The organism is Microbacterium sp. 2MCAF23, from assembly GCF_052115565.1.
Taxonomy (GTDB): Bacteria; Actinomycetota; Actinomycetes; order Actinomycetales; family Microbacteriaceae; genus Microbacterium.
Window position 1 is genome coordinate 1 of the sequence record NZ_JBFRGY010000006.1, and the last position, 226,614, is coordinate 226,614.

The 226,614-nt window shown below is 70.2% G+C and carries 191 protein-coding genes, 2 tRNA genes and 3 pseudogenes; 111 read left to right on the forward strand and 85 right to left on the reverse strand.

Features of this window, described 5'->3' with window-relative positions; genetic code table 11:
• Together AB4078_RS07705 and AB4078_RS07710 are read left to right on the forward strand one after the other, a co-directional pair.
• A pseudogene (locus tag AB4078_RS07705) lies at positions 1-420 on the forward strand (hypothetical protein); the annotation flags it as partial.
• Between the two features lie 264 nt (positions 421-684).
• The gene (locus AB4078_RS07710) at positions 685-1,638 is read left to right on the forward strand and encodes an aldo/keto reductase (protein WP_441976633.1); all 954 of its coding nucleotides are present in this window, start codon (positions 685-687) and stop codon (positions 1,636-1,638) included.
• Between the two features lie 54 nt (positions 1,639-1,692).
• Here the strand turns inward: AB4078_RS07710 and AB4078_RS07715 are convergent, their stop codons facing one another.
• Both AB4078_RS07715 and AB4078_RS07720 read right to left on the reverse strand, forming a co-directional pair.
• The gene (locus AB4078_RS07715; protein WP_441976634.1) at positions 1,693-2,202 is read right to left on the reverse strand and encodes a MarR family winged helix-turn-helix transcriptional regulator; all 510 of its coding nucleotides are present in this window, start codon (positions 2,200-2,202) and stop codon (positions 1,693-1,695) included.
• 7 nt (positions 2,203-2,209) lie between these two features.
• Positions 2,210-2,731, reverse strand: a pseudogene (locus AB4078_RS07720) (GNAT family N-acetyltransferase); the annotation flags it as partial.
• An 88-nt stretch (positions 2,732-2,819) separates the two neighbouring features.
• Here AB4078_RS07720 and AB4078_RS07725 point away from each other — a divergent pair.
• The 6 genes from AB4078_RS07725 (at position 2,820) to AB4078_RS07750 (ending at position 8,387) form a co-directional block, all read left to right on the forward strand.
• Positions 2,820-2,891: transfer RNA gene (locus AB4078_RS07725), tRNA-Gln, on the forward strand.
• Between the two features lies 1 nt (position 2,892).
• Positions 2,893-4,320 (forward strand): bifunctional UDP-N-acetylglucosamine diphosphorylase/glucosamine-1-phosphate N-acetyltransferase GlmU, encoded by a 1,428-nt coding sequence (gene glmU / locus AB4078_RS07730; RefSeq protein ID WP_441976635.1) that lies wholly within the window; start codon positions 2,893-2,895, stop codon positions 4,318-4,320.
• 9 nt (positions 4,321-4,329) lie between these two features.
• Positions 4,330-5,367, forward strand: a complete 1,038-nt coding sequence (locus AB4078_RS07735) for a ribose-phosphate diphosphokinase (protein ID WP_440732393.1) — start codon at positions 4,330-4,332, stop codon at positions 5,365-5,367.
• A 68-nt stretch (positions 5,368-5,435) separates the two neighbouring features.
• Entirely contained in the window at positions 5,436-5,918 is a 483-nt protein-coding gene (locus AB4078_RS07740; RefSeq protein ID WP_441976636.1) for an FMN-binding protein, read from the forward strand.
• An 82-nt stretch (positions 5,919-6,000) separates the two neighbouring features.
• The gene (locus tag AB4078_RS07745) at positions 6,001-6,864 is read left to right on the forward strand and encodes an FAD:protein FMN transferase (RefSeq protein ID WP_441976637.1); all 864 of its coding nucleotides are present in this window, start codon (positions 6,001-6,003) and stop codon (positions 6,862-6,864) included.
• A complete protein-coding gene (locus AB4078_RS07750; protein ID WP_441976638.1) occupies positions 6,864-8,387 on the forward strand; it encodes an FAD-dependent oxidoreductase in 1,524 nt (507 codons plus the stop codon). The genes AB4078_RS07745 and AB4078_RS07750 overlap by 1 nt, the downstream gene beginning before the upstream one ends.
• Before the next feature lie 66 nt (positions 8,388-8,453).
• On the opposite strand, the gene AB4078_RS07755 is transcribed toward AB4078_RS07750, so the two are convergent.
• On the reverse strand, positions 8,454-10,010 hold the full coding sequence (locus AB4078_RS07755) for a sensor histidine kinase (protein ID WP_441976639.1): 1,557 nt from the start codon (positions 10,008-10,010) through the stop codon (positions 8,454-8,456).
• 72 nt (positions 10,011-10,082) lie between these two features.
• Positions 10,083-10,817 (reverse strand): response regulator transcription factor, encoded by a 735-nt coding sequence (locus AB4078_RS07760; protein ID WP_440732389.1) that lies wholly within the window; start codon positions 10,815-10,817, stop codon positions 10,083-10,085.
• Between the two features lie 77 nt (positions 10,818-10,894).
• Between AB4078_RS07760 and AB4078_RS07765 the strand changes: the two genes are divergently transcribed.
• The 3 genes from AB4078_RS07765 (at position 10,895) to AB4078_RS07775 (ending at position 14,553) form a co-directional block, all read left to right on the forward strand.
• On the forward strand, positions 10,895-12,169 hold the full coding sequence (locus tag AB4078_RS07765; RefSeq protein WP_441976640.1) for an FAD-binding oxidoreductase: 1,275 nt from the start codon (positions 10,895-10,897) through the stop codon (positions 12,167-12,169).
• 118 nt (positions 12,170-12,287) lie between these two features.
• Positions 12,288-13,820 (forward strand): ABC transporter permease, encoded by a 1,533-nt coding sequence (locus AB4078_RS07770; RefSeq protein ID WP_441976641.1) that lies wholly within the window; start codon positions 12,288-12,290, stop codon positions 13,818-13,820.
• Positions 13,821-13,851: 31 nt separating this feature from the next.
• Positions 13,852-14,553: an ABC transporter ATP-binding protein gene (locus tag AB4078_RS07775; protein WP_441976642.1), complete on the forward strand. Its 702-nt coding sequence runs from the start codon at positions 13,852-13,854 to the stop codon at positions 14,551-14,553.
• On the opposite strand, the gene AB4078_RS07780 is transcribed toward AB4078_RS07775, so the two are convergent.
• Entirely contained in the window at positions 14,540-15,529 is a 990-nt protein-coding gene (locus AB4078_RS07780) for an acetylxylan esterase (RefSeq protein ID WP_441976643.1), read from the reverse strand. The genes AB4078_RS07775 and AB4078_RS07780 overlap by 14 nt on opposite strands.
• A 113-nt stretch (positions 15,530-15,642) precedes the next feature.
• Here AB4078_RS07780 and AB4078_RS07785 point away from each other — a divergent pair, with 113 nt between their 5' ends.
• Positions 15,643-19,653 (forward strand): golvesin C-terminal-like domain-containing protein, encoded by a 4,011-nt coding sequence (locus tag AB4078_RS07785; protein WP_441976644.1) that lies wholly within the window; start codon positions 15,643-15,645, stop codon positions 19,651-19,653.
• A gap of 58 nt (positions 19,654-19,711) precedes the next feature.
• Here the strand turns inward: AB4078_RS07785 and AB4078_RS07790 are convergent, their stop codons facing one another.
• Together AB4078_RS07790 and AB4078_RS07795 are read right to left on the reverse strand one after the other, a co-directional pair.
• Positions 19,712-20,872 carry a mandelate racemase/muconate lactonizing enzyme family protein gene (locus AB4078_RS07790; protein WP_441976645.1) on the reverse strand — a complete coding sequence of 387 codons (1,161 nt, stop codon included), beginning with the start codon at positions 20,870-20,872 and terminating at the stop codon, positions 19,712-19,714.
• 93 nt (positions 20,873-20,965) lie between these two features.
• Positions 20,966-21,769: an IclR family transcriptional regulator gene (locus AB4078_RS07795; RefSeq protein ID WP_375903730.1), complete on the reverse strand. Its 804-nt coding sequence runs from the start codon at positions 21,767-21,769 to the stop codon at positions 20,966-20,968.
• Positions 21,770-21,984: 215 nt separating this feature from the next.
• Between AB4078_RS07795 and AB4078_RS07800 the strand changes: the two genes are divergently transcribed.
• From AB4078_RS07800 to AB4078_RS07810, 3 genes are read left to right on the forward strand one after another with little or no spacing between them, the layout of a single operon-like run.
• On the forward strand, positions 21,985-22,920 hold the full coding sequence (locus AB4078_RS07800) for a carbohydrate ABC transporter permease (protein WP_440732382.1): 936 nt from the start codon (positions 21,985-21,987) through the stop codon (positions 22,918-22,920).
• On the forward strand, positions 22,917-23,777 hold the full coding sequence (locus AB4078_RS07805) for a carbohydrate ABC transporter permease (protein ID WP_441976646.1): 861 nt from the start codon (positions 22,917-22,919) through the stop codon (positions 23,775-23,777). The genes AB4078_RS07800 and AB4078_RS07805 overlap by 4 nt, the downstream gene beginning before the upstream one ends.
• Positions 23,778-23,833: 56 nt before the next feature.
• A complete protein-coding gene (locus tag AB4078_RS07810; RefSeq protein WP_441976647.1) occupies positions 23,834-25,141 on the forward strand; it encodes an ABC transporter substrate-binding protein in 1,308 nt (435 codons plus the stop codon).
• 66 nt (positions 25,142-25,207) lie between these two features.
• Here the strand turns inward: AB4078_RS07810 and AB4078_RS07815 are convergent, their stop codons facing one another.
• Entirely contained in the window at positions 25,208-25,924 is a 717-nt protein-coding gene (locus AB4078_RS07815) for an SDR family NAD(P)-dependent oxidoreductase (protein WP_440732379.1), read from the reverse strand.
• Positions 25,921-26,814, reverse strand: a complete 894-nt coding sequence (locus AB4078_RS07820) for a dihydrodipicolinate synthase family protein (RefSeq protein ID WP_440732457.1) — start codon at positions 26,812-26,814, stop codon at positions 25,921-25,923. Before AB4078_RS07820 ends, AB4078_RS07815 begins: the two co-directional genes overlap by 4 nt.
• A 133-nt stretch (positions 26,815-26,947) precedes the next feature.
• Here AB4078_RS07820 and AB4078_RS07825 point away from each other — a divergent pair, with 133 nt between their 5' ends.
• A complete protein-coding gene (locus AB4078_RS07825; RefSeq protein ID WP_441976648.1) occupies positions 26,948-27,868 on the forward strand; it encodes an SMP-30/gluconolactonase/LRE family protein in 921 nt (306 codons plus the stop codon).
• A 206-nt stretch (positions 27,869-28,074) separates the two neighbouring features.
• Here AB4078_RS07825 and gndA read toward each other — a convergent pair whose 3' ends face one another.
• Entirely contained in the window at positions 28,075-29,535 is a 1,461-nt protein-coding gene (gene gndA, locus AB4078_RS07830; protein WP_441976649.1) for an NADP-dependent phosphogluconate dehydrogenase, read from the reverse strand.
• Positions 29,536-29,846: 311 nt separating this feature from the next.
• On the opposite strand from gndA, the gene AB4078_RS07835 reads away from it, so the two are divergent.
• The 5 genes from AB4078_RS07835 (at position 29,847) to AB4078_RS07855 (ending at position 35,072) form a co-directional block, all read left to right on the forward strand.
• The gene (locus AB4078_RS07835; RefSeq protein WP_441976650.1) at positions 29,847-31,070 is read left to right on the forward strand and encodes a branched-chain amino acid ABC transporter substrate-binding protein; all 1,224 of its coding nucleotides are present in this window, start codon (positions 29,847-29,849) and stop codon (positions 31,068-31,070) included.
• Between the two features lie 94 nt (positions 31,071-31,164).
• Entirely contained in the window at positions 31,165-32,220 is a 1,056-nt protein-coding gene (locus AB4078_RS07840) for a branched-chain amino acid ABC transporter permease (RefSeq protein WP_441976651.1), read from the forward strand.
• A complete protein-coding gene (locus AB4078_RS07845; RefSeq protein ID WP_441976652.1) occupies positions 32,217-33,422 on the forward strand; it encodes a branched-chain amino acid ABC transporter permease in 1,206 nt (401 codons plus the stop codon). The genes AB4078_RS07840 and AB4078_RS07845 overlap by 4 nt, the downstream gene beginning before the upstream one ends.
• Positions 33,419-34,372 (forward strand): ABC transporter ATP-binding protein, encoded by a 954-nt coding sequence (locus tag AB4078_RS07850; RefSeq protein ID WP_441976653.1) that lies wholly within the window; start codon positions 33,419-33,421, stop codon positions 34,370-34,372. The genes AB4078_RS07845 and AB4078_RS07850 overlap by 4 nt, the downstream gene beginning before the upstream one ends.
• Complete coding sequence (locus AB4078_RS07855) at positions 34,359-35,072, forward strand: ABC transporter ATP-binding protein (protein WP_440732372.1); 714 nt, start codon at positions 34,359-34,361, stop codon at positions 35,070-35,072. The genes AB4078_RS07850 and AB4078_RS07855 overlap by 14 nt, the downstream gene beginning before the upstream one ends.
• Positions 35,073-35,138: 66 nt before the next feature.
• On the opposite strand, the gene AB4078_RS07860 is transcribed toward AB4078_RS07855, so the two are convergent.
• Positions 35,139-35,264 carry a hypothetical protein gene (locus AB4078_RS07860; protein ID WP_258955456.1) on the reverse strand — a complete coding sequence of 42 codons (126 nt, stop codon included), beginning with the start codon at positions 35,262-35,264 and terminating at the stop codon, positions 35,139-35,141.
• A 189-nt stretch (positions 35,265-35,453) separates the two neighbouring features.
• Here AB4078_RS07860 and AB4078_RS07865 point away from each other — a divergent pair, with 189 nt between their 5' ends.
• Positions 35,454-36,062, forward strand: a complete 609-nt coding sequence (locus tag AB4078_RS07865; RefSeq protein ID WP_440732371.1) for a 50S ribosomal protein L25/general stress protein Ctc — start codon at positions 35,454-35,456, stop codon at positions 36,060-36,062.
• A 79-nt stretch (positions 36,063-36,141) separates the two neighbouring features.
• On the forward strand, positions 36,142-36,723 hold the full coding sequence (gene pth, locus AB4078_RS07870) for an aminoacyl-tRNA hydrolase (RefSeq protein WP_441976654.1): 582 nt from the start codon (positions 36,142-36,144) through the stop codon (positions 36,721-36,723).
• A 37-nt stretch (positions 36,724-36,760) separates the two neighbouring features.
• Here the strand turns inward: pth and AB4078_RS07875 are convergent, their stop codons facing one another.
• Complete coding sequence (locus AB4078_RS07875) at positions 36,761-37,354, reverse strand: hypothetical protein (protein ID WP_440732369.1); 594 nt, start codon at positions 37,352-37,354, stop codon at positions 36,761-36,763.
• An 84-nt stretch (positions 37,355-37,438) separates the two neighbouring features.
• Here AB4078_RS07875 and mfd point away from each other — a divergent pair, with 84 nt between their 5' ends.
• The 4 genes from mfd to AB4078_RS07895 are packed head-to-tail and all read left to right on the forward strand — an operon-like array spanning position 37,439 to position 45,489.
• Entirely contained in the window at positions 37,439-41,017 is a 3,579-nt protein-coding gene (gene mfd / locus AB4078_RS07880) for a transcription-repair coupling factor (protein WP_441976655.1), read from the forward strand.
• Positions 41,014-41,829: an NUDIX hydrolase gene (locus AB4078_RS07885; protein WP_441976656.1), complete on the forward strand. Its 816-nt coding sequence runs from the start codon at positions 41,014-41,016 to the stop codon at positions 41,827-41,829. The genes mfd and AB4078_RS07885 overlap by 4 nt, the downstream gene beginning before the upstream one ends.
• Positions 41,830-41,860: 31 nt before the next feature.
• Positions 41,861-42,457, forward strand: coding sequence for a gamma carbonic anhydrase family protein (locus AB4078_RS07890; protein WP_440732366.1), 597 nt, complete (start codon positions 41,861-41,863; stop codon positions 42,455-42,457).
• 44 nt (positions 42,458-42,501) lie between these two features.
• Positions 42,502-45,489, forward strand: coding sequence for an aminotransferase (locus AB4078_RS07895; RefSeq protein ID WP_441976657.1), 2,988 nt, complete (start codon positions 42,502-42,504; stop codon positions 45,487-45,489).
• A 42-nt stretch (positions 45,490-45,531) separates the two neighbouring features.
• Here the strand turns inward: AB4078_RS07895 and AB4078_RS07900 are convergent, their stop codons facing one another.
• Entirely contained in the window at positions 45,532-46,299 is a 768-nt protein-coding gene (locus AB4078_RS07900) for an SDR family oxidoreductase (protein WP_441976658.1), read from the reverse strand.
• 101 nt (positions 46,300-46,400) lie between these two features.
• On the opposite strand from AB4078_RS07900, the gene AB4078_RS07905 reads away from it, so the two are divergent.
• Positions 46,401-47,291, forward strand: a complete 891-nt coding sequence (locus AB4078_RS07905; RefSeq protein ID WP_440732363.1) for a helix-turn-helix transcriptional regulator — start codon at positions 46,401-46,403, stop codon at positions 47,289-47,291.
• A gap of 24 nt (positions 47,292-47,315) precedes the next feature.
• On the opposite strand, the gene gdhA is transcribed toward AB4078_RS07905, so the two are convergent.
• On the reverse strand, positions 47,316-48,632 hold the full coding sequence (gdhA, locus tag AB4078_RS07910) for an NADP-specific glutamate dehydrogenase (protein ID WP_441976783.1): 1,317 nt from the start codon (positions 48,630-48,632) through the stop codon (positions 47,316-47,318).
• A gap of 207 nt (positions 48,633-48,839) precedes the next feature.
• The gene (locus AB4078_RS07915; RefSeq protein WP_441976784.1) at positions 48,840-51,434 is read right to left on the reverse strand and encodes a phosphoenolpyruvate carboxylase; all 2,595 of its coding nucleotides are present in this window, start codon (positions 51,432-51,434) and stop codon (positions 48,840-48,842) included.
• A gap of 222 nt (positions 51,435-51,656) precedes the next feature.
• On the opposite strand from AB4078_RS07915, the gene AB4078_RS07920 reads away from it, so the two are divergent.
• From AB4078_RS07920 to AB4078_RS07935, 4 genes are all read left to right on the forward strand, one after another.
• Positions 51,657-52,871: a Na+/H+ antiporter NhaA gene (locus AB4078_RS07920; RefSeq protein ID WP_441976659.1), complete on the forward strand. Its 1,215-nt coding sequence runs from the start codon at positions 51,657-51,659 to the stop codon at positions 52,869-52,871.
• A complete protein-coding gene (locus AB4078_RS07925; protein ID WP_441976660.1) occupies positions 52,861-53,592 on the forward strand; it encodes a MazG family protein in 732 nt (243 codons plus the stop codon). The genes AB4078_RS07920 and AB4078_RS07925 overlap by 11 nt, the downstream gene beginning before the upstream one ends.
• Positions 53,593-53,640: 48 nt before the next feature.
• Positions 53,641-54,909, forward strand: coding sequence for a histidine--tRNA ligase (locus AB4078_RS07930; protein WP_441976785.1), 1,269 nt, complete (start codon positions 53,641-53,643; stop codon positions 54,907-54,909).
• 112 nt (positions 54,910-55,021) lie between these two features.
• Entirely contained in the window at positions 55,022-55,831 is an 810-nt protein-coding gene (locus AB4078_RS07935) for an SGNH/GDSL hydrolase family protein (protein WP_441976661.1), read from the forward strand.
• On the opposite strand, the gene AB4078_RS07940 is transcribed toward AB4078_RS07935, so the two are convergent.
• Entirely contained in the window at positions 55,812-56,336 is a 525-nt protein-coding gene (locus AB4078_RS07940) for a VOC family protein (RefSeq protein WP_441976662.1), read from the reverse strand. The genes AB4078_RS07935 and AB4078_RS07940 overlap by 20 nt on opposite strands.
• Positions 56,337-56,542: 206 nt before the next feature.
• Here AB4078_RS07940 and AB4078_RS07945 point away from each other — a divergent pair, with 206 nt between their 5' ends.
• Positions 56,543-57,331 (forward strand): helix-turn-helix domain-containing protein, encoded by a 789-nt coding sequence (locus tag AB4078_RS07945; protein ID WP_441976663.1) that lies wholly within the window; start codon positions 56,543-56,545, stop codon positions 57,329-57,331.
• On the opposite strand, the pseudogene AB4078_RS07950 reads toward AB4078_RS07945, so the two are convergent.
• The 5 genes and pseudogenes from AB4078_RS07950 to AB4078_RS07970 form a co-directional block, all read right to left on the reverse strand.
• Positions 57,285-58,534, reverse strand: a pseudogene (locus tag AB4078_RS07950) (APC family permease). The gene AB4078_RS07945 and the pseudogene AB4078_RS07950 overlap by 47 nt on opposite strands.
• Positions 58,535-58,538: 4 nt before the next feature.
• The gene (locus tag AB4078_RS07955) at positions 58,539-60,203 is read right to left on the reverse strand and encodes a CocE/NonD family hydrolase (RefSeq protein WP_441976664.1); all 1,665 of its coding nucleotides are present in this window, start codon (positions 60,201-60,203) and stop codon (positions 58,539-58,541) included.
• Positions 60,200-61,498 carry an MFS transporter gene (locus tag AB4078_RS07960; RefSeq protein WP_441976665.1) on the reverse strand — a complete coding sequence of 433 codons (1,299 nt, stop codon included), beginning with the start codon at positions 61,496-61,498 and terminating at the stop codon, positions 60,200-60,202. The genes AB4078_RS07955 and AB4078_RS07960 overlap by 4 nt, the downstream gene beginning before the upstream one ends.
• Positions 61,498-62,496 (reverse strand): alpha/beta hydrolase, encoded by a 999-nt coding sequence (locus AB4078_RS07965; RefSeq protein ID WP_441976666.1) that lies wholly within the window; start codon positions 62,494-62,496, stop codon positions 61,498-61,500. The genes AB4078_RS07960 and AB4078_RS07965 overlap by 1 nt, the downstream gene beginning before the upstream one ends.
• Positions 62,493-63,494, reverse strand: coding sequence for an alpha/beta hydrolase (locus AB4078_RS07970; protein ID WP_441976667.1), 1,002 nt, complete (start codon positions 63,492-63,494; stop codon positions 62,493-62,495). The genes AB4078_RS07965 and AB4078_RS07970 overlap by 4 nt, the downstream gene beginning before the upstream one ends.
• 73 nt (positions 63,495-63,567) lie before the next feature.
• On the opposite strand from AB4078_RS07970, the gene AB4078_RS07975 reads away from it, so the two are divergent.
• Positions 63,568-64,569 (forward strand): LacI family DNA-binding transcriptional regulator, encoded by a 1,002-nt coding sequence (locus AB4078_RS07975; protein WP_441976668.1) that lies wholly within the window; start codon positions 63,568-63,570, stop codon positions 64,567-64,569.
• On the opposite strand, the gene AB4078_RS07980 is transcribed toward AB4078_RS07975, so the two are convergent.
• Positions 64,550-65,020: a DUF4442 domain-containing protein gene (locus AB4078_RS07980; protein ID WP_441976669.1), complete on the reverse strand. Its 471-nt coding sequence runs from the start codon at positions 65,018-65,020 to the stop codon at positions 64,550-64,552. The two genes, AB4078_RS07975 and AB4078_RS07980, sit on opposite strands and share 20 nt — an antisense overlap.
• Positions 65,021-65,121: 101 nt before the next feature.
• On the opposite strand from AB4078_RS07980, the gene AB4078_RS07985 reads away from it, so the two are divergent.
• The 11 genes from AB4078_RS07985 to AB4078_RS08035 all read left to right on the forward strand — a co-directional run bounded on the left by AB4078_RS07985 (position 65,122) and on the right by AB4078_RS08035 (position 77,285).
• A complete protein-coding gene (locus tag AB4078_RS07985; RefSeq protein ID WP_440732350.1) occupies positions 65,122-65,469 on the forward strand; it encodes a GntR family transcriptional regulator in 348 nt (115 codons plus the stop codon).
• A 12-nt stretch (positions 65,470-65,481) separates the two neighbouring features.
• Positions 65,482-66,570: a DUF1648 domain-containing protein gene (locus AB4078_RS07990; protein ID WP_441976670.1), complete on the forward strand. Its 1,089-nt coding sequence runs from the start codon at positions 65,482-65,484 to the stop codon at positions 66,568-66,570.
• On the forward strand, positions 66,567-67,649 hold the full coding sequence (locus AB4078_RS07995; protein ID WP_441976671.1) for a CPBP family intramembrane glutamic endopeptidase: 1,083 nt from the start codon (positions 66,567-66,569) through the stop codon (positions 67,647-67,649). The genes AB4078_RS07990 and AB4078_RS07995 overlap by 4 nt, the downstream gene beginning before the upstream one ends.
• A gap of 31 nt (positions 67,650-67,680) precedes the next feature.
• The gene (locus tag AB4078_RS08000; RefSeq protein WP_441976672.1) at positions 67,681-68,349 is read left to right on the forward strand and encodes an O-methyltransferase; all 669 of its coding nucleotides are present in this window, start codon (positions 67,681-67,683) and stop codon (positions 68,347-68,349) included.
• Between the two features lie 101 nt (positions 68,350-68,450).
• A complete protein-coding gene (locus AB4078_RS08005) occupies positions 68,451-69,014 on the forward strand; it encodes a PH domain-containing protein (RefSeq protein ID WP_441976673.1) in 564 nt (187 codons plus the stop codon).
• A gap of 90 nt (positions 69,015-69,104) precedes the next feature.
• Complete coding sequence (locus AB4078_RS08010) at positions 69,105-70,229, forward strand: 5-(carboxyamino)imidazole ribonucleotide synthase (RefSeq protein ID WP_441976674.1); 1,125 nt, start codon at positions 69,105-69,107, stop codon at positions 70,227-70,229.
• Between the two features lie 148 nt (positions 70,230-70,377).
• On the forward strand, positions 70,378-70,845 hold the full coding sequence (gene purE / locus AB4078_RS08015) for a 5-(carboxyamino)imidazole ribonucleotide mutase (protein WP_440732452.1): 468 nt from the start codon (positions 70,378-70,380) through the stop codon (positions 70,843-70,845).
• A gap of 5 nt (positions 70,846-70,850) precedes the next feature.
• Positions 70,851-72,299, forward strand: a complete 1,449-nt coding sequence (locus AB4078_RS08020; protein WP_441976786.1) for an LCP family protein — start codon at positions 70,851-70,853, stop codon at positions 72,297-72,299.
• Between the two features lie 59 nt (positions 72,300-72,358).
• On the forward strand, positions 72,359-73,432 hold the full coding sequence (locus AB4078_RS08025) for a glycosyltransferase (protein ID WP_441976675.1): 1,074 nt from the start codon (positions 72,359-72,361) through the stop codon (positions 73,430-73,432).
• 118 nt (positions 73,433-73,550) lie between these two features.
• On the forward strand, positions 73,551-75,719 hold the full coding sequence (locus tag AB4078_RS08030) for a hypothetical protein (protein WP_441976676.1): 2,169 nt from the start codon (positions 73,551-73,553) through the stop codon (positions 75,717-75,719).
• A 54-nt stretch (positions 75,720-75,773) separates the two neighbouring features.
• Positions 75,774-77,285: a DUF2142 domain-containing protein gene (locus tag AB4078_RS08035; protein WP_441976677.1), complete on the forward strand. Its 1,512-nt coding sequence runs from the start codon at positions 75,774-75,776 to the stop codon at positions 77,283-77,285.
• Here AB4078_RS08035 and AB4078_RS08040 read toward each other — a convergent pair.
• Together AB4078_RS08040 and rfbB are read right to left on the reverse strand one after the other, a co-directional pair.
• Positions 77,252-78,661 (reverse strand): sugar nucleotide-binding protein, encoded by a 1,410-nt coding sequence (locus tag AB4078_RS08040; protein WP_441976678.1) that lies wholly within the window; start codon positions 78,659-78,661, stop codon positions 77,252-77,254. The genes AB4078_RS08035 and AB4078_RS08040 overlap by 34 nt on opposite strands.
• 17 nt (positions 78,662-78,678) lie before the next feature.
• On the reverse strand, positions 78,679-79,677 hold the full coding sequence (rfbB, locus tag AB4078_RS08045) for a dTDP-glucose 4,6-dehydratase (protein ID WP_441976679.1): 999 nt from the start codon (positions 79,675-79,677) through the stop codon (positions 78,679-78,681).
• 91 nt (positions 79,678-79,768) lie between these two features.
• Here rfbB and rfbA point away from each other — a divergent pair, with 91 nt between their 5' ends.
• The 5 genes from rfbA to AB4078_RS08070 all read left to right on the forward strand — a co-directional run bounded on the left by rfbA (position 79,769) and on the right by AB4078_RS08070 (position 86,704).
• Positions 79,769-80,659, forward strand: coding sequence for a glucose-1-phosphate thymidylyltransferase RfbA (gene rfbA / locus AB4078_RS08050; RefSeq protein WP_441976680.1), 891 nt, complete (start codon positions 79,769-79,771; stop codon positions 80,657-80,659).
• A complete protein-coding gene (locus AB4078_RS08055) occupies positions 80,656-82,581 on the forward strand; it encodes a rhamnan synthesis F family protein (protein ID WP_441976681.1) in 1,926 nt (641 codons plus the stop codon). The genes rfbA and AB4078_RS08055 overlap by 4 nt, the downstream gene beginning before the upstream one ends.
• On the forward strand, positions 82,578-84,515 hold the full coding sequence (locus tag AB4078_RS08060; protein WP_441976682.1) for a rhamnan synthesis F family protein: 1,938 nt from the start codon (positions 82,578-82,580) through the stop codon (positions 84,513-84,515). Before AB4078_RS08055 ends, AB4078_RS08060 begins: the two co-directional genes overlap by 4 nt.
• Before the next feature lie 192 nt (positions 84,516-84,707).
• Positions 84,708-85,487 (forward strand): ABC transporter permease, encoded by a 780-nt coding sequence (locus AB4078_RS08065; protein WP_441976683.1) that lies wholly within the window; start codon positions 84,708-84,710, stop codon positions 85,485-85,487.
• A 17-nt stretch (positions 85,488-85,504) separates the two neighbouring features.
• Complete coding sequence (locus AB4078_RS08070) at positions 85,505-86,704, forward strand: ABC transporter ATP-binding protein (protein WP_441976787.1); 1,200 nt, start codon at positions 85,505-85,507, stop codon at positions 86,702-86,704.
• On the opposite strand, the gene AB4078_RS08075 is transcribed toward AB4078_RS08070, so the two are convergent.
• Positions 86,691-88,808 carry a glycosyltransferase family protein gene (locus AB4078_RS08075; RefSeq protein ID WP_441976788.1) on the reverse strand — a complete coding sequence of 706 codons (2,118 nt, stop codon included), beginning with the start codon at positions 88,806-88,808 and terminating at the stop codon, positions 86,691-86,693. The genes AB4078_RS08070 and AB4078_RS08075 overlap by 14 nt on opposite strands.
• 69 nt (positions 88,809-88,877) lie before the next feature.
• Here AB4078_RS08075 and AB4078_RS08080 point away from each other — a divergent pair, with 69 nt between their 5' ends.
• Both AB4078_RS08080 and AB4078_RS08085 read left to right on the forward strand, forming a co-directional pair.
• Entirely contained in the window at positions 88,878-89,810 is a 933-nt protein-coding gene (locus AB4078_RS08080; RefSeq protein WP_441976684.1) for a glycosyltransferase family 2 protein, read from the forward strand.
• A complete protein-coding gene (locus AB4078_RS08085) occupies positions 89,807-91,648 on the forward strand; it encodes a glycosyltransferase (protein ID WP_441976685.1) in 1,842 nt (613 codons plus the stop codon). Before AB4078_RS08080 ends, AB4078_RS08085 begins: the two co-directional genes overlap by 4 nt.
• On the opposite strand, the gene AB4078_RS08090 is transcribed toward AB4078_RS08085, so the two are convergent.
• The 3 genes from AB4078_RS08090 to AB4078_RS08100 all read right to left on the reverse strand — a co-directional run bounded on the left by AB4078_RS08090 (position 91,582) and on the right by AB4078_RS08100 (position 95,194).
• Entirely contained in the window at positions 91,582-93,162 is a 1,581-nt protein-coding gene (locus AB4078_RS08090) for a DUF2142 domain-containing protein (RefSeq protein WP_441976686.1), read from the reverse strand. The genes AB4078_RS08085 and AB4078_RS08090 overlap by 67 nt on opposite strands.
• 101 nt (positions 93,163-93,263) lie before the next feature.
• Positions 93,264-94,205: an NAD-dependent epimerase/dehydratase family protein gene (locus tag AB4078_RS08095; protein ID WP_441976687.1), complete on the reverse strand. Its 942-nt coding sequence runs from the start codon at positions 94,203-94,205 to the stop codon at positions 93,264-93,266.
• Positions 94,202-95,194 carry a GDP-mannose 4,6-dehydratase gene (locus tag AB4078_RS08100; protein WP_441976688.1) on the reverse strand — a complete coding sequence of 331 codons (993 nt, stop codon included), beginning with the start codon at positions 95,192-95,194 and terminating at the stop codon, positions 94,202-94,204. Before AB4078_RS08100 ends, AB4078_RS08095 begins: the two co-directional genes overlap by 4 nt.
• Before the next feature lie 194 nt (positions 95,195-95,388).
• Here AB4078_RS08100 and AB4078_RS08105 point away from each other — a divergent pair, with 194 nt between their 5' ends.
• The 3 genes from AB4078_RS08105 to AB4078_RS08115 are packed head-to-tail and all read left to right on the forward strand — an operon-like array spanning position 95,389 to position 97,761.
• Positions 95,389-96,126, forward strand: a complete 738-nt coding sequence (locus AB4078_RS08105; protein WP_441976689.1) for a glycosyltransferase family 2 protein — start codon at positions 95,389-95,391, stop codon at positions 96,124-96,126.
• On the forward strand, positions 96,123-96,521 hold the full coding sequence (locus AB4078_RS08110; RefSeq protein WP_233310570.1) for a DUF2304 domain-containing protein: 399 nt from the start codon (positions 96,123-96,125) through the stop codon (positions 96,519-96,521). The genes AB4078_RS08105 and AB4078_RS08110 overlap by 4 nt, the downstream gene beginning before the upstream one ends.
• The gene (locus tag AB4078_RS08115) at positions 96,514-97,761 is read left to right on the forward strand and encodes a hypothetical protein (RefSeq protein WP_441976690.1); all 1,248 of its coding nucleotides are present in this window, start codon (positions 96,514-96,516) and stop codon (positions 97,759-97,761) included. The genes AB4078_RS08110 and AB4078_RS08115 overlap by 8 nt, the downstream gene beginning before the upstream one ends.
• Before the next feature lie 40 nt (positions 97,762-97,801).
• On the opposite strand, the gene AB4078_RS08120 is transcribed toward AB4078_RS08115, so the two are convergent.
• The 4 genes from AB4078_RS08120 to AB4078_RS08135 are packed head-to-tail and all read right to left on the reverse strand — an operon-like array spanning position 97,802 to position 102,106.
• A complete protein-coding gene (locus tag AB4078_RS08120) occupies positions 97,802-98,908 on the reverse strand; it encodes a glycosyltransferase family 4 protein (protein WP_441976691.1) in 1,107 nt (368 codons plus the stop codon).
• Positions 98,909-98,918: 10 nt separating this feature from the next.
• Positions 98,919-100,022: an acyltransferase family protein gene (locus tag AB4078_RS08125; protein WP_441976692.1), complete on the reverse strand. Its 1,104-nt coding sequence runs from the start codon at positions 100,020-100,022 to the stop codon at positions 98,919-98,921.
• A complete protein-coding gene (locus tag AB4078_RS08130; RefSeq protein WP_441976693.1) occupies positions 100,019-101,155 on the reverse strand; it encodes an NAD-dependent epimerase/dehydratase family protein in 1,137 nt (378 codons plus the stop codon). Before AB4078_RS08130 ends, AB4078_RS08125 begins: the two co-directional genes overlap by 4 nt.
• 60 nt (positions 101,156-101,215) lie before the next feature.
• A complete protein-coding gene (locus AB4078_RS08135; RefSeq protein WP_441976694.1) occupies positions 101,216-102,106 on the reverse strand; it encodes a glycosyltransferase in 891 nt (296 codons plus the stop codon).
• Between the two features lie 214 nt (positions 102,107-102,320).
• Here AB4078_RS08135 and glf point away from each other — a divergent pair, with 214 nt between their 5' ends.
• The 4 genes from glf to AB4078_RS08155 are packed head-to-tail and all read left to right on the forward strand — an operon-like array spanning position 102,321 to position 107,090.
• Positions 102,321-103,457, forward strand: a complete 1,137-nt coding sequence (glf, locus tag AB4078_RS08140) for a UDP-galactopyranose mutase (RefSeq protein WP_441976695.1) — start codon at positions 102,321-102,323, stop codon at positions 103,455-103,457.
• Entirely contained in the window at positions 103,454-105,520 is a 2,067-nt protein-coding gene (locus AB4078_RS08145; RefSeq protein WP_441976696.1) for an acyltransferase family protein, read from the forward strand. Before glf ends, AB4078_RS08145 begins: the two co-directional genes overlap by 4 nt.
• Before the next feature lie 38 nt (positions 105,521-105,558).
• A complete protein-coding gene (locus tag AB4078_RS08150; protein WP_441976697.1) occupies positions 105,559-106,353 on the forward strand; it encodes an ABC transporter permease in 795 nt (264 codons plus the stop codon).
• On the forward strand, positions 106,353-107,090 hold the full coding sequence (locus AB4078_RS08155; RefSeq protein WP_441976698.1) for an ABC transporter ATP-binding protein: 738 nt from the start codon (positions 106,353-106,355) through the stop codon (positions 107,088-107,090). The genes AB4078_RS08150 and AB4078_RS08155 overlap by 1 nt, the downstream gene beginning before the upstream one ends.
• A gap of 70 nt (positions 107,091-107,160) precedes the next feature.
• Here AB4078_RS08155 and AB4078_RS08160 read toward each other — a convergent pair whose 3' ends face one another.
• From AB4078_RS08160 to AB4078_RS08175, 4 genes are all read right to left on the reverse strand, one after another.
• Positions 107,161-107,754, reverse strand: coding sequence for a hypothetical protein (locus AB4078_RS08160; protein WP_440732323.1), 594 nt, complete (start codon positions 107,752-107,754; stop codon positions 107,161-107,163).
• Positions 107,754-108,728 (reverse strand): glycosyltransferase family 2 protein, encoded by a 975-nt coding sequence (locus AB4078_RS08165; RefSeq protein WP_441976699.1) that lies wholly within the window; start codon positions 108,726-108,728, stop codon positions 107,754-107,756. Before AB4078_RS08165 ends, AB4078_RS08160 begins: the two co-directional genes overlap by 1 nt.
• A gap of 113 nt (positions 108,729-108,841) precedes the next feature.
• Entirely contained in the window at positions 108,842-110,137 is a 1,296-nt protein-coding gene (locus AB4078_RS08170) for an O-antigen ligase family protein (RefSeq protein WP_440732321.1), read from the reverse strand.
• Positions 110,134-111,540, reverse strand: coding sequence for an O-antigen ligase family protein (locus AB4078_RS08175; protein WP_441976700.1), 1,407 nt, complete (start codon positions 111,538-111,540; stop codon positions 110,134-110,136). The genes AB4078_RS08170 and AB4078_RS08175 overlap by 4 nt, the downstream gene beginning before the upstream one ends.
• Positions 111,541-111,750: 210 nt before the next feature.
• Here AB4078_RS08175 and AB4078_RS08180 point away from each other — a divergent pair, with 210 nt between their 5' ends.
• From AB4078_RS08180 to AB4078_RS08190, 3 genes are all read left to right on the forward strand, one after another.
• Positions 111,751-112,068, forward strand: coding sequence for a WhiB family transcriptional regulator (locus AB4078_RS08180; protein WP_082076464.1), 318 nt, complete (start codon positions 111,751-111,753; stop codon positions 112,066-112,068).
• Between the two features lie 182 nt (positions 112,069-112,250).
• Complete coding sequence (locus AB4078_RS08185; RefSeq protein ID WP_441976701.1) at positions 112,251-115,403, forward strand: glycosyltransferase; 3,153 nt, start codon at positions 112,251-112,253, stop codon at positions 115,401-115,403.
• Positions 115,400-116,800 (forward strand): DUF5719 family protein, encoded by a 1,401-nt coding sequence (locus AB4078_RS08190; protein WP_441976702.1) that lies wholly within the window; start codon positions 115,400-115,402, stop codon positions 116,798-116,800. Before AB4078_RS08185 ends, AB4078_RS08190 begins: the two co-directional genes overlap by 4 nt.
• Before the next feature lie 38 nt (positions 116,801-116,838).
• Here the strand turns inward: AB4078_RS08190 and AB4078_RS08195 are convergent, their stop codons facing one another.
• Entirely contained in the window at positions 116,839-117,282 is a 444-nt protein-coding gene (locus AB4078_RS08195; RefSeq protein ID WP_441976703.1) for a hypothetical protein, read from the reverse strand.
• A 144-nt stretch (positions 117,283-117,426) separates the two neighbouring features.
• Between AB4078_RS08195 and AB4078_RS08200 the strand changes: the two genes are divergently transcribed.
• Positions 117,427-117,633: a DUF3499 family protein gene (locus AB4078_RS08200; protein WP_159576472.1), complete on the forward strand. Its 207-nt coding sequence runs from the start codon at positions 117,427-117,429 to the stop codon at positions 117,631-117,633.
• Positions 117,634-117,646: 13 nt separating this feature from the next.
• Here AB4078_RS08200 and AB4078_RS08205 read toward each other — a convergent pair whose 3' ends face one another.
• Positions 117,647-118,495 carry an RDD family protein gene (locus tag AB4078_RS08205; protein ID WP_440732316.1) on the reverse strand — a complete coding sequence of 283 codons (849 nt, stop codon included), beginning with the start codon at positions 118,493-118,495 and terminating at the stop codon, positions 117,647-117,649.
• A 16-nt stretch (positions 118,496-118,511) separates the two neighbouring features.
• On the opposite strand from AB4078_RS08205, the gene AB4078_RS08210 reads away from it, so the two are divergent.
• A complete protein-coding gene (locus AB4078_RS08210; RefSeq protein ID WP_441976704.1) occupies positions 118,512-119,504 on the forward strand; it encodes a stage II sporulation protein M in 993 nt (330 codons plus the stop codon).
• A 61-nt stretch (positions 119,505-119,565) separates the two neighbouring features.
• Here the strand turns inward: AB4078_RS08210 and AB4078_RS08215 are convergent, their stop codons facing one another.
• The 8 genes from AB4078_RS08215 to AB4078_RS08250 all read right to left on the reverse strand — a co-directional run bounded on the left by AB4078_RS08215 (position 119,566) and on the right by AB4078_RS08250 (position 129,097).
• On the reverse strand, positions 119,566-120,333 hold the full coding sequence (locus tag AB4078_RS08215) for an aquaporin (RefSeq protein ID WP_441976705.1): 768 nt from the start codon (positions 120,331-120,333) through the stop codon (positions 119,566-119,568).
• 143 nt (positions 120,334-120,476) lie between these two features.
• Positions 120,477-122,693 (reverse strand): catalase/peroxidase HPI, encoded by a 2,217-nt coding sequence (gene katG / locus AB4078_RS08220; protein WP_441976706.1) that lies wholly within the window; start codon positions 122,691-122,693, stop codon positions 120,477-120,479.
• An 89-nt stretch (positions 122,694-122,782) separates the two neighbouring features.
• The gene (locus AB4078_RS08225; protein WP_440732312.1) at positions 122,783-123,202 is read right to left on the reverse strand and encodes a Fur family transcriptional regulator; all 420 of its coding nucleotides are present in this window, start codon (positions 123,200-123,202) and stop codon (positions 122,783-122,785) included.
• A 72-nt stretch (positions 123,203-123,274) separates the two neighbouring features.
• Positions 123,275-124,585 (reverse strand): DUF58 domain-containing protein, encoded by a 1,311-nt coding sequence (locus AB4078_RS08230; protein WP_441976707.1) that lies wholly within the window; start codon positions 124,583-124,585, stop codon positions 123,275-123,277.
• Positions 124,586-124,603: 18 nt separating this feature from the next.
• Complete coding sequence (locus AB4078_RS08235) at positions 124,604-125,527, reverse strand: AAA family ATPase (RefSeq protein ID WP_440732449.1); 924 nt, start codon at positions 125,525-125,527, stop codon at positions 124,604-124,606.
• Positions 125,528-125,688: 161 nt separating this feature from the next.
• Entirely contained in the window at positions 125,689-126,954 is a 1,266-nt protein-coding gene (locus AB4078_RS08240) for a DUF4350 domain-containing protein (RefSeq protein ID WP_441976708.1), read from the reverse strand.
• On the reverse strand, positions 126,951-127,652 hold the full coding sequence (locus tag AB4078_RS08245; RefSeq protein WP_441976709.1) for a DUF4129 domain-containing protein: 702 nt from the start codon (positions 127,650-127,652) through the stop codon (positions 126,951-126,953). Before AB4078_RS08245 ends, AB4078_RS08240 begins: the two co-directional genes overlap by 4 nt.
• Complete coding sequence (locus AB4078_RS08250) at positions 127,649-129,097, reverse strand: glycerophosphoryl diester phosphodiesterase membrane domain-containing protein (RefSeq protein ID WP_441976710.1); 1,449 nt, start codon at positions 129,095-129,097, stop codon at positions 127,649-127,651. The genes AB4078_RS08245 and AB4078_RS08250 overlap by 4 nt, the downstream gene beginning before the upstream one ends.
• A 200-nt stretch (positions 129,098-129,297) precedes the next feature.
• On the opposite strand from AB4078_RS08250, the gene mtrA reads away from it, so the two are divergent.
• From mtrA to hpf, 5 genes are all read left to right on the forward strand, one after another.
• Positions 129,298-129,978, forward strand: a complete 681-nt coding sequence (mtrA, locus tag AB4078_RS08255) for an MtrAB system response regulator MtrA (RefSeq protein ID WP_440732307.1) — start codon at positions 129,298-129,300, stop codon at positions 129,976-129,978.
• Positions 129,979-130,047: 69 nt separating this feature from the next.
• Positions 130,048-131,724, forward strand: a complete 1,677-nt coding sequence (gene mtrB, locus AB4078_RS08260; RefSeq protein ID WP_441976711.1) for an MtrAB system histidine kinase MtrB — start codon at positions 130,048-130,050, stop codon at positions 131,722-131,724.
• Positions 131,721-133,433 carry an LpqB family beta-propeller domain-containing protein gene (locus AB4078_RS08265; protein ID WP_441976712.1) on the forward strand — a complete coding sequence of 571 codons (1,713 nt, stop codon included), beginning with the start codon at positions 131,721-131,723 and terminating at the stop codon, positions 133,431-133,433. Before mtrB ends, AB4078_RS08265 begins: the two co-directional genes overlap by 4 nt.
• Before the next feature lie 300 nt (positions 133,434-133,733).
• Complete coding sequence (locus tag AB4078_RS08270) at positions 133,734-134,255, forward strand: ComF family protein (protein ID WP_441976713.1); 522 nt, start codon at positions 133,734-133,736, stop codon at positions 134,253-134,255.
• A gap of 188 nt (positions 134,256-134,443) precedes the next feature.
• Complete coding sequence (hpf, locus tag AB4078_RS08275) at positions 134,444-135,097, forward strand: ribosome hibernation-promoting factor, HPF/YfiA family (RefSeq protein ID WP_440732303.1); 654 nt, start codon at positions 134,444-134,446, stop codon at positions 135,095-135,097.
• A gap of 135 nt (positions 135,098-135,232) precedes the next feature.
• Here the strand turns inward: hpf and AB4078_RS08280 are convergent, their stop codons facing one another.
• From AB4078_RS08280 to AB4078_RS08295, 4 genes are all read right to left on the reverse strand, one after another.
• Entirely contained in the window at positions 135,233-136,591 is a 1,359-nt protein-coding gene (locus tag AB4078_RS08280) for a hypothetical protein (RefSeq protein WP_441976714.1), read from the reverse strand.
• 114 nt (positions 136,592-136,705) lie between these two features.
• Complete coding sequence (locus tag AB4078_RS08285) at positions 136,706-139,408, reverse strand: FtsX-like permease family protein (protein ID WP_441976715.1); 2,703 nt, start codon at positions 139,406-139,408, stop codon at positions 136,706-136,708.
• A 194-nt stretch (positions 139,409-139,602) separates the two neighbouring features.
• Positions 139,603-140,319 carry an ABC transporter ATP-binding protein gene (locus tag AB4078_RS08290; RefSeq protein ID WP_441976716.1) on the reverse strand — a complete coding sequence of 239 codons (717 nt, stop codon included), beginning with the start codon at positions 140,317-140,319 and terminating at the stop codon, positions 139,603-139,605.
• Positions 140,316-140,939, reverse strand: coding sequence for a PadR family transcriptional regulator (locus AB4078_RS08295; RefSeq protein WP_441976717.1), 624 nt, complete (start codon positions 140,937-140,939; stop codon positions 140,316-140,318). The genes AB4078_RS08290 and AB4078_RS08295 overlap by 4 nt, the downstream gene beginning before the upstream one ends.
• A 369-nt stretch (positions 140,940-141,308) precedes the next feature.
• Between AB4078_RS08295 and AB4078_RS08300 the strand changes: the two genes are divergently transcribed.
• Positions 141,309-142,736, forward strand: a complete 1,428-nt coding sequence (locus AB4078_RS08300) for a DUF222 domain-containing protein (protein ID WP_441976718.1) — start codon at positions 141,309-141,311, stop codon at positions 142,734-142,736.
• Positions 142,737-142,976: 240 nt separating this feature from the next.
• Positions 142,977-145,778 carry a preprotein translocase subunit SecA gene (gene secA, locus AB4078_RS08305; protein ID WP_441976719.1) on the forward strand — a complete coding sequence of 934 codons (2,802 nt, stop codon included), beginning with the start codon at positions 142,977-142,979 and terminating at the stop codon, positions 145,776-145,778.
• Between the two features lie 124 nt (positions 145,779-145,902).
• On the opposite strand, the gene AB4078_RS08310 is transcribed toward secA, so the two are convergent.
• The 5 genes from AB4078_RS08310 to AB4078_RS08330 are packed head-to-tail and all read right to left on the reverse strand — an operon-like array spanning position 145,903 to position 151,856.
• Positions 145,903-147,324 carry a DUF1116 domain-containing protein gene (locus tag AB4078_RS08310; RefSeq protein WP_441976720.1) on the reverse strand — a complete coding sequence of 474 codons (1,422 nt, stop codon included), beginning with the start codon at positions 147,322-147,324 and terminating at the stop codon, positions 145,903-145,905.
• Complete coding sequence (fdrA, locus tag AB4078_RS08315) at positions 147,324-148,871, reverse strand: acyl-CoA synthetase FdrA (protein ID WP_441976721.1); 1,548 nt, start codon at positions 148,869-148,871, stop codon at positions 147,324-147,326. Before fdrA ends, AB4078_RS08310 begins: the two co-directional genes overlap by 1 nt.
• A gap of 20 nt (positions 148,872-148,891) precedes the next feature.
• Positions 148,892-149,554: an ankyrin repeat domain-containing protein gene (locus AB4078_RS08320; protein WP_440732297.1), complete on the reverse strand. Its 663-nt coding sequence runs from the start codon at positions 149,552-149,554 to the stop codon at positions 148,892-148,894.
• Complete coding sequence (locus tag AB4078_RS08325; protein WP_441976722.1) at positions 149,551-150,858, reverse strand: purine-cytosine permease family protein; 1,308 nt, start codon at positions 150,856-150,858, stop codon at positions 149,551-149,553. Before AB4078_RS08325 ends, AB4078_RS08320 begins: the two co-directional genes overlap by 4 nt.
• Positions 150,858-151,856: a DUF2877 domain-containing protein gene (locus AB4078_RS08330; protein ID WP_441976723.1), complete on the reverse strand. Its 999-nt coding sequence runs from the start codon at positions 151,854-151,856 to the stop codon at positions 150,858-150,860. The genes AB4078_RS08325 and AB4078_RS08330 overlap by 1 nt, the downstream gene beginning before the upstream one ends.
• A 150-nt stretch (positions 151,857-152,006) precedes the next feature.
• On the opposite strand from AB4078_RS08330, the gene AB4078_RS08335 reads away from it, so the two are divergent.
• Genes AB4078_RS08335 through AB4078_RS08345 form a run of 3 tightly spaced genes read left to right on the forward strand, consistent with a single transcriptional unit; the run spans position 152,007 to position 154,950 of the window.
• Positions 152,007-152,951: a carbamate kinase gene (locus AB4078_RS08335; RefSeq protein WP_440732294.1), complete on the forward strand. Its 945-nt coding sequence runs from the start codon at positions 152,007-152,009 to the stop codon at positions 152,949-152,951.
• Between the two features lie 53 nt (positions 152,952-153,004).
• A complete protein-coding gene (locus AB4078_RS08340) occupies positions 153,005-153,691 on the forward strand; it encodes a GntR family transcriptional regulator (protein WP_441976724.1) in 687 nt (228 codons plus the stop codon).
• A 35-nt stretch (positions 153,692-153,726) separates the two neighbouring features.
• Positions 153,727-154,950: a pyridoxal phosphate-dependent aminotransferase gene (locus tag AB4078_RS08345; RefSeq protein ID WP_440732292.1), complete on the forward strand. Its 1,224-nt coding sequence runs from the start codon at positions 153,727-153,729 to the stop codon at positions 154,948-154,950.
• Positions 154,951-154,974: 24 nt separating this feature from the next.
• Here the strand turns inward: AB4078_RS08345 and AB4078_RS08350 are convergent, their stop codons facing one another.
• Positions 154,975-156,231 carry an AAA family ATPase gene (locus tag AB4078_RS08350; protein ID WP_441976725.1) on the reverse strand — a complete coding sequence of 419 codons (1,257 nt, stop codon included), beginning with the start codon at positions 156,229-156,231 and terminating at the stop codon, positions 154,975-154,977.
• Entirely contained in the window at positions 156,228-156,845 is a 618-nt protein-coding gene (locus AB4078_RS08355; RefSeq protein WP_441976726.1) for an SAF domain-containing protein, read from the reverse strand. The genes AB4078_RS08350 and AB4078_RS08355 overlap by 4 nt, the downstream gene beginning before the upstream one ends.
• A gap of 97 nt (positions 156,846-156,942) precedes the next feature.
• Here AB4078_RS08355 and AB4078_RS08360 point away from each other — a divergent pair, with 97 nt between their 5' ends.
• The gene (locus tag AB4078_RS08360; protein ID WP_440732289.1) at positions 156,943-157,221 is read left to right on the forward strand and encodes a helix-turn-helix domain-containing protein; all 279 of its coding nucleotides are present in this window, start codon (positions 156,943-156,945) and stop codon (positions 157,219-157,221) included.
• 57 nt (positions 157,222-157,278) lie between these two features.
• Here the strand turns inward: AB4078_RS08360 and AB4078_RS08365 are convergent, their stop codons facing one another.
• Complete coding sequence (locus AB4078_RS08365; protein WP_440732288.1) at positions 157,279-157,875, reverse strand: hypothetical protein; 597 nt, start codon at positions 157,873-157,875, stop codon at positions 157,279-157,281.
• Between the two features lie 136 nt (positions 157,876-158,011).
• On the opposite strand from AB4078_RS08365, the gene AB4078_RS08370 reads away from it, so the two are divergent.
• The gene (locus tag AB4078_RS08370) at positions 158,012-158,395 is read left to right on the forward strand and encodes an Rv3235 family protein (protein WP_374107815.1); all 384 of its coding nucleotides are present in this window, start codon (positions 158,012-158,014) and stop codon (positions 158,393-158,395) included.
• 62 nt (positions 158,396-158,457) lie between these two features.
• A complete protein-coding gene (locus AB4078_RS08375) occupies positions 158,458-159,948 on the forward strand; it encodes a sensor histidine kinase (protein WP_440732287.1) in 1,491 nt (496 codons plus the stop codon).
• A gap of 59 nt (positions 159,949-160,007) precedes the next feature.
• Here the strand turns inward: AB4078_RS08375 and AB4078_RS08380 are convergent, their stop codons facing one another.
• A complete protein-coding gene (locus tag AB4078_RS08380; RefSeq protein ID WP_045249333.1) occupies positions 160,008-160,256 on the reverse strand; it encodes a WhiB family transcriptional regulator in 249 nt (82 codons plus the stop codon).
• Positions 160,257-160,506: 250 nt separating this feature from the next.
• Between AB4078_RS08380 and AB4078_RS08385 the strand changes: the two genes are divergently transcribed.
• Positions 160,507-160,917, forward strand: a complete 411-nt coding sequence (locus tag AB4078_RS08385; protein WP_440732286.1) for a hypothetical protein — start codon at positions 160,507-160,509, stop codon at positions 160,915-160,917.
• A 4-nt stretch (positions 160,918-160,921) separates the two neighbouring features.
• Here the strand turns inward: AB4078_RS08385 and bcp are convergent, their stop codons facing one another.
• The 3 genes from bcp to aroA are packed head-to-tail and all read right to left on the reverse strand — an operon-like array spanning position 160,922 to position 163,837.
• Positions 160,922-161,398 (reverse strand): thioredoxin-dependent thiol peroxidase, encoded by a 477-nt coding sequence (gene bcp, locus AB4078_RS08390; RefSeq protein ID WP_441976727.1) that lies wholly within the window; start codon positions 161,396-161,398, stop codon positions 160,922-160,924.
• A 37-nt stretch (positions 161,399-161,435) separates the two neighbouring features.
• Positions 161,436-162,503 (reverse strand): ribosome small subunit-dependent GTPase A, encoded by a 1,068-nt coding sequence (gene rsgA / locus AB4078_RS08395; protein ID WP_441976728.1) that lies wholly within the window; start codon positions 162,501-162,503, stop codon positions 161,436-161,438.
• The gene (gene aroA, locus AB4078_RS08400) at positions 162,500-163,837 is read right to left on the reverse strand and encodes a 3-phosphoshikimate 1-carboxyvinyltransferase (protein ID WP_441976729.1); all 1,338 of its coding nucleotides are present in this window, start codon (positions 163,835-163,837) and stop codon (positions 162,500-162,502) included. Before aroA ends, rsgA begins: the two co-directional genes overlap by 4 nt.
• A gap of 62 nt (positions 163,838-163,899) precedes the next feature.
• Between aroA and AB4078_RS08405 the strand changes: the two genes are divergently transcribed.
• Genes AB4078_RS08405 through AB4078_RS08420 form a run of 4 tightly spaced genes read left to right on the forward strand, consistent with a single transcriptional unit; the run spans position 163,900 to position 167,552 of the window.
• On the forward strand, positions 163,900-164,574 hold the full coding sequence (locus AB4078_RS08405) for a sigma-70 family RNA polymerase sigma factor (RefSeq protein ID WP_440732282.1): 675 nt from the start codon (positions 163,900-163,902) through the stop codon (positions 164,572-164,574).
• The gene (gene rsrA, locus AB4078_RS08410; protein ID WP_440722333.1) at positions 164,571-164,816 is read left to right on the forward strand and encodes a mycothiol system anti-sigma-R factor; all 246 of its coding nucleotides are present in this window, start codon (positions 164,571-164,573) and stop codon (positions 164,814-164,816) included. Before AB4078_RS08405 ends, rsrA begins: the two co-directional genes overlap by 4 nt.
• A gap of 58 nt (positions 164,817-164,874) precedes the next feature.
• Positions 164,875-166,182: a GNAT family N-acetyltransferase gene (locus tag AB4078_RS08415; RefSeq protein WP_441976730.1), complete on the forward strand. Its 1,308-nt coding sequence runs from the start codon at positions 164,875-164,877 to the stop codon at positions 166,180-166,182.
• A 29-nt stretch (positions 166,183-166,211) separates the two neighbouring features.
• Positions 166,212-167,552, forward strand: a complete 1,341-nt coding sequence (locus tag AB4078_RS08420; RefSeq protein WP_441976731.1) for an APC family permease — start codon at positions 166,212-166,214, stop codon at positions 167,550-167,552.
• Positions 167,553-167,561: 9 nt separating this feature from the next.
• Here AB4078_RS08420 and AB4078_RS08425 read toward each other — a convergent pair whose 3' ends face one another.
• On the reverse strand, positions 167,562-171,260 hold the full coding sequence (locus tag AB4078_RS08425) for a multifunctional oxoglutarate decarboxylase/oxoglutarate dehydrogenase thiamine pyrophosphate-binding subunit/dihydrolipoyllysine-residue succinyltransferase subunit (protein ID WP_441976732.1): 3,699 nt from the start codon (positions 171,258-171,260) through the stop codon (positions 167,562-167,564).
• A gap of 228 nt (positions 171,261-171,488) precedes the next feature.
• Here AB4078_RS08425 and AB4078_RS08430 point away from each other — a divergent pair, with 228 nt between their 5' ends.
• The 3 genes from AB4078_RS08430 to AB4078_RS08440 all read left to right on the forward strand — a co-directional run bounded on the left by AB4078_RS08430 (position 171,489) and on the right by AB4078_RS08440 (position 175,476).
• Positions 171,489-172,952 carry a GuaB1 family IMP dehydrogenase-related protein gene (locus tag AB4078_RS08430; protein ID WP_441976733.1) on the forward strand — a complete coding sequence of 488 codons (1,464 nt, stop codon included), beginning with the start codon at positions 171,489-171,491 and terminating at the stop codon, positions 172,950-172,952.
• 152 nt (positions 172,953-173,104) lie between these two features.
• Positions 173,105-174,418 (forward strand): hemolysin family protein, encoded by a 1,314-nt coding sequence (locus tag AB4078_RS08435; RefSeq protein WP_440732448.1) that lies wholly within the window; start codon positions 173,105-173,107, stop codon positions 174,416-174,418.
• Positions 174,415-175,476 carry a hemolysin family protein gene (locus tag AB4078_RS08440; RefSeq protein ID WP_441976734.1) on the forward strand — a complete coding sequence of 354 codons (1,062 nt, stop codon included), beginning with the start codon at positions 174,415-174,417 and terminating at the stop codon, positions 175,474-175,476. The genes AB4078_RS08435 and AB4078_RS08440 overlap by 4 nt, the downstream gene beginning before the upstream one ends.
• 54 nt (positions 175,477-175,530) lie before the next feature.
• On the opposite strand, the gene AB4078_RS08445 is transcribed toward AB4078_RS08440, so the two are convergent.
• Positions 175,531-176,598, reverse strand: a complete 1,068-nt coding sequence (locus tag AB4078_RS08445; protein ID WP_441976735.1) for an NADH:flavin oxidoreductase/NADH oxidase — start codon at positions 176,596-176,598, stop codon at positions 175,531-175,533.
• Between the two features lie 106 nt (positions 176,599-176,704).
• Here AB4078_RS08445 and AB4078_RS08450 point away from each other — a divergent pair, with 106 nt between their 5' ends.
• From AB4078_RS08450 to AB4078_RS08470, 5 genes are read left to right on the forward strand one after another with little or no spacing between them, the layout of a single operon-like run.
• Entirely contained in the window at positions 176,705-177,643 is a 939-nt protein-coding gene (locus AB4078_RS08450; RefSeq protein ID WP_440732275.1) for an ADP-dependent NAD(P)H-hydrate dehydratase, read from the forward strand.
• Positions 177,640-178,998, forward strand: a complete 1,359-nt coding sequence (locus tag AB4078_RS08455) for a hypothetical protein (protein ID WP_441976736.1) — start codon at positions 177,640-177,642, stop codon at positions 178,996-178,998. The genes AB4078_RS08450 and AB4078_RS08455 overlap by 4 nt, the downstream gene beginning before the upstream one ends.
• Positions 178,998-179,345: a thiamine-binding protein gene (locus AB4078_RS08460; RefSeq protein ID WP_441976737.1), complete on the forward strand. Its 348-nt coding sequence runs from the start codon at positions 178,998-179,000 to the stop codon at positions 179,343-179,345. Before AB4078_RS08455 ends, AB4078_RS08460 begins: the two co-directional genes overlap by 1 nt.
• A 9-nt stretch (positions 179,346-179,354) precedes the next feature.
• Entirely contained in the window at positions 179,355-180,596 is a 1,242-nt protein-coding gene (locus AB4078_RS08465; protein ID WP_441976738.1) for an MFS transporter, read from the forward strand.
• A 60-nt stretch (positions 180,597-180,656) separates the two neighbouring features.
• Positions 180,657-181,319 carry an NUDIX hydrolase gene (locus tag AB4078_RS08470; protein ID WP_441976739.1) on the forward strand — a complete coding sequence of 221 codons (663 nt, stop codon included), beginning with the start codon at positions 180,657-180,659 and terminating at the stop codon, positions 181,317-181,319.
• A 108-nt stretch (positions 181,320-181,427) separates the two neighbouring features.
• Here AB4078_RS08470 and metX read toward each other — a convergent pair whose 3' ends face one another.
• From metX to AB4078_RS08485, 3 genes are all read right to left on the reverse strand, one after another.
• Complete coding sequence (gene metX, locus AB4078_RS08475) at positions 181,428-182,636, reverse strand: homoserine O-acetyltransferase MetX (protein WP_441976740.1); 1,209 nt, start codon at positions 182,634-182,636, stop codon at positions 181,428-181,430.
• Positions 182,637-182,841: 205 nt separating this feature from the next.
• Positions 182,842-183,825: a hypothetical protein gene (locus AB4078_RS08480; protein WP_441976741.1), complete on the reverse strand. Its 984-nt coding sequence runs from the start codon at positions 183,823-183,825 to the stop codon at positions 182,842-182,844.
• A 414-nt stretch (positions 183,826-184,239) separates the two neighbouring features.
• Positions 184,240-185,562 carry a bifunctional o-acetylhomoserine/o-acetylserine sulfhydrylase gene (locus AB4078_RS08485; protein ID WP_440732268.1) on the reverse strand — a complete coding sequence of 441 codons (1,323 nt, stop codon included), beginning with the start codon at positions 185,560-185,562 and terminating at the stop codon, positions 184,240-184,242.
• 235 nt (positions 185,563-185,797) lie between these two features.
• On the opposite strand from AB4078_RS08485, the gene AB4078_RS08490 reads away from it, so the two are divergent.
• From AB4078_RS08490 to AB4078_RS08505, 4 genes are read left to right on the forward strand one after another with little or no spacing between them, the layout of a single operon-like run.
• Entirely contained in the window at positions 185,798-186,610 is an 813-nt protein-coding gene (locus tag AB4078_RS08490) for an SDR family oxidoreductase (RefSeq protein WP_441976742.1), read from the forward strand.
• Positions 186,611-186,612: 2 nt separating this feature from the next.
• Complete coding sequence (locus AB4078_RS08495) at positions 186,613-187,332, forward strand: Type 1 glutamine amidotransferase-like domain-containing protein (protein ID WP_441976743.1); 720 nt, start codon at positions 186,613-186,615, stop codon at positions 187,330-187,332.
• Positions 187,332-188,021 carry a uracil-DNA glycosylase gene (locus tag AB4078_RS08500; RefSeq protein ID WP_441976744.1) on the forward strand — a complete coding sequence of 230 codons (690 nt, stop codon included), beginning with the start codon at positions 187,332-187,334 and terminating at the stop codon, positions 188,019-188,021. The genes AB4078_RS08495 and AB4078_RS08500 overlap by 1 nt, the downstream gene beginning before the upstream one ends.
• On the forward strand, positions 188,018-188,566 hold the full coding sequence (locus tag AB4078_RS08505) for a GNAT family N-acetyltransferase (RefSeq protein WP_441976745.1): 549 nt from the start codon (positions 188,018-188,020) through the stop codon (positions 188,564-188,566). Before AB4078_RS08500 ends, AB4078_RS08505 begins: the two co-directional genes overlap by 4 nt.
• Positions 188,567-188,575: 9 nt before the next feature.
• On the opposite strand, the gene AB4078_RS08510 is transcribed toward AB4078_RS08505, so the two are convergent.
• Both AB4078_RS08510 and AB4078_RS08515 read right to left on the reverse strand, forming a co-directional pair.
• Positions 188,576-189,433, reverse strand: coding sequence for a MurR/RpiR family transcriptional regulator (locus AB4078_RS08510; RefSeq protein ID WP_441976746.1), 858 nt, complete (start codon positions 189,431-189,433; stop codon positions 188,576-188,578).
• Positions 189,434-189,446: 13 nt separating this feature from the next.
• Complete coding sequence (locus tag AB4078_RS08515) at positions 189,447-190,259, reverse strand: class II glutamine amidotransferase (RefSeq protein ID WP_441976747.1); 813 nt, start codon at positions 190,257-190,259, stop codon at positions 189,447-189,449.
• A 182-nt stretch (positions 190,260-190,441) separates the two neighbouring features.
• Here AB4078_RS08515 and AB4078_RS08520 point away from each other — a divergent pair, with 182 nt between their 5' ends.
• From AB4078_RS08520 to AB4078_RS08535, 4 genes are all read left to right on the forward strand, one after another.
• Positions 190,442-191,815 (forward strand): glutamine synthetase family protein, encoded by a 1,374-nt coding sequence (locus tag AB4078_RS08520; RefSeq protein ID WP_441976748.1) that lies wholly within the window; start codon positions 190,442-190,444, stop codon positions 191,813-191,815.
• Between the two features lie 137 nt (positions 191,816-191,952).
• Entirely contained in the window at positions 191,953-193,488 is a 1,536-nt protein-coding gene (locus tag AB4078_RS08525; RefSeq protein WP_440732258.1) for an APC family permease, read from the forward strand.
• On the forward strand, positions 193,485-194,822 hold the full coding sequence (locus AB4078_RS08530; protein ID WP_441976749.1) for an aspartate aminotransferase family protein: 1,338 nt from the start codon (positions 193,485-193,487) through the stop codon (positions 194,820-194,822). Before AB4078_RS08525 ends, AB4078_RS08530 begins: the two co-directional genes overlap by 4 nt.
• Positions 194,809-195,996 (forward strand): amidohydrolase family protein, encoded by a 1,188-nt coding sequence (locus AB4078_RS08535; RefSeq protein WP_441976750.1) that lies wholly within the window; start codon positions 194,809-194,811, stop codon positions 195,994-195,996. The genes AB4078_RS08530 and AB4078_RS08535 overlap by 14 nt, the downstream gene beginning before the upstream one ends.
• Positions 195,997-196,011: 15 nt before the next feature.
• Here AB4078_RS08535 and AB4078_RS08540 read toward each other — a convergent pair whose 3' ends face one another.
• From AB4078_RS08540 to AB4078_RS08575, 8 genes are all read right to left on the reverse strand, one after another.
• Entirely contained in the window at positions 196,012-196,836 is an 825-nt protein-coding gene (locus tag AB4078_RS08540) for an ABC transporter ATP-binding protein (protein WP_441976751.1), read from the reverse strand.
• Positions 196,833-197,621, reverse strand: a complete 789-nt coding sequence (locus AB4078_RS08545) for an ATP-binding cassette domain-containing protein (protein WP_441976752.1) — start codon at positions 197,619-197,621, stop codon at positions 196,833-196,835. The genes AB4078_RS08540 and AB4078_RS08545 overlap by 4 nt, the downstream gene beginning before the upstream one ends.
• Positions 197,618-198,505, reverse strand: a complete 888-nt coding sequence (locus tag AB4078_RS08550) for an ABC transporter permease (protein WP_441976753.1) — start codon at positions 198,503-198,505, stop codon at positions 197,618-197,620. Before AB4078_RS08550 ends, AB4078_RS08545 begins: the two co-directional genes overlap by 4 nt.
• Entirely contained in the window at positions 198,502-199,455 is a 954-nt protein-coding gene (locus tag AB4078_RS08555; RefSeq protein WP_441976754.1) for an ABC transporter permease, read from the reverse strand. The genes AB4078_RS08550 and AB4078_RS08555 overlap by 4 nt, the downstream gene beginning before the upstream one ends.
• 10 nt (positions 199,456-199,465) lie before the next feature.
• Entirely contained in the window at positions 199,466-201,016 is a 1,551-nt protein-coding gene (locus AB4078_RS08560) for an ABC transporter substrate-binding protein (protein WP_441976755.1), read from the reverse strand.
• A 132-nt stretch (positions 201,017-201,148) separates the two neighbouring features.
• Entirely contained in the window at positions 201,149-202,108 is a 960-nt protein-coding gene (locus AB4078_RS08565) for an alpha/beta fold hydrolase (protein ID WP_441976756.1), read from the reverse strand.
• A 160-nt stretch (positions 202,109-202,268) separates the two neighbouring features.
• A complete protein-coding gene (locus tag AB4078_RS08570; RefSeq protein WP_441976757.1) occupies positions 202,269-203,459 on the reverse strand; it encodes an acyl-CoA dehydrogenase family protein in 1,191 nt (396 codons plus the stop codon).
• Between the two features lies 1 nt (position 203,460).
• Positions 203,461-204,606 (reverse strand): CaiB/BaiF CoA transferase family protein, encoded by a 1,146-nt coding sequence (locus AB4078_RS08575; RefSeq protein ID WP_441976758.1) that lies wholly within the window; start codon positions 204,604-204,606, stop codon positions 203,461-203,463.
• Between the two features lie 164 nt (positions 204,607-204,770).
• On the opposite strand from AB4078_RS08575, the gene AB4078_RS08580 reads away from it, so the two are divergent.
• Both AB4078_RS08580 and AB4078_RS08585 read left to right on the forward strand, forming a co-directional pair.
• Positions 204,771-205,475 (forward strand): tyrosine-protein phosphatase, encoded by a 705-nt coding sequence (locus AB4078_RS08580; RefSeq protein WP_440732247.1) that lies wholly within the window; start codon positions 204,771-204,773, stop codon positions 205,473-205,475.
• Positions 205,476-205,542: 67 nt separating this feature from the next.
• Positions 205,543-206,007, forward strand: coding sequence for an SIP domain-containing protein (locus AB4078_RS08585; RefSeq protein ID WP_441976759.1), 465 nt, complete (start codon positions 205,543-205,545; stop codon positions 206,005-206,007).
• Between the two features lies 1 nt (position 206,008).
• On the opposite strand, the gene AB4078_RS08590 is transcribed toward AB4078_RS08585, so the two are convergent.
• The 4 genes from AB4078_RS08590 to AB4078_RS08605 form a co-directional block, all read right to left on the reverse strand.
• The gene (locus AB4078_RS08590; RefSeq protein ID WP_441976789.1) at positions 206,009-206,461 is read right to left on the reverse strand and encodes a Fe-S oxidoreductase; all 453 of its coding nucleotides are present in this window, start codon (positions 206,459-206,461) and stop codon (positions 206,009-206,011) included.
• Positions 206,461-207,273 carry an arginase family protein gene (locus AB4078_RS08595; protein ID WP_441976760.1) on the reverse strand — a complete coding sequence of 271 codons (813 nt, stop codon included), beginning with the start codon at positions 207,271-207,273 and terminating at the stop codon, positions 206,461-206,463. Before AB4078_RS08595 ends, AB4078_RS08590 begins: the two co-directional genes overlap by 1 nt.
• 1 nt (position 207,274) lies before the next feature.
• On the reverse strand, positions 207,275-208,015 hold the full coding sequence (locus AB4078_RS08600; protein WP_441976761.1) for a PspA/IM30 family protein: 741 nt from the start codon (positions 208,013-208,015) through the stop codon (positions 207,275-207,277).
• A 67-nt stretch (positions 208,016-208,082) separates the two neighbouring features.
• Positions 208,083-210,095, reverse strand: coding sequence for a TPM domain-containing protein (locus tag AB4078_RS08605; protein ID WP_441976762.1), 2,013 nt, complete (start codon positions 210,093-210,095; stop codon positions 208,083-208,085).
• A 126-nt stretch (positions 210,096-210,221) separates the two neighbouring features.
• On the opposite strand from AB4078_RS08605, the gene AB4078_RS08610 reads away from it, so the two are divergent.
• Positions 210,222-211,097, forward strand: a complete 876-nt coding sequence (locus tag AB4078_RS08610) for a DUF3097 domain-containing protein (RefSeq protein WP_441976763.1) — start codon at positions 210,222-210,224, stop codon at positions 211,095-211,097.
• A gap of 65 nt (positions 211,098-211,162) precedes the next feature.
• Positions 211,163-211,888, forward strand: coding sequence for a tRNA (guanosine(46)-N7)-methyltransferase TrmB (gene trmB / locus AB4078_RS08615; RefSeq protein WP_440732241.1), 726 nt, complete (start codon positions 211,163-211,165; stop codon positions 211,886-211,888).
• 43 nt (positions 211,889-211,931) lie between these two features.
• Here trmB and AB4078_RS08620 read toward each other — a convergent pair whose 3' ends face one another.
• Positions 211,932-212,672 (reverse strand): alpha/beta fold hydrolase, encoded by a 741-nt coding sequence (locus AB4078_RS08620; protein ID WP_441976764.1) that lies wholly within the window; start codon positions 212,670-212,672, stop codon positions 211,932-211,934.
• 73 nt (positions 212,673-212,745) lie between these two features.
• Between AB4078_RS08620 and AB4078_RS08625 the strand changes: the two genes are divergently transcribed.
• Both AB4078_RS08625 and AB4078_RS08630 read left to right on the forward strand, forming a co-directional pair.
• Positions 212,746-213,444 carry a helix-turn-helix transcriptional regulator gene (locus AB4078_RS08625; protein ID WP_441976765.1) on the forward strand — a complete coding sequence of 233 codons (699 nt, stop codon included), beginning with the start codon at positions 212,746-212,748 and terminating at the stop codon, positions 213,442-213,444.
• 45 nt (positions 213,445-213,489) lie between these two features.
• Positions 213,490-213,876 carry a DUF1304 domain-containing protein gene (locus AB4078_RS08630; protein ID WP_441976766.1) on the forward strand — a complete coding sequence of 129 codons (387 nt, stop codon included), beginning with the start codon at positions 213,490-213,492 and terminating at the stop codon, positions 213,874-213,876.
• Positions 213,877-213,899: 23 nt separating this feature from the next.
• Here AB4078_RS08630 and AB4078_RS08635 read toward each other — a convergent pair whose 3' ends face one another.
• On the reverse strand, positions 213,900-214,493 hold the full coding sequence (locus AB4078_RS08635) for a hypothetical protein (protein WP_441976767.1): 594 nt from the start codon (positions 214,491-214,493) through the stop codon (positions 213,900-213,902).
• 93 nt (positions 214,494-214,586) lie between these two features.
• Between AB4078_RS08635 and AB4078_RS08640 the strand changes: the two genes are divergently transcribed.
• Positions 214,587-214,659, forward strand: a tRNA-Arg gene (locus AB4078_RS08640).
• 80 nt (positions 214,660-214,739) lie between these two features.
• On the opposite strand, the gene AB4078_RS08645 is transcribed toward AB4078_RS08640, so the two are convergent.
• Complete coding sequence (locus AB4078_RS08645) at positions 214,740-215,843, reverse strand: LacI family DNA-binding transcriptional regulator (RefSeq protein WP_440732236.1); 1,104 nt, start codon at positions 215,841-215,843, stop codon at positions 214,740-214,742.
• Positions 215,844-215,899: 56 nt separating this feature from the next.
• Positions 215,900-216,922 carry a hydroxyacid dehydrogenase gene (locus AB4078_RS08650; RefSeq protein WP_441976768.1) on the reverse strand — a complete coding sequence of 341 codons (1,023 nt, stop codon included), beginning with the start codon at positions 216,920-216,922 and terminating at the stop codon, positions 215,900-215,902.
• Between the two features lie 224 nt (positions 216,923-217,146).
• Between AB4078_RS08650 and AB4078_RS08655 the strand changes: the two genes are divergently transcribed.
• The 6 genes from AB4078_RS08655 to AB4078_RS08680 all read left to right on the forward strand — a co-directional run bounded on the left by AB4078_RS08655 (position 217,147) and on the right by AB4078_RS08680 (position 226,567).
• Positions 217,147-218,193 carry an ABC transporter permease gene (locus AB4078_RS08655; protein ID WP_440732234.1) on the forward strand — a complete coding sequence of 349 codons (1,047 nt, stop codon included), beginning with the start codon at positions 217,147-217,149 and terminating at the stop codon, positions 218,191-218,193.
• The gene (locus AB4078_RS08660) at positions 218,183-219,133 is read left to right on the forward strand and encodes a carbohydrate ABC transporter permease (protein WP_441976769.1); all 951 of its coding nucleotides are present in this window, start codon (positions 218,183-218,185) and stop codon (positions 219,131-219,133) included. Before AB4078_RS08655 ends, AB4078_RS08660 begins: the two co-directional genes overlap by 11 nt.
• A 50-nt stretch (positions 219,134-219,183) precedes the next feature.
• On the forward strand, positions 219,184-220,845 hold the full coding sequence (locus tag AB4078_RS08665) for an extracellular solute-binding protein (RefSeq protein WP_441976770.1): 1,662 nt from the start codon (positions 219,184-219,186) through the stop codon (positions 220,843-220,845).
• Positions 220,846-220,925: 80 nt separating this feature from the next.
• Positions 220,926-222,917 (forward strand): DUF2264 domain-containing protein, encoded by a 1,992-nt coding sequence (locus AB4078_RS08670; RefSeq protein ID WP_441976771.1) that lies wholly within the window; start codon positions 220,926-220,928, stop codon positions 222,915-222,917.
• Positions 222,914-224,302, forward strand: a complete 1,389-nt coding sequence (locus AB4078_RS08675) for an alpha-L-fucosidase (RefSeq protein WP_441976772.1) — start codon at positions 222,914-222,916, stop codon at positions 224,300-224,302. The genes AB4078_RS08670 and AB4078_RS08675 overlap by 4 nt, the downstream gene beginning before the upstream one ends.
• A gap of 102 nt (positions 224,303-224,404) precedes the next feature.
• Positions 224,405-226,567, forward strand: a complete 2,163-nt coding sequence (locus tag AB4078_RS08680; protein WP_441976773.1) for a hypothetical protein — start codon at positions 224,405-224,407, stop codon at positions 226,565-226,567.
• Positions 226,568-226,614: the final 47 nt, after the last annotated feature.

Below are 226,614 nucleotides of genomic sequence, written 5' to 3' on the forward strand. Positions count from 1 at the left end.
GACAAGGCGGTGAAGACGACGGTGTTCGTGACCGTCCCGATCGGGTTGCTCGCCGGTGTCAATCCCGGATCCGCGTTCGGTGTCGCCGCCATCGCGGGCGTCGCCGCCACCACGGCGAGCGCTGGCTCTTCGCTGAGTCCGGCGGGCAACCCGGTCGCCTCGGGCACGGAGGCGCAGCTGGTCGGGCACGGTCCGATCGACCCGGCCACCGCACGGCAGGCGTTCCTGGACGCGACCGGGTTCCGGCGGGTGATCACGGATCCGGTCCGCGGGGTGGTCTTGGACATGGATCGGCGCACCTACCGACCCACGAAAGCGCAGCGGGACTGGCTGGTCCTGCAGCACGGCACCTGCGCGAGAGACGGCTGCGACCGCCTCGCCCTCGACGCCGACCTCGACCATGCACAGATGTGGTCCTGAGGTGGCCTCACCGACATCGCCAACCTGCGACCACTGTGCCCCGCCGATCATGTGCGACGACATCGCACCCGGATGATCTACCGGAACCGCGAGAACCGGACCGTCCAAGTCATCACCCCGACAGGATTCCGCACGAACGACCCACCGCCCTTTTAGAGCGACGCGCTGCTCGACGAGCGAGGCCCTTCCGCCGGTGCCCGGGCGTGCGGGGGTCATCCGGCGTCACATGGAAATACTCTCCGCGGCCGATCGGTTGCCCCGAGCATGACTCGCATCGGATCCAGTGACCTCTCCGTCTTCCCGCTCTCGCTCGGCGGCAACGTGTTCGGCTGGACCGCCGATCACGACGCGTCCTTCGCCGTTCTGGATGCCTTCGTGGCAGGCGGCGGCGACTTCATCGACACGGCCGACGTGTACAGCGCGTGGGTGGAGGGCAACCAGGGCGGGGAGAGCGAGACGATCATCGGGGAGTGGCTCGCCTCGCGCGGTCCGGAGGGCGTCGTAGTCGCGACGAAGGTGAGCCAGCACCCGCAATTCCGCGGTCTGTCGGCGGCGAACGTGCGCCGCGCCGCGGAGGCCTCGCTCGATCGGCTCGGCGTGGACGCGATCGACCTGTACTACGCGCATTTCGACGACGAGAGCGTGCCGCTCGAGGAGACCGTCGCGGCCTTCGGTCAGCTGGTGACGGACGGCCTGGTCCGCAACATCGCCGTGTCGAACTACTCCGCGGACCGGATCCGCGAATGGATCCGGATTGCCCGATCCACCGGCGTCGCACTGCCGGTCGCGGTGCAGCCGCATTACAACCTCGTGCACCGCAACGAGGTCGAGGAGACCATCGTTCCGCTCGCGACCGAGTTCGGGCTGAGCGTCATCCCGTACTACGCGCTCGCGAGCGGGTTCCTCACGGGCAAGTACCGTTCGACCGACGCGACCGGACAGTCCTCGCCCCGCGCCTCGGGTGCGGCGAAGTACGCGACGGAGCACGGACTGCGCATCATCGACGCGCTCGAGGAGATCGGCGATGCGCACGGCGCCTCGATCGCCGCGACCGCGCTCGCGTGGCTGCGGGCGCAGCCGACCGTGGCCGCCCCGATCGCCAGCGCGCGCACGGCCGAACAGGTCGCTGACCTGCTCACGGGCGGGCGGCTGGAGCTCTCCGCCGAGGAGGTCGCCCGCCTCAGCGACGTCTCGGAGTGGACGCCGACGCGGGTCTGACGGCGAAGGCGATCACCCCTGCGGCGGGATGTACCGCCGCAGGGGTGAACGCGGTCAGGCGTCGAAGCTCAGGCTGAGCTTGCGCAGCAGCGCCGCGAGCCGCTCGCGATCGCTGCGGGAGAGCGCAGAGAGCAGCGTCGCCTCGGCGTCCACCAGACGCGTGATCGCGGCATCCACGCGCACCCGGCCGTCGTCGGTGAGGGTGACCAGCACGCTGCGGCCGTCACCGGGATCCGCCTCGCGGCGCACGAGACGGCGGCCGACGAGACGGTCGATGCGGTTCGTCATGGTGCCGCTCGAGACCAGGGTCTGCTGCAACAGCTGCTTCGGGCTGAGCTGGAACGGGGCGCCCGCACGGCGCAGGGCGGAAAGCACATCCCACTCCCACGGCTCGAGATCGCTGCGGCGGAACACGTCGCGGCGCGCGCGATCGAGCAGCCGCGAGAGGCGATCGACCCGCGAGAGCACCTCGAGCGGCGAGAAGTCGAGATCGGGCCGCTGCGTGTTCCACGCCGCGACGATCCGGTCGACCTCGTCGCCTGCGGATGGATCGCCGATGCTCATCCGCCCATTATCCCGGCCCGGAGCGGTTGCTCATGGCCGGTCGTGGTGCGACCCGCACCGTGAGGAAGATGCTGTGCGGATCCTCGACATAGGAGCCGAACGGCTCGCACTCGTCGAAACCGGCCTTCGTGTACAGCCTGTGCGCGGCCCAGAAGAAGTCGCTCGCACCGGTCTCCAGCGACACGCGTTCGATCCCGCGATCGCGCGCGTCGCAGAGCAGGGCCGCCAGCATCACGGATCCGACACCCCGGCCGCGCATCTGGGGCGAGGTGCGCATGGACTTCAGCTCCTCGTGACCCGGCTCGAGCTCGGCGAGCGCCCCGGTGCCGACCAGCGCGCCGTCCACCGTCGCGGCGAACAGGCGCACGCGCGGCGAGAGCAGGCGCGAGATGTCCAGGGCATGCCGGCTCTCCGGCGGCGCGGTCGCCTGCATGTCGCGGAGATGGTCGCCCAGGAAGGCCTCGAGGTCGGGCGTCGCAGCGTGCACGCGAGCGATGCGGATCGTCATGACCCCAAGCGTCGCGCAACGACGTTGCGAGGATGTTGCCGACGGGTTCCGGCCGGATCACGCAGACGGCGCATGGCAGAATTGAGAAGCGGGCGCCCGGCGACCGCGGTCCGCCGTGGTGTAACGGCAGCACCCCAGCCTTTGGAGCTGTGGGGTCCAGGTTCGAATCCTGGCGGCGGAGCATGACGCAGAACGCACTCGCCATCGTCGTCCTCGCCGCAGGCCAGGGTACGCGCATGAAGTCCCGCCTCCCGAAGGTGCTGCACCCGATCGCCGGACGCACGCTGGTCGGCCACGTGCTCGCCACGGCCTCGCGGCTGGGAGCGGACACGGTCGAGGTGGTCGTGCGCCATGAGCGCGACCAGGTGGTCGAGGCGCTGGCCGCGGAGCACCCGGAGGCGGTCATCGTCGACCAGGACGAGATCCCCGGCACCGGGCGTGCCGTGCAGGTCGCCCTCGATGCGCTGCCTGCGGGCTTCGACGGCGACGTGCTCGTGCTCTCCGGCGATGTGCCGCTGCTCGAGGCCGCGACGCTGCAGGGACTCATCGACGGGCATCGCGCCGCTGCGGCCGCGGCGACCGTGCTGAGCGCGATCGTCGACGACCCGAACGGCTACGGCCGCATCATCCGCGACGCCGCCGGCGATGTCGCCCGCATCGTCGAGCAGAAAGACGCCGACGAGGCGGAGAAGGCCACACGCGAGATCAACGCCGGCGTGTACGTGTTCCGTGCGGATCTGCTCCGCGCCGAGCTCGCGAAGGTAACCACCGACAACGCGCAGGGCGAGATGTACCTGACCACCGTGATCGGACTGCTGCGCGAGCGCGATGAGAAGGTGGCCGTAGAGATCGCCGCAGACACGGCCGCGACGTTCGGCATCAACGACCGGATTCAGCTCGCCGAAGCCGCGCGCACGTTGAACGACCGCATCGTGCGCCGCTGGCAGCGCGAGGGCGTCACGATCCAGGATCCGGCGACGACCTGGATCGACGACGACGTCACCCTGGCTCCCGATGTCACGATCCTGCCCAACACGCACATCCTGCGCGCCAGCACGGTGGCGAGCGGCGCGATCATCGGCCCCGACACCACGCTCGTCAGCACCGAGGTCGGGGAGGACGCGACCGTGCGCCGCTCCGAGGCGACGCTCGCCGTGATCGGCGCCGGCGCGACCGTCGGCCCGTTCTCGTTCCTGCGCGCGGGCACCACGCTCGGTGCGGAGGGCAAGATCGGCGCCTATGTCGAGACCAAGAACGCGCAGATCGGCGACGGTTCGAAGGTGCCGCATCTCTCCTACGTCGGCGATGCCACGGTCGGCCGCGGCGTGAACCTCGGGGCGTCGACGATCACGGCGAACTACGACGATGTGAACAAGCACCACACCGAGATCGGGGACGAGGTGCACACCGGCTCGCACACGGTGCTCGTCGCGCCCGTTAGGCTGGGTGCCGGCGCGAAGACCGGCGCCGGCGCCGTCGTCCGCAAGGACGTCCCCGCCGGTGCACTCGCCATGAGTGTCGCACCCCAGCGCAATATCGAGGGGTGGGTCGAGAAGAACAGGGCAGGCACGGCCGCCGCAGACGCGGCGCGTGCCGATTCGGCGGAATAGGCGGGTCCGATGGGGCGCAAGAAGAACACGACGGTCGAGCTGGATCGCGAGAACGACATCGCGCCAGGACTGGTCGCCAAGACCAAGAAGCGACTCGTCGTCGCCGGAGGTCGCTCGCATCCCGAGCTGGTCTCGGCGGTCGCCGCCGCGCTCGGCACCGAGATCGCACCGGTCGAGCACCGCACCTTCGCCTCCGGTGAGCTCTACGCCCGCTTCGAGGTGTCGATCCGCGGCTGCGACCTGTTCATCATCCAGTCCTTCGGCGAGCCGATCAACGAGTGGCTCATGGAGACGCTCATCATGCTCGACGCCGCCAAGCGCGCGTCGGCCAAACGCATCACCGTCGTTGCGCCGTACTACCCGTACGCACGTCAGGACAAGAAGGGTCGCGGCCGTGAGCCGATCTCGGCCCGCCTCGTCGCCGACATGCTCAAGGTCGCCGGTGCCGACCGGGTCATGAGCGTCGACCTGCACGCCGCGCAGATCCAGGGCTTCTTCGACGGCCCTGTCGACCACCTCTTCGCCAAGCCCGTCCTCCTCCAGCACTTCGAGGAGACGCTCACGGCCGAGGACCGCGCCACGCTCACCATCGTCTCGCCGGATATGGGCCGTGTGCGCGTCGCCGACACCTGGTCGGACAGCCTCGACGCCCCGCTCGCGATCATCCACAAGCGCCGTGACCCCAAGGTCGCCAACCAGGTCTCGGTCCACGAGATCGTCGGCACCGTGGACGGACGCACCTGCCTCCTCGTCGACGACATGATCGACACCGGCGGCACGATCGTGAAGGCGGCACAGGCGCTCAAGGCCAACGGCGCCCGCAAGGTGATCGTCGCCGCGACCCACGCGATCTTCTCGGATCCGGCCAGCGAGCGCCTGCAGGACTCCGCGATCGACGAGGTCGTCGTCACCGACACGATCCCGCTGTCCGCATCGCGACGGTTCCCGGGCCTGCGCATCCTGCCGATCGCGCCGCTGCTGGCGACCGCGATCCGTCAGGTCTTCGAGGACGGATCCGTCACGAGCATGTTCGACGGCGCCGCCTGACACCGGCTTCACCAGGCACAGCGTCATCTCAAAGGCGGCGCATAGGACGGTTGCGGAAGCTGGATCCCATGAAGCTCTCTCCTTCAGTACGTCACGGATCCGCTCTCGTCGGCATCGCCGGAACGCTCCTGCTGGCGGGATGCGCGGCCGAGTCGTCCTCCGCGGAGACCACGACGGAGACGCCCGCGCCGCAGACGAGCGCGGATGCTGCACCGTCCGCGACGAGCACCGCGTCCGCGGCCGATTCCGGCTCGACGTACAAGGACGGCACCTACACGGCCGACGGCTCCTATCAGACCCCGGAGACGGTGGAGAAGATCACGGTCGCCCTCACGGTCTCCCAGGACACGGTCACGAAGGTCGAGGTCACCGGCGACCCCCAGGCGTCGGAGACGAAGCACTACCAGTCGCAGTTCATCGGCGGGATAGCCGCACAGGTCGTCGGCAAGAAGCTCGACGACATCTCCGTCAGCCGGGTCTCCGGATCCTCACTGACCAGCAAGGGTTTCAATCAGGCGCTGGCCACCATCCGCACCGAAGCCAAGGGCTAGGGGTGGGAACCCGGCCCGTGCCGGCGGTGTGCTCCTTCCCGCCCTCGGACCGTCGAACACTGCGCGCGGGGGACGCACGCTGATGGACATCTGGCGTTTCGACGCGATCGGGACGATCTGGGAGATCGGCACGGCGAATCCTCTTCCCGAAGGCGAGCGCGACGCCGTGCGCGAGACGATCGACGACTTCGACCACACCTGGTCGCGCTTTCGCGCCGACTCGCTCGTCACGGCCCTCGCCGGGGAACCTCAGGAGGTGCCGGCGCCACCGGATGCGGCGGCGATGCTCGATCTGTACCGGGAGCTGTCGCTGGCGACGGACGGCGCCGTCCAGCCCCTCATCGGAGACAGCCTCGCGTCGCGCGGCTACGACGCCGCGTACTCGTTCCGTGACCGGGGCGCGCGGCCGGCCCCCGTGGACTGGATGGACCGGCTCGCGTGGGACGATGGCGCCCTCGAGCTTCGCGAACCCGACCTCATCGATGTCGGTGCGATCGGCAAGGGCCGGATCGTCGACGTCGTGCACGACCTGCTCGGAACCCTCGGGCATGTCGAACGCCTGACCGACGCCGGGGGTGACCTGCGGGTGAGCGGCGCGTCGATCCGCGTGGGGCTGGAGCATCCGTTCGACGCCACGAGCGCGATCGGCGTCGCCACGGTCTCGGACGCGGCCCTGTGCGGGTCCGCCGTGAACAGGCGGGCGTGGCCGGGGGAGCGCAGTGGGCTGCACCACGTGCTGGATGCGCGAACCGGGGAACCGGTGCGCACTTACGCTGCGACCTGGGTCATCGCCGCCTACGCGATGGTCGCGGATGCGGTCGCCACGGCGCTGTTCTTCGACGGCGGTGCCGAGTTCGCCGCGCGGTGCGGTGTGGAATGGGTGCGGATGACCACGGATGGAGCGGTCGAATGGTCGGCGGGGAACCGGATGGAGGTGTTCGTGTGATGGCGATGTTGATCGGCGCGCGGCAGCGCGTGGTCGCGCAGCTCGGGCGGCTGTCGATGTATCGGCTCACGCTGTACGCGCTGCTGGTGCTCGCCGCGATCGCCGTGATCCTGTCGGCGGTCGGCGCGATCTCCTCCACGCCGCTCGACGTCCTCGCCACGCTGGCGCTGCTGATGCTGGCGACCCTCTGCGCGGACGCGGTCGGCCAGGCGCTGGTGCGGGCCCCGCGTCGTGTCGAGTCGTCGTTGATCACCGCGCTCATCCTGCTGTTCGTCGTGCAGCCGGGCGCGAACCCCGACCAGGTCGGCGGTATCGCGCTCGCGGGCGTGATCGCGGCAGCCTCCAAGTACCTGCTGGTGTGGCGGGGGAGGCACCTGTTCAATCCGGCGGCCGTCGGCGCGACGGTGCTCACGGTCACCGGCCTCGGATTCTCGGCCTGGTGGGTCGGAACTCCGGCGATGGCGATCCCCGTGATCGTGCTCGGACTGCTCGTGCTGTGGCGCACCGAGCGGATCCGGGTCGTGCTGCTCTTCGTCGTCGTGTACGCGATCGTGTCGATCGTGCGGCTCTCCGTGCAGTCCGCGGCAGCCGGGCTCGCGGTCGAGCCCGGAGCGCTGGCGACGTCGGTGCTGCTGCAGTCGCCGGTGCTGTTCCTGGGCGCCTTCATGCTCTCCGAGCCGCTGACCCTGCCGTCTCGTCGGTGGCAGCAGCTGTCGGTCGCGACGGTCGTGGGAGCGCTCGCCGGCTGGCCGATCAGCCTCGGGATCATCACGCTCGGTCAGGAGCGCGCGTTGCTGGTCGGCAACCTCCTCGCGGCGGTGCTCGTCGCCCGTGCCGGGATCCGGCTCTCGCTCGTGCGCCGGCGCGCGGTCACGCCCACCGTGCACGAGCTGACCTTCCGGGTGCGGCGCCCGTTCCGGTTCGCACCGGGGCAGTACCTGGAGCTGCAGGTGCCGCATCGCCGTCCGGACAGCCGGGGCACGCGCCGTGAGTTCAGCATCGTCTCCACGCCGGCCGAGCTGCCGTACGTCCGCATCGCATATCGCGAGGCGGAGCCGGGCTCGAGTTATAAGCGCGCTCTCGCCGCCGTGCAGCCGGACGACGTGCTCACCGCGACCGGCGTGTGGGGCGATTTCGTGCTGCCCGCCGGTGGTGCCCCAGTGCTGCTCATCGCTGCCGGCATCGGCGTGACGCCGTTCGTGGCGCAGCTCGGCGCGCAGCAGAGGGCGGACGCCGTGCTCGTGCTCGTCGCCTCCTCGGCCGCGGAGTGCGCGTACCTGCAGGAGCTCGGCGGGTTCGGTGCGCGGATCGTGGTGGTCACGCCCGACGACCCCGGCGCCTTGCCGTCGGGTGCGGAATGGGCCGGCGGGGCGCGGCTGGATGCGGCGCTGCTGCGGACCCTGGTGCCGGATCTGGCGCACCGGCACGCCTATGTGTCCGGTCCGCCGCGGCTCATCGCGCAGCTCGCCCCCGCGCTGCGCGGCGCTCGCCGGGTGACGACCGACGCCTTCGCGGGGTACTGAGCTCGGAGGGGCCGGGCCGGACCCGTCCGGCTCGTAGCGTCCGACGAGCCGAGGAATCGGCTCGGCTCAGCGTCCGCCGAGAGTGCGCCCGATCTGGTGGCTGCCCGCTGCGGTCGTCGATGCCGGCTGCGGGACCTTCGGCAGGCGCACCGTGAACACCGTCGCGCCCGGTTCGCTCTGGACCGAGATCGTGCCGCCGTGGCCGTCGACGATCGCCTTCGTGATCGACAGTCCGAGGCCGGATCCGCCGGTGGCCCGGTTGCGGGAGCGATCACCGCGCGCGAAGCGGCTGAACAGTTCATCGCGCACCGCGGGGTCGATGCCGGGTCCGTCGTCGCGGACTCGGAGCACGACCTCGGACGTCTCCTCCGCCACCTCGATCGTGATGTGCGTGCCGGCGGGGGTGTGCGTGCGCGCGTTCGCGAGCAGGTTCGTGACGACCTGCTGCAGCCGGCCGGTGTCGCCGATGAGCTCGACGGGTTCCTCCGGCACGTCGATCGCCCACTCGTGGTCCGGTGCGGTGGGGCGCGCATCCTCGACGCCCTCGATCGCGAGCCGGGAGAGGTCGACGGTGGAGAGGGAGAGCTCCCTGCCTTCTTCGAGGCGGGCGAGCAGCAGCAGGTCCTCGACCAGGCTCGTCATCCGCAGCGACTGCGCCTGGATGCGCTCCAGGGCGGTGTGTGCGGAGGCGGTGGCGGGATCCTCAGGCGCGTCCGATTTCGACAACGCGCGCAGCGACAGCTCCGAGTACCCGCGGATCGAGGACAACGGCGTGCGCAGCTCGTGGCTCGCGTCCGCGACGAACTGCCGCATCCGCTCCTCGTTGCGCTGACGCACCGCGAGCGAGGCGTCGACGTGGTCGAGGAGGGTGTTCAGCGCGGATCCGACGAGTCCGGTCTCGGTGCGCGGATCGGCTTCCGCGGCGGGCACGCGCTCCGTGATCGACACGTCACCGCGGTCCAGTGGCAGATTGGCGACCCTGTTCGCGGTCGCGGCGACCTCGCGCAGAGGCCGCAGCGCGACCCGGATCGTGATCGCGGTGGACAGCGCGAGCAGGATCAGTCCGCCGATCGTGGTGAGCGCGATCATGGAGAACAGCGTCGTGATCTGCGCTTCCGTGGACGCGCGGGGCAGGCCCGTGATCACCTCGAACTGCGTGGGGCCCGTAGCCGGCACGGGCTGATGCACGAACTGATAGTCGCCGAGCTGGGAGAGATCCTCCGCGTAGCGTCCCTCCGAGAGCGCGGTGACGACCTGATGGATCTGCAGGGCGGTGAGGTCTTGTGCGACCCGATCGGACGTGACCACTGTGCCTGTCGCTGACCCGCTCTGCGAGACCACGATGACGAGCGTGCCGTTGGGGACGCCCGTCGGCCCGACCACGAGGTCTGCGGCGTCGGGGACGAAATGGCCGATCACGGCCGGCTGCCGGGCGATGCCGCCGATGCTCTTCGCGGTCGTCGCCAGTTCATCCTGCAGCCGGCCGTTGAGCACGTTCCCGAGCACCACGCTCGTCGTGATCGCGATCACCACGAGGATGAGCGAGACGAAACCGGTCACCGCCGCCATCAGCCGTGTCTGCAGGGACAGCGGACCACGGGGTCGGGTGCGGAACGGATTCATCGAGGATGTGCCTTCTTCGTGCGCGGGGCAGTCGGTCCTGCCGCTGCGGTGCCTTGCCTACTGCTGCGGCGCTTACTGCTGCGGCGCCTTGATCATGTAGCCGACGCCGCGCACGGTGTGGATCAGCGCCACCTCGCGTCCTGCGTCCAGCTTCTTGCGCAAGTACGAGATGTACAGCTCGACGACGCTGGAGCGCCCGCCGAAGTCGTAGCTCCACACCCGATCCAGGATCTGCGCCTTGGACAGCACGCGGCGCTCGTTGCGCATCAGGAAGCGCAGCAGCTCGAACTCGGTGGCCGTGAGCTCGATCTCGTCGCCGCCGCGGACGACCTCGTGGCTGTCCTCGTTGAGCGTGAGGTCGCCGACCTGCAGGATCGAGTCGCTGGCATCGGTGGTCGCGCCGCCCGAGCGGCGGATCACCGCGCGCAGCCGCGCGACGACCTCCTCCAGACTGAACGGCTTGGTGACGTAGTCGTCGCCGCCGGCGGTGAGCCCCGCGATCCGGTCGCTCACCGCATCCTTGGCGGTGAGGAACACGACGGGCACCATGTTGCCCTGCTCGCGCAGGCGCTTGAGGACGCCGAGCCCGTCCAGGTCGGGCATCATGACGTCGAGGACCAGCGCGTCGGGGCCGAAGTCGCGGGCGACCTGGAGCGCTTCGAGTCCTGATCCGGCGGTGCGCACCTCCCAGCCCTCCATCCGCAGGGCCATGGCGAGGAGGTCGGTGAGCATCGGCTCGTCGTCGACCGCGAGGATCCGCAGGGGAGAGCCATCGGGGCGGCGCAGCTCAGTGGCGTGATCGTTCATGGGATCCATTCTCCTCAATTTCCTATGGGCTGCCTATGAGCTTTGGAATGTCGGATCCGCCGCGTAGCGTCGCAGGCATGAGCTCACTCAGCGCATCGTCCTCCGCCGCCGCGAACCAGCCCGAGATCCTGCACCCTGTCGATGCCGAAGAAGTCGCCGCCGCGGTGCGCCGTGCGGTCGACGAGGGCAGGGGACTGACCGTGCGCACCGGGGGCCATGGGTTCTGGAAGCCCCGGCCCGCGGACCTCACCATCGATCTGCGGAGGTTGTCGTCGCTCGAGGTCGGGGAGGATTCCGGCGAGGGCAGGATGGTCCGGGTCGGCGCCGGCGCGTTGTGGGGCGAGGTCGCAGCGGCGCTCGCGCCGCACGGAGTCGCCATCAGCTCGGGCGACACTGCCAGCGTCGGGGTGGGCGGGCTGATCGTCGGCGGCGGCATCGGCCTGCTGGTGCGCGACCGAGGGCTCGCGATCGACCAGCTCCGTGGGGCGCAGCTCGTGACGGCGGATGGAGTGGTGCGCGAGGTCTCGGCCTCCGAGAACGCCGATCTGTTCTGGGCCATCCGCGGCGGGGGCGGGAACTTCGGTGTGGTGACGCGGCTCGACTTCGCCGCGGCGCCGCTCGACGGCGTCCTGGCGGGCGAACTGGCCGTCGACGGGGACCAGACCGCGCTGCTGCGGACGGTGCGCGATGCCCTCGAGTCCGCTCCGCGGGCACTCACAGTGACGTATATGGACGTCCCGGCGATGGATCCGAGCGCCCCCGCGGGCGCACGGCTGGCCGTGACCTGGGCCGGCACCGATCAGGAGGCGCTCGACGAAGCCCTACGGCCGATCGTCGCCGTCGACGGCGTCCGCGGAGAGGTCGTCCGCACGGCTTACGGCGATGCGCTGAACACTATGCCGCACGACGTCGATGAGCCCACACCGCCGATGCTGTCGATGAACGGGCTGTTCACCGTGCTCGACGACGCCCTCATCGAGCGACTGGTGGCCTTCCGGCGCGCTCACGCGGTGTCGGTCGTGTTCCTGCGCTCGCTGGGCGGGGCGTTCGGAGATGTCGCAGAGGAGACGACGGCGTTCCCTGCCCGCTCCGCCACCTGGTTCGTGATGGCGGTCGCCTTCGACATCCCCGGCATGCTCGACGACGCGGAGCGCGAGGCGGTGCGGTCCGAGCTGGCCGCCATCGCGCAGGGCCGGCTCTCCGCGTACACGAACTTCGCGGACCCGGCGTCCAACCCCGATCCCCGAGTGTTCTACACCCCGGAGGCATGGACGCGTCTGCGCGTGCTGAAGGCGCAGTGGGATCCGCAGAACGTGTTCGCAGGCAATCACAACATCCCGCCGGCGGACTGACGGTCCCGCCGTCGGCCTCGGCGCCCGCGGCGTGCTTAGCGCGCGCATAGCCGCGCCATCAATCCGCCCCAGACCCGGCTCCTAGCGTCACCAGCACGAGCGTGACCGAAGGAGAAGCATGTACGGGACGTATCTGCGCCGGGAACTGGCCGGGCGGAAGAAGCAGACGATGATCGTCGCGGCGGGGCTCGCGATCGCGATCGCCCTGGTCATCGTCGTCAACGCGCTGGCGGCCGGCGTGCGCGACGCGCAGACGCAGGCGCTTGCGCGGGTCTACGGGGTGGGCACCGATCTCACGGTCACCGGCGCGCCTGCTGAGCGCGGCAGCGACACCGGGCAGCGCTTCGACTTCGGGGCGGGTGGCGGAGCCGCGGCGAGCGATGGCAGCACCACGCTGAAGACCTCGGTGCTGCGCGCTTCTCCGGCGCGCGGCACGATCGACGCGGCCGGAGTGAAGACGATCTCGGGCACAGCCGGTGTCGCGGCGGCTACGGGAGCGTTCAGCCTGACCAACCTCACGTTCGACGGGCAGATCGCCCAGCAGAGGACTCAGGCCGGAACCGGCACCGGTCAGACCGACACCGGGCAGAACGGCACCGGTCAGACGGGCGAGGGGGGCACCGGCGAGCGGCCGCGATTCGGCGGCGGCAACTTCGGCCTCAACTCCTTCACGGTCCTGGGCGTCGACCCGGCCGCGGGCACGTCGGTGGGGCCGCTCTCATCGGTGAAGGTCTCGTCGGGGCGCGCGCTCGATGGCGCCGACGCGGGGCAGCTGGTCGCCGTGGTGGACAGCACCTACGCCACCTCGAAGAGCCTGAGTGTCGGCGGCACGATCGACGTCGGCGGATCCACGGTGAAGATCGTCGGGATCGTGGCCTCGTCGTCCGATTCCGCCGATACCGCGGCGAACGTCTACCTGCCGCTGGACACCGCCCAGAAGATCGCCGGCACCGGCGACGTGGTGTCCACGGTCTACGTCAAGGCGGCCTCCGCGTCCGACATCGCCGCCGTGCAGACTGCACTCGCCAAGGCCCTCCCGACCGCGACAGTGAGCTCGCAGGCGGATCTCGCCTCCACCGTCTCCGGTTCCCTCGCCAGCGCCGCCGGCATGATCGAGGGCCTCGGCACCTGGCTGTCCCTCATCGTGCTCGCAGTCGCCGTGCTGCTCGCGGTGCTGTTCACGCTCTCCGGCGTCACGCGCCGCACGCGGGAGTTCGGCACGCTCAAGGCGATCGGGTGGTCGAACGGACGGATCGTGCGCCAGGTCGCCGGGGAGTCGCTGGTCCAGGGCCTTATCGGAGGGGCAGCCGGACTCGTGCTCGGTCTGGTCGGGATCCTCGTCGTGAACCTCGTACAGCCCACGATCTCCGGCGCGTCGGCCGCCGGGTTCGCGCGTGGCGATGGGGCAGCCAGGGGCGGGCAGGCCGCAGCCGGCGCGGGGAGCGGAGGTTTCCCCGGTGCGGGAGGAGGCGAGGGTTTCCGCGGGCTCGGCCAGGCCGCGCAGGCGGTCGTGCTGCATGCGCCCCTCAGCGTGGGGATCCTCGTCGCGGCTGTCGGCCTGGCGATCCTCGGCGGCCTCGTCGCCGGTGCGATCGGCGGATGGCGGGCCGCGAGGCTGAGCCCGGCCGAAGCGCTCCGATCCGCCGCGTGACATCAGCAACCCGAACAGGAGAGACGACATCATGAGCATCACTGAGATCGAGATCGAGCCGCAGGCGCTGTACCGCCTGATCGACGTCACCCGCACCTACCGGACGAAGGGACGCACGGTCGCGGCGCTGACCGGCGCGACCGCCGAGATCAGGGCGGGCGAATTCGTGACCATCCAGGGCCCGACCGGCGGAGGGAAGTCCACGCTGCTGCAGCTGCTCGGCGCACTGGACCGCCCCTCCGGCGGGTCGCTGGTGCTGGGCGGCACAGAACTGTCCACCGCGTCGAATCGCGAGCTCGGCAGGCTGCGCGCCGAGGAGATCGGGTTCGTGTTCCAAGGGTTCAACCTGATCCCCACGCTCACGGCGCGGGAGAACGTCGCGATGGCGCTCGTGCCGCTCACGATCCCGGCTGAGGAACGTCGTGCTCGCGTGGATGAGGCGCTCGCGCACGTGGGCCTGGCTGACCGCGGCGATCATCTGCCCGGCGAGCTGAGCGGTGGTCAGCAGCAGCGCGTGGCGATCGCCAGAGCGATCGTGAAGAAGCCGCGTGTGCTGCTCGCCGACGAGCCCACCGGCAACCTCGACGAGGAGATGCGGGACGAGATCCTCGTGCTCCTCGAGGCGCTCTGCGCCGAGGGGCTCACTCTCATCGTGGTCACGCACGACTCGGCGGTGGCGAAGCGCGCGCACCGCCGCCTGCGACTCAAGAACGGCCGCCTCACCGAGGTGTGACACCCACCGGAGCCTGCAGCTGGTCGGCGGGCAGCGCCAGGAAGTCGATCGCCGCCTGCAGCGCCAGGGCATCGGCGAGCCGGCCTTCCGGGCCGTCGATGTGGCCGTTGGCCCGCACCGTCAGGCGCCGCGGCCCGGCGAGTGCATGGTAGACCGCGAACTGTCCCCGTGGATCGACGGCCGGGTCGAGCAGGGCGGCGCCGACGTGCACGGGAATGCGAATGCGGCGGGCCGCGGTCGCCGCGTCGTGATAATCGAGCGTGGAGCGTACCTCGGGGTGCGTGCGGAGATGCGTCCGGACGGCCTCACCGCTCCCGGTGCAGCGCCGGGTGAGTCGGATCGCGTGCGCGCCGAAGCTGGGGACGTCCAGTGCTGCACGGCGGAAGCGCGCGTCCCAAGGAAGCGCCATCGCGCCGATCCCGCCGCCGAAGCTGCTGCCACTGAAGTCGAGAGCGTCCGCAGCCGGGGCGGCGATGTCCAGCAGCACGCTCGCCGCACGCCAGATATCCGCGGCGGCGAAGCGGAGCGAGTAGGTGTCTCGATCGGCGATGCCCGCGAGCACGTGCTCCGCGGGGAGCGCCGGGAAGCGGCTGGGTGCATCCGCGTTGGTCCCCGGCGCGCAGGGGAAGATCGCGGCCGTGTCCGCGGGCACGCGCTCGATATCGGGTGCCGAGCGTCCGCCGTAGCCGTGTCCGACCACGAGCCCGCGCCGGATGCCGGTCGTCGCGTGCGGGACCATGACGAACGCGGTGGCCGGCTCGCCGGCCGAGGATTGGAAGCGGATCTGTGTCACGTGATGGGTCGGCGTGGCTTCCCGCTCACGAGTGGTCCGCCATCCGACCGTGCCGGTGCCGAACTCCTCGAAGGTCGACTGCCAGAAGCGGTCGAAGTCGTCCGGCTCCGGTAGATCCGGCGGAGGTACGAGCAGCGCTCCGAGTGAGTACTCGGTCAGTTCTTCGGGTATTGCGTCGGGCAACGACTGACTCCTCACCGGTTCCACTCCTCCTCGATCCTGCCGCGCAGACAGCGTTCAGGCGCATACAGGACGATCCATTGACATCCTCGCATACGAATTGCAATATATGCATCATGATTGCAAGGAAGAACGCGAGAGATGATGATGGCTCCCTGCAGTGGAGCCGTCGATCCGTGCTGCGCATGCTGGTGATCGCGGGCGTCCTCCCGCCGGTCCTCGGCGCACAGACCGCCGGAGGCTCGGCCGCGGCCACCGAGCTCCCCACGGCGATCGGCGCCTACGCCGACGCCCTGCGGCGGCTCGACAAGCCGAACCTGGCGGTGACCCAGGTCGCGCAGCTGGTCGGGACGAACCACCGGATGACCTTCTTCCAGGCGACGTGGGACGGAGGGGCGACGATCGTCCGCGATCTCGAGATCGTGCACGAGGGCGGATGGCTCGCCGTGACGGATCCCGCCCACCGGTTCGACGAGCAATGGGTGGTGCTGAAGGGCGCGCTGCCGTCCGGCAGCGCGCCGGAGCTCTACGGCCCGCTGGCGCCGAGCTGGCTGGGATTCACCTCCTTCCAGATCCTCGGCCCGCAGGCGATCGAGCTGCGCACCAGCACCGACGACATCGAGCTCGTGGTGCGCTGGCGCCTGGAGGGCGACAATCCGGAAGCCCACCACGTGCTGACGGCGAAGAACGCCGGGGACTACCTCGTCGGCTACCAGAGCCAGGATGCCCGGTCGCTCGACGATATCGACGAGGTGCTGTGCGGGTCGTACCAGCATGCGCTGTCCGTCCTCGACGGCTCGGCCCCGCTCGGGGCGTGGGAGCTGTTCGCCCCGATGGCGCTCACGCAGTACGCCGTGGGTGGCACGCCCGTCACATCCGGCGTCTACCTGCCGGCCGAGGTCGCGGAGTTCGTGCACGAGCGGCAGCTCATGTCGGACCGCCAGCCGTACGGCATGAGCCTGCGCAACGACAGTCTCGACCTCGTTCCCTGCATGTACTCGCCACAACCCGGCCTCCGCACGGCGATGGCGGCAGGGGAGGAGCGCGGCTTCGCATTCGGCCTGGCTGCCCAGGCGGGCGCTCTGTACGACGCATACACCGCGCTGTGCCGCGGCGAATACGGGCTGACGGCGTATCGGAGCAACGTCTACGATCGCTCCCTGACCGATGCCGTGCACGCCATGGCCGATCTGATCGCGGTCGAGCCGGCGGGCGACGACGCCGTGGACTACATCCCCTCGTTCTCGGGGTGGTGGAACCGAGCCAAGGGGTTCGTCGACGTCGAGAACGAGGATGCAGTCCGGACGGCGGCGAGCGGCGTGGTCCTCTCGGCGCACTACCTCACCGGCACGACAGGCGGCACGCTGTACGATCGCCGCGCCCGGCCGCTGATCGAGTATCAGGTGTCGCGCAAGGGGATCGGGCACTCGCCGGTGATCGGCAGTCCCGTCTACAACGACACCACGCAGTACCGTCTCGGCCGCGTTCCCACGGACGCGGTGAATCTGACAGCCCTGTACCAGCTCACCCACGGCCGCAACGCGGGGATCCAGCGGCTCGCCGTGCAGGCCACGAAGTCGGGTGTCGTCGGGCAGAGCCGTGCGCCCTTCTCAGTGCCGCTGGCCACCTACCGGGCCACAGGGGATTCCGCGTATCTGGCGGAGGCGACCCTGATCGGTCGCCGCTACGTGCAGGAGCAGATCCTCACGCCCTACCGTGGCAACGGCCAGCCGCCCGGCGGCTTCGCCTACAGCTTCTCCAAGTACTGGGTCGACCTGCTCGAGCTGTTCGAGGTCACAGGGGAGGCGGTCTTCCTGGAGGGAGCGCACCGGGAGGTGCAGCGGTTCATCACGCAGACCGCCGTGCGGCCCGTGCCGGACCAGACCGTCACGGTTCCCGAGGGTCACGTGATCACGCAGCAGTACGACTGGGAGACCCGCTCATCGTTGCCGCCGTACCCGGTCACGGGCGTGGCGACAGAGACGGTTCCGGCCTGGTACGTCTCGCCGTCCGGCCTCACCTTCGAGGCGCTCTCGTCGTTCAAGCTCGGGGTGAGCGCCGTGACCGATCCCGGCGGCGGATACGTCTTCAACCCCTGCTGGGCAGGAGCGCTGCTGCGCCTCGCCCATCACACCGGCGACGCGCTGCTGGCCGACGTCGCGCACAACATGGTGATCGGCAGATTCACGACCTATCCCGGCTACTATGGCCGGCAGTTCCAGGTCGCGCAGATGAAGCCGGACTTCGCCACGAGCGGTCCCGTCGGGATCACCGGGTACTACTTCCATCACGCGCCTGCGCAGCTGGGTCTCGCCATGGACTACCTGATCAGCGAGAGTTTCTACCGGAGCTCCGGCAGCATCGAGTTCCCGCACGTCTTCGAGGCGGACTTCGCCTACTTCAAGTTCTTCGCATACGGTCACGCGCCCGGCTCGTTCTTCGGCGAGGGTGGGGTCTGGCCCTACTTCCCGGCGGGCCTGATCGTGCTGGACAACCCGCTGGTCAACTGGATCGCCGGGGTGGGCAACGGCGCGCTCTACATCAGCCTCACGAACTCGGCGTCCGACGCCCAGCAGGTCGTCGTCGACCTCGCCGGAGATCTGACCGGACTGCCCCGCACCGCCGCGCCCGCGGTCGAGGTGGTCGCCGCGGACGGCAGCCGCTCCTCCCAGGCGGCGGTCGACGCGCGCGTCACGGTCACCGTCCCCGGGCACGGGCTGCTCGCCCTGGTCGTCCGCAACGTCGCGGTTCAGCGGCCGGAGCTGCCGTTCGACGACATCGTCGACCACGGCCCGGACAGCTTCCGCGAGGTCGACTCCGATCCGGCGACCGACTACGGACTCGTCCGCGGGATGCTGCTGGTGCGGCCGGGCGGGCAGGGGTACGACGCGTATGTGCAGATCGACACGGAGCAGCAGGCGACGCTCTCCTATCGGATCGGCGGACAGGCCGCGCAGCAGGCGCCCGCCAAGGGGTATCCCTACGAATGGACGATCCCAGTGGACGACCCGACGAAGACGTTCGCCTATACGGTCTCGGCCGGCGGCGCGACCACGGCCGAGGTCACGCTGCGCCTGCCCGCCCGACTCGCCGGCGCCGGCACGGAGGTGTCGGGAGACGTGGTCGCCCAGGCCACGGGCACGGCAGGGGACAGGGTCCCGCTGATCATCGAGGTGCGCAACGGGACGGCGCAGCCGATCGCCGGCAGCGTCGGGCTGACCCTGCCGAGCGGGTGGCAGCTCGACGGCACGGTGCCCGCCATCGCGGCTCCCGCGCACACGACGGTCCGGGTGGAGTCCGCGGTCGTGATCGCCGCGTCCGCCGCGCTCGGGGAGGTCCAGGTGGCCGGATCCCTGTCGGTGCCGGGGGCGACGCCTGTCACGCTGAGGCCCGCGTCGATCGAGGTGATCGATCGACGTCGCCTGGTCTCCCTCGCATCGGACACCGAGGTCGCCAGCGGTCCCGGTGCGACCGTGAAGCTGACCGCCCTGGTGATCAACACCGGCGTGACGCCGCTCCAGGGCACGCTCGCCCTCTACGGTGCGACCGGCTGGACCATCGATCAGCGGGATGCGGCCGTCGTGGTGCCGCCGCGCTCGGACCTGACGCACACCTGGACTGTGACGGCAGGGGCGGGCATCGCTCCGGGATCGAGCACCCGGTTCGAGGCGAGGCTGGATCAGAGCCTGCGCCGCGGCGTCCTGGTGCGAATGGCTGACGAAGGCGTGATCGTGCACACGCAGTCTCCCTGGCCCGGATACCTCGAGACCGGGCAGTGGTATCCGAGCGGTCTCTCCGGCTGGAACGGGACGCGCACGCGGTACAGCGACTCCGGTTCCGTCGGCAGCACGGTGACCTGGAAGGCGGAGCTTCCTCAGCCGGGCCTCTACCGCGTCTCGGTCTGGTACCCGACGAATCCGACCACCACCACGTCAGCGGCCTACGTCGTCGAGCACCAGGGCGGCAGCAGCGAGGTGATCGTGGACCAGACCCAGGGCGCGGCCGCGTGGCGCGCGCTGGGCACCTTCCGCTACGACGCCGGCGCTCCCGGCGTCGTGCGGCTGGAGGTCCGCAACACGAGCATCCACCGGGTCAGCGCCGCGCAATTCGTGAGGGTCGGGGATTGACGGAAAGGGGCGGACCGGAGCGCGGCTCCGGTCCACCCCTGTTCCGGGTGCTGTGCGGTCAGCGCCGGACGAACTGCGCGACGGCCGCCTCGTCCACCGTGACGCCGAGTCCGGGGCCGGTGGGGACGATGAAGCCTCCATCCGGTCGCACCTCGAGCGGAGTGGTCAGGATGAGGTTGGCGACCGGGAGCGTGAACGGCTGGTACTCGAAGGCGAGCAGCGAGGTCGCGCTCGCCGCGACGTGCACCCCCGCGGCCATGGCGAGGCCGAAGGCGGCGGAATGGTGAGGTGCGACCTGTGCGTGGAAGGCGTCGGCCACCGCGGCGATCGCGAGCCCCTCGGTGATCCCCGTGCGGCCGATGTCGGGCTGCGTCAGCCCGACAGCCCTGCGGGCGAGCCAGTCGGTGAACTCGAAACGGCTGCGCATCGCCTCGCCGATGGCGATCGGTGTGGCGAGTGACGCCGCGAGATCGCGGTGGCCTTCGACGTCCTCCGGCGCCAGGGGCGCCTCGAAGAACCAGGCCCTGCGGTCGTCGAGTTCGCGTCCCAGGGCCTTCGCCTCGCCGAGACGGTAGGTCCAGTGCGCGTCGAGCGCGAGATCGAGATCCGGGTGCACCGCGCGGATGGCGTCATAGGTGGCGAGGTCGGTGCGGATGTCGGTGCCGAGATGCAGCTTGATCCGCCGCACGCCGGCCTCGACGAAGGCCGTCGCCTTGTCGACGCGCTCGGCGTCGTCGTTTCCGCGGATCCCGGAGACGTAGGTCGGCAGGATCTCGGCGAAGCGGCCGCCCGCGAGTTCGGAGACGGAGAGGCCCGTCGCGTGTCCCCAGAGATCCCAGAGCGCGATGTCGACGGCGGCCATGGCGTCCGCCTGGTGTCCGGTGAGATGCCCCCGCTCGCGCATGGACTCGGTCATCCTGTGCCAGAGAGTCCGCACGGATCGCGGATCCTCGCCGAGGATGAGCGGGGCGAGAAGGTGATCGACCACGGCGGCGACCACCTCGGGGGCGACGGGGGCGAGGGCTTCGCCCCATCCGACGAGCCCCTCGTCGGTCTCGATCTTGACGAGGAGCGTCTCGTAGCCGGGGGAGTACAGGCTCCGCCACGGCGGCCGGATGACGTAGCCGCGATGGGCGACGCCCGTGTCGCCTGCATAGGAGTCGTCTGCATCCTCCCTCGACAGGAAGAGGGGGAACGTCTGGACGCGCGTGATCTTCACAAGGGTCTCCGAAGACAGTCGTGGGGGAAGAGGCCGACGGCGTCTGCCGCGGCGATGAGCTTCAGGGCGCCGCGATCGGATCGCGGCGGCGGGTCAGAGTGCCGCGAAGGCGCTCGCGGAGCGGGAAGGGCTGTATCCGAGCGCGACCGAGATCTCGTCCGCCGCCTCGATGAGCTGCAGAGCGAGTTCCTGGTGCGGGGCGTGCAGGTCGAGCACGGAGAGGGGGCCGCTCGCCGACAGCGCGGCGACGATCTCGCCCGCCCTGTTGTGGATCGGCGCCGCGATGCAGGCGCGTCCGAAGGCGAGCTCCTCGATCTCAGTCGCGTATCCACGGCTGCGGCTCTCCTCGAGCGCGACCTGCATGGCGTCGCGGTCGACGATCGTGTGCGGGGTGAAGCGCTGAGGGGAGTGCTCGAAGTACTCGTCGACCTTCTCGGACGTCATGCCCGAGAGCAGGGCCTTGCCGAGGCCGGTGGCGTGCAGGGGCCCCGTACGTCCTGCCATCGCGAACGACTTCGGGGCGAGCGCGCCCTCGAAGTTGCAGAGGTAGGTGAAGGTGAAGCCGCTGAGCTCGGCGACGTTCACGCCGATCTCGATCCGGCGGGCCAGGTTCTGCGCGATCTGCCGCGACGCGCGGAAGATTGGCGAGCCGTTGAGCGCGATCGTGCCGAGGGCGACCGCCGCCGGCCCGAGTCGGTACAGGCCGGTCCGGCCGTCCTGGACGACGAACTTCATCCGGTCGAGCGCCGACATCATGCGGGAGACGGTGGACTGCCCGAGCCCGGTCAGCGTGCAGAGCTCGGAGACCCGCAGCTCACCCGACTCCTCCGTGAAGCAGGCGAGCAAGGACATCGCCCGTTCCACGGTCTGGGTGCCCCCCACCGATTCCGATGCCATTGCGACTTCTCCTCCCAGCGGCCACCGCATCTACGGAGCCGTTGCCAGTCATCCTAATGAGACTGTTGACCCCAGGCAAGGCAAATGTGGGTGTCTTATGCATTTTATGGATTTCACATCCGCATTGTGGTTGACTGACTGCACGTCATCGTCGACGACTGCGACGACGACGTGCAGGGGACCGCAGGGTCCACCCCACCCGGAAAGTGAATGCCATGCCACAAGCCACCCTCGAGCGGCCAGAGATCCGCGAGCAGGTCCCACCGCCGCGCTCGGGACGCCGCTCCACGCTCGGCGCGAAGGACCGCACCTTCGGTTTCATGATCGCACTTCCTGCGGTCCTGCTGTTCCTCGTGATCGCGATCTTCCCGCTCGTCTCGAGCATCGGCACCAGCCTCTACGACCAGTCCCTGCTGCGTCCGGAGCGCACGTTCGTCGGCTTCGACAACTATGCGCTGATCTGGGACGAGTTCGTGGCGAGACTCGGTACGACGCTCGTGTTCGCCTCGTTGTCCACGGTCTTCCCCCTGTTTCTCGGCGTCGCGTTGGCGATGCTGCTGAACTCCCGGATGCGCGGCCGCACCGTCCTGCGCGGCGCGCTGATGCTGCCGTGGCTGCTGCCCGGCGTGGTCGTGTCGTTCCTCTGGGCATGGATCTTCAATGACAGCTACGGCGTCGTGAATCACGTCCTGACGCTCCTCGGTCTGCCCGAGATCAGCATGCTCGGGAATCCCGTCGGAGCGATGACCGCCGTGATCATCGCGAAGACCTGGCACTCCTTCCCCTGGATCATGGTGGTCGCGCTCGCTGTGCTGCAGACCCTGCCCAGCGAGCAGATCGAGGCCGCGACGATCGACGGCGCGACCCGGGCGCAGCGCTTCCGGTACATCTCGCTGCCGCACATCGCCGGCCCTGTCACGCTCGTCGCGGTGCTCGAGTTCATCTACAACTTCGGCAACTTCGACACGATCTTCGTCATGACCGGCGGAGGGCCGGGCAACTCGACGACGACTCTGGCCGTGAGCCTCTACCACCTCGCCTTCGGCAGCTACGAGCTCGGCAAGGCCTCCGCGATGGGGGCGCTCTGGCTCGTCCTGCTCGCGATCATCTCGAGCGGATATCTGCTCCTCAACCGACGACTGGAGAAATGATGCGCCGCAACCGCGACGTCGGCGAGGGGATCATCCGCCCCCGTCTGTCCGTCCCCGGGCGTCTGGGCCTCATCGTGCTCGCCCTGTTCGGCCTGCTGCCGGTGTACTGGCTCACGGCGACGGCGTTCACGAAGAAGGAGGACGTGTTCGCCCAGAACCGGCCGTTCTTCCCGGTGGATCCGACGATCGAGAACTTCGTCGGCTTCTTCCAGAACGATGCGCTCCTGAAGAATCTCGGCAACAGCGTCATCGTGTCCAGCGGCACCGCGCTGCTGGCTGTGCTCGTCGGCGGGCTGATGGCGTACTCGCTCTCGAAATTCCGCTATCGCGGACGCAACGCGATCATGTTCATGTTCCTCATCGGTCAGCTGATCCCCGGTGCGCTGCTGCTCATCTCGCTGTATCTGATGCTGAGCTCCGCGGGCCTGCTGTACACGTATGCGGCCCTGATCCTCTCGTTCACGACCTTCACGCTGCCGCTCACGGTCTTCCTGCTCAAGGGGATCATGGACGGCCTTCCGGACGACATCCTCGAGGCCGCGAAGGTCGATGGGCTCTCCCGAACCGCCACCGTGTTCCGGATCGTCTTCCCGCTCGTCGTGCCGGGGCTCATCACCGCCGCGATGTTCGCCTTCATGCGCGGGTGGAGCGACCTCCTCTTCGCGCTCACGCTCGCAGGTCCCGACAAGCAGACCCTGCCTGCCGGCCTCACGCAGGCGTTCATCCACGAGGGCACAGCGGATTGGCCGGCGCTCATGGCGGCCTCCCTGATCACCTCGCTTCCGCTCGTCATCATCTTCGTCGTCCTCCAGCGCTACTTCGTCTCCGGCCTGGCCGCCGGAGCGGTGAAGGGCTAGCCGCTTGTCCCCCGAAACACCCTGATTCCCGATCTGTCCCTGAAGGAGCTGTGCCCATGAACATCCCGAACTCGCAGTTGAGTCGTCGCGCCTTCCTCGGCGGCGGCACCGCCCTGGCCGCTTTCGGCGTCCTCGCGCTCGCCGGCTGCGCGACTCCGGCCGCGACGCCGCCCGGTGCCACGGCGAATGCCGCGACCAAGGCCAAGACCATCAACTTCTACGGCAACTCGCTCGGCGAGGAAGCGCTCAAGCCGGCCTGGCAGGGGATCATCGACGGGTTCTCCAAGGACGCAGGAGTGACCGTCGCGCCGGTGATCTACCCGTACGACCAGGCCGCCACCCAGCTCGCGCTCACCGGCCGCTCCGGCAAGCTGCTCGGCGTCGGCCAGTCCGGCGGATGGCAGGTGCTCACGCCGATGGACCTGCTCGCCGATCTGACCGAGCTGGCCAAGGGCCTCGGGATCCCTCAGGGCGTCCTCGACTCCTACACCAAGGACGGCAAGCTGCTCGTGCTGCCGCTGACCGCTTCGGGCATCGGCATCGCCACGAACGGCGAGATCGCCAAGAGCGTCGGCATCAAGTCCGGCATGACCGTCGAGCAGTTCGCGACGGCGCTCGAGAAGATCAAGGCCCAGGACTCCTCGCTGATTCCGTACGCGGCCGTGACGAAGAACCCCGACCTGAAGGACGCCGTGCACTGGATGTGGGGCTTCGGGAGCGAGGTCGTCACGGATGATCTGAAGTGCACGATCGGCGATGCGGCGAGCGTCAAGGCCATCACCTGGTACAAGTCCCTCATGGATGCAGGGCTCACGCAGACCAACGTCGCCCGCAGCGACGCCCGCATCCTCTTCGCCAGCGGCCGGGCGGCTCTCTACGACGACGCACCGCTCGTCCCGACGTTCTTGAAGAAGAACGGCGCGGCGCAGAACATCCTCGACAACGTCAGCGCGATCTCCCGCCCTACCGTCGAAGGCAAGAAGTCCTACAACCGCGCCTGGGGCAGCGGCCTGTTCGCGACGGCCGGCGAGGGAGAGGTCACCAGCCGAGAGTTCATCAAATATGCGGCGACCGATGTCACGGCGGCGACGGCGCTGTACGAGCGCTCCGCCGTGGCGCCGGCCGCCAAGAGCGTCGCGGACAAGATCCCCGCCCTCGCCGCGGACAAGTTCCAGGGGACCTTCCGCACCCAGGTTTCGGAGCACGCTCGGGCCGCGGCCTGGGACCGGGTCGCCGTGACCGCGCAGATCGACGCCGCGATCGGCGGCGGTGTCGCGACTATCCTCGCCGGCCAGGTGGACGTCCAGGCCGGTCTCAACGCCCTGAAGAAGGAAGTGCAGGGGCTGCTCGACTCCAACTCCTGAGTCACCCATACGAATGCCGCGCCGGAGATCCTCCGGCGCGGCATTCGTATGCGAATGGAACGGTTGTCAGAGCCAGCGGTCGCGCAGCGCCGGCTTCAGCCACGAGGCCGGGGAGGACATCGAGAGCCCTCCGTCGACCGGGATGGTGGCGCCGGTGATGAAGGACGCCCCCTCCGATGCGAGGAAGGTGACGACGGACGCGACCTCCTCCGGGCGTCCGATCCTGCCCAGCGGATAGCCTTCGGTCTCGCCGGTGTCGGCGGCGGAGATGCTCCCGGGCTGCACAGAGTTGACGCGGATCCCGCGCGGGCCGTAGTCCAGCGCGAGCTGCCGCATGAGCGCCTCGACACCGGACTTGGCCGCGGCGTACGCGGGCAGGGAGGGCGCTGCGAGCGTGGCGTTGACCGAGGTGACCGCCACGATCGATGAGCCGGGCGCGAGCAGCGGCAGCGCCGCGCGGGCGACGAAGAACGCCGAGTCGAGGGTCGCCCCGAGCGCCCCGCGCCAGTCCTCGTCGCTCGTCGCGTCGGCGCGGCCGATCGGCATCCGCGCCGCCGCGAGAACGACGACGTCGATGCCGCCGAGAGCGGCCGCCGCGTCGGAGACAGCCCTTTCCGCGCCTTCCGGGCGGCTGCAGTCGGCGACGAGGAAACTCGCGAAGGCCGGATCGACGGTCGGCTCCAGCCCCACGCCGACGACAGCGTCGCCGCGCTCCGCGAACGCGCGCGCGATGGCGATGCCGATGTCGGATCCGCCGCCGATCAGCAGCACACGACTGCTCACACGCGCACCGCGGTCGGCAGGGGAGGAAGGGCGAGCTCCGCGAGGACGAGGTGCACCGCGGCGCGGCTGCCGGCGTCGAGGCGGGCCGCCGGGTAGCGCACGGTGGCGTGCTCGATGATGCCGCGCGCGACGAGGACCTCCTTGTGCACCGCCCATGCGATGCCGCCCTGCAGTCCGATCAGCACGAGAGGGAGCATACGACGGAAGCCCGCGCGCGCCTCTTCGACGCGCCCCGCGACGAAGTCGGCCAGCACCGGTCCGAGCAGGTCGGGGAACTCGCAGGCCGGCATCGTGCCGACGGCGCCGCGCGCGTACTCCTCCAGGCAGAACTGGGCGTTCTGGCCGCCGAGCACGGCGAAGTCCGCCCCGCCGAGCGCGTCGATGACGGCTCCGACCTTGGGCGCGGTCGGCGGCGCCTCGACCTTGACGGAGTCGACGCGATCGAGACGGGCGAGCTCGGCGATGAGCCCCGGCGTCATCGTCACGCCGGTGACGCCGGGGGCGTCCTGCACCATGATGGAGAGGGAGGTGGATCCCGCGACATCGCCGTAGAAGTCGACGAGCGTGCCCGCCGCCGGCTTCACCATGAACGGCGGAAGCACCATGAGCGCGTCGGCGCCGCCCTCCTCGGCGAGGAGGGCCTGCTCGATCGAGGTCGCCGTCGAGGTGCCGTTGACTCCGGCGATGACGGGAACGCGTCCGGAGACGACGGAGACGACGTCGTCGAGGATCGCGCGCCGTTCGTCCGCCGTCAGCGCGAAGCCCTCGCTCGCCATTCCGAACACGGCCACGCCGTCGACGCCGGAGGCGAGTTCGAATTCGACCAGACGCCGAAGGCCGGCGCGGTCGAGCGCGCCCGTCTCGTCGAATGGCGTCGCCAGGATCGGCATCAAGCCATGGAGGGTAGGAGTCATCGGCCGGTTCCCCGCTTCATCATCGATTCGCATTTCGCGCAAGAGGTATGCATATTGTGAGATAGTCTGCCACATAACGGTTATCGCCTACCAGTGAAAGAGGGCAAGGTTGTCGCGTTCACCCCGGTCACGAACCGTCGAGATCATCACCGACGAACGATACGTTCAGGCCGAGTCACCGCGCTGGGACGGCCGGGACGGTGGTCTGGCCTGGATCGACATGGCGACGGGACGCTTCCACCGGGGGCGCTGGGACGGCTCGAGGCTGGTGCCGGCGGAATCCCTCGCCGTCGGGGCGAAGATCGGCGCGCCGGCGCCCCTCGTCGAGGCGGGCGCGGGGTGGATCGTCGCCGCCGAGCGTGGCGTGGTGTACGTGGGGGATGAGGGCGGCATCGTTCCCGTCGTCTCGGACCTCGCCGTGCCGGGCGACTACATGAACGATGGCGCCTGCGATCCGTTCGGGCGTTTCTGGGTGGGGAGCCAGTCGATGCCGCGGGATCCGCACAGCACGCTGTGGTGCATCGACGGGCGCGGGATCGCGGTCGAACGCCTCGGCGGAGTCACGGTGTCCAACGGCCTCGTCTTCGACGACACCGGATCCACGATGTACTACATCGACACGCTTCCGCACCGCAGCATCGAGGCCTTCGACGTGGCCCCCGACGGTCGGTTGTCGCACCGCCGCACGGTGTGCGCCGTCGAAGGAGGGAACCCCGACGGCATGGCGATCGACAGGGAGGGGATGCTCTGGGTCGCGGTGTGGGATGCGGGGGAGGTGCGCCGCTACTCGCCCGACGGGACGCTCGACGAGGCCATCGCGCTCCCCGCGACGAGGCCGACCGCGGTCGCCCTCGTCGACGACCTGCTGGTGATCACGACGGCGAGCATCGGACTGCAGAGCCCCTCCCCGGCGGACGGCGCGATCCTGGGCGTGCAGGTCGAGGTCGGCGGTGCGCCTGCGCGGCCGTGGGGCGGAGCGATCCCCCTCGGAGGTCGCTCAGACGCGACGGCCGGGAGGAAAGGCTCGTGATCGTGGACAACGCGCGCCTGCAGGAGCGGCTCGGCGCGAGCCGGCTCATCGCGACCCTCCGCGGAGGCGACGTCGACGCCACGGTCGCGGTGGCGCGCCGCTTGAGGGAACCCGAGCTCCGAGGCAAGCCCCTCCACTTGCGAGTCGTCCCCGTCAGCGCACACTCTGGCGTGTGCTGACGGGGACGACTCGTCGGTGGGGCCGCGTCAGTGCGTGTCGACGGCTTCGATCTCGGTGCGGTCGCCGGACCACTGGGTGTGGAAGGTGCCTTCCTTGTCGATGCGCTTGTAGGTGTGCGCGCCGAAGAAGTCGCGCTGGCCCTGCACGAGCGCGGCAGGAAGGCGGTCGGCGCGGATTCCGTCGTAGTACGACAGCGACGAGGAGAATGCGGGCGCGGGGATACCGGCCTGCGCGGCGGTCACGACCACGCGGCGCCACGCGGCCTGGGCGCGGGTGAGCGCCTCGGCGAAGTACGGCGCGGTCATCAGGACCGGCAGCTCCGGCGTCTCCGCGTAGGCGTCGGCGATCCGGTTCAGGAACTGCGCGCGGATGATGCAGCCGCCGCGCCAGATCTTCGAGATCGCGCCGAGGTCGATGTTCCAGTCGTATTCGGCCGCACCGGCGCGGATCTCGTCGAAGCCCTGCGAGTAGGCCACGATCTTCGACGCGTACAGCGCCAGGCGCACGTCCTCGATGAACGCGTCGACCTGGTCGGCGGACACCGTGAGGGCCTCCGCCGGACCGGGAAGGGCGGTGGCGACGGCGCGCTGCTCGGGGTGCGAGGAAAGGGACCGGGCGAACGTGGCCTCGGCGATGCCGGAGACCGGCACCCCCAGCGCCAGTGCGGTCTGCACGGTCCAGGCCCCGGTGCCCTTGGCCCCGGCCTGGTCGAGGATGACGTCGACGAGCGGCTTGCCGGTGGACGCGTCGACCTGGCGGAGCACCTCGGCGGTGATCTCGATCAGATAGCTCTCGAGCTCGCCCTTGTTCCACTCGGCGAAGATCTCCGCGATCTCGGCCGGGGTCTTGCCCGTGCCGCGGCGGATCAGATCGTAGGCCTCGGCGATGAGCTGCATGTCGGCGTACTCGATGCCGTTGTGCACCATCTTCACGAAGTGGCCTGCGCCGTCGTGGCCGACGTGGGTCACGCAGGGCTCGCCCTCGGCGATCGCCGCGATGGAGCGGAGGATCGGTCCGAGCGTCACCCAGGACTCGTCGGATCCGCCCGGCATGATCGACGGGCCGGTGAGCGCACCCTCCTCGCCGCCGGAGATGCCTGCGCCGACGAAGTTGATGCCCGTGGCGCGCACCGCCTTCTCCCGGCGGATCGTGTCGGGGAAGTACGCGTTGCCGCCGTCGACGATGATGTCGCCCGGCTCGAACACCTTCACGAGCTCATCGATCACGGCGTCGGTGCCGGCGCCGGCCTTGACCATGATGATCGCGGTGCGCGGCTTCTGCAGCGCGTCGGCGAACTCCTGGTAGGTGGAGGCGGGGATGAAGCCGGCCTCCGGGTGCGCGTCCAGCACGCCCTGGGTCTTCTCGTAGCTGCGGTTGAAGATCGCCACGGTGTTGCCCTCGCGGCTCGCAAGGTTGCGGGCGAGGTTCGAGCCCATGACGGCGAGTCCGACGACTCCGATGTTGGCGTGGGCGGTGTGTTCTGACACGCGGGACTCCAGACGACAGCGTGGGTGGGCTTCCCAGGCTACCCGGTGGGTCCTCGCCGACGATGTCGATGACGTTCGCCGTCGGGGGGATCCGCGGGGCTGGAGCGTGCGTCGCGTGCGTGGATGTGTCGGTCGCGAGAACAGCATGTAACGATCCGAATACCCGTTCGTCGCGGGGGAGCGAAATTCCGGACGCCGTCGGACTAATGTCGTTCGCGGAGCGCGTGCAAAGAGGTACGCTCACCACACCCTTGATGACATCGACGTTCGCAAGGAGCGGTCGATGACCCGAATCGGAAGGCAATCACAAAATGATGCGAAAGAAGGCCCTCACCGCGGGCGTCGCAGCAGCAGCGGCCCTGCTCTTGCTCGCAGGTTGTGCGAACAAGGCCGGAGGAACTCCGACGTCGAGCAGCGGAGGCGGGATCGACGTCCCCGCCGTCACCTCGGTCGACACCCCGAAGGACGCCGTCCTGCCCGCGGGTGACGGCAAGGGCAAGTGCGCGGCGACGACCACGATCGCCTACATCGGCGCGGAGACGGGCGCGAACGCCCAGCTCGGCATCAACATCTTCAACGGTGTGCAGCTCGCGATCGACCAGCACAACAAGGCCAACCCCGACTGCCAGGTGCAGTTCAAGAAGTTCGACACCGAGGGAACGCCCGACAAGGCGACCGGTCCCGTGACCCAGGCCGTGAGCGAGTCCGACATCGTCGGCGTCATCGGCCTGCCGTTCTCCGGAGAGTCCAAGGCGACCGGCAACATCTTCGAGCAGCAGGGCCTCGTGCACCTGACGCCGTCGGCGACCAACCCCGGTCTGACCAAGAACGGCTGGACCACCTTCTTCCGCGCCCTCGGCAACGACTCGCAGCAGGGTCCCGCCGCGGCGAAGTTCGTCACGGACACGCTGAAGGCCAAGAAGGTCTACCTGGTGCAGGACGACTCCGACTACGGCATCGGCCTCGGCACCGCGACCAGCGACGCGCTCGGCTCGGCACTGGTGGGCACCGACAAGGTCACCACGGGCCAGAAGGACTTCTCGGCCACGATCTCGAAGATCCTGAACAAGAAGCCCGACGCGGTCTACTACGCCGGCTACTACGCCGAGGGTGCGCCGTTCGACCAGCAGCTCGTCTCCAAGGGCTACAAGGGCGCCTTCGTCGGCCCCGACGGCGTGAAGGACGACCAGTTCATCAAGCTCGCCGGCGACGCGTCCAAGAACGCGTACTTCACCTGCCCCTGCATCCCCGGTGAGCTGCTGACGGACTTCGCCAAGCAGTACCAGGACGCTTCCAACGCGGCTCCCGGCACGTACTCGATCGAGGGCTACGACGCGGCCACCGTGCTGCTGGCCGGCATCGACGCGGGCAAGCAGTCTCGCGCCGACCTCAAGGACTGGGTCAAGAACTACGACAAGGACGGGCTGAGCAAGCACTACAAGTGGGACGCCACGGGTGAGCTGCAGGCCCCCGCGGTCTACGGCTACAAGGTCGACGCCGGCAAGATCGTCTACGTCGGACAGATCGGCAAGTGATCCACCGGCCCCGCGACGCATGAGCTGCGTCGCGGGGCCTTCTTCCCCTGCTCTTTCCCGGCGCCACGAGCGCCCCCTGTGGAAGCGAATCTGAATGCTGGATCTTCTCGCCCTGTCCGTCGTGCACGCGGACAACTCCTGGATCAATTTCGACGTCAACGCGCTCTTCCAGAACTTCTGGAGTGCGACGTTCGACGGTCTCACTTTCGGGGCCGTCTACGGCCTCATCGCGGTCGGCTACACGCTCGTCTACGGCGTGCTCAGCCTGATCAACTTCGCCCACTCCGAGGTCTTCATCGTGGGCGCATACGGCGTGGTCATCACACTGACCAGCCTCGGCTTCGGTCCCAGCGCCCCGACGATCGGCCCGGCCGAGATCATCATGGATCTGGTGCTGGCGCTCGCCGTCGGCATGCTCGCCTCGGCAGCGACCGCGTTCATCGTGGAACGCGCCGCTTATAGACCGCTGCGCAAGCGCAATGCACCGAGGCTGGCGTTCCTCATCACCGCGATCGGTGTGTCCTTCGCGATCCAGTACCTGATCTTCAATCTGCCCAAGCTCGGCAAGATCCCGGGGTTGGAGTTCATGAGTTCGATCGGCGGTGGCAACGCGCAGCCCGCTGTCATCATGTTCGTGGCGGATCCGGTCTTCGACGTGTTCGGCACGATCATCACGAACCAGCAGATCGTCATCGTGGTCGCTGCAATCCTGCTCATGGTCGGCACCGACATCTTCATCCGGCGCAGCCGCACCGGACGCGGAATCCGTGCCGTCGCGCAGGATCCGGACACCGCGACCCTGATGGGCGTCTCGAAGGAGCGCACCATCGTGATCACCTTCATCATCGGCGGTCTGCTCGCCGGAGCCGCCGCCCTGTTCTACGTGATGCTGGTGCCCTCGGGCGTCATCTACACCGGCGGATTCATCCTCGGCGTCAAGGCCTTCGCGGCGGCCGTGCTCGGCGGCATCGGCAACGTCCGCGGCGCGCTGCTCGGCGGCATCCTGCTGGGCATCGTCGCCAATTACGGGCAGATCCTGCTCGGCGACGCGCAGTGGGCCGACGTCGTGGCCTTCGTCATTCTCGTCCTCGTCCTGCTGGTCCGCCCGACCGGCATCCTGGGCACCACGCTCGGAAGGAGCAAGGCATGAGCACGTCCGCTGATGGGCCCCGCCCGCTGCCCACCGCCGAGTCGGCCCGCGAGGCCATCGAGACCGAGTCGATCGCGACCCCACGTCGCGGTCCGTTCCGTGGTCTCCGCGGGCGCTGGAACGAACTGTCGCGCCCCATGCAGTGGGCATGGATGCTGCCGGTGGTGGCGATCGCGTATGCGCTGCCGTACCTGGACTTCTTCCCGATCAGTACTTCGGATGCGGGCACCAGCTGGTCGATCGCGCTGTTCTCGATGGCGGTCTACGCCCTCGTCGCAGTGGGTCTGAACGTCGTGGTCGGCTACGCGGGGCTGCTCGACCTCGGCTACGTGGCCTTCTTCGCCGTGGGGCAGTACACGGCAGCGATTTTCACCAGCCCTGACTCGCCGTATCTGAAGATCCCGTACCTGTGGACGCTTCCTGCGGCCATGGTCATTGCGATGATCTTCGGCGTCACTCTGGGCGTGCCGACACTTCGCCTGCGCGGAGACTACCTCGCGATCGTGACGCTCGGCTTCGGCGAGATCGTGCGGATCCTCGCGACGATCATCCCGGCGATGAAGGGGCAGGTCGGCTTCCAGAATGTCGGTCGTCCTCCGGGCGAGACCGCGAACGGGGTCCCGATCTTCGCGACTTCGAACGGTGGGCCGTGGTACTGGCTTACCCTCACCGTCCTGATCATCGTCCTGCTGCTCGTGGGCAACCTCGAGCGCTCGCGGGTCGGCCGCGCGTTCATCGCAATCCGCGAGGACGAGGACGCGGCCGAGACGATGGGTGTGCCCACCTTCAAGTACAAGGTGTGGGCGTTCGCGATCGGCGCGAGCGTCGGCGGCCTCTCCGGCGCGCTGATGGCGGGTCAGATCGGCTTCGTCAACAACCAGAAGTTCGACGTGCAGACCTCGATCCTCTTCCTGGCCGCCGTCGTCCTCGGCGGCACGGGCAACAAGGTCGGTGCGATCCTGGGCGGCGCGATCGTCGCGTACATCCCGCTGCGTTTCACTTGGATCGCCGACTTCAAGTACCTGATCTTCGGAATCATCCTGGTGATCCTCATGATCTACCGCCCGCAGGGTCTCATCCCGGCCAAGATGCGTCTGATGGCGTACTCGCGCAAGGCGATCGAGTGGATCGCGCCACCGAAACCCCCCAAGGCGGAACCGCCGCGAACACCGAAGCCGAGAACCGAGGGGGGTGCGTCATGACCGATCCGATCCAGAACCCGGTCCCCGCCGACGCGGCTCCCGAGGAGCCGGTCACGGATGCGGCATCCGTCGGAGGGCCGATGCCCGAGGGTGCAGAGCCCGACATCGTGCCGGGTGAGGCCCCGCCGCTCGTCGAGGGCGCCGAGTCCGAGCGCGAGATCGAGGTGCCGGTCGGGGAGAAACTGGTCGAGGTGAAGAACCTCACCATCCGCTTCGGCGGTCTCACCGCCCTGGATGACGTGTCGTTCGACATCAGGCGCGGCGAGATCCTCGGCCTGATCGGACCGAACGGCGCCGGAAAGACGACGTGCTTCAACGCCATGACCGGCGTCTACAAGCCCACCAGCGGCGACGTGCTGCTGGAAGGGCAGTCGGTCAAGGGACGCAAGCAGCACCAGATCACGCGTCTGGGCTTCGCCCGCACGTTCCAGAACATCCGCCTCTTCGGCGAGATGACCGCTCTGGAGAACGTCGTCGTCGGGCTGGACGCGCGGCACCGCACCTCGGTACCGGGCGCGCTGCTGCGTCTGCCCAGGCACGTGCGGGAGGAGAAGAGCTCGGTCGATCGTGCGATGGCCCTGCTCGACTTCGTCGGGATCGCGCAGCACGCGCAGAAGCGCTCACGGGATCTGTCCTACGGATCCCAGCGACGCCTCGAGATCGCCCGCGCCCTCGGAACGGATCCGAAACTCCTCTGCCTGGACGAGCCGGCCGCCGGCTTCAACCCGGCCGAGAAGGAAGACCTGATGGCCCTCATCCGGTCGATCCGGGACGAGGGTTACACGGTGCTGCTCATCGAGCACGACATGAAGCTCGTGATGGGCGTCACCGACCGCATCGTGGTGCTCGAGTTCGGCAAGAAGATCGCCGACGACCTGCCCGCCGCCATCCGCAACGATCCGCGTGTGATCGCCGCCTACCTGGGAGTGCCCGAAGATGACGTTGCTTGAACTGAAGGACGTCTCGGTCCACTACGGGCGGATCAAGGCGATCCACGACATCTCCTTCTCGGTCGACGAGGGAGAGATCGTGTCGCTGATCGGCGCGAACGGCGCGGGCAAGACCACGACCATGCGCACGATCTCGGGACTGCTGCAGCCGTCCACCGGATCCATCACGTTCGATGGCGAGGACATCACCAAGATGAAGGCGCACCTGCGCGTCGTCAAGGGGATCTCGCAGTCGCCCGAGGGCCGGGGGATCTTCCCCGGCATGACGGTGCTGGAGAACCTCGACATGGGCACGTTCGGTCTGAAGAGCAAGTCGGGTGTCGCCGAGTCGTACGAGCGCGTGTTCTCGCTCTTCCCGCGGTTGGACGAGCGCAAGAAGCAGCTGGGCGGCACGATGTCCGGCGGCGAGCAGCAGATGCTCGCCATCGGACGGGCGCTGATGTCCCAGCCGCGCGTGCTGCTGCTGGACGAGCCCTCGATGGGTCTCGCTCCGCAGTTCATCCGGCAGATCTTCAAGATCATCACGGAGATCAACGCGCAGGGCACGACCGTGCTGCTGGTTGAGCAGAACGCGAACCAGGCGCTCGCACGCGCGCACCGCGCCTTCGTGCTGGAGACCGGGGCGATCACCCGCACCGGAACCGGCAAGGAGCTGCTCGCCGATCCGGCCGTCAAGGAGGCCTATCTCGGCGTGGGGTGACTCGAGCCGCACACGAGAAGAACCGCGTCGTCCGGAAGGGCGGCGCGGTTCTTCGTCTGTGGTTCGTCAGTCCTTGCGGTAGCCGGAGCGGCCGAGCGAGAACAACGCGCCGAAGCAGAGCACGGTCGCGCCGACGGCCATCAGGCCGATCAGCCAGGCCAGCGCTTCGGAGAGGAATGCACCATCGGTCATGCCCTACAGCCTACCGTCAGAACAACGCGCCGAACTCGGGTAGCATGGTGTGGTCCTCGGCGAGGGATGACGCACGTGTGCGCGCATCCGTGATCGACGCGGCGAGCTCTGGCTCTCCTTCCGTCGTGTCGAGACGACGCACCCAGACCACCGCGCGGCCCCGAGCCGCGTGTGAACAAGGAGAACACCATGACCGAAGACAACAAGGTTGTCGCCGAGCTCCGCACCAGCTTCGGCAAGGGCTTCGCCCGCCGCCTGCGCGCCGCGGGCCAGATCCCGGCCGTCATCTACGGCCACGGCACCGAGCCGGTGCACGTCGCGCTGCCGGGCCACCAGGTCGCCCTGCTCATCCGTCGCGCCAACGCGCTGCTCGAGCTGGACATCGAGGGTCGCGCCGAGCTCGCCCTGGTCAAGGACGTGCAGAAGGACCCGGTGCACCAGATCATCGAGCACATCGACCTGCTCGTGGTGAAGAAGGGCGAGAAGGTCTCGATCGAGCTCCCCGTCGTCGTCGTGGGCGAGGCGTTCGCAGGCACGATCGTGCAGCTGGAGAACACGCACGTCGCCGTCGAGGCCGAGGCCACCCACATCCCCGAGCACGTCGAGGTCTCCGTCGAGGGCCTCGAGGAGGGCTCGCACATCACCGCCGCCGACGTGAAGCTGCCCAAGGGTGTCACGCTGGTCGCCGACCCGGAGCTGCTCATCGTGGCCGTCTCCGCGCAGAACGTCGCCGACTCGCTCGCCGAGGCCGAGGGCGACGCCCTCGAGGCGGACGCGATCGCCTCCAAGGCGGAGTGACCTTTCGGTTCTCAGAACTCTGAGAAGGGAGCGCGATTCTTTCGCGCTCCCTTCTTCTTCTCTCCGGGAGGATGGATCCATGGCGCAGACGTGGCTGGTGGTAGGGCTCGGCAACCCGGGCCCGAAGTACGCCGCGACCCGGCACAACGTGGGTCAGATGGTCTTGGACGAGCTCGCGGCGCGGCGTGGCGAGGCGTTCCGTGAGCACAAGGCCGGCGCCCGGGTCGTGGAGACCTGGGTGCGGCCGGGCGGCGACAAGCTCGTGCTCGCCAAGCCCAACAGCTTCATGAACGTGTCCGGCGCCCCGGTCGGCGCCCTCGCGCGGTTCTACTCGGTCGACCCCGAGCGGGTCGTGCTCGTGCACGACGAGCTGGACATCCCGTTCGACACCATCAAGCTCAAGGTCGGCGGCGGGCACGGGGGACACAACGGCATCCGTGACGTCGCCCGGGTGCTCACGACCCCGGACTTCCCGCGGGTGCGGGTCGGGATCGGGCGTCCGCCCGGTCGGCAGGATCCCGCGGACTGGGTGCTCGCACCGTTCGGCGCCGCGGAGCGCTCGAATCTCCCGATCCTCGTCTCCGACGCGGCGGACGCCGTGGAGCAGCTGGTCGAGGAGGGCCTGCTCGCCGCGCAGCAGAAGCACCACGCGCCGCGCTGACCGCGGCTGCACCGCGTGCCGGGCAGATCGCGTCGCGTCAGCTCTGCGAGGCCGCCACGCCCAGTGCGATTGCGAAGGCCAGGTAGCCGACCACGAAGTAGACGAACGGCCCCAGCACGGCGATGATGACGGCCGCGACGCCGGATCCGCGTCCGCGCCGCTTGGCGATCGCGACGATGCCCTGCACCAGCGCCCAGATCCCCAGCGCGGTCGCGGCCCACGACGTGATCTCGACCCACAGCACGAGGTCCCGCACGGGTGTCAGGATCGACAGGTCGCCTGCGCCGACCTGATTCTCGAGGGTCGTCAGGTCGGCCGAGGATCCGATGCCGTGTCCGACCTGCCACGCGAGCACGGCTCCGACGACGGTCAGCACGACGGTGGCGACGAGCGAGAGCAGCAGAGCCGTGCGGCCGAGCCCCGAACCGCGGGCCGTCTGCGGCGTCGGCGCGTAGGGGGTCGTGAAGCCCCCGGCAGGTCCGGAGAACGCTCCGGGAGGGGCCTGGTAGACCGGGGCGGTGGGCTGCGCGAACTGCTGCGGTGCGCCGTAGGCGGGAGGCGCGATCGGCGGTGCCGGATATCCCGTCGCGGCGGGCGGCGGAACGGGAGCGGGCTGCTGCGGATCGGTCACGCGTTCATCCTAGGGTCGGCATCGGACCTACGACGAGAGGCGATGGACGGCTCCCGTGTCGGCGACGGCACGTAGACTCTTCCGGTGACTGTGCAGGGGATCATCCGCGCTCTGGAAGAGGAGGCGTCCGGATTCCGCGACGCCCTGACTTGGGCGCAGACCGACGCCGACCTGCTCGCGAGCGCAGGCATGGACGCGCCCATGCTCGCGGGGCTTCTCGAGCGCCGCGCCGCCGCGGGCAAGCCGGGGGCGCTGCTCGTGGTCGCGCCGACCGGGCGCCGTGCCGAATCCCTCGCTGCCGCCCTCGGCTCCTACCTTCCCGACGCCGAGATCCTGTCCTTCCCCGCGTGGGAGACGCTGCCCCACGAGCGACTCAGCCCCAGCCCCGACACCGTCGGGCGGCGCCTCGAAGTGCTGCGCCGGATGCGGGTCTGGTCGGGGGAGCGCCCGCTCGTCGTCGTCGCGTCGGTGCGCGCGGCCCTGCAGCCCGTCGCCGCGGGGCTCGGCGACGTCGAACCCCTCGAGCTCACGGTCGGCGGACGAGGCTACGATCTCGACGGCGTCGCCGCTTCCCTCGTGGAACGCGCCTATTCGCGTGTCGACATGGTCTCCCGCCGCGGAGAGTTCGCGGTGCGCGGCGGCATCCTCGACGTCTTCCCGCCGACGGCAGAACATCCCTCGCGAGTGGAGTTCTTCGGCGACGAGGTGGACCAGATCCGGCTCTTCTCTGTCGCGGATCAGCGCTCCCTCCCCGCAGCGCCGTCGAGCGTCTCCCTGCCCGCCAGTCGCGAACTGCTGCTGACGGCGGAGGTGCGCGAGCGGGCGGGCGCTCTCGTCGACGCCTTCCCCGGCATCGCCGGGATGCTGCAGAAGATGGCGGAAGGGATCCCGGTCGAGGGCATGGAGTCGCTCCTGCCCGTCGTCGCCGGTCCTGTGGTGCCGCTCACGGACTACCTGCCCGAGCACGCGGCGGTCGCGCTCGTGGATCCGGAGCGGTCCGGCGCCCGCGCGGCGAGCCTCGGCGAGACCAACCGCGAGTTCCTCGATGCCGCCTGGAGCGCCGCGACCGCGGGCGCCTCGGCACCGATCGACCTGCAGACCGGCGACTTCCTCTCCATCGCGGAACTGCGCACCGCCGTGCATGACCGCGACGGCGTGTGGTGGCGGCTGAGCGCCTTCGACGCCGGCGCCGAGGATGCGGTGTTCGATCAGGGCACCGACGGCGTGAGCGCGGCGCCGATCCCGTCGTTCCACGGCAACGTCGACGGCGCGATCGAGTTCACCGCCGGCCGTGTCTCGGACGGATGGCGGGTCATCCTGGTGGCCTCGGGCCCCGGCCTCGTCGATCGCGCCAGGGACGTTCTCGCCGACCGCGGGGTCGCGGCCCGTGTGGTCGACTCTCTCCCGGGCGCTCCAGACGCGGGCGTCGCCACGCTCGTGACGGGAGCCATCGAGTCGGGTTTCCAGGTAGCCTCCGCGAAGATCGCGGTCCTGACCGAGAGCGAGTTCTACGGACGCACGATCGGCGGCGACACCCGCATCGTCAAGAAGCTCGCCTCCCGACGCAAGAACGTCGTGGATCCGATGCAGCTCAAGGCGGGCGACTTCGTCGTGCACCAGACGCACGGCATCGCGCGCTTCGTCGAGATGACCCAGCGCGAGGTCTCGTCGGGCGGGCGCAACGCCGTGAAGACCACGCGGGACTACCTGGTGCTCGAGTACGCGCCGTCCAAGCGCGGTTACCCGGGCGACAAGCTGTACGTGCCCACCGATCAGCTGGACCTGCTCTCCAAGTACGTCGGCGGGGAGGCGCCCCAGCTGTCGAAGATGGGTGGCAGCGACTGGGCCGCCGCCAAGGGCAAGGCGCGCAAGGCAGTGCGCGACATCGCCGTCGAGCTGGTGAAGCTGTACTCGGCGCGGATGGCGGCCAAGGGGTACGCCTTCGCCAAGGACACCCCGTGGCAGCGCGAGCTGGAGGAGGCCTTCCCGTTCGCGGAGACCCCCGACCAGCTGCAGACCATAGACGAGATCAAGGCCGACATGGAGCGGCCCATCCCGATGGATCGGCTGCTCTCGGGCGACGTCGGCTTCGGCAAGACCGAGGTCGCGGTGCGCGCTGCGTTCAAGGCGATCCAGGACGGCAAGCAGGTCGCGATGCTCGTGCCGACCACGCTGCTCGTCAAGCAGCACCTCGAGACCTTCACGGAGCGCTTCGCGGGCTTCCCGGTCAAAGTGCGTCCGCTGTCGCGGTTCCAGACCGACAAGGAGGCGCGGCTCACGCTCGACGGCCTGTTGGAGGGATCCGTCGACATGGTGATCGGCACGCACCGGATCCTCACCGACCAGGTGATGTTCAAGGATCTGGGCCTCATGATCATCGACGAGGAGCAGCGCTTCGGCGTCGAGCACAAGGACGCGCTCAAGAAGATGAAGACCAACGTCGACATCCTCGCGATGAGCGCCACTCCGATCCCGCGCACGCTCGAGATGGCGGTCACCGGCATCCGCGAGATGTCGACCCTGCAGACCCCGCCCGAGGACCGCCATCCGATCCTCTCGTTCGTGGGCCCCAAGAGTGACAAGCAGGTCGCCGCCGCGATCCGGCGCGAGATCCTCCGCGAGGGCCAGATCTTCTACGTGCACAACCGGGTGCAGTCGATCCAGCGCGCCGCGAGTGAGCTCGCCGAGCTCGTCCCCGAGGCGCGGATCGCCGTCGCGCACGGGCAGATGGGCGAGCACCAGCTGGAGCAGGTCGTCGACGACTTCTGGGAGCGCAAGTTCGACGTGCTCGTCTCGACGACCATCATCGAGACCGGCCTGGACATCTCCAACGCGAACACGATCATCATCGACCGGGCCGACCGTTACGGCCTCAGCCAGCTCCACCAGCTCCGCGGGCGCGTGGGGCGCGGGCGGGAGCGGGCCTATGCCTACTTCCTGTACGACGAGATGAAGCCGCTGTCGGAGACGGCCGCCGACAGGTTGCAGACGATCGCGGTGAACAACGACCTCGGGTCCGGCATGCAGGTCGCGCTCAAGGACCTCGAGCTGCGCGGCGCGGGCAACCTTCTGGGTGCGGAGCAGGCGGGTCACATCGCGGGCGTCGGCTTCGACCTGTACCTGCGCATGATCGGTGAGGCTGTCGCGACCTTCCGCGGCGAGGAGACCGAGACGGGCGCCGAGCTGCGCCTGGAGCTGCCGGTGGATGCGCGGATCCCCGACTCCTACATCGACAGCGAGCGGCTGCGGCTGGAGGCGTATCAGAAGCTGTCCAGCGCGGCCACGGCGACGGCGGCGGACGACGCCATCGACCACGTGGTCGAGGAGCTCACCGATCGGTACGGCGCTCCGCCGGCAGAGGTCGCCGGCCTCGTGGCGATCGCCCGGCTGCGGCGTCGCGCCGCGCGCGCCGGGCTCACCGACGTGGTCGCGATGGGATCGAACCTCCGGGTCGCGCCGGCGCGTTTCGAGGACTCGATGAAGGTGCGCCTGCAGCGGCTCTACCCGCAGGCCAAGCTGGTCGGCGGGGGAGAGGCGCTGGTCGTGCCCATGCCGGGTGCGGACAGGGCGGATCCGGTCGAGTGGACGAGTCAGCTGCTGACTGCGCTGTTCCCCGCATCCGCACCGGCCGAGGAGACCGTCGACGCAGGAGCGGCATCGTGAGCGCCGGGCTCACCGCGCCGCGGCGGCGCGACCGTGCGCTGTCGGCGGCGGAGGGGCGGGCGTTCGTGCGGGAGCAGCTGATGCAGGACCGGCAGGATGCGCTGCGCGCGGATGAGCCTCCGGCGGCCTCCGGGAGGTCCGCGGACCTCGCCGGACCGCGCTCCAAGGCCCGGAAGACGGATCCGGTCCTGATCATGGGATCTGCCTCGGTCCCGGCGCCGGAGCCCTCGCGGCGCTCTCGGGTGCGTCCCGAGCCTGCCGTGGATCCCCGCTGGCAATGGATCTCGACCCGTGAGACGCATCGCGGCAAGGTGCGCATCGATGTCGACGAGGTGCAGCTGCCCACAGGCGAGCGCACCACGTTCGAGGTCGACCGCAGCGTGCCGTTCACCGTTGCGGTGCTCGTGCAGGACGGAGCCGACCTGCTGCTGGCCCGGCAGTACCGCTACCCGGTCGATCGCTGGATCGTGGATCTTCCGGGCGGCGCGGGCGCGTTCGGCGAGATGCCGGAGCAGGCGGCACGACGCGAGCTCGAAGAGGAGCTCGGCGTCGTGGCGACCGAGCTGATCCCGCTGCACACCTTCTTCGCCAACCCCGGGCGGAGCGTCTGGAAGACGCACCTCTTCTTCGCACCTGGCGTGCGGGAGGGCCGGGCATCGGCGGACGATCCCAGCGAGAAGGTGCAGCTGGCGCGGATGGCGCGCGTCGACCTGGATCAGCTCCTGATCGAGGGGGAGATCAGGGATCCGGCGCTGCTGATCGCCCGCACGATGGCGTCCGCCAAGGGGCTGCTCCCGCCCGTCGGATCCTGACGATCGGCCTGCTCAGCACTACGCTCGTCACATGATCTACGAGCACCTCGGGGCTCGGCCCCGCATCCACGACACGGCCGTCGTCGCTCCGTCCGCCGTGATCTCCGGCGACGTCACGATCGGGGAGAACTGCCAGGTGCTGCACGGCGCCGTCATCACCGCGGAGGGCGGTCCGATCACGCTCGGCGAGCACGTCATCGTGATGGAGAACGCGCTCATCCGCGCCACGGCCGCCAACCCGGTGCACATCGGCGATCACGTGCTGGTGGGGCCGATGGCGAGCATCTCGGGGGCGACCATCGCCGAAGAGGTGTTCCTCGCCACCGGGACCCGGATCTTCAACGGCGCGGTGATCGGCGAGCGCAGCGAGGTGCGCATCAACGCGGTGGTGCACCTGCGCACGACCCTGCCGCCGGAGACCGTGGTGCCGATCGGCTGGGTGGCGGTCGGGGATCCGGTGCGCATCCTCTCGCCCGAGCAGCATGAGCAGATCTGGGAGGCCCAGCACGAGCTCGACTTCCCCGGCTACGTGTTCGGCGTGGACCGCTCGACGCCCGACCTCATGGTCCAGTTGACCGAGCGCTACGCCCGCTCACTCGCGCGGCACGCCGACGACCACGCGCTCTGAGATACCACTCCACGCTTCCCGCGCTTCCAAACGAAGGGACCGCTGTGCCCGAACAGCCGACCGGGGGTCTCGTGCGCCCCGATGTCACCACCTCTGACGCCGTCGCGATCGCGAGCGAGCTCTGGGGCATCACCGCCACCGCGTCCGAACTCGGCAGCAACCAGGACCGCAACTTCCTGCTCACCGAGGCGGACGGCACCCGCAGCGTGCTGCGCGTCGACAACCCGGTCTTCCCCGACAGGGCGCGTGATGCGCAGCATGCCGCACTCGACGCCTACCGTGCGGCAGGCGTCGCGGTGCCCGCCGCGTTGCCGGGCCTCGACGGCGCCCTCACCCAGCGCTGGCGCGGGTTCTCGGTGCGGCGGAGCGCCTTCGCCGAGGGGGAGGCGATGGTCGACGCCGGCTACTTCGCGCCAGAGGTGCTGCGCGAGTTCGGATCCCTCGCCGCCGCGTCCGTGAACGCACTCGCCGAGCTGGTGCATCCGGGCCTCGATCGTCCGCAGATGTGGGACATGCGGGTCGCGGCTGAGGAGGCGCGCCGTCTGCTGCCGTCGATCGAGGAGCCGGAGCTGCGAGTTCGCGTCGACGAAGCGATCGCGCGGGCCGAACGCCTTCTCGGAACCGCCGCCGTGGATCTGCCGGTGCAGCCGATCCACGGCGATCTCACCGATGACAACGTGATGGGCCAGCGGGGAGCGGATTCCCGGTTGCACCCGCGCACGGTGCTGGACCTCGGCGACCTGGCGCTCGGATGGCGGGTCGCGGAGCTCGCGGTCTGCGCATCGTCGATGCTGCATCACGAGCCCGAGCGGCCGCTGCGCGTGCTCGAGACCATCGCGGCCTTCCACGCCGAGGCGCCCCTCAGCGAGTCCGAGGCGCGCGCGGTCTGGCCGCTGATCGTGCTGCGCGCGGCCCTTCTCGTGGCGAGCGGCTGGCGTCAGCTCGAGATCGACGGCGGCAACGAGTATGCCCGCGAGCGGATCGCGGGGGAGCAGGCGATCTTCGACGCGGCGACAGCGGTGCCGCTCGTCGAGGCGGTCGAGCTCGTTATCGACAGGCTCGGGTTCCCCGCGGCGGCGATGCTGCCCGAGACCCCGATGCGAGAGAGCTCGGCCGTAGCGCTCGCGTCTCTCCTGCCCGGGCTCGACGGTGACGTCGCGGTCCTCGATCCCGGCGTCGAGTCCGAGGATCTGTCCGGCGGGGCGTGGCTCTCGCCTGATATCGAGCAGGTGCTCGTCCGCGCCGCATTCGACGGCGGGGCGGCGGCGGCGGTGATGCCCTACGGCGTCTACCGGCTCACCCGCACGCGCGTGGACAGCGCGGAGGCGGCGCCGACCTGGCCGATCGGGACAACGATCCATCTGCCCGCGGGCGGGCAGATGCTGCTCGCCGCCCCGGTCTCCGGGCGGATCGAGGGATCCGCGTACGGCACGGTGCGGATCGTCTTCGCCGAGAACTGGGTCTGCGAGATCCGCGGCACGGGATTCGCCCCCGAGCACGGCGCCGAGGTCGAGGCCGGGCAGGGGATCAGCTGGGTCGCGGACAGCACGACGGCTCGGACCGTGGTGGTCTCGATCCTGCGCCGCGACGCCCCGGGGACGGCGCCGGAGCTCGGTGACGCCGCGCTCGTCAGCCCGGAGTCGGTGCCTGCCTGGCGCCGGTTCAGCACCGATCCGGCACCCTGGCTCGGCCTGCCCGCGCTCGCGCAGTGGGACGAGGCGCCGGCTGAACTCGCGCGCCGGGAGCGCACGTTCGCGAGTGCCCAGGAACGGTACTACGAGCGCCCGCCGCAGGTCGAGCGCGGCTGGCGGCACCACCTCGTCGACACCACCGGGCGCGCCTACATCGACATGGTCAACAACGTCACGGGGCTCGGACACGGCCACCCCGGCGTCGCCGACGCTGTGAACCGGCAGATCCGGATCCTGAACACCAACTCCCGGTTCCTGTATCGCGAACTCGCGGAGTACAGCGAGCGCCTCCTCGCGCTGCTGCCGGTTCAGGCGCGCCGCGGCGGCACCGACCGGGACGCCCTGGACACGGTGCTGCTCGTGAACAGCGGTTCCGAGGCGGTCGATCTCGCGCTGCGACTCGCCCAGGCGGCCACCGGGCGCAAGACCGTGGTGTCGCTGCGGGAGGCCTATCACGGCTGGACCATGGCCAGCGATGCGGTGACCACGAGCGCCTATGACAACCCCGACGCCCTGGCCACGCGCCCGGACTGGGTGCACGTGGCCGATGTGCCCAACCGGTTCCGCGGCACCTACCGCGGCGAGGAGACGGGATCGCGGTACGTCGCCGATCTGGGGGCCGACCTCGACCGTCTCACGGCCGACGGGCGTCCCCCGGCCGGCTTCATCTGCGAATCGGTGCTCGGCAACGCCGGCGGGGTTCTGCTGCCGGACGGCTACCTCGCGGAGGCCTATGCCCGGGTGCGCGCCACAGGCGGGCTGTGCATCGCCGATGAGGTCCAGGTCGGATTCGGCCGGATGGGATCCTCGTTCTGGGGCTTCGAGCAGTCCGGCGTCGTCCCCGACATCATCACGATCGCGAAGCCGATGGGCAACGGCTTCCCGATCGGCGGGGTGATCACGTCGAAGCGAGTGGCTGACGCGCTGTCCGCCCAGGGGCAGTTCTTCTCATCCGCGGGTGGGAACCCGCTCAGCTGCCGCGTCGGCATCGCGGTGCTCGACGCGATGGCGGCCGAGGGGCTGCAGGAGAACGCGCGCGTCGTGGGCGGGCGCCTGGCGGAGGGGCTCCGCGCGCTCGCCGAGCGCCATCCGCTCATCGGACCAGTGCACGGCGAAGGCCTCTATCTCGGGGTCGAGCTCGTCCGCGACCGCGAGAGCATGGAACCCGCGGCGGCCGAGGCGGCCGCGATCTGCGAGCGGCTCCGGGAGCTGGGCGTCATCGTGCTGACGACCTCCGAGCGGTCGAACGTGCTGAAGATCAAGCCTCCGCTGTGCCTCACGGCGCAGAGCGCCGACCTGGTCGTGGCGGCGCTGGACCGAGTGCTCGCCGAAGGCTGGTGAGCCCGTCCGAGCCCGCGCGACGTGGGGCTCGGACGGACCGGATCAAGCCTGCTGGGTCGGCAGGACGACGACCTGGCGCAGGTTCACGTGCGCGGGGCGAGTCACGACGAAGTCGACCAGGTCGGCGACGTCGTCGGCCGAGATCGCCTCGATCGCGTCGAACATGGCGGCGAGCTCGGCGCCCAGGCGCTCGTTCTCGATGTGCGTGCCCAGCTCGGTGGAGGTGAGGCCCGGTTCGACGTTGGTGACCCGCACGCCGTGCCGGGCCACCTCGGTGCGCTGCATGGCGGACAGAGCGGTGACGGCGGCCTTCGTCGCGGCGTAGACGGCGTAGTCCGGGAACACCACGTGCGCGGCGATCGAGGAGATGTTGACGATGTCGCGCGGCCCGGTTCCGTCCAGAAGGTCGGGCAGCACGGCGCGGGTGACGCGGAGCAGGCCGGTGAGGTTCGTGTCGATCATGCGGTCCCATTCGTCTGCACGACCGTCCGCGAGGGGGTTCGGCAGCATCACGCCGGCGGCATTGACGAGGAGGTCGACGGAGCCGAGTTCGCGGTGGATCTGCGCGATGGCGGCGGCGACCTCGGACTCGGAGGTGATGTCGGCGGGAACCACGAGGATCCGCCCTGCCGCGTCGGAGTCGGCGGAGGCTGCGGCGACGGCCGCGAGGCGATCCTCCCGGCGACCGAGGGCGGCGACGGAGGCGCCGAGGGCGGCGAGGTGCGCGGCGACCGCCGCACCCATGCCGCTGCCGGCACCGGTGACGAGGGCGGTGCGTCCGGAAAGGGGGAGAGAGGATTCGGTGTTCATGGGAACCAGCCTGCGCGGGCTGCACCAGGGCGGGAACGTCCCGATGAACCTGGGTCTGACAGGGCCACCCTCGCGCGGTGCGCGGCGGCGATACTGGGACCATGACATCCGAGATCGGAGAGTTCCTCCGTGCGAAGCGGGAGCGCATCGCCCCTGAGGAGCGCGGCCTGCCCGCCGGCGGTCAGCGGCGGGTGCCGGGTCTGCGCCGCGAGGAGGTCGCGCTGCTGTCGGGGATCAGTCCCGACTACTACGTGCGTCTGGAGCAGGGCAGGGCGCGGGCGGCGTCGGACCAGGTGCTCGACGCGATCGCGCGCGTGCTGAGTCTGGACGATGTCGAGCGCGATCATCTCCGAGTGCTTGCGCGACCGGGCACGCAGGCTCAGGCGCCCCGGCCCCTGGCCGCTCCCGGTGCGCGTCCCGGGGTGCGCGCACTGCTCGATGCGATGCCTCAGGTTCCGGCGTTCGTGCTGGGGCCGGCCATGGACGTGCTGGCCACGAACCTGCTCGGCGACGCCCTCATCGCGCTCCCCGACGGTCCGCGGAACATGGCCCGTCACGTGTTCCTGGATCCGACCGCACCGGCGTACTACCCGGAGTGGGAGAAGGTCGCCCGCGAGACGGCGGCTCATCTGCGCCGCATGGCGGGGCTGCTCCCGGACGCCCCGGAGATCGCCGCCCTGATCGGCGAACTCACCATCGGCAGCGACGACTTCGTGCGTGCCTGGGCGCGGCAGGAGGTGGTCGTGAAGACCCACGGTCACAAGCTCGTCGACCACCCGGAGATCGGGCGCCTCTCACTCGACTACGAGACGCTCACCCTTCCCGACGAACCTGCGCTCATGCTCGTGACCTACATGGCCGCCGACGAGAGGACCTCCGACGCGCTGCGGACGCTGGGATCCTGGGCGGCGAGCCGTTCCGCAGCCGGCGGCAGCGCCCAGCGCCCGCAGTTCGCCGATGAACTCGGCCGCGCGGAGTCCGCAGAGCGCTGACCGCGCCGAGACGCGGAGCGAGGTTCAGATGACGCCCTGCGCGAGCATCGCATTCGCGACCCGCTCGAAGCCGACGATGTTGGCACCGGCGACGTAGTCACCCGGCACGCCGTAGCGCTCGGCGGCGTCGAACGCGGCGCGGTGGATGTCGGCCATGATGTCGCGCAGCTTCTGCTCGCTGTCGTCGAAGCCCCAGCGCTGACGGGCCGCGTTCTGGCTCATCTCCAGAGCGGACGTCGCGACGCCGCCGGCATTCGCGGCCTTGCCGGGGGCGAACAGCACGCCCGCGTCCTGGAAGGCCGCGACGGCCTCGGGCGTCGACGGCATGTTGGCACCCTCGGAGACGGCGCGCACGCCGTTCGCGATCAGGGCCGCTGCGCCTGTGCCGTCCAGCTCGTTCTGCGTGGCGGAGGGCACGGCGATGTCCACCGGCACCTCCCACACGGAACCGCCCTCGATGAAGTGGGCCCCGGGGCGGCGCCTGGCGTACTCGACGATGCGTCCGCGCTCGATTTCCTTGATCTGGCGGAGAAGGTCCACGTCGATGCCGGCATCGTCGACGACGTATCCGGAGGAGTCGGACGCGGTCACGGCGACGGCCCCCAGCTGCGCGGCCTTCTGGATCGCGTAGATCGCGACATTGCCGGATCCGGAGATGCCGACGCGCCTGCCCTCGAGCGACTCGCCGTGCACGGCCAGCATCTCCTGCGCGAAGAAGACCGCGCCGTAGCCGGTCGCCTCGGTGCGCACCTGCGCTCCGCCCCAGCCGATGCCCTTGCCGGTGAACATGCCGGACTCGTGCCGGTTGGTGATCTTGCGGTACTGGCCGAACAGGTAGCCGATCTCGCGGCCGCCCACGCCGATGTCTCCGGCGGGGACGTCGGTGTGCTCGCCGAGGTGACGGTACAGCTCGTTCATGAAGGACTGGCAGAACCGCATGATCTCGGCATCGCTGCGACCGTGCGGGTCGAAGTTCGAGCCGCCCTTGCCGCCGCCGATGCCCTGACCGGTGAGCGCGTTCTTGAAGATCTGCTCGAAGCCGAGGAATTTGATGATCGAGAGGTTCACCGACGGGTGGAAGCGCAGGCCGCCCTTGTACGGACCCAGCACGGAGGAGTACTGCACGCGGTATCCGCGGTTCACCTGCACCTTGCCGTGGTCGTCGACCCACGGCACCCGGAAGATCACCTGGCGCTCCGGCTCGACGAGACGCTCGAGCACCCCGGCGTCGACGTACTCGGGGTGACGCTCGAGCACAGGTCCGATGGAGTGCAGCACCTCGTGCACGGCCTGGTGGAATTCGGGTTCGTTCGGGTTCAGGGCGAGGACGTCCTCGAACACGGGCTGGGCGAGTGGGGAGAGGGGATGGAAGTCGGTGCGTGCGGGGTCGCTGATGGTGTCGGTCACTCGGGATGCTTTCAGACGGGGATGCGGAGAGGAGCGCGGGTGATCGTGTCGTGCGCAGACAGCCGGATGCGGCAGATTCCTCACTCTAACCCGCTCCGCAACCCAGCCTGGGCGGCGTGAACCCCGCGTGAGAAGCCCGGATCAGCCGGTGTTCTGCAGACCCGCGGCGACTCCGCTGACCGACAGCAGCAGCAGGCGCTGCAGGTCCGGATCCGGTGCGGGGGCCTGCTCGTCGGCGTCGCGGAGGCCACGCAGCGCCCGCAGCTGAAGGAGCGAGAGCGCGTCCACATAGGGGCTGCGCATCGCGACCGCTCGCTGCAGGATCGGCTTGTTCTCCAGCAGGCGCTCGCCGCCGGTGAGGCGGATGACCCAGGAGCGGGTGAGCTCCATCTCCTCCAGCACGAGCGCGGCCAGGTCGTCGCGATCGCCGAGACCGAGGTAGCGGCGGGCGATGCGCGGATCCGTCTTCGCGAGACTCATCGCGACGTTGTCGACCATCGTGCGCAGCAGCGGCCACTCCTGGTACGCGGTGCGCAGCAGTTCCTCGTCGCCGACGGCCTCGAGAGCCGTGCCCAGGCCGAACCAGCCGGCGAGGTTGATCCGGGCCTGCGTCCAGGCGAACACCCACGGGATCGCCCTGAGGTCCTCGAGGGACTCGACGGACAGGCCGCGGCGGGCCGGGCGGGAGCCGAGCGCGAGAAGTCCGATCTCCTCCATCGGCGTCACCGTGGCGAACCACGGGGCGAAGCACTCCGCCTTCACGAGCGAGAAGAACCGATCGCGCGAGGCGCGGTCCATGGTGGCCGCGACGTCGGCGAACCGTTCGGCGGCGGCGCTGTTGCGCTGCTCGACGCCGGGGGAGGACGCGAGCAGGGTCGCCGCCGTCACCTGGTCGATGTGGCGCATCGCGATCGCGGGCTCGCCGTACCGCGCGAAGATGACCTCGCCCTGCTCGGTGAGCTTGAATCGGCCGTCCACGGAGTGCGGCGGCTGAGCCAGGATCGCGGAGTTGGCGGGGCCGCCGCCACGGCCGAGGGCGCCGCCGCGACCGTGGAACAGGGTGAGCTCGATGTTCTCGCGCTGCGCCCAGGCGGCGATCTCTGCCTGCGCCTCGTACAGGGCGAGATTCGCGGCCACCGGGCCGACGTCCTTGGAGGAGTCGGAGTACCCGAGCATGACCTCCAGGCGCCGGCCGGTCGCCGCCAGCCGTGCCGCGAAGGCCGGGTGGTCGACGATCTCGGCGAGGATCCCCGGCGCCGCCTGCAGGTCGGCGAAAGTCTCGAACAACGGCACCACGTCGAGCACGGGCCCGTCGCCGGCGCTCGCGTACTGCGCGAGGCGGTGCACGTTCGCGAGGTCCTGAGCCGACTGCGTGAACGAGACGACATAGCGCCCCGCCGCGCGCGGCCCGTAGGTGCGCTGGATCTCGCGGACGGCGCGGAAGACCGCCAGCACCTCCTCGGTCTCGGCGCTGAGGGAGCCGGATCCGCCCGCGGCAGCGTCGAGCTCCGCGAGCGCACGCGCGTGCACCTGGGAGTGCTGCCGCACCTCGAGCTCGGCGAGGTGGAAGCCGTACGTCTCCACCTGCCAGATGAGGTGCTGCATCCCGCCGAACGCGTGCCGGCGTGCGCCGGCCGCGTCGAGCGACGACTGCACGGTGCGCAGATCCGCGAGCAGCTGCTCCGGATCCGTGTAGCCACCCTCGTCCCCGCGGCGGGTGACCGCGACGCGATGCGCGAGCAGCAGCAGGATCCGGCGATGCGGCTCGGAGGGCGAGCGAGTGGCGACCTCGCCCGCGACATCGGGGTGTGCGGCCTGCAGCGCATCCCACAGCGCCGTCGCCGCCGCGGAGGGCGGCGTGCCCTCGGCATCGAGCGTCAGCGTGCGGCCGATCCGCTCGATCGCCCGCTCGAGTCCACGCAGCACGTGGTCGGCCGCGATCGCGGCGGCCTCGCGGGTCACGGCGGCCGTGACGAACGGATTGCCGTCGCGGTCGCCGCCGACCCAGGTGCCGATGCGCACGAAGGCCGGGACGATGGGGGCGGAGGATCCGGACTGCTCGCCGCGCAGCACGTCGTCGATGCGGCGGTACACGTGCGGGACGGTGGTGAACAGCGTCTCGTCGAAGACGCTCATGACCGTGCGCACCTCGTCGGTCGGCGCCGGCTTCTGCGCCCGCAGCGGTGCGGTGCGCCAGAGGGTGTCGACCTCCTCGAGCATGCGCCGGTGTGCGCGGTGCGCCTCGGGGGTGCCCTCGGCTGCGGCGTCATGCGCGCTCAGCAGCTCGGCGAGGCGCCGGATGCTGGAGGACACCGCGCGACGGCGGGCCTCGGTGGGGTGCGCTGTGAACACAGGGTGGAATCGCAGCGCACCCAGCCGGCGGCGGGCCTCGTCCTCGCCGACCTCGCCGCTCAGCTGCGCGAAGGCGCCGGCGACCGTGTCGGTGGAGGTGGGGTCCTCGCCGCGATCGCGGAGCACGCGCACGCGCTGGTGCTCCTCGGCGAGGTTCACGAGGTGGAAGTAGGCGGTGAAGGCCCTGGCGACCTCGTCGGCGCGCTGCACCGAGAACTCCTCGGCGATGCGGGTCGCGCGGTCGAAGGCCTCGGCGGACTCGTCGGTGTACGCCTCGATCGTGGCCTGACGCAGGCGCTCGACGTCGTCGAACAGGTCGTCGCCGCCGGATTCGCGCAGGACCTGGCCGAGCAGCGCGCCGAGCATGCGCACATCGGCGCGCATCGCCTCGGGCAGCTCGCGCCCTGCCTCGAACCGGCCGACGATGCGGATGGCTTCGGTATGGGTTGTGTCGGGGGTCACGATTCGAGCGTAAACCGATGCTGCGCAGGCGACGACCGCGTGACGTCCCGCGGCAGCCGTGCCTCGCAGAACCTGGGCGGCGAGGTCAAGGGGCTGGGATCCGCTCCCGCGCGCGGCTGACCGGTGCGCGATACGGTGGAGGGGATGAGCCGCACCAGTCGCCTTCTGAGGTCCCCGCAGTTCCCCGCGATCCTGCTGCTGGCGACCGCGGGGCTCGGGCTGCTCCTCGCGAACCTTCCCACGCACGACGCGATCGCCGGAATGCTCGGCGCGCACTTCGGGATCCCCGGCACGGCTCTGGACCTCTCGGTGTCGCACTGGGTGTCGGACGGCGTGCTCGCGATCTTCTTCTTCGTCGTCGCGCTCGAGCTCCAGTACGAGCTCACCCGCGGCGAGCTGAACAGCGTGCGCGTGGCGATCCAGCCTGCGATCGCCGCCGCGGGCGGCATCCTGGTGCCGATCGCCCTGTACCTGTGGATCGCCGGCTCGGATCCGAGCGCGGCCGGCTGGCCGATCCCGACCGCGACCGACATCGCCTTCGCGCTCGGCGTGCTCGCCGTGTTCGGACGCGGTCTGCCCTCGGCGGTGCGCGCCTTCCTGCTCGCGCTCGCGATCCTCGACGACATCGTCGGGATCGTGTTCATCGCCGTGCTGTTCGCGCACGGGCTGAACCTGCTGCTGCTCGGTCTCGGCGTGCTCGCGGTCATTGTGTTCGCCGTGCTGAGCCGTCGCCTGCGCGGGTCCGCCACCCCGGTCGTGGCCGTGCTGATGGCGATCGTCGGCGTGGTCGCCTGGGGGCTGTTCGCCGCCTCCGGCGTGCACGCCACGATCGCGGGCGTCATGCTGGGCCTGGTGATGGCGCCCCGGGCCGCGGATCCGATCCGTCATGCGCTGGAACCCTGGGTCAACGGGCTGGTGCTGCCGCTGTTCGCCTTCGTGGCGGCGTTCGTGGTCATCCCGCAGGTGCCGCTGGAGGAACTCTCTCCGGCGTTCTTCGCGATCCTCGTGGCGCTGCCGGTCGGCAAGCTGATCGGCATCGGCGCGTTCGGCGCCCTCGCGCAGCTGATCCGCCCGCGGGGCGCGCCTCCGGCGATCCGCTTCCCCGACGTGCTCGCGGCCGGAGCACTGGGCGGCATCGGATTCACGGTCTCGCTGCTGCTGGCGAATCTCGCCTTCGCGGGGGATGCCGCGGTGAAGGACCAGGCGATCCTCGCGGTGCTGCTGGGGTCGGTGATCGCGCTGGTGGTCGCCGCCGTGCTGGTCTCGTGGCGGGCGAAGGTGCACCGTGCGATCGGCGATGCGGAGGACGACCAGCCGGACGAGGATGAGGACGAGGAGGCGTACGGGGATGAGCGCTGATCGGGAGTCCCCTGCCGAGACGGATCCGCTGCGCGCCGCCGCGGAGGTCATGCGGCAGGTGCGGGAGAAGTGCGTCTGGTCGCAGGCCATGACCCATCGCGAACTCGTGCCGTACCTCGTGGAGGAATCGGCCGAACTCATCGACGCCGTCGAGCGCGAGGACCGCGCGGAACTCCGCGAAGAGCTCGGCGACCTGCTCTGGCAGGTGCTGTTCCACGCGGCGATCGCGGCGCAGGATCCGGCGGATCCGTTCGACATCGACGACGTCGCGCGCACCCTGACCGAGAAGATGACCCGGCGCCACCCGCACGTGTTCGGCAACGCGATCGCCCGCACGCCGGAGGAGGTGCTGGTGCACTGGAACGCCGCCAAGGCCGCGGAGAAGCATGATCGCCGCAGCGTGCTGGACGGCATCCCTCCCGGAATGCCCGCGCTCGCCCGGGCGCAGAAGATCCTGGGCCGCGCCGCGAAGGCGCACGTCGAGGTCTCCGAGGATCCGTCCGCGTCCGGGCACGAGGAGGCCCCGCCGGCGATCGTCGGCCCGACCCCCGCGCCCCCCACGGAGCCCGCTCCGCTCACCGAGGCCGAACTCGGCGAGCAGCTGCTGACTCTCGTCGTGGCGGCTCGCACCCACGGCTGGGATGCCGAGCGCGCCCTGCGCGAGCGCATCAGGATCCTCGAGGACGAGGTGCGCGCCGCGGAGGGATCAGAGCCGGCCTGACGGACCTGGAAGAATGGATCCGTGGCAACGGTCAATCCTCCGCGCGGGATGCGCGACTTCCTCCCCGCCGACAAGGCGCGTCGTGAGCGTGTGCTCTCCGTCATCCGGGAGCGCTACCGCGCTCATGGGTTCGACGAGATCGAGACGCCCGTCGTGGAGGAGTACGACCGGCTGCACGCCGGGATCGGCGGCGACAACGAGAAGCTGTCCTTCAACATCCTGCGCCGCGGCCTGGACGCCGACGCGATCAGCGCGGCGGCGGAGGACCCGGCCGCCCTCAGCGACCTGGGCCTGCGCTACGACCTGACGGTTCCGCTCGCGCGCTTCTACGCGACCAACCGCGGTCAGCTGCCCGGAGTGTTCCGCTCGATCCAGATCGGGCCGGTCTGGCGTGCCGAGCGGCCGCAGAAGGGTCGCTATCGCCAGTTCGTGCAGTGCGACATCGACATCATCGGCGACGACTCGGCGCGTGCCGAGGCCGAGCTCATCGTGGCCTCGCTCGACACGATCGACGCCCTCGGGCTCACGGGTGGCATGGTGCGCGTGAACGACCGCCGCGCCCTCGACTGGATGCTCGATGCGTTCGGATTCACCGAGGACGAGCGTCCGGGAGTGCTCATCACGATCGACAAGCTCGACAAGATCGGCACCGACGGCATCGTCGCGGAGCTGCGCGAGCGCGGTGCGACGGTGGCCGCCGTGGACGCGTTCGAGGCGTTCCTGCATCGCCCGCAGACCCTCGAGTACAACCCCTACGGCGAACGGCAGATCCGCAAGGCGCTGCCCGAAGGCGTTCCGGACGACCTCGTCGCGCACCTGGTCGGCCTCGGCGAGGCCGTTGCCGCCGCCCGCCCCGCCGTCGAGGGCATCGATCCGATCCCGCTGCAGTTTGACCCGTTCCTGGTGCGCGGCATGGGCTACTACACGGGCACGATCATGGAGCTCGCGCACCCGTCGGTGTCGTACTCGCTGGGCGGTGGCGGCCGCTACGACGGCATGATCGGGCGCTTCCTCGGGCAGCAGGTGCCGGCCGTCGGCTTCTCGATCGGCTTCGAGCGGATCGTGGATCTGTTGGAGTCCGCCGACGACGCGGCGGGGCAGGCCGTGGTGCTCGTGCACGACGCCGACGTACCCGTCGCCGAGCTCGTCGCGCACAAGGCGGCGCTCATCGCGGGCGGCGCCAGAGTGCGGCTGGAGCGGCGCACGAAGAATCTCAAGGCCCTCCTGCAGCGCGCCGCGGCCGACGGCTACACGGCCTTCGCGGCCGTGCGCGCGGGCGACGCGTCCGACGCGCTCGAGGTCAAGCCGCTGTCCTGAGGCGCCCGTCGCCTCTGCGTCCACGGCCGGTCACGCGCCGTTCATGTCGATGCGATCTGATCGGCGTATGGACGCTGCTGATCGCCGTCGGGCCGGGTCCCGAGGCGTGCCGGTGGGGCTTCTCGGAGCCGCCGGGCTCGCGATCGCCGGATCTGCCGTCGCCGTGCCGCTGGCGCTGCGGCGACAGGCGCGTATCGCTCGGCGTCGCATCGGCAAGCCGCTGGGAGAAGACGCGATCGACGCCGACCGCGTCTGGCGGCGGGGCCTGTCCGGGGAGCCGATCGAGCTGCTCGTGCTCGGCGACTCGCTTGCGGCCGGTCTGGGCGCCGAGCGGCGCAAGGACACGCTGGGCGGACGGCTCGCCAAGGGCGTCGCCCGGCGGACGCGTCGGCCGGTGCGGCTGCGTACGGTCGCGATCGTCGGATCCGAGTCGCCGGATCTGGACGCTCAGCTCGCGTCGCTCGAGACGGACTATCTGCCGCACGTCGCGGTGATCGTCGTCGGCGGCAACGACGTGACCCACCGGATCCCGGTCACCCTCTCGGTGCAGCATCTCGAGGACGCGATCGGCTGGTTGCACGCGCTCGGAGCGAGCGTCGTGGTCGGCACCTGCCCCGACCTCGGGGCGCTGCGGGCCGTTCCGCAGCCGCTGCGGTCGATCGCCTCGCGGATGTCACGGCGACTGGCCGCGGCGCAGGCCCAGGCCGCCATCGAGCACGGCGCCACCGCGGTCGATCTGCGGCGCGCGGTCGGGCCGATGTTCTTCGATGAGCCTGAGGAGATGTTCAGCCTGGATCGGTTCCACCCGAGCGCCCTCGGCTACCGCCGCACTGCGGAAGCGCTGCTGCCCGCGGTGACGGCGGCGGCCGAGGAGGCCTCGGTGAACGCGGCCGGCGGAGCGCTCAGCTCTCCGGTGCGGTGAACGAGGCGGCCCATTCGGCCACGCGGGCCGTGCTCTCGGACTCGGAGAGGTCCTCGACGCGCGTCATGATCGACCAGCGCACGCCGAACGGATCCCGGATGCTCGCGTAGCGGTCGCCCGAGACGAACGTGGACGGCGCCTCGCGAACCGTCGCACCGGCCGCCACCGCGCGTTCGACGACCGTGTCGACGTCGGGCACGTAGAGGCCCATCGAGTAGCAGTCGGCGTCGCCGGCGGGGGCCGAGACGAGCCCGTACTCGGGGTTGGGATCGCCCAGCTGCAGCACGCCGAGACCGAAGTCGAGGTCGGCGTGCGCGACCACGCCACCGAACTCGGTGATGTCGACGACGCGCGCGCCGAAGATGTCGCGGTAGAACTCGATCGCGGACCGGGAGTCGGGGATGGCCAGGAACGGGGTCAGGGACGTGGCCGAGTTCGGGCGGCCGTTCGTCGTGTACTTGCCGGTGACGCCGGTGGTCGTTGCGGTGGAGGTGTCTTCGCTCATGACCCGAGGCTAGGCCCGGAGCGGATGGCGGCGCTTGCAGATTCGCGCCAGGTGTGGCACGCGCCGTCGGCCCCGGTTGCGGTTCAGGTCGCAATTCCTGCGCCCAACCCCGGATCTTGGAGCAGAAAGTGCGACCTGAACGCACGTGACGGACGCGCGGACGAGGCTACCGTCCCGATGTCCGGGGTGCCTTCTACGCTCGAGGGATGGTCGATCCGACGCGCGGCGTGCTGTATCCGGCGCGCCTGCCGCAGTTCCACCGCCTTCCGCCGCCGGCGGAGGTCGCCGAGCTCGTGGAGTGGTGCTGGATCCCCGAGTGGGACATCGAGCCGGGCCGTTCGTCGCGTCAGGACCTCGTGTCGTTCCCTGCTCTGAACCTGGTCGTCGAGAGCGGGGGCACGGTGCTGTCGGGCGCGACGACCCGAGCCAGCTCCCGGGAGCTGACCGGCAAGGGGTGGGCCGTCGGCGCGCTGCTGCGGCCGGCCGCGGCGGCCGCGCTGACCGAGACGCCCTCCGCCCTGCTCGACCGGGCGGAGGCGTACCCGGCACCGGGGCTGGCGGAGGCGGTCGCAGGCGCGATGACTTCGGGGGAAGGGCATCGGGAGCGGGCCGTCGCGCTGCTGTGCGCCTGGCTGCGTGAGCGCGTGGGCGAGGTCACGGCGCCGGCCCGGCACGCGAACGCCATGGCGGAGCTGCTCATGTCCGATCCCGACGTGCGCAGCCCCGAGCAGGCGGCGGCCCGTCTCGCCGTCTCGGTGCGCACCCTGCAGCGCATGGCGCACCGCCACGTGGGTCTGTCTCCGGCCGCCATGATCCGGCGCCGGCGCCTGCAGGAGGCGGCGGAGCGGATCCGCTCCGATCCCGGCACGGATCTCGCGACCGTCGCTGTCGAGCTCGGCTACGCGGATCAGTCGCATCTCGCCAACGATTTCCGCGCGGTGCTGGGCTTCACCCCGTCGGCGTATCGCGCCGACGCCGGTCCCGTCCGAGCCTGATCGCCCGCACGCCGACGCCCACGAGGACCACGCCCGCTCCGATCATCACCGAGGACACCGGCAGCGACGCAGCCAGAGCCACGCAGCCGATCGCTCCGAGCACCTGCAGCGGTTTCGGATACCGGCGCGCGGCCCCACCCTGCTGGAGCGCGGCGGCGTTCGCGACGAAGTAGTACAGCAGCACGCCGAACGACGAGAACCCGATCGCTCCGCGCAGGTCCGCGACGAGCACGACCGCCACCACGACCGCACCGGCGGCCAGCTGCGCACGCCGCGGGACGTGATGCCTCGGAGCCACGGCGGTGAGGGAGCGGGGGAGGTCGCGTTCCCGAGCCATGGCGAGCGAGGTGCGACCGATCCCGGAGAGAAGGGCGAGCAGCGCGCCGGTGGCGGCCGTAGCGGCGGCGATCCGCACGGCGGGCGCCGCGCGGGGCCAGCCGGCAGCGGTGACGACGTCGGCGAGGGGCGCGGATGAGCTCTCGGCTGCGCCGCCGAGCGTCAGCACGACCGCACCGCCGATGAGCACGTAGATGACGAGTGCGGACGCGAGTGCGATGCCGATCGCCCGCGGGATGGCGCGCGACGGGTCCCGCACCTCCTCGCCCATGGTCGCGATGCGCGCGTACCCGGCGAAGGCGAAGAACAGCAGCCCCGCGGCCTGGAGCACGCCGTAGGGGGAGCCACGCGGGAGGGGCGCGGGCGCGGCGTGCGGCAGTGCGGTCCCCGCGGCGGCCAGCACCACGATCAACCCGAGCAGGGTCACAGCCACGAGCACCTGGGTGACGCGAGCGGTGCGGGTCACCCCGACGCAGGTGACGGCGGTCAGGGCCGTGACCGCCGCGACCGCGACCGGCTTCTGCCACCCTGCCGGAGCCACGTACGCGGCGACAGTCATCGCCATGGCGGCGCAGCTCGCGAGCTTGCCGATCACGAAGCACCAGCCGGCGACGAAGCCCCACCACGGTCCGAGCTCCGCCCGTCCGTACGCGTAGGTGCCGCCCGAGACCGGGTGCACGGCCGCGAGCTGCGCGGACGAGGTGGCGTTGCAGAAGGCCACGATCCCCGCGAGGAGCAGCGCGATCAGCAGGCCCGATCCGGCCGCGCCGATCGCCGGGCCCCAGACTGTGAAGACTCCGGCACCGATCATGGATCGAGGCCGATCGCGACAGCATCGGCGAGGGTCAGGCGGCGCGCGAGGGGCATCCCGTCATCGTGGCACGCCGCGGTGAACGGCGGGTGCCGTGCCCTCCGGAAGCGGCAGCGAGATCACCGCGGGCGTCGCAGCGCAGAGGAAGAGCGTCTGCGTGCTGGCCACCAGGCGCGAGTGGTCGCGCACCGGATCCGCCGTGCCCGGATTGCGCAGATGCAGGGGGTGCGCGCCCCAGGACACCTGCACGCGGAGGCGGCTGCCCGCGACGAAGCGATGCGCGATCGGTGCGAGCGCGACCCGGACCCGGCGCGGCTCGCCGGGCGCGGCCTCCGGGGAGAGCCGCAGGTAGCCGTCGGTGACGGTGCGCGAGGTCCCCCGCGCGTCCACTTCGCACAGGCGCACGAAGACGTCGACCCGGGGATTCGTGGAGGCGAGCGTGAGCGCGATCTCCGCCGAGCCCATGACCAGCAGCGGATCCGGGAGCGGCTCGCCCGTGAACAGCAGCACGTCCTCGCGGCTCTCGCGACGTCGCTGATCGCGGCGCCCGGCGCTGAACGGATTGAGCGTGCGGCCGCCGGCATCGGGCGTGGGATCGGCGGGGTCGTAGCGAGACGTCAGCGCGCCCTCCGCGTGGGCGGTCCCCAGCGCGACGAGACGGCCGTCCGCGGTCAGCTCCACCGGATGCGGCGCGCTCGGCGGCGGCCAGTCGGCCAGATCCCGCCAGCCGCCGCCCCCGCTTATCTCGACGCGCACCGGGGCGGCCTCGGGCTCGCCCTCGAGGGCCTGCAGCGCCTCGCGCACCCCGATCACCGTGATCTCGGGAGCGCCGTGGATCCAGTCGCCCACGATCAGGCGCGTCCGTACGCCGGCCCCCTGCAGCGCGGCGTGGTCCTGCAGCTGGCCGACGAGGAAGAGGTCCTGCCACCCCGCCATGAGCGTGACGGGAGGCACCGCCGCGGGATCGGAGGCGAAGTGCAGCGGATCCCACCAGGGATCCCCGGGATCGCTGTGCTCGACCCAGTCGCGGAAGAACTGCGGGTTGTCGCCCAGCGCCGCGGGCACGGCCTGGGACGGCGGCACCGTGCGCGCTCCCCGTGCGAGGGCGCTGCGCGCTCGCAGCAGCCTCCACAGACGCGCCGGCAGCCGGCGCTCCTGCAGGCCGAGCGCGTACGCCCACGCGAGCGGCGTGTCGATCGAGAAGCCGCGACCGAGGTAGAGGATCGCCTCGTCGAAGCGCCGGGCCGACACCGCGATGCCCATCGCGTCGGGTCGGAGCGCGCCGTCGCAGTACGCCCACTGCGTCACCCCGAAGTAGCTGCCGCCCCAGGAGTGCACGAGACCCGTCGCCCACGGCTGTGCGCGCAGCCACCGCAGCGTCGCCTGCCCGTCGGCGGCCTCGTCGTGCAGAGGCCGGAAGTCGCCGCCGGAGCCGAAGGCGCCCCGGCAGCTCTGCACCACCACATGATGCCCGCGTTCGGCGAGGAAGCGCGCCACGGCGGCGACGCCGTTCCGGTCGTACGGCGTGCGGATGAGCACCGTGTGCGGGCCCGCGTCCTCGGCCGCCCAGTGATCGGTGAGCAACGGGACGCCGTCTTCCGCGGGCACCGCGATGCCGGAGGTCCGGCGCACGCCCGCGTGGGTCCGCGGCGGCATGCCGGGAGCCGAGCGCAGCCGGCGGTATTCGGCGCGCGCCGTCCAGGGGAGCCGATCGTCCCTCCTCATCGCACGGCCTTGACCCGGGTGACGGCGAAGGCCGCGAACAGCGCCATCACGACCGCACCCGCGTAGAGCGCCACGAAGTTCTCACCCGTGGGCGAGCCGATGCGCGTCACGAAGAAGGCGAACACCGGCACTAGGATGCCCGGGAGCAGGTAGGCGAGCGCCACGATGCCGAGGTCCTTGCCGGCGTCCTCGGTCGAAGGCAGGCACTCGGTCATGAGCGCGACGTCGGCGGCGATGTAGGCCCCCTGCCCGGCGCCGACGATCGCGATCCCGATCAGGAAGAAGGCGACGTCGCCCACCGCGACGGCGACGACGAGTCCGACTGCGCTCGTGAGCGCTCCGATCACGACGGTCGGCTTGCGTCGTCCGGTGCGGTCCGAGATGACGCCGAAGACGAACGCCAGCACGAGGTTCATGATCGTGAACGCCGCCGTGGCCTGCGTCTGGACGGCCGCGATCTGCGCCGGGTCTTCGATGCCGAAGCGGCTGGAGATCGTGAGGTAGAGGTAGCTCGTCACCGACACGATGGAGGCGGTCATGAAGAAGCGGCAGATCCAGGCCCACGCGAAGTCGGGGTAGCGGCGCGGGCTCAGCCAGAACGTCTCGATCACCCCGCGCCCGTCGAGCGGTGCCGCGGGAACCGTGCGGTGCAGGTCGCGCAGGGCGAAGAAGAGGGTGCTCGCGAGCACGACGGCGATGCCGCCCGGGATGAGGAAGATTCCGATCTGTCCCGTGCCCGCGACAGTGCCGGCCAGCGCGACGCCGCCGAAGATGCCCACGGTGGTGGCGGCGCCCGTTACGGCGGACATGATCGCACGGATGCGGCGGCGGATCTGGTCGGCGAAGAGCGTGTGGATCGTCATCGACACGGCGCCCCACCCGACCAGCACGAGCACCGCGCCCGCGCCGAGCAGCAGGAGCGAGGTGGCGAACGCCTGCAGAAGGTAGCCGATCGCGGCGATGAGCACGCCCGCCGCGATCCAGGGGCGGCGGATGCCGAGGCGGGAGAGCGAGCGGTCGCTGAGGCGCCCGAAGATCGGGGTGGTGACGAGGATCGCCGCGCCGCCTGCAGTCAGCACGATGCTGAGGTTGCCCGTCGCCTGGTCGGGATCCCACTCCTTGAGGAGCTGCGGCACGGCGACGCCGGCCACGCCCTGGGCGATGCCGGTCGCGAGCCAGGTGAGGACGAACGCAATCCAGAACCACCAGGTCTGGCGCTCGCCGGGTACGGCGTCGTCGCCGGGCGAGGGCGCGGACGGCAAGGGGATCACGGGATCTGCGGCATGGGTGGACATCATCGTCTCCCTCTCGGGTCGGTGGTCGGGTGCGGGGGTTCGGACGCGTAGGCGGCAGCGAGCTCGGCGACGAACGCATCGCGCCAGTCGCGGGCGCCCTGCCAGGCGGTGAGTCCGGGGGAGCCGTGCACGTGGCCCGCGCCGATGCGGAGGGTCACGGGGACGTCCGCGTCCTGCAGGGCGCGGGCATAGGCGACGGCGCCGTCGCGGAGCGGATCGAACTCGGCGGCGAGGATGAGCGCCGGAGCGAGGCCCCGATGATCGGCGGCGTCGAGCGGCGAGCACTCCGCCAGCGGGGCGCCCGCGCGGTAGATGCCGGCGAGCAGTTCGGCGCCGTCCATGCCGGAGGCTCGTCGTCGCCGCGCGGAGAGGCCGCTGAGGGGGCGCAGCGTGGCGGGCAGCACCTCGAGCGCCTGATGGTGCAGTCGGCGGCCCGCATCCCTCTCCCGGAGGGCGGCGGAGGCCGCGATCGTGGCTCCGGCGGAGTTGCCTCCGATGCCGAGGCGGTCCGGGTCGATGCCCAGCTCGCCCGCCCGCGCGCGCAGGTCGGCGAGGGCCGCGACGGCGTCGTCGACGGGGGCGGGGAACGGGTGCTCCGGCGCGAGGCGGTACTCGAGCGACACGATCTGCACCGCGGAGCGCAGGGCGCGGTCCGCCGTGGTGCTCTCGTTGAGGACCTCGTCGATCGTGCCCACGATCCAGCCTCCGCCGTGCAGCCACAGCATGGTCGGGAGAGGGTCGGACGAGCCCGCAGGGCGGAACCGCCGGGCGCGGAGAGGTCCGGCGGCGCCGGTGAGCCGCAGCTCCTCGGCCTCCACGCTCGGGGGAGTCGGTTCCGTGAACTCGGCGGCCAGCCGATCGCTCAGGATCCTGGCCGCCCGACGATGCGCGGCGGGATCGGGCGAGTCGTAGTCCGGCAGGTCGACGACGATCTCCTCGATCCGGCGGAGCCAGGCCCGCACCGGCGCGTCGAGCGCGAGCGTGTCGGCGGTGCTCATGAGTCCGCCCGCAGCCGACGCAGCTCGGTCACGATCAGGCGGTGGGCGACGTCGGCGGCCGGGACGAATCCGGTCGCGCCCAGGGAGCCGTGGGTCTGGCCGACGAACCGCACGGCGGTGACGTCGACCCCGGCGTCGGAGAGCGCCCTGGCGTACGCCTCGCCGTCGCCGCGGAGGGGATCGAGCTCGGAGGTGATGATGAGCGCCGGGGGAAGGCCGGCGTGGGAGTCGGCGAGCAGCGGCGAGGCGTACGGGTCTCGGGCCGCCTTCGCGTCGTCGCCGACGTACTGACGCACCAGCACCCGGCCGGCCCTGCGCACGATGACGCCGGGCATCCCCGCGCTGACGCCGCGCGCGTCGGCGTGCCCGATGGTGAGGTCGAGCGCCGGGTTCTCCAGCAGCTGCAGAGCGATCGGGTGCGCCGCCCGGTCGCGGTTCATGAGCGTCACCGCCGCGGCCAGGTCGCCTCCGGAGGACGCGCCGCCTACGGCGAGCCGGTCGGCGGATCCGCCCAGCTCCTCCGCGTGCGCCCAGGCCCATTCCCAGGCGCTCCAGCACTGCTCCGGCTGGGTGGGGAAGCGCTGCTCGGGCGCGTGGGCGTAGTCCGTGGCGACGATGATGATCCCCGCGTCGCGCGCCCGCTCGCGGAACCGTGCGTCCCACGAGACCCAGTCGATCCCGGCGATCGTGAAGCCTCCGCCGTAGAAGTACACGAGGATCGGGAGTCCCGCGCCCTGCGGGGCCGGTTCGGAGCCGGGCCAGTAGACGCGCACCCGCACATCGGGGTGGCCGGCGACGGGCACGGTGTGCTCCGCGGCGGCGGTGTCGAGGGGCAAGATCCCCAGGGCCGCGCTGACCGTGGTGTCGTTCTCACCGGCGACGCGGCGCCGCCCCGCGGGATCGCTCGGCTCGGGCGCGAGAAGAGCGGCGGTCCTCGCCTCATGCGCCGCGACGGCGCGGTCGAGCATCGGACGGCGGTAGCGGGAGCCTCTCGGCATCGGTCATCTCCTTCGACGGGCTGCGGACTAGTCTGAGCAATCGAAGAACTTCGATGAAGAGGGGATCCGAGCGATGCGCGCACGTCCGGGAAGGGTCACGATCTACGACGTCGCCGCGCGTGCCGGGGTGAGCATCTCGACAGTCTCGCTGGCGGTGAGCGCGCCGCACCGGGTGCGCCCGGAGACGCGCGAGCGGATCGTCGCGGCCGCCACCGCGCTCGGCTACCGGATGACGCAGGGGCGCCGTATCGGCGCATCCCGGATCGCGGTCGCCGCCCCCTTCACGAGCTACCCCTCCTACCTGCGCCGGCTCTCGGGGATGCTGCGGCGGGCGCGCGACGTCGCGGTCGACATCATCCCCTACGACCTGGATTCGGCGGCCGCGGCCGATGAGCCGCTGCTGGACGTGCTGCCGGCGCGCACCGACGCGTCGGGGCTCATCGTCATGGGCGTGCCTCTCGGCGGCGCCGCCCGCCGTGCGAGCAGAGCGGCGAGGATCCCGGTCGTCTACGTGGACGTCGTGCCGGCGAAGGGCGAGATCGGCGGCCCCGTCGTCCTCGTCGACGACCGGGACGGAGGCGAGCAGATCGGCCGCCACCTCGTCGGGCTCGGGCATCGCACGGCGCTGTTCGTGCACGAGCCGCAGCGCTCGCCGGCCTACGTGTCGGCCGGCATGCTGCGCATCGAGGGGCTGCAGCGTCACGTCTCTGTGGTGCCCGCGGCGGTGGACGGGCCGGCCGAGATCGACGAGCGGGTGCTGCAGGCCGCGCGCGATGCCGGGGCCACCGCCGTCGTCGCGAATCACGACCGGTTCGCGGCCGCCGTCCTCGACCTGCAGCGCTCCCGGCCGGAGAGCGAGAGACTGCCCGTCATCGGCTACGACGACGGCGAGCTGGCCGAGGGGCTCGGCCTGACCACCGTGCGGCAGCCGTTCGAGGAGAGCGGCCGCACGGCGCTGGAGCTCGCGCTCGGCCTGGTCGCGGGCACCTCGGGCGCACGGGACACCGTGCGCCTCGCGCCGACGCTGGTCGAGCGGGCCTCGAGCCTGCGCGGGGTCACACCCGGGCGGCCGTGATCCGTTTCTTCTCCCGCACGTACACCTCGCGGCGCACGCGCGCCACGACCTCGCCATCGCGGTCGGTGATCTCGGTCTCGAACCATTCGAGCACCTTCGCGCCGCCGGCGGCGCGCGTCCGGATCTCGGCGACGCGCTCCGGCGGCACGTGGAAGCGTGCGGTGAGCACGCCGCGGCCTGGCTTGACGAACTCGATCTCACCGCGGGTGTCCCAGACCACGTAGTCGCGGCCCAGCTGGTGCATGACGAGCATGAAGAAGTACGGATCCGTCATCGCCTGCATGGATCCGCCGAACGCGGTCTTCACATAGTTGCGGGTGAAGACGTTCACGTGCAGCTCCACCGTCGCCCGCGTCCAGTCCGCGCTGAAGCCGCGCACCCTGATGCCGCTGAACAGGTTCGGGATCCACAGGCTCATGCCGACGGCCAGACGGCGGGGTGTGACGCGCATGCAGCCAGTCTTCCCGGGGTGCGCCGCAGGAAGGGAATCGACTGGATCTCTTCCACAATTGATCTAGTTGACATAGAATAACTGCACAGGAGGTGAGTCGGATGCTGATCCGTATCGATGCCGACAGTGCGCAGCCGCTGTTCGCGCAGATCGCGGCGTCCGTGCGCGCCGAGGTGCTCGCCGGACGCCTGCGTCCTGGCGACCGGCTCCCTGCCGCCCGTGAGCTGTCCGAGGCGGTCGACGTGAACGTGCACACCGTGTTGCGGGCGTACCAGGAGCTGCGGGACGAGGGGCTCGTCGACCTGCGCCGAGGGCGCGGCGCCGTGCTCTCCGCCTCTGCCGCGCCCCTCGCCGACCTCGCCGAGGACATCGGGGCGCTCGTCCGTCGCGGTGCAGTCCTGGGGATCAGCCCCGCGACGCTCGCCGCGTTGATCGCCGCCCAGGAATGAGGAGGATCCATCATGAACGCACGTTCCGCTCCTGCCGTGCAGGACGTGACCGCGATCCCGGAGCGCGACCTGCGCCGGGCGCGCCTGCTCGCGGTCTGCCTCGGCGCCGTGGTGCCGCTCGTGCTCTCCGGCGTCGTGCTGGCCCTGGTCCTCGTGTGGCTGCCTGAGTTGCCGTCGCCCGCCGCCACGCACTGGGGCCCGTCGGGCGTCGACGGCTTCGGACCGCCGGCGACCTTCGTCTGGCTGACGATCCTGCTCGGCTTCGCGCTGCCCGCGGCGCTCACGATCACGACCGTGATCGGCGTGCGCGACCACTGGGGCGGTGGCGCGAGACTCCTCGTGGGCATGGCTCTGGGCATCTCCGGGCTCAGCGCCGTGATCAATCTCGGCGCGGTCGGCACGCAGCGCGGTCTCGCCGATGCGAAGCACGCCGACGACCTCGGCGGCCTCATGCTGCTCGGATTCGGCGCGTTCGTCGTGCTGATCGGCATCGGCTGGCTGCTGCAGCCGCACATCCGCCCCGCTCCGGCCGCGCCGCTGCAGCCGGCCCACGTCGCCGCGATCACCCAGGGCGAGCGGGTGGTGTGGCTCGCCACCGCGTCGTTGTCTCGCCGGGCGATGATCCTCATTTCACTGCTCGTGGTGGTCGTCGTCGGTCTCACCGCGTTCATGGCGATCCGGTTCACCGACCGGATGTGGGTGCCGATTCTGACGCTCGTCCTCATCGGCGGCGCCTTCGCGTCGTCCGCGTCGTTCCGGGTGCGCGTCGGTCCGGACGGCTTCTCTGTGCGGTCGCAGATCGGCTTCCCCCGCGTGCACGTGCCGCTCGACGAGGTCGTCTCGGTGCGCGCCGTGGACTGCAATCCGTTCGGAGAGTTCGGCGGCTTCGGCTGGCGCCTCGGTCTGGACGGCCGGACCGGGATCGTGCTGCGCCGTGGTCCCGCGATCGAGGTCGAGCGCCGGGGCAAGCGCCCGCTGGTCGTCACCGTCGACGGAGCGGCGGTCGGCGCCGCCGTGCTGCAGGCCTACCTGGACCGCGACGCGTCGTCCGAGACCACCCCACCCGACGGCGGAGCGGCCGACGGCGGGAGCAGATCATGAGCGCCGGCCTCGATGGCACGGCCCAGGCGAACGGCGCGGATGCGGAGCTCTCGGCCGACGTCCCGGTGCGCATCGGCCTCGGCGCGATCGTCGCCTATGTCGTGCTGGCCTGCGGGTTGGCATGGCTGGTGGCGCTGCCGCTGTGGCTCGGCGACGGGCTGAAGGAGCCGTATGCCGTGCCGCTGATGTCGGTGATGATGTACACGCCGGCCGTCGCGGTCGTGCTCGTGCTGCTCGTGCTCCGGCCGGTCCCGAAGGGGCGACGGCTGCGGTTCCTCGGCATGTGGCCGCTGCGCCCGGCGAGACGCGTCGTCTGGATGAGCGCGATCGGCCTGCTGGTGCCGCCGCTGCTGGTGCTGGTGTCGACCGTGGTCGCGGTGCTGTGCGGCTGGCTTCGGGTCGACCTCGTCGGCTTCTCGGGCTTCACCCACCTGCTGGCGGCCAAGGTGCCCGCAGGCACCCCGCTGCCCCCGGCCGCCGTGCTGATCGCCGCGCAGGCGGCCAGCATCCCGGTCGCGGCCGCCACGATCAACGCCGTCGCGGCGTTCGGCGAGGAGCTCGGCTGGCGCGGTTTCCTCGTGCCGGCGCTGCGCCGCTACGGCACCGGGACCTCCCTGCTCGTCAGCGGCGTGATCTGGGGCCTGTGGCATGCGCCGATCATCCTGCTGGGCTACGACTTCGGCCGCGCCGACGCCACCGGAGTGCTCTTCATGATCGGCGGATGCGTGGTGTGGGGCGTGCTGCTGGGCTGGCTGCGCCTGCGTTCCGCGTCGATGTGGCCCGCGGTGTTCGCCCACGGCGCGCTCAACGCGTCCGCGGCCATGTACCTGTGGTTCTTCGCCTGGGGAAGCACGGCCGATCCGGTGCTCGTCCTGCCGCTCGGCGTCGCCGGCTGGATCGTCGGCGCGGTGGTCATCTTCGTCCTGGTCCTCACCGGGCAGTTCCACCGGCAGCCGGCGCTCGCCGCCGACCGGCCGCGGACGATGCCGGCCCCGTTGCCGGAGCCTCCCGTCGACAACCCGCGCACCGCCGGGACGGATCCGGCCGCGGCGACCGGATCGGAGCCGGAACGGTCTTGATCGCGGGGTCCTGAGGCGCGAAGCTGAGCGCATGGCTCAACCGAACCTCGCGAACTGGCGTGCCGCAGACGACTATCTGTCCGAGACCCTGGTCGGGCACGACCCTGCCCTCGAGGCCGCTCTGGCCGCGCAGCAGGCGGCGGGGATGCCCGCGATCGAGGTGGCGCCGGTCAGCGGCAAGCTGCTGAACCTGCTGGCCCGGATCGCGGGTGCGCGCCGGGTGCTCGAGATCGGCACGCTCGGCGGCTACTCGACGATCTGGATGGCGCGGGCGGTGGGAGCCGGCGGCCGCGTCGTGACGATCGAGGCGGAGCCGGACAACGCCGCGGTCGCGCGCGCGAGCATCGACGCCGCGGGCGTGGGGGAGCGGGTCGAGATCCGTCTCGGGCGTGCCGCGGAGGTGCTGCCGGCGCTGGAGGACGACGAGCCGTTCGATCTGATCTTCATCGATGCCGACAAGGAGTCGAACACGATCTATCTGGACTGGGCCGCGCGGCTCGGCCGACCGGGATCCGTGGTGGTGGTGGACAACATCGGCCGCGACGGCGACATCGTCGATCCTGCTTCGGCCGACTCCATGGTGGTCGGCACGCGCGAGGCGCTGGAGATGCTCGGCCGCGACCCCCGCTTCGACGCGACGGCGCTGCAGACGGTCGGTGTGAAGGGCTGGGATGGCGTAGCGATCGCCCTCGTGGTGTGACGCCGCCTGCGCGGGCCCGTCGCCGTGACCGAGTGGCCCCGCATCCGGACACACCCACGCCGGGCCGTGCGGATGCCGGTGTCACGGGTCACAATGGACGCGTGACGCAACCGGTGGGTCTGGGTGGGCGGCCGATGACGCCGCCACCCGGCGTGCCCGCCGAGGAGCGCCTCATCGCGCGGTTCCATCCGCATGCGCGGCACCTGTTCTGGTCGGCGCTCGTGCTCATCGTCGTCGCCGGCGCGACCGGGTACTTCACGAGCAACCTCCCGGCGCCGATCGCCGGATGGGCGAAGGACTGGATGCTGTGGGCGGCGGCCGGGGTACTGGTGCTGATGCTCGTGGTGGCCCCGTTCCTCACGTGGCTGTCGCGACGGGTCACGATCACGACCCGTCGGGTGATCGTGCGCGACGGGATCGGATCCCGCAACAGCACCGAGATGTCGCACGCCCGCGGATACACGATCACGGTGCGGCGCGGACCCCTGCAGCGTCTCGCCGGAGCCGGCACGATCCTGCTCTCGAACGGCGTGGATGCACCGCTGCGGATCCGCGACGTCCCGAATGTCGCGTTGGTGCAGGAGACCCTGGCGGACCAGGTCGAGGTGGGGCAGATCCTCGCGCACCGCGACGCCCAGGCCGCTCAGAACCCCTTCAGCGTCTGACACGACCGAGGCGCAACGCCCTGCGCTCTCGGCGGCGGCGATGATGGCTCGCCCGGTACGGAAGAATGGATCCCGAGGAACGGAGATCCGATGGCGTTGCGTGTGGGTGTGATCGGCGGCGGACAGCTGGCGCGGATGATGATCGCCCCGGCGGTCGAACTGGGTATCGACATCCGGGTGCTCGCGGAGGACGAGGGCATGTCGGCGCAGTTGGCCGCGACCGCCGTGGGCGACTACCGCGACCTCGACACCGTGCGCCGGTTCGCGGCGGACGTCGACGTGATCACCTTCGACCATGAGCACGTGCCGCAGGAGGTGCTTCGGGCCCTGGTCGCCGACGGCGTCGCCGTGCACCCCGGGCCCGACGCGCTGCGCTTCGCGCAGGACAAGCTCGACATGCGCGCCCGCCTCGCTGAGCTCGGCGCGCCCCAACCCGACTGGGCGCGCGTCGCCGATGCCGCGGACCTGCAGGCGTTCCTGGACGCGCACGGCGGTAGCGGCGTCGTGAAGACGCCTCGCGGCGGCTATGACGGCAAGGGCGTGCGGGTGGTGTCCGCAGCCGACGAGGCGGCGGACTGGTTCTCGGCCCTCGCCGAGGGTGACGCCCTGCTCGTCGAGGAACTCGTGCCGTTCGTGCGCGAGCTCGCACAGCAGGTCGCGCGGCGACCGAACGGCGAGTCCGTGTCGTACCCCGTCGTGGAGACCGTGCAGAAGGGCGGGGTCTGCGCCGAGGTGATCGCCCCTGCACCGGGAGTCGACGCGGAGCACTTGGCGGAGGCAGCCCGGATCGGCCGGGAGATCGCCGAAGGGCTGGACGTGACCGGCATGCTCGCGGTCGAGCTGTTCCAGACCGAGGACGGCCGGATCCTCGTGAACGAGCTGGCCATGCGCCCGCACAACAGCGGCCACTGGAGCCAGGACGGCGCGGTGACCGGGCAGTTCGAGCAGCACCTGCGCGCCGTCGCCGACCTGCCGCTTGGGGAGACGACTCCGCACGCCGACTGGTCCGTCATGATCAACATCCTCGGCGGTCCCGAGTACGGGGGCATGCTCGACCGCGTCCCTGCCGCGCTCGCCGCGAGCCCGCACGCCAAGGTGCACACTTACGGCAAGGCCCCGCGCCCCGGACGCAAGGTCGGTCACGTGAACGCGAGCGGATCCGATCTCGACGCGGTGCTCGCCGAGGCCCGGGGCGCCGCGGCCGCATTCTCCTGAGAAACCGGGAGAGCGGCCTGAGCGGACGCCTTCCGGCGTTCTCGCCGGCCAGGGCGCGCCGCAGCGGGGTTCTCACAGGCCCCGCCCGTAGCCTGTACGGGTGACTGGGACACTGCACGCATCCGCCGCGCCCCTCGTCGGCGTGGTCATGGGATCAGACTCCGACTGGCGCGTGATGAGCGCCGCCTCCGAGGCGCTGACCGAGTTCGGCATCCCGCACGAGGTCGAGGTCGTCTCCGCGCACCGCACGCCGGAGAAGCTGCACCGCTACGGCACCGAGGCGCGTGAGCGCGGGCTCAAGGTCATCATCGCGGGAGCCGGGGGAGCCGCCCACCTGCCGGGCATGCTGGCCTCGGTCACGGCGCTGCCCGTGATCGGCGTACCCGTCCCGCTCGCCTACCTCGACGGCATGGACTCACTCCTGTCGATCGTGCAGATGCCCGCCGGCATCCCGGTCGCCACCGTCTCGATCGGCGGTGCGCGCAACGCGGGTATCCTCGCCGCGCGCATCCTGGGAACCGCGGATCCGGCCCTGGCCGACCGCGTCGAGTCGTACGCCCGCGACCTCGAGGCTCAGGTCGAGGAGAAGAACCGGCGGCTGAAGGACAGCCTGTGACCCAGATGCTCACCCGGCCCGGCGGGGTCTCCGCGCAGAGTGCGGGGCTGATCCGCACCCGCCCGATGCGCGATCCCGATTTCGGCTCGCCGGAGGTGATGACCCGCCGCGGATGGTGGCTGGTCGTGTTGAACGTGCTGATCCCCGGATCCGCGCAGGTGCTCGCGGGCAACCGCAGGCTCGGTCGATTCGGACTCGGCGCGACCCTGGCGATGTGGGCCCTGGTGATCGTGGGAGCGCTGACCGCGCTGCTCTGGCATCAGGCGCTGCTCTGGTTCACGGTCGGCGGCGGCTGGGTGAGCTGGATCGTGCTGAGCCTCATCCAGGTCCTGTGCTTCGCCTACATCGTGCTGTGGATCGTGCTGACCTTCGACGCGCTGCGCTTGGTGCGCCTGGTGCGCACCAGGAATTACGCGAAGATCGCGATCCCGCTGGTGGCGGTGCTGGTGCTGGGCCTGTGCGGCAGCGCCACGGCGTCCGCCGCGAACATCGTCGGATCCAGCCGCAACGCCATCAGCACGCTGTTCGGCTCGGGCGGGCCGAGCCTGCCGCCGAGCGACGGCTATTACAACGTGCTTCTGCTGGGCGCCGACAGTGGGCTCGGACGCGACTCGATGCGCTACGACAGCATCTCCGTGGTTTCCGTCAACGCCGAGACCGGCAAGACCACGATCTTCGGCATCCCGCGCGACATGCCCCACGTGCCGTTCGCGCCGGGACCGATGCACGACCTGTACCCGGACGGCCTGCAGGCGCACGACGACGAGGAGTGCGGCTGGGGGAGCGGCATCAACCAGCTCACCAATGCGGTCGAGACCTGCCACACAGGTCCGTCGCTCTACCCTGAGGCCACCAAGCACGGATCCCGTCCTGCGGTCGAGGCCACCAAGGATGCGGCCGAGGGCGTGCTCGGCATCAAGATCCCGTACTACGTGTTCCTCGACATGAACGACTTCGCGAAGCTCATCGACGCGCTCGGCGGCGTCGACATCAACGTCAAGGAACGGCTGCCCGAGGGCAACGTCCCGGAGTGGGGCGGTCCCGACAACGCCGAGGAATGGGCGACGGGCTGGATCGAGGCCGGCCAGCAGCACATGAACGGCGACACCGCTCAGTGGTACGCGCGCTCCCGTTACACGACGAGCGACTTCGACCGGATGCGTCGCCAGCGCGAGCTGCAGGATGCGCTGCTGAAGCAGTTCACGCCGCAGAACGTGCTCACGCACTTCAACGAGATCGCCGCGGCGGGCACGTCGGCGGTCGACACCGACCTGCCGCAGGACAAGCTGCCGGAGTTCTTCGACCTCATGGTGAAGGCGAAGCAGCAGAAGCTCACCACGATCGATCTCACCCCGGCGAACGGTGTCGACGAGCTCGAACCGGACTGGAACGCGATCCACGCGATGGTCAAGGCGGCGCTGCACCCGGAGCCGTCACCAACGCCGACCGGCTGATCCCGCGCTCTGTGGAGCGCCTCAGGAACCGCCCGGCGGCTCCCGGATAGGGTCGGAGCATGGCTGTGCTGCGGGTTGTGATGGACCAGGCGAACGACGTCGTCGACGCCGATCAGGCCGAGGCCGCCCGTTCCCTGATGCGGGGGCTGGCGGCGACCGCGCCGCCGAAGTGCACCGTCGAGGCGATCGTGCCGGGTGGCGGTTCCGAACCCGCCGTCGACGGCGCGGACTCCGAGCACCGCCTGATGCTGGCGCGTCGCGAACTCGGCGCCGCCTGGCAGCTCGGCGTGGTCGCGGGCGTCGGCGGAGGCATGATCCACGCGCCCACGCTCTTCGCCCCTCTCGCCAAGCACGACAGGGCCAACGACTATGACCAGACCGTCGTCACGGTGTGGGACCTGCGCGCCTGGGCCGCGCCCGAGCAGCTCTCCCGGGCGAGCGCGCTCTGGCAGCGCAGCATGCTCAAGCGCGCCGTGAAGCACGCCGATGCCGTCGTCGTGCCCACGCACGCGATGGCCGAGCAACTCGCCGCCCTCGGCAGGTTCGGGGACCGCATCCGGGTGATCCCCGGTGCCGCGCCGGAGGGCTTCGCCATCCCGCTCGACGCAGGGCCCCGCCGCACCGAGCTCGGCGCGCCGGCGCGCTACGTCGTCGCCACGGGCACGGCGGAGACGCTCGCGCCCGTCTTCGCCGCGGCGGTCGACAGCGACGCGGACGCCTTCGTGCTGGATGCGCCGGAGGGATCCGCCGCCGCATTCGCCGAGGCCGCCGCGGCTGCGGGCCTCGCGGCGCCCCGTGTGCACGTGCTGGGGCAGTTGGACACGCCGGATCGGGCTGCGCTGCTGGCCGGTGCGCTCGCCTTCACGTCGGCGGATCCCGCGCCGGTCTGGCCCTGGCGGCTGGTCGAGGCGCTCGCACTCGGCGTGCCGGTGATCGCAGCGGAGAGCGGCGTACACCGCGACGTGCTCGCCGAGGGCGGTCTGCTCGTGCCTCCGGACGGATTCACGGACGCCCTACGTGATGCGGCGGGAGGGGGCGCGCGCCGCCTGTCCGTGCTCGCGGCAGACCGTTCGAGGGCCTACTCCTGGAACGGGTCGGCGGAGCGGGTCTGGACATTGCACGCCGAGTTGTGACGACGCAGACACCGCGGAGGTCCCCTCGAGCGGCGGTCTCTGCGTTCGAACCGCGATTTTCCGCGGAACTGTGCGTGTCCCGAGTTCGATCCGCGCACGGATCCCGCAGAATATCACCATGACTGGACATGCCCCGGGTCCTGTGCGCGCTCACGCGTCCCGACGCTGGATGATCGGCATGCTCGCCATCGCCGCCGTCTTCCTCGCCGTTCTGGTCCCGACGGTCGCCGACGCGGCGCCTGCCGTCGCAGCCCCGCCGTCGACATCAGTCGTCGCAGCCGGGGGGAGCGGCACGTCCGCTGCGACATCGGTCCGTCCGATGACGTTGGATGGATGGAACGCGGGCAACATCATCAGCGATGCCGTGTTCACGAACAAGTCGACGATGTCGGCGGATCAGATCCAGGCGTTCTTCAACGCCAAGGTCCCGTCCTGCCAGAGCGGATACACCTGCCTCAAGGACTTCCGGGTCACCTCGCAGAACCGACCGGCCGACTCCTACTGCCAGGGTTACACCGGGGTCGCGAACGAGAGCGCGGCGAGCATCATCTACCGCGTCTCGCAGTCGTGCAACATCAATCCGCAGGTGCTGATCGTGATGCTCCAGAAGGAGCAGGGCCTGGTCACCCACACCTGGCCGAGCGGCTGGCGCTATGACAGTGCTCTCGGGCAGGGCTGCCCGGATGATGCTCCGTGCGACCCGACATATGTCGGCTTCTTCCAGCAGATCTACGGCGCCGCGCGCCAGATGCAGATCTACATGGAGGGTCGCTGGTTCACCTGGTATGCGCCGGGCAACACCTGGAACATCCTGTACAACCCCAACACCGCGTGCGGCAGCGGACCGGTCTACATCGCGAACAAGGCGACATCGGCTCTGTACTACTACACCCCGTATCAGCCCAATGCCGCCGCGCTGCGCGCGGGCTACGGCGAGGGCGACTCCTGCGGGGCGTACGGCAACCGCAACTTCTACAACTACTTCACCGACTGGTTCGGATCGACCCAGGGGGGCTCGTCGGCCAACAACCCGACGGGGAACATCGAGAGCGTCAGTTCCGTGCCCGGTCAGATCCGGGTCACGGGCTGGGCGCTCGACCCGGACACGTCCGACTCCATCGACGTGCACGTGTACGTGAACGGGGTGGGATACCCGTCGACAGCGAAGCTGGCTCGTCCGGACCTGGCGCCGTTCTTCCCGAAGCTCGGCATCAACCACGGCTTCGACATCTCGGTGCCGCCTACGGTGTGGGGCGCTGCGGACGTCTGCGTCTACGGGATCAACCGGGGTGCGGGGACGAATCAGCTGTTCGGATGCACCACGGTCACGTCGTACGGTGGGTCGCCCATCGGAACGATCGACTCTCTGACCTCTGGTCCCGGCACCGTCAGCGTTCGAGGATGGGCCTTCGATCCTGACACCAAGGATCCCATCGCTGTGCACGTGTACGTCGGGGGAGCGGGCTATCCCACCACGGCGAACCAGCAGCGCACGGACGTCGGTGCGGCCTTCCCCGTGTACGGATCCGCGCACGGATATCAGAGCACCGTCACCGCGCCGGCGGGCTATCAGACCGTCTGCGTGTACGGGATCAACGTCGCTTCCGGGAGCAACGTGCTGCTCATGCCCTGCCGACAGATCTTCGTGCCGCCTGCGACCGATCCGGGAACGGCGCCGATCGGGCGCGTCGACGCCTTCCTCGTCAAGGGCGACCAGGTGACGGTCGCCGGGTGGACTCTGGACCCCGACACGAACGCATCGATCCCGGTGCACGTCTATGTGGGTGCATCCGGGGCGGCCTATCAGGCCAACCTGAGTCGCGGAGACATCGCGGCCGCCTTCCCGGGCTACGGCGACGCGCACGGGTTCGCGGTGCAGCGCACTCTGCCGCCGGGCGGAGCACAGGTCTGCGCATACGGCATCAACAACGGCCGTGGAGCCAACACGATGCTGGGCTGCCAGTTCGTCGCCCCGACGCTCTCGCAGCAGCCGTTCGGGAACTTCGAGTCCGCGGTGGCCGTGAGCGGCGGCGTGCAGGTCAGCGGGTGGGCGATCGACCCAGACACCACTGCTCCGATCGCCGTGCACTTCTACATCGACGGCGTCGGCGTGCCGCGGATGGCGGACCAGCCGCGACCGGATGTGGGGGCGGCTTATCCGTCCGCAGGCGCACAGCACGGGTTCTCCACGATGATCCCGGCAGGGCCCTCGAGCCATACGGTCTGCGCCTATGCGATCAACGACGCGCCGGGCAACAACCCGCTCCTGGGGTGCCGTTCGTTCTAGACGGAGTGCGATCGGTAGCATTGTCCTTCGCCATGTCGTCGTGAGGAGCGGTCCGTGAAGTCAGCCCGATCAGCCCTCTGGGGGATCGTCTCAGCACTGGCGATCTTCCTTTCGCTCGGGGCCTGGTCGCTTGCCTCTCCGGTGGGATCCTCGCCGGATGACAACTTCCACCTCGCCAGCATCTGGTGCGGTCAGGGAGAGCGGGAAGGCCTGTGCGAGAAGGGCGACAAGGAGCCTTGGCGCCTGGTGCCCCATGAGCTGTCCATCGGTCTCTGCTATGTCGCGCAGCCCAGGACGACCGGCAAGTGCACTCAGGAGCACTTGGTCGTCACGGACGATATGGTGCCGACGAAGAACGTCAACTCCAAGGGCCTCTATCCCCCCGGCTACTACTGGATCTACTCGTTCTTCGTGACCCCGAACGTCGCCGTCACGACGCTCGCGATCCGGCTCACGAACGCGGCGCTGTTCGCAGTCCTGATGGTCGCGACGTGGTTCGCCCTGCCAAGTCGTCTGCGCCCTGTCCTCGGCTGGGCGAGCGCCGTGACCGTCGTGCCGCTCGGCATGTTCCTCATCGCATCGATCAATCCGAGCTCCTGGGCGATCACCTCCTTGGCGGTGCTCTTCCCGAGTGTGCTCGGATTCCTGCAGACCAGCGGGAAGCGGAGGATCGTTCTCGGCGTGTTGTCGGCCCTCGCCGCGTTGATGGCGTTCAGTTCTCGCGGCGATGCCGCGACCTACGCCGCCGTCTCCGTCCTCGCGGCGATGGTGCTCGCATTCCGCGCCGACCGGTCCTTCCTCAAACGGGCGATACTGCCTGCGATCATCATGATCGCTGCAGGGATCGCGACGCTCTCGGCGGGCCAGGTGGGCAGTGCGCTGGGCGGCCTCAGCACGACGGAGCCCGTCGGGTCCCCGGCGATGCTGGTCGTGCAGAACCTGCTCAACCTGCCGTCGCTCATCGCGGGTGCTTTCGGACAGACGTGGGGACTGGGCTGGCTCGAGACCATGATGCCCCCGCTCGTCTGGGCCTTCGTGATCTTTGTGGTGGCCGGAACCGTGTTCACTGCTCTGAGATGGCAGGGGTGGCGGAAGGCGCTGGCGCTCGCAGGAGTGGGTGCGACCCTGGTCGTGGTCCCGATGTACATCCTGGTGAGTTCGGGCGTCCTTGTGGGTTCTCAGGTCCAGCCGCGCTACCTGCTGCCGCTGCTCGTCGTGTTCGTGGCGGTGGCGCTCGCCCCGTCCCAGGACGCGACGCCGTCCGCACGAGTCGGGCAGCGCTTGAGCGCGATGCAGATCATCGTCGGCGGTGTGCTGCTGGTCACCGCGAACGCCGTTGCGCTCCTGTTCACGATGCGCCGCTATGTCGCGCCCGACTACCTCTATCTCGATTCGCACGTCGACTGGTGGTGGGCCGTGGGGCCGTCGCCCATGACGACGCTGGTCGTCGGTGCGCTGTCGTTCGGCGCGGCGCTCGCCGTGCTCGTCGCCTCCTGCGTTCGGATCTCGGTCCGGATGCAGGAGGACGACGATCAGCCCAGGTACGCGGTCAGCGCGTCGGTGTGATCGGACGGTGAGAATCCGGTCGCCTGGATCTTCGCGAGGTCGAGCACGCTCCAGGTGGGGCGGGGTGCGACGGGAGCGGTCGCGGAGGCGAAGTATTCCTCGGTGCTCACGCCGGTGATGCGTGCGGGGTCGTGTCCGGTGGCGGTGAAGACGGTGCGGGCGATGTCTGCCCAGGTCGCGGGTGCACCGGATCCGGTGATGTTGTAGATGCCGTGCGGCGCGTCCGAGGCTAGGAGGTGCACGATGGCGCGGGCGATGTCGGGGGTGAAGGTGAGGCGGCCGGTCTGGTCGTTCACGACTTTCGGGTCGATGCCGCGTTCGGCGAGTGATGCCATGGTGCGCACGAAGTTCTTGCCTTCGCCGATGACCCAGGAGGTGCGCAGGATGTAGTGCCGCGGGGCGGTGGCGGCGGCGATGTCGCCGGCGGCTTTGGACTGTCCGTAGACGCCGAGCGGGGCCAGGGCGTCGTCTTCGCGGTAGGGGCGGTCGGCCGTGCCGTCGAAGACGTAGTCGCTGGAGACGTGGACGAGGATGATGCCGTTCTCCGTGGCGATGCGCGCCAGGCGGGCGGGGCCTTCGGCGTTCGCGATCCAGGCGTCGCGGCGGCCGTCGGCGGTTTCGGCGAGGTCGACGGCGGTGTAGGCGCCGGCGTTGATGATCGTGCCGTAGTCGCGCCAGCGGCGAGCGGCGGCGAGATCGGGCGCGGCGAGGTCGAGGTCGGCGCGGGTGGCGTACTCGATGTGCGCGGCGTCGCCGAGTTCGGCGCGTAGGGCGAGCCCGAGCTGGCCGTTCGCGCCGATGACGAGGATCTTGCGGGGCGCGATTGGGGTGACGTCCGCGAGGCGCGGGTGGTTCTTGTCTTTTTCGGAGATCTCGACGTCGGCGAGCGGGATGGGCCAGTCGATCGCGGCGGTCTCGTCGGCGAGGTTGAGGAACGAGTAGGACGCGTCGGGGGACCAGTGGTCGTTCACGAGGTAGGTGTAGGCGGTGTCCGGCTCGAGCGTCTGGTAGGAGTTGCCGACGCCGCGGGGCACGAAGATCGCGCGGGACGGATCCAGCTCGACCGTGAACACCGTGCCGAAGCTGTCGCCTTCGCGCAGGTCCACCCACGCGCCGAAGATCCGTCCCGTCGCGACGGAGACCCACTTGTCCCACGGTTCGGCGTGGATGCCGCGGGTGGTGCCGACCGCGTCGTTGAACGAGATGTTGTTCTGCACCGGGCCGAAGTCCGCAAGGCCCAGTGCGGTCATCTTCTCGCGCTGCCAGTTCTCCTTGAACCAACCGCGCGCATCGCCGTGCACCGGCAACTCGAGGACGATCATCCCCGGGATCGGGGTCTCGATCACCTGGAGCTGCTTGCCGAACTCGATAGCCATCCCCTCGTCGCCCATCTTCACTGGCCCTTGGTGGCGTAGAAGGCTTCGGTGGCGTCCTTGGACGGCGCCCACCACGCTTCGTTGGCCTTGTACCAGTCGATCGTCGCGGCAAGGCCCGACTCGAAGTCCGCGTACTGCGGGGCCCAGCCGAGCTCGGTGCGGAGCTTGGTGGAGTCGATCGCGTAGCGCAGGTCGTGACCGGCGCGGTCGGTGACGTGGTCGTACGCGTCGCGGGGCTGGCCCATCTGCTCGAGGATGAGCTCGACGACGTCCTTGTTGTTGCGTTCCCCGTCGGCGCCGATGAGATACGTGTCGCCGATGCGGCCTTTGTCCAGGATCGTGAGCACCGCGGAGGAGTGGTCGTTCGCGTGGATCCAGTCCCGCACGTTCTCGCCGGCGCCGTAGAGCTTGGGCCGGATTCCGCGGATCACGTTGGTGATCTGTCGGGGGATGAACTTCTCCACGTGCTGATAGGGGCCGTAGTTGTTGGAGCAGTTCGAGATGGTCGCCTGCACGCCGAAGGAGCGCACCCATGCGCGCACGAGCAGGTCGGATCCGGCCTTCGTGGACGAGTACGGGGAGGACGGGTTGTACGGGGTGTTCTCGGTGAACCGCTCCGGGTCATCCAGCTCGAGGTCGCCGTAGACCTCGTCGGTGGAGATGTGGTGGAAGCGCCGGTCGTGCTTGCGGGCCGCTTCGAGCAGCGTGTAGGTGCCGACGATGTTCGTGTCCAGGAACGGGCGCGGGCTGTGCAGCGAGTTGTCGTTGTGGGACTCCGCGGCGTAGTGCACCACGGCGTCCACGTCGGCGAAGAGCGTGTCGACGAGCTCCGCATCGGTGATATCGCCGTGCACAAACCGCACCCGCTCGGCGGGCAGGCCGTCCAGCGAAGCACGGTTGCCCGCGTAGGTGAGGGCGTCCAGCACGGTGACGTGGTGGTCAGTGTTCTCCACGACATGGTGCACGAAATTCGAACCGATGAAGCCGGCCCCGCCGGTGACGAGCAGTCTCTGCATGGCTTCCAGGGTAGCGGCGGACGCAGCGTGAACATGCGTCGGACGGCGGCGAATTCACAGGAAAGCGCACGTCATGCGAGAGAATGGAGGCATGCGTGGAATCATCCTGGCCGGTGGCACCGGCTCCCGGCTGCACCCGATCACCCTCGGCACTTCGAAGCAGCTCGTCCCGGTGTACGACAAGCCGATGATCTACTACCCGCTGTCGACGCTCATCCTGGCGGGTATCCGCGACATCCTGCTGATCACGACTCCCCACGACGCGGAGTCGTTCCAGCGGCTGCTCGGGGACGGCTCGCGCTTCGGCGTCTCGATCACGTACAAGACGCAGCCTTCGCCCGACGGTCTTGCTCAGGCCTTCATCCTCGGCGAGGAACATATCGGATCCGACTCGGCGGCCCTGGTGCTCGGTGACAACATCTTCTACGGCCAGGGGATGGGAACGCAGCTGCGCAAGTACACCGAGCTGGACGGCGGCGTGGTGTTCGGCTATTGGGTCGATGACGCGACCGCGTACGGCGTGGTCGAGTTCGATGCCGAAGGACGGGTGGTCTCGCTCGAGGAGAAGCCGGCCCAGCCGAAGAGCAACTATGCCGTGCCGGGCCTGTACTTCTACGACAACGACGTCGTCGAGATCGCGAAGAACCTCAAACCCTCGCCCCGCGGCGAACTCGAGATCACCGATGTCAACCGTGAGTACCTCGAGCGCGGCAAGCTGCAGGTGCAGCTGCTGACGCGTGGGACCGCCTGGCTCGATACCGGGACGTTCGACTCCCTCGCCGAGGCCACGGAATTCGTGCGCACGGTCGAAAAGCGTCAGGGACTCTCCATCGGGTGCCCCGAGGAAGTGGCGTGGCGCATGGGCTTCCTCAGCGACGACGAGCTGCGGGAGCGAGCGGAGCCACTCGTCAAGAGCGGTTACGGAGCCTATCTGCTGAAGGCTCTCGCGCAGGGTCGTCAGCTTCCCGCGCAGCAGGCATGACCGGGACGGGTCTCGTGGAGCCGGAGGCGGGGATCCGCCCCGGCGCGGGTCGAATCGTCCTCTTTGCGCTGCATTCGGATCGGGGTGACGCGGACGACGCGACTCGGCATCAGCTCGCAGCACTGCGCGCGCTGGCTGCGCGACTTGTGGTGATCGTCGAACCCGGACTCGCGGCAGGACATCTCGCTGCCGTCGCCGAACTCAGCGATGAGATCGTGCGCCACGACGGGGCCGCCGTCGATGCCAGGGCCTACAGGACCGCTCTTCAGACCATCGATGTCACGCCTTATGAGGAAGTGCTGTTCACCGGCAACGGATGGTTCGGCCCCATCGGATCCTTCGACGACGTCGTCGGTCGCATGGCCGCATCGGACGCAGGAGTGTGGCGGCTGATCGAGACGACGGATCGTCATCCCGAGGCCTTCCCCCTGGAGGGATTCTCGCGGCCCCTCATGCCGTGGACATGGACTGTCGTAAGCGCTGACGCCGCCGATTCGCGGGCGTGGCACGATTACTGGGCAGTTCCGCGGGAGGACGGTGAGGACGCGTTCGCGGAGGCTCTGGAAGCGCGGGGTGTACGCAGCTCCACAGCCTTCCCCGCCGTCCTGGGACCCCGTGGCAATCCCGGTGTCCTCGCTCCCGGAGCGCTGATCGACGCGGGATGCCCCGTGCTCTTGAGAGCGGTGTTCGCACAGTTCCCGCCTCTTCTGGACAGGTTCGCCGTGCTCGTGCGACCGATCGTGGCCGAGATGGACCGGCAGGGCTATCCGGTCGAACTCCTCTGGCGTGCCGTCGTCCGCACCACGCCTCCGGCTGCGCTCAACGCCTTGGCAGGCATGCTCGAGATACTGCCCGACGCGGCTTCGGAAGCAGATGCGGAGACCAAGGGGAACGCTCCGCTGCGCGTCGTGGTGCTGGCGCATGTGCCGCACCTCGGTTTCGTGGACGAGCTCGCTGAACGGCTCCGACAGATCCCGGGACCCTTCGATCTCGTCGTCACCACGACGGACGGGCGCAAGGCGGCGAAGCTGAAGGCGCGGTTGCGATCGAGCGAGCGCGATTGGGCCAGGAACGCCGAAGTCAGGGTGACGTGGGTCCCCGGAGGACGCGACATGGGGGCTCTCCTCATCGGCTGCCGCGACATCCTGCTGTCCGATCGCTATGACCTCGTCATCCGCGTACACGGGCGCGAGCCGCGACGCAAGACACTCAACATCCGCGAGTACGGGCGGCGATATCAGCTGGAGAACCTCCTGAGCAGCCCCGGATACGTGCAGCGCATCTTCGATCTGTTCGGCAGCGAGCCAGGGCTGGGGATGGTGTTCCCTCCGATCGTGCACATCGGGTACGGGACGATGGGGCGGGGCTGGGGCGCGTACCGTGAGCCGGCTGAGGATCTCGCGGATGTGCTCGAGATCACGGTCCCGTTCGACGAGGTGTCGCCTCTCGCGCCCTATGGCGGAATGTGGATCGGCCGCCCGTCCGCCCTCAGGATCTTCGCCGAGCATGACTGGACCGTGGGCGACTACCACCGCAGCCGCCGCGCGCGTTGGGTCGAGCTCACCCGCGTCCAGGAGCGGCTGCTCGGGCTGGCGGCCGCCGAGGCGGGCTATCACTGCCGCACGGTGCTGAACCGCGAGCATGCCCAGATCTCGCACACCGCTCTCGAGTTCAAGCTCGACGAGCTCTCGATGACGACCCGCGGATATCCGGTCGAGCAGATCCACCTGCTGCGCCGCGCCGGCTGGACGGGCTATGGCGGGGTGGTGGCTCTCACGCGCATGTACATCAATCTGAACCATCCTCGGGTTGCGACCGTGATGCAGCCGCTGTATCGCACGGCGCGCAACGCGGGTCTGATGGGGAAGCGCGTCCTCTCGGCGGTGCGCAACGAGCACAAGGACGACGGGGGAGACCTATGACCGCGACGAGCGAGCTGATCCCGGCGTATCCGCGCGCGGCCGAGGTCTTCCCGAGGGATGGCAGGCGCCTGCTCATCTACGTGGTCTACGACCCCAGGGGGGACGTCGAGGACTACGTGCTGCACGCGTTGACGGCCCTGCGTGCGCACTCGGCGCGCATCCTGGTGGTGGTGAACGGCAGTCTGACCGAGCGTGGACATGAACGTCTCGCGACGGTGAGCGACGAGGTCGTCGAACGCGAGAACCGCGGCTACGACATCTGGGGCTACAAGTTCGGCCTCGATCACGTCGGTGACGGCATCGCCGAGTACGACGAGGTCGTCATCGCGAACGACACCTGGTACGGTCCTGTCCGCTCGTTCGCCGACGTCTTCGAACGCATGGATGAGCGGGCCGTGCACTTCTGGGGTCTCACGGATCACGCTCGTGTGGAGCCGCACCCGTTCACCCACACCGGGTACCTGCCGTATCACCTGCAGTCCTATTGGGTCGCGGTCCGGCGCGACATGATCCTTTCGCCGGAGTGGGCGGAGTACTGGCGCGATCTGCCCGAGATGACGACCTACTCCGACGCCGTCGTCAAGCATGAAGGCGTGTTCACCGAGCACTTCACCGGGCACGGTTTCGTCGGAGACGTCGCGTTCCCGCTGCTCCTGGACACCCCGGAGAACTACCCGGTGCTCTATGCGCGACAGCTGCTCGAAGCGGGTTGCCCCACTCTGAAACGACGCGCCTTCTTCCAGTGGCCGCCGTATCTCGACCAGTCGGGCGTCGTCAGCCGATGGACGCTGAATTCGGCCCAGGAATACGGATATCCGATCGACCTGATCTATGCGGACATGGCGAGGAACGTCGCTCCTCGTGTCATGAACGCGGGGGCGGCTCTGCTGTCCGTACTCCCAGAGGAGGACGACTCGTACGACCCGGCTGCGCCGCTGCGCACGCTGGTGATCGCGCACGTCTTCTATCCGGAGATGACCGATGAGATGCTCGACCGGGCGGACAACCTGCCGGGAGCCTACGATCTGCTGATCACGACTCCTGAGGAGTCACGCGCCGCCGACATCCGTGAGCGCCTCGAGGCCCGGACGCTTCGTGGCGATACGCAGGTGCGCGTCCTGGAGTCCAACAACGGCCGGGATCAGGGCGCGTTCCTGGTCGGATGCCGCGACGAGATCCTGAACGGCGGATACGACCTTCTCGTCAAGGTCCACTCCAAGAAGACCCCGCAGGACGCACCGGCCGTCGGCACGCATTTCAAGGAGCAGCAGTTCGGCAATCTGCTGAACTCGCCGGGCTACGCCGCGAACGTGGTCGCGCTCTTCCAGCGCGAGCCGGGTCTCGGCCTGGCCTTTCCACCGACGGTTCACCTCGGGCATCCGACGATGGGACATGGCTGGTGGCAGAACAAGCCCGCCTTCGCGGAGTGGTGCCGGACGCTCGGTATCCGCGTGCCCCTCGACGAGGGCTCGCCGCTCGCGCCGTTCGGGTCGATGTACTTCGCACGGCCCGACGCGCTGCGTCTGCTGGTCGAGCATGCGTGGACCTACGAGGACTTCGGCGGCGCCGACGCCTATCAGGACGGAGGGCTCGCGCACGTGCTGGAGCGGATGCCGTCCTATGCGGCAGGTGAGCGCGGCTATCACACCCGGACCATTGCGACATCCGAATATCTCTCGATGAGCTACACGGCGCTCAGCTACAATCTCGATCAGCTGTCCATGACCATGCCGGGCACCACCATGGACAAGATCCAGCTGCTGCGCCGACTCGGCGAATGGGATTACGGCACAGCTCGTGATCTCGGTCGTATGTTCGTCACCCTCCATGCACCGCAGCTGCGGGACCGTGCCAAGGGTGTCTATCGCCGGACGGAGCGGGCCAGAGGGATCCTCTGGAGGCTTCGGCATCCGTCCTCGTGGCGCAACCGCTGAGAACCTCCCGCCTCCCGCATGCTCGACGACCAGATCGGTAAACTGCACCTTATGTCTGTGGCCCAACCCGGATCGGCCTCGGAGCGCTATACGCGCTTGAGCACCCTTCCCCTTCGCGAAGTCGGGGGGCTTCGTCCATTCACACCCCGCGGCTTCGCCGGCTCGATCCGCGACATCCTCGCGCATCGAGAGATGCTCGACCTCTTGATCAAGCGCGATCTGAAGTCGCGGTACAAGGACTCCGCGCTCGGATTCCTCTGGTCGCTCGCTCGTCCGCTCGTGCAGCTGCTGATCTACTTCGTCGTGCTGGGGCAGTTCATCGGCGCGGCCAGAGGCATCCCCGATTTCGCGATCTTCATCTTCTCGGGACTGACCGCGATGGGGCTGTTCACCGAGATCGCCGTCGGCGGCACCGGTTCCATCCTCGCGAACGCCGGCCTCGTCAAGAAGGTCTATGTGCCGCGCGAGCTGTTCCCGTTGGCGTCGACAGGATCGGCGTTGTTCAACTTCGGCGTTCAGCTGCTGGTCCTGCTGGTCGCGACCGTGGTCGCGGGCAAGCCGCCGATCCATCCGCAGCTGGCATACGTCATTCCGGCGCTCGCTCTGATCATCGTCTACGGGCTCGCATTCGCGCTGCTCCTGGGCGCTCTGAACGTGTACTTGCGCGACATCCAGTATCTCGTCGAAGTTGCGACCATGCTGCTGTTCTGGGCGTCGCCCGTGGTGTACGCATGGTCGATGGTCAAGGGCCTGATCAAGCACCCCTGGATCCTCGAGATCTACACGAACAATCCGCTCACGCTGGCCGTCATCGGATTCCAGAAGGCCTTCTGGGTGGCCGGTGACAGCCTGCCCCAGCCTGGTGATCTGCTGCTGCGGCAGCTCGTCGCACTGGTCGTCGGGTTGATTCTTCTGGTGCTCAGCCACCGTGTGTTCCTGCGCCTGCAGGGCAATTTCGCGCAGGAACTGTGAGTGACAGCATGGACGAGATGATGAACGCCGCGCCCGCTGTGCTCGACCGCCCGGTGGTGGTCGACGTCGCCGATGTCTCAAAGCGCTTCACGGTACGCCGGGACTCTTCGTTGAAGGAACGCATCGTCACGCTCGGTCGTGCCGGACGCCGCCATCGCGAGGACTACTGGGCGCTGAACGACGTATCCGTGCAGATCCGTGCCGGGAGCACGCTGGGCCTGATCGGCCACAACGGCTCGGGCAAGAGCACGCTGCTCAAAGTGATCGGCGGGATCATTCAGCCGACGTCGGGCGAGGTGCGGCAACGCGGACGCGTCGCAGCGCTCCTGGAGCTGGGAGCCGGGTTCCATCCCGACCTGACCGGTCGTGAGAACGTCTACCTGAACGCCTCTCTGCTCGGTCTGACACGCGAGGAGACCGCGTCCCGATTCGCGGAGATCCTCGACTTCTCGGGCATCGGCGACTTCATCGACACGCAGGTGAAGTTCTATTCCTCGGGCATGTACGTCCGTCTCGCGTTCGCCGTCGCAGTCCACACCGATCCCGACATCCTTCTCGTGGACGAGGTACTCGCGGTGGGGGACGAGGCGTTCCAGAAGAAGTGCATGGACAAGATCGAGGAGTTCCAGAAAGAGGGCCGCTCGATCATCTTCGTCAGCCATGCGCTGGGACAGATCGAGGAACTCTGCGATCGGGTGCTGCTGCTGGACCACGGGAAGGTCGTCTTCGACGGCATCCCGGAGACGGCGGTCGAGCGATTCAGGGAGATCCTCAAAGAAGGCTCGGAGCGCGACGGGCAGCACAACCTGTCGATGCAGTCGATGAAGGTGCTCGGCATCGAGGTCTGCGATGAGTCGGGGCGGAAGGTCGACGAGATCAGCTCCGGATCTCCGTTCATCGTCCGGATCCGAGTCCGCTCCGATGTGCGGGTCGAATCCTGGGCGCTGGGCTTCAGCGTGGACACCGGGTCCGGTCACATGGCTCTGGCGTCCAACACGGATCTGGCCGGGGTCGAGCTGGAGCCGATCGACGGCGAGCGCAGCGTCGAACTCCGCGTGAGCGATGCCCGCCTCGGATCCGGGCGCTACGTCGTCAATGCGAATGTCGTCGGTCTCAGCACGCCGAGTGCACACTCTCTCGAGGGCGGTGCGAGCTTCACGGTGGCGGGATCGGCGCAGACCATCGGACCCGCGGGGGGCACCGTCAGCGTGCAGTGAGCGCGGCGTCCAGCAGCGCCCGCGCCCGCGCATCGAAGGAGTCGCGCTCGCGGACGATCGCGCCGATCCGCGCGCTCTCGTCGGCGTCGGGGAACAGCGAGTCCAGGTCGCCCGTCAGGAGGGCGACAAGCTCGTCGCCATCCTGAAAGGTCGGCACGGCGCCCTCGAACTCCTGCGCGATGCCGTCGACCTCGTCGCTGATCACGCGGCCGCCGGCGGCGAGCACATCGTAGGGCCGGTTCGAGATGAAGCCGTGCCGCCGCATCGCCGGCCAGTGGTCGTTGAGCACGACGCCGGCCGTCTCATAGCGCGAGGGCAGATCGTCGTTCGCGATCCCGGCGGCTGCGATGTGCGCCGCGGGGATGTAGCCGCGCCAGTCGGGGCCGTACACCCGGAGCGGCAGGCCGGCTGCGATCGGCGCGACGACGGCAGGGCGATGCAGGCCGCGTGCGGTCCCGACGAAGACGATGGATCCGTCCCGGCGGGCACCAGTGGGGTGGAAACGGGTCGGGTCGGTGCATTGCAGCAGCGGCTCGAGCGGCCGGCCGAAGCGGTGGGCGGCCTCGCGCGCCCAAGGGCGCGACGCGGCGAACACCAGGTCGAAGTCGGCGAGTTCGGCTGACGTGATCTCGTCCGGGTGGCTGATGATCCAGAGCAGCCGCACTCCCGTCGACGGCGGCGCGATCCGGTGCGGCCCGCGCAGGACGAGCGTCACGTCGTCGTACTCCGTAGTGCTGCGCTGTGCGGCCGGACGGGCATCGACCGCGGCATACTGCCCGATCCGCTCGAGCGCCGCCGCCAGGGCTCGAGCGAAATGCGTGTCGCCCCAGCTCTCGCCCTTCGTGCCTGCCGGCGCCGCCGTCTTGATCGCCCAGCGGAGCCGCGGAACCGCCGTGCCGTCGGGGAGCTCGAACGTGTGGGCTGTCCGCCTGATGGCCGGGCCCCACGGGGTCCACCCGTTGAAGGCCAGCCCGCGGCCGAGCAGCGGAAGCACCGAATCCGCGGTCCCTCGAAGGGGGATGGAGTGCGGGAACGCCTCCGAGGCGATGGCGGTCAGGTCGAGCAGGACACGCGGCGAGCCGGCATCGCCGTCACGTCGCGCGAAGACCGGCGAATGAAGCGCGGCCGACGGCCCCGTGGGGCTGAGAGCGCGTGCATCCTCCGCGGGAAAGCCGGCGAGCAGTTCGAATCCGGTTTCGTCGTGCGCGACCACGCCCGCGGAGGCCACGGTGCCGTCCGCGGCCAGAAGCAGAGGTACGACAGGGCCGTCGACGGCGCCGTCGACAAGGGCCCTCAACGTGGGCGCATCCACGTCCACGCCGATCCGTCGGCGGAGCACGAGCGTGCCCTCCACGGGCACCACTGCTGTGCGGTCCCGGATGTCGACACGGGGGTCGGCCAGCGCGAGCAGCCGCGCGGCGACCCGCAGATCCTGCCGTGCCGCCCGAAGATCGAGGATCGCGCGATCGTGCTCCCTGGTTCCGAGGAACGCCGTGAGCACCGCGAGAATGCGGCCGTCTTCGTCTCCAACGCCGAGATCGAGTTCGAGGAGGGCGTTCGCACCGGACGTCCCGGGTCCGCCTTCGTCCGGAGCGCCGGCCGGCGGAGTCTTCCGCCCGGAGAGTGCCGCCTGCCGTATCTCGCGCAGACCGAGCCGCGAGCCGGAGCACATCGGAAGTGTGCTCCCGTCCTCCAGCATGCGCCACGCATGCCCCAAGGGGCCGCCTGCCGCTCCGATCGCTCTCGGGTGATGGCGCGCATGATCTGGAGCGCTCCAGGCGGCGGTGGTCTCGATCTCGGCTGGATCAGAGACGAGGTAGGCGTAGAGCGCGGGGACCCGATCCGAATCCGGCAGCTGTGCGGAGACCTGTCCCTCCAGGAAGAGGGGGTTGAGGACGAGTCCGTTGCGATACCCGCCCCGCACGTATGCACGGACGGCCCGGCGGATGCCGATCCGACGTCCGGGATGCTGGGCGCGGACGAATTCGAGATCGACGACGCGCGCACGGCGGATCGTGCGGGCCCACCAGAACCGGTCGGCGGCGGCGAGCAGACTCCCCAGCACGGGCAGGGATCGGGATCGGCGCCACTGCGCCCGAAGCATGCTCAGCACGGTGGAAGTCTATGCGGATGATAGCCTCGGACGGTTCGGTCGGCCGGGAGGGAAGCGCCTGTGAGTACGAGTTCCGGGGACGAGACCATGACGCTCGACGCCGCGTCCGAACGTGTCGGCATCGTGGTGCGCACCAAGGATCGTCCCGCCATGCTGGCTCGTGCGCTGGACGACATCCTGTCGCAGCGTTTCGAGGACTGGCGCGCTGTGATCGTCAATGACGGGGGAGACTCCGCGGCGGTCGACCGTGTCATCGCCGCGGTTCGTGTTGCGGCCCGGGGGCGGATCTCTGCGGTCCACCGCTCGGACAGCAAGGGACGGTCAGCGGCCGCGAACATCGGAGTGCAGGCACTCACCGGCGACTACGTCGTGCTGCACGATGACGACGATCTTTGGCATCCCGACTTCCTCGCCGCGACCGTCGACTGGCTCGATCGGAATCCCGGCGATGGCGGTGTCGTGGCCCGCACTGAAATCGTGTACGAACGTGAGACGGCCACGGGGTTCGAGGAGACCGGCCGCGTGCCGTTCTGGCCGGCTCTGACGGCGATCACCTACGCGGAACTCCTGCAGGTGAACCGCTTCGTCCCGATCGCCTATCTCTACCGCCGCTCCCTGCATGATGAGGTCGGCTACTACCGGGAAGACGTCCACGCGGCCGAGGACTGGGAGTTCAACCTGCGAGTGGCGGCGCGGCACCCGATCGGATTCCTCGGAGGCCAGGTGCTCGCGTACTGGATGCAGCGCCCGAACTCCACCGGCGCTCTGGGGAACAGCATGTTCCTGCTCGAAAGCGAGCACGAGTACTACGACCGCCGGATCCGGGACGAGGCGCTGCGCGCGTACGTCGCAGGACATGGCGACGGGCTTGCGCTGTTCCTGGCGCGTTACGTGCAGGACGAGGTGTCCCGTCAGCTGGATGAGCGGCGGACGATCGGCCAACGCCTGGTCGGCGCGGCTCGGCGCCGGTGGCGTGCACGGCGGATGCGATGAGCGCGCGGCCGGAGGTCACGTGGCGCCCGGTCCAGCGGATCGTGCTTCCGGACGATGCCGTGCCCCCGGGCACGCGGGACCTGTACGTGCGCGTGGACGGCGAATCCGAGATTGTCGGGCGCACCTCGCTCCGTCTCGGGGCGGAGGCGCACGCATCATTCGCGACGTACTTCGGCGGCTTTCCGCGGGTGGCGTGGGCCGATACAGGCTTCGACCGCCTTCGGCTGTCGCTGCGCATCGACGGAGAAGCGCGCATACACGTGCGGGGAACCGATGCAGCCGGCATGGTGCGGGATCTCGCGGACTCGTCCGCGTCCGGGGACTGGTCGCTCGAGCTGCCTCTGGATGAGCGCTCCGCAGGCTGGATCTGGTTCGATGTCGACGCCTCTGGGCCGGTCACGCTGCACGACGCCGAGTGGTCGGCCCCGGAACCAGCGCGACCGGAGACGAGCGTGTCGATCGCGATCACGACCTTCAACCGCTCGGATGACTGTGTGGCCCTGATCGCCCGGCTGGCTTCTGATCCCCAGGTGAAGAAGAGGATCCTGCAGGTGGTCGTGACCGATCAGGGCACGCAGCAGATCCGGAGCAACCCCGGATTCGCGGCGGCGGCCCGGCCCTGGGGACCTCTGCTCCGAGTCATCGAGCAGGACAACCTCGGTGGCTCCGGAGGATTCAGCCGGGGCATGCTGGAGGCCCGCCTCACCCCCGCCAGCCACGTGCTCGTGCTGGATGACGACGTGAACCTGGAGCCGGAATCGCTGCTGCGGATGCTCGCGCGCGCGGAGCACGCGCAGCACGAGCCGCTGATCGGAGCGCAGATGCTCCGGCTCACCGAACCGACGCGCCTGCATTCCTGGGGCGAGCGGGTCGATCGTCGCCGGTTCTGGTGGGAGCCGGTGCACCCCGAGCTCGCCGGTCTCGATCTGGCGGAAGCGGGTCCGGATCGGCTGCCGGTTCTGAGCGAGTCCTGTCCGGTCGATTTCAACGGCTGGTGGATGTGTCTCATCCCGCTGTCCGTCATCGAGTCGGTGGGTGCGTCCTTGCCGCTGTTCATCAAATGGGACGACGCCGAGTTCGGCTTGCGCGCCGCGGCCGCGGGGCATCGCACCATCACACTTCCGGGCGCAGCGCTCTGGCACGTGCCCTGGACTGCCAAGGATGACGGGCTCGATTGGCAGGCCTACTACCAGCTGCGCAATCGTCTGATCGCTGCGCTGCTCCATTCCCCGCGGCGACGTGGCGGCGCTCTGCTGCCCGACATGCTCGCGCTCGACATCAACCATGTGCTGTGCCTGCAGTACGGATCCGCTGCGGTGCGACGAGCCGCGGTGCGCGATGTGCTGGAGGGCCCCGGTCATCTTGTGACCGGCCTGCGGAGCGCGCCAGGACGCGTCCGTGCCATCCTCGCCGAGGAGGGACAGGCTCTGCAGACCCGCGAAGATCTGTCTGTGGCGCAGGAGGTCGCGGTACCTGTCGCGCCGCGGGGCGCGGTGGCCACAGCGGGACGGCTTCTGCGAGTCCTCGCCCATCAGCTCCGTCGCCGGGTCGGTGCGCCGGGCGGACTCCCCATGCGCGACGTCGTCACGCTGCGGCGCGAGCACGGAAAATGGTGGTCCCTGGGTCTGGTCGATGCCGCATTCCTGCAGAGCGCGACGGGGAGCAGCGGATTCCTGCTGCGCCGCGATCGGCGCAGTGCCGCGAAGCACCTCCTTGGTGCGGTGCGCTCCGTCATTGTGCTCGGGTGGAAGTGGCCCGCGTTGGCGCGGCGCTACCGCGCCGATGCGGCGTCGCTGTCGAGCGCGGCCACCTGGTTCTCCGTCTTCGACGAGTCGTAGACGGACGCGAGCTCGTTCGCGGAGTCGGCGTTCGCGGGCTCATTGTCCGCGTCGTCGGAGAACAGGCGATTGGCCCAGAGGAGACCGGCGAGCAGCAGCGCGAAGGCGACCGAGCCGATCAGCCACACTCCCATCGGCGAAGGCGCCCAGCCCCACCACCACTCGGCGTGCGAACCCGGATCCACATTCGTGACGTCGAGGCCCGTCGTGTAGCGCTGGATGTTGATGTGCAGCGAGACCGCATTGGTCAGCGCCAGGGCGGCCGCGGAGATGATCAGCGGCCATCCGCGCCACAGCGTCCGTGCCTTCTCGTTCGCTGCCGAGACACCGAGCGCGATGATCATCAGAGGCATGATGTAGCGAGGCTGCACGCCCTGGCCGACATGCGCCCCGGACTGCCAGAGAATGTAGAAAGGCACGAACCACATCGCGGCGAGCGTGGCGAGCGAAGCGACGATCCGGCGCCGCGTGGCGCCGTGGAGACCTGTGAGCAGAACGAAGCCGAAGACGGCCGACCCGAGAACCCACACGACAGAGGGAACGCCGGTGTCGAACCAGCCGAGGGGCCAGTATCCGAAGATGCCGATCCAGAGACTGGGGATGTCCAGCGCGTTGCGGACCAGCTCGCCGCCGCTGAGGTGGCTGCCGTAGCCGCCGAGTCCTCCTGTGGCTGCACTGCTCTGAGACGCGGAGAGGTACAGTGCCGCGCTGAGGACCACGACGGCCGCACCGCCCACGAGCGGGACCAGCAGGCCGCGGCCGCGTCGCAGACCGAGCCAGAGAGCGATCATCGCGCCGAAGACGGCGAACAGCGCGGCGTCGGCTCTGGCACCCGCACCGAGCAGAGCAGCGAGCACGGCGAGCGATGTCAGCACGACCGTCTGCCTCCGGGTCGGAGCGATGAGTGCGCCGTACAGGGACACCCACACCGTCGCGGCGGAGAGCAGGGCCCAGGACGAAGGGTTCGTCGAGGCGAAGACGAAGAGACCGAGCGGTACCGAGGCCGCGAGCACGGAGATGATGAGGGCCGGGCGCAGGCGCCGTGGCAGGAACAGGAACACCGCGGTGATGAGCCCGACCGCGATGACCGAGTTGGCGAGGCGCATCGCGATGACCGAGGCGGCGACGTCCTTGCTGGCGAAGACCGACATCGCGCCGTAGAACACCGGCGGGTACAGGTGATCGATGTTCGCACGCTTGACCAGTGCGAGTCCGGGCGCGTCCTCCTTCCAGCAGCTCGCGCTCATGTCGGAGTGCTGCGCCGCGCAGATCGCCTGAGCGACGGGCGTCGGCACCTTGCGCTCCACCGTTCCGCTGGTGCCATCCGGCTGCTCGCAGAGCCCCGGCCGATCACCGAGTCCGCACCAGATGGACGCGAGGTGGAAGTCGTCGTCCGGACTGGATCCTACGGCGGAGCTGAACGACCACGAGAACAGTGCGAGAACCGCCAGAAGTGGGATGGCGATGACGGCGGTCAAGCGCGCGGAACGAGAGCGGGAACGCGATGGGGACACGCGACCATGCTACCGATGCGATCTGGAGGACCCGTCCGCAGGCGTGTTCGATGTCGCCACGATCTCTGCACGCCGTCGCGGGGCACCGACCGGGCCCGGTGTCAGATGCGGTCGGATGCCGTGAGCCGACTATCCGCGAAATCCTTGATCGCGGTGCGGGGTGTGCGCTGGGGTGCCCATCCGAGTTCGTCGCGCAGTCGGGCGCTGGAGCCGGTGATCTCCATCAGATCGGTGGGGCGCCATCGTGCGGGGTCGTCGACGAGGTCGGGAAGGTCGTGGCCGATCGCTTCGCAGACGAGCGCGAGGATCTCGAGGCCGGAGAGGGAGGCGCCGGTGCTGACGTTGTAGGTGGTGTGCTGCAGTGATTCGGCATCGATGAGGTCGAGGTAGGCGCGGGCGATGTCCCGCACGTCCGTGTAGTCGCGCCGGGTGGACAGGTTTCCCGTGGACAGCGGTGCGCCCACGGGTAGTGCTCGCAATGCCGTGTAAAGGTCCGGGACGAGGAATCCCGGGGCCTGGCCGGGGCCGATGTGGTTGAAGGGACGTGCGACGACGGTGTCGGTGCCGCGGCGCCGGTAGTAGTCGGCCTGCTGCTCCACGAGGATCTTGCTGACCGCGTACGGTGAGCTGGCGGCGAGAGGGGAGTCCTCGGTGAGTGGCGTCTCACCGCCGCCGGCGTAGACGCCTCCGGTGCTCACGACCAGGATGCGGCCGCCGATCGCCCCGGCGAGAGCGGCTTCTCCGACTGCGGTCATCATGGCGCTGTTCGCGGTGATGTACTGCTGCGGTTGGGCGAAGGAGGGGCCGACGGCGGCGAGTCCGGCGAGGTGGATCGCGGCGTCCGCGTGCAGGCCGGCCGGCCAGCCGTCTCTCAGGTCGGCGACGTGCCAGGAGCTCAGCCGGTCGCGATCGGGCCAGGACGCGTCGGCGCGTGCGATGCCGTGAACGTCGTGGCCTCGACCGAGCGCCTCGGCGATGACATGACGTCCGACGAAGCCGGAAGCGCCGGTGACGACGATCGAGCGCTTCGCGTCGGTCGTCATCTGGTGCCGGCGCCCTCGAGCGCGAGGTCGTTGCTCACCATGAGGGACACCAGGCCCTCGAACGACGTCTCACGGCGCCAGCCCAGCACGCGCTCGGCCTTCTCGGGGTTGCCGAGCAGGATGTCGACTTCCGCGGGACGCATGAAGGCCGGGTCCTGCACGACGTACGGGCGCCAGTCGTCGATCCCCACCTCGGCGAACGCGCGCGTGAGGAAGTCCTCGATGGAGTGGGTCTCGCCCGTCGCGAGGACGAAATCGTCGGGTTCGTCGTGCTGCAGCATCTGCCACATTCCGCGCACGTAGTCGCCGGCGTATCCCCAATCCCGTTTCGGGTACAGGTCGCCGAGGACGATCTTGTCCTGCAGCCCGAGTTCGATCCGGGCAACGGCGCGGGTGATCTTCCGGGTCACGAACTCCGGTCCGCGGTGCTCGCCCTCGTGGTTGAAGAGGATGCCGCACGAGACGAACATGCCGTAGCTCTCACGGTAGTTCCGGGCGATCCAGTGCCCGTACAGCTTCGCGACCCCGTACGGGCTGCGCGGGTGGAACAGCGACTGCTCGTCGTAACCACTGCCGGGACGGTTGTAATCGAGCCCGCCGAACATCTCCGACGTCGACGCCTGGTACACGCGCGTGCTCTCGGCGCGCCCTGTCACGCGCACCGCTTCCAGCACGTTCAGAACGCCCTTGCCCGTGACATCGGCCGTGAGAGAGGGGTTCTTGAACGAATAGCCCACATGGCTGATCGCGGCGAGGTTGTACAGCTCCGTCGGATCCGAGTCCTCCACGGCCCGCACGAGCGCGGCCGGATCCGTGAGGTCGCCCTCGAGGAGACGCACATCGGGGAAGGCAGCCTCGAACGCGGCGCGCTTCGGGTTGTTCTGCCCCCGGATCAGACCGTAGACCACGTACCCGTTCTCAAGGAGCTGCTCCGCGAGATGATGGCCATCCTGGCCGGTGATCCCTGTCACCAGTGCACGCTTGCTCACGACTGCTTCTCCTCCGGGGTGGTCCTGTGCGGTGGGCGTCATCGCCGACACGGGTCGTGTGGGCGGCCGCTCGATGCGCCCCACACACTACCAGCGGGCGTTCACCGGGATGCTGAGCCGGTCGCCCCCGGAGAAAGGCGACCGGCCGGGGCTCAGCTCGGTTCACGGGGCCGCGTCGATAGACTGGAGGCACTATGACGCAGACTCCTGACACCGTGCTGGTGATCGTGCCGGCCTGGAACGAGGAGCGCAACGTCGGCAACACGGTGCGCGAGATCCTCGCCACCGGGCGCGACTATCACGTCGCCGTGATCGACGACGGCTCGATCGACGCGACTTCCCGGGTCGCACGGGACGCGGGGGCCATGGTCCTCACCCTCCCGTTCAACCTCGGCGTCGGGGGGGCGATGCGCACCGGGTTCACCTACGCGCAGCGCAAGGGCTATCGCCGGGCGATCCAGGTGGATGCGGACGGGCAGCACAACCCCGCCGACATCGAACGTGTGCTCGACGGGCTCGCGGACGCCGACATCTCGATCGGCGCGCGATTCAGCGACGTCGGGGATTACAAGGTGCGCGGGCCGCGCCGATGGGCGATGGTCGTGCTCGCGGGGATCGTCTCACGGGTGGCGCATACGCGACTCACCGACGTCACGAGCGGCTTCCGGGCCGCGAACTCTCGGGCGATCGACCAGTACGTGAGCTACTATCCCGCCGAGTATCTGGGGGACACGCTGGACTCGCTCGTCGTGGCATGCCATGCCGGCCTCACCGTCACCCAGGTGCCCGTCGCTATGCGCCCGCGCGTGCACGGCACGCCGAGCCAGGGGCCCATCGGCTCGACGATCTATCTCGCCCGATCCGTGCTCGCGCTGGGACTCGCCCTGCTGCGACGTCCGCGGTCGCCCCGTCGAGCGGAGGAGACCGCATGATCGCCGTCACCGGAATCGTGCTCGGGCTCGCGATGCTCGTGATCGTCACGACGTTGCTGTTGACCCGGCGCCTGCGGGAGAAGTACGCCGCCCTGTGGATCATCATCGGTCTGGGAATGCTGGTCCTCGGAGTCTTCCCTGGCCTCCTCCTGGGACTCACCTCCGCGTTCGGCGTGGTCCTGCCGGCGAACCTGCTCTTCGCCATGGCGATCCTGCTGCTCCTGGGGGTTGCGCTCCATCTTTCCTGGGAACTCTCCCAGGCGGAGGACGAGATACGTCGTGCGGCGGAGGAGCTCGCGATTCTGCGGGCCGATCACGACGGTCTCGTGCGCCGCATCGAAGTGCTCGAGTCGGGTGAGAGCGACCGTCCGGGCGCCTCCCTCACTGATGACTGACCAGGTTCGGCCCGGCGGAGGGCTGCGGACCGTCCTGGTCGCGACCGTCCTGGCCGGAGGGATCGGCTACGTCATCCAGGCCGCGATCCCGCCGCTTCTGAGGCAGGGCGACTACCTCGCGTTCACGACGTTCTGGTCTGCGACGTACCTGATCGTGTCCTGCCTTGCGGGCGTGCAACAGGAGCTCACGCGGGCCTCGCGGTCGGGACCCGACGGCAGCGGTTACCCCACATGGCGTGTGTTCGCGGTGACGGCGGCGATCGCCGCCGCCGCGATCGTGGCAGCGATCTTCGCGGTGATCGGTCCGCGAGTCTTCCCCTCCGACACCGCCCCTCTGGTGCTCGCCATCACGGTCGCCGCCTTTGGGTACTGCCTGATCGCGGCGGTCAGCGGAGCTCTGTACGGGGTTCAGGACTGGCGCGGAGTCGGCGGCATGACCGTCTCCGATTCGCTGATCCGCGCTGTGGCGCTGGGGCTCGCCGTCCTGATGGGCGGAAGCGCGGCGCTCATGGGGTGGGCGGTGGCTGTGCCTTTCCTCCTCGCGGTCCTGATCATCTGGGCGTGGCGCGGCAGGAGGATCGCTGCGCATCTGCAGCTCGACGTCGGGATGGCGCAACTCTTCCGCAATGCCTCCGCGACCCTCGTCGCGTCCCTCGCAACGGGGGCGCTGATCAGCGGACTCCCGCTGCTTCTGCGTGCCCTCGCGTCCGATGTCGGCGAAGAGCAGTTGGCCTCGCTCATCCTGGTGATCTCGCTCACGCGCGCCCCGCTCGTGGTGCCACTGGTCGCGCTGCAGGGCTACCTCCTGGTGCATTTCCGGGAGAGCAGACACCACGCATCCACCGTGTTGCGCTGGGTCGGCGGGCTGCTCGTCGCGGTCGCCGCGCTGTCGGCCCTCGCCGCCTGGTTGGGGCCGATCATCCTGCACGCGGTCTATCCGGGGTTCGAGCCGCTCTCGGGCACGGTCTTCGCGGCGATCGTCGCCAGCGCCGGGCTCACGGGCGTGCTCTGCATCACTGGTCCCGCGCTGCTCGCGGCGAGCAGGCATCGCTGGTACGTCGCGGGCTGGCTGCTCAGTGCCCTCGCGACGGTCGCCGTCCTTTCGAGCCCCGCCGATGCTCTGACCCGTATCCTGCTCGCGCTCGTCGCCGCGCCGGTGCTCGGAGCCGCGGTGCACACCGTCGGGATGTTCCGGACAGCGATCGAACCGGTTCGCGCAGACGACCAGCGGACGCGATGATCCGTGCGCGACCGAGCCGGTCGCTAGGCGGTGAAGGTGCCTATGCGCGCGCCGCTTCGGCCAAGGCGGCCTCGAAGACGGCCCGTGTCTCCCTGGCCGTGCGCTCCCACGTGAACAGCTGAGCCTGCTCGAAGCCCGCGGCGACCATGTCCGCGACGAGAGCCGGATCCGAGGAGATCCTCGCAAGCAGGTCCGCGAGGGACTGATCATCCGACGGATCGAAGTAGCGCGCGGCCTCTCCGCCGACGTAGCGGTGCACCTCGATGTCACTCAGCAGTGCAGGGATCCCGGCGGCCATCGCCTCGATGGTAGGAAGCGAGAACCCCTCTGCGAAGGAGGGGATGGCCAGGGCCGTCGCCGTGGAGTACAGGTGAGCGACCTCTGCGTCGTCCAACCAGCCCCGGAGGTCGACCCACTCGCCCACCTGCAGCTCGTCGACGAGTGGCGCCAGCGGATCCTCGCCGCGGCCGCCGGTGATCACGATGCGCGGACGCTGGGATTCGGGAAGGAGCGCGACAGCGCGGATCAGCGCGCCCCAGTTCTTGTGGGGGCGACGGTTCCCCATGGCGAGGATCAGGGGCCCCTCGGTGCCGGCCAGTGTCCGGTCGACGTTCGCGGGCGCCTGACCGGCGAGCGGTGTGACATCGATGCGATCGGCCGGAACGCCCAAGTACTTCACGAGCTCGTTCTTCGAGGTCGGGCTGATGGTCGCGATGCGGGTGGCGTTGCGAGAGGTCTGCTTCTCCATCCACTTCACGGGTGCGGTGTAGAGGGGAGTGGTCATCAGCTCCGGGTGGCTCCAGTAGAGCATGTCGTGCATGGTGACCACGGAGGGCATCTTCGTGCGGCGCGGGCCGAGCGTTGCGGGCGAGTGCACGAGGTCCGCCCCTTCTCGCGAAGCGGCGCGCGCCACCTGAGTCAGTTCTCCCCAAGCCCAGATGAACCGGTTCTCGCCGCTGATTCCCGATTCCACGATCCTGCCGGGGAACCAGGACAGGTCGAGCTTCGCGCCCTCCTTCGAGACGAAGCCCACGTACTCCCAGTCGCCGGGCATCGTCCCGAAGGTGCGGTAGAGCTCCCTGGCATAGGTCTCCATCCCGCCTTTGGTGCCGGTGTAGGAGAGGAGGTCGACGAGGACGCGGGGCATCGGTGCAGCCTTAGGATCGGGGGTCGAGCTGAGGAAGCGGCGACCGGGAATGCGGTGAGCGGCGCACGCGAGCCATCGCGCGGCGCTCGATGAGGACCCAGCTGAGCCAGGCCAGGAAGAAGGTGACCACGATCGCGACGAGGTCATAGGCGAGGAGGCCGAGAGCGCCGGCACCCACTCCGAATCCCACCAGCGCGAGCAGCTGCTGCACGGGCCAGGCGTAGATGTAGAAGCCGTAACTGACGTCGTTCCGGGAGATCCACGTCGGCTGAGGCGCGACAGTCGACAGCCACAGGAGACCGTAGGCGATGAAGGGAGCCGCGATCTGGCCGCCCCACCCCGGGATGCCCACCGCGAGTCCTGCAGCGACGAGCAGGGATCCGATGCCGACCCAGCGGTTCACGCCCCAGCGATCGATCAGGAAATAGACGAGAGCACCGCCGAGGAAGAACGGCGCGAGCTTCAGGAAGAGCAGAAAGCTCACATCGAGACCCAGGCGTGCGACCTGAGACTCCAGCGCGTGCGCCGCCGTCGCGAGAACGAAGGCGATCGCTGCGAGCACGGCGTTGCGGCGGAACCACGCGAGCGCGCCGAGCAGCCAGACCAGCACATAGCAGAGGAACTCGTAGTAGAGCGTCCACAAGGAGCCGTTCCACACGGAGGGGTAGGGGACGGCGCTGAGAGAGCGCCCGATCCCGTACTGGTTCATGAACAGCGTGATGTTGCTCCACACGAACTGCAGGGGAGTGACCGGCGTGGACAGGTAGCCGCGGAGCGTGCCGTACTGGATCAGGATCGCCACGGGCGCGAACACTACGGCGGTCACGATCAAGCAGACCAGAAACGCCGGGAAGATCCGTACGATCCTATGCAAGAGGTAATCGCCCGCCGTGCTGCGCAGGCGCGATCGCGTGATCAGGAACCCGCTGATGACGAAGAAGCCGGCGACCGCCCACCCGCCGATGTTCTCTCCGTGCAGCTGCGGACCGATGCCGTTGCCTGTGGTGTAGAACGAGTGCGCGATAAGCACCAGGCCAGCCAGGACCAGCCGGAACAGGTTCAGGCTGTTGTCACGGTACGGGAACGGCCGGCCGCGCAGGGCGGCGAGAGTCACTTGAGCAGCTTCCGATCCGCCATCTCCTTGAGCGAGCGCTCGTACCCGTCTGCCTCGATGGGCTCGGTCAGCACCCACTCCGCGAACTGCTTGACCCCATCCGCGAAGGCGACTCGCGGGGTGAAGCCCAGCACCTCTCGCAGGGCCGTGGTGTCGGCCACGTTGTGACGGATGTCGCCCAGACGATAGTTGCCGGAGATGTGGGTGGGCACCTCCGTGCCGTACGCGTCGAACAGTGCGGCCACGACCTCGTTCACGCTCGTCGCGACGCCGGAGCCGACGTTGAAGATGCCGCCCGCGGCGGCGGGGACCGTGGCAGCGAGGAAGGTCGCTTCGACGACATCGTCGATGTACACGAAGTCGCGGCTCTCCTCGCCGTCCTCGAAGATGTTGATGTCCTTGCCCTGGCGGATCAGGGTCGAGAAGATCGAGAGGATTCCGGTGTAGGGGTTCTTCAGCGACTGACCGGGCCCGTAGACGTTCTGGTATCGCACGGACACCGGCTCGACACCGATGGTGGGCGCCACCGTCATGATGAGAGATTCCTGCATCTGCTTCGTGATGCCGTACACCGACGACGGATGGACCAGCGCCGACTCATCGGTGGGGATGAGCCGAAGTGCTCCCTCTCCGGGGACGTGCACATCGAAGTCTCCGGCCGCCATGTCGCTGTCAGCGCGATGAGCGGGGTAGACGCGGCGACCGTCCGGGGTTTCGTACGCGCCTTCTCCGTAGATCGAGCGAGACGAGGCGATGACGACCCGACGCACGGAGTTCTCCTCGTTCGCGAGGATGTCGAGCAGCTTCGCGGTGCCGCCGACGTTCGCGTCGACATAGCGGTCGATCTCGTACATCGACTGACCCGTGCCGGTCTCCGCGGCGAGGTGGATCACGACGGTCGCGTCGGCAAGCGCCCGTCGCAGGTCATCCTTCGATGTCACCGTGCCGGTAATGACGTCGGCGATCCCGTCGAGGGAGCGCAACAGCGGAGACGTCGTCGCGGGGTCATCGCCGTGCACCTGTGCGATCAGCGAGTCCAGAACCGTGACGGCGTGGCCGTCGGCCGCGAACCTCGCAGCGAGACGGGTGCCGATGAATCCGGCTCCTCCGGTGATCAGGACGTGTTCCGACATCGAAATGCTCTCCTCGGGACGGTCAGACAGTGCTCGGCGGTTCGACGCGTCGGCAAGGCCTCAGCCCGCGAAGATGTGTGCCAGCGTCGATTTTAGCGCAGCCCCGTTGCCGTGCCGGATGACGCCCGGCAGCTCGGTCACTGCGTGCAGGCGCGACATCATTCGGATCGCGGCGACGCGGGCCGTCTGCCGCCAGCCTTTGGCTTTGGCAAGACCCCGAGCGGTCCGGTAGTAGGCGCGCTCGTCGCGGAAGCGCCTTCCGTCCATGATGGTCTTCTGCGACGCGCTCGAACCGTGCCGGCGGTAGGAAAACGCGACCTCGGGGGTGTACGCGAGGGTGCCGCCGTCGAATGCGATGTCCATCAGCAGGGCGAGATCCTGGATGATGGGGAGCCCCTCCCGGAAGTCGATGCGCTTCAACGTCGCGGTCCTGAAGACCAGGGAAGGCCAGTACAGCCAGTCACCGCGGATGAGGCTGCTCGCCATCTCCTGCCCCGTCAGCACGGCGGTCGCGCCGTCTGTCCTGGGTGCCAGCAGTCCCTGTTTGACGCGGTCGACCAGCGGCGTCACGCGGTCGCCGTGCTCATCGATGACGACGACGCCGGGCTGGATGACATCCGCCTCCGGCGCATCGGCGATGGTGCGCAGCACGACGTCGACGTAGTTCGGGTGCAGCAGGTCGTCGCAGCCCAGGATCGCGATGTACGGCGTGCTCGCGCGACGGATCGCCTCACGGTAGTTCTCGGTGATCCCGAGGTTCTTCTCGTTGCGCACGTAAGTGATGCGCTCGTCTTCGATCTGGGCGAAGCGCCCAGCGACGGTCTCGTCCGGGTAGCAGTCGTCGATGACGATGAGTCGCCAGTCGCCGTTGCGCTGGGCGCGGACCGAATCGACGGTCTCGAAGAGCAGGTCGGGATCGCCCCAGAAGGGGCAGAAGATCTCCAGAGTCATGAAACATCCTTCGTCGGCGGCCGCCGTTCGAGCTTCGGCCGGAGCGAAAGTCAATGCTATCGGGAGGACCCGCCCGCAATCTGTGCGCGAACTTTCCTCATCATCTCGGCTCTCGGGCGCGGCCCAGCCATCGTTGAGGTAGGACCCGTAGGCTTGATGTGTTTTGCGACCGCTCCCGATGCTCGCAGAATCGCACCGTCTAGAAGGGCAGGGGATGGATCTCCTCATCGTCGGGTCGGGTTTCTTCGGCCTCACCATCGCCGAGCGCGCCGCCGCGTCCGGTCGCAAGGTCACCGTCATCGATCGCCGTCATCACGTCGGCGGCAACGCGTACAGCGAGGACGAGCCGACGACCGGCATCGAGGTTCATCGCTATGGCGCGCATCTGTTCCACACGTCCAACGCGACGGTGTGGGAGTACGTGAACCGCTTCACGACGTTCACGAACTACGTGCACCGCGTGTACTCGACGCACCGCGGTGAGGTCTACCCGCTGCCGATCAACCTCGGCACGATCAACCAGTTCTTCCGCTCGGCCTACAGCCCGCAAGAGGCCAGAGCGCTCATCGCCGGGCAGGCGGGGGAGTTCGACGCGCACGAGGCGAAGAACCTGGAGGAGCGCGGCATCGCGCTGATCGGGCGGCCCCTGTTCGAGGCGTTCATCCGCGACTACACGGCGAAGCAGTGGCAGACCGACGCTCGCGAGCTTCCCGCGTCGATCATCAGTCGGCTGCCGGTGCGCTACAACTACGACAACCGCTACTTCAACGACACCTGGGAGGGCCTGCCCACCGACGGGTACACCGCATGGCTGGAGCGCATGGCGGACCACCCGAACATCGACGTGAGACTGAACGTCGACTTCTTCGATGACGCGCAGCCTCTGAACAAGAAGGCGACGGTCGGTCAGCTGCCGATCGTCTACACCGGGCCTGTGGATCGCTACTTCGACTACGCCGAAGGCGAGCTGGGCTGGCGCACGATCGATCTGGAGCAGGAGGTCCTCGAGGTCGGCGACTTCCAGGGCACCAGCGTGATGAACTACCCGGACGCCGACGTGCCCTACACGCGGATCCACGAGTTCCGTCACTTCCACCCGGAGCGCGCCGACCGTTATCCGACGGACAAGACCGTGATCATGCGCGAGTTCTCCCGGTTCGCCGAGCGCGGTGACGAGCCCTACTACCCGGTCAATACGGCGGCCGACCGGGACGGCGTGCTCGCCTACCGTGAACTCGGCAAGGGCGAGCAGGGGGTGCATTTCGGCGGACGCCTCGGCACCTATCAGTACCTCGACATGCATATGGCCATCGGATCCGCTCTGTCGATGTGGAACAACCAGCTGGCATGACGGTCGACGCAGAATCCCGACGTGCTCTGAGGACGGCGGCGGCGCGCACCGCCACGACCGCCGAGAGCGCGCGGGGCTATCGGCGCGACATCGATGGGCTTCGTGCCGTCGCGATCCTTCTGGTCGTGGTCTATCACGTGTGGATCGGGCGCGTGTCCGGTGGCGTCGATGTGTTCCTGATGGTTTCGGCCTTCTTCCTCACGGGCTCGTTCGTGCGTCGGATGGAAGCGGGCAGGCCTCTGGCGATCGGATCCTTCCTGCTGAGCCGGTTCCGCCGGCTCATGCCGGCGGCGACGACCGTCCTCGCCGCCACGCTCGGCGCATGCTGGCTGCTGCTGCCGCAGACGGCCTGGCCGCAGTTGTGGAAGGAAGGATGGGCCTCGCTCGGCTACGTGCAGAACTGGGTGCTCGCGGTCGACGGCGTGGACTACTACGCGCACGACTCCGCGCTGGCATCCCCCCTTCAGCATTTCTGGTCGCTGTCCGTGCAAGGGCAGGTCTTCGTGCTCTGGCCGCTGCTGTTCCTGGTCGGGACGCTCGTGGTCCGTGGCACCAGGGCGTCCGTCACGACGGTCATGGGAGTGCTGTTCGGTCTCGTGTTCGCCGGATCGCTGGCGTTCTCGGTCTGGGAGACGGCCGAGCAGCAGACCTTCGCGTACTTCGACACCGGTGCGAGGCTGTGGGAGTTCGCCGCGGGGTCCCTGCTCGCACTGGCCGTTCCCCATCTGCGGATCAACCGCTTCGTGCGCGCAGGGCTCGGCTGGATCGGGCTGGCTGGAATCGTCGTGTGCGGGATGCTCATCGACGTGCGCGGCGGATTCCCGGGGTTCTTGGCGCTGTGGCCGATCCTCTCGGCGGCCCTCGTGATCGTCGCGGGGACAAGATCGAAGGGGGAGCATCCCGAACTCCGAGAGTTCGGGCCCTCCCGGATGCTGGCGACTCGTCCGGTCCTGTTCCTCGGTCGCGACGCGTACGCACTGTATCTCGTGCACTGGCCCGTGCTGATCCTCTGGTTGAACGTGCGCGAGCGCCCGGAGGCCTCCTTGCTGGACGGCGTCGCGATCATCGCGATCTCCCTGGTGCTGGCGCGGCTGGTGACCGCACTCGTCGAGAAGCCCCTTCGTCTGCCGTCGGGACGGCGCGGTTCGGCATGGCGCAACGCGGGTGTCATCCTCCTGTGCGCAGCTCTGGTGGTGGCTGTGCTGCTGCCCTGGCAACTGCTCACGACGACCAAGGCCGCCGCGCAGCAGACGACGTACGCGGATGAGTACACCGGTGCCATGGGCGGGGACACGGCACGGGACGGCAGAGGCATCCCCGTGATCCCCATCCCCGGCGATGACGAGAGCCGCTGGGCGAAGCTCGACCGCGCCTGCGAGGGCCGATTCGCGTCTGAGATCGCCGAAGTGCAGGAGAGCTGCACGCAGACGTCGAATGCCGAGACGGCCAAGCGCCTCGTCGTCGTCATCGGCGATTCTCACGCGAACGAGTTCGCCGGCGCGCTGCAGCCGGTCGCGGAGGAGCGGGACTGGGGCATCGTCATGCTCATGCGGCCCTGGTGCTCATTGGACAAGCACGACGAGGGAACAGAGGCCGACGGCTACTGCGGCGGCTGGCAGCGTGCGGCCCTGGACAAGCTGATCACCATCCACCCCGACGCGATGTTCACCATTGTGACCGCAGCGGCCCCGGACAGCCCGGACGAGCGGGTCATCAACGGCATCGACGAGGTGATCGACGAGGTCACGGCGGCGGGCATACCGATGTTCGGCGTCCGCGATAATCCACGCAGCAGCATCCACAACTACTACGAGTGCGCCTACAACGGGGAGCCCTGCGACTTCCCGCTCTCTGGGGCCCTCGCTGAGAGCAACCCTGCTGAGCGCCTGTCCGCTCGGATCGGCCTGATCGATTTCACCCCGTGGATCTGTCCCCAGGGCATCTGCTACACCGAGCTCGGCCACGTCTCGGTCTACCTCGACAACAACCATCTCAGCTTCCCGTTCGTCAAGACGCTGGCGCCCGCACTGGACCAGCAGCTCGGCGACTTCCTGAAGCCGTGACACAGGGATGGTCATCGCCGCCACCTAGACTCGGAACTGTGAGTCACACGACGGCCGGCGCACCCGGAACGCCCCGGCGCTACTTCCACTCGCTGTGGCTGCTGTCGGCGCGGGACCTGCGGGTGCGATACGCGACGAGCGTGCTCGGCTACCTGTGGTCGGTGCTGGATCCGCTGGTGATGAGCGCGATCTACTGGTTCGTGTTCACGCAGGTCTTCCATCGCGGTCAGGTGGGGGAGCAGCCCTACATCGTGTTCCTCATCACGGCGCTGCTGCCCTGGGTGTGGTTCAACACCGCGGTGGGGGAGTTCACCCGCGCCTTCAAGAAGGACGCACGCCTGATCCGCTCCACGGCGATCCCCCGGTCGATCTGGGTCGTACGCGTGATTCTCACGAAGGGCCTGGAGTTCACCTTCGCGATCCCGGTGCTCGTGCTCTTCGCCGTGTTCGCGGGAGCTCAGGCGAACTGGTCCCTGCTGCTGTTCCCGGTCGCGATGATCTGGCAGACCGTGCTGCTGTTCGGCCTCGGGCTGCTGGTGGCGCCGCTCTGCGTGCTGTGGACCGATCTCGAGCGCACCACGGCGCTCATCCTCCGGGCCCTGTTCTACATCTCGCCGATCATCTACGGATTCAAGGATCTGCCGCACGAGCTGCACTTCCTCGGCGCCCTGAACCCGCTGTCCGGCATCTTCATGCTCTACCGGGTGGGGTTGTTCCCGGGGCAGTGGCAGCCCGAGCCCGTGATCATCGGCGCCGTCGTCACCGTGGTGTTCCTCGCCCTCGGTCTGCTCACGTTCCGCTCCCTCGAGCGCGATGTGCTGAAGGAGCTGTGATGACCCAGCACTCCGCGATCGAGGTCGACGGGCTCGGCGTACGGTTCCGCCTGGGCCGTCGCGGCCGGCGCAGCTTCAAGGACCTCTTCGCCGGCAAGAACCGGCGGAACCGTCCCGGCGAGTTCTGGGCGCTGCGGAACGTCTCCTTCACCGTGCGGCAGGGCGAGGCGATCGGCGTGGTCGGCCGCAACGGCCAGGGCAAGTCGACGTTGCTGAAGCTCGTCGCCGGCGTGATGCTGTCCGATGAGGGGCAGGTGCGCGTGCAGGGCGGAGTCGCCCCGCTGATCGAGCTCACCGGCGGATTCGTGGGCGACCTCACCGTGCGGGAGAACGTGCGGCTCACGGCCGGGCTGCACGGGATGGGGCGCGCGGAGATCGCGGCGCGCTACGACGACATCATCGACTTCGCCGAGTTGGAGAAGTTCCAGGACACCCCGTACAAGCACCTCTCCAACGGCATGAAGGTGCGCCTGGCGTTCTCCGTGGTGTCCCAGCTGGAGGAGCCGATCCTGCTCGTCGACGAGGTTCTCGCCGTGGGTGACAAGGCGTTCCGCGAGAAGTGCTATCAGCGCATCGACGAGTTGCTCGCCGACGGCCGCACGCTGTTCTTCGTGTCGCACAACGAGAAGGACCTGCGCCGGTTCTGCACGCGCGGCCTGTACCTGGACAAGGGCGGGCTCGTGCTGGACGCGTCGATCGGCGAAGTGCTGGACCGCTACAACGCCGACAACGCCTGATGCGACCCTGACCGCGCCTGATCGGCGCGCTGAAGGAAGCCGGTGACGCCCTCGCCGGGACCGGATCCGATCAGAGTCCGACGAGCGAGCGCAGCTGACCGAGCGCGGCGCGCGCGTCGACCAGGGGTCCCGATGGGTCGGATCCACCGGCGTAGGCCGAGCGCAGTGACTGCAGCCGGGCGGCGTAGGCGTTCACGGCTTCGCCCCATTGCGTCGCGATCGACGCGGGCGCGGGCTGGCCCGCCAGGTTCTGCGCGTCGTTCTGCAGCGAGTCGACGATCTGCACCGCCATGTCGCCGCTCTGGTTCTGCACGAGGTCGAGGCCGGTGGATGCGTCGTCGAGTCGCGGCTGCACCTGCGCGCGGAACTGGTCGACGGAGGGATCCGGCACCGGAGGCGGCGAAGTGGCCGGTGCGGTCGGCAGATCGGTCGGAGGCGTGGTGGGAGTGGGGGATGCCGTGGGCGTCGGGGTCGCCGTCTTCGACGTCGTCGGGCTCGGGGTCGGCGCGGGAGTGCCGTCGCCTCGCGGGATCAGGAACAGCACCACGACGGCCGCCACGATCAGCACCGCCACGATGAGTCCGATGATCAGGGCGATGCGGCCGCCGCGCTTCTTCGGCTCCTCGGGGAAGATCCAGACAGCTTCGGGCTTCTGCTCGCTCATCAGTCCTCCAGGGCCGGCATCGGGCGCCAGCTGCGGTCGCGGCCGATCTTCCCGCCGTCCCGCAGCCCGCGGAACAGGTTGCTGGTGCCGCGCACGGTGCGCTCGACGAACACCAGGCGGATGAGTTCCTTGGCGAAGGTCATCGAGGTGCCGAGGGCGAACAGCACGGGGTTGTACACGTCATGCGCGCGGTAGTACTGCTTCAGGTACGCGCGGTTGCGCATGATGTAGTAGCGGTAGGCGTTGCTGGACGCGTTCATGTGCCGCACGCCCATGTCCCACTGCTTGATCTCGCGGGTGCGCCGCAGCACGAACTCGTCCACGATCACGGCCTGGGTGCGCCGCGAGGCGAGCCAGCCGTACATCTGGTCGTCCCAGTAGATGAAGAACCGGGGATCCGGAAGCCCGATCTCCTTGACGATCGAGCGGTGGATGAACATGCCCTCGAAGCAACCGCTGTTCATCGGCTTGAACCCCGTGGCGTCGAAGCCGGCAGGAGCGAACGGGATCGGGATGCCCATGCGCTCCGCGATCCGGTACTGCCAGTAGAACGCGCTGCCGTCGTAGTCGTAGCGGCGCCCCTGGATGCTCTTGAAGCGCGGCGCCCATGCGCCCATCCTGGCGAGACCGTCGGGCAGCACCTCGACGTCGTCGTCCATCATCCAGATCCACTCGGATCCCAGCTCGTACGCGGTGCGCATGCCCTCGCTGAATCCGCCGGATCCACCGGTGTTCGTCTCCAGGCGCCGGTACACGATCTCCGCGCCGATCCGCGAGCGGTAGGAGTCGACGACGTCAGTGGTGTCGTCGGAGGAGGCGTTGTCGATGATGACGACGCGTCCCGGCTTCGGGTCCATCTGCACGATGCTGTCCAGCAGCCCCGTCAGCAGGTGCGAGCGGTTGTAGGTGACGACGACGATCGTCGCGGTGGCCGGGTCGAAGCCGGCAGCGGCGTTCTGGGGGTCAGGGGTCACGGATGTCGCTCCAGAGAAGGTGAGGGGAGGCCTCCAGCCTACCCGCGGAAGCCCGGGCAACCCTGCGAACGCGTGCGCGCGCCTCGTGCTTGTCCGAGGTCGCAGCCCGCCTCTCAACGATCCGGCAGCGGTGTCGAACTCGTCTGCACGGCGTCGATGTTCTCCCGCCAGGACCGTGACTGGCCGGCGCGCAGGGCGCACAGCACGAGCAGGAACCAGCCCGCATTGACGATCGTGAAGCTCTCGAACACGGAGTCGACGGCGAGCGCGACGAGCACCAGCGGCGCCCAGGCGTAGACGACCGAGCGCCGTACGCTCGCGACCAGCCAGGAGCGCACGAGCGCGATCCCGCCGAGCAGGCAGAACAGCAGGAAACCGCCCGCCCCCACCTGCAGGAGGACATCGAAGAAGGCGTTCAGAGCGCTGCCGTGGTGATCGCTCGTGAAGTAGTTGATCGAGTTGAACGGGTACAGCGCGTCGCTCCACAGGCCGAACCAGCCCCATCCCTGAGCCGGACGCTGCTGCACGTAGGGGGAGAGGGTGCTCCACAGCTCGACCCTGGTGTTGAAGTCGCTGCCCGCGTCGAGCAGCGCGACGATGCGGTGCCGGAAGATCGCGGTCGTGATGAGCGCCGCCAGCACCACCCCGCCGATCGTCCACTGCAGCGGGCGCCTCCGTGCGACCGGAGCCTGGCGCACGATCACCAGTGCCACACTTGCTGCGCCCACGACGGCCGCGAGCACGAGCACGGTGGGGGAGGCGGAGAAGAGCGCCAGGAACCCCGCCAGCACCACCGACGGGATGGCGATCCCGGCCGACAACGACTGCGAACGCCACTCCACCACGAACGTGATGACGGCGATGACGGCGATGAGTCCGAGCATGTTGCGCGTGCCGAAGAGCCCCTGGATCGGACCCCCGGCGGCGATCTCGCCCTGGATTCCCAGGAAGCGGAACGGCATGTCCAGCAGGACTCCGCTCATGATCTCGGCGACCAGGGATGCGCCGAGCAGGATCCGCAGGGCATCGCCCAGTGCGCGCACGGTCTGTAGGGTGTCCCGGATGTGGCCCACGACGACCGCGATCACCGCGTATCCGGCGAGGGCGGCCCAGGCCTTGAGCGTCGCCGTGGACGCGGTCGACCACACCGCGCTCGCGAGCGTCCACGCGAGGAACGCGAGCAGGGTCGACGGCGCGATCCGCAGCGGGCTGAGCTCCTCGCGGCGCACCCACAGGATGCCGACACCCGTCACGCAGAGCACGGCGATGATCGTGTTGAGGGTCGCGGGCGAGGTGAACGCGGAGATCGCGAACGATCCGAACACGCTCAGCAGCGCGCAGGTCGTGTAGGCGCGCGCCATCTCGACCGAGGCGAGGGTCCTCGCCAGGCGTCGCCGTGGAGTGGTCATGCCGTCTGCCGACGCGACTGCGGCGGTGCGCCCTCGCCGGGTCCGGATCCCACGAACGGCGAGATCTTCATCTTGAACGACAGCATCACGAGCAGCAGCCAGCCCCACAGCATGATGGGCGTCGACTCGGCCAGCCCCAGCACGAGCAGCATCCCGGCCAGCACGGTCGGCAGCAGCGACAACGCCGCGTAGGGGCGGTCCCGCACGAGATCCCAGCGGGGTCGGTCGACGGCGAAGAACCAGGCGCGCCACGCGAATGCGAAGAACGCGACCGCGATCAGCAGCACACCGACGATGCCGAGCTGGAGGAACACGTCGAGCCACATGTTGTGCGCCATGAACACGGTGATGCGGTGGTCGATGATCCAGTCGTGGAACGCTGGATCCCACGGCACCCAGGGGGAGGAGAAGCCGTTGCCGAAGACCGGACGGTGCACGGCGCGCTCCCACACCTTGCGCCAGATCTCCAGGCGCCCGGTCAGGTCGGAGGACTTGCCCAGCGCGCCGGACAGCGCGTCGCGGGCGAACCAGACGGCGGCGGCGCCGGCGACGGCGACCGCGGTGAACACGGCGTACAGCCGGCTGCGGGCGCCCGGTGTGCGTGTGCGACGCATGAGCAGGGCGGCTCCCAGCACCAGCACGCCGACGGCGAACGACGCGTACGCGGTGGCGGATCCGGCCCGCAGGAAGAAGAAAGCGGCGAGCACGATCCAGACCAGCAGTGCCGGCCGGCGCCGCGCACCCTGCGCGTACAGCAGCGCGAACACGACCAGAGCGAACGCGCAGAGGATACCCAGCGTGTTGGAGTTGCCGACGATGCCCTGCACCCGGCCGCCGTCGAACAGATCGCCGCGCACCCAGTACCAGTGCGGATCCGGCTTGCCCGCGGGCAGGTCCGAGAAGAACGGGAGCAGCGGATGCCGCAGCACCAGCGCGACCCACAGCTCGAGCAGTAGCGAGAGACCCAGGATCCACTTCAGCGCGCTCGAGAGCGCTCGCACGATCTCATGCCAGCTCAGCGTGAACGCGATGAACAGCGCGACGACGGTGATCGCCGCCTGCAGCGTCCAGGTGAGCAGCGTCGCCCACGGCCAGCCGGACCAGAACACCGAGAGCAGGGCGAGTGCCGTGTAGCCGAGGGCCGTCCACGGCATCCGTCGCCACGGGAACCGGGCGGGACGCGCCAGGGCGATGCGGGGGATCGCGAGCCCGAGCGTGCCGAGCAGCAGTACGCCCAGCACGACGGCCGCGCCGTCCACGCCGAGCAGATTGAAGACCGCGGTGTGCGCGAACACGGAGAAGAGCAGCAGCACGATGTGCGCGCGCAGCAGCAGATGCCGGGTGGACTCGCGTGCCGGAGCGCTCGGCGGAGGGGCCGTGGAGAGTCTGGAGTGCTGCGCCATCGTGGTTCAGAGTACCGCCCGCACCTCGGGACGCCGGGAGCGCCGCCGGTCTCCGACACGCCGTCGCGACACGCCGAGGACGTCGAAGAACGTTCAACGCGTGCTTGAGGGTTTACGATCCGCGACTTGACCAGGGCGAATGACACGGGTGTAATTAGTAATGCAACGCGGCCCGCGGCGCACCCGGGGGGAAACGAGGGAGAGGGCGACATGACGGCATACCGTTCAGACGTTCCCGATGACTGGTTCGTCGATCCGGTCCAATTGGGGGTGCCGGGCGTCCGCCGCCCGACCGAGGGCGACGACAATGCACTCGCGTGGCAGAGCGACGCGCTGTGCGCGCAGACCGACCCCGAGGCCTTCTTCCCGGAGAAGGGCGGCTCGACCCGCGACGCCAAGCGCATCTGCACCACCTGCGACGTGCGGGGCGAATGCCTCGAATACGCCCTGAACAACGACGAGCGCTTCGGGATCTGGGGCGGCTTGTCGGAGCGCGAGCGCCGCAAGCTCAAGCGCCGCGCCGGCTGACGAATCGGTCGTTGAGCGAGGACCAGCGCGAAGCGATCGACCGAGACGAAACGCGGCGCCCTCGCAGCCCCGCCGCTTCGGTTGCGCGGTCGCGGTCCCCGCAATGCGTCTGCCAGGAATACCGGGACGCGCCCACGTCCCAGTCCTCCCTCCGGCGACAGGCCGCTTAGGCTGACCCCGTCATGTCTGCCCGAGTACACGCCGTCCTCGTCGCCCGTTCGGGTGCGACCTCCCTCGCGCGCCTGCTGCGCGCCCTCGATGCGCTCGCCGCGCAGACCCGCCGGCCGGATGCGCTGACGATCGTCGCGTGCGGCTCCTCGAGCGCCCTCCGCGGCAGCGCCCGCGTCGCCGAGGCCGCCGAAGCGGTGATCGAGACCAAGGCCTCCACGACCCTGGCCGCCGCGGTGTCGCTCGCGCTGCCGCGTGTCGCCGAGGGCGCGGCGCTGTGGATTCTCACGGAGGATTGCGCCCCCGCTCCCACTGCGCTCGAGCAGCTCGCCGGCGCGCTGGAGCGCTCGCCGGCGGCCTCGATCGCCGCTCCCAAGCTCGTGAGCGATGTCGACGAGCACCGCATCGCGTCGTTCGGGCAGAGCATGACCCGCCTCGGCCGCGCCGTCGACCCTGCACGGGGCGAACTCGACCAGGGCCAGCACGACGGCATGGACGACGCGCTCGGCGCGGATGCGCGCGGGCTGCTCCTCCGCGCCGGTCGCGGGCTGCGCCCCGACGCCGGTCTGGGCGGCCGCGACGAGGGGCTCGATCTGGGCATCCGTGCCCGCCTCGCCGGCGGCCGCATGGCGCTCGCCGCCGGAGCGAGGATCGCCGTGGACGACGGCGCCGACGTCGAGGGCACGGCGGCGGACGCTTTCGCCCGCCGCCGCGCACAGCTGCATCGTCGGCTGAGCTACGCCCCCGCTGCGGCCGTGCCGTTGCACTGGCTCTCGCTGCTGCCCCTCGCGCTGTGGCGCTCGATCACGCACCTGACCGGGAAGCGTCCCGCCGCGGTGCTTCCGGAGTGGGGCGCCGCCGGCATCACGATGGTCTCAGGATCCGCCGTAGCGCGCTCTCGGCGCGCGATCCGCGCCGATCGCAGCGCGAGCTGGGCGAGCATCGCTCCGCTCCGGGTCACTCGAGCCCAACTGCGCCAGCGCCTCGATGACGGGCACGGCACCGAGGCCGGGGTGCACGAGGAACTCGGGTTCTTCTCCGGGGGCGGCGCCTGGGCCGTGCTCGGCGCGCTGGTCGCCGGCGTCGCACTGTTCGCCTCCTTGCTGGCCTGGCCCGCCCTCGGTGGCGGGGCGATGCTGCCGCTGCGGCAGACCGTCGGCGCGCTGTGGCGAGACGCCGCCTACGGGCAGCGCGGCTTCGGGATCGACGTGGTCGGCCCCGCGGATCCGTTCTCCGGCGTGCTGGCCGTGCTCGGCTCACTCTGGCCGGGATCGCCCTCATACGCTCTGCTGCTGCTCTGGGTCGCGGCCCTGCCGCTCGCCGTGCTCGGCGGATGGTTCGCCGCCACCCGCATCACCGACAAGCCGGGGCTGCGGATCCTGACCGGCGTCGTGTGGGCGCTGTCGCCCGCCTTCCTGATCGCGCTCGCCGAAGGGCGCCCGGCCGCGGTGCTGCTGCACCTGCTGCTGCCCTGGGTGCTGCACACCGCCCTCGTCGCCCAGCGCTCCTGGGGGGCGGCCGGGGCGGCGTCGCTGCTGACGGCGGCCGCACTGGCGTGCGCGCCGTCGCTCGCGCCGGCCTTCGTGCTGCTCTGGTTCATCGCGATCGTGTGGCTGCTCGCTCGACGCTCGGTACGCGGCGCCGTGCGCATGGTCTGGGTGCTCGTTCCGGCCGTCGTCGTGTTCGCCCCGCTCGTGATCTGGCACCTCGCGCACGGCTCGCTGTGGGCTCTGCTGTCGGATCCCGGTGCGATCGTCGTGGCGCCGCAGGCGGCCGCGGATGCGGCCGGGCGTCTGTCGCTGCTCGCCGGACTGCCCACCATGGACCAGGCCGGCTGGCCGACGCTGCTGGGTGTGAAGGACGCGTCCTGGGTGCTCTGGTTCGGCGCCCCGCTCGCCGTGCTCGCGGTGTTCTCCACGATCACACGTCGGTGGAGCGTGGGGATCGGATCCCTCCTCGTCGCCGCCACCGGGCTCGCGACCGCGTTCGCCGCGGTGGGCGTCGCGGTCGCGTTCGCACAGTCGCAGGCCGTGCCGATCTGGCCAGGATCCGGACTGAGCCTCGCGTGGATCGGCGTGCTGGGCGGAGCTTTGGTGACCCTGGACTGCGCGATCACCCGCCCGGCGCTGCGCGGAGCCGCGGCGCTCATCGCCGCCGCCGGAATCGTGGTGTGCGCGGTGCCGACCGCCGTGTCGTTCGTCACGGGGACCGCGACGATCCAGCGCGGTGACCTCACCACGCTGCCCGCGTATGTGAACGCCCAGGCCCGCGCCGACCGCGAGCTCGGAACGCTCGTGCTCAGCGCCCAGCCGGACGGCGCCCTCGCCACCACGGTGGTGTGGGGTGCGAGTGCCACCCTCGGCGCGCAGGCCACGATCATCAACACGGCGACCTCGGCGCCGGGCAAGGACTACACCGAACTGTCGGTCGATCTCGTCTCTGCGCGACAGTTCGATGCGCCCAAGGCGCTCGGCGCGCTGGGAGTGCGTTTCGTGCTGCTTCAGGCGGGTTCGGAGAAGGAGACCTCGGCGGAGCGCTCGCTGCGCCTGCAGTCCGCCACGGCCCTGGATCAGCGCGCGGGCTTCGTGCGCGTCGGCGAGACGCCTCGCGGGGTGCTGTGGCGCATGGATGCCGAGCCGGCCACGCGCGCGGGGATGAGCGCCGGGCAGCGCGCCACAGCGCAGCTGGTCGTGACGGTGGAGCTGATCGTGCTGCTCGCCGCGCTGCTGCTGTCGATCCCGACCCGTGCCTCGCGCCGGGCCGCGCGAGCCGTTCCGCGCGCGGTCGGCGTGCTGCCGGAGCGCGCTCCCCGACCGGTCAAGCCGGCACGCGAGCGCCCCGCCCGCGCGCCGAAGAAGCGCAAGGGCGCGTCCGGTTCGGTCGTGATCCCGGGCGAAGCGGCGGCGGCAGAAGGCGCCGCCGCGCCCGACACCGTGATCGACGACGAGGCATCTCCCGGGACGGAACCGCCTGCCCAGGCGGACTTCGAGGAAGCTCCGGTCGAGAGCGACGCGGACTCGGCCGATCGGCCGGCGGATCCCGACGCGACGCCTGCGGATCCGTCTGCAGCTGCGGATCCAGATCCCGAACCCGAACCCGAACCCCAGGACCCCGGATCCGCTCCCGCCGATACGGCATCCGCGCCCGCGAAGGAGGCCGACGAATGAGCAGCAGGACCTCCGTGCGTCTCGTCGCCACCGGGGCTCGCCTGGTCGCAGGCGTCGTCGTGTCCGCGGCCTGCGTGGCCGGCGCGGTCATCGCGATCCCGGCCGCCTGGCCCACGATCGCGCACACACCGGCTCATTCCACGGTCAAACCCGTGGCGGGCGACACTCTGCTCAGCTGCACCGGGTCCTTCCTGGCGCTCGGGCGCGACGCCGCGCAGGCATCCCAGCTCAGCGTCGCAGGCAGCCCGAACCTCGTCAGCGGCGCCTCGGCGGGCGAGAACCTGACCCCGGGCGAGCTCGGCATGTCCGATGTGGTGGGCGCGACCTCGGCGCCGGCGTTCACAGCCTCCCCGCAGAATCGCGAGTCCGCCCTGGCCGCGGCTGCCCAGTCCGTCACGGTATCCGCCGACGACCTCTCCGGCTTCGCGGCGTCCGCCTGCCGTCCGCCGAGCATGGAGTCGTGGATCGTCGGCGGCGCCGGCACCACCGGATCGAGCGACATCCTGCTGATCGCGAACCCGGGCGCCGTCACGGCGACCGTGACGTTCACCGAGTACGGTTCGGCCGGCGGCACGCACTCCTCGGAGCTGGTCGTGCCCGCGGGCACCCAGTCCACGGTCCCGCTCGTCGCGGGGTCGGCGGGGGAGAGCAGCCCCGTCGTCGAGGTGACCTCGAGTGGTGCACCGGTGCGCGCGGCGCTGCAGTCCAGTCTGATCCGCACCCTGGATCCGGTCGGCATCGACGTGCAGGACGCCATCGCGCAGCCCCAGAAGGAGTTCTCTCTGCTCGGCGTACGCGCGGTGGTCGGGTCGGACGACGACGACAACGCCTCGACGGCGGTCCGCCTGCTGGCGCCCGACGCCGACGCCACCGTGACGCTGCAGCCACGCAACGCCGCCAACGGCAGCAAGATCGGCGAGCCGAAGACGGTGAAGCTCACGGCGGGCCAGGTCGGATCCGTCAACTTCTCCGCGCTGAAGCCCGGACTGTATGCCATCGACGTGACCGCGAGCAATCCGGTCGTCGCCGCCGCCTGGCAGACCACCGGGTCCGCCAAGGGATCCGACTTCGCCTGGATGACTCCGGCCCCGGTCATCACCGGCACCACGGCCTTCGCCGTGGCGGACGGGCCGGCACCGCAGCTGCACCTGCAGAACGCCTCGGACCAGGCGACCACGGTCGAGCTCACCCCGATCGACGGCGGGGCGACCCAGCGCGTCACGCTGCAGCCCGATGGGGCTGCCACAGTGACCGTCAGCGCTTCCACCACATATTCGCTGTCTTCGCCGACCGCGGTGCGCGGTGCGGTGGTCTACTCGGGCATCGGCCGGCTGGCCGGGTATCCGGTCTGGGCCACGGACGCCGCAGCGGCCCCGATCACGGTCTACCAGCGCTAGACGGGCCGGGCGTTAGCGTCGCTGCTCCGTCGGGCGCGTCACTCGTCGGTGTCGAAGCCGCGTGGATCCATCTCCCACGGCTCGCGTCCGATGTACTGCGCCGCCGCGCGGAACACCGCACCCTCGATCGCGACGCGGCGGTGCGCGCTGTCGTCGTGACCGGGCTCGAGCAGCCGTTCGATGGGCACACGGAACAGCACGATGCGCTGCGCCTGGGTGTCCACGAGCCAGCGCGGCAGACCGTCCGGATCCGCATGGGTGGGCATCGCCGCGATCTCGATGCGCACCGGGCGAAGGTCCGGCCACATCGAGCGCAGCAGTTCGACCGCGGAGCCGACGTGCAGGTCGAACGTGTCGAGGCGCCCGTCGAGCGGTGGCAGCGGCGGCCGCACCACGGAGCTGCGGCCCAGACGGCCGTGCCGGCCGTGCCGGTCGCCGCGGCGCGGGACGACCGCACGGCGGGATCCACGAGCACGGCGCATGCGGCAAGTCTAGGCGGCACCGGCGGTCCAGGCGGCACCGGCAGTTCGGTCCGGACCTCGCCTGTTCCTCCGCGGATGGGCGGATCCGACTCACGTGCGCGCGGCATCCCGGCGCGGGCGGTGCGCGGTCGTAGCCTGAAGGGGATGTACGGACGACTCTGCTCCAAGGTGGGCTGCGCGCGCGAGGCCGTGGCGACCCTCACCTACGACTACGGCGACCAGATGGCGGCGCTCGGGCCGCTCGGCGTCGAGAACGACCCGCACGCGCACGACCTGTGCGCGATCCATGCCGAGCGCCTCTCCGTGCCGGCGGGCTGGATCGTCGTCCGCCACGAGACGCTGCGGGCCTGAGGGCTCGCGGGGTCTAGACGCCGACGTCCACGCCGCTGAGGCGCTGCACACGCGCATCGGCGAGCGCGAGCGCCCGCCGTTCGCGCTCCCGGCGCAGCACCGTCGCGGCCACGAGCACGGCCTCGGGGGGTGCGGCGGGAACCGGCGAGATGAACGCCGACGCCTCCGTCAGCAGCTCATACGCGATCCGCGCCCTGGCGGGCGGGAGCAGCTGCGGCGCGCTGTCCAGGAACTGCGAGATGCGCCGTGCGAGCCGATCGGGCATGCGGGCCACGTCCGCGATCGCCGCCCACGACTCCATGCCCGGCGGCATGACCGGCACGCGCGCGGCCAGGCGCGGCGTGCGCACCTTCTGGCTGTACGTCCCGGCGACGAGGTCGCCCAGACGCTGCGATCGCGCGGTGAAGGCCGCGGTCAGGAAGGCGACGGCCCCGAACGTGAGGTAGGTCTCGAAGACGCCGATGAGCGCACGGATGAGAGCGTGCCGGAATCCGGCCGCGCCGCCGTCGACGCGCACGATCCGTCCGCCCACGGCGAGCTTGCCGAGGCTGCGGCCGTGGGTGAGGGTCTCGATCGTGCACGGCACGATCACGAACGCGGTGACCAGCGCCAGCACGGCGAGTATCCGGTCCAGGGCGGGATCCCCGAACGCGCCCAGCATCCAATAGCGCACGGCGATGTAGCCGAGGAAGACGGCCCAGCTCAGAGCCGCGTCGATCAGGGCGCCCAGCGTGCGGAAGAAGAGGCCGACGGGCTGCACTTCGATCGCGACGGCCTCGCCCGAGAGCACCTCGTCGTCGCTGTCGAGTGCGGCGATCGAGTGCGCAGCGCCCACGGCGTTCGAGGCGCTGGCATCCGACATGGGTACAGTAAAACACGTGGACGCCGACGCACTCGCCGATGCCAGGAGCCGCGAGTGGGCGCGCCTGGACGAGCTCAGCCGGCAGTCGCTCGACGGCGCCGGTGTCGACGAGCTCATCACTCGCTACCGGGCGGCATCGGCGGATCTCGCCGATCTGCGCAGTTCGGTCGGATCCTCTCCGCAGAGCGCGCACGTCTCCACGATCCTGGCCAGGGCACGGTTGCGACTCACGGGTCAGGGCGACAACGTGCTCCGGCAGACCGGTCGCTTCTTCACCCAGCAGCTTCCCGCGGCGCTGTACCGGCTGCGCTGGACCACGCTGGTCATCGCGCTCGCAAGCCTGGCGGTGGTCGTCGGCGTGGCGATCTGGATCACCTCGGATCCCGCGCTCGTCGCGGCACTCGGATCCAAGGCCGATCTGAAGTACTACGTCGAGCACTCCTTCACGGACTACTACACCGAGAATCCGGCGGCCGAGTTCGCCGGCATGGTGTGGACGAACAACGCCTGGATCGCCGCGCAGTGCGTGCTGCTCGGGGTCACCGGCATCTGGCCGATCATGGTGCTCATGCAGAACGCCGTGAACGTGGGCCTGGCGGTCGGGGTCATGTTCGCATTCGGGCGCGGCGACGTGGTGGTGCTCTACCTGCTGCCGCACGGAATGCTCGAACTCACCTGCATCTTCGTCGCCGCTGCGGCGGGCCTGCACATCTTCTGGGCCTGGCTGGTGCCGGGCGAGCGCACCCGCGGCGAGGCCCTCGCGGTCGCCGGGCGCTCGCTCGGCACCGTCGCCATCGGGCTCGTGTTCGCGCTCGGGCTCTCCGGCCTGGTCGAGGGATTCGTGACCGGCTGGGGACTGCCCTGGCCGGTGAAGATCGGGATCGGCGCGCTCGCGCTGGCGGTCTTCCTCGCCTACATGCTGATCGCGGGCCGTCGTGCCCAGCGACTCGGCGAGAGCGGCGACCTCACCGAGTTCGAGGCCGGCACACCGACGCTCGTTGCCGGCTGAGCGCGCCGCGATCGCGGGCCGTCGCGGCCGGTTCCGTGACGTGGATCCGGAGTCGTGGGTTTCAGCGCTCGGCGGGGACGGGAGCGTCGAACAGCGCGCGGTAGGTGAATCCGGCGATCAGGGCGCCCAGGATCGGGAACACAAGGAATACCCACAGCTGCGCGAGCGGCGCGACGCCGCCGTAGATCGCGGTGGCCAGCGATCGCGCCGGGTTCAGCGATGCGTTGTCGATGGGCAGGGTCGCCAGGACGCCGAGGGTCAGCGTCAGGCCGATCGCGATGCCCGCGAACGGCGTGCCGCGCACGGGGTGGGTGACGCCGAGGACCACGAAGAGGAACAAGGCCGTGAACACGACCTCGGCGATGATCGCGGCCCACACGCCGAAGCCGCCGGGGGACAGCGCGCCCCAGCCGTTGCTGGCGAAGCCCGCGTCCTGCGCCCGGGGCAGCCAGCCGTCCGGACCGAACGTGCCGATCAGGGTGAGCACGGTGGACGCCACGACGCCGCCGACGCACTGCGCGACGACGTAGGGACCGGCGTCCTTCCACGGGATGCGGCCGGCCGCGGCGGCGCCGAGCGTGACGGCCGGATTGAAATGGCCGCCCGAGATCGGTCCGAAGGCGTAGACGCCGACGAGCACCGAGAGCCCGACGGCGAGCGCGACGGCGAGGTAGATCGCCCCCTGCGCTCCGGGGTCGGTGAAGTGGTTCGATGCGAACAGGGCCGTGCCCATCGCGGCGGCCACCAGCAGGAACGTCCCGAGCCCCTCGGCGACGAGGCGAGCGGGGAGCGGGGACGCCGGCGTCGCGGGCGATTCGATGCGGGACATGGGACTCCTTGCTGTCGGGCGCCGAGCGGGCGCCGCCCTCAGCGACACTACCGGCGAAGCCGTGCGCGGCACCGCAGCGCCGACGGCCCGCCCCGGGATCGGGACGGGCCGTCGGTCGTTCGCGCTGCGGTGGGATCGCGGGATCAGCGCACGTCGTAGCGGTCGAGTTCGGCGACCTTGACCCAGGCCTTCACGAAGTCGTCGACGAACTTCGCGCTCGCGTCATCGCTGGCGTACACCTCGGCCAGCGCCCGCAGCTCGGAGTTCGAGCCGAAGACGAGGTCGGCGCGGGTGCCCACCCACGTCGTCTCTCCGGTCGCGTCGTCGGTGGCCTGGAACACGTGGGATCCGGGATCGAGCGGCTTCCAGGTCGTGTTCAGGTCGAGCACGTTCACGAAGAAGTCGTTCGTGAGCACGCCAGGCGTCCGGGTGAACACGCCGTAGGGCGAGGCGTCCCAGTTCGTGCCGAGCACGCGCAGACCGCCGACGAGCACCGTCATCTCGGGTGCGGAGAGCGTCAGCAGGCCGGCACGGTCGATGAGCAGCACCTCCGCCGGGATCGCACGGGCCACGTCGCTGACGTAGTTGCGGAAGCCCTCGGCCTGCGGGTTCAGGTACTGGAACGACTCGATGTCGGTTTGCTCCTGCGTGGCGTCGGTGCGTCCCGGCGTGAACGGGATCTCCACGGCGCGCCCCGCGGCGGCCGCGGCCTGCTTCACGCCGACGTTGCCCGCGAGCACCACGAGGTCGGCGAACGACACCTGCGCGCCGCCGGTCGCGTTGAACGCCTCCTGCACGCCCTCCAGCGCCGCGATCACGCGGGCGAGCTCGACAGGCCGGTTGACCTCCCAGCTGCGCTGCGGCTCGAGGCGGATCCGGCCTCCGTTCGCGCCGCCGCGCTTGTCGCTGCCGCGGAACGAGGAACTCGCGGCCCACGCGGTCGACACCAGGTCGGAGACGCTGAGACCGGTCGCGGCGATGCGCTGCTCGAGGTCGGCGATCTCGGCGGCGCCGATGAGCGCACCCTCGTGCGCGGGCACCGGGTCCTGCCAGAGCAGGTCCTCGGCGGGCACCTCGGCGCCGAGATAGCGGGTCTTCGGGCCCAGGTCGCGGTGGGTGAGCTTGAACCAGGCCCGGCTGTACGCATCGGTGAACGCGGCCTGGTCCTGGCTGAAGCGCAGCGAGATCTCGCGGTAGATCGGGTCCTCGCGCAGGGCCAGGTCGGTGGTCAGCATGCGCGGCTCGCGGCGACCCTCGCCCTGTGCCTCCGGGACCGAGTCCGATCCGGCGCCATCGGTCGGCTTCCAGTGCTTGCCGCCGCCGGGGCCCGTGGTGAGCTCCCAGTCGTAGGCGAACAGGATGTGGAAGAACTCGTTGTCCCAGCGGGTGGGGTGGTAGGTCCAGGTGACCTCGAGGCCGGATCCGATCGTGTCGTTTCCGTGTCCGGCGCCGTGGCTGCTCTTCCAGCCCAGACCCATCTGCTCCATCGGGGCGCCCTCGGGCGACTCGCCGACGTTCCCCGCTTCGGGGGCCGCGCCGTGGGTCTTGCCGAAGGTGTGGCCGCCGGCGATGAGGGCGACCGTCTCCTCGTCGTTCATCGCCATGCGACCGAACGTCTCGCGGATGTCCTTCGCGGCGAGAAGCGGATCCGGGTTGCCCTCGGGCCCCTCGGGGTTGACGTAGATGAGACCCATCATGGTGGCCGCGAGCGGCTTCGCGAGCGAGCGCTCGCCCTGCTCATCGGTCGAGATGCGGGCACTGGAGTCGAGCCAGATCTTCTCGGAGCCCCAGTACACGTCGTCGTCCGGCTCCCACACATCGGGGCGGCCGCCGGCGAAGCCGAAGGTGGGCATGCCCATCTGCTCGTGCGCGACGTTGCCGGCGAGGATCATCAGGTCGGCCCAGCTCAGCGCCTTGCCGTAGGTCTTCTTCACGGGCCAGAGCAGGCGGCGGGCCTTGTCCAGACCCACGTTGTCCGGCCAGCTGTTCAGCGGGGCGAAGCGCTGCTGGCCGTTGCCGCCGCCGCCGCGGCCGTCGAACACGCGGTACGTGCCGGCGGAGTGCCAGGCCATGCGGATCATCAGCGGACCGTAGTTGCCGAAGTCCGCCGGCCACCACGGCTGCGACTCGGTGAGCAGCGCGGCGATGTCGCGCTTGACGGCGTCGAGGTCCAGCGCCTCGAACGCGGCGCGATAGTCGAAGTCCTCGCCGTGCGGGTCGCCGACGGCGGGGTTCTTCGCGAGCTGGCGCAGGTTCAGGCGCTCAGGCCACCAGTCGGTGTTGCCGGTGCGGCTACCGGTGGGGCGCGGCGCGGGGGCGCCGCCGGCGTGGTCGATCGGGCAGGTGAGTTCGTCAGTCAAGGCTGATCCTTCCTGTTCTTTCGTGGGGTTTCAGGCACGCCGATCGCCGCTCCGAGGGAAGGTCCCCGGGCGGGCGGCGCGAGTCTCGGTCAAGCGGACGGCCGCACCTCGTCGCAGGTGCGGCACACCGCGCGGTAGGTGACGGAGGCTTCGAGCAGGCGCATGCCGTGGTCTTCGGCCGGGTGCAGGCACGGCGAGGCGCCGACAGCGCAGGAGACGACCTCGAGCCGGCCGCAGCGGACGCACTGCATGTGGTGGTGGTTGTCGCCGGGTTCGACCTCGAAGAGCGCACGGTCGGCATCGGGCAGGCTCACCCGCCGGATGATGCCGGCCGTGGCGAGGTCGCCGAGGATCGCGTGCACCGTCGGCAGAGCGATATCGGCGCCTTCGACGGCGGTGTGGATCCGATCCGCCGAGCTGTGCGGGGCGAGGGCGAGGGCCTGCAGCACCGCGATGCGCTGCACGGTCACGCGCAGTCCTGCGTTGCGGAGGATGGCGGAGGTCTCCATGCCTCCACCGTAGCTTTTTCTGAATGATTCAGGAAAAGCCGCGGTCATCGGGGCGTGTCGCCAGAGGGCCGGTCAGAGCCGGCCGGCCGCCTTGAGCTCCAGGTAGCGGTCCGCGATGCGCGGCGGCAGGTCCTCCGGATCCGCGGCGAGCGGCTCGCCGCCCGCGCGCCGGATCGCGTCGGCGACCCGTGCGGCATCGGCGAGGGTCCGCTCGGCGGCGGCGGCGAGATAGACGTCCTCGCGCGAGTCCCTGGCGCGGGCCAGGTCGTCGATCGAGAGATCCGTGGAGGATCCGACCAGGATCGTCGTGGCGCGCGAGGCGCGGGGGAACGCACCGAGGAACGACCGCGCGCTCTCCACTGCATCCTGCGCGGTGAGAACGACGATGAGCGACGGGCGGGTGGTGACCGAGCGGATCGCTGCGAACGCGGCGCCCCAGTCCGTGTCCACGAGGCGGGCGTGCACGGGAGCCATCGCGTCCGAGAGCGCCGGCAGCAGCGCCGGACCCTCGACGCCGCTCACCCGGCCGCGCACCGCGCGGTCGAACAGCAGCAGGTGCACGTGGTCGCCCGCACGCTGGGCGAGGGCCGACAGCAGCAGCGCGGACTCATAGGCGGCATCCAGGCGCGTGCCGTCGCCCACGCGCGCGGCGGCGGTGCGGCCGGTGTCGATGAGGATCACGACGTGCCGGTCGCGCTCGGGACGCCAGGTGCGCAGCATCGTGGTGCCGGCGCGGGCGGTGGCGCGCCAGTCGATCGAGCGCACATCGTCGCCGCGCACGTACTCGCGCAGCGAATCGAACTCCGTGCCCTGGCCGCGCACCTGCACGCTCGTGTTGCCGTCGAGCTCGCGCAGCCGTGCCAGACGCGACGGCAGGTGCCGGCGCGATGTGAACGGCGGCAGGATCCGGATCGCTCCGCGCACGAGGTGCCGTCCTTGGCGTCCTGCCAGCCCGAGCGGACCTGTGGAGCGGACGGCGACGAACTCGCTCGCCAGCTCGCCCCGGCGGCGCGGCAGCAGGGTGATCGGGACGCGTCGGCGCTCGCCGGCGGGCAGGTCCAGCGTCGCCCTGCCGCGGTTCCCGGCGCCCGCGGTCGGCTGCCACGCATCGCGCAGTTGCCCGCGCAGCCGGCGCTCGCCGAGGTTCTGCACGATCAAGGTCGCGGTGACCGGCTCGTGCTGCCGCGCGCGGTTCGGCACCTCGCGGACGATCCGCAGCGCGCCGAGCGGGGCTGCCGCGACCACGTCGACGCCGACCAGGACCGCGCACAGCGCCAGCCAGCCGAGCAGGACGAACCACGGCGACACCCCGAGGACGTCGAGCAGCACGAGCGGAACGACGCCGAGTGCGGCGACGATCACGAGGCGACCGGTGAGGAACATCAGCGGTGTCTCCGCGGCCTAGATCGGGACGCGGGTCTGCTGCACCACGCTGGTGAGCACGGCGTCGGCGGACACGCCCTCCATCTCGGCGTCGGGGCGCAGCTGCAGGCGGTGCCGCCAGACCGGGATCAGCATGGTCTGCACGTGGTCGGGGGTGACGGCGCTCGAGCCGTTCAGCCAGGCCCAGGCCTTCGCCGCGGCGAGCAGCGCGGTGGAGGCGCGGGGTGAGGCGCCCAGCTGCACCGACGGCGACTGCCGGCTCGCACGGGCGAGGTCGACCACGTAGCCGAGCACGTCGTCCGTGACCTGCACGCGACCGGCCGCCTCCTGCGCGGCGAGGATCTCCTGGGCGCTGACGACGGGGTGCAGATCCGTGAGCTCCCGCGGCGAGAAGCCGTCCGCATGGCGACGCAGCACCGAGACCTCCGCGTCGCGCTCCGGCATGCCGACCACGAGCTTCATGAGGAAGCGATCCAGCTGGGCCTCCGGCAGGGAGTAGGTGCCTTCGTGCTCGATCGGGTTCTGCGTCGCGGCGACGAGGAACGGATCCGGCAGCGGCATGCTCGCCCCGTCCGACGACACCTGGCGCTCCTCCATGGCTTCCAGCAGCGCCGCCTGGGTCTTCGGCGGGGTGCGGTTGATCTCGTCGGCGAGCAGGATGTTGGTGAACACCGGACCGCGGCGGAACTCGAACTCGCCGGTCCTGGCGTCGTAGACGAGGGATCCGGTGACGTCGCCGGGCATGAGGTCGGGGGTGAACTGCACGCGCTTCGTGTCCAGCCCGAGCGCCCGGGAGAACGAGCGCACCACGAGGGTCTTCGCGACTCCCGGCACGCCTTCGAGGAGCACGTGGCCCCGCGCCAGCAGCGCCACGAGCAGGCCGGTGACCGTGCCGGCCTGGCCGACGACGGCCTTGTCCACCTCGGCGCGGACGCGCTGCATCGCCTGGCGGAGCGCGGCGTCGTCGGAGCCTGGCGCCGTCGCGGATCCTTGTCGGGACGCCGCCGGGGACGACCCCTGGGCCGGCGCTGCCGGCGGGGCGGGCGGCGCCGGCGGATACCCGAGCGGGGCGGTTCCTGCGGGGTCGGTGCCGGGACGATCGGTCACGGGGTGCTCCTTTCGATGCGGACGGCGTTCTCGACGGCGGTCTCCAGCTCGGCGAGACGGCGGGCGTAAGGGACGAGGTCGGCGTCGCCGACGGGCAGCGGGCCGATGAGCAGGGCACGGCAACCGGCCCTGTCCACGCGGATCCGGTCCGCTGCGGCATCCGCCACGGCCGCGGGATCGGCCCGGGCGGCGAGGCCCAGGCGTGCGGCGAGGCGGGAGAGCGTGCCGGCACGGAGCGCGTCGGCCGCATGCGCGGCGTCGGCCGCCTTCGCGGTGAGCCTGGCGCGGCCCAGCATGGTCTCCGAGGCCCGGACGGTGACCGGCAGCGTCTCGGAGACGAGCGGCCCGAACCGGCGCCCGCGCCAGACGGCGGCGAGGAGGGCGGTGATCATGCCCAGGACGATCACCGGCGTCACCCATCCGGGGGTGAGATCGGCCAGGCTCTTCGGTACGTCGACCTCGGAGCGATCGGAGTCCTCGTACGAGGGCACGTACCAGATCACGTGCGGCCGTGCGCCGAGCAATGCGAGTCCGAGCGCCGCGTTGCCGTTCTCGGCGAGGTGCTCGTTCGTGAACAGCGCGTCGCCGTCGACGATCGCGCGACGGACGCCATCCTGCTCCGAGATCAGCACCGCGGCGCCCTCGGCCGCATCGCCGAAGCAGGAGGTGACGCCGGAGTCAGGGAGGAACAGCTGGCCGGGGACGATCGTCCCGACGTGCGCGAAGGCGGGGACGTCGCAGTCGGCGCGCGCCAGGGGCGGCCCGGACGGGAAGGCGTAGGTGCCGAGCTGCAGCATCCGCAGCATCCGCGAGCTCGGCGAGATCAGCACCACGTCGTGCGCGGCGTCGGTGAGCTCCGTGACCGCCGCGTCCGTGAGCGGGTACGGATCGCTCATCACGAGTGTGGTCTCCGCGTCCAGCCGGGCCGCCACGTCAGCCCGCGAGCGCACGACGTCGATGGTCACGCCCTGCTGGCGGAGGATCTGCGCGAGCGCCTGCGTGCCCCCCGGAYCGGGGCGCTCCGGGTCGAGCGCGTCCCGCTGCACGGGCGAGGCAGATGTGAGCAGCAGACCCGCAGCGGCGACGATGAGGACGAGCGCGATCACCAGGACCCAGCCCAGGATCCGTCGCACGCGGCGTGGCGCACGCACGAGCGTCCCCGCGGGACGCGTGTCGGCGGAGGACGTGTCGGCGGAGGACGGGGTGTCGGATCGGCCGTCGATGCGGTCCGGGGCGGGTGAGACGGGGGGAGCGGTGCTCATGCGGGCACCGCCTCGGGCAGCACCTGCGGGCGCAGCGCGCGCAGGCGGTCATCGGTCTCGGCGAGCGCGCGGTACTGGGCCGATGTGCCGGAGTGGCCGAGGTAGCGCACGTCGTCGAACGCCACCGCGGCGGCGTGCAGCGCCTCGCCTTCCCCGGGGAACGGCACGACGGCCTCGCGGGCGATCGTCTGGGCGGTCGCTCCGGGCGCCGGCGCGATGAGGTCGCGCTCGATGAGAGACCGGGCGACGGCGCGGTAGCGCAGCACGATCGCCTCGGCCCAGTCCTCCTCGCGCGACGCACGCTCGGCGTCGGCGCGCAGTTGGGCGGCGGTGCGATCGTCGGCGGATCCGAGGAGCACGGATCCGGCAGAACGGGATCGGGAGCGCCGCGGACGTCCCCAGATCAGCAGCACCGCGATGAGGGCGGCGACGAGCACGGCGCCGATCACGATCGCGGCCCATGGGCCGAGGTCGACGGCGTGCTGCGGCGTGAACAGGTCGGCGAGCCAGTCGATCACGGCGCGGGCCCATTGATCGATGAGCGTGGGCTTCGCGGCCTGGTACTCGGGCTTCGCCAGCTCCTTCTCCGCCAGCTCGCGCGCGCCATCGCCGTCGGGGATGAGGGGGATCGAGGCGAGCTTCGCGCAGAGCGTCGCGGGGAGCGTGATCACGGCGACACGGACGGCGGGACCCGTCATGGCCGATCGGATCCGGGCGCGGTCCACCCGTCATCTCGCGTCGGGGCGGCCCAGGGGCTCTGCTGCGCGGGCGGGATCGGGGCGGCGGGTACGGGCGGCGCCGGGGGAGCAGGTGGGGTCGCCGGCGTCGCTCGCGGGCCGGGGCGGTAACCGGTGGGCGCGGCCTGCGGAACGGCGGGCACGGCATAAGGCGGCACGGTCGGGTACCCCTGCGGCGCAGCCGGTCCGGCGTAGCCCGAGGGGATCGGAGTGCCGGCGTACCCCTGGGGCGCCGGTGCTCCGGCAAACCCCTGCGGGGCCGGGTAGCCCGGGACGGGACCAGGGGGCAGCGGGTAGGGCACCGGCGCGGGCGCGGGGCGGAATCCGGCGCGCACGGCCCGGGCCGGATCCACACGGAACGGATCCGTGCCGTCGTCGTGGCCGGCGGCACGGCGCTCCACGGTCGCCATCAGATCCTGATCCAGCCCCTCGTAGCGCATCCGGCAGTCGATGTAGACGAGTGCGCCAGCGGTGGACTGCACGACGGAGCTGATGGACTGCAGCACGACGACGACGACCTCGGTGATCGCGAGACCCACGATGGTGCTGACGGTGAGGGAGAGGTCGGTGCTGCCCGTGGGGTTGAGCACCGGGCCGAACAGCGAGGTGACCAGGCTGCCGACCATGCTGATCGCCTGAGTACCGACGTACATGATGGCGCCGATGAGGAACACGATCCCGAAGGCGAACCAGAACCGCCCCCGGGTGAGGCGCCAGGAGCGTGCGATCGCGGCGCGCACTCCGGAGCCCTCGAGGACGAGCAGCGACGGCACGAGCATGAGCTTGGTGCCGACCCAGATCGACAGCACGACGAGTCCGGCGATCCCGGCCAGCATGGCGAAGATCACGAAGGCGATGCCCGCGCCGTCGAAACCTGTCGGCAGGCCGATCGCGAGGAACGGCACGCCGATGATGAGCACGGCGGCCACCACCCCCGCGACGCCGTAGAGCAGGGTGTATCCGATGAGCCGCCAGGCCGCCGGGCGCACGCGACGCCACAGGGCGCCGAGCGTCGCGCTCTCGCGCAGCACCGCCGCCCGCACGTCGGCGGCGACGATGCCCTGGACGATCGCGGTGAACGCGACGGAGAACAGCCCCATGAGCAGGCCGGCCAGGCCGATGAACGCGATCGAGCCGATGTAGAGGGTGATCCACTCCTGGCTGCCCGCCTGCACGGTGCTGAGGCGGCTCAGCGTGGCGAACGAGACCACCCCGACGACAGTCAGGACCACGACCATCACGACCAGCTGCACCACCACGGCGAAGCCGAACAGCACCTTGGGGTTGTGCCGCAGCGCTGCGAAGGACTTCCCGAGGATCGTGCCGAACCCCAGCGGGCGCAACGGGATGAGGCCGGGCTTGGGCGCGGGGGTCCAGCCCTGCGCATTCACACTCTGCTGGCTCACGAGTCCTCCGGTTCGCGTGTGGGTCCATCGTGTCACACCGCTGTGACGCCCGGTCCGGCGACGCGACGTCGCCCCGCGGTGCCCTTCGGCCGAGTTCCGCAGGTCGTGAAGTACGCTGGACCGACGTGGGGGCGCTCGCCCGTGCCCACGTCCCGCAAGAGATCCGAACAACGCGAGATCCGAAAGACGACTGCCCGCCCATGACCTCACGCATCCTCGTGGTCGATGACGACACGGCCCTGGCCGAGATGATCGGCATCGTGCTGCGCACGGAGGGCTTCGAGCCCGTGTTCTGCGCGGACGGCGCGAAGGCCGTGGACGAGTGGCGGACTCAGCGTCCGGACCTCGTGCTGCTGGACCTCATGCTGCCCGGCATGGACGGCATCGAGATCTGCACCCGCATCCGGGCGGAGTCGGGGGTGCCGGTGATCATGCTCACCGCACGCGGCGACACCGCAGACGTCGTGCGGGGTCTCGAGGTCGGCGCCGACGATTACATGGTCAAGCCCTTCAACCCGAAGGAGCTCGTGGCGCGGATCCGCACCCGGCTGCGGCCGACGCCGCAGTCCACCAGCGAGGTGCTGCGCATCGGAGACCTGACGATCGACGTCGACGCGCACGAGGTGCGCCGCGGCAGCGCGCCGATCGCCCTCACGCCGCTGGAGTTCCAGCTGCTCGTGGCCCTCGCCTCCAAGCCCCAGCAGGTGTTCTCCCGCGAGATGCTGCTGGAGCAGGTGTGGGGTTACCACTACAAGGCCGACACCCGGCTGGTGAACGTGCACGTGCAGCGCCTGCGCGCCAAGGTCGAGCTCGACCCGGACAACCCGCGCATCGTCACCACCGTGCGTGGCGTCGGGTATCGCGCAGGGAGCGTGGTCTGACCCGCGCGCGGGTCACGCTGACGCCACGGCCGAGAAGAAGCGGTCCCCGCCGATGCTGAAAGTCCGCCGATGACGAACACCGTGGCGCTCGCGAACGCGGCCGTGCGCGGCGTACGCGGCAGCGGGCATCGCGCCGCGCAGCTGTGGCGACAGTCGCTGCGGTTCCGCACGCTGGTGATCGCCCTGGCCCTCACCAGCGTCGCCGTGCTGGTGACGTGCGTGGCGATGGCGCTCGCGGTGCAGAACAACCTCTGGGACTCGCGCAAGGACCAGGCGCTGAAGGACGCGCAGCGAGCGACGAACTCGGCGCAGCTACTGCTCTACTCCGCCGACACGCAGGGTAACCGCACCGCGCAGATCGGCTTGATGCGTGAGGTCAGCGGGCAGGTCCAGCTGGTCTCGGCCTCGCGGGTGTTCGGCGTGATCCCGATCGATCCGCAGGCGCCGCCGGGCGCGACCCTGGGCGGATTCAGCCAAGACGTCGTCTCAGATCAGCTCAAGCAGCGGGTCGAGAAAGACGCCACGAAGCAGTGGTGGCAGCCGGTCGCCCTGCAGGACGCGGACGGATCCACGCACGCCGGGTTGCTGGTGGGACGGCAGCTCAACGCCCCGGGGGCGGGGGCGTATGCGCTGTACATCGCCTACGACCTCGCCGACACCGAGCAGACGCTCGTGCTGGTGCAGTCGAGCCTGTGGATCGCGGGGATCGTGCTCGTCGCATTGATCGGCGTGATCGCCTGGTTCTCACTGCGCACCGTGGTGCATCCGATCACCGAGGCCGCGGAATCCAGCGCGCGTTTCGCCGGCGGAGACTTCGATGTGCGTCTGCCGGTGCGCGGGCAGGACGAACTGGCGATCCTGGGCCGATCCTTCAACGCGATGGCCGACAGCATCGAGGCCCAGATCAAGGAGCTCGGCGAGCTGTCGCTCGTGCAGCAGCGATTCGTCTCGGACGTGTCGCACGAGCTGCGCACGCCGTTGACCACCATCCGGCTGGCGGCCGAGATGCTCAATGACCGTCGGGATGAGTTCGACCCGACGACCGCCCGCACAGCGGAGCTGCTGCAGACGCAGGTGCACCGATTCGACACGCTGCTCGCGGATCTGCTGGAGATCAGCCGCTACGACGCGGGATCCGTGCAGTTGGAGACCGAGGCGATCAGCCTCGCCCACCTCGCGGAGGACATGGTGGACGATATGCGGCCCCTGGCGGCGACGCACGACACGGAGCTGCGTTTCGTCGCCCCGGGCGGGCACACGCCGGTGGACCTCGACCCTCGCCGCGTGCGTCGCATCCTGCGCAACCTCATCGGAAACGCGATCGAGCACGGCGAGGGGCGGCCCATCGTCATCACGGTGGACAGCAGCCAGAACGCGGTCGCGGTCGGCGTGCGTGATCGCGGGATGGGCATGACCGACGAGGATGCGGAGCGCGTGTTCGACCGGTTCTGGCGCGCGGATCCATCGCGCACGCGCACGATCGGCGGCACCGGGCTGGGGCTGTCGATCGCCCTGGGCGACGCGCGGCTGCACCGGGGGTCCCTTGCGGTGTGGTCGCGGCCCGGGGAGGGCACCAACTTCGTGCTGACCCTGCCGCGCGGTGCGCGACCGCTCGACGGCACATCGCCCGTACCCCTGGAACCGGTCGAGGCGATCGCGGAGATCGGCGTGAACACCGCACCGATCGTCCAGCCCGGCGATCAGGCGCGCGTCGCATCGCCCGCCGAGGAGGAGGAGAAGTCATGACATTCGGACGGATCCTGCGCGGAGCGGTCGTCGCTCTCGCCCTGCTCGGCCTCACCGCCTGTGCGTCACTGCCGATCACCGGCGACGTGCGCCCCGGACTCTCCGCCGATCAGAGCGACGGCGGATCGGACCTCGCCTTCGTGCCGCAGGGGCCGTCGGACGGGATGGATCCCAAGGAGATCGTGCGCGGTTTCATCGACGCCGCCTCGAGCCCCAAGGACAGCTGGGGAATCGCGCGGCAGTTCCTCACCTCCGGTGAGGCACAGAAGTGGAAGCCCGACGCGGGCGTCACGATCGACACCGGATCCGCCGGTCGCCGCTTCGATCTCCCCGACCTGCCGAAGGACGCCAGCTCGGCGACGGTGCGCCTGGGGCTGCAGCAGACGGGGATTGTGGACGAGACCGGCGCCTATTCCGGGACGCCCGTGAATCGGGCGGCCGAGCTCCCCTTCGAGCTCGCGAAGAACAAGGACGGCCAGTGGCGCATCTCAGCGGCGCCGGACGGCATCGTGCTGGACGCGGATTCCTTCGCGGCCGCCGACGTGTTCGCCCCCTACGACCTGCAGTACTTCGATCCGACCTGGACCTACCTGGTGCCCGATGTGCGCTGGTTCCCGAAGCGGGAGAACACGGCGAGCCGGATCGTTCAGTCGCTGGTCAGCGGCAAGCCGAGCTCCTGGCTGAACGGCGCGGTGCGCACCGCCTTCACGGGCGACATCGCGCTGGGCCGCAACACCGTGACACCGGACTCGCAGGTCGCCGAGGTCGCCCTCACCAACGCGGCCCTGGACGCGGATCCGGTCACGCTGGCGCGGATGCGCACGCAGCTCGAGCGCAGCTTGAGCGGGGTGGGCGTGCTGCAGGTGAAGCTCACCGTGTCGGGCCGCGATCTGAACGCGGGGTCCGCTTCACCGGCGTCGACGTCGGTCGACTCGCGTCCGCTCGTGCTCACCGACAAGGGGTTCGGCTATCTGACAGGCGGCGAGCTCGCGCCGGTCGCCGGCGTCTCAGCGCCGTTGCAGAACTTCCCCGAGGCGATCACCGCGATCCGTGCGGCCAGCGGTGCGCAGCGCGTGGCGGTGCAGGGGGCCAGCGGCCATGTCTACGCCGTCACGGACGGCAGGACCGATGAGATCGACGCGCGCCCCGGCCTCATCGTCCCGACGCTGGATCCCTACGGCTACATCTGGACCGTGCCGCAGTCATCGCCCTCGTCCATCCTCGCCTGGTCGAACTTGGCCAAGTCCCAGCCGGCCTTCGCCGGGCCGCCGGATGCCAGCCAGATCATGGCGATGGCGGTGAGCAGGGACGGCGCCCGGCTCGCGATGGCCGTGAGCGCGAACGGCCAGATCCGCATCGAGGTCGCTGCCATCACCCGGGACGACCGCGGTGCGCCCACGGCGATCGGTGTGGCGAACCCGAACGTGATCGCCTGGCCGACGGGGGCGACCGACATCACCTGGCTGGACGACACCACTGTGGGCGTGCTCACCACCGACGGGTCCAGCCTGGTGCTGCGCGCGCAGCAGGTGGGCGGACCCGCGAAGACCGTCGATGTGCCGGATACCACCCAGTCGATCGCACCGGCGTCGCCGAGCACGACCGTGCAGTTGCTCGGCAACGGCGTGCTGTGGGTGCGCAGCGGGCCGACCCCCACGCAGGTGAGCACGAACGTCAAGGTGCTCGCCGTGCAAATGGGCGGCAGCTGAGGACGGGTCTGCGGAGGATCCTCGCGAGTCCCGGATCACGGGCGGGCTGGATCGTCCTGCACAGACCCCGGACGCCACCGGTTCCGCACCGATCGCGGCAGCGGCACTCGGGCGGCATTCCCGGCCGGGCACGCTGGTGACGTGCCTCGCGAGATGTCGTCTTCCGTGTCGCTCGCGGATGGCGTCGTCCGCCGGCTCCTCCGAGAGGTGGCCGACTTCGCCTTCGCCTCCGTGTGCGCCGGGTGCGGTGCGACCGGGACGGCGCTGTGCGCCTCGTGCGCGGCGGGTTTGGAGCCTCGCGTGGTGCGCCCACGGTCGGACGCCGTCGCGCTGCGCGCAGGGCTCGCCTACGACGGGGTCGCGGCCGCCGTGCTGCGCGCGGTCAAGGAGGACGGCCAGACGTCGCTGATCCGGCCGTTGCGGCCGGCACTCGAGGCAGCCGTGGACGACCTGAGCGCCGGAGCCTCCGCTCCGCGCCGCATCGACGTCGTCGTGCCGGTGCCGACCACGCGGGCCGCGTTCCGCCGTCGCGGATTCCGCGTGCCGGAGCTGCTCGCACGCGGTACGGGCATCCCGATGCTGCGTGGGCTGTCGTACACGCGCCGCGTGCGGGATCAGCGCACGCTCGGTGTGCGGGAGCGCCGGAGCAACCTCGGCGGGGGTCTCATCGCGACGAGGGACGGCGACGGCATGGCCGCTCTGATCGTCGACGACGTGATCACGACGGGGGCGACCTGCGAGGAGGCCGCCAGAGCGCTCCGCGCGGCGGGCTTCCAGGTCGTGGGCGCGGTGGCGGTCGCCGCAACCCGGCGCCGCGGATGACGTCCCGAACGCCGGCATCGCGGTGCCGGGCACGGTCCGGATGCGTATCCTGGCGAGTCTCGATCCGGATCCACACGACACACAGATGAATAGTGGATGACATCCCGGGATCCGACGACTACGGTGGGGACTCACAAAGGCGACCACGGTCCGCCCCCTACCGGTCGGACCGGAACAAGGAGGTCAGGATGGAAACGAACATCGTCGGTGTCGGAGTCGGCATCAGCGATCGATTCCGAGCGGTGGTCGAAGAGAAGACCGCACGGATCGCGACTATCGCGACGAAGGCGCAGAGCCTCGACGTGAAGGTCACCCATCGTTCCTATCGCGGCGGTCATGTGGAGGACGAGACCGTCGAACTCACTCTCAACGGAAAGGGGCCGCTGGTACGCGCCGAAGCGCGCGACGCGGACAAGTTCGTCGCACTGGACCTCGCGGTCGACAAGCTCATCGAGCAGGTGCGGCGGGCCAAGGAGCGCCGGATCGACGGTCGTCACCATCCGCGCGGCGCGCACTTCGAAAAGGGCACCGGCGAACTCGCAGGCATCGATGTGCACCCCGTCTCCGTGGACACCCTGCATGCGGTCTCCACAGGTGCGATCCCGACGATCGAGGTCGAGGAGGACTACTCACCGGTCGTCATCCGCACGAAGAACTTCGATGCGGAGTGGATGACCGTCGAAGAGGCGGTCGACCGCATGGAACTGGTCGGCCACGACTTCTTCCTGTTCGTGGATGCACGCAGCGACCACCCGAGCGTCGTGTACCGCCGTAAGGGCTGGGACTACGGCGTGATCTCGCTCACCACCCAGGCGGCACCCGCCGAGGCGCTCGTGGGCTGACGTCGACCCTCTGAAGACGACGAAGCGGCCCGGGAGGTTCCCGGGCCGCTTTCGTGTCTGCGCCTACCTCCGAGTCCCCGTCCGTGGACCTTGAGGCCTGCGGGCGACAGGGATGACTCGGAGAAATCGGGGCTGTCAGTCGAAGATGTCGCCGAGGAGGCCGCCGATGACGAGGCCGCCGAGCACGCCCGTCACGACATCCCCGCCGCCGGAGCCGCGGCCGCCGCCCCAACCGTTGCCGCCGCCTCCGCCCCAGCCGCCGCCTCCGCCCCAGCCGCCGCCTCCGCCCCAGCCCTGGTCGGGGCGGGACCGGTCGATGTCGTGCTGGGCGAGCTGCAGCGCCTCCGCGGCGAGCTGCGCGACGCGACGCGCGGTGCTGAGGGCTTCTTCACGGGTCTCCTCCGCGGGCAGCAGAGACGGCGCGTCCACGCGCAGCCGCTCGGCCTCGGCGAGGCGCGTGCGGGCGTCAGCGCCGATCCAGCCGCGGTGGCCTTCGATCAGACCGCGTGCCACGCCGAGCTGCCGGTCGGCGTCGTCGAGCGCGTGCTGCACCGTGCTGATCGTGGGCAGCGGATGCTCCGCGCGGTAGCGGGCGGCAGCGATGGCGGCATCCAGGGCGGTGTTCGCGGTGCGCAGGCGGGTGAGCTCCGCGAACGGGTCGGTGCGGCTGCCGGCGGGGGCGAGGGCGTTCAGCGCCCGCTGCAGGTCGGTCGCCGCCGCGGTCACGGCCGGTGCGTCGGGCGCCGCGGGCAGCGCGGCCAGATCGCCGCGGGAGTCGGCGACGACCTCGGCGAGGGTGGACTCGGCCCGCAGCGCCTCGATCTCGAAATCGTCCACGGCGTCCAGCAGCGCTGCGGCTCGGCGGGTGGCCTCGGTCGCGGTCTCCAGCGCGAGCACGGCCTCACGGTTGCGTCCGGCGTCGCGCCGGCGCTCGAACACGTCCGCACCGTGGTTCGCGAAAACGACCAGCTGGGCCGCCTCCTCCGCGCTCCTGGCGACGCGCTGCATGGCCGAATCCGCGTATCGGGAGGCCAGCCGCTCCACGGAGGTCTGCGCCTGGGGCACCCGGCTCTCCAGAGCAGCGGCGTCCGCGCGCACCTTCGCGACGACCTGCGGTGCGTTGCGCACGCGGGCCACGGAATCGGCGATGGCGGCGGACTTCTCGTCGATCAGGTCCTCGGCCCACTGGCACAGCTGCACGATGCGAGCGTTGCGTGTGCGCAGCTCCTCGGGGGTGTCCGGGATCTCGTCATGGTTCAGCTGGTGCAGCTGGAACGCCTCGCCCATGTGGGTGCGCACGGCATCCAGCACCGCGTGGAAGTCCGCGGTCATCTCCTCGCCGAGCTCGGCCGTGGCGAAGGCCAGCTCGTCTGCGGACGTGCGGATCCGCTCGTCGGCGGCGACGATCGCCTGCTCGGCGCGGCGGGCGAGGTCCGCGTCCTGCGCCTGCAGCTCTTCCTGTTCACGTTTGCGTCTGCCCCAGAATCCGGCCATGAGCCGATCCTATGGTCCGGGACCCTGCACGGGCTGTGGATGCGCTACGCCCTCGGCGATCAGGCCGGAACAGGTCGGGCGACGGCCCGTCCGGTCCCGGGCCGCCGGAATCGGTCAGGCGATCGCCGCGCGGTGTGTGAGCTCCGGTGCGCGCGGGCCGACCACCCACGCCAGCGCTGCGACGAGCAGCGGCAGGCCGAGGGCGAGAGACAGTAACCAGAGGAAAGGGAGGTCTCCGGCGGAGACGTTCTGGGGATTTGCGATCACCATGCTCCACGCCGGAACCAGCCCGCTCAGCACACCCAGAAGTGCGCCGAGTCCCGTGATGATGACCGCCTGCCAGGCGTTGACATTGCGTCGTGCGGTGCGGTTCCCGCCGACAGCGGCGAGCGTCGCGTCGTCCGGGCGTCGCTCGAACCGCGACAGACCGAGGCTGATCCCCGCCGCGCCGAGCACGATCGCGCCCGCGACGCCCGCCACCAGGGACAGCCAGGACGAGACAGGTGCGGGGCCGGCCTCCTGCATCACCGAGACCCCGGATCCGCGTCCGGTCAGCCCGTCCGCGTCGGCCCGGAGCCGGTCCATCGTCGCTACGTCGGGCGGGGTGTCGTACACGCCGATCAGCATGTTCGGGACTGTCGCGATGCCCAGTCTCGCGGCCGTCTCGGGTGTGATCAGAGCCCCGAACCGGGAGCGGGCCCCCGGCACGGTGATGAGAGGGAGCGAGTCGGATGTGGTGGGCGTCTCCGTGCCCGTGAATGCGCCGCCGAGCGTGCCGGCCGGGTAGCCGTCGATCCGCGCGGTGCGCGGCGGCTCCGCCAGCTCGACGGTTGACGCGGCGAGCAGGGCGCCCTCGCGGAGGGCGCGCAGCTGACCGTCGTCGAGGAGGCCCCCGAAGAGCGCGTTCGCCGCATCGGCATCCGCGACCGTGATCATGCCGAATCCGTACTGCGTGATGCAGGTGTTGCAGCCCTCCGCGCTCACCCGGTACTCCAGCAGGTCCGAAGGCTGCGGACGTCCGGTCTGTGGATCGAGGGGCGCGTGTCGCGGTGTCGAGATCTCCAGGACGACCCGAGGATCTGTGCCGTTCAGCAGGCGCCGCGCATCCGCCTCCGCCTGCGCGGCATGCGCTTCATCGCCGCCGAACGACGCGGTCACGGATCCGAGTGGACCGCTCCACGGATACTGGCGTGCGCTCGCCGCGCCGTTCGTCGCGATCACGGCGAGCACGAACGTCGCGATGAACACGCTCGCGGCGATCGCGGTGAACGCCGGCACGGTGCGTGTGGGGTTCGCCGCCGCGTCGCGTGCGGCGAGGCGCGGTGCGAGTCCGATCGGGGACAGCGCCCGGGCCACGCCGCGCAGCAGAGCGTGCCCGCTCAGGATGACCCCCACCTGCAGCACGATCGGACCGCCGATCATCATCCACAGTGACACGGCGCGGAGGAGGTCGCCGAGGGTCTCCGAGTTCGCGGCGTCCGCCGCGGGGACGTAGGTCGCCGTCGTCCGCGGTGCGGTGACCACGGCGGTGATCACGCCGCCCGCGACGCTGATCACGATGCCGGCGACGAGCAGCACGATCCCGAAGATCGGCAGTCTCCTGCGGAACAGGGCCGGGCGGCGGGCTCCGCGCAGCGCGGCGAGTGTGTCGCCGTGCGTCGCGGTGCGGGCGGGAGCCAGCGCCGAGATCGTGCCGACGAGCGCCGCGAAGACGATGATCGCGACGGCGGCATCCAAGGGGATCCGGAACCCGAAGCTCGACCAGAGGAGTCCCTTCACACCGGGATCGAACAGCCGCTGCGCGATCGCGACGGCTCCGCCGCCGAGCACGGCCCCGAGCAGGCCTCCGATGAGACCGAGGGAGAGACCCTGCAGCACGACGATGCGGAACAGATCCTGGCGGCCGGCGCCGACACTCGCCGCGACTGCGAGGGAGCGCTGCTGCCGCCGCGTGGCGACCGCGAACGCAGCCCCGGCGAGCAGCGTCACCAGGAAGCCGCTGGCGACGGCGAACACCGCGCCGACGGCGAAGGAGGCCCAGCGTGACTGGGGAGTGCGAGCACTGTTCGACGTGACGGCCCCGGCCGGCGGGTCGAGCACGACATTTCGCGCATACACCCCGTATCCATCGCGGTTGAACGCGGCGAGATCCTCGTAAGGCGGCTGCCAGTCGGTGACGTACCAGGAGGGCGTTCCCACAACGGCGGCCTCCGCGGGCACCGTGCCGCCGGGGGTGTACAGGATGGTGTCGCCGAACCGCTGCGCGTCCACGGCCTGCAGGGCTCCGGTGATGGTGAGCGTCGTCCCGGAATCGGGTAGCGTCACCCGATCGCCGATCGCGAGCCCGAGGCGGTCCAGGAGATGCGGGCTGGCCATCGCCTCGTGCCCGTTCGAGGGTGCGGTTCCCGAGACCACGTGGAACGCGCCCCTGAGGGCCGGATCCCACATGTCGCCGCTCACCGTCGTGAAGTTCGCGATCCCCGTGCGCGTGGCGAGTCGCACCACGGTCTGTTCGATCGGGATGACATGTGCGCCCGCAGGCACTCGGCTGCTGATCTCGGTCGGCGGCGGATCCGCGGGCGGAGTTCCCGTGCCGTCGGAGTGCGACATGGATGGCTCGTCGATCGCCTGCCGATAGCCATCCGGCAGCGGTGAGATCGGCACGATTAGCGACTGCGTCTGCCCGAGGCGCAGCGTGACCGCCTCCTCTGGCGTGGGCGTGCGGCTCTCCATGAACACCGCCGCGCCGAACAGCCCGGCCACGGGCAGCGCCACCAGCAGCGCCACCAGGATCGAGGAGCTCTTCGCTCGCAGCACCTGACGCCAGGCGAGGCGCAGATCCGCCCGCCACCGGGGTCCGGCACCCCCAGAACCGAGTGAGCCGGCGCTGCGCCGATGCGAAGAGCGTGTCGCACCGGCGGAACGGCTCGGCCCGGTGTGCACGTCTTCCGGAAGCGGACGCTCTGCGCGGCGGCGGCGCGGTGCGCTGCGTCGGCCCGCGCGGGTCCCGCTCACGGCGCCACCAGCAGGTCCGCGGCGTCGTCCCGCCGGGTCTGGTCGACGATCCGGCCGTCGCGGAGGAACACGATCCGATCCGCCCAGGCCGCGTGCCGCGGCTCGTGCGTGACCAGGATTCCGGCCGCACCGCCGTCGACGCGCTCGCGCAGCACCCGCAGGACCGATTCGCCGGTCACCGAGTCGAGGGCCCCGGTGGGCTCGTCGGCGAGGATCAGTCGCCGCCCGCCCACGATCGCACGGGCGATCGCGACGCGCTGCTGCTGCCCGCCGGAGAGATCGTCCGGGTAGGAGGAGCCCTTCGTGTCAAGGCCCACGGCGGCGAGGGCGTCCTTCGCCGCCCGCCTCGCGGCCCGACCCGAGATCCCGTCCAGCTCCAGCGGCAGGGTCACGTTCTCCAGGGCGGTGAGCGTGGGGATGAGGTTGTAGTCCTGGAAGACGAAGCCCAGCGACCGTCGCCGGAGCGCTGCGACCTCGCGCGGACTCGCGGAGCTGAGGTAGGTATCCTCGACGATCACTTCGCCGGCCGTGGGCGTCTGCAGACCGCCGGCGATCGCGAGCAGCGTCGACTTGCCGGATCCGGAGGCGCCCATGACGGCGACCAGCTCGCCGGACGAGACCGTGAGGTCGACGCCCGAGAGCGCGCTGACCGAAATGGCGCCCTGGCCGTACTGCTGCGAAACGCCGATGAGCTGGAGCACCGGCGCCGTCATGCGTCGGCGCTCCCGGAGGCGGCGTATGCGACCGCCGCTCGGGCGGGCCGGCCGCGCTTCGGCCGATCCGTGGAGAGCTCGAGCTCGAGCGCGTGCTGCGGATGCTGGGCGAGGCGCTGCTCGGTGTGGTCGAGCCAGCGCACCTCGGCCTCCGCCGTGAAGATCATGGAGTCGATCACCAGCGTCCAGGCCAGCTCCTCGGGGCTGTCCGGCTTCGAGCCGGCATACTTCGTGCGCTGCAGCTCCTGCAGCTGGGCGAGCGATGCCCGGCGCTGGGTCTGGATGACGGCGGCCACGTCGACGCCGGGAAGGGTCGCCGCGACGGCGAGTTTGATCGCGAGCTCGTCGCGGGTGCCGGTCGCACGCTCGACGGGGGAGGAGAGCCACCCGGCGACCTCGGCGGATCCGGCGTCGGTGATCGCCCAATAGATGTGTCCCTGGTCGTCGGCGTCGCCCCGGTCGACGAGCCCGTCGCGCTCCAGGCGCTCCAGTGTGTTGTAGATCTGGCCCACGTTGAGAGGCCACGTCGAGCCGGTGCGCCGGTCGAACTCGGCACGCAGCTGGTACCCGTAGCACGGGCCCTGATCGAGGATGGCGAGGAGGCTCTGGCGCACCGACATGAATATTTCCTTTCCCGGAATCTGTTTCCGAGTATATGCATACCGGGAAATGTGTGAGGTCGAGCAGTGGTCGGCGTGTCGGAAGTGGTGCGGCTGTCGTCGGCGTCGCTGCCATGCCGCGCCGGCGCCCGGCCGCTGAACACACCGGTCCCTGAGCGAGCGCAGCGAGACGACGGCCCGCCGACGCCCGGTTCCCGCCAACTGCACACTCGAGTCGTCCGCTTGAGCGAAGGCTATGGCGTCCGCTGACGGGGACGACTCGGATCAGATCGGAACAGGCTCAGAGTCGTGATGCAACCGTGACATTTCGTGGTCTGATCTGGTGCTTTCCCGGTTCGGAATGTCGGTGGCCCGGGGTTGACTGGGGGTATGACGAACTCGACCGGCACGGTGGCGGATTCCGGGGTGGACCCGGTGGATCCTGCCGTCGTGCTGGCCGCGTTGGCGTCGATGGTGGGCGAGACCGAAGGGTCGATCGTGCGGTTGCAAGCCGTGCGGGAAGCCCAGCTCGCGGTCGCGCAAAGGTTCGCTGAAGATCTCGCCGCGCAGTCCGGGTCGGTTTCGGTGCGGGGCGAGGCCGCGGAGCTGGCGCAACGCTCGGTCGCCGCCGAGCTCGCGGCGGTGCTGCACATGTCCGACCGGGTCGTGCAAGGCCGCATGGTCCGCGCCGCGGACCTGATGGCGAAGTACCCGGCCACGATGCATGCGTTCACCGAGGCGCGGATCAACGCCGCGCACGTGCGGCTCATCCAGGACACGGGTGCGCGACTGGACGACGAGGTGCGGGCCGAGTTCGAACAGGCCGCGGTCGCGGCGTGTGTCGGAGAGACCCCGCACCGGGCCAAGCGGATCATCGAGCGGCTCGCGGAACGTCTCGCCCCGCGGTCCCTCACGGAACGGCACCGGGACGCGCAGAAGCAGCGGCGGGTGTGGCGCGAAGACCTCGGCGACGGGCAGAAAGCGCTCGGCCTGATCCACTCCGCCGCGGTGATCGACGGGATCTACGACCGGCTCACCCAGCAGGCCCGGATGCTGAAGGTCGCGAATGCCAAAGCGGCGAAGGACGCCGGCTCGGGGCTCACCCCGGATCCGGGAGAACTCGGCGACCCCGCGGATGACCGCACCACCGACCAGCTGCGGGCCGACCTCTGCGCCGACACTCTCCTCACGGGTGCGGCGTCCGGGCATGACACGACCGTCGGGTTGCTGTCGGCGATCCAGGCCCGCGTCGAGATCACCATTCCGGCGTTCACGGCCATGGCGCCCGACACGGGTGCGACTCACGCGGGTGCCGGCTCGGCATTCGGGGTCCGGACCGAGCAGCCGGCGGAGCTCGCCGGCGGGCAGCCGATCGACACGGACACCGCCCGCATCCTCGCCGGCGACGCCGCCGCCTGGGAACGCGTCCTCACCCACCCGATCACGGGAGCGATCCTCGCCGTCGACCGGTACCGGCCCAACGCCGATCTGCGCCGCCTGCTGCACGCGAGGGATTCGCGGTGCCGATTCTCGACCTGCGGCTTGCCTCCCGTCACGCAAGACCTGGACCACACCATCGACGCCGCCTACGGCGGTGCTACCGAAGAAGGCAACCTCGGCGGGCTCTGCCGACGACACCACGTGCTCAAACACCAGACCGCCTGGACAGTGAAACAACTCGGCGCCGGTGTTCTGGAATGGACCAGCCCCGCCGGCGCGACCTACATCGACCGGCCACCCTCACCCGTCACCTTCACGATCGCGGATTTGGAACCAGACCCGGAACCAGATCCGCCACCCGAGCCGCCGCCATTCTGAAGAATGCAAGTCCCTCGCCGTGATGCTCCCGGAGATCAAGCCCGTTCACAGCACCCCCGTACCTCCGTGCGCGCAGGATCCCCGTCCTCCTGACCTTCGCGGTCCGGACCTTCCGCCGCCCGGATCCGCCCAGGGGATCGACAAGTCACGGCCCGGTAACATGAGTGCGTATGCCGTGCGCGCGACCCGCGCCCGGCCCCGAAACAGATCGGGCACAGAACCCCTAGGGAGATGGAATCCGTGGCGAATCCTCTTGAGAAGCTGCTGCGCGCGGGCGAGGGACGGATCCTGCGCCGCCTGAACGGCGTCGTCAAGGCCGTGAACGCGCTCGAAGACGACTTCGCGAAGCTCAGCGACGAGGACCTCCGCAATGAGACCGCAGAGCTGCGCGCGCGGTTCGAGAAGGGCGAGACGCTCGACCAGCTCATGCCCGAGGCCTTCGCCGCCGTCCGCGAGGCGGCCAAGCGCACGCTCGGCATGCGCGCCTACGACGTCCAGATCATGGGCGGCGCCGCGCTGCACGAGGGCAACATCGCCGAGATGAAGACCGGTGAGGGCAAGACCCTCGTCGCGACCTTCCCCTCCTACCTCAACGCGATCGCCGGTCAGGGCGTGCACGTCATCACGGTGAACGACTATCTCGCGACTTACCAGTCCGAGCTGATGGGCCGCGTGTTCCGCGCCCTCGGAATGACCACCGGCGTGATCATCTCCGGGCAGACCCCCGAGGTGCGTCGCGAGCAGTACAACGCGGACATCACCTACGGCACGAACAACGAGTTCGGGTTCGACTACCTGCGCGACAACATGGCCTGGCGCAAGGAGGACCTCGTTCAGCGGGGCCACTTCTTCGCCATCGTCGACGAGGTCGACTCGATCCTCATCGACGAGGCGCGTACGCCGCTCATCATCTCCGGTCCGTCATCGGGCGAGGCCAACCGCTGGTTCGCCGAGTTCGCGAAGATCGCGCGCACCCTCGAGCCTGATGTCGACTACGAGGTCGACGAGAAGAAGCGCACGGTCGGCGTGCTCGAGCCCGGTATCGAGAAGGTCGAGGACTACCTCGGCATCGACAACCTCTACGAGTCGGCGAACACGCCGCTCATCTCGTTCCTGAACAACTCGATCAAGGCGCTCGCACTGTTCAAGCGCGACACCGACTACGTCGTGATGAACGACGAGGTCATGATCGTCGACGAGCACACCGGCCGCATCCTGGTCGGGCGCCGCTACAACGAGGGCATCCACCAGGCGATCGAGGCCAAGGAGGCTGTGCCGGTCAAGGCCGAGAACCAGACCCTCGCCACGGTCACCCTGCAGAACTACTTCCGCCTGTACGACAAGCTCGCCGGCATGACCGGAACGGCCGACACCGAGGCAGCCGAGTTCATGTCCACGTACAAGCTCGGCGTCGTGCCGATCCCGACCAACAGGCCGATGATCCGCCAGGACAAGTCCGACCTCGTCTACAAGAACGAGACGGCCAAGTTCGCGCAGGTGGTCGAGGACATCGCGGTGCGGCACGAGAACGGGCAGCCGGTGCTGGTCGGCACCGTCAGCGTCGAGAAGAGCGAGTACCTCTCCCGGCTGCTGAGCAAGAAGGGCATCAAGCACGAGGTCCTGAACGCGAAGAACCACGCCCGCGAGGCCGAGATCGTCGCCCGCGCCGGGCGCCTCGGCGCCGTCACCGTCGCCACCAACATGGCGGGCCGCGGTACCGACATCATGCTTGGCGGCAACGCCGAGTTCCTCGCCGTGCAGGAGCTGAAGTCGAGGGGTCTGGATCCGGTCGAGACGCCGGAGGATTACGAACAGGCCTGGGACGAGACCTACGAGGCGATGAAGGCCAAGGTCGAGGTCGAGGGCTCCAAGGTCGTCGACGCCGGCGGCCTCTACGTGCTGGGCACCGAGCGTCACGAGTCGCGCCGCATCGACAACCAGCTGCGCGGCCGCTCCGGTCGTCAGGGCGACCCGGGCGAGAGCCGGTTCTACCTGAGCCTGACCGACGACCTCATGCGGCTGTTCCAGCAGGGCGCCGCCGAGGCGATCCTCGCCCGCACGAACTTCCCCGAGGACATGCCGATCGAGTCGGGCCTGGTGACCCGCGCCATCCGCAGCGCGCAGAGCCAGGTCGAGGCGCGCAACGCCGAGATGCGCAAGAACGTCCTCAAGTACGATGACGTGCTCAACCGTCAGCGCGAGGCGATCTACACCGACCGCCGGCACATCCTCGAGGGCGACGACATCGCCGATCGGGTGAAGCACTTCGTGGAGGACGCGATCGGCGCGATCGTGGACGACCACACCAGCACCGGGCACACCGAGAGCTGGGACTTCGACAGCCTGTGGACCGAGCTGAAGACGCTGTACCCGGTCGACGTGACGATCGACGAGGTGGTCGCCGAGGCCGGCGGGCGCAAGGGTGGGATCACCGCCGAGGGTCTCAAGCGCGAGCTGGTCTCGGACGCCATGGTCGCCTATGAGAAGCGCGAGACGTCGCTCGGCGAGGCCGCGACGCGCGAGCTCGAGCGTCGCGTGGTTCTGCAGGTGCTGGACCGCCGCTGGCGGGACCACCTCTACGAGATGGACTACCTCAAGGACGGCATCGGCCTGCGCGCAATGGCGCAGCGGGACCCGCTGGTCGAGTACCAGCGCGAGGGCTACTCGATGTTCCAGGCGATGATGGGCCAGATCAAGGAGGAGTCGGTCGGCTACCTCTACAACCTCGAGGTCGAGGTGCGCCAGGCCGGCGACGAGGGCATCACCGAGGTCGAGGCCAAGGGGCTCGCCGAGTCCGCGGGCGACCAGCGCCTGGAGTACTCGGCGCCCAACGACGCCGGCGACGTCGAGGTCCGCAACGACCGGGGCCAGGTGCAGCAGGCGGCCACGGATCGCCTCCGCCAGGCGGCCGCACGCGCTCAGTCCGAGAACGAGGAACCTGCCGAACCCGCCGCGCGCGGTGCCTTCGGCCAGCGCGTCGATGGCGATCAGGCGGCCCCGGCCAACCGCGCGGAGCGGCGCGCTCAGGGCAAGAAGAAGTAGTCCCCGCGAAGCATCCGGAGACACGAAGGAGGCCGGCACCCTGTATGGGTGCCGGCCTCCTTCGTCAGTGCCAGGATGGTCTGGGTCGCCCATCCGCGCGGTGACGAGATGTGCCGTACAGAGGTCAGGCGATGCGGTCGGCGAGGGCCACGAGCGCCTGCTGGAACGCCTCGATCGGCGGGTGCGTGATGCCGGCGCCGATCATGCCGATGCCCGGATCCTTGTGCGCGATCGCGGTGTTGATGATCGGCAGGATGCCGGTCTCCATGACCTTGCGCACGTCGATGCCGGTGGGCACGCCCATGAAGTCGAGCGCCGGGATCGTCACGTTCGGGTTGTTGCCGGTCGTGATCGCGTTCATGGTGCGCGAGTAGCCCATCGCCTCGTCGACCGTGCCGCCGACGAGGGCGACGATCGCGGGCGCGGCGGCCATCGCGAATCCGCCGATACCGAAGGTCTCGGTGATCGCGGAGTCGCCCATATCGAGCCCGGAATCCGCCGGAGTGTAGCCGGCGAACATCGGGCCGACGACCTGCTGCGCGGGGCCGGTGAACCACTGGCCGCCGGTGCCTGAAACGCGGATGCCGAAGTCGACGCCGTTGCGGGCCATCGTCGTCACGACCGTCGAGTCCTCGATGCCGTTCGCCGCATCCAGCGACGCCTTCGCGGTGACCATCCAGGTCGGGCCCGAGAAGTAGTCCGACGAGGCGACGAAGTCGAAGACCTCGCGCTTCTGGCTGGTCGTGAAGTCCGTCTCCAGGATGTACGGCGCGAGGGCCTGGATCAGCAGCGTGGTCCCCGCCACATTGCGGTTGTGCGCCTCGTCACCCATGTGCAGCGCCTGGGAGAGCATGAGACGCAGGTCGATGCCGTCGTTGTTCAGCTTCATCGCGCCCGAGAGCACCGGGCCGAACACGTCGCGCATCCAGTTCAGCCGGTCGATGACCGACTGATCGTTGGCGCCGAAGCGCAGGATCTTGGAGAGCTGCTCCGAGAGGTTCGTGAAGGCGAGGTTGCCGTGCGTGCGGTTGCGCACCTGGTGCACCCACATGCTCGCGCTCGTGACACCGGCCATTGAACCGACCGACTGGTGCTCATGGCAGGGCGAGAACGTGATCTCGCCGGAGGCGGCGAGCTCGAACGCCTCGTCCAGGTCCTTCGCGAGTCCCTCGAAGACCAGTGCGCCCGTCACGGCGCCCTTCATGGGGCCGGACATGCGGGTGAACCCGATCGGCGGACCGGCGTGCAGGATCGTCTTCGCCGTCATCCCCGGGACGACGTCGATCGCCTGGCCGAAGCCCTCCAGGAACGGCTGCGCGGAGAGGGTCCGGCTCAGCGCCTCCTCGTTCGCCGCATCGATCCGCGCGGCGATCGCGGGGTCCTCGAGCCGGCTGAGCGCGGCGATGACCTCGGGGTCGCCGCCGCCCGGCGGGGTCCAGTCCATGAGCACGGGGCTGACGCCCTGCGCTTCGAGGTCCTCGGCGAACATGTCGAGGCCGAGGTTGACCGGCTTCAGTGCGGAGCCGAACAGGTCGTTGACGCTCATCAGTTGTCACCCTTCGCGACGAATTCGCGGGCCAGCAGCCCGAGGTTGGTGGAGGAGGAGGCGATCGTCACGCCGGCGGCCTCGAGCTTCGCGACCTGGTCGGCGATGGCCGGTGTGTCCAGGTCGGTGCCGAGCACATAGCCGAGGATCTCGAGGTGCTGTCCGCGCGCGGCGGCCTTGGCCTTGGCCTCCTGGATCGCCGGGATCGTCACGCCCACCGGATCCTCGTGCGAGCCGAATCCGAGGATGAAGTCCATCGCGATGACGCCGACGGTCGGGTCGTCGGCCTCTTGGACCAGGCGCTGCAGGCGCAGCGTCGGGTCGATCATCGGGTGCGGACGGCCGTTGGTGAAGTCGTCGTCGCCCATGTCGAGATACGTGTGCTCGCGGGACGCGTCCATCGCGCCGATGACGCGCGCCGGATCCTTCTGGATGTTGGAGTACACGTTGTCGTAGGTCGCGAGGGCCGCGAACATCGCCTCGTCGCACAGCGTGCCGCCGCAGAACAGGCCGCGCACGTACTGCTGCTCGGGCGCGAGCTTGGCGCGCACCTCCTCGATCAGGGGGAGGTTCAGCGGGTGCGTGTCGAGCGTGGACTCGTCGATCCCGCTCGCGACGACCGCCGCGATCGCGGTCGGCTTGGTGCCGGAGACGAGCGTGACGTTGTCGTAGCCGCTCTCGGTGCGAGTCGAGCCCAGGAAGGTGACCACGACGGGCTTGGACGCCGCGCCGGCTGCGGCGAGCACCCTGTCGGCGACCTCCTCGGCCGGAGGCTTGGAGACGACCACGATCACCGCGGTCTCCGGATCCGCATCGAGAGCCGCGATGCCGTCGATCATGGAGATGCCGCCGATCTCGGTCGACAGGTCGCGTCCGCCGGTGCCGATCAGCTGCGAGACGCCGCCGCCGAAGTCATGGATGCGCACGCTCAGCTCCTGGCTGCCGGTCCCGGACGCGCCGACGATGCCGATGGATCCGCGACGGACGGCGTTGGCGAACGCCAGACCGGTGCCGTTGATGATCGCGGTGCCGCAGTCCGGCCCCATGACCAGCAGACCCTTATCATGGGCCAGCGTCTTGAGAGCCAGCTCGTCTTCGACCGGCACGTTGTCGGAGAAGATCATCACGTGCTTGCCGGCGTTCAGCGCCTTGCGCGCCTCGCGGGCCGCGAACGCGCCGTTCACCGAGATGAGCACGAGATTGCTGTCGGGAACCTCGGTGAACGCGCCGTCCAGGGTGCGGTAGCGCACTTCGGCCACGCCGGCGGCGCCCTTGCTCTTGCGCGCGAGGATGTCGTCAACCGCCTCGATCGCCGCCTCGATGGTGTCGTCGGAGGCGTCGACGACGATCATGAGATCGCTGGGCTTCGCCGCGTCGATCGCCGGATCCTGGACGCCGACGTTGAGCAGCACCTCCTTGTTCATCGGTGTGGCCATGCCGAGCAGCGCCTGGGTCACGCCGTCGACGGCGTTCGCCTTGGTGCTCATCGACATGAGCGAGACCGAGTCGAGGTACGTGTTCTTCCTGATTTCGATGTGCCTGGTCATCGGGATCCTTTCGAGGAGTCTCAGGCCTGGGCGCGCTCGAGGATGGCGACGATCTCGTCGTATCCGCGCTCGCGGGCCAGGTCGGCGGGGGACGTTCCCCACGGGTCGGGCATGCCGGGCTTGGCGCCGTGCGCGAGCAGCAGCTCGACGATCTGCCGGCGCACCGGGCCGCCGTCACCGAGGATGATGGTCTCGATCAGAGCGGTCCAGCCCAGGTTGTTGGTGAGGTTGACGTTGATGCGGGTGTTCTCCAGCAGGTAGCGCACGACCTCCAGGTGGCCCTTCTCCGCCGACGGGGTGAGACCATTCCCGCCCATGCGGGTGAGCCGCTTGAGGTCGGCGCCTGCCTCGACCATGACGGTCACGAGCTCGAGGTCGTCGTTGATGCACCCGTACAGGAACGGGTTGGACTGGGTCTGGTCCTGGGCGTCGATGTCCACGCCTTCCGCGATGAGCGCGCGCACGACGTCGAGGTGGCCGCCGCGCGCCGCCAGCAGGATCGCCGACGCCTCCTCGCGGTCCTGCGCGTCCTTGTCCGCGCCGTCGGCGAGAGCGGCGCGGACGCCGTCCAGGTCGCCGGCGGACGCCGCGGCGAGATACCGCTCGTCTGTGCTGTTCGAGATGCGCGTGCTGCTCGAGATGCGCGTGCTGCTCGAGATGCGTGCGCTGTCCGAAACGGTCATCGGGTCGTCTCCTTGGCGGGCGCGGTCCGCGAGCGGGGGGACCGCTCGAGGACGAGGTAGGCGAGGCATCCCACGACGAGGCCGACGACAGCATCGCTCAGCACGGGGGCGAAGAAGTGCGAGAGCAATGCCGCCCCTGCGCCGATGGCCCAAGCGACCAGGGCGGTCCAGCGGAACCGCTGCGGTGCGCGATCGGCGTTGCGCTTGGCGAGGATGATCTGGTCGGCGATGAGGACGGCGCCGAGCGGGGGCACCAGCACGCCCAGCAGGACGAGCCAGTTCACGAAGTAGTGCCAGGCGCCGAGCACGGCGACCAGGGTGCCGATGACGCCGAGGATCAGGGTGAGCACGCGCATCTTCGAGCGGGTCAGGTGCGACCAGCCCAGCGCGCCGTTGTAGAGGCAGTGCGTACAGACCGAACCGAGGTTGATCACGACGAACACCAGCAGGAACACATCGAGCAGCGGATTGTGCGTGCTGGTGAGGATCGGCGCGAAGTTGCCGCCGTTCGACGCGGGATCGACGATCGCGCCGGCGGCGACGAACAGGGCGCCGCTGAGCTGGGCGACCAGGCTCGCGACCGGGAACGCGGTGACCGTGGCCATCACCGCTTCCTTGCCGTTGCGGGCCCAGCGGGTGAAGTCGGCGGTCATCGTGCCGGAGTCGGCGAAGGTCGCCATGATCGCGGTGACCGCGACCCCGAACGACATCGCCCCGCCGCCGACGCCCTGGTAGCCGAAGACGGCCGAGAAGTCGTGGTTCTGCGCCGCGATGGTGATCGCGATGATCACCGCCGCGATGAACAGCGGCGCCGCGATGGATCCGAGCACGGACAGCGCACGGATGCCGAGGTAGGTGATGGCGATGAACACCAGTCCGGCGAGCCCCGCGACCAGGGTCTCGTTCCAGCCGAACGCGGCGCCCAGGCTGGCACCGGTCGCGCCGGTGTTGAACGCGAACCAGCCGACCACGACGGTGGCGAGGAAGCCCGAGGCGATCGCATATCCGGCGGTGCCGAAGGTCTCCGTCGCCTGCAGCGAGAAGCTCTTGCCGGTACGGCCCGCGCGCCAACTGAGCAGGCTCACGTAGACGAACATGATGGCGTTCGCCGTGAGGATCGCGCCGACACCGGGCCAGAATCCGAGCATCGCGACCACGAGGCCGCCGGGTACGGCGTTGGTGAGGATCATCGGGAAGCCGAACCACACCGCAGAAACGGTGAAGAGCGACTTGCGATGGTTCAGCGGGACGGGTTCGTGCTCGAACTCCGAGGTGCTGCTCTCCGCCGGTGCGGTCTTGGTCATCACACGTGCTCCTTCTGGACGATCCCGGACGTCGGCGTCGCGGGGACGGGTGCGGCGGCGGTGCGAAGCGCCGCCTCGGTACGCAGGGCAAGGCGGACGCCGCTGAGCATGTCGGTGCCGGAGGTGTGTCCGATGGCCGCGACGCGCAGGGCCGCGGACTCGGTGCGCGAATCGTCGCGGTCGCGCACGGCCCGGACGAGCGCATGCAGGCTCTGCGGGGCGCGGGCGCGCAGCGCGTGGCGGATGGTGACCGTGCTGAGCAGCGTCGTCCGCTCCGCGCCGTCCTCGTCGAGAGCGGCGGTCAGGGAGGGGAGCGCCCCGTGCAGCCGCATGCCACGCTGCGCGCTCACGAATGCGAGCCCGGTGAGGACGTCGTCACCGGACGGGGTGAGGCCTTCGCCGAGCCCGAGCAGCCGCCTCGCCGCATCGGCGATTCCGGCCGGATCCCGCCGGAGCAGCGCCGCTTCCAGAGCCTCGCCGCGAGCGGTCAGCAGTGCGGCGGCGGCGCGGCCGAATGCGGTCTGCGCAGCCGGCGCCGGGGTGCGTCCGATGATCTCCTCGGCGCGCCGCAGGTGTGCGGGGGCCAGCGCGCAGAGGCAGACGTCGGAGGGGATCCAGGGGGCGGCGGGGCCCGTCAGTACCGCGATCGGGCCGCTCTGCGTCTCGATCCGGAAGCCGTCGGGAGCGACCGATACAGGATCCCCCGGCTGCACCTGGAGCGCGGTCCAGTCGTCGACGGGTACGCGGACGGTGGCCGGGGCATCGTCCAGGTCGGGGGAGACGAGGGCGACGAGCTCGTCCGCGATGCGCAGATTCACGGCGCGACGGTGCACCGAGTGCACCCGATGGCGCGGCTCTGAGCCATCGCCGATCGCCGGCCGGACGCGGGACAGCACGGATCGGATCTGCGCAGGGTCGGCGGTGCGGGAGAGTGTCTCCTCAAGTGCGGCATCCCAGGTGATCGCGCGCACGGCGACGGGGGTGGCGACGGGGTTCATCGTCTTCTCTCCGACTGCTTCGCGGGGCCTGGTCGACGACCGCCGAGGATGGTCAAGTGTTCAGGGAAATGTATACCATCGATTGAAATGGAGTACCATTCCCGAGTCAGCACCGGTCGCGACCGCGGCCTCAGCAGGAGGAGAAACCAGATGCGTGTCGTAGTCGCACTCGGGGGCAACGCCCTCGCCCGCCGGGGCGAGCCGATGACGGCCGAATATCTTCGGGCGAACGTCAAAGCGGCGTGCGAGGCGCTCGCCCCCTTCGCCCGCGAGAACGAGGTCGTGATCACGCACGGCAACGGCCCTCAGGTCGGTCTGCTCGCTCTGCAGAACCTCGCGTACCAGGACGTCGCGGCGTACCCCCTGGACATCCTCGGCGCCGAGACCCAGGGGATGATCGGCTACGTCGTGCAGCAGGAGCTCTCCAACGCTCTTGGTGGCGAGCGCGAGGTGGCCGGTGTGATCACCACTACCGTCGTCGACGAGAGCGACCCCGCCTTCGTGCGGCCCACGAAGCTGATCGGCCCGCAGTACTCCGCGCACGACGCCGCAGAGGCTGCAGCCGAGTACCGCTGGACCATCGCGAAGGACGGCAACGCGTTCCGTCGCGTGGTACCGTCCCCGGTTCCGGTCTCCATCGTGCAGGCGCCGCTCATCCGCCGCCTGCTCGAGGCCGGCAGCCTCGCCGTCTGCGTGGGCGGTGGCGGCGTGCCCGTCCGCGAGGACTCGAAGGGCCGTCATATCGGTGTTCAGGCCGTCGTCGACAAGGATCTCGCCAGCGCGGCGCTCGCCGCGGACATCGGCGCCGACACCCTGATCATGCTCACGGACGGCGACTACGTCAGCGAGAACTGGGGCACCCCGGAGCAGCGCGACATCCACACGGCCTCGGCGGATGCGGTCGCCGCGATGGCTTTCGCCGAGGGCTCGATGCAGCCGAAGATCGATGCCGCGATCCGCGTCGCCCGTGCCGGAGGGCGCGCCCTGATCGGTCCGCTCGACCGGCTGGACGATCTGCTCGCCCGCACCGTCGGCACCGAGATCGTGCCCACGCTCAAGGAGGGCATCCGCTGGGTCGAGCCCGCGAAGTCCTGATCGGAGCGCCCCGCCGTCGCGGATTGCGGTCCGCTCGATGGAAGAATGATGCCGTGACCAGCAAGGATGAACGGCAGCTCGAATCCACGAAGATCGCGTCGTGGTTGCGTGATGCGATCCTCGACGGCGCTCGCGCCCCGGGCAGCCGCCTGATCGAACGCGACCTCGCTGCCGAGTTCGGGGTGAGCCGGGTGCCGGTGCGCGACGCGCTCAAGGTGCTCGACGCCGAAGGGCTCGTCGAGCTGCGCCCGCACACCTGGGCGGTGGTGCGCGAGTTCACCGACGCGGATCTCGCGGACCTCGACGAGGTCCGCGCCGTGCTCGAGCCGCTGGCGTTCCGGCTCGCGGCCGAGCGCCATCGGCGCGACGGTCTGGCGCGACTGCGCCAGGCGCTCGATCGCGAGGAGTCCAGCGCCCGGATCGGCGACGAGATCGTCTCGCGCCGGGCGGCGGCAGACTTCCACGAGACCGTCACCGAGCTCGCGGAGAACCGCCTGCTCAGCGACATGATGCGGGGGATCGGGAGTCGCCTGCGCTGGGCGCTCTCGCAGTACGACGACCTGGAGTACATCAGCGGGGAGCACGTCGAACTCTTCGAAGCGATCGAGCGCCGCGACGGCGATCGAGCCGCGGAACTCGCCGCCACGCACCTGGAGAGCAGCCGGCGCGAGCGCATCGCGCACGTCGAAGCGGTGCGCACCGGGGCGATCCGCACCCAGCAGGCATCGCACCGCGCGTGAACGGGACGGCCCCGCGCAGACGGTAATCTTGCCCGATGACACCGAGAACCTTCGACCAGTCGTCCAAGCTGAAGAACGTCCTGTACGAGATCCGCGGCAACGCGCTCGTCGAGGCGGCGCGGCTGGAAGCGGCAGGTCACTCGGTGCTCAAGCTGAACACGGGCAACCCCGCGGTCTTCGGGTTCGAGGCGCCGCAGCAGATCGTCCGCGACATGCTCGCGACCCTGCCCAGTGCGCACGGCTACAGCGAGAGCAAGGGCATCGTCTCCGCCCGCCGTGCCGTGGTCAGCCGCTATGAGCAGGTCGACGGATTCCCTCTCGTGGACCCCGAGGACGTCTACCTAGGCAACGGCGTCTCCGAGCTCATCACGATGACCATGCAGGCGCTGCTCGATGAGGGCGACGAAGTGCTCATCCCCGCCCCGGACTACCCCCTGTGGACCGCGATGACCAGCCTCGCCGGCGGGACCCCGGTGCACTACCTGTGCGACGAGGAGAACGGCTGGAACCCGGATCTCGAGGATCTCCGCTCCAAGGTCACCCCGCGCACCAAGGCCATCGTCATCATCAACCCGAACAACCCCACGGGCGCGGTGTACTCGCGAGAGGTGCTGCAGGGCATCGTGCAGGTGGCCAGGGAGAACGACCTGCTGCTGCTCTCGGACGAGATCTACGACCGGATCCTCTTCGACGACGCGCAGCACATCTCCACGGCGACCCTCGCTCCTGACCTGCTCTGCCTGACCTTCAACGGCCTCTCCAAGACGTACCGCGTGGCCGGATACCGGTCGGGGTGGCTCGTCATCACCGGCCCGCAGCAGCACGCGAAGGGCTTCATCGAGGGGATCACGCTGCTCGCATCGACCCGGCTCTGCCCGAACGTGCCGGCGCAGCACGCGGTGCAGGCCGCTCTCGGGGGAGTGCAGTCGATCGAGTCGCTGATCGCCCCGAGCGGTCGCCTGCATCTGCAGCGCGACGCCGCCTGGGAGGGGCTCTCCGCGATCCCGGGTGTCAGCTGCGTGAAGCCCACGGGGGCCCTGTACGCGTTCCCGAAGCTGGATCCGAACGTGCACGAGATCCACGACGACGCGAAGCTCATCTACGACCTGCTGGTCGCGGAGCGGATCCTGCTCGTGCAAGGCACGGGCTTCAACTGGCCGACACCGGACCACCTGCGCGTGGTGACGCTGCCCGAGCCGCGGGTGATCACCGAAGCCATCGAGCGCCTCGGCAACTTCCTGGCGAGCTACCGGCAGTAGGCGCCACATCCGGCGGAGCGTCGATCAGACCGCCGCCGCAGCCCCGCGCCGCCGCGCGCGCCGCGTCGCGGGGCTCTGCTCGTCGCGCAGCAGCGTCGCGGCGAGGGCTCGTGCGGCGGTCGTGAACGCCGAGCGCCCCGACACGTCCGGCACCGGCCGCGCGTGCAGGGCGGCGGCATCCAGCGCACGCTGGTCGTACGGCAGGAAATGCACGTCGCGAATGCCCGAGAAGCGGTCCAGGGCACGCCGGATCTGTCCGCGCGCGTCGATGCCGAGAGGCCCGGGTCGCACCTTGTTCACGGCGACGGTGACGGGCACGTCCCCGATCTCAGCGCGCAGCTCCGCATAGCCCCGCACGAACCGCGCGATCCCGAGCGGATCGGCGGCGGCCACCGCCACGATGCGGTCGGCGCTGCGCAGCGCGGTGAGCGTCGCGGCATTGCGGCGCGGTCCGCCCAGGTCGCTGATGATCTCCTCGTCAGCCTCGAGCGAGGCCGCGACGTCGACCACCGTCACCGCGCTCCAGGTGCGGCACGCATCGAGCGCGGCCTGCAGGCGGGTCGCGGACAGCTCGGGCCAGCGCGTGGGACGGTTGATCCCGACCAGTACGTCGACGATGCCGCCGGACGATTCCACGGGGCTGGACAGACGGCTCAGTTCGGCGCCGTCGAGCAGCCCGAGTTCGGCGCGGCGGCAGGCCGCGGCGATACCGGGGCCGTCGTCGGTGAGGCCCAGCATGAGGGCGAGCGCCGGCGCGTGCGTGTCGGCGTCGACGAGGGCGACCCCGCGGTCCGGGGCGGCGAGGAGGGCCGCGAGCTGCACGGCCAGGGTGCTGCGCCCCGGAGCGCCGTGCGGGCCCCACACGGCGATCAGCCGATTCGGCGCGGCCGCCGTGTCGAGCTCCTCCGCACCGATCTCGTCCCGGCCGGCGCCCGCGTCGTCGGCCTGCAATGCGTCGGCGACGTCCCATCCGCTCGAAGACGCGGGCAGGGGCGTGCCCAGTCCGTGCCGGTGGGTGAGTCGAACGGCGGCCGGACCGTCGCCCAGGGTCAGGATCCGCACGCCGGCGCGGTCGCAGGCGCCACGCAGCGCAGCGCTCAGCCAGGCCCGCTCCGCGGGGATCAGCAGCGCTTCGGCATCACGGAGCTCCTCGGCGTGTGCGACCAGCCTGGCCGCCTGCTCCGGTGTCATCCGCGCGATCACCGTGATGCCCGCGAGCCCCAGCTCCTCGGCGAGCGTCTCGGCGCGCTCCGGCGGCAGGGCCAGGACGATGCCGGTCATGACCGTGCGCCGATCGGCACCACCGACAGCGAGGATCCGTCGGTCAGCGCCGTGAGCACCTCTCCGACCTTCGCCCGGCTCACGACGAGCTCGAGCGTGGTGGCCTTGGCGGACAGCGGGCCGTCATCGCGGTCGACGGAGGCCACGGTGGCCTCGGACAGCAGCACTCGCGGCTCACCGAAACCCTTGCTGTCTTCGAGAGGCTCGGCCGCCCACAACTCGACCACGGAGCCCTTGATGATCGAGGCGGGAACCGGCACCGTGCTGCGGACCACGACCGAGGTGGTGCGCCCCTGGTCGGCGTCGGCCGCGGCCGTCGAGGGCACCAGCTCGCCCTCCGCGATCGTGCGCGTCGCGATCAGGCCGGGCTCGAGGGTGCCAGGGGTGAGGTAGCCGGATCCCACCGTGCCGAGTACGACGTCGACGACGCGCACGTCGGCGGAGGTGAGCGGCTCGCCTGGCACGATCGTGCGCACGGCCTGCAGTGCGGGACTGGTCTGCTTCGCTGCGCCCACGATCAGCCAGACTCCGGCGACGGAGACGACGATCAAGGCGAGGCCGATGAAGAAGCGCAGATCGGTCCAGGGCCGGCGGGCGGCTCGTGCGGTGCTCATGTGCTCATGGTCACAGAATCCGGATCCGTGCCGGGAAAGTTATCCACAGCGCTCCGCCGGTCGCCGCGCACGCCCTGACGCGGAGCACAATGGGTGCATGCCCGACGCATCCACGCCTGCAGTGCGCTATCTCGCCCCGGCCCAGGTGGCCGAGCTCCTCGGCGTGCACGTCGATGAGGTCGTCGAGCTCATCATGCAGGGCAGGCTGCGCGGCGCGCGGCTCGGTGCTCCGGCCGCCTGGCGGGTGGAGGAGGGCTCGATCACCGAGTACCTGGCGGAGCAGGCGGAGGACGCGCGGCGCAGGGCGCTGTGGCGGCAGGCGAACGCGGCGAGCTTCCCCGAGCTGTGGGGCCCTCCGGTCCGCCTCGGGGAGTGAACCGGCCCTCGTCCGGGTCCTGATCCCGCCTCGCCGGCGGCGGTTGCGAGCCTGCCGTCAACCGAGGCCGGGCGCGGGCGCATCCGTGCCGATGGAGAGCACCGACGCGAACGGAACGATGCGGAATCCCGTGACCGCCCTCGCGCGTCGCGGAGAGCCGGCATCATGCAGCGCGAGATCCAGATGATCGGACCCGGCCCGGTCGATCGTGCCCGCCAGCACCGTGCCGGAGCGGGTGCGCAGGGTCACCCCGCTGCGGCGCCGGGCGAGGTCCCGGACCACGAAGCCGAACGTCATCCGCTCGCGCAGCGGCGAGAGCGGCTCGGCGGTGGCGCCGCTGCTCAGCAGCGCGCCGTGATCGAGCGCCCACAGCTCCACGGCGTGCGCGGGCAGCAGCACGAGACCGGGCGCGTCCTGCGGTTGCACAGCCGCCCAGTCGGCGCCGACCGCGCGCAGTCGGCCGCGCACCCGGGTCGAATCGGTGAGCACGGCGGCGACAGCACCGCCCTCGTCGACGAGTACGCCCAGGCGCGTGCGCAGGTCGAGCCGCGCGATGCGCAGCCGCTCGGTCTCGGCGTCCAGGGCGGCGCGCTCCGCCTCCCAGCCCGAGGCGATCTGATCCTCGAGGTCTTCGAACAGCCGATCCCATTCCATGCCGTCGAGGCTACGGGAAGCGGCGGAGGCGATATACGGGTTATCCACATTCCTCGGCGAAGACGGCCCACGGCGCCTGCGAATGTGCTCGAATGCCAGTCACGCCATCCGAATCTCGAGGGGGAGAACACCGATGATGACGCTCGAGGATTTCGCACCGCAGCCCACGCCGACCGCAGAACTGCCGGATCCGGCTCCGCTGCTGCAGAGCCTCACGCGCGGCGTCCTCGAGGTGCTGGCCGGGGTGCGCGAAGCGGATCAGCTCGCGCGCTGGCTCAGCGAGGATGCCTTCCTCGTGCTCACGGCCCGCGCGAACCTGTCTGCGCGAGCTCGCAGCGCGCGCGGTGTCGCACCGGCCAGGCCCGTCTTCCGGGTCCTCTCCACCCACGTGTCATCGCCGGCGGACGGCATCGTCGAGGCCACCCTGATCGTGCAGACCCCCGGCCGGACCAGGGCTGTGGCGGTGCGTATGGAGGGGTTGGACCGGCGTTGGAGAGCCACCTCGCTCGCCGTGCTCTGAGCCCGGCTCCGCCGCCCTCCGCCCCGCGCGTGCGGGCCGGGGATACGCCCTAGGCTGTCAGGGTGTCGACACTCAGTGATCTCGCCCAGGCCCAGGGCTGCCTCGCCGACGAGGACATCGAATGGCTGCATCGCCTGGCCGGCGACGGGCAGTTGCTGGCGGATCTGGCTTCCGCGGACATCGTGATCTGGATCGCGACGGCCGACGGATCCTTCATCGCGGTCGCGCACACCCGGCCGAGCGGCGCGGCGACCCTGTTCTACCGCGACATCGTGGGGGAGCGGGTGCGACCGCAGTGGCGCACCCAGGTGCAGGGCGCGTTCGACACGGCCGGGATCGTCGACTCGGCGAACCCTGACTGGTTCGAGGAGACGCCGACCAGGGTCAGGGCGGTGCCGATCGTGCGCGCCCGCAAGAACGGCGACGATGGCGGACACCGGCAGCCGATCGGCGTGCTCACCCGGCACACGAACCTCGGTGAGGCGCGCACGCCCTCCCGGCAGCAGATCACGTTCAACGAGGCCGCGGACGACCTGTTCGGCATGATCGCCGGCGGGGAGTTCCCCGACCCTTCCGCGCCCACGTCGCCACGCCGCGGCGCTCCGCGCGCCTCGGACGGTCTCATCCGCATCGATGTCGACGGCGTCGTCACGTTCGCCAGCCCGAACGCCCTGAGCGCGTTCAACCGGATGGGCTTCGACGAGGAGCTCGAGGGGGAGTCGCTGGTCGAGGTCACGACGCGGATCGTGCCCCCTTCGCGGCAGGTCGATGAATCGCTGCCGGTCGTGGTCACCGGGCGCGCTCCGTGGCGCACGGACGTGGAAGCGCGCGGCGTCACCGTCTCCCTGCGAGCCATCCCGCTCAAGGACCACGGCACCCGGATCGGCGCCATCGTGCTGTGCCGCGACGTGTCGGAGCTGCGTCACCAGGAGCAGGAGCTCATCACCAAGGACGCGACGATCCGCGAGATCCACCACCGGGTGAAGAACAACCTGCAGACGGTCGCATCCCTGCTGCGGATCCAGGCCCGTCGTACGCACTCCGAGGAGGCGCGCGACGCGCTGACGCAGGCGATGCGACGTGTCGAGTCGATCGCCGTGGTGCACGACACGCTCGCCGGGGGACTGGCGCAGAAAGTCGACTTCGACGAGGTGTTCGCGCGCGTGCTGAAGCTCGTGGCGGAGGTCGCCTCGGCGCCCAACACCCGGGCGCGCACCCAGTCGACGGGGCGGTTCGGCGTGCTGCCGAGCGAGTATGCGACGCCCCTCGCCCTCGCGCTCACCGAGGTCGTCACCAACGCCGTGGAGCACGGACTCGCGGGCCAGGAGGGCCTGGTCACCATCGAGGCGCAGCGCACCGACGAGAACCTGCGTGTGATCGTCAGCGACACCGGACACGGTCTGCCCGAGGGGCGGATCGGTCAGGGCCTGGGCACGCAGATCATCCGCACCCTCATCCAGGGCGAGCTCGGTGGCACGATCGTCTGGGAGGGTTCGGACGGCGAGGGCACCGTGGTCACGATCGACCTTCCGATGCGCTGGGTGAACGGCTGAGCCGGATGCGCCGGGCGCGGGTCAGCCCGCGCGGGCGGCGCGGCGCCTGAGAGCGCGCGTCAGCCGGCGCGGCGGGCGCGAGCGGCGCGGCGCTTGAGAGCGCGGCGCTCATCCTCGCTGAGTCCGCCCCACACGCCCGAGTCCTGGCTGGACTCGAGGGCGTACTGCAGGCAGACCTCGGTGACGGTGCACCGGGCGCACACGGCCTTCGCCTTCTCGATCTGATCGACGGCCGGACCGGTGTTCCCGACGGGGAAGAACAGCTCGGGGTCGACGGTGAGACAGGCGGCCTTGTCGCGCCAATCCATGGGGGCTCCTCGGTGTGGAAATGTCATGGGCGCGCGAATCTCGCGTGCCCGGAATTCGTAGGCGGCGTTCGGGGGTCGACGCCCATCGGTGATGCGAGCGGATGCTCGCCCCACGCCGCTGTGGGAGCACATGGCTGTCATCTATTCTCTTACATGAAAGGCGAGCGATCAAGGATTTTCTGCACTCCGTGTGAACGGGAGCCGAACCGTGAGCGAACGCCGACGACCCGACACCATCCAGGAGCCCCTTATGCGCCCGTCGAGACTGACCATCGCGGCGGCGGCCGTGCTCGCCCTCGAAGCGGTGGCACTGCTCGTGGTCACCCTCGGGGAGGTGTTCGGTCTGAGCTCCGGCGCCGCCACCTCGCTGCCCTCTGCCCTGGGACTGATCGGGCTCAGCGCGGTCGGTGCGGTGGGGCTCGCCGCTCTTGCCCTGGCCGTGCTGCGCGGACGCTCGTTCGGGCGCAGCGGAGGAATGGTGGCGCAGATCCTTGCGATCGCCGTCGCCCTGAGCGCGCTCACGGCACGGCCGTTCCCGGTCGTGTTCGTGCTCGCACTGCTGACCCCGGGCGTGATCGGCGCGGTTCTGCTGTTCCTGCTGACCCGGCGCGCGGGGCTGGAAGCCCGTCGGCGTGCCGATGCCGAACAGCAGGACGACTGAAGCGTTACGCGGCGAGGCCCACGAGCTTGCGGATGCGAGCGACGTGGCCGGTGGCCTTGACGTTGTAGAGCGCGTGCGCGATCACGCCGTCCTCATCGATGACGAAGGTCGAGCGGATCACGCCCTGGATCACCTTGCCGTAGTTCTTCTTCTCGCCCCACACCCCGTACGCGCGATGCACGGCGAGGTCGGCGTCGCTGAGCAGCGGGAAGGAGAGCCCGTCGCGCTCGGCGAACTGCTTGAGCTTGGACACGTCGTCGCGGGAGACTCCCAGCACCGTGTAGCCCGCGCCCTGCAGCGAGGCGAGGCTGTCGCGGAAGTCGCACGCCTCGGCCGTGCAGCCCGGGGTCATCGCCGCCGGGTAGAAGTACAGGATGACGTTCCGGCCGCGCAGGTCGTGCAGGGAGACGGATGCACCGTCCTGGTCCTGCAGAGTGAAGTCGGGGGCGGGGGATCCGGGTTCGAGGCGCTGTGCGGTCACCCGTCCAGGCTACCCGCACCCCGGGGAGCGGATCCGCTCAGAGCTTGTCCGCGAAGGTCGCGAGCAGCCGCTGCAGCGATTCCAGCCGTGCCAGCCCGGCCTCGCCGAGCGCTCCGTCCGCAGCGGCCTCGTTGAGCGCGCAGTCCTCCGCGTCGGCGCGGTGCGTGCAGCCGCGCGGACAGTTCTCCGCGATCACGGCGAGCTCGGTGAAGGCGGCGAGGATGTTCTGCGGATCCACGTGCCCCAGCCCGAAGGAGCGCACGCCCGGCGTGTCGATCACCCAGCCGGACCCGCCGTCGGAGCCGGGGGCGAGGGGCGGAGCAACATAGCGCAGTGACACCGTCGACGAGGACGTGTGCCTGCCGCGCCCGGTGACCTCGTTCACGTGCCCGGTGGCCCGCCCGGCTCCCGGCACGAGGGCGTTCACGAGCGTGGACTTGCCGACGCCGGAGTGTCCGACGAACACGGTGGAGTGACCGATGAGGGCTCGGCCGATCTCGTCGACCGGCATCTCGCCCTGCGCGCTGGTGAAGACCGTTAGATCCAGGCCTTCGAAGTGCGTCAGGAACTCGGCCGGATCCGCCAGATCCGTCTTGGTGACCACCAGCAGCGGACGGATCCCGGCGTCGAGGGCTGCCACCAGGTAGCGGTCGACCAGGCGCTCGCGCGGCTCGGGGTCCGCCGCAGCGACGACGATGAGCATCTGGTCGGCGTTGGCGACGATGACGCGCTCGACCTGGTCGGTGTCGTCGGCGCTGCGGCGCAGCAGAGAGGAGCGTTCGAGGATGCCGACGATCCGGCCGAGGGTGCCTTCGTCGCCGGAGACGTCGCCGACCACGCGTGCGGCGTCGCCCGTGACGATCGGCGTGCGGCGCAGCTCTCTGGCGCGCGTGGTGGTGATGGTGTGCTCGTCATCGGTGCCCTCGCCGATCAGCACGGCGTACCGCCCCCGATCCACGCCCAGGACGCGCCCGATCTCGGCATCGTTGTGCGCGGGGCGGCGCTTGGTGCGCGGACGGTTCGCCTTCGGATTCGGGCGCATCCGGATCTGGGACTCGTCGAAGTCGTCGAGCTCGTCGTCGCCGTCGTCCTCCAGCCAGCTCACGCGGGTGCGCTCCCCGGGGCGTCGACGGACAGCATGCGCTCCCACAGCTGGGTGAACTCGGGCAGAGTCTTCGCCGTGGTGCCGATCTCGTCGATCTCGACGCCGGGCACGCGCAGACCGATGAGAGCGCCCGTGGTCGCCATGCGGTGATCGTGGTGTGCCGGCCAGGTGCCTCCCCGCAATGTCGCGGGGATGATGTGGATGCCGTCCTCGAGCTCCACGGCTTCACCGCCCAATGCCCGCAGATTGCCTGCGAGCGCAGCGATCCGGTCGGTCTCGTGCAGACGGATGTGGCCGATGCCGGTGATCGTGGTGGGCTCGTCCGCCAGGGCGGCGAGACCTACGAACGTCGGCGCGAGCTCTCCCGCTGCCGACAGGTCGAACTCGCCGCCGCGGATGCGACCGGTGCCGCGCACGATGAGCACGCCGTCTGCGCGATGCACGTCAGCGCCGAGGCGCTCCAGCAGATCGGGCAGCAGCGCGCCGGGCTGCGTGGAGCGCGTCGGCCAGCCCTCGACCGCGACCTCGCCGCCGGCGACGAGCGCCGCCGCGAGGAACGGGGCGGCGTTGGACAGGTCCGGTTCGATGGCGATCTCCCGGGAGCGCGGGACGCCGCCCTCCACCATCCATTCGCCGGGGCCGGGTCGGGTGACCTTGATCCCGCGGCGCGTCAGCGTCTCCACGGTCATGTCGATGTGCGGCATGCTCGGCAGCCGCTCGCCGGTGTGCACCAGATGCAGACCGACATCGAAGCGCGGCGCCGCGAGCAGCAGGCCCGACACGAACTGGCTCGATGCAGAGGCGTCGATCTCCACGCGGCCGCCGCGGATGTGCCCGCGGCCACGGATCGTGAAGGGCAGAGACCAGCTGCCGTTGTCCTCGATGTCGACGCCGAGATCGCGCAGAGCGTGGATCATGGCGCCCATGGGACGGTGCAGCGCCGTCTCGTGTGCAGTCAGCAGCACGTCGCCGCGAGCGAGTCCCGCGAGTGGCGCGATGAACCGCATCACCGTGCCGGCCTGGCCGCAGTCGACGGTGGTGCCGCCGGTGAGCGGGGCGGGGGTGATCCGCAGGTCGGGGCCGAACTCCCCGGTGCCGAACTGTTCCTCGACCCCGACGCCGAGGGCGCGCAGGGCGTCGATCATGCGCGCGGAGTCGTCCGAATGCAGCGGGGCCGAGACGATTCCCGGGGCGTCGGCGATCGCGGCCAGCACGAGTTCGCGGTTGGTGAGCGATTTGGATCCCGGCACGCGCAGCCGCGCACTCAGGGAGTCGGCGGCGACCGGCGCGGACCAGCGTCCGCGCGGGGCAGGGGAATACAGGGAGGCGCTCATCGGTTCCTACCCTACTGAAGGCCTCCGGCAGCGGAGGGCGAGAAACAAGGAAGGCAGTGCGCATGCTCGCGACGCTCGAACCGGTGGAGGTCGACGTTCTCGGCCTAAACTGGCTGGCGATGAACGATCACGCACCGCTGGACGCGCAGCCGGACGCGGACTCCTCCGCGCGCCGGGAATTCGAGGAGCAGGCGATCCCCTTCATGGATCAGCTGTACGCCGCCGCCATGCGCATGACGCGCAACCCGTCCGACGCCGCGGACCTGGTCCAGGAGACGTTCGTGAAGGCGTTCGCCTCGTGGTCGAGCTTCACGCAGGGCACGAACCTGAAGGCGTGGCTGTACCGGATCCTGACGAACACCTACATCAACATCTACCGCAAGCGCCAGCGCGAGCCCTATCAGGGCACGATCGACGAGCTCGAGGACTGGCAGCTCGGCGGCGCCGAGTCGACCACGGCGTCGCACAGCCGCTCGGCCGAAGCCGAGGCGATCGACCGGATGCCCGCGTCGATCGTCAAGGAGGCGCTGCAGGCGGTCCCGGAGGACTTCAGGCTGGCGGTGTACCTCGCCGACGTCGAGGGCTTCGCCTACCAGGAGATCGCCGACATCATGAAGACCCCCATCGGCACCGTGATGAGCCGCCTGCACCGCGGGCGTCGCATGCTGCGGGAGCTGTTGGCGGATTACGCCGCGGAGCGAGGCATCGCCACGGCCGGCACGAGGAGCACGAAATGACGGACTGCGGATGCGCCAAGGCGCGGCAGGACCTGGAGGAATACCTCCGCAATGAGATGTGCAAGACGGAGCACTCGGACATCCGCGAGCATCTCGAGAACTGCCCGTCCTGCGCAGAGGAGGCCCTCGTCGCGACCACGCTGACCGAGGTCGTCTCCCGGGCGTGCAAGGAGACGGCTCCCGAGGAGCTGCGCGACCAGGTGCTCGCGCGGCTGCGCGCCGTCCAGGCGGCGGTGCACTGACCACTCGCGGTCCACTCGTCGCGCGCCCGGTGTCCACCGCCCTGGCTAGGGTGGAGGCATGGCAGCTCTCGACGCCCGTGACGTTCCCGTCGACCCGCGCTCGAAGGAGCGCCTGAGCGCTTCAGGTCTCGACTACCGCATCGTCGACATGTCGGATCCGGCGCAGCAGCGCGGATTCGCCCGGGCCGACGCGCGAGGATTCCTCGACAAGGAGCCCGACGACGAGACCATCCGCCTCATGGGCGAGATGATGTCCGAGCGGCGCAACATCGGCGTGTACGCGCCGGGCGGCGAGCTTCCGGTCGCGACCGTCGACTCCTGGGTGACTCCGATGACCGTGCCCGGCGACGCCGGTTCGCACATCGACATGTGGGCGATCAGCGCCGTCACCGTCGCGGCGACGCACCGCCGTCGGGGGATCGCGCGCAACCTGCTGGAGGGCGAGCTGCGCGCTGCGGCCGCGGCCGGAGTGCCGATCGCAGGGCTCACCGCGACGGAGGCGACGATCTACGGACGCTACGGCTTCGGTCCGGCGATCCCCGTCTCCCATCTGCAGGTCGATGCCCGACGTGCCGGCGGCATCTCATGGCCTGCCGTGGGGGACGCGACCACCGTGGAGTACATCGAGCCGGAAGCGCTGCGGACGGCGCTCGGCGAGGTGCACGAGCGGACTCGCCTGGACCGGTCCGGCGACATCCCCGGATGGTCGCTGCGCTGGCGTCGCATGGCGGGCCTGGTGCCGGGCGACGAGCGCTCCCGCGCCGTGCGGGGCGTCAGGGCGGCCGATGCCGACGGCGTCACACGAGGTGTGCTCGCCTACACGCTCGACGAACTCGCCGAGGAGTTCGGCGCCGACCTCGCGATCCGTCACCTCGACGCGGAGACGCCGGAAGCGCTGCGCGCGCTCTGGGCGTTCGCCGTCAACCACGATCTGATCCGCACCCTGCGCGCGGACCTGCGGCCCGTCGACGATCCGCTGCCGTGGCTCGTCGCGAACCAGCGCGCCGTTCAGGTCACCGTGCACGACCACGGCTGGCTGCGGATCCTGGATGTCCCCGCCGTGCTCGCCGCGCGCACGTACCGTGCGCCCCTGGATCTCGTCCTGCGGGTGTCCGATCCGCTCGGCCTCGCCGAAGGAACCTGGCGTCTGCGGGTCGGTCAGGACGGGAGGGGCATCGTCGACGCCACGGCGGATGCTCCCGACGTCGAGCTCGGCGTGGACATGCTGTCATCGCTGTACCTCGGTGGCGTGAGCGCGACGACGCTGCGCGCCGCCGGCCGGATCTCGGCCGCGGCGGAGACCGCGGTCGCGATCCAGGACGCCTTCGGCACCGCCGCGGCGCCCGCGCTGAGCATCTGGTACTGAATGTCCGACCCCCTCGCTACCGTGAGGGGATGACCGCACTCCGTCCCGCAGAGGGCGCCGACGGCGCAGACCTCGGCATCGTCGCGCCGTCCGGGCTCGGGCTGGCCCAGGGCATCGCGCTGTACCTCGCCTCGGTGCTCGGCACCGGCCTGCTGGTGCTCCCCGGGCTCGCGGCGAAGACGGCGGGCCCCGCCAGCCTCATCGCGGTCGGGGTGATCACGCTCCTGGCGGTGCCGCTCGCGGGCGCGTTCGCGGCGCTCGCCGCGCGTCACCCGGATCCGGGCGGCGTGGCCAGCTACGCGCGTCGGGCTCTCGGCCCCACCGCGGCGCGGGCCACCGGGTACTGGTTCCTGTTCGGCGTCGCGGCGGGAGGGCCCGTCGTGTCGGTGCTCGGCGCCCGCTACATCGCGACCGCGGTTGGGATCGACAGCGCGGGTGTGCCCTGGCTCGCTCTCGGGTTCCTCGTGGTGCCGTTCGTCGCCAACCTGTTCGGGGTGCGGCTGACCGGCTGGCTGCAGCTGGTGCTGACCGGCCTGCTGCTCGCGATCGTCGTCGTGGTGGTCGCCGTGGCGGCGCCCGCCATGCGCCCGGAGAGCTTCACGCCGTTCCTGCCGCACGGATGGGGCGGCGTGGGTACCGCGATCGTGATGTTCGTGTGGGCCTTCGCCGGCTGGGAGGTGGGCACCCACATCTCCGGCGAGTTCGCCCGGCCGCGGCGCACCATCCCGCTGGCCACGGCGATCACGCTCGTGCTCGCGGGCGGCTGCTATCTCGCGCTGCAGGTCGTGACCGTCGGCGCCCTGGGGGAGCGGGCCGGGCGCGGCGATGTCGTCCTGCTCGATCTCGCCGAGGCGGGCGGCGTGCGCGCGGCACCCACGCTCATCGGCGTGGTCTCGGCGGTGGTCGCGCTCGGCGTGCTCAACGTCTACCTCGCCGCGTTCGGCAAGCTCGGGGCATCGCTCGCCGGCAACGGCGACCTGCCCCGCTGGTTCGCGAAGGGCGCGGAGTCGGGCGAGGTGCCGCGCCGCGCGCTGCTGCTGTCGATGGCGCTCGTGCTGGCCTACTTCGCGGTGTCGTGGGCGACGGGGTTCGCGCTGGCGCCGTTCATCCTCATCCACACCGCGAGCATGGTCGCCGTCTACACGATCGGCATGATCGCGGCGATCCGGATCCTGCCGCGGCGCACGCCCGGCTGGTGGATGGCGGTGATCGCCTCGGTCTGCACGATCGGGCTGCTGCTGCTCGCAGGGGTCGCGCTCGTCGTGCCCGCCGCGGTCGCTGTCATCGCGCTCGCCGTGACCGCCGTCCGGAGCGTCCGCGAACGACGACGCGGTGCCCCGGAGAACCGGGACACCGCGTCGATCCGCTGAGGAGTCGGCTCAGAGGGTCAGCGCCCGCGAGAGCAGGTCGGCCTGCTCCGCGGCGTGCACCTTCGAGGATCCGGTCGACGGCGCGGCCGATGCGGGCCGGGTGATCGGGCGCACGACACGCGGACCGGGCACGGTCTGGAAGTGCAGCGCGAGGAACGGCCAGGCGCCCTGGTTCTCCGGCTCCTCCTGCAGCCAGACGATCTCGGCGTTGGGGTAGGTGTCGGCGACGGCCTTGAGCGCGCGCAGCGGCACGGGGTAGAGCTGTTCGACGCGCACCAGAGCGATCTCCGGGTTCGGGTTCTTCTCGAGCTCGGCGACCAGGTCCCAGTGCACCTTGCCGGAGTGGAAGATCACGCGCTTGACGGCCGTGCGGTCGAGCTGCCGGGTGTCATCGATCACGGCTTCGAACTTGCCGCGGGTGAAGTCCTCGACCGGGCTGGTCGCGCCGCGCAGACGCAGCATCGCCTTCGGCGTGAACACGATGAGCGGCCGGCGCGGCTTCGCGTACGCCTGACGGCGCAGCAGATGGAAGTAGCTCGCCGGCGTGGACGGGCGCGCCACGGTCATGTTGTCCTGCGCGCACAGCTGCAGGAACCGCTCGATCCGCCCGGAGGAGTGATCCGGTCCCTGCCCCTCGTAGCCATGCGGCAGCAGCAGCACGACGCTCGACTGCTGGCCCCACTTCTGCTCGGCAGCGGAGATGTACTCGTCGATGACCGACTGCGCGCCGTTCACGAAGTCGCCGAACTGCGCCTCCCACAGCACCAGCGCCTCGGGGCGTTCCACCGAATAGCCGTACTCGAAGCCGAGCGCGGCGTATTCGCTGAGCAGCGAGTCGTAGACGAAGAACCGGGCCTGGTTATCGGACAGGTTCGCCAGCGGCAGCCACTCCTGGCCGTTCTCCCGGTCGTGCAGGACGGCGTGACGCGACACGAACGTGCCGCGGCGCGAGTCCTGGCCGGCCAGACGGACGGGTGTGCCCTCGACGAGCAGCGAACCGAAGGCGAGCAGCTCGCCGAAGCCCCAGTCGATCGCGCCGTTGCGGCTCATGTCGACGCGCTTGTCCATGGCCTGCTGCAGCTTCGGGTGCACGGTGAAGCCCTCGGGCTTGTTCGCGTGCGCGTCGCCGATCAGGTGCACGACCTCGAGCGGAACGCCGGTGACCTCGGGGGTCCCGATCTGCTCGTCGACGGGCGGGAGGTCGGGGGCGATCGGCGTGGCGCCGGTCTCCGCCGCGTGCGTCTCCGCGAAGGCGATCTCGAGGCGGTTCTGGAAGTCGGCCTTGGCCTGGTCGTACTCCTCCTGGGTGATGTCGCCACGACCGACGAGAGCGTCGGTGTAGAGGCTGCGCACCGAGCGCTTCGCCTGGATCAGGTCGGTCATCAGCGGCTGCGTCATCGACGGGTCGTCGCCCTCGTTGTGGCCGCGGCGGCGGTAGCACACCAGGTCGATCACGATGTCGCGGTGGAACCGCTCGCGATACTCGAAAGCGAGCTGCGCGACGTGCACGACGGCTTCGGGGTCGTCGCCGTTCACGTGCAGGACCGGCGCCTGGATGGTCTTCGCGACGTCGGTCGCGTACACCGAAGTGCGCGAGTCGTTGGGCAGCGTGGTGAAGCCGACCTGGTTGTTCACGACCACGTGCACGGTGCCGCCGGTGCGGTAGCCGCGCAGCTGCGACATCTGCAGGGTCTCCACGACGACGCCCTGGCCCGCGAAGGCGGCGTCGCCGTGCACCAGGATCGGCAGCCAGGTGAACGTGCCGATCGGCTTGCGGTCCTGCTTGGCGCGCGCGATGCCCTCGAGCACGCCGTCCACGGTCTCCAGGTGCGAGGGGTTCGCGGCGAGGAGGATCGGCAGCTCGGCGCCGTCGTCGGCGACGAAGGTGCCCTCCTTGCCGAGGTGGTACTTGACGTCGCCGGATCCGCGCTGGTTGCCCGGAAGGGTGGATCCCTCGAACTCGCGGAACACCTGCCCGTAGGTCTTGCCGGCGATGTTCGCGAGCACATTCAGGCGGCCGCGGTGCGCCATGCCGATCGCGGCGCCGTCGAGTCCCGCACCGGCGGCGCCCTGCAGGATCTCATCCAGCAGCGGCACGAGCGATTCCGCGCCTTCGAGCGAGAAGCGCTTCTGGCCCACGTACTTGGTCTGCAGGAAGGTCTCGAAGGCCTCGGCCTCGTTGAGCTTGCTGAGCACGCGCAGCTGCTCGTCGTGGCCGGGCTTGACGTACTTGACCTCGACCTTGTCCTGGAACCAGCGGCGCTGCTCCGGATCCTGGATGTGCATGTACTCGATGCCGATCGTGCGGCAGTAGGAGTCGCGGAGCACACCGAGGATCTCGCGCAGCTTCAGCTGACGGTGACCACCGAAGCCGTTCGTGACGAACTCGCGGTCCAGATCCCAGAACGTCAGTCCGTGGGTCTCGATCTCGAGGTCGGGGTGTGTGCGCTGCACGTACTCGAGCGGGTCGATGTCGGCCATGAGGTGGCCGCGCACGCGGTAGGAGTTGATCAGCTCCTGCACGCGGGCGGTCTTGTCGATGCGCTCGGCGAGGTCGACCGCGATGTCCTTGTTCCAGTGGATCGGGGCGTACGGGATCCGGAGGGCACGGAAGATGCCCTCGTAGAAGCCGCGCTCGCCGATCAGCAGCTCGTGCACCTTCTTCAGGAACTCGCCCGAGCCCGCGCCCTGGATGACCCGGTGGTCATAGGTCGAGGTGAGCGTGATCGTCTTGCCGATGCCGAGCACGTCCAGCGTCTTCTGGCTGGAGCCCTGGAACTCGGCCGGGTACTCGAGGGCGCCGGCGCCGATGATGCAGCCCTGGCCCTTCATCAGGCGCGGCACGGAGTGCACGGTGCCGATGCCGCCCGGGTTCGTCAGGGACAGCGTGGTGCCCTGGAAGTCCGCGGCGGTGAGCTTGTTCCCGCGCGCGCGGCCGATGAGGTCCTCGTACGCGGAGAGGTACTCGCTGAACGTGAGCGACTCGGCACGCTTGATGCTCGGCACGAGCAGGGCGCGGGTGCCGTCGGGCTTGGGGATGTCGATCGCGATGCCGAGGTTCACGTGCGCGGGGGCGACGACGCTGGGCTTGCCGTCGACCTCGGCGTAGAAGACGTTCTGGCTCGGGAACTCCTTCAGCGCCTGGATCAGCGCCCAGCCGATGAGATGCGTGAAGGAGACCTTGCCGCCGCGGGTGCGGGACATGTGGTTGTTGATGACGATGCGGTTGTCGATCATCAGCTTCGCCGGGACGGTGCGCACGCTCGTCGCCGTGGGGACGGTGAGCGACTCGTCCATGTTCGCGGCGAGGGTCTTCGGCATGCCGCGCAGCGGCGTGACGACGTCCTCGTGCTGCTCGGCGCCGGGCTCCGCGGTGGCGCGATCCTGCGCCTGAGCGGGGATCGGGGCCTGGCGTGCCGGCTTCGTCGTGGTGCGCGCCACCGGCTGCTGGCCGATCACGGGGACCGGAGCGGTCACGGGATGCGTGTCCGGGGCGGTGGCGGGAGTAGCCGACGGCGTGGCCGCAGCGGAGGCGGCGGGAGTCGTCGCAGGCTCGGAGGGGCGGTAGTTCTCGAGGACCGGCCACCACTCCTTGTCGACGGAGTTGCGGTCGACTTTGAACTGTTCGTACAGCTCGTCGACGAGCCAGGAATTGGCCCCGAACTCTCCATCTCCAGAAGTCCCGACGCCGGTCACCTGGCTCGACACGCTCGATCGCCCTCTTTCATCGCTGAATCTGGTGGGATCCGTCCCCGGTGGTCTCCGGGTATGGCCACTCATCCGGGTGTCAAGCCTAACGTGTCACAGCCCCGGTGCGGGCCTGGATCGCAGGGCGCGGCGAGACCTTCCGCACGCGGGTCGCCCGGGGTCGCGACGGCGGGTTCGGAAGGACGCGGCGCCGAGGCGTTCCGGGCGGGGGAGGCATACCCTGTGTGCATGCAGTTCTCCGGCGAAGGACCCATGGTCGACCTCACCTACTCCGACGTGTTCCTGGTGCCGCGTCACTCGGACGTGACCAGCAGGCTCCAGGTCGATCTCGCGCCGCAGGACGGCACCCCGGCGACCATCCCGCTGGTGTCCTCGAACATGAACTCGGTCACCGGCCCGCGGCTCGCCGCGACCCTCGCCCGCCGCGGCGGGATCGGCGTGCTGCCGCAGGACATGCCGCTGCAGGAGCTGGACGAGGCGATCCGCTGGGTCAAGCGCCAGCCGGTGTCCTGGGACACCCCGCTCGTGCTCTCGCCGCGGGCAACCGTGGAGGATGCGCTCCGGCTGCTGCCGGCCAGCGGCGGTCACGGGATCGTGGTCGCCGACGCGCCGCGCGGCCCGGACGGCCTCCACGTCGACGCGATCCATGGAATACTGCCCGCCGTCCGCCTCGCGTCCGCGTTGCGGGACGCCCAGCTCGGCGACCTGGTCCGCGCCGACTCCCCTTCGCTCGACGCGGAGGACGTCGCCGACCCGCGTGCGGCGTTCGACGCGATCACCGCCGTCGAGGCCGAGATGGTGTGCGTGCTGCAGCACGGTCACCTGGTGGGCACGCAGACCGCGCGCGGTGCGCTGCGCTCCACGCTGTACCGGCCCGCGGTCGACGCCGCAGGGCGTCTGGCCGTGGCCGCCGCGGTCGGGATCAACGGTGACGTCGCAGCCAAGGCCACCGCCCTGGCGGCGGCCGGGGTGGACGTGCTGGTGGTCGACACCGCGCACGGTCATCAGGAGGGGATGCTGCGGGCGCTGCGCGCGGTCGTGGCTCTCGAGCTCGGCATTCCGATCGTGGCCGGAAACATCGTCACGGCCGATGGCGTGCGCGACCTCGTCGACGCCGGCGCATCGATCCTGAAGGTCGGGGTCGGGCCCGGCGCGATGTGCACCACCCGCATGATGACGGCGGTGGGGCGCCCGCAGTTCTCCGCCGTGCTGGAGACCGCGCAGGCCGCCGCCGAGCTCGGCGCGCACGTGTGGGCGGACGGGGGAGTGCGCTACCCGCGCGACGTCGCCCTCGCCCTCGCCGCGGGGGCCGCATCGGTGATGGTCGGCTCCTGGTTCGCCGGCACGATCGAGGCTCCGGGTGAGCTGCAGAGCGACGCGGAGGGGCGCATCTACAAGGAGTCGTGGGGCATGGCCTCGACCAAGGCGGTGCAGGCGCGCTTCGGCCGTCTCGATGCGTACGAGCGTGCTCGCAAGGAGCTGTTCGCCGAAGGCATCTCGTCCTCGAAGATCTACCTGGATCCGCTCCGTCCCGGTGTCGAGGATCTGCTCGACATGATCACCTCGGGCGTGCGCTCCTCGTTCACCTACGCGGGCGCATCCTCCGTGCCCGAGTTCCACGAGCGGGCGCTTGTCGGGCTGCAATCAGCGGCAGGCTACGAGGAGGGCAAGGCGCTGCCGGTCAGCTGGTGATCGCGCCGACGACCGTTCATCCGGTCGGCATCGCCCGCGCCGAGGGAAAGTGGAGCGAGGGACGATAGAATCGTTCGCACCATGGACGACCCTCCCTCGTGTAGTACATCGCCCCACTGCCCGCTCTCCGCTTCGTCGGGGGTGACACCGTGATGGATTACATCTGGTTGGGCGTGGGGCTTCTGCTCATCGTGGGGACGGGCCTGTTCGTCGCCAGCGAGTTCGCCCTGGTCAACCTCGACCGCGCCGATCTGGAGGCGCGACGGGATCGCGGCGAGAGCCGCCTGGGCATGACCATCGCGGCGCTGAAGATCACCTCGACGCACCTGTCCTCGGCGCAGCTCGGCATCACGCTGACCACTCTGCTGACCGGTTTCACGATGGAGCCGGCGCTGTCGAACCTGCTCCGTCCGCTGCTCAGCTCGTGGGGGATCCCCGAGCCCGTCACCGTGACGATCGCCGTGATCGTCGCAATGACCGTCGCCACGATGCTGTCGATGATCCTCGGCGAACTCGTGCCGAAGAACTTCGCGATGGCGCTGCCGGTCGCGACCGCCAAGGTCGTCATCCCGTTCCAGACCGTGTTCACGATGGTGTTCCGCCCCGTCGTCGCGCTGCTGAACGGCAGCGCTAACGGCGTGCTCCGTGCCATCGGCATCGAGCCCAAGGAGGAGCTCAGCGGTGCGCGCTCGGCGGAGGAGCTCAGCTCGCTGGTGCGCCGTTCCGCGAGCGCCGGTGTGCTCGAGGAGGACACCGCGACGCTGCTGGATCGCAGCCTCGGCTTCGCGCGGCTCACGGCGGGCGACGTGATGACCCCGCGCCCGAGCATGCACGCGATCTCTGCGGCGGATTCCGCCGATGGCGTGATCGGGCTGGCCCGGCGCACCGGCCACAGCCGTTTCCCGGTGTTCGACGAGGATCTCGACGACATCACCGGCGTGGTGCACCTGAAGGCGGCCGTGTCGGTGCCGCGCGACCGCCGCACCGAGGTGCCGGTGGGCGCGCTCTCCTCCGAGCCGCTGCGCGTGCCGGAGACCGTGCACCTGGATGCGCTCGTGGCCGAGCTGCGCGGCGGTGGCTACCAGCTCGCAATCGTCGTGGACGAGTACGGCGGCACCGCGGGGATCGTGACCCTCGAGGACCTCGTCGAGGAGATCGTCGGCGAGGTGTCCGACGAGCACGACCGCAGCAGGGCCGGCGTCGTGAAGAGCCGCGACGGGATCACCTTCCCCGCGGAGCTGCGCCCCGACGAACTGCGTGCGAGCACCGGCATCGAGGTGCCGGAGGGCGACGTGTACGACACGGTCGGCGGCTACGTGATGAGCGTGCTGGAGCGGCTGCCCAAGGCCGGCGACGAAGTGCCCGTGCCGGGCGGCACCCTGCACGTCGTGCGCATGCAGGGGCGAAGGGTGGATCGGATCCGCTTCATGCCCGAGGCCACGACCGAGGAGGGGGGCGAGCGATGAGCGACTGGGCCGGAATCGCATGGCTGTTCGTGCTGCTCGCCTTCAACGCGTTCTTCGTCGCGGCGGAGTTCGCGGTGATCTCCGCGCGCCGGTCGCAGATCGAGCCGCTCGCCGAACGCGGATCCCGTTCCGCGCGCACCGCGCTGTACGCGATGGAGCACGCCACGCTCATGCTGGCGACCTCGCAGCTCGGCATCACCGTGTGCTCGCTGCTGATCCTGAACGTGTCGGAGCCCGCGATGCACCACCTGCTCGCCGCGCCCCTGGGCGCACTCGGGCTGGCCGAGGGGGCGGTGGACGCCATCGCGTTCATCATCACCCTGGTCATCGTGTCGTTCCTGCACGTGGTGTTCGGCGAGATGGTGCCGAAGAACCTCGCGTTCTCGGTGCCGGACCGGGCGGTGCTGATCCTCGCGGCGCCGCTGGTGTGGATCTCCAAGGTGTTCTATCCGGTGATCCGCGCGCTGAACGCCACCGCCAATGGCGTCGTGCGGCTTTTCGGTGTGGAGCCGAAGGACGAAGCCGCATCGACGTTCACGCTCGACGAGGTCGCCACGATCGTGGATCAGTCCCGTCGTGAGGGCATGCTGACCGACTCCGCGGGCACCGTGAGCGCGGTCGTCGAGTTCACGGACAAGGACGCACGCGACGTCGCCGTGCCGCTCGTCGGCCTCGTCACGCTGCCGCTCGGCGCGACCCCGGACGATGTGGAGCGGGCCGTCGCCAAGCACGGCTTCTCGCGCTACGTCATGGTCGACACCGAAGGGGCACCGGTGGGCTACGTGCACCTGAAGGACGTGATCCGCTCGGCCGAAGGGCCGGATGCAGCGGTGCGCGCGGCTGCGCCGATCCCCGCGAAGCGCGTCCACCAGATGGTGCCGATGCAGGAGGACACCGATCTCGAGGATGCGCTCGCGATCATGCGGCGCGCGGGGCGACACCTCGCGCAGGTGCGCAACGCGGCGGGTGAGACGACGGCGATCCTGTTCCTGGAGGACATCATCGAGGAGCTCGTCGGCGAGGTGCGCGACATCACCCGTCGCGGCTTCGGGCGCTGAGTCTCGCCCCAAGGGGGCGTTGAGCGAGCGATGCGCTCGACGACCCCTTACTGCTCAGTGCCAGCGGGCGCGCAGATACTGGTCGGGCCAGGCGACCTCTTCGCCGAGTTCGTGCGCGGCGCGCAGCCCGAAGTGCGGATCGCGCAGCCACTCCCGTCCGGCGAAGATCGCGTCCGCCGCACCCTCGGCGAGCACGGACTCGGCTTGGGCGCCGCTCGTCAGCAGCCCTACGGCGGAGGAGGGGATCCTGCCGCCCTGGCGCACGGCCGCGGCGAGCGGCACCTGGTAACCCGGGTGGACTTCGATGCGCTGGTGGGCGACGAGCCCGCCGCTGGAGACGTCGATGAGATCCGCGCCGTGCTCGACCGCCCATTCCGCCACTACGGCGGCCTCGTCCGGCGTGAAGCCGCCCGGGGCGTGGTCGGTGGCGGAGATCCGCATGAACACCGGTACATCGTCGCCCGCGACCCGGCGCACCGCGTCGGTGACCTCGAGCAGGAGCCGGGCGCGGTTCTCGAGCGAGCCGCCGTACGCGTCGTCGCGGTGGTTGCTGAGCGGCGAGAGGAACTGGTGCAGCAGGTATCCATGCGCGCCGTGGATCTCCAGCACGTCGAAGCCCGCGTCGAGGGCGCGGCGTGCAGCCACCGCGAACGCGTCGACGACGCCGGCAATGCCCGACGCGTCGAGGGCCTCGGGCGCGTCGAAGCCTTCGAACGCGATCGCCGAGGGTGCGACCGTGGTCCAGCCGCCCTGGGCTGCGGGGACGGATCCGCGCTCCTCGGCCCACGGCCACCAGGTCGAGGCCTTGCGGCCGGCATGTGCGAGCTGCACCCCGATCCGGGCGCCGCGCGCGTGCACCGCGTCGACGATCGACGCCCAGGCGTCGCGCTGCGCGTCGTTCCACAGACCGGTGTCGCGCGGGCTGATCCGGCCCTCCGGCACGACAGCGGTGGCTTCGGCCACGATGAGGCCCGCACCGCCGGAGGCGAACTGCGCGAGATGGGCGTGGTGCCATTCCTGCGGCACGCCGTCGACGGCGCTGTACATGCACATGGGCGAGACCCACAGGCGGTTGCTCAAGGTGACGGATCGGATGGTCAGCGGGGAGAACAGGTGGCTCACGGTCCGACGCTACCGGTCGCCGGACAGGTCGGGGGGCGGATCCGCGGATCCGCATCATCCGGATCCCTCGGCGGCGCGCACAGCCGCGGCCCAGTACCGTTGACGCATGCCTTTCTTCGCCGGTCCGGTGCGCCCGTGGTCGGACGACCGCACCCGCGCACTGCTGCGCGCGCCGAGCGCCGACTCCGACAAGCGCAGTCGCGGCGTCGTCGCGCTGCGCACCGGATCCGACGCGTACCCGGGCGCGGCCGTGCTCGGCGTGGAGGGCGCGTGGCGCGCCGGCTGCGGCTACGTGCGCTACGTCGGCCCGCGGCGGGCCGCGGACCTCGTGCTCGCGCGACGCCCCGAGACCGTCGCGACCGAGCCCGGCTCCGCCGCCATCCGGGCCGAGGCCTGGGTCATCGGCTCCGGCACCGATGCCGCGACCCGCTCGGAGTCGGAGACGACCGCGCTGCGTGCGCTGCTGGACGGTGCGGCCCCCGTCGTCGTCGACGCGGGAGCGCTGGATCTGCTTCCTGCAGCGAACGCCCCGGTGATCGCCACGCCGCACGCGGAGGAGTTCGTGCGGCTGCGGGCGCAGCTGGGACTCGGCGAGCTCGTCCCTGATGCCCTGCGGGATCCGTCAGCGCGCGCGAACGCGGTGAACGAGACCGCCGAGGCGCTCGGCGGCGCGGTGCTGCTCAAGGGCGCGACCACGTTGATCGCCGACGCCACCGGCGTGTTCGCCGTCGATGCGGGGACGCCGTGGCTGGCCACGGCCGGCACCGGCGACGTGCTGGCCGGCGTGATCGGCGCGCTCGTCGCTGCCGACCGTGCGGCGGGCGGGACCACGGCGCTCGCCGAGCTGGCTGCCGCTGCGGCGTGGCTGCACGGGCTTGCCGGGCGGATCGCATCGGGCACCGCATCGGGCGGCCCCGGGCGCCCGATCGTCGCACTCCAGGTGGCGGAAGGGCTGCCGGCGGCCATCGCGCTGGTCCGCAACGGCGACGAGCGGGGGCGCGTCGACGACGAACACGACGAAGAGACCCAGGAGGACCGCTCGTGACCGGTGCCGAGCCGACGGACGCGATCCGCGCCGAACCGAGCCGTCGCGACGATTCGCCGAAGGCGTCCGCAGTGCGTCGCGCGCGCCTGCCGCTCGCCGTGCTGTGGCTGGCATTCGTCATCGCGCATCTGTACGTCTCGATGATCGGGTGGCGGATGCCCGCGCTGCCGATGGGCGACACCGTCTTCGTGTACGAGCCGTGGGCGCGCAACGCTCTCGGCGGCGGCGCGATCGTCGGCATCACGGAGAGCTGGGTCTACCCTCAGCTCGCCCTCGTGCCCATGCTCATCGCTCAAGGGCTGTCGCAGCTCATCCATCCGCTGTTCCCCGGGTCCTACGCCGTCGGATCCGCGAGCTACGTCGTCGCCTGGTCGATCCTGGTGACCGCGCTCGACGCCGTCGGATTCGCATTCCTGCTGCGCGGCACCCGGGCGCGCCGCAGCCGGATCCGCCGCGGCGCCGCCCTGCTCTGGATGGTCGCGCTCGTCCTGCTCGGCCCCATCGCGATGTTCCGGATCGACGCGATCACCGTGCCGCTCGCGATCATCGGCGGTCTGTGGCTGTTCTCCCGCCCCGCGGTCGCGAGCGCTCTGTTCACGATCGGAGCCTGGATCAAGATCTGGCCCGGCGCCCTGTTCGTCGCGGCTCTTGCACTGCTGCGCGGCCGGATCCGCATGCTCGTCTCGGCGGCGATCGTCACGTTCGTGGTCGTGCTCGGGCTCGTGCTGCTGGGCGGATCCAGGAACCTCCTCGGCTTCCTCAGCCAGATGAGCGGCCGCGGGCTGCAGATCGAGGCGGTCGGCGCGACGCCGCTGCTGTGGCTCACCCAGGTCGGGGTCACTCGCATCCAGTACGACCGCCAGATCCTCACGTTCCAGCTCGCAGGTCCCGGCGTCGACGTCGTCGCTGCGGTGCTCACCCCGCTCATGGTGGTGGGCGTGGTCGCCGTGGCGGCCCTCGCGCTGTGGAGGCTGCGCGCCGGCGCCTCGGCGCGGCGTCTGCTGCCGGCGACCATGCTCGCCCTGGTCGCGATCCTGATCGCGTGCAACAAGGTCGGTTCGCCGCAGTTCCAGGTGTGGATGCTCGCGCCGCTCGTGCTGTGGTGCCTCCTCGACGGTCCTCGTGTGCGGATCCCGGCGATCCTCGTGCTCGTCGACTACGCGCTCACCCAGGCGGTCTACCCTGTCGTGTACGACCAGCTGCTGGCGGCGCAGGCCTTGCCCATCGCTCTGCTCAGCGCCCGCAACATCCTCGTCGTCGTCATCTGCGTGATCGCGATCCGCGCGATCGTGCGCACCCCGGTGCGCCGCAGAGCGCTCCTCGTCGCCGAACTCCCCGAAACCCGGAGGTCCTGATGCTCGTCGCCTTCTCCGTCGCCCCGTCCGGTTCGCCGCAGGGCGGATCCGCCTCTGATCGCCCCGAGAGCGCAGACGCCTCGGTGCACGACGCGGTCGCCGCCGCGGTGGCCGTGGTCCGCGCCTCCGGGCTCGCGCACCGCACCACGAGCATGTTCACCGAGATCGAAGGCCCCGACTGGGACACCGTCATGGACGTCGTCAAGCGCGCCACCGAGGCCGTCATGCCGTTCGGATCCCGGGTCTCCCTCGTGCTCAAGGCCGACATCCGCCCCGGCTACACCGGTGAGATCGACGGCAAGATCGCGCGTCTCGAGCAGGCCATCGAGGAGTCCGGCAGCCTCTAAGCTGGACGGATGAAACCCTCGAGCCTCTCGAGGGGTGCGGCGAAGCGGGCGCTCCTCTCCCTCGCCATCGGCAGCTTCGGCATCGGCATGACCGAGTTCGTCGCGATGGGTCTGCTGCCCAACATCGCGCAGGACCTGCTGCCCGAGCTCTGGGCGCAGAACCCGGATGAGGCCATCGGCCGTGCCGGCATCCTGGTGTCGCTCTACGCGCTGGGCGTCGTGCTCGGCGCGCCCACCATCGCCGGCCTCGTCGCGCGCTTCCCCCGCCACAAGGTCATGATCGGCCTTGCGATCGCGCTGACTCTCGGCAACGGCCTGGCCGTCGTGCTGCCGACGTTCGAGACCGTCGGCCTCGCCCGCTTCATCGCGGGCCTCCCGCATGGCGCCTATTTCGGGATCGGCGCGCTCGTCGCCTCCGATGTGCTCGGCCCGGGCAAGCGCGCCAAGGGCGTGGCCTTCATCCTGACCGGTCTCACCATCGCGAACGTGGTCGGCGTGCCCGCGGGAACCTACCTAGGGCAGCACGTCGGATGGCGCAGCGCGTTCCTCGTCGTCACGATCGTGTTCGCGCTCGCCACGGTCTGCATCGTCCTCTTCGTGCCGGAGCACGAGGGTGATCCCGGACGCACCTTCCGTGCCGAGTTGCGCGTGTTCCGCCGCCCCCAGGTCTGGTTCGCACTTGCGACTGGCGCCATCGGCTTCGGCGGGTTCTTCGCGGTCTACAGCTACATCGCTCCCGTCGTCACGGAGCGGGCGGGCGCGCCGGAATGGATGGTGCCGGTCACGCTGGTCGTGTTCGGGCTCGGCATGACCATCGGCAACCTGCTCGGCGGCGTCTTCGGCGACCGCAACCTCAGGCTTACCCTGCTGGTGGGGCTCGGCGCGATGGCCGTGGTGCTCGTGCTGCTCGCGATCCTGTCGTTCTCGATCTGGCTGCTCGTGCCGTTCTCGTTCGTGATGGCGCTGCTCTCGTCGATCCTGAGCCCGGCGATCCAGACCCGCCTCATGGAGGTCGCGGGCGACAACCAGTCCATCGCCGCGGCGCTGAACCACTCTGCACTGAACATCGGCAACAGCCTGGGCGCGTTCCTCGGCGGACTCGTGATCGCGTGGGGCTGGGGCTTCGCCGCTCCGTCCTGGGTGGGGGCCGGCCTCGCCGTCGTCGGCCTCGGAATCGCGATCGCGTCCTACGCCGTGCAGCGCCGTTTCCACACCGAGACCGGATCGGTGCGCGCGCGCGACCTGGCCTGAACAAGCCCCGATCGCCGAGCCGCCAGGGGAGCGAACCCCGGCGCGTCCTAGCATGGGCGGATGAGCTCCGCCCCTGATCGTGATGCGGCCGTCGAGGACCTGCCCGTCGCAGGCACCGCGGTGATCCTCCGTGACGCAGCGGAGGGCATGGAGGTGCTGATGCTGCGCCGCCCCGACCGCGGTTCGTTCCCGGGCGCGTGGGTGTTCCCCGGCGGCATGATCGAGCCGGGTGATCGGATCCCGGGAGCCGACGAGCTCGAGGACGCCTGCCGCGCCGCCGTGCGCGAGACGGCTGAGGAGGTGGGCCTGGAGCTCGAACGGCTGGTGCCACTGTCCTGCTGGGTGCCGCCGGCCGGGATCCCGAAACGTGTGCGGACCTGGTTCTTCCTCGCGGCGGATCCGGGCGGCGTGATCCGTCCGGCTGTGCACGAGGTGGTAACGACGCGGTGGCTGGCACCGGAGGCCGCGCTCGCCGCGCGGGACGCCGGAGAGATCGCGCTGATGCCGCCGACCTGGCGCACCCTGGACGCGCTGTGCGGTGCGACCGGCGTGGAGGAGGCTCTGACCCGCATTCAGGATCCGGCCGTCTTCCGCACCCGGATGCAGGCGACCGCGGCAGGCACCCTCTTCTTCTGGGACGGCGACGAGCTCGCCGGTGCGGCGACGGGCGCCAGGGAGCGCCTGGTCGCAGAGGATCCGGTCTGGCGGTTCGAGCGCCTCTGATCGATGGCGGCGCCCGTCGACGACGCGCCCCGTCGCGGGCGCGGGGCCCGGGCTCCCGGAATTGCGGACGGACCGTCGCATCACGGCAGGGCCGACCGAGCCACGGCGTCAGGAGCCGAGCAGCCGTTCCAGGTGCCGGCCGACGCCTTCGGTCTCGATGAGGAAGCCGTCGTGGCCGAAGTCGCTCGCGAGGACGATCGCCTCGTTGCCGTCCAGCGTGTGCGGGATGCCCCGGGCGATGCGGTGCTGACCGTCGACCGGGAACAGCCGGTCGGTGTCGATGCCGAGCACGAGCGTCCTCGCCGTCACCCGCTTGAGGGCATCCTCGACGCCCCCGCGGTCGCGCCCGGTGTCGTGCGAGTTCATCGCCTCCACGAGCGTGAGGTAGCTGTTCGCGTCGAAGCGCCGGGTGAACTTGTTGCCGTGGAAGTCGAGGTAGCTCTCCACGGCGTAGCGACCGCCCTGGCCGAGCGGCGACACGTCGGACTGCCAGGAGCGCTGGAACCGCTGGTTCAGCTCGATCGGGCTCCGGTAGTTCAACAGCGCCATCCGCCGCGCCAGGGCGAGGCCGCGGTGCGGACCCTCGCCGACGGGCGCGTCGTAGTACTCGCCGCCCGCGAAACGCGGATCCATCCGCACCGTCTCCAGCTGCACGAAGTTCAGCGCGAGCTGGTCGGCGGTGGTCACCGGGGGAGAGGACAGGATCGCGAGGCGCTCGACTCGGTCGGGCTGGCCGACCGCCCACTCCAGGGCGTGCATGCCGCCCATGGATCCGCCGATCACCGCGCCCCAGCGCTCGATGCCGAGCACGTCCGCGAGCAGCACCTGGGCGGCGACCTGGTCGCGGATCGTGAGGTAGGGGAAGCGTGAGGCCCATTCGTAGCCGTCGGGGGCGATGCTCGCCGGCCCGGTGGAGCCCTGGCACCCGCCGAGCATGTTCGGGGCGATCACGAACCACTCGTCGGTGTCGATGGCGCAGCCCGGGCCGACGATCTCGCCCCACCAGCCGCTCGTCGCGTGTCCGCGGCCCGCCTCGCCGACGACGTGGCTGTCTCCGGTGAGCGCGTGCAGGATGAGGATCGCGTTGTCGCGCGCCTCGTTCAGCGTGCCCCAGGACTCGTACGCGATGCGGATCAGCGGAAGCTCCGCGCCTCCCTCGGTGCGGAACGGCCCGAAGGCCTCGAACCGGCGATCGCCCGCCGGATCGCCGTCGCGCCAGGCGCCGGTGGACGGCGGGCGGGCGCGCAGCAGGCGGGCGTCCGCCTCCGACACGCGTGCCGAGGGCACCGTGTCCTCCGAGGTCGTCTGCCAGTCCATGGATCCATTCTCCCGGGTGCGGCCGGGTGGGTGCGGAAGGTTACGGATCCGGGGCGAGGAGGGGCGGGGTGGCGCCCCCTCTGCGCCCCTCTGCGCGTCGGCGCCTCCTTTGCGCATCCGCGCCCCCTCTGAGCATCCGCGCCCCCTTGCAGCGGCGCCCATCCGCGGGGGCGTGGATGCCACGAGGGGGCGCCGACGGTGTGTCTCACGCGGGGGGACGGACGCCGAAGGCGTTCAAGCGGGCCGAGAGCGTGTCGGGCGTGCGGATGTGGCGGTCCTCCCAGCGGGCGAATCGCCATCCAGTGACACCGCGGACGTCGTCCTCGCGGCGTTTCTCCGCAATGACCGCATCCTCGGCGGTGCGGGCGCCACGGACCTCCGGATCCATGTACTTGCCCTGACCGTCGAACTCTCCGAACACCCTGTTGCGCGGGAATCCGAAATCGAGCCAGTAGTCGTCCCCCTCCGCCCCGGTGACGTGCACCTGGAGATCAAGGCCGGAGAAGCCGATGCGGTGCAGTTGCAGGCGGCTCACGCTTTCTCCCGGCAGCTGTGCGCGGCCGTCCGCGAAGTCGAGGATCCTGCGTGCCTGGCGGACGCCGCGGGCGTGGACAGCGGCAGCGCGATGAGACATCCGTTCATGCCACGCGACGGCACGAGCCGCATCGTATCGATGCCCTTCCACGGCGACGCGCCGCAGCGCAGCGTCGGCTGCGGAGAGACTCGCGTCGGCTGTCGCCGTGCAGGCCAGGGCAAGCACGGTGCGCTCGACAGAGGTGCATCTGATCCCCCCGATCTCGACGATGTCGGAATCGTCGATCGCGACGTAGTGCTGTGCGATGCCGGATCGGGTGCGACCGTGCCGGTTCCCGAGGATGACGGTGTGCACGTTCTTCGGCGCGAGGCGGTACACCGGCAGTCCATGCACGACAGCGGCCGATGGACCCCAGAACACGGGACCCGGCGGGTCCGCGTTGAGGTGGGCGGCGATCACGGCGACGAGGTGCTTGCCTTCGTCCCAGAGGCCGTCATACCCGACGGCGTCGATGTAGCGGTCGCGCCGCACTCGGAGCACCAGACCGGTGCGGACCAGCTCACGGATTTCGCGATCGGTGCGCCCGGAGCTCAGGAGATCCGCACGGGTCTGCAGAAGGTCGTGCGCCTGCGCCAGGCCGATGGAGGTCTTCATCGTCCCAGCGTGACCGGCGTCGCACACCGGTGGGATGTGCTGCACGCATCCGGTGGCAAGACCGCATCGCCCGGGGAATGTGTGGACCGGATGCGGCTGCGTCATCCGAGGCTGTATCGGCCGCGATTCGCGGGGCGCCGTTCGCATCGGCGCCCCCGTGCAGTATCCGCACCCCCACGCAGTGGGGGCGTGGATGCCCACGGGGGCGTGGATGCCCAGCGGGGGGCGTGGACACCCGGGAGGGGGCGTGGATGCCCAGCGGGGGCGTGGACACCCGGAGGGGGCGTGGACGCCCAGCGCCGCGGGTGAGAGGGGGCACCGACGTACAAGACGATGGGATGCACAGGGCCCCGGGAACACGGGAGCGCCCCGGATCCGAAGATCCGGGGCGCTCCCGTCTCTGAGGAGGAGTCGTCAGGCGCGTGCGGCCTCGGAGACCTTGCGCGCCGCGGCCAGGGCCTGGTCCAGGTCCGCCTTGAGGTCCTCGATGTTCTCCAGGCCGACCGACAGGCGCACGAGTCCCGGGGTCACGCCCGTGGTGAGCTGCTGCTCGGGGGTGAGCTGGGCGTGCGTGGTGGAGGCCGGGTGGATCACCAGCGACCGGACGTCGCCGATGTTGGCGAGGTGGCTGAACAGGGTGAGGCTGTTCACGAACTCGCGGCCGGCGTCCACGCCGCCCTTCAGCTCGAACGAGAGGACCGCGCCGACGCCCTTCGGGGCGTAGGTGTTCGCGGCGGCGTACCACGGCGACGTGGGCAGCCCCGAGTAGTTCACGCTGGCGACGTCGTCGCGGCCGTCCAGCCACTCGGCGATCTCCTGGGCGTTCTGCACGTGGCGCTCGATGCGCAGCGACAGCGTCTCGATGCCCTGGATGAGGTTCCAGGCGCTCTGCGGCGCGATCGCGGATCCGAGGTCGCGGAGCAGCTGCACGCGGGCCTTGATGATGTAGGCGAGGCCATCGCCGACGGCCGCCGTGTAGCTGGCGCCGTGGTACGACGGGTCCGGCTCGGTGAGACCCGGGAACTTCTCCACGTTCTGCGACCAGGCGAAGGAGCCGCCGTCGATGATCGCGCCGCCGATCGTCGTGCCGTGGCCGCCGAGGAACTTGGTGACCGAGTGCACGACGATGTCGGCGCCGTGCTCGAACGGGCGGATCAGGTACGGGGTTGCGATCGTGTTGTCGACGATGAGCGGCACGCCCGCCTCGTGCGCGGCGCCGGCGACGCCCTTGATGTCGAGGACGTTGATCTGCGGGTTGCCGATGGTCTCCGCGAAGAACAGCTTGGTGTTGGGACGGACCGCGCGGCGCCACTCTTCGATGTCGTCCTGGTTCTCGACGAACGTGACCTCGATGCCGAGCTTGGCGAGCGTGTACTTGAAGAGGTTGTAGGTGCCGCCGTAGATCGAGGAACTCGAGACGAAGTGGTCACCGGCCTGGGCGATGTTGAGGATCGCGAAGGTCGAGGCGGCCTGACCCGACGCGAGCACGAGGGCGCCGGTGCCGCCCTCGAGAGCGGCGAGGCGCTGCTCGAGCACATCCTGCGTCGGGTTCTGGATGCGGGTGTAGATGTTGCCGAACTCGGCCAGTGCGAACAGGTTCGCCGCGTGGTCCGCGTTGTCGAACACGTACGACGTGGTCTGGTAGATCGGCGTGGCGCGGGCCTTGGTGACGGGATCCGGGGCAGCGCCGGAGTGGATCTGCTTGGTCTCGAAGCGCCAGTTCTCTGCAGCGGTCATGAGTGTCTCCTTCAGGATCAGCGACACCGAACCGCGTCGCAGGGCAGTGGGCCGTGGCTTCGACGGGCGCGAGAACCGGTGGCGTTGTATCGAGAGTACGAACCCGCGGCCGCTGTCAACAAGGCCGCGGAAATGTGACGTAACAGGGATCGGCCGCATGATTCCGCGGATCCGGAGGTCGCATCGACGATGGGCTGTCGTCGATGCGCGCGCGTGGATCCCGTAGCGTTGACGCATGGCGAACAGCGCGATGAACGACAGTCCCCACAACAGCAGACGTGCGGTGGTGACGGGGGCGAGCACCGGGATCGGCGAAGCGACGGTGCGGGCGCTGCGGGCGAGTGGCTGGGACGTCGTCGGCGTCGCGCGCCGCGAGGACCGCCTGCAGGCGCTCGCCGCGGAGACCGGATCGACGGCGTACGCCGCCGACCTCACCGACGCGGAACAGATCGCGGGTCTCGCGGAGCACCTGGCGCAGACCGGACCGCTGCACGCGGTCGTGCACGTCGCGGGTGGCGCCCGCGGCACGGAGCGGGTCGAGGACGGATCCGCGGAGAAGTGGCGGTGGATGTTCGAGGCGAACGTGCTCGCGGTGCAGCAACTCACCGCGGCCCTGCTGCCGCAACTGCGTGCCGCCGCGTCGCACGGCGGTCACGCCGACCTGCTGTTCCTCACCTCGACCGCGGCCCGCCAGTCGTATCCGGGCGGATCCGGATACAACGCGGCGAAGGCGGCGGAGTCGATGATCCCGCAGGTGCTGCGCCAGGAGCTCAACGGCGAGCCGATCCGGGTCACCGAGATCGCACCGGGTCTCGTGCACACCGAGGAGTTCGCCCTGCGCCGCCTCGGCGGCGATGAGGTCGCCGCGGAGGCCGTCTATTCGGGCGTCGAGGCGCCGCTGGTCGCTGCGGATGTGGCCGACCTGATCGCCTACGCCTTGAACGCGCCGGGGCACGTGAACCTCGACCTCGTCGTGATCCGCCCGGTGGCCCAGGCCGCGGCGCACCTGCTCGCGCGCGGGCCGCTGCGCCCGCGCGGGGAGGACTGACCATGGGCGTGCACCTGATCGGCGGCGGCTTCGGCCGCGCCGCCTTCGCGCCGTTCACCGCCGAGGTGCAGGCCGTCGCGGCCGCGAAGGGGGTCGACGTGCCGCGCGTGGCCGTCGTCACCGTGCGCGAGGACGCTCATCCGGGTCACGCCGGTGATCTCGTCGAAGCGCTCACCGGCGACGGCGCGATCGCTCTCGACACCCGCGTGACGACCGTCGGACTGACGGATCTGGTGGATCCGGGTGTCTTCGACGATGTCGACGCGATCGTGATCGGGGGCGGGCTGACCCCGGCCTACCACGCGGCCCTCGAAGCCGGATATGACGTGATCCGCACCGCGGTGCAGGGCGGCACACCGTATCTCGGCTTTTCGGCCGGTGCCATGATCGCCGCCGAGCGCGCGATCCTCGGCGGCTGGCGGATCGGAGAGGTCGCGATCGCCCCGGAGGAGACCGCCGAGGATCTCGACGAGATCACCGTCGTGCCTGGGATCGGCCTGGTCGACGTGTCGATCGACGTGCACGTCGCGCAGTGGGGCACGCTCAGTCGCCTCATCGCCGCCACCGAGGCCGGCGCCGTCGACGGCGGGCTGGGGATCGACGAGAGCACCGTGCTCATCGCCGACGCGGAGGGCCTGCGGATCGCGGGGGAGGGCAGCGTCTGGCGGGTGTTCCCCGGAACCGAGGGCGTGACCGTCTCGAGCGATCGGGCGGCGCTCTGATGCCCAGGACGCTCGCCGATCTCGCCGCGGACGGCCAGCTCGATGCCGGCTGGGCCGAGGCCCTGGCACCTGTCGCCCCGCTCGTCGCCGAGCTCGGAGACCGGCTGCGCGCTGAGACGGCCGCCGGACGTGGCTATCTCCCGGCCGGGCAGAACGTGCTGCGCGCGTTCGCCCGCCCGCTGGCCGATGTCAAGGTGCTGATCGTGGGTCAGGATCCGTATCCCACCCCCGGGCATCCGATCGGCCTGTCCTTCGCCGTGGACAAGGCGGTGCGCCCGTTGCCGCGCAGCCTCGGCAACATCTACCGCGAGCTGGAGACCGACCTCGGAATCGCGCCGGCCGTGCACGGCGATCTCTCGGCGTGGAGCGATCAGGGCGTCATGCTGCTGAACAGGGTGCTCACGGTGCGCCCCGGCACACCCGCCTCGCACCGCGGCTGGGGCTGGGAGAAGGTCACCGAGCTCGCGATCCGCAGCCTCGTCGCCCGCGACGCCCCGCTCGTTGCGGTGCTCTGGGGCCGCGATGCCGAAGGGCTGCGCCCCCTGCTGGGTTCGACCCCGGTCATCGCCTCCGCGCACCCGTCGCCGCTGTCCGCGAGCCGCGGGTTCTTCGGATCCCGGCCGTTCTCGCGGGTCAACACCTTGCTCGAGGAGCAGGGCGCGGACCCCGTCGACTGGAGGATCGCATGAGCGACACCCCGGCCGCGCCGCAGGCCCGCACGGATGCGTCGAGCGCGCCCGCGCGGATCCGGCCGGTGCAGGATTCGAATCTCCCCGCGATCAGGGATATCTACAACCACTACGTGCGCACGAGCACCGTCACCTTCGACGAGGAGGAGACGGATCTGGCGGTCTGGGAGCACAAGCGCGAGCTCCTCGCGGAGACGGGGCTGCCGTTCCTCGTCGCGGCGGACGCCGACGGCGGGGTGCTCGGCTTCGCATACGCCCAGCACTGGCGCGCGAAATCCGCCTATCGGTTCAGCGCCGAGAACACGATCTACCTGAGCCCGGACGCTGCAGGACGCGGATTGGGCAAGGCGCTGCTGGAGGCTCTGCTGGACGCGTCAGCCCGGGCCGGGCTGCACGAGCTCATCGCCGTGATCGAGCCCACGGCGGCCGGGGCGTCGATCGCGCTGCACCGTCGCTACGGGTTCGTGGATGCCGGGCACCTGAAGGGCGTCGGCGTGAAGTTCGGCCGCACCCTGGACGTGCTGTTCCTGCAGAAGTCGCTCTAGGGCCGCAGGTCAGCTCAGCAGTTCGCCCTCGCGCATGCGCTCCCACAGCGCGAGTCGCGTGTGCGCGGGCTCGCCGATCCTTTCGAGCACAAGGTTGAGCAGCTGCTCGTTCAGCATGAACGCCGCCGAGTCGCTCTGGAACGCGTGATCGGTCGAGCTCGCGACGTCGAGCACGACGTCGGCGCGGGGCGCGATCGGGCATTCCAGACCATCGGTGACGAGCAGCAGCGCGACCCCGCGGCGCTTCGCCGCCGCGGCGAGGTCGGCCGCGCTGCGCTGGTAGCGGTGGAAGTCGAACAGCACCAGCACATCGCGCGGGGTCATGTCGACGACGGCACCGAGGTCATGTCCCGAGGGGTCGTTGAACATGCGCACCCCCGCGCGCAGCTCCTGCAGGTGCGTGCCGAGGTGGAACGCCGCGAGATAGGTGAAGCGGCCCCCGGTGAGGAGGATGCGCCGACCGGGATCCGCGAGCAGGTCGACGGCGGCGGCGTACGAGGCATCGGGGATCCGAGCGAACGACTCGAGGGTGCGCTCGGCCTGCACGGTCGCATCGCGCACCACGACCTCGCGCGGCGTGCCGGCCTCTGCCGGGGCGCTCAGCCGCACGAGCGGACCGGAGGAGCGTCGGGTCAGCTCGTCGCGCAGCGCACGCTGGAACTCCGTGAACCCGCCGAAACCCAGGCTCTGCGCGAAGCGCAGCACGGTGGGAGGGCTCACTCCGGCACGCTCCGCCAGGTCGGCCAGAGTGGACAGGCCTGCACTCGGGTAGTCGGCGAGCAGCACGCGGCCGACCTGGCGCCCGGCACGGCTGAGCTCGGGCAACGATGCGGCGACCAGGTCGGAGAGGGTGTCGTCGTCGGCCATAGGGCTCAGTCTGTCACGCGGGGCTCGCGTGCCGGGCGTCGAGGGACTCCGTGCGCATCGTTCCGTCGCCCAGCTGCACTGTCGTGACCGATTCGGCGGGCAGGGGCGTCCAGCCGGTTCCGGCCACGCCGGTCGAACTGATCAGCACGGCGCCGTCAGCGGAGCGCTTCCATCGCAACGCGAAGTAGTCCTCGTTGTGCTCGTCGGGCAGGCCCCCGAGCTGGGCGATCTCGTCGAGGTCGTCGTCGGGCAGCACGCTGCGGGCGCTCGCGTGGACCACGACGAGCCGCTCGCGGTCGAGCAGGATCGCGTTGAGGCTGGACAGGGGGAACGCCTCGCGCAAACGTCGCACCACCTGCAAGGTGGCGCCGGGCAGATCGAGGCCGGCATCGAGCTGTTCCTGGATGAGCACGAAGTACATCTCGCTGTCGGTGTCGCCGGTCATGCGGGCGAGGGACTCCGTCGAGAGCATCGCGCGGGCCCGGTCGATCGGCTTGAGGGATCCGTTGTGCTCGAAGGAGACGTCGCCGAGCCGGAACGGGTGGGCGTTGCACAGCTCGACGGGCAGGCCGAGGGTCGCCCAGCGCAGGTGCATCATCGCGGCGTGGCCGGCCGTGCCGATCGTGCGCCGGAAATCGGGGTCGGCGGCGGCGGACAGAGGCGACTTGCGGACGACGGGTGCGTCGCCGAGGTGCTCCACACCGGCCCAGCCCCAGCCGTCTCCGTGCAGCCGCGCCAGAGAGAGGAAGCTCTCGATGCCGTCCTCGCCGAGCTCGCGGTCGGCGGTGGACGTGCCGGGCGACACGTACGCGAACAGGCGACACATGGGAGACCTCCGCTCCGGGCGGTCGCCCTCATCGCTGCGACCGCGTCGTTCCGAGTGATTCTGGTTCAAACGTAACAGAATCTGTAAAGTGTGCAACACTGTAACAGGCATGACATCAGCTCGTAACAGGCTGCTGCCACGATGCCTCACAACGAAGTGAACCCCGAAGAAGGGATGTCCCCGTGACCGACGGCGACCCGAACGACCGAGATCCGGCAGCCGCCGCGCTCGAAGACAGCGCGCTCGATGACACGGTCCGCGCCCTCCGCGACCATGGTGTCGAGCTGCTCGTCGGCACGGCCCTCGACTTCGCGGGCGTGACCCGCAGCAAGGCCGTCCCGCTGCGCCGGCTGCCGAGCTTCGTGAACTCCGGGATGGGGGCCTCGCCCTCCTGGGTGGTGTTCTGCGCCGACAACGGCATCGCGTTCACCGGCGACATCGGCGTCTCCGGCGACCTGCGTCTGCGCCTCGACGCCGCCGCCGTCCGTCCGATCGGTGACGGGATGGCGTGGGGTCCCACCTGCTATCACGAGCAGAGCGGCGCGCGATCCGCGCTGTGCGCCCGCGGCCGCCTCATCGACCAGGAGCAGCGGGTCGCCGCCGCAGGACTGACTGCGCTCATGGGCGCCGAGCTCGAGTTCACCCTCGTGAACGTCGACGGCTCGCAGCTCGAGGACGGATCCTGGGCCGCGTACGGGATGCGTTCGGTCGTGGCCCGCCGCGCCTTCCTCACCGACCTCACCCGCACGCTCGAGGACGCGAACGTGGGCACCGAGCAGATCCACGCCGAGTACGGCACCGACCAGTTCGAGGTCTCCCTCGCGCCGCTGCCGCCCGTGCAGATGGCCGACACCGCTGTGCTCACCCGGATCCTGATCGGCCTCGTCGCCGCCCGGCACGGACTTGCGCCGTCGTTCTCGCCGCTCACGTTCGTCGGCGGATCCGGCAACGGCATGCACCTGCACCTCTCGCTCGCCCGCGATGGGCGGAACCTGTTCGGCACCGGCGACGGCCCGCACGGCATCTCCGATGAGGGCGGCAGCGCGATCGGCGGCGTGCTCGACGGGCTGTCCGAGCTGCTCGCGGTCTACGCCGGATCCGTCGTCTCGTCGCTGCGACTCAAGCCCGGATCCTGGTCGGGAGCTGCGGTGTGCTGGGGCCTGGAGAACCGCGAGGCCGCACTGCGGTTCCTCGCCGGCACTCCGGGCAACCCGCACGGCGCGAACATCGAGCTCAAGATCGTCGACCCGAGCGCGAATCTCTACCTCGCTGCCGCGGCCTTCCTCGGATCCGCCCTGGGCGGCATCGAGCGCGAGCTGCCGCTGCCCGAGGAGGTCGTCGGCAACCCCGCCGAGACGCCCGAGTCCGCTCGGCTCCGGCTCGACGCCGAGCCGTCTGCCGCACTCGACCGGCTCGCTTCCTCCGCGCTCGCCGAGGAGCTCTTCGGCCCCGGCATCGTCGAGGGCGCGGTCGCCGTGCGGCGGCACGAGCTCTCCGCTTACGCCGACGCCTCGCCCGAGGAGATCACGGCGGCCTTCCGCCTCGCCTGGAGCTGAGCCTCCGCCTCGGTCCCTGAGCCTGTCGAAGGGACTCCCACCTGATCGGCCACTTCGACAGGTTCAGCGACCGAAGACACCCGACCCGCGGCCCGAACCGCACCATCCCTCATCCATCCCCCACGGAGGAGACCCGAATGTCCGCCACCGAACCCGGCTCCGCGCCCGCCGCGGCGCCTGAATCCGCGCCGCGCCGCGCCCTGCCGCTCTGGGCCGCACTCGCCCTGTCGCTCGCCACCGTCGGTCCGACCCTCGCCATGTCCGGCAACGGCCAGGGTCTGGTCGCGATCGTTGGCAAGTCCGTGCCGCTCGTCTTCGTGATCGGCGCGATCGGCGTCGCGCTCGTCGGCTACGGCTTCATGCGCCTGACCCGCCACCTCAACCACGCCGGATCCGCCTACGGGCTGATCGGCGGCACCGTCGGTCCCCGCACCGGCTTCTTCTCCGGCTGGGCCATGCTCGGCGCCTACGTCGGCTTCTCGATCGGCACGCTCGCCCTCACCGCGGCGTTCGTGAACGCGCTGATCGCGGCGTTCCAGCCCGGCGTCGAGCACCCGATCCAGCTGCCGTGGCCACTCATCATGATCGTCGGAGCCGCACTCTCCTTCCTCCTCGCGGGGCGCGATGTGGCGCTCATCGCCAAGGTGCTGCTGATCATCGAGGGTGTCGGCATCATCGCGATGATCATCCTCGTGATCGCGATCTTCGGGCACGGCGGCGCGCACACCACCGGCATCGACTTCTCCAGCTTCAGCTTCACCGGCATCGACGTCGGCCAGGTGCTCTCGGGCGTCGTCGCGGCGTTCCTGTCCTGGGCCGGATTCGAGGCCTGCGCGTCGCTCGGCGAGGAGACGAACAACCCCAAGCGCAACATCCCGCGAGCGCTGTTCGGCACCCTGATCATCACCGGCGTGCTCTTCGTCGTGGTGATGTTCGCCCAGACCATCGGCTTCGGCACCGACGAGGCTGGTCTCAAGGCCTTCGGCACCTCCGGCAACACCCTGGGCGACCTCGGCACGCAGTACATCGGGCCGTGGTTCGGCGTGATCGCGATCTTCACCGCGACCTGTGCCGCGTTCGGCTCACACATGGCGACGGTCGCGACCGCGAGCCGCATGCTCTACGCGTTCGCCCGCGACGGCTTCGGCCCGCGCTCGCTCGGCGTGCTGCACCCCAAGGGCGGCCCGCGTCGCGCGGCCTGGCTCGTGCTCGCCGTGGTCGTCGTCACGCTGCTGATCTGCGCCGCGACCGGCTGGCCCGTGATGGGCACCGGCAACGCCGCGATCGACGCGTACTTCTACTTCGCGGTCGCCGGTACGGTCTGCCTCATGGTCGCGTACCTGATGGTCGAGGTCGCCGCGGTGTACTTCGTCAACCACGGCCGGTTCCAGGCCGTGCACGGCGGCGGCGGACGCGTGCTCGGTACGGTGCTGCCGGTGCTCGGCGCGATCGTGATCGTCATCGTGATCTGGTTCAACGTGAAGGACTCGGCGGATCCGTCCGCGGCCGGCGTCGTCGCGCTGCTCTGGTGCGCGCTCGGGCTGATCCTCGCGCTCGCTGCGTCGAAGATCGCCAAGCAGGTCGGCGCCTCGCTCGCCCGCGAGCTCGAACTGCCCGGCCTGGGCAAGGAGCTCGACCCGATCCACCTCACCGGCCCCGCCGAGGACAGATGACGCTCTCCCTGCTCGCGCGCGACGCCCGGGCGATCGCGGGCGTCGAGAAGCTGCGCTTCTTCCCGCTCGAGGTCGTCAGCGGCCACGGCTCGGTCCTGGTGGACCCGGCCGGGCGCGGACTGATCGATCTGTCTGCGACCTGGACCGCGAACGGCCTCGGCCACGGCCATCCCGCCGTGGTCGAGGCGGTGTCCCGCGCCGTGCGGACCGCGCCCGGCGCGGGCGGGCTGTCGGCCATCCACCCCGACTCGGTCGGCCTCGCGGAGGACCTGCTCGCGCTCGTCCCCGCTTCGGGCGATGGCGAGCGCCGCGTCTACCTCGGCCATGCCGGATCCGACGCCAACGACGTGGTGCTGCGTTCCTGTCGTTACGCGTCCGGACGCCGCACCGTCGTCGCGTTCGAGCACGGCTACCACGGCGGCCTGGGGCTCGCGATGGGGGTGTCCGGGCAGCAGATCGAGGCCGGGCACGTCGGCGATCCGGATCTCGTGCTCGTGCCGTACCCGAACCCGTTCCGCCCCGGCCCGGCCGGGATCGACGCCGACGTCGCCGCATCCCTGGCCGCGATCCGCAACGCCCTGGCCACGGATCGCGTCGCCTGCCTGATCGTCGAGCCGATCCTCTCCGACGGCGGGCTCGTCGTCCCGCCGGACGGGTTCCTGCGGTCCGTGCACGAGGCCTGCCGCGCAGCCGGCGTGCCGCTCGTGGTCGACGAGGTCAAGGTCGGACTTGCCCGCACCGGCACGCTGCACGCGTTCCAGCACGACGGCATCGTGCCCGAGATCGTCACGTTCGGCAAGGCGCTCGGCGCCGGGATCCCGCTCTCCGCGGCGGTGGGACCGGCCGCGATCCTGGACCGCCCGGCCGGATCCGCCCTGCTGACCACTGCAGGCAACCCCGTGTCGACCGCGGCGGGCCGCGCCGTGCTGCGGACGATCGCCGAGGAGGGGCTCGTCGAACGGGCCGCTCAGGCCGGCGACCGGTTCGCGGCGGCGCTGCGGCGCCTGGCCGCGGGCGAGGGCCTCGAGGGCGGGCTGTCGGCCGAGCGGATCGGCGATGTACGCGGACGCGGGCTCACGATCGGGCTCGAGCTGGTCCGCGATCGCGACGGGCTGCAGCCGGACGGCGAGCTCGCACGCCGCGTCGTCTACCGGGCCTGGCAGCTCGGCGCGGTCGTCTATTACGTGGGCGGCAACGTCCTGGAGATCACGCCGCCGCTCGTCATCACGGATGATGAGATCGACCGCGCGGCGGACATCCTCGACCGGGCGATCGCCGATGCGATCGCGGGTCGGGTCAGCGACGAGGAGGTGCAGGAATATGCCGGTTGGTGAGCACGCGTTCGGGGAGAACGGGATCCTGGAGGGTCTCGAGGGCATCCCACCCCGCCTGGCCGAGACGGCGCAGTCGCTCGCGCTGATCGACCATCACGTGCACGGCTGCTACATGGACCCGGTCGACCGTGCCGCGTTCGAGGAGTCGTTCAACGAGGCGTCGACGGATCCGATCCCCGCGTTCATGACGCAGTTCGACTCGCAGCCCGGCTTCGCGTTCCGGCGCTGGTGCGCCCCGCTGCTGGGCATCGAGCGGCACGCGCCCGCCGAGGAGTACTGGGCGGCGCGCAGCGCGCTCGCCCCCGCCGAGCTGGACCGGGTGCTGCTGCGCCCCGCCGGCGTCGAGCACTGGGTCATGGACACCGGCTTCAGCCTGCGCCCGATCACGGACCCGACGGCGATGGCCGAGGAGTCGGGCGGTGCGACCAGCGAGATCGTGCGGCTCGAGCTCGTCGCCGAGGGGCTGGTCGCCGGCGGCGTCGCTGCGGCCGACTTTGCCGAGGCGTTCCGCGCGGCGATCACCGAGGCCGCGGTCGAGGCCACCGGCTTCAAGACCATCGTCGCGTACCGCGTCGGCTTCGACATCGACTGGGAGCCGCCGGCCGACGCCGCCGTGGCGGCAGCCGTGGAGCGCTGGGCCGCGCTCGGCCAGGAGAAGCCGCGGTTGTCGGATCCTGTGCTCGAAGCGTTCGTCGTACACGCGGCAGTCGCGCTCGGCCTGCCGCTGCAGGTGCATGTCGGCTTCGGCGACCGCGACCTCGACCTGCACCGCACGAACCCGATGCTGCTGCTGCCGCTGCTCCGTCGCGCCGACGTGCAGCGCACGCCGATCATGCTGCTGCACTGCTACCCGTACCACCGTGAGGCGGCGTACCTGGCGCAGGGCTTCGACAACGTCTACTTCGACATCGGCCTCGGCGTGAACTACCTCGGCGCGCAGAGCCGGCAGCTCGTCGCGGAGGCGCTCGAGCTCGCCCCGTTCGCGAAGCAGCTCTACTCCTCGGACGCGTTCGGCCTGCCCGAACTGCACCTGGTGGGATCGATCCTGTGGCGGCGCGGAATGGCGGTCGCTCTGGGCCGTTGGGTGCGCGAGGGGGAATGGAGCGAGGCCGACGCCTGCCGCGTGCTGGAGATGATCGGCGCCGAGAACGCCCGCCGGGTGTACCGGCTCTGAACGCGTTCCCGGGGATCAGCGCCCGGGGACGACCGGGATCGCCGCGAGCAGACGCTTGGTGTAGTCCTTCTCGGGGTGGTGCAGCACACGCGCGGTGGACCCGTGCTCGACGATGCGTCCGTCCTTCATCACGGCGACGTCGTCGCACAGGTTCTGCACCACGCCGATGTCGTGGGACACCAGCACAAGGGTCATGCCGTCACGGCTGAGCTCGCGGAGCAGGTCGAGGATCTGTGCGCGCACGGTGACGTCCAGAGCGGACATCGGTTCGTCGCCGATCAGGATCCGGGGTCGATGCGCGATCGCGCGGGCCAGGGCCACGCGCTGACGCTGGCCACCGGAGAACTCGTGCGGGTAGCGCGATGCCATCTCGGGATCCAGGCCGACGCGTTCGAGCACCTCGGCGACTCTGGCGCGGTGAACGCCGTCGATGCCCAGCGCGCGCAGAGGCTCCGACACGATCCGGCCGACCGACTGGCGCGGATCGAGAGAGGCGTACGGATCCTGGAAGACCAGACCCGTCTCGCGGCGCAGCCAGTGCAGCGCCCGCGCCGACGCACGTGCGTCCACCGGGCGTCCGTCGACGTGCACGGTGCCCGCCGTCGGGCGGTCGAGCCCCAGCAGCAGCCGGATCAGGGTGGATTTGCCGGATCCGGATTCGCCGATGATGCCGAGCGCGCGACCTGCCATGACATCGAGGTCCACGTCGTCCAGAGCGACTGAGCGGGCCCGCCGCGCGAACGGTTCCTTCCGGGCTGCGAGGTACTCGCGGCGCAGCCTTCGCGCGCGGATCAACGGCTCGTCGTGCGCGGCGTCCGGCACCGTGATCGGGTCGCTCATCCCTCCTCCTCCCCGCGCCACAGGGTCGCCGTCGCGTCGCGCAGCAGGCCCTGCGTGATCGGCGATTCCGGCGCGGTCAGCAGCGTCTCGAGCGGTCCGGATTCGATCACCCGGCCGTCGGCGAGCACGACGGCGTGCGTCGCGACCTGCGCGAGCACGGCGAGGTCGTGCGTGATGAACACGAGCGACATCCCGTCCGATTCCACGAGCGACAGCAGCAGGCGCAGCACCCCGGCCTGGATGGTCACGTCCAGCGCGGTCGTCGGTTCGTCGGCGATGAGCAGTCGCGGCCTCGCAGCGAGGGCGATGGCGATCGCGGCGCGCTGGCGCTGGCCGCCGCTCAGCTGATGCGGATAGCGGTCCACGATGCGCTCGGGATCCGGCAGAGCGACGCGGGCCGCCTCGCCGATCGCTCGAACCCTGGCGGCGCGCCGGCCGATGCGCTCGTGTATCCGGATCGTCTCCGCGATCTGGCGGCCGATCGTGCGGATCGGATTCAGAGCGGTGCGCGGCTCCTGGAACACCATGCCGATCTCGTCGCCGCGGATCCCGGCGAGCTCGCGGTCGGGCAGGTTCAGGATCTCCCGGCCGTTCCAGCGCACGCTGCCGAACGCCGTGGCGCCGTCCGGCAGCAGCCCCATGATCGCGAGCGCGGTGAGCGACTTGCCGGATCCGGACTCGCCGATGAGCCCCAGGCGCGTGCCATCCCGCACGGCGAACGAGATGCCGTCCACGACCCGGCGGCCGTCGATCTCGATGACGAGGTCGGTCACCTGGAGGCTCATGCGGTCACCTCCGGCAGGCGCGGCTGGCCGGCCCGTGCCCGGTTCGCCGGGCGCCGTCCGGTGCGCAGCGTGGGATCCGTCGCGTCGCGCAGCGCGTCGCCGAGCAGGTTGAACGCGAGCACCGTGATCGTGATCGCGAGCCCGGGCCACACCACGGTGAGCGGGTGGATCTGGACGTAGCGCTGCAGGTCGGCCAGCAGGATGCCCCAGGACGGGTCGACGACCGACGCGCCGAAGCCGAGGTACGACAGCCCGGCCTCGGCGAGCACCGCCGTGGCCATGGCCCAGCTCAGCTGCACGATGAAGACCGGGGCGATGTTGGGCAGCAGATGCTGCACGAGGTTCTGCAGCGGGGTGAGGCCGGAGGCGCGTCCGGCCACCACGAAGTCGCTGTGCTGCACCCGCCGCAGCTCGGGGCGGGTGACCCGGGCGACGTTCACGCCGAATCCGATCCCGACGGCCCAGACGACGACCCAGAGGGATCCGCCGTGCACCGTGGAGATCAGCATCGCGATGATCAGCACGGGGAACGCGATGAGGACGTCGACGAGCACCGCCACGGTCTCGCGCATCCAGCGCGCCGTGAGCGCGCCCAGCGCACCGAGGGCGAGGCCGACGAGGGTGGCGATCACACCCGCACCGACCGCCACGAGCACCGTCGTGCGGGATCCGGCCATGATCAGGCTCAGGATGTCGCGACCGGTCAGGTCGGTGCCGAGCAGATGCGGCCAGCTCGGGGCCAGCCAGCGGGAGGCGACATCGGTGGCGCGCGGGTCGAACGGCGTCCAGAACAGCGAGACGACGGCAATGACGAGGATGGCGGCCACGACGATGAGGCCGAACAGCCCGGCGGCGGAGGAGCGGAGGCGGCGCAGCGTGGTCATTCGTCGGCCTCCCGCTGCCGGGGGTCGAGCGCGCGGTGCAGCAGATCCACGACGAAGCCGATGATGAGCACCATGCCGGTGAGCACGAGCAGCTCGCCCTGCACCTTCACGAGGTCGCGCGTGCCGACGTCGGCCACGAGCATGCGCCCGATCCCCGGCAGCGTGAAGAGCTGCTCGACGACGACGGATCCGACGATGATGCCGGCCACCTGAATGCCGAGCACGGTGATGATCGAGAGCCCGACCGCCGGCAGTCCGTGCTGGAGGAGGGCGCGGTTGCGAGTGAGCCCCTTCGCCGCCGCGGTGCGCACGAAGTCCTGTCCTGCGGCCTGCAGGGTCGCGCTGCGCACGAAGCGCAGCAGCAGCGCCCCCTCGATCGTGCCGATCGTGAACGCGGGCAGGATCAGCGCCCGCAGCGCCGCGCCGGGATCCGCCCAGCCCCCACGGGGGAAGCCCTGCGCGGGCAGCCAGCCCAGCCACACCGCGAACACCACGACCAGCATCATGCCCGCCCAGACGACCGGGACGGCGGCGACCGCCTGGGCCGCCGTGTTCAGCGCCGTGCCGGCCGCGCGTCCGCGCAGCAGGGCCGATCCGATGCCCAGGGGAATGGCGATGATCAGGGCGACGAGCAGCGACAGCGTCGCGAGCGGCACGGTCACCTGGGCCTTCTGGGCGAGCTCGGCGGCGACCGAGGCGCCGTTGAGCTGCGACGTGCCCAGGTCGCCGTGCAGCACGCCCCCGATCCAGCCGAGGTACTGCAGCACGAGCGGCTGATCGAGACCGAGGCCCTTGCGGATCGCGTCGACCTGCTCCGGCGTGGCCTTGTTCCCCGCGAGCAGCTGCGCCACGTCGCCCGGGAACACCCGCAGTGCGAGGAAGATCAGCGCGCTCGCGACGAGGAGCCCCGCGATGAGCAGGGCTCCCCGGGTGAGCGCGTAGCGGAGCACAGGGCTGAGGCTACTTGGTGACGGTGACGCCGCGCAGATCCAGCCGCGAGTTGATCGAGTCCTTCGGGAAGCCGTTCACCCCGGGACGCACCGCGGTCAGGGTCTGATCCTCGTACAGCCAGTCGGCCGCGGCGTCCTTCGCGACGATCTCGGCGGCCTGGGAGAGCAGGTCGGCCGACTTCTTCGCGTCCAGCTCGGTCTGCGACTGCGCGTAGAGCTTCTGCACCTCGGGGTTGTTGTAGCCGAAGTAGTAGTCCGGATTGGCGAAGTTGCCGAAGTCGCGCGGCTCGACGTGCAGCACGAAGCTGAGGTCGTAGTCGTGCTTGGTGTAGACGGAGTCCAGCCACGCGGGGAACTCGACCGAGTTCACCGTGAGCGTGACGCCGACCTTCTTGAAGTCGCTGGTGAGCAGCTGCGGAACCGTCGTGCCGTAGAACGAGGGGATCGTGAGGGTGAGGGCGAGATTCTCCTGGCCCGCCTCCTTGAGCAGCGACTTGGCCTTCTCCGGGTCGTACGGCGCCGTGCTGGACAGATCCTTGTACCCGGGGTCGAGCTGGGGGATCGGACCGTACAGGGTCGTCCCGACGCCGCGCGCCTCGATCAGCGCCTTGTGGTCGATCGCCAGGCGCAGCGCCTCGCGGACGCGCTGGTCGTTCAGCGGGGCCTTGGCGTTGTTGAACGCGAGGGTCCCCTTGTCGGTGGTGCGGCCCTTCGTGATGGTGAAGGTCCCGTTCTTATCGAGCTGCGGCGCGAGGTTCGCGTCCACCGCGGTGAGCACGTCCAGCGTGCCGCTCTGCGCGGCGTTCACGCCGGCGGTGAAATCGGGGATGTAGTCGAAGACGACGCTCTTCACGCCGGCCTTGGCGCCCCAGTACGTGTCGTTGCGGGCGAAGGAGAGCGAATCGCCCTTCTTCCACTGCGTGAGGGTGAACGGCCCCGTGCCGTTCTCGGCGGCCTGCAGGTCGGTCGTGTCGCCCTTCTGGAACACGAGGCCCGCGGCGCCGGTGAGGCTGAACAGGAAGTTCTGACTGGGTTGCGTGAGCGTGATGACGACCGTCATGTCATCCTTGGCTTCGATCGACGCGACGTCGGCGAGGTCGGCGTGCCCCTGGACGGTCTTGTCGTCCTTGGCGGTCTGCAGCGAGGCGACGACGTCGGATGATGTGAGCTTCGTGCCGTTGTGGAAGGTGATGCCGTCGTTCAGCACGAAGGTGTACGTCAGGCCGTCGGATGAGATGTCGTGGCTCTTCGCGAGCCGGTCGATGATCTTGTTGTCCTGCGTGCGGCTGACCAGCCCCTCGTAGATGTTGTCGACGAGCACCTGCTCGAGCGCGGCGCCGCTGGTGTGCCGGATGTCGAGGTTCGACGGTTCGAGCACGAGGCCCACCGTGAGCGTGGCGTTCGCGTCGGCGGCTCCCGAGGCGCTGCTTCCCGACGGAGCGGGGGATCCGGTGCAGGCGGACAGCATGAGGGCGGCGGCCGTCAGGCCGGTGAGCAGGGCGACGGCGGCGCGGCGCGGCGCGCGGCGGCGCGAGGCGAGGGCAGCGCGGGTGCGGTGCATGCGGGGGATCCTCTCGGGCGGTGCTGTGGGGTGCTGTGCGGGTGTGCGATGTGTGGTGCGTGCGGGTCTTGCGGTGTGCGGTCGAGCCTAGGGCGGCGGTTCAGCGCCGGGCTTCGGCGGCGGAACGCGGCGTCACAATCGGGGCTCCTCGACGGGCTCAGGGCCGATGCTGTCTGCGGCGGTGCGGATGATCTCGGCGAGGGCTGCGGGGGCCGTCTCCTGCAGGTTGTGGCTGCCTTCGAGGTGCAGGACTCGTGCGCGGGGAGCACGTGCGCGGAACTCCTGTTCGGCGTCGTCCGAGACGAACCCGTGACCGGCGCGGACCAGGGAGAGCGGGGCGACGACGGCATCGAGATCCGCCCAGCCGTGCTCGCCGAGGATCGCGGACGGCGCTCCGATCGATGCCGCCGCGGGCGGGGCATCCAGCAGCCGAGCCGCGATGTGCGCGAAGTGGTGCTTCCACTCCACGCGGCCGTCGGGGCGGACTCGCGTGTTCAGGAACACGCCGCGGGCGGTGTCATCCCGGGATCCGCCGAAGCCGAACTGCTGGGCGCGGTCGACGAGCTCGTCGCGGGAGGCGGCGTCGACCACGCGGTAGAACTCGCGCAGGGCCGCGGGGCCGACGCTCTGGTCGACGCCGGGGGTGATGTCGACGACGAGGAGCTCGCGCACGAGCTCCGGGGCGCGGGCGGCGATCGCTGCCGCGGTGAGCCCGCCCAGCGACTGGCCGACGAGCACCTGCGGGCGGTCGGTCCAGGTGCGCAGTGCCTCGATCACGTCGGCGGCCAGGGTGCGGCCGGTGTAGTCGGCGTCGTCGCGCCAGGAGGAGTCGCCATGGCCCGCGAGGTCGATTGCCAGGGCGGGCCGGCCGAGGGCGAGCACCGTGGTGTCCCAGGTGTGCGCATTCAGGCCCGCGCCGTGCAGCAGGGTGACCTCGACCGGTTCGTCGCCGTAGCGCAGCGCGCTCAGCGTGCGACCGTCGGCGAGGGTCAGGCTCAGGCGTTCGACCGGTGGGATCGGGACGCCGAGCGCCGCGGCCTGACCGGCGAGGAAGGAGAACTCGGTGATCTCTTCTGGAGCGACGTGGGACACGCCCTCATTGTGCTCCCGCGCAGTCGCCGACGTGAAATGAGGGATCAAAGTGCGCGCTCGGAGCGTCACAGGAGGTAACTTGCAGTAATTCAGAGCGAGCCTATGCAGGCGGAATGCTCTAACCTCATCGGAAGCCTCGGGTCAGAGTCGAGATCCCAGGTCAGAACGCGCTCAATCCGGTGAGGGCTCGACCGATCACCAGCTGGTGGATCTCATCGGTGCCTTCGTAGGTGCGCACCGACTCGAGGTTGGCCGCGTGCCGCATCACGGGATAGGCGTTCGTGATGCCATCGCCCGCCAGGATCGTGCGCGCCTGGTGCGCGATCTCGAGCGCCTCGCGCACGCTGTTCAGCTTGCCGACGGAGATCTGCGCGGCGGTGAGCGCGCCGCGCTCCTTGAGGCGCCCGAGATGCAGGGCGAGCAGCACGCCCTTCTCGACCTCGACGAGCATGTCGGCGAGCTTGGCCTGCGTGAGCTGGTTGGCGCCGATCGGCTTGCCGAACACCTCCCGGCTCGTGGAGCGCTCCAGCGCTGCCTCGAGGCAGCTGCGTGCCGCGCCCATCGCGCCCCAGATGATGCCGTAGCGCGCCTCGTTCAGGCACCCGAAGGGGCCGGAGAGTCCCTCGGCGCCGGGAAGGATCGCATCCGCGGGAAGGCGGACGCCCTCGAGGGCGACATCGCACTGCACGGATGCGCGCATCGACAGCTTGCCCGTGATCGGCGTCGCCGTGAAGCCCGACGTCGTGGTCGGCACGAGGAAGCCCCGCACCGCCCGTCCGCCGTCGCCGAACGCCGGATCGTCCACGCGCGCCCAGACCACGGCGACATCGGCGAGGGAGGCGAGCCCGATCCAGCGCTTGGCGCCGTCGAGCACCCAGCCGTCGCCCTCCCGGCGCGCCGTGGTGGTCATGGCCGCAGGGTCGCTGCCGCCCTGCGGCTCTGTGAGCGCGAAGCAGCCGACGGCATCGCCCGTGGCCATGCGCGGCAGCCAGGCCTGCTTCTGCTGTTCAGAGCCGTACTTCGCGATCGCGCTCATCGCCAGCGATCCCTGCACCGAGACGAAGGTCCGCCACCCGCTGTCCGCCGCCTCCAGCTCGAGGCAGGCGAGGCCGTAGGACACCGCGCCGGCGCCGGCACACCCGTAGCCGGTCAGGTGCATGCCGAGGAATCCGCCGGCGCCGAGCTCGGCGATGAGCTCGCGGCGGAAATGCGCGTTCTCGAAGTCCTCCTCGATGACCGGCAGGATCCGCTCCTGCGCGAACGCCCGCGCGCGCAGCTGCCAGTCGCGCTCCTCCGGGGTGAGCAGAGCGTCGAGGTCGAAAACGGCGTCGATGTGGGGAGCAGTCGTCATCTCAGGTCCTTTCGGTGCGCCAGGCGGCGGGCGCGGAGTCGTTCAGAGCGGGCGGCGGTGTGCGATAGGCGGCCGGGGCGTCGCCGAGCCGGATCGGGTTCGCGATCGTGCGGGAGGCCCCGAGCGCGACCACCGGATCGAGCCCCAATCCTTCGGCGAAGGCGAGCGCCTCCGCCACGTCGTGCACGAGGCCGGCGGGGATCCCTGCCGCACGGAACCGGTCGATCCAGTGCGCGGCTTCGGCGTGCGCGAGCTCCTGCTCGATCAGCGTCGTGAGCGCATCCCGATGGGCGACGCGGTCGGCGTTGCGGAGGAAGCGCGGATCGGTCGCGAGCGCCTCCTGTCCCAGCGCGACGGCTAGCGCGCGGAACTGCTTGTCGTTGCCGACGGCGATGACCAGGTCCCGGTCTGCGGCGCGGAACAGGGCGTAGGGGGCGATCGACGGATGCTGGTTGCCCAGACGCCGGGGCGGGACCCCGGTGGCGAGCGTCGAGGCCGCCTGGTTCGTCAGCGCCGACAGGAGGCTCTGCAGCAGATTGACGTCGACGCGCTGGCCGAGGCCGGTGCGCTCACGCTCGCGCAGGGCGAGCAGGATGCCGGCCACGGCGTTCTGCCCGCACAGCACGTCGACCAGCGCGACCCCGGCCTTCGCTGCGGATCCTTCCGGATCGCCGGTGATCGACATCAGCCCGCCCACGGCCTGCACGAGCAGGTCGTACCCCGCGAGCGAGGCGCCCGTGCCGGTACCGAACCCGGTGATCGAGCAGTACACGATGCCGGGATTGACGGCGCGGACGGCGTCGAAGCCGAGACCGAACCGCTCCATCACCCCGGGACGGAAGTTCTCGATCAGCACGTCCGCGGTACCGGCGAGTCGCAGTGCCTGGGCGCGATCGGCGTCCAGGGTCAGATCCAGCGCGATGGAGCGCTTGTTGCGATTGACGCTGCCGAAGTAGGTGGCGGTGCCGTCGGCGTCGACGGGTGGATGCCAGTGCCGGGTGTCGTCACCGGCCGGCGGCTCGATCTTCAGCACGTCGGCGCCGAAGTCGGCGAGGGTCATGGTCGCGTACGGGCCGGCCAGCACACGGGAGAAGTCCGCCACGCGGACGTCGTCGAGGACGCCGCGCCGCCCGATCTCCACGCTCATCGTCAGCCCCTTCGCCGCCCGTCACGCACCTGCTCCATCCTAGGGACGCCCCGAGTCCTTGCCGCTCGCCGGCCGGCTCGGAGGCCGCCCGGTACCGGGCCCGACGCGGCGGACACACCCTAGGCTGGAGGCATGCGGCAACGGCGAACGGTGAGGAGGCGCGGATGATCCTGCTCGACGTACCCGGCATCACGAATCTGCGCGACGTGGGCGGCATTCCGGCCGGCACCTCCCGTATTCGCGAGGGGGTGCTGTTCCGCTCCGGGAACCTCGCGCACGTCGGGCCGGAGGCGCACTCGTTCCTCACCGAGCGGGTCGCGCGCGTCGTCGACCTCCGCGATGACAGCGAGGCGAGTGCCGAGCCGTGTGCGCTGCCCGGGCTGCGCATCGATCGGATTCCTCTGTTCGCGGGGTCCGTCGCCTCGTTCCTGCTGGGCGATGTGAGTCTCGCGGGCCTGTACCGGCACATCGTCGAGGACGGTGCGGACCGTATCGTCCAGGTGGTCCGGATCCTGTCCGAGGGGGAGCCCACGCTGGTGCACTGCACGCTCGGCAAGGATCGCACCGGTGTCAGCGTCGCGCTCGCGCTCGCCGCCGTCGGCGCGGATCGCGATGCGATCGTGGACGACTACGCGCTGACCGCCTCGCAGCTTCCGGAATCACGCAACCGAGCGATCGCGAAGTGGCTCGAGGAGCGGCTCCCGATCGCCCACGACGCGATCGCGGTGGCGACTCAGTCGCCGGCGCCGGTGATGCGCGACCTGCTGAAGAGCATCGACGAGCGACACGGCTCGGCGGCGGACTATCTGCTCGGCGCCGGGCTGAGCCGTGCCGAGCTGGACGCTCTGGGAGCCGCGCTGGTCGACTGACGGCGCTCGGCGGCGGTGTCGGGGGTAGGTTAGGCAACCCTTCATTCGGTGATATCGTAGAGACATCATGACCACCGCGATCCGCACCACCGCACGCGCCGAACGCCGTGCCCAGCGTCGCTCCGCGAAGGCCCAGCATCTGATCGTCGCCGACGAGGGATCCTTGGCCGAGCTGGAGGCGGCTCTGGCGACGCTGCCGCTGTGCGCGACCGGCCGCGTGTTCATCGAGGTGCCCGATGCCGACTCCATCTCCACGGTCTCCGCACCTCCGCGGATGACCGTCACCTGGCTGCCGAGGAGTTCGCGTACGGGCGAGCCCGGCTCCGGGCGTCGCTGCGCGCGCGGCACCGCCGCAGCTCGTGCCGCGATCGCCTGGTCCGACGAGATGCTGTGCGACGGCGCGGGGGAGCACACCACAGTGACGCTGCTCTGCGGCTTCCTCGGCACGGCCGACATCGCCGAGCACCTCCGGGAGCGGCTGGGCATGGCCGCCGAGCGGATCACCGCACCGGAGCGCTTCGGGCTGTCCTGAGTCACCGCCTCGGCAGGTAGTGCCCGTCCTGCAGACCTGCTTCGATCTCGAAGCGGTTGCGCAGCGGGTCCCGTCCCGCGAACAGGTACAGGAACGGCATCAGAAGGCCGTAGCGCAGCCACTGCTGCTTGTGCACGGCCTCATGTCGCAGGACGCGGTCGTCCGGCACGTCGTCGCCGGTGAGGTAGCAGCCCGCGACGCAGACGCCACCTCGCGCGAAGGTCCACGCGGGCATTCCGCGGAAGATCCACAGCCCCTCGCGACGTTCGATCTGGCCGGTGCTCCACAGACCGCCCCAGATCCAGCCCACGGCCATGCCCCAGGCGTATCCGAGACGGCTGATCGGGGAGCGCAGCAGCACCGAGGGCAGACGCAGGTCCCGACGCCGGGACCGCTCCAGGATCTCGGCGGCCTCGGCTTCGATCGCGGCGATGCGGGCGGCGTCGCCCGCGATCACGCGAGGGCGCCGATCAGACGCAGGATCGCGCCCAGGTCCTGCACCGCGTCGCCGGGGGAGCGCGGGGCGAAACCGGCGATGGTCGCGCCTGCCAGGGGCAATTGCTCGCGCAGCGCCTTCACCGCGCCGACGACATCGGCCGTGCGCAGGCCGAACGGCACGGCGGACGAGACTCCGACGAGCTCGGACGGATCCAGCACGTCGACATCGATGTGCACGTACACCCGCGATGCGCCCGTGGCGGCCACGGCCTGCGCCAGCGCCCGTGCGTCCTCGAGGTCGTCGAGTCGGATGATCCCGGACTCCGCCAGGTACGCGCTCTCGGCGTCGTCCTCGGATCGCGCGCCCACGAGCACCGTGCGCTCCGCGCTGAGCCCCGCGGGGCCGTCGATCGGGAACGAGTCGTGGCCGAGCAGCGCGCGCAGCGCCATGCCCGCGTAGGCACCGGAGGTCGACGACTCCGGGGTGTGCAGGTCGGGGTGCGCGTCGAACCAGACGATCGCGACGTCGTGCAGTGCGCCAGGGAGGGCGGCGACCGCGGCCACGCTGACGCCGCAGTCACCGCCCACCACGAGCGTGGGCTCGGCATGCGCCGTGATCGCTTCCTCGATGAGCTCCCTCGTGCGGCGCAGGCTGCTGAGCCTGTGCACGCCCGTACCCTCGGCGTCGCCGGCCTCGAGCGGGACCTCCAGCACCGTCGTGCGGGCGCTCGGGAGGTCGCCGGCGATGGCCGACGCCCCCTCGGTGAGCAGCATCGCCCGCGGGGCAGGGGAGCCCTGCCACTGCGGGACGACGAGGAAGCGGGTCATTTCAGCCCTCGAGCGCTTCCTGGGGCTTGGTCGATCCGGCCTTCAGCTCTGCCAGACGGGCCTCGACCTCGGTCAGCTGGCCGATGTCCTCGAGGCTCTCGAACTGCGCGTCCAGGCTGGACGCAGCAAGCTCCGCCTTGCCCTGGGCCAGCGCCTCCTGGCGACGGACCTTGTCCTCGAACCGGCCCAGCTCGCTGGTGGGGTCGAGCACGTTGATCGACGACACGGCGTCCTGCACCTTGGTCTGCGCCTCGGCCACCTTGGCGCGGGCGAGCAGTTCGCTGCGCTTGTTCTTCAGCTCGACGAGCTTGTCCTTCATGCCGTTGAGGCCGGTCTTGAGCTTGTCGACGATCTCGGTCTGCGCCGCGATCTGCGGCTCGGCCGTCTTCGCCTCCTGCTCGGAGCTGATCTGACGCTGCAGGGCGACCTTCGCGAGGTTGTCGAACTTGTCGGCGTCGGCGGTGTTGCCGGCTCCGCGCAGGTCATCGGCCTTGCGGCTGGCGGCGAGGGCCTTGTTGCCCCACTCCGCGGCGGACTGCACGTCCTCCTGGTGGTCGCGCTCGAGCAGACGCAGATTGCCGATGGTCTCGGCGATGGCCGACTCGGCGTCCGCGATGTTGTTGGTGTAGTCGCGGACGAGCTGGTCGATCATCTTCTGCGGATCCTCGGCGGAGTCGAGGAGGGCGTTGATGTTGGCCTTCATCAGGGTGGAGATGCGGCCGAAGATGGACTGCTTGGTCATGGGATGTCCTTTCCAGATTTCCGGTCGTGATGGTCGTGCACGTGAGGAGAAGTCGAGTTAGGGGGTATCAGAAGCGGCCGCCCGATCCGCCGCGGCTGCCGCCGCCGAAGCTGGAGGGGCTGAACCCGCCGCCTCCGCCACTGGAGCGCCAACCGCCGCCTCCGCCGCCCCAGCCTCCGCTGCTTCGACCGCCACCGCCGGACAGGATGCCGCCGATGATGCCGCCGAGGATCGCGTCGCCCATGCCGCTGCGGCTTCCGCCGCCCCAGCTGCCGCCGTCGTTGCCCCACGAGTCGATGGAGCCCGCGGCGAGCTGGGTGGCCTCGCGTGCGAGCGCGATCGCCCGTTGCGCGTGCTGCAGCGCTGCGTTCGGATCCGCGACACGCGCAGCTTCGGCCTGGTCGTACTCCGCGGATGCCTGTGCGGCCCTGGTTCGCGCATCGGGGCCGATCGCGCCGCGGTGCGTCGTGATGTAGCTGTTCGCCGTCGAGATCTCCGCGCGTGCCTGCGTGAGCGTCTGCTCCAGCACCTGCTGGGCGCGCTCGGCCTGCTGCTGAGCGCTGCGGATCGCGTCCACGGTGCTGTCGATCCGGGTGTTGGCCGCCGTCAGCGATTCCAGCACCGCCTGGGGCCGGCGTCCCGTGCCGGTGGCGTCGGTGCGGGCCTGATCCAGCGCGGTGCGGGTCGCCGCCATCGTGGCGTTCAGCTCGGGAGATGCGGGCAGCGCTGCGGCTCCCGCAAGGTCTTGCTCGAGATTCGCGATGAGCGCCTGCGCCTGTGTCTCGGTCGCGGCAAGGTCGGTCTGCAGGGTCGTGATCGCTGCTGCCAGCTGCGACGCCTGCAGCACGCCTTCTTCACCGGTGCGGATCGCGAAGGCGGCCTCACCGCGCTTCCCCTGCCCGATGAGGTCGGCGGCCTGAGCGATGTTGGCGTCGGCCAGCTCCAGCCGGCTTGCGGCTTCGGCGGGGTTGCCGACGACCGTCTGCAGAGCGGAAGCGTCGTATTCGGCGGCCAGCGCCTGCAGCGCGGCAGGGGCCGCAGCCACTGCCGAAGCCGCGGCTTCGCGATGCGTCTTCAGCTGGGCGAGGGCCTGCTCCGCGTTCTGCTCCAGCTTGCGGAGCTCATCGAACGCCGCGACGTTCGCGTCCAGCGCAGTGTCGGCCGACTCGCACAGCCGGATGATCTGCAGGTGCCAGTCGCGACGCTGTTGGTCTGTGTCGGGCACCTCGTCGTCGAGCTTCTGCTTGAGGGAGAACGCCTCATCGAGCTTGCTCTTGGCTTTGGCGACCACGTCGGTGAACGTGCTGGTCGCAGTGTCGCCGAACTGCGCCGTGGCGAATCCGAGGTCCTCGGTGGAGGACGTGATCGCGTCATCGGTGTGGACGAGGGCGAGGCCCGCGCGCTTGGCCAGCTCCTCATCGCTGATGGCATCGAGCGGATCCCCGACCGGATCGGTCGCGACCGACTTCACCCGGGCGGCGGCGCGACGGCGCATCACCACCAGAACGATGATCGCGGCGACGATGGCGAGGACGCAGAGGACGATCAACAGGATCCCGCCCAGATCCGTCCCCGAGGATCCGGATCCCTGGAACCCTGCCGCGGCTGTGCGTACGGCGGCGGCCCAGTCCTGCGTGCGCAGATCATTCACGAGCGACTGGGAGATCTGGTCCACGCGGGACAGCGGGATCGGACCCGCCTTGTCGGCGGACAGATAGTACTGCCGTGACTGCGTGGCGACGGCCAGCAGATACTGCTGCTGGCCGAGACCGTTGTCGACCGCGACCTGGTTCGTCCATTCCTGGCTGTTGTCCGGGTTGGAGAACGTGTCGACGAACACCACGAACAGCTGGATGTTCTGCGACCGGCTGAGGTCTTCGAGCCGGCTGTTGAGCTCTTCCGTCTCTGAGGAGCCCAGCGCGCCGACCTCATCGGTGATGAACTGCGAGCCCAACGTCACCGGCGCCGAGGCCGGGGCGGGCGCCGTCGCGTCCGTGCTCGCGAGCGCCGATGCGGATCCGAGCGACATGCCGAGCGCACCCAGGACCACACCTACGACGACAGCCCAGCGCGCGCGCATCTTCGCTCCTCCCGGGGTCCGGCAGGCCCCAGGAGCGAGTCTAGGCTGTGTCTCCCTTTGTTTCTCCTGCCCGTGCCGGCCGCAGGACTCCGAGAGGAGACGGGCGCTCTCGGTAGGCTGGGGACGATGGATGACAGGTACGGATCCGATGTGCTCGCGAGCGGCTGGCGCGAGCGCGGTGCGAAGGTCGTCGTGGACGTCGCGGCGGAGAAGGACCTCGTGGTCGAGGTCGCGGTGGACGGGTTCTGCGGTGCGGTGACCCGGATCGAGGGCGGACAGGTCGAGCTCGAGGATTACCGGGGACGCCGCCGGCTGTTCCCGATGGGCGCGGGCTTCATGATCGATGGCGAGCCCGTGCGGCTGGTGCACCCTGCTCGCGCGGCAGGCGCGGCCTCAGGCGGGACCAAGCGCACCGCCTCCGGATCCTTCGCGGTCGGGGATTCCCGTGCGCGCACCGCGCTGCCGAGCCGGATCCTCGTCGAGGGCCGGCACGACGCGGAGCTCGTGGAGAAGGTCTGGGGCGACGATCTGCGCGCGGAGGGCGTCGTCGTGGAGTACCTGCAGGGTGTCGATCTGCTGGAGGAGCTGCTCGCTGCGGCCCCGCCGCGGCGCGACCGTCGCTACGGTGTGCTCGTGGACCACCTCGTGCCCGGCTCCAAGGAGACCCGCATCGTGGAGCAGATCATGCGCGGCCCGCACGGGGCGCACCTGCGCATCGTCGGGCACCCGTACATCGACGTGTGGCAGTGCGTCACGCCCGCAGCGATGGGGATCCGCGCCTGGCCCGAGATCCCGCGCGGCATCGACTGGAAGACCGGGATCTGCAGGGCCTTCGGATGGCCGACCGCGTCGCAGGCCGACTTCGCGCACGCATGGAAGCGCATCCTCTCGCGGGTGAACAGCTATCGCGACCTCGAGCCGTCGCTGCTCGGCCGCGTCGAGGAGCTCATCGACTTCGTGACGGAACCCGTCGCGGGGCCGGCCTCGGGCGGCGCACGGTGAGCGGCCGCTCCGCCCGCGGGGCAGGACGGGCGGGCGCGACCCCGGACGGCGGATACCCTGGAGGGATGCCCGAACCGCGTACCTTCCGTGACGAGCCGGTCTCGTTCGTCCGCCGCAGCGGCCGCATGTCCGAGGCGCAGGAGCGCGCCTTCGCCGAACTGGCCGAGTTCTTCGTGCTGGATGTGCCGCGCAACGTGGCCTGGACCTCGGTGCACCCCGAAGCGCGGCTCGACGTCGCCGCGGCGTACCGGCGCGAGGCGCCGCTGACCGTCGAGGTCGGATCCGGCCAGGGGCACGCGATCGTCTCCGCCTCGGCAGCACACCCCGAACGGGACTTCCTGGCGGTCGAGGTGTTCCGTGCGGGGCTCGCCAGGACGATGCTCGATGCCGAGCGCGAGGGCGTGCGAAACCTGCGGCTGATCGAGGCGAACGCGCCCGAAGTGCTCGCCACGTACCTTCCCGCGGGCTCCGCCGATGAGGTGTGGATCTTCTTCCCCGACCCCTGGCACAAGAAGCGGCACACCAAGCGCCGCCTGGTGCGGCCGGGCTTCGGCGCCACCGCGGGCGCAGCTCTGCGCGACGGGGGACTGCTGCGACTCGCCACGGACTGGGAGGACTACGCGCTGCAGATGCGTGAGGTGCTCGACGAGGCGCCCGAGTTCGAGCGCGCGTTCGAGGGGGAGTGGGCGCAGCGCTTCGACGGGCGCGTGATGACCGCGTTCGAGCGCAAGGGCATCGCGAAGGGCCGCGAGATCCGCGATCTGACCTACCGCCGCGTGCCGCGGGGCTGATCCGCCGGCTGCGACGGATCGGCCCCGTCGGAGCGCGCACCGTTCAACCAGTGTGAGACGCCGCCGAGCGGATGACCTCGACGAGGTCGCGAGGACGACTCCACATGGGCCAGTGACCGGTCGGGAGGTCGACGACGTCGAGGTGCTCGAGGTTCGTGACCTCGGCGAACATGGGATGGCCCCCTCGCGCCAGGTCCAGCAGCTGCGCGCTCGGGATCGAGCAGCACACCAGTGTGGTCGGGATCCCGTTGCGGGCGCCGTTCACGAGATCGACGTGCTGGCGCAGCACGGGGCCGGGCTCGGGGACGGCTCGGGCTCGGAAGCGTGCAAGGACCTCGGCGCTGAGTCCCTCGAGGCTCGCCTGCTGCGCGAGGACGTCGAACGCGGGGAGTGGAAGGTCCTGCACGTCCTCCGGGAGGTCAGCGGCGAAAGCGCTCCCTGCGGCCACCGGTCCGGAATCGACCCAGACCACCCGACGGACGAGCTCGGGGTGCCGGTCGAGGAGGAGGGAGACGGGGAAGTTCGCCCCGCTGTGAGCGACGACGATCGCGGGCTTGCTCGCGGAGACGCCGTTTCGAGCCAGGACGTCGAGGATCGCCGTGACCTGGTCGTCGAGAGTCCTCTCGGCCCGTTGGGGGTCGTCGGGGTCGAGACCCGGCGGCGTCATCGCGACGGCGTGAGAGCCGGCGGAGTCCAGGTGCTCGCGCACGTCGTCCCATGCCCAGGCGCCCAGCCAATGGCCGGCGATGAGAAGGATGGTGGGGCTTTCCGTCTTCTGTGTCATGCCACCAGCTTCGGGCGTACCGCAGGCACGTGTATGTCACTATTTATGTCATGAAATATTCGGCGGCGACGCGGTGAAGCGCGCAGAGCGACTCCACGCCCTGTCTGAGATGCTGCGCCGCAGCGGATCCCGGGGCTGCTCCGCTGAGCGGCTGGCACGAGAGTTCGGCGTGTCGGTTCGCACCGTCAAGAGAGATCTCGCTGCGCTCGAGAGCAGTGGTGCGCCCATCTGGTCGCGTCCGGGCCCCGGGGGCGGCTACGGAATGGCGATGGGTGCGTCGCTGCCGCCGGTCAGCCTGTCTCCCGCGCAGGCGGTCGCGCTCATGGCGGCCGTGTCGGCCGCCTCCGATGCCCCCTACGCGGATCTGGCGGCAGCCGGGATCCGGAAGATCATGGACGTCCTCGATCCCCGGACCCGCGCACGGGCGGACGCCTTGGCCGAGCGCGTCTGGGTGGACGCGGTTCTCGCGCCTTCGCGGGCGATCAGGTCGGCGCTGGAGGAAGCGATGGCGGATCAGCGTGTCGTCCGCATCCGCTACACGGCGGGGGACGGGACGACAACCGCACGTGACGTCGAACCCGTCCTGTTCGCATCCACGCAAGGCCAGTGGTACCTCGTCGGATGGTGCCGATTGCGTGACGCTATGCGGTGGTTCACGGTCTCTCGCATCGAGCGGGCCAGCGTGACCGCGATGCCGTGCGCTGGGCACACCGTCGACGAGGTCGGGGAGCCTCCCGCGACCGCCGCTCCGGTGCATTCAGGTCATCGCTAGCGCGCGCCTCTCGCGTCGGTGCGCGGCGCGCGGCAGAATCGGCCCATGCTCCTGCTGATCGGATCCGTGTTCGCCGCGCTCGCCGCGCTCATCCACGTCTACATCTTCGTGCTGGAGTCGGTGCGCTGGACGCATCCGTCGACGCGGCGGATCTTCGGGACGTCCGCCGACGACGCCGAGACGACACGACCGCTCGCTTTCAACCAGGGCTTCTACAACCTGTTCCTCGCGATCACGGTGGTGATCGGAATCGTCTTCGTCGGCGCGGGATCGGCCGGTGTCGGAATCGCGCTCATGCTCGCGGGAGCCGGATCGATGCTCGCCGCGGCGCTCGTGCTCATCCTCTCCGATCGGTCCAAGGCGCGTGCGGCGATCGTGCAGGGAGCGACCCCGTTGATCGCGGTCGTGCTGCTGGTGGTCACGCTGTTCTGATCCGGCTCGCGCCGACGGCGCGGTCAGGCGATCGTGCCCAGCCCGGCGCGCATGGCGTCGAACATCGCGAACATCAGCCAGAACGACCAGCCGATGGTGAGTAGGAAGCTCGCGGCAGTCGCGGCAAGGGCGATCCACATCGTGGCCGAGCCCATTCCCGCCTGTCGGCGCACCACGACGGCGCGGCCGATCGGATACACCGGCGAGAGAAAGCTCCACGCCCAGTGGAAGCGCCTCGGGTAGCCGAGCCGGCCGAGCTGCACGTAGTCGCGGTACCCGGCGACGATCGCGAGCGCATAGAGCGCCCAGCCCAGAAGCGTGCCGAGCATCGAGGCCGCAACGATCCCCGGCATCAGGTCGAAGATGATCCCGGACACGACGCCCGGCTGCACTCTCGTCCCAGAGGCGGCCATGCTGCTCACTTCGGCGACGCGTCGCACGTAGCTGAGCATCGGGCCGGTCATCAGCCACAGTGAGACGGCCGAGACGGCGACCCCGGCGACGGTGGTCCAGGCACTCACCCATCCCCAGGCGGTGTAGACCGGCGTTCCTCGGGGGACGCGGGGCTCTTCCACGGCCGTGTGCGGCCAGGGTGCCGGGGGAACGGAAGCGCTCATCGGGTCCTCATCGATCGGTCGGTTTCTCGCGACACTACCGGGATCCTGCGCGGTCGGAGAGGAGGCGGATCCGATGCTAGGCTCGTTCGGTACGCCTCCGTAGCTCAGCGGATAGAGCGCCGGTTTCCGGTACCGTAGGTCGCAGGTTCGATTCCTGTCGGGGGCACGCATTTCGACGAAGGGCCGCCCGGATGGGCGGCCCTTCGTCGTGTGGGCAGCGAAGCTGGCCTGATCGTCGCCGTAGGATCAGCGCCCGGGCGCCCACGGGGTCGTGCGCGGCGCAGCGACGGACTCGCGCTCGACGAGGCGCGTCCCGACGATGATCTCGCCGTCGGCATGGCGGCCGAAGGCGTCGTCGGTGCGGCTCAGGGCGAGGCGCACGCTCTCGCGCCCCATGTCCTCGAGCGGCACGTGCACGGTGGTGAGCTTGGGGGTGAGCTCGCTGGACTGCGGGATGTCGTCGTAGCCGACGAGCGAGATGTCCTCCGGCACGCGCACGCCGCGTGCGGTCATCGCGTCCAGTGCGCCGGCGGCGACCAGGTCGTTCGCCGCGAACACCGCCGTGATCCCCGGGTTCCCGTCGAGGATTTCGCCCATCGTGGCGTGGCCGAAACGGCGTCCGAACGCCCCCTGGTGCACGAGCTCCGGGGGCACCTCGTAGCCGTGGGACTGCATCGCGCGACGGAAGCCGGCCAGACGCGCGACACTGGTGGAGAGGCCGATCGGACCGCCGAGGTAGAGGATCCGGCGGTGCCCCTGGGCGATGAGGTGCTGCGTCACCGCGAAGGCGCCGCCCTCGTTGTCGTAGCCGACGATCTTCGTCGGTGCCTGCTCGCCGACCGAGGGGCGGCCGCACAGCACGAGCGTCGATCCGATGCCGGCCAGGGTCCGCGCGCGCTCGGCCATCCGGCGTCGGGCGCGGGGATCGTCGTAACCCCCGCCGACGACGATCACGGCGTCGGCGCGCTGGCTGATCATGCGGTCGATGAGCTCGATCTCGCGATCGACGTCGCCCTGCGAGGCGGCCACGATGCAGAGCCGGCCCGTGGCGGCGGCCTCCTGCTCGACGCCGCGCACGATGTAGGAGAAGAACGGATCGACCAGGTCGTTCACGATGATGCCGACGCTGTGCGTCGCCGAGCTTGCGAGCGCTCTGGCGTGCGCGTTGGCCGTGTAGCCGAGGTCATCGATGGCCCGGTTGACGGCGTCGCGCGTCGCCTGCGCCACCGGGTAGTTGCCGTTGAGCACCCGGGAGACGGTGGCCGAGGAGACGCCCGCGCGCTCGGCGACATCGGACATGGTCACGGTGTGCATGGCTCCCACCGTGGCGCGATCGTCCTGCGTCGTCATCCCATCCTCCGTTCGTGGGCCGGCGGCCCGCTCTCTCGCGTCGTGCTCTGCTTCGATCAGGCGGTGTACGCCAGCTCGTCGGCACGGAGTTCGTGCGCGAGAATCCCTCGACCAACGTACTGCTCGACCTCGCGCACGGCCGAGTCGCCCAGCCGGTGGATCTCGTTGCCGAGCGCGCCGGCGATGTGCGGCGTGATCACCACGTTCGGCAGGGCGTAAAGCGGCGAGTCCGCCGGCAGCGGCTCCGGATCCGTCACATCCAGATACGCGTCGAGGCGTCCGCTCACGAGCTCCGCGGACAGGGCGTCCGTGTCGATGAGGGCGCCCCGCGCGGTGTTCACGATCAGGGCGCCGTCGTGCAGCAGCCCGAGTTCGCGAGCGCCGATGATGCGGCGTGTGTCCGGCGTGCTGGGAGCGTGCAGCGTGAGCACGTCGCTGCGACGGCACAGCTCAGGAAGGGAGACGACTTCGACGCCGAGCCGCGCGGCCTCCGATGCGGTCAGATACGGATCGCAGACCAGGATCCGCGCATCCAGCCGGGACAGCAGGGCGATGACCTCACGCCCGACCCTCGAGGCGCCGAGGATCCCGATCGTGACCCCGTTGGTCCCGATCGGGGGGATCCCGTCGACGATGCGATGCCGCCGCGTGGTGCGCAGCTGATGTGCGAACCGGCTCGCACGCTTGAGCCCGAACACGATCGCGGCGAGTGTGAACTCCGCCACCGGTGTGGCATTGGCCGCCGCGGCCGTGCTCACCCTGATCCCGCGGCGGAACGCCTCGGCGTCGAGGAAGGTCTTCACGGTGCCGGCGGTGTGCACCACTGCCTCGAGTCGAGGGGCGAGGTCGAGCACGTGCGCATCGATGCGCGGGGCGCCCCAGCCCGTCAGCATGACGCGAGTCTCGCGGAGAGCTTCTCGGGCGGCGGGCGCCGCAAAATCCGTGATCGGAAGCGGCCCCGCGATCTCGACCGTGTTCCGCAGTCGCGCGAGCGCCTCCCTGGAGAACACCTCCGCGAAGGAGTCCTCCGCCATGACGATCACGGCGGCGGGGTGGGCGGTCGAGGGGTTGTGATCCACGGCGATCCTTTCTTTCTGCATCCAGATAGTAAGCGCATACTATGCGTTCGGTCCAGCCCGCGGTGAATCCTACGGGCTTAGATCCCATGAAAATCAATGTTTCGCCGAAACATGGTCGCATCGTTGACACTCGCAGATCCGTCGGGTACGTTCGCAGCACAGCAAGCGCTTTCTAGCTCTTGCCGAGGACGATGAAGTTTCCCTGTGGCAGGTCGAGGTCGAAGATGAGCAGTTACAGCGAGCCGCTCGTGCAGAGCACGACGCCTCCCGTCAGTGGCGCCGCGGATGCGCCCTCCGCGCGTCCCGCGTCGAAAGGGCGCCGTCGGGCAGCGACGACCGACGCCCCCGCGCACCGCAAGCGCAGCCTCTGGGCGCGGATCAAGCGCGACCGGATGATGCTGCTGCTGATCGCCCCGGGGTTCCTCTACTTCGTGGTGTTCCACTGGCTGCCGCTGCCGGGCAACATCGTCGCCTTCGAGGACTACCAGCCATACCTCGGCTTCATCGACAGCGCCTGGGTCGGCTTCGACAACTTCGTGAAGATCTTCGCGGATCCGACGTTCTGGCAGGCGCTGCGCAACACCCTCGTGATCACCGGCCTGCAGCTCGTGCTGTTCTTCCCGATCCCGATCGTGCTGGCCCTGCTGCTGAACAGCATCATGTCGAACCGGATCCGCAAGTTCGTGCAGAGCGTCGTCTACCTGCCGCACTTCCTCGGCTGGGTCATCATCGTCTCGATCTTCGGCCAGGTGCTGGGTGCGACCGGCGTCGTGCCGCATCTCATGGAGGCGCTCGGGATGAAGCCGTTCCAGGCGATGACCACCCCGTGGTTCTTCCCGTTCCTCGTCTCGATCCAATCCGCCTGGAAGGACGCGGGCTGGGGCACGATCATCTTCCTCGCTGCGCTCATGAACATCGACCAGGAACTGTACGAGGCCGCGGCCGTCGACGGCGCCGGTCCCTGGCAGCGCATGAAGACCATCACCATTCCCGGGATCATGCCGGTCATCATCCTGCTGCTCATCCTGAACCTGGGCAGCATCCTCTCGGTCGGCTTCGAGCAGATCGTGCTGCAGCGCGACAACGTCGGCGCGGGAGCAGGCGAGGTGCTCGACACCTGGGTCTACTACCACGGCATCCAGAACGGGCAATGGGGCCCGGCTGCGGCCGTCGGTCTCGTGAAGGGCGTCGTGGGCCTCGCGCTCGTGCTCGGCGCGAACAAGGTCGCTCATCTGTTCGGCCAGGAAGGGGTGTACTCCAGTGGCAAGTGACGTGCAGCTGACGACCAGAGCGGTCGTCATGCCCCGTACCCGACGCAAGAACCGCAGCGTTGAATCGGCGCGGCCGGCCTGGATGGAGAAGCCCAGCCGTCTCGGCAGCACGGGCAAGGCCGTCGTGGTGACGCTGATCTGCGTGGCGACGATCTACCCGTTCCTCACAGTGCTCTCCACGAGCCTCTCGGACAGCACCGACATCGCGAACGCCAACGGCCTGGTGCTGTTCCCGCTGCACCCGACATTCGCTGCTTACGAGACGATCTTGTCCGGCGGCATCGTGACCGCCGCCCTCGTGCGCAGCATGCTCATCACCGTGATCGGCACGCTGTGCTCGCTCGCCGCGACCGTCGGCATGGCTTACGGCTTGTCCCGGCGCGATCTGGCCTTCGGCAAATTCATCCTGCTCACGGCGCTGTTCACGATGCTGTTCACGCCGGGCATCATCCCCAGCTTCCTCATGGTCAAGCAGCTCGGCCTGCTCGGCAGCTACGCGGCGCTGGTGCTTCCCACCCTCATCTCGGCGTTCAATCTCGTCGTGGTCCGGTCGTTCTTCATGGGGCTGCCGCAGGAGCTGTTCGAGGCGGCGCGGATCGACGGCGCCGGCGACTTCCGGATCCTGGTCAAGATCGTGCTGCCACTGTCGAAGGGTGTGCTCGCCGTGGTCGGGCTGTTCTACGCGGTCGCCTACTGGAACGCGTTCTTCAACGCGATGCTCTACCTGAACAGCGACCAGTGGCCGCTGTCGATGATCCTCCGCCAGTACGTGCTGCTCGGATCGCCGCTCGACACCGCCTCGGTCGGCGAGATCTCCGCGCCGTCCCAGGCGATCCAGATGGCCGTCGTCGTCATCAGCGTCATCCCGATCCTGCTCGTCTACCCCTTCCTGCAGAAGTACTTCACCAAGGGCGTCCTCACCGGCGCCGTCAAGGGCTGAGGCCCGCTCCACCCGATCGATCCACCTCCCTGTACAGAAAGGAGCCCAACGTGGCTCTCGAAACGAACCGGCGGACCTTCCTGTCCTTCGCCGCCCTCAGCGTCCTCGGCGTCGTCACCGCGGGCTCCCTCGCCGGCTGCGGCACCAAGGGCGCACTGAACGCCTCCGCGGCCTCGGCGTCGGTGCTGCCGAAGTACATCCCGCTGAAGGGGGCCACGCCCGACCTCGCGGGAACCGCCGAGGGCGTTCCAGCGGCCTTCTTCAACTACCCGGCCAAGCCGTTCCGCGCGGTGCCGGCGCCCTTCCTCAAGGGACAGAAGATCACGGCGATCACGAACATCTTCGGCCCGCCGCCGACGCCTGCCGCCTCCAACCCGGCCTGGCAGGAGATCAACAAGCGTCTCGGCGGCACGGTCGACATCACCGCGGTCTCGAGTGACGACTACGACACCAAGCTCAACACCGTGATCGCCGGTGGGGACATGCCGGACCTGATGCTCAATGACGGCGCGGCCATCGCCGACATCATCGGCTTCCTGGAATCCGCGTGTCAGGACCTCACCCCGTTCCTCGCGGGCGACAAGTCCAAGGACTATCCGAACCTCGCCAACATCCCGCAGGCGTTCTGGAAGCCGGCGGTGCAGAACGGCAAGCTCTACGGCATCCCGATCCCGCGCGGCATGACCGGCGGATCCGGTTTCATCAACCAGACCTTCTTCGAGGCCGCGGGCGTCACCGACACCTCGACCATCAAGAACGCGGACGACTACCTCGCTCTCGCCAAGCAGCTCACCGGAGCGAACCGCTGGGCCCTCGGCAGCACCAAGTTCGGCCTCATCCCGTTCGAGCACATCTTCCACGTCCCCTACAACTGGACGATGAAGAGCGGCAAGCTCGTGAAGGACATCGAGACGCCGGAGTACCTGGAGATGGTGTCCTTCGTGCAGAAGCTCTACGTCGCGGGATGCTTCGCCCCCGGCAGCGAGGGCTGGACCAAGTCGCAGATGTCGAACGCGTTCATCTCCGGCCAGGTCGCGCAGATCTACGACGGGCTGCCGGCATTCGGCAAACCGGGCGGATACCAGCAGACCGTCCCCGCGGCGAACCCCGCGAACAAGGTCGCCCCGTTCATCCCGTTCAGCGCCACGGGCGGCAAGGCCACGGTGTGGCTGGACAACATCGACTTCGCCTGGACCATGGTCAAGAAAGGCAGTGCGGATCACATCAAGCAGGTCCTGCAAGTCGCGAACTTCCTGGCTGCGCCGTTCGGCAGCGAGGAGTATCTCCTGATGAACTACGGTGCCGAGGGCACGGACTTCACCCGAGACGGCAAGGGCAACCCGATCCCGACGCCTGCGGCGGCAGTGAACACGGCCGTGCCGTGGAAGTACCTGGCGGCCGGCCCCAACACGCTGTACTCGCCGCAGTTCCCCGACGCCATCAAGGTGCTTCACGACGCGTACTCGAAGCTCGTCCCGATCGGCGTCCCGGATCCGACCGTCGGCCTGTTCAGTCCCACCAACGCGAAGCAGGGGCTCACGATCGCCAAGCCCGTCTCGGACGCGGTGACCAACTTCATCGCCGGGCGTGGTTCCCTGAACGACGTGAAGAGCGCGATCTCGACATGGAAGAGCGCGGGCGGAGACACGATCCGCGCTGAGTTCCAGAAGGCGCTGAGCGGCGCGACGGCCAGTCCGTCCCCGAGCGCCTGAGAGGCAGCGGATCCGTGAACGTGGGAGAGGGCAGCGGGGGAGAGGGAACCGTGAGGGAAGACATCTCGACGAGAATCGCGATGGATCCTGTCCTCTCCCCGTTCACGGGCTGGGGCAGGGCGCAGTGGGAGGCGGTGGCGGACGACTGGCTGAGCCAGGTGCGCCGCTATGCCAGCCCGGAGGGCGCCCTGCCGCGCCTGCCAGGAAGGATCACCGGCGACGGAGTGCGGCGGGAGGGGATGGAGACCGTGGGCCGGTCGTTCCTGCTCGCGGCGCCGCGGATCGCGGGCGCCTCCGACGCCGCGGATCCGGCCGTCCAGGCGCACCTGGACTACTACTCCCGGGCGTTGCTGGCCGGCACCCGGGCGGGTGGTGAGGAGGAGTGGCCCCGCGGGGTCAGCTGCCGGCTGCCGCTGACGGGGATCACGAACTCGATCGTGGAGGCCGCGAACATCGCGTTCTCCCTGCACATCAGCCGCGATCGGCTGTGGTCGGGCCTCACCCGGCCGGAGCAGCTCCAGATCGGGAACTGGCTGCGTCATCACGCCCGCTGCGAGGTGTGGCAGAACAACTGGCAGCTGTTCCCCGCCATGGCGGAAGGCTTCCTGCGTGCGGTCGGCGAAGACGTGCGCGGTCTGCACGCGACGCGCAACGTGGCGCGGGTGGAGAGCTGGTACCTCGGCGACGGGTGGTACACGGACGGGCCGGAGCATGCGGTCGACTACTACAACGCCTGGGCCATCCATCCCTACCTGTGGGCCTGGTACCGCATGACGGACACCGTGCACACCGCAGAGGGGCAGCGGTATCTCGAGCGACTGCACGACTTCACCGCGTCGCAGGCCCACATGGTCGCCGCCGACGGCTCGCTCCTGCATCAGGGCCGCTCGCTGACCTACCGCACGGCGGCGCTGGCCGCTCTCTGGTGCGCCGAGGCGTCGGGCGTGAGCGCGCTCAGCCCCGGCCAGACCCGCCGCATCGCATCGGGAGTGCTCTCGCGCTTCACCGCGCAGGGAGTCGGTGCCGACGGCCCGCTCACGCTCGGGTGGTACGGCGAGTTCGAGCCGATGTGCCAGGACTACAGCGGCTTCGGATCCCCGTATCTGGCAGGCATCGGATTCCTCGGGCTGGCCCAGCCCGAGACGGCGCCCGTCTGGACTGCGATCGAGGAGGCCCAGCCCTCCGATCACGGCTCCTTCACCGCCCCGATCGAGCCCGTGGGGTGGGTGCTCCGCGGAGCCTCGGACGGCATCGTGCGGATGGCGAACCACGGCTCGGATCACGCCACGCTGCCCGTCGGCGAGGACGAGGACCGCGACGACCCGCACTACGCGAAGTTCGCGTACTCGACGCACACCGCACCGGGCACGGGGCCGGCTTGGGTCGACGCGATCGACTCGCACTTCGCGCTGCTCGACGACGAGGGCGCCGGCAGCAGGCGCAGTTCCCTGCGGGCCACGCGAGTCGAGGGGGATCTCGCCGGATCCGTGCACGTACCGCAATTGCATCGCCGTGCGCTGCCCGGGACCGCAGTGACCACGGTGACCGCGGGCGACGGCACCGCCGAGGTGCGTGCGCATCTCGTTCAGACGGATCGGCCGTGGCCGATGCGCGAGGGCGGCTGGGCGGTCGCCGACGACGCCGAGCTGGCCACCGGCGTCTTCGAGGACGGCGCCTGGGCGCAGGGCCGCGACGGCCTGCTCTCCGCGGTGATCGGGTTGCACGGGTGGGACGCTCCTCGGCCCGCCGTCGCCGACGATGCAAGCCGTCGCCCCGAGCGGGCGCGCGTGTTCGCCTACCGCGATGCCAACGCGATGGGCTCGCACTCCGCGACTCCCGCCCTGCAGGGCCGCACCAGCACGAGGAACACGGTCGTGGCCACCCTGCACGTGCTCGAACGCGGCGGCGCGGTCGACCCGCAGGAGTGGCGCGATCGGGTGCGGGTGGACGTCGATGGCACCCTCGTGCGCCTGACGTGGGCCTCGGGCGCGACCTCCGAGTTCGACCTGGCGACGTTCGTCCCATGGGACGAGCACCCGGGCCTCACCGGTCCTCGGGGGGAGGCCCGATGATCGAGCTGCGCTACGGCGCGGGACCGGAGGGGCGCCGACAGGACCCGACGATGCGGGCGTTCCGTGCCGATCGGTTCGGACAGTTCGTGCACTGGGGGTTGTATGCGATCCCCGCGGGGACGTGGCAGGGGCGCACGATCGAGTTCGCCGCGGAGTTCCTCATGCACTCGGCGCACGTGAGCCGGGAGGAGTGGGGCGCGCTCGCCGCCGATTTCACGCTGGAGGGATTCGACCCGGCGGAGTGGGCCCGCACGGCGAAGCGCATGGGCGCGCGCTATGCCACGATCACCACGAAGCACCACGACGGCTTCTGCCTGTGGCCGAGCGCGTACACCGACTTCAGCGTCGCCGCCACGCCCTCGGGGCGCGACGTGCTCGGCGAGATCCTCGACGCGTATCGCGCCGAAGGTCTCGCCACGCACCTCTACTACTCGGTGCTGGACTGGCATCACCCGGACTGGCGATACGCCATCGAGTCCGATGACGATCGCGTGGCGTTCGACCGCTATCTCGACTTCGCGACGAACCAGCTGCTCGAGCTGGCGGAGAGATACCCGCAGGTGCGCGGATTCTGGTTCGACGGCACCTGGGACGAGTCCGTGAAGGCGAACGGGCGCTGGACCCACGAGATCGAGCAGCGGCTCAAGCAACGGATCCCCGGCGCGATCGTGAACAGCCGTCTCCGCGCCGATGACAGGGGCGCACGGCATTTCGACTCCAACGGCGCCCTGATGGGCGACTACGAGAGCGGTTACGAGCGCCGGCTCCCCGCGCCGTGGGACCGGTCGGTCGCCGTGCACGACTGGGAGGCCTGCGCCACCCTCACCCAGGCGAGCTGGGGCTTCCATGACTCCGCCTGGGCGGAGCGAGGGCGCAAGACGCCGGCGCAGGTCGTGGAGCAGCTCGCGCAGACCGTGAGCCTGGGAGGCAACCTCCTGCTGAACTTCGGGCCGCGCGGCGACGGCTCGCTCGCCCCCGTCGAGGTCGCCCTGGCCGACGAGGTCGGCGCCTGGATGGCCATGAACGGGGCAGCCGTGCACGGCGGCGGGCCGGCTGAAGGGTGGGATTACCCCGGGTGGGGCTTTTACACGATGCCCCTGCAGGCGGAGGAGTCAGCCGAACGATCCGCCCTTGTGCACGCGATCGTCACCCGGATCCCGGTCTCCGGCATCCTCACGATCGCGCTGCCGCCCGGCGTCGCGTTGCGCGGGGTGCGCGCACTCGATGACGACACCGCCGTGTCGTTCACCGAACTGGACGCCCACACCGCCCAGCTCGCGGCCCCCGCCGCCACGGGCATGCCGACCGTGCTCGCCCTCGAGATCGCGCCTGCGGACCCGGAGAGCGGCCTGCGCGAGCCCAACCCCGACGTCGCGCTCGTGTGAACGCATGAGCGGGCGCCTTCCCGTTCCGCGCTTGCGACGTGGGGAACGGGAAGGACACACCCAAACCCTCCGCTTCGAAGAGGAACAGGAAAGGGCACCACCATGAAACAACACCGCACCGCGCAAAGCAAAGCGCGCTGGCGACGGCTGACCCCGGCGCTCGCCGCAGGGGCCGTCCTCGCTCTCGCGCTGCCCGCCACCGCGCAGGCCGGCACCACCCCGGCTCCGCCGCAGTACGTCGCGGCCGGCACCACCACCATGAAGGGCGGTCTGACCAGCGACATCGCCGGCTCGGCGTATCTCGGCAAGGACGGCCAATTCCACTGGAGCAATGCGCTCACGTCCTACAACACGAACCCTGGCAACGCGTGGGCGCGCACGTTCACGAACACCGACATGGGCGCCGTGTCCGCAGGGATGGGCACCACGACGCAGAAGGTTCAGGCGCCCGCGTACTATGCCGACGCGGGCACCATCTGCTACCAGCTCGACAAGGATCCGACCTTCCCGATCCCGTCGCCGCAGCAGGACGACCACTGCGACGTCATCGGCGTCTGGGTGGATCCGCAGGGCACGTGGCACGCGCTGCTCAACGACGAGTTCCAGTTCGATCCCTGGCAGACCAAGGGTGCAGACGCGACGGTCGATCAGAAGATCTCGACCGGGCACCACAACAACCGGATCCTGCTCGCGACCTCGAAGGACGAAGGCGCCTCCTGGCAGTACCAGGGGCCGGCGCTCACCTCGGCGTGGGATGACGATCAGGTGATCGACAGCGCTGCCTCACCCGGTCAGTCGTATCCGTTCGGCAACTCCGGCTGCCGGCTGTTCATCGATTACTCGACGGGCTACTTCTACATCACGTACAACGTGAAGATCTACAAGAAGCCGGCTTCCTCGACCCTCGCCAGCTGGACCGAGATGGCCCGCGCGCCGATCAGCGGCGGCATGGCCAGCGGCACCTGGCAGAAGTGGTACAACGGCTCGTGGTCGCAGCCGGGCATCGGCGGCATCGACGGCAACGTCAACTCCGTCGGCGGGCTGAACGTCGTGTACGACCCGGCGACCGACCTCATCGCCTGGCAGGGATCCGGCGACAACGCCACCGCGTCGTACCAGGCCGCGAAGGTCGCCGCCGATCACCTCATCGTGTTCTCCGACGCGTCCGGAAACACCTACACGGCGAACACGCTGACGCACACGATCGTGAACAACGCGACAGCGGAGTCTGCGCCGGACCGGACCGTGTCGTACCACGACGACGTGACCGGCCAGGACCTGACGCTCAAGGCGGTCGACGACAAGTACGAGAACGGCGTCAAGGTCGTCACGGGCGGCATCTACGTGACGCAGACGGATCCGGCCACCGGTGCCTCCCAGACCGTGGATCTCATCACGAACAGTGCGTATTACAAGGATCCGAACACCGGTCATCTGTACCTGCCGTCGGCGAACAACGAGTCGGCTATCTCGTACAACGCGTTCTCCGGGCTGTACCGCATCGTCGGCTACGACGGGAACGTCTATGAGACGGCTGATCTCGGCGACCCGAACTCCTGGAAGGTCGTGGGCCTCATGCCCGCCGGATCCAATGGCGGTTACCTCACCTCTCTGGACAACGGCAGCCTGACGAACCAGAACGTCACGGGACGTTCGTTCCTGACGATCTCGGATCTGACCGCCAAGGTGTTCGACATCGCGCAGACCGCCGGCGACGGATCCGCGGCGGTGAGCACCGAGTACACCCCGCGGGACACGGCCGGCAAAGCGGTGTCCGGAGATTCCGCCTACGTGCTGCGGGTCGGCGGCAAGGCCGTGACGGCGAACCGCGGACCCGGCCTGGACGGCGGGGACGGAGCGGCCACGGGCGTGTCCACCTGGAAGCTCCAGCCGGTGAAGGACGTGCGCGACGGCAGCCAGAACAGCGGCTTCTACCGCATCGTCGACGCCGCGACCGGCAAGGACCTCCGGGTTTCCGGATCCGCGCCGGCCGAGCAGCGCGCCGTCGACGCGGTCGTCACGGTCGGGGCGCCGCAGGCCGACGCCCAGCCTCTGACCTCGGCCGGCCTCGGGACGCCGGATGGCAGCGATCAGTGGTACCTGCAGCGCGTCGCGACCGACGGCACATCGCTGGACGGATCCACCACCTACCGCCTGGTCAACCGCAACAGCGGCTTGACCCTGCAGTACGTGAACGAGAGGATGCGCCTCGAGCAGCAGGCTGCGGGCAACGCCTCGCAGTACGTGACGCTGACCGTGCGGTAGGGGATAAGGCGAGTGACGGCGCCGGGTCGGGTGCGTGCACCCGACCC

Excerpts from the sequence above, each read along its gene's own strand:
- AB4078_RS07710 (WP_441976633.1), top strand. The coding sequence starts at position 685 with ATGACTCGCATCGGATCCAGTGACCTCTCCGTCTTCCCGCTCTCGCTC.
- AB4078_RS07715 (WP_441976634.1), bottom strand. The coding sequence starts at position 2,202 with ATGAGCATCGGCGATCCATCCGCAGGCGACGAGGTCGACCGGATCGTC.
- glmU (WP_441976635.1), top strand. The coding sequence starts at position 2,893 with ATGACGCAGAACGCACTCGCCATCGTCGTCCTCGCCGCAGGCCAGGGT.
- AB4078_RS07735 (WP_440732393.1), top strand. The coding sequence starts at position 4,330 with ATGGGGCGCAAGAAGAACACGACGGTCGAGCTGGATCGCGAGAACGAC.
- AB4078_RS07740 (WP_441976636.1), top strand. The coding sequence starts at position 5,436 with ATGAAGCTCTCTCCTTCAGTACGTCACGGATCCGCTCTCGTCGGCATC.
- AB4078_RS07745 (WP_441976637.1), top strand. The coding sequence starts at position 6,001 with ATGGACATCTGGCGTTTCGACGCGATCGGGACGATCTGGGAGATCGGC.
- AB4078_RS07750 (WP_441976638.1), top strand. The coding sequence starts at position 6,864 with ATGGCGATGTTGATCGGCGCGCGGCAGCGCGTGGTCGCGCAGCTCGGG.
- AB4078_RS07755 (WP_441976639.1), bottom strand. The coding sequence starts at position 10,010 with ATGAATCCGTTCCGCACCCGACCCCGTGGTCCGCTGTCCCTGCAGACA.
- AB4078_RS07760 (WP_440732389.1), bottom strand. The coding sequence starts at position 10,817 with ATGAACGATCACGCCACTGAGCTGCGCCGCCCCGATGGCTCTCCCCTG.
- AB4078_RS07765 (WP_441976640.1), top strand. The coding sequence starts at position 10,895 with ATGAGCTCACTCAGCGCATCGTCCTCCGCCGCCGCGAACCAGCCCGAG.
- AB4078_RS07770 (WP_441976641.1), top strand. The coding sequence starts at position 12,288 with ATGTACGGGACGTATCTGCGCCGGGAACTGGCCGGGCGGAAGAAGCAG.
- AB4078_RS07775 (WP_441976642.1), top strand. The coding sequence starts at position 13,852 with ATGAGCATCACTGAGATCGAGATCGAGCCGCAGGCGCTGTACCGCCTG.
- AB4078_RS07785 (WP_441976644.1), top strand. The coding sequence starts at position 15,643 with ATGATTGCAAGGAAGAACGCGAGAGATGATGATGGCTCCCTGCAGTGG.
- AB4078_RS07795 (WP_375903730.1), bottom strand. The coding sequence starts at position 21,769 with ATGGCATCGGAATCGGTGGGGGGCACCCAGACCGTGGAACGGGCGATG.
- AB4078_RS07800 (WP_440732382.1), top strand. The coding sequence starts at position 21,985 with ATGCCACAAGCCACCCTCGAGCGGCCAGAGATCCGCGAGCAGGTCCCA.
- AB4078_RS07805 (WP_441976646.1), top strand. The coding sequence starts at position 22,917 with ATGATGCGCCGCAACCGCGACGTCGGCGAGGGGATCATCCGCCCCCGT.
- AB4078_RS07810 (WP_441976647.1), top strand. The coding sequence starts at position 23,834 with ATGAACATCCCGAACTCGCAGTTGAGTCGTCGCGCCTTCCTCGGCGGC.
- AB4078_RS07820 (WP_440732457.1), bottom strand. The coding sequence starts at position 26,814 with ATGCCGATCCTGGCGACGCCATTCGACGAGACGGGCGCGCTCGACCGC.
- AB4078_RS07835 (WP_441976650.1), top strand. The coding sequence starts at position 29,847 with ATGATGCGAAAGAAGGCCCTCACCGCGGGCGTCGCAGCAGCAGCGGCC.
- AB4078_RS07840 (WP_441976651.1), top strand. The coding sequence starts at position 31,165 with ATGCTGGATCTTCTCGCCCTGTCCGTCGTGCACGCGGACAACTCCTGG.
- AB4078_RS07845 (WP_441976652.1), top strand. The coding sequence starts at position 32,217 with ATGAGCACGTCCGCTGATGGGCCCCGCCCGCTGCCCACCGCCGAGTCG.
- AB4078_RS07850 (WP_441976653.1), top strand. The coding sequence starts at position 33,419 with ATGACCGATCCGATCCAGAACCCGGTCCCCGCCGACGCGGCTCCCGAG.
- AB4078_RS07855 (WP_440732372.1), top strand. The coding sequence starts at position 34,359 with ATGACGTTGCTTGAACTGAAGGACGTCTCGGTCCACTACGGGCGGATC.
- AB4078_RS07860 (WP_258955456.1), bottom strand. The coding sequence starts at position 35,264 with ATGACCGATGGTGCATTCCTCTCCGAAGCGCTGGCCTGGCTGATCGGC.
- AB4078_RS07865 (WP_440732371.1), top strand. The coding sequence starts at position 35,454 with ATGACCGAAGACAACAAGGTTGTCGCCGAGCTCCGCACCAGCTTCGGC.
- pth (WP_441976654.1), top strand. The coding sequence starts at position 36,142 with ATGGCGCAGACGTGGCTGGTGGTAGGGCTCGGCAACCCGGGCCCGAAG.
- AB4078_RS07890 (WP_440732366.1), top strand. The coding sequence starts at position 41,861 with ATGATCTACGAGCACCTCGGGGCTCGGCCCCGCATCCACGACACGGCC.
- AB4078_RS07900 (WP_441976658.1), bottom strand. The coding sequence starts at position 46,299 with ATGAACACCGAATCCTCTCTCCCCCTTTCCGGACGCACCGCCCTCGTC.
- AB4078_RS07905 (WP_440732363.1), top strand. The coding sequence starts at position 46,401 with ATGACATCCGAGATCGGAGAGTTCCTCCGTGCGAAGCGGGAGCGCATC.
- AB4078_RS07915 (WP_441976784.1), bottom strand. The coding sequence starts at position 51,434 with ATGCGCGCCGATGTGCGCATGCTCGGCGCGCTGCTCGGCCAGGTCCTG.
- AB4078_RS07920 (WP_441976659.1), top strand. The coding sequence starts at position 51,657 with ATGAGCCGCACCAGTCGCCTTCTGAGGTCCCCGCAGTTCCCCGCGATC.
- AB4078_RS07925 (WP_441976660.1), top strand. The coding sequence starts at position 52,861 with ATGAGCGCTGATCGGGAGTCCCCTGCCGAGACGGATCCGCTGCGCGCC.
- AB4078_RS07930 (WP_441976785.1), top strand. The coding sequence starts at position 53,641 with ATGCGCGACTTCCTCCCCGCCGACAAGGCGCGTCGTGAGCGTGTGCTC.
- AB4078_RS07940 (WP_441976662.1), bottom strand. The coding sequence starts at position 56,336 with ATGAGCGAAGACACCTCCACCGCAACGACCACCGGCGTCACCGGCAAG.
- AB4078_RS07945 (WP_441976663.1), top strand. The coding sequence starts at position 56,543 with ATGGTCGATCCGACGCGCGGCGTGCTGTATCCGGCGCGCCTGCCGCAG.
- AB4078_RS07955 (WP_441976664.1), bottom strand. The coding sequence starts at position 60,203 with ATGAGGAGGGACGATCGGCTCCCCTGGACGGCGCGCGCCGAATACCGC.
- AB4078_RS07960 (WP_441976665.1), bottom strand. The coding sequence starts at position 61,498 with ATGTCCACCCATGCCGCAGATCCCGTGATCCCCTTGCCGTCCGCGCCC.
- AB4078_RS07965 (WP_441976666.1), bottom strand. The coding sequence starts at position 62,496 with ATGAGCACCGCCGACACGCTCGCGCTCGACGCGCCGGTGCGGGCCTGG.
- AB4078_RS07970 (WP_441976667.1), bottom strand. The coding sequence starts at position 63,494 with ATGCCGAGAGGCTCCCGCTACCGCCGTCCGATGCTCGACCGCGCCGTC.
- AB4078_RS07975 (WP_441976668.1), top strand. The coding sequence starts at position 63,568 with ATGCGCGCACGTCCGGGAAGGGTCACGATCTACGACGTCGCCGCGCGT.
- AB4078_RS07980 (WP_441976669.1), bottom strand. The coding sequence starts at position 65,020 with ATGCGCGTCACACCCCGCCGTCTGGCCGTCGGCATGAGCCTGTGGATC.
- AB4078_RS07985 (WP_440732350.1), top strand. The coding sequence starts at position 65,122 with ATGCTGATCCGTATCGATGCCGACAGTGCGCAGCCGCTGTTCGCGCAG.
- AB4078_RS07990 (WP_441976670.1), top strand. The coding sequence starts at position 65,482 with ATGAACGCACGTTCCGCTCCTGCCGTGCAGGACGTGACCGCGATCCCG.
- AB4078_RS07995 (WP_441976671.1), top strand. The coding sequence starts at position 66,567 with ATGAGCGCCGGCCTCGATGGCACGGCCCAGGCGAACGGCGCGGATGCG.
- AB4078_RS08000 (WP_441976672.1), top strand. The coding sequence starts at position 67,681 with ATGGCTCAACCGAACCTCGCGAACTGGCGTGCCGCAGACGACTATCTG.
- AB4078_RS08010 (WP_441976674.1), top strand. The coding sequence starts at position 69,105 with ATGGCGTTGCGTGTGGGTGTGATCGGCGGCGGACAGCTGGCGCGGATG.
- purE (WP_440732452.1), top strand. The coding sequence starts at position 70,378 with ATGGGATCAGACTCCGACTGGCGCGTGATGAGCGCCGCCTCCGAGGCG.
- AB4078_RS08020 (WP_441976786.1), top strand. The coding sequence starts at position 70,851 with ATGCTCACCCGGCCCGGCGGGGTCTCCGCGCAGAGTGCGGGGCTGATC.
- AB4078_RS08025 (WP_441976675.1), top strand. The coding sequence starts at position 72,359 with ATGGCTGTGCTGCGGGTTGTGATGGACCAGGCGAACGACGTCGTCGAC.
- AB4078_RS08030 (WP_441976676.1), top strand. The coding sequence starts at position 73,551 with ATGACTGGACATGCCCCGGGTCCTGTGCGCGCTCACGCGTCCCGACGC.
- AB4078_RS08040 (WP_441976678.1), bottom strand. The coding sequence starts at position 78,661 with ATGGCTATCGAGTTCGGCAAGCAGCTCCAGGTGATCGAGACCCCGATC.
- rfbB (WP_441976679.1), bottom strand. The coding sequence starts at position 79,677 with ATGCAGAGACTGCTCGTCACCGGCGGGGCCGGCTTCATCGGTTCGAAT.
- rfbA (WP_441976680.1), top strand. The coding sequence starts at position 79,769 with ATGCGTGGAATCATCCTGGCCGGTGGCACCGGCTCCCGGCTGCACCCG.
- AB4078_RS08055 (WP_441976681.1), top strand. The coding sequence starts at position 80,656 with ATGACCGGGACGGGTCTCGTGGAGCCGGAGGCGGGGATCCGCCCCGGC.
- AB4078_RS08060 (WP_441976682.1), top strand. The coding sequence starts at position 82,578 with ATGACCGCGACGAGCGAGCTGATCCCGGCGTATCCGCGCGCGGCCGAG.
- AB4078_RS08065 (WP_441976683.1), top strand. The coding sequence starts at position 84,708 with ATGCTCGACCTCTTGATCAAGCGCGATCTGAAGTCGCGGTACAAGGAC.
- AB4078_RS08070 (WP_441976787.1), top strand. The coding sequence starts at position 85,505 with ATGATGAACGCCGCGCCCGCTGTGCTCGACCGCCCGGTGGTGGTCGAC.
- AB4078_RS08075 (WP_441976788.1), bottom strand. The coding sequence starts at position 88,808 with ATGCTTCGGGCGCAGTGGCGCCGATCCCGATCCCTGCCCGTGCTGGGG.
- AB4078_RS08085 (WP_441976685.1), top strand. The coding sequence starts at position 89,807 with ATGAGCGCGCGGCCGGAGGTCACGTGGCGCCCGGTCCAGCGGATCGTG.
- AB4078_RS08095 (WP_441976687.1), bottom strand. The coding sequence starts at position 94,205 with ATGACGACCGACGCGAAGCGCTCGATCGTCGTCACCGGCGCTTCCGGC.
- AB4078_RS08105 (WP_441976689.1), top strand. The coding sequence starts at position 95,389 with ATGACGCAGACTCCTGACACCGTGCTGGTGATCGTGCCGGCCTGGAAC.
- AB4078_RS08110 (WP_233310570.1), top strand. The coding sequence starts at position 96,123 with ATGATCGCCGTCACCGGAATCGTGCTCGGGCTCGCGATGCTCGTGATC.
- AB4078_RS08115 (WP_441976690.1), top strand. The coding sequence starts at position 96,514 with ATGACTGACCAGGTTCGGCCCGGCGGAGGGCTGCGGACCGTCCTGGTC.
- AB4078_RS08120 (WP_441976691.1), bottom strand. The coding sequence starts at position 98,908 with ATGCCCCGCGTCCTCGTCGACCTCCTCTCCTACACCGGCACCAAAGGC.
- AB4078_RS08130 (WP_441976693.1), bottom strand. The coding sequence starts at position 101,155 with ATGTCGGAACACGTCCTGATCACCGGAGGAGCCGGATTCATCGGCACC.
- AB4078_RS08135 (WP_441976694.1), bottom strand. The coding sequence starts at position 102,106 with ATGACTCTGGAGATCTTCTGCCCCTTCTGGGGCGATCCCGACCTGCTC.
- glf (WP_441976695.1), top strand. The coding sequence starts at position 102,321 with ATGGATCTCCTCATCGTCGGGTCGGGTTTCTTCGGCCTCACCATCGCC.
- AB4078_RS08145 (WP_441976696.1), top strand. The coding sequence starts at position 103,454 with ATGACGGTCGACGCAGAATCCCGACGTGCTCTGAGGACGGCGGCGGCG.
- AB4078_RS08155 (WP_441976698.1), top strand. The coding sequence starts at position 106,353 with ATGACCCAGCACTCCGCGATCGAGGTCGACGGGCTCGGCGTACGGTTC.
- AB4078_RS08160 (WP_440732323.1), bottom strand. The coding sequence starts at position 107,754 with ATGAGCGAGCAGAAGCCCGAAGCTGTCTGGATCTTCCCCGAGGAGCCG.
- AB4078_RS08170 (WP_440732321.1), bottom strand. The coding sequence starts at position 110,137 with ATGACCACTCCACGGCGACGCCTGGCGAGGACCCTCGCCTCGGTCGAG.
- AB4078_RS08175 (WP_441976700.1), bottom strand. The coding sequence starts at position 111,540 with ATGGCGCAGCACTCCAGACTCTCCACGGCCCCTCCGCCGAGCGCTCCG.
- AB4078_RS08180 (WP_082076464.1), top strand. The coding sequence starts at position 111,751 with ATGACGGCATACCGTTCAGACGTTCCCGATGACTGGTTCGTCGATCCG.
- AB4078_RS08185 (WP_441976701.1), top strand. The coding sequence starts at position 112,251 with ATGTCTGCCCGAGTACACGCCGTCCTCGTCGCCCGTTCGGGTGCGACC.
- AB4078_RS08190 (WP_441976702.1), top strand. The coding sequence starts at position 115,400 with ATGAGCAGCAGGACCTCCGTGCGTCTCGTCGCCACCGGGGCTCGCCTG.
- AB4078_RS08195 (WP_441976703.1), bottom strand. The coding sequence starts at position 117,282 with ATGCGCCGTGCTCGTGGATCCCGCCGTGCGGTCGTCCCGCGCCGCGGC.
- AB4078_RS08200 (WP_159576472.1), top strand. The coding sequence starts at position 117,427 with ATGTACGGACGACTCTGCTCCAAGGTGGGCTGCGCGCGCGAGGCCGTG.
- AB4078_RS08205 (WP_440732316.1), bottom strand. The coding sequence starts at position 118,495 with ATGTCGGATGCCAGCGCCTCGAACGCCGTGGGCGCTGCGCACTCGATC.
- AB4078_RS08215 (WP_441976705.1), bottom strand. The coding sequence starts at position 120,333 with ATGTCCCGCATCGAATCGCCCGCGACGCCGGCGTCCCCGCTCCCCGCT.
- AB4078_RS08225 (WP_440732312.1), bottom strand. The coding sequence starts at position 123,202 with ATGGAGACCTCCGCCATCCTCCGCAACGCAGGACTGCGCGTGACCGTG.
- AB4078_RS08230 (WP_441976707.1), bottom strand. The coding sequence starts at position 124,585 with ATGTTCCTCACCGGTCGCCTCGTGATCGTCGCCGCACTCGGCGTCGTT.
- AB4078_RS08235 (WP_440732449.1), bottom strand. The coding sequence starts at position 125,527 with ATGCAGCGCGTCCGCGCCGAGGTGGACAAGGCCGTCGTCGGCCAGGCC.
- AB4078_RS08245 (WP_441976709.1), bottom strand. The coding sequence starts at position 127,652 with ATGACGGGTCCCGCCGTCCGTGTCGCCGTGATCACGCTCCCCGCGACG.
- mtrA (WP_440732307.1), top strand. The coding sequence starts at position 129,298 with ATGACCTCACGCATCCTCGTGGTCGATGACGACACGGCCCTGGCCGAG.
- mtrB (WP_441976711.1), top strand. The coding sequence starts at position 130,048 with ATGACGAACACCGTGGCGCTCGCGAACGCGGCCGTGCGCGGCGTACGC.
- AB4078_RS08265 (WP_441976712.1), top strand. The coding sequence starts at position 131,721 with ATGACATTCGGACGGATCCTGCGCGGAGCGGTCGTCGCTCTCGCCCTG.
- hpf (WP_440732303.1), top strand. The coding sequence starts at position 134,444 with ATGGAAACGAACATCGTCGGTGTCGGAGTCGGCATCAGCGATCGATTC.
- AB4078_RS08280 (WP_441976714.1), bottom strand. The coding sequence starts at position 136,591 with ATGGCCGGATTCTGGGGCAGACGCAAACGTGAACAGGAAGAGCTGCAG.
- AB4078_RS08290 (WP_441976716.1), bottom strand. The coding sequence starts at position 140,319 with ATGACGGCGCCGGTGCTCCAGCTCATCGGCGTTTCGCAGCAGTACGGC.
- AB4078_RS08295 (WP_441976717.1), bottom strand. The coding sequence starts at position 140,939 with ATGTCGGTGCGCCAGAGCCTCCTCGCCATCCTCGATCAGGGCCCGTGC.
- AB4078_RS08300 (WP_441976718.1), top strand. The coding sequence starts at position 141,309 with ATGACGAACTCGACCGGCACGGTGGCGGATTCCGGGGTGGACCCGGTG.
- AB4078_RS08310 (WP_441976720.1), bottom strand. The coding sequence starts at position 147,324 with ATGAGCGTCAACGACCTGTTCGGCTCCGCACTGAAGCCGGTCAACCTC.
- fdrA (WP_441976721.1), bottom strand. The coding sequence starts at position 148,871 with ATGACCAGGCACATCGAAATCAGGAAGAACACGTACCTCGACTCGGTC.
- AB4078_RS08320 (WP_440732297.1), bottom strand. The coding sequence starts at position 149,554 with ATGACCGTTTCGGACAGCGCACGCATCTCGAGCAGCACGCGCATCTCG.
- AB4078_RS08325 (WP_441976722.1), bottom strand. The coding sequence starts at position 150,858 with ATGACCAAGACCGCACCGGCGGAGAGCAGCACCTCGGAGTTCGAGCAC.
- AB4078_RS08330 (WP_441976723.1), bottom strand. The coding sequence starts at position 151,856 with ATGAACCCCGTCGCCACCCCCGTCGCCGTGCGCGCGATCACCTGGGAT.
- AB4078_RS08335 (WP_440732294.1), top strand. The coding sequence starts at position 152,007 with ATGCGTGTCGTAGTCGCACTCGGGGGCAACGCCCTCGCCCGCCGGGGC.
- AB4078_RS08345 (WP_440732292.1), top strand. The coding sequence starts at position 153,727 with ATGACACCGAGAACCTTCGACCAGTCGTCCAAGCTGAAGAACGTCCTG.
- AB4078_RS08350 (WP_441976725.1), bottom strand. The coding sequence starts at position 156,231 with ATGACCGGCATCGTCCTGGCCCTGCCGCCGGAGCGCGCCGAGACGCTC.
- AB4078_RS08355 (WP_441976726.1), bottom strand. The coding sequence starts at position 156,845 with ATGAGCACCGCACGAGCCGCCCGCCGGCCCTGGACCGATCTGCGCTTC.
- AB4078_RS08360 (WP_440732289.1), top strand. The coding sequence starts at position 156,943 with ATGCCCGACGCATCCACGCCTGCAGTGCGCTATCTCGCCCCGGCCCAG.
- AB4078_RS08365 (WP_440732288.1), bottom strand. The coding sequence starts at position 157,875 with ATGGAATGGGATCGGCTGTTCGAAGACCTCGAGGATCAGATCGCCTCG.
- AB4078_RS08370 (WP_374107815.1), top strand. The coding sequence starts at position 158,012 with ATGACGCTCGAGGATTTCGCACCGCAGCCCACGCCGACCGCAGAACTG.
- AB4078_RS08380 (WP_045249333.1), bottom strand. The coding sequence starts at position 160,256 with ATGGATTGGCGCGACAAGGCCGCCTGTCTCACCGTCGACCCCGAGCTG.
- AB4078_RS08385 (WP_440732286.1), top strand. The coding sequence starts at position 160,507 with ATGCGCCCGTCGAGACTGACCATCGCGGCGGCGGCCGTGCTCGCCCTC.
- aroA (WP_441976729.1), bottom strand. The coding sequence starts at position 163,837 with ATGAGCGCCTCCCTGTATTCCCCTGCCCCGCGCGGACGCTGGTCCGCG.
- AB4078_RS08405 (WP_440732282.1), top strand. The coding sequence starts at position 163,900 with ATGCTCGCGACGCTCGAACCGGTGGAGGTCGACGTTCTCGGCCTAAAC.
- rsrA (WP_440722333.1), top strand. The coding sequence starts at position 164,571 with ATGACGGACTGCGGATGCGCCAAGGCGCGGCAGGACCTGGAGGAATAC.
- AB4078_RS08415 (WP_441976730.1), top strand. The coding sequence starts at position 164,875 with ATGGCAGCTCTCGACGCCCGTGACGTTCCCGTCGACCCGCGCTCGAAG.
- AB4078_RS08420 (WP_441976731.1), top strand. The coding sequence starts at position 166,212 with ATGACCGCACTCCGTCCCGCAGAGGGCGCCGACGGCGCAGACCTCGGC.
- AB4078_RS08430 (WP_441976733.1), top strand. The coding sequence starts at position 171,489 with ATGCAGTTCTCCGGCGAAGGACCCATGGTCGACCTCACCTACTCCGAC.
- AB4078_RS08435 (WP_440732448.1), top strand. The coding sequence starts at position 173,105 with ATGGATTACATCTGGTTGGGCGTGGGGCTTCTGCTCATCGTGGGGACG.
- AB4078_RS08440 (WP_441976734.1), top strand. The coding sequence starts at position 174,415 with ATGAGCGACTGGGCCGGAATCGCATGGCTGTTCGTGCTGCTCGCCTTC.
- AB4078_RS08450 (WP_440732275.1), top strand. The coding sequence starts at position 176,705 with ATGCCTTTCTTCGCCGGTCCGGTGCGCCCGTGGTCGGACGACCGCACC.
- AB4078_RS08460 (WP_441976737.1), top strand. The coding sequence starts at position 178,998 with ATGCTCGTCGCCTTCTCCGTCGCCCCGTCCGGTTCGCCGCAGGGCGGA.
- AB4078_RS08465 (WP_441976738.1), top strand. The coding sequence starts at position 179,355 with ATGAAACCCTCGAGCCTCTCGAGGGGTGCGGCGAAGCGGGCGCTCCTC.
- AB4078_RS08470 (WP_441976739.1), top strand. The coding sequence starts at position 180,657 with ATGAGCTCCGCCCCTGATCGTGATGCGGCCGTCGAGGACCTGCCCGTC.
- metX (WP_441976740.1), bottom strand. The coding sequence starts at position 182,636 with ATGGACTGGCAGACGACCTCGGAGGACACGGTGCCCTCGGCACGCGTG.
- AB4078_RS08480 (WP_441976741.1), bottom strand. The coding sequence starts at position 183,825 with ATGAAGACCTCCATCGGCCTGGCGCAGGCGCACGACCTTCTGCAGACC.
- AB4078_RS08485 (WP_440732268.1), bottom strand. The coding sequence starts at position 185,562 with ATGACCGCTGCAGAGAACTGGCGCTTCGAGACCAAGCAGATCCACTCC.
- AB4078_RS08490 (WP_441976742.1), top strand. The coding sequence starts at position 185,798 with ATGGCGAACAGCGCGATGAACGACAGTCCCCACAACAGCAGACGTGCG.
- AB4078_RS08495 (WP_441976743.1), top strand. The coding sequence starts at position 186,613 with ATGGGCGTGCACCTGATCGGCGGCGGCTTCGGCCGCGCCGCCTTCGCG.
- AB4078_RS08500 (WP_441976744.1), top strand. The coding sequence starts at position 187,332 with ATGCCCAGGACGCTCGCCGATCTCGCCGCGGACGGCCAGCTCGATGCC.
- AB4078_RS08505 (WP_441976745.1), top strand. The coding sequence starts at position 188,018 with ATGAGCGACACCCCGGCCGCGCCGCAGGCCCGCACGGATGCGTCGAGC.
- AB4078_RS08510 (WP_441976746.1), bottom strand. The coding sequence starts at position 189,433 with ATGGCCGACGACGACACCCTCTCCGACCTGGTCGCCGCATCGTTGCCC.
- AB4078_RS08515 (WP_441976747.1), bottom strand. The coding sequence starts at position 190,259 with ATGTGTCGCCTGTTCGCGTACGTGTCGCCCGGCACGTCCACCGCCGAC.
- AB4078_RS08525 (WP_440732258.1), top strand. The coding sequence starts at position 191,953 with ATGTCCGCCACCGAACCCGGCTCCGCGCCCGCCGCGGCGCCTGAATCC.
- AB4078_RS08530 (WP_441976749.1), top strand. The coding sequence starts at position 193,485 with ATGACGCTCTCCCTGCTCGCGCGCGACGCCCGGGCGATCGCGGGCGTC.
- AB4078_RS08535 (WP_441976750.1), top strand. The coding sequence starts at position 194,809 with ATGCCGGTTGGTGAGCACGCGTTCGGGGAGAACGGGATCCTGGAGGGT.
- AB4078_RS08540 (WP_441976751.1), bottom strand. The coding sequence starts at position 196,836 with ATGAGCGACCCGATCACGGTGCCGGACGCCGCGCACGACGAGCCGTTG.
- AB4078_RS08545 (WP_441976752.1), bottom strand. The coding sequence starts at position 197,621 with ATGAGCCTCCAGGTGACCGACCTCGTCATCGAGATCGACGGCCGCCGG.
- AB4078_RS08550 (WP_441976753.1), bottom strand. The coding sequence starts at position 198,505 with ATGACCACGCTGCGCCGCCTCCGCTCCTCCGCCGCCGGGCTGTTCGGC.
- AB4078_RS08560 (WP_441976755.1), bottom strand. The coding sequence starts at position 201,016 with ATGCACCGCACCCGCGCTGCCCTCGCCTCGCGCCGCCGCGCGCCGCGC.
- AB4078_RS08570 (WP_441976757.1), bottom strand. The coding sequence starts at position 203,459 with ATGACGACTGCTCCCCACATCGACGCCGTTTTCGACCTCGACGCTCTG.
- AB4078_RS08575 (WP_441976758.1), bottom strand. The coding sequence starts at position 204,606 with ATGAGCGTGGAGATCGGGCGGCGCGGCGTCCTCGACGACGTCCGCGTG.
- AB4078_RS08580 (WP_440732247.1), top strand. The coding sequence starts at position 204,771 with ATGATCCTGCTCGACGTACCCGGCATCACGAATCTGCGCGACGTGGGC.
- AB4078_RS08585 (WP_441976759.1), top strand. The coding sequence starts at position 205,543 with ATGACCACCGCGATCCGCACCACCGCACGCGCCGAACGCCGTGCCCAG.
- AB4078_RS08595 (WP_441976760.1), bottom strand. The coding sequence starts at position 207,273 with ATGACCCGCTTCCTCGTCGTCCCGCAGTGGCAGGGCTCCCCTGCCCCG.
- AB4078_RS08600 (WP_441976761.1), bottom strand. The coding sequence starts at position 208,015 with ATGACCAAGCAGTCCATCTTCGGCCGCATCTCCACCCTGATGAAGGCC.
- AB4078_RS08605 (WP_441976762.1), bottom strand. The coding sequence starts at position 210,095 with ATGCGCGCGCGCTGGGCTGTCGTCGTAGGTGTGGTCCTGGGTGCGCTC.
- AB4078_RS08610 (WP_441976763.1), top strand. The coding sequence starts at position 210,222 with ATGGATGACAGGTACGGATCCGATGTGCTCGCGAGCGGCTGGCGCGAG.
- trmB (WP_440732241.1), top strand. The coding sequence starts at position 211,163 with ATGCCCGAACCGCGTACCTTCCGTGACGAGCCGGTCTCGTTCGTCCGC.
- AB4078_RS08620 (WP_441976764.1), bottom strand. The coding sequence starts at position 212,672 with ATGACACAGAAGACGGAAAGCCCCACCATCCTTCTCATCGCCGGCCAT.
- AB4078_RS08630 (WP_441976766.1), top strand. The coding sequence starts at position 213,490 with ATGCTCCTGCTGATCGGATCCGTGTTCGCCGCGCTCGCCGCGCTCATC.
- AB4078_RS08635 (WP_441976767.1), bottom strand. The coding sequence starts at position 214,493 with ATGAGCGCTTCCGTTCCCCCGGCACCCTGGCCGCACACGGCCGTGGAA.
- AB4078_RS08645 (WP_440732236.1), bottom strand. The coding sequence starts at position 215,843 with ATGACGACGCAGGACGATCGCGCCACGGTGGGAGCCATGCACACCGTG.
- AB4078_RS08655 (WP_440732234.1), top strand. The coding sequence starts at position 217,147 with ATGAGCAGTTACAGCGAGCCGCTCGTGCAGAGCACGACGCCTCCCGTC.
- AB4078_RS08670 (WP_441976771.1), top strand. The coding sequence starts at position 220,926 with ATGGATCCTGTCCTCTCCCCGTTCACGGGCTGGGGCAGGGCGCAGTGG.
- AB4078_RS08675 (WP_441976772.1), top strand. The coding sequence starts at position 222,914 with ATGATCGAGCTGCGCTACGGCGCGGGACCGGAGGGGCGCCGACAGGAC.
- AB4078_RS08680 (WP_441976773.1), top strand. The coding sequence starts at position 224,405 with ATGAAACAACACCGCACCGCGCAAAGCAAAGCGCGCTGGCGACGGCTG.